The 229,711-nt window shown below is 66.5% G+C and carries 212 protein-coding genes, 7 tRNA genes and 3 pseudogenes; 132 read left to right on the top strand and 90 right to left on the bottom strand.

Annotation, left to right across the window (positions count from 1 at the left end; genetic code table 11):
* Window positions 1-68: 68 nt before the first annotated feature.
* Complete coding sequence (locus GN331_RS16920) at window positions 69-194, top strand: hypothetical protein (RefSeq protein WP_269448217.1); 126 nt, start codon at window positions 69-71, stop codon at window positions 192-194.
* A 71-nt stretch (window positions 195-265) separates the two neighbouring features.
* Here GN331_RS16920 and yegS read toward each other — a convergent pair whose 3' ends face one another.
* The 14 genes from yegS to GN331_RS13300 all read right to left on the bottom strand — a co-directional run bounded on the left by yegS (window position 266) and on the right by GN331_RS13300 (window position 12,709).
* Window positions 266-1,195, bottom strand: coding sequence for a lipid kinase YegS (yegS, locus tag GN331_RS13365; protein ID WP_156642736.1), 930 nt, complete (start codon window positions 1,193-1,195; stop codon window positions 266-268).
* 86 nt (window positions 1,196-1,281) lie between these two features.
* Window positions 1,282-1,956 (bottom strand): ribonuclease T, encoded by a 675-nt coding sequence (gene rnt, locus GN331_RS13360; RefSeq protein WP_197427132.1) that lies wholly within the window; start codon window positions 1,954-1,956, stop codon window positions 1,282-1,284.
* A gap of 9 nt (window positions 1,957-1,965) precedes the next feature.
* A complete protein-coding gene (locus tag GN331_RS13355) occupies window positions 1,966-2,769 on the bottom strand; it encodes an HvfC family RiPP maturation protein (protein WP_156642735.1) in 804 nt (267 codons plus the stop codon).
* A complete protein-coding gene (locus GN331_RS13350; RefSeq protein ID WP_156642734.1) occupies window positions 2,762-3,580 on the bottom strand; it encodes an HvfB family MNIO-type RiPP peptide maturase in 819 nt (272 codons plus the stop codon). The genes GN331_RS13355 and GN331_RS13350 overlap by 8 nt, the downstream gene beginning before the upstream one ends.
* A 7-nt stretch (window positions 3,581-3,587) precedes the next feature.
* Window positions 3,588-4,019, bottom strand: coding sequence for an HvfA family oxazolone/thioamide-modified RiPP metallophore (locus tag GN331_RS13345; RefSeq protein WP_197427131.1), 432 nt, complete (start codon window positions 4,017-4,019; stop codon window positions 3,588-3,590).
* A 251-nt stretch (window positions 4,020-4,270) separates the two neighbouring features.
* On the bottom strand, window positions 4,271-4,966 hold the full coding sequence (gene phoU / locus GN331_RS13340) for a phosphate signaling complex protein PhoU (RefSeq protein ID WP_156642732.1): 696 nt from the start codon (window positions 4,964-4,966) through the stop codon (window positions 4,271-4,273).
* Window positions 4,963-5,778, bottom strand: a complete 816-nt coding sequence (pstB, locus tag GN331_RS13335) for a phosphate ABC transporter ATP-binding protein PstB (protein WP_156642731.1) — start codon at window positions 5,776-5,778, stop codon at window positions 4,963-4,965. Before pstB ends, phoU begins: the two co-directional genes overlap by 4 nt.
* 37 nt (window positions 5,779-5,815) lie before the next feature.
* On the bottom strand, window positions 5,816-6,682 hold the full coding sequence (gene pstA / locus GN331_RS13330; protein WP_156642730.1) for a phosphate ABC transporter permease PstA: 867 nt from the start codon (window positions 6,680-6,682) through the stop codon (window positions 5,816-5,818).
* Window positions 6,682-7,656, bottom strand: coding sequence for a phosphate ABC transporter permease subunit PstC (pstC, locus tag GN331_RS13325; RefSeq protein ID WP_156642729.1), 975 nt, complete (start codon window positions 7,654-7,656; stop codon window positions 6,682-6,684). Before pstC ends, pstA begins: the two co-directional genes overlap by 1 nt.
* Before the next feature lie 109 nt (window positions 7,657-7,765).
* The gene (gene pstS / locus GN331_RS13320; protein WP_425489291.1) at window positions 7,766-8,797 is read right to left on the bottom strand and encodes a phosphate ABC transporter substrate-binding protein PstS; all 1,032 of its coding nucleotides are present in this window, start codon (window positions 8,795-8,797) and stop codon (window positions 7,766-7,768) included.
* A gap of 684 nt (window positions 8,798-9,481) precedes the next feature.
* Window positions 9,482-10,762 carry an OprO/OprP family phosphate-selective porin gene (locus GN331_RS13315; RefSeq protein ID WP_156642727.1) on the bottom strand — a complete coding sequence of 427 codons (1,281 nt, stop codon included), beginning with the start codon at window positions 10,760-10,762 and terminating at the stop codon, window positions 9,482-9,484.
* A 100-nt stretch (window positions 10,763-10,862) separates the two neighbouring features.
* A complete protein-coding gene (nth, locus tag GN331_RS13310) occupies window positions 10,863-11,540 on the bottom strand; it encodes an endonuclease III (protein ID WP_331713494.1) in 678 nt (225 codons plus the stop codon).
* Window positions 11,541-11,561: 21 nt separating this feature from the next.
* Window positions 11,562-11,927: a hypothetical protein gene (locus GN331_RS13305; RefSeq protein WP_231734497.1), complete on the bottom strand. Its 366-nt coding sequence runs from the start codon at window positions 11,925-11,927 to the stop codon at window positions 11,562-11,564.
* Window positions 11,927-12,709, bottom strand: a complete 783-nt coding sequence (locus GN331_RS13300; RefSeq protein ID WP_156642726.1) for an enoyl-CoA hydratase/isomerase family protein — start codon at window positions 12,707-12,709, stop codon at window positions 11,927-11,929. The genes GN331_RS13305 and GN331_RS13300 overlap by 1 nt, the downstream gene beginning before the upstream one ends.
* 175 nt (window positions 12,710-12,884) lie before the next feature.
* On the opposite strand from GN331_RS13300, the gene GN331_RS13295 reads away from it, so the two are divergent.
* From GN331_RS13295 to GN331_RS13285, 3 genes and pseudogenes are all read left to right on the top strand, one after another.
* Entirely contained in the window at window positions 12,885-13,580 is a 696-nt protein-coding gene (locus GN331_RS13295) for an FKBP-type peptidyl-prolyl cis-trans isomerase N-terminal domain-containing protein (protein ID WP_156642725.1), read from the top strand.
* 81 nt (window positions 13,581-13,661) lie between these two features.
* Window positions 13,662-14,521, top strand: a pseudogene (locus tag GN331_RS13290) (NUDIX hydrolase).
* Window positions 14,522-14,556: 35 nt separating this feature from the next.
* Window positions 14,557-15,402 carry a sulfurtransferase gene (locus GN331_RS13285; protein WP_156642724.1) on the top strand — a complete coding sequence of 282 codons (846 nt, stop codon included), beginning with the start codon at window positions 14,557-14,559 and terminating at the stop codon, window positions 15,400-15,402.
* Here the strand turns inward: GN331_RS13285 and GN331_RS13280 are convergent, their stop codons facing one another.
* Window positions 15,403-16,158 (bottom strand): enoyl-CoA hydratase/isomerase family protein, encoded by a 756-nt coding sequence (locus GN331_RS13280; protein ID WP_156642723.1) that lies wholly within the window; start codon window positions 16,156-16,158, stop codon window positions 15,403-15,405.
* A gap of 43 nt (window positions 16,159-16,201) precedes the next feature.
* Here GN331_RS13280 and GN331_RS13275 point away from each other — a divergent pair, with 43 nt between their 5' ends.
* Window positions 16,202-16,657 (top strand): copper chaperone PCu(A)C, encoded by a 456-nt coding sequence (locus GN331_RS13275; RefSeq protein WP_231734496.1) that lies wholly within the window; start codon window positions 16,202-16,204, stop codon window positions 16,655-16,657.
* Window positions 16,658-17,035: 378 nt separating this feature from the next.
* Here the strand turns inward: GN331_RS13275 and GN331_RS13270 are convergent, their stop codons facing one another.
* The 3 genes from GN331_RS13270 to GN331_RS13260 form a co-directional block, all read right to left on the bottom strand.
* On the bottom strand, window positions 17,036-17,449 hold the full coding sequence (locus tag GN331_RS13270) for an acyl-CoA thioesterase (protein ID WP_156642722.1): 414 nt from the start codon (window positions 17,447-17,449) through the stop codon (window positions 17,036-17,038).
* Entirely contained in the window at window positions 17,446-20,418 is a 2,973-nt protein-coding gene (gene uvrA, locus GN331_RS13265) for an excinuclease ABC subunit UvrA (protein ID WP_156642721.1), read from the bottom strand. The genes GN331_RS13270 and uvrA overlap by 4 nt, the downstream gene beginning before the upstream one ends.
* Window positions 20,419-20,561: 143 nt before the next feature.
* Complete coding sequence (locus tag GN331_RS13260; RefSeq protein WP_156642720.1) at window positions 20,562-21,560, bottom strand: OmpA family protein; 999 nt, start codon at window positions 21,558-21,560, stop codon at window positions 20,562-20,564.
* A 207-nt stretch (window positions 21,561-21,767) separates the two neighbouring features.
* On the opposite strand from GN331_RS13260, the gene rplU reads away from it, so the two are divergent.
* From rplU to obgE, 3 genes are all read left to right on the top strand, one after another.
* Window positions 21,768-22,088 carry a 50S ribosomal protein L21 gene (gene rplU, locus GN331_RS13255; RefSeq protein ID WP_036166629.1) on the top strand — a complete coding sequence of 107 codons (321 nt, stop codon included), beginning with the start codon at window positions 21,768-21,770 and terminating at the stop codon, window positions 22,086-22,088.
* A 12-nt stretch (window positions 22,089-22,100) separates the two neighbouring features.
* Entirely contained in the window at window positions 22,101-22,355 is a 255-nt protein-coding gene (rpmA, locus tag GN331_RS13250) for a 50S ribosomal protein L27 (protein ID WP_156642719.1), read from the top strand.
* 73 nt (window positions 22,356-22,428) lie between these two features.
* Complete coding sequence (obgE, locus tag GN331_RS13245; RefSeq protein WP_156642718.1) at window positions 22,429-23,481, top strand: GTPase ObgE; 1,053 nt, start codon at window positions 22,429-22,431, stop codon at window positions 23,479-23,481.
* 109 nt (window positions 23,482-23,590) lie between these two features.
* Here the strand turns inward: obgE and rpsT are convergent, their stop codons facing one another.
* Window positions 23,591-23,860: a 30S ribosomal protein S20 gene (gene rpsT / locus GN331_RS13240; protein ID WP_036166639.1), complete on the bottom strand. Its 270-nt coding sequence runs from the start codon at window positions 23,858-23,860 to the stop codon at window positions 23,591-23,593.
* Between the two features lie 161 nt (window positions 23,861-24,021).
* On the opposite strand from rpsT, the gene murJ reads away from it, so the two are divergent.
* The 9 genes from murJ to GN331_RS13195 all read left to right on the top strand — a co-directional run bounded on the left by murJ (window position 24,022) and on the right by GN331_RS13195 (window position 35,071).
* Window positions 24,022-25,614, top strand: a complete 1,593-nt coding sequence (gene murJ, locus GN331_RS13235; RefSeq protein WP_156642716.1) for a murein biosynthesis integral membrane protein MurJ — start codon at window positions 24,022-24,024, stop codon at window positions 25,612-25,614.
* Between the two features lie 55 nt (window positions 25,615-25,669).
* Complete coding sequence (locus GN331_RS13230) at window positions 25,670-26,611, top strand: bifunctional riboflavin kinase/FAD synthetase (protein ID WP_156642715.1); 942 nt, start codon at window positions 25,670-25,672, stop codon at window positions 26,609-26,611.
* Window positions 26,608-29,463: an isoleucine--tRNA ligase gene (gene ileS, locus GN331_RS13225; protein WP_331713489.1), complete on the top strand. Its 2,856-nt coding sequence runs from the start codon at window positions 26,608-26,610 to the stop codon at window positions 29,461-29,463. Before GN331_RS13230 ends, ileS begins: the two co-directional genes overlap by 4 nt.
* On the top strand, window positions 29,463-29,960 hold the full coding sequence (gene lspA / locus GN331_RS13220) for a signal peptidase II (protein ID WP_156642713.1): 498 nt from the start codon (window positions 29,463-29,465) through the stop codon (window positions 29,958-29,960). Before ileS ends, lspA begins: the two co-directional genes overlap by 1 nt.
* An 8-nt stretch (window positions 29,961-29,968) precedes the next feature.
* Window positions 29,969-30,919 carry a 4-hydroxy-3-methylbut-2-enyl diphosphate reductase gene (gene ispH / locus GN331_RS13215; protein WP_156642712.1) on the top strand — a complete coding sequence of 317 codons (951 nt, stop codon included), beginning with the start codon at window positions 29,969-29,971 and terminating at the stop codon, window positions 30,917-30,919.
* Between the two features lie 82 nt (window positions 30,920-31,001).
* Window positions 31,002-31,077, top strand: a tRNA-Thr gene (locus GN331_RS13210).
* Between the two features lie 217 nt (window positions 31,078-31,294).
* The gene (locus GN331_RS13205; protein WP_156642711.1) at window positions 31,295-33,754 is read left to right on the top strand and encodes an SEC-C metal-binding domain-containing protein; all 2,460 of its coding nucleotides are present in this window, start codon (window positions 31,295-31,297) and stop codon (window positions 33,752-33,754) included.
* Window positions 33,755-33,895: 141 nt separating this feature from the next.
* Window positions 33,896-34,297: a hypothetical protein gene (locus GN331_RS13200; RefSeq protein WP_156642710.1), complete on the top strand. Its 402-nt coding sequence runs from the start codon at window positions 33,896-33,898 to the stop codon at window positions 34,295-34,297.
* A gap of 78 nt (window positions 34,298-34,375) precedes the next feature.
* Window positions 34,376-35,071, top strand: a complete 696-nt coding sequence (locus GN331_RS13195) for a 3'-5' exonuclease (RefSeq protein ID WP_197427127.1) — start codon at window positions 34,376-34,378, stop codon at window positions 35,069-35,071.
* 47 nt (window positions 35,072-35,118) lie between these two features.
* Here GN331_RS13195 and dmeF read toward each other — a convergent pair whose 3' ends face one another.
* Window positions 35,119-36,054, bottom strand: coding sequence for a CDF family Co(II)/Ni(II) efflux transporter DmeF (dmeF, locus tag GN331_RS13190; protein WP_156642708.1), 936 nt, complete (start codon window positions 36,052-36,054; stop codon window positions 35,119-35,121).
* 46 nt (window positions 36,055-36,100) lie between these two features.
* Between dmeF and GN331_RS13185 the strand changes: the two genes are divergently transcribed.
* The 10 genes from GN331_RS13185 (at window position 36,101) to GN331_RS13140 (ending at window position 44,929) form a co-directional block, all read left to right on the top strand.
* Window positions 36,101-36,373: a metal/formaldehyde-sensitive transcriptional repressor gene (locus tag GN331_RS13185; RefSeq protein ID WP_156642707.1), complete on the top strand. Its 273-nt coding sequence runs from the start codon at window positions 36,101-36,103 to the stop codon at window positions 36,371-36,373.
* Window positions 36,374-36,514: 141 nt separating this feature from the next.
* Window positions 36,515-36,760: a MerR family transcriptional regulator gene (locus GN331_RS13180; protein ID WP_231734495.1), complete on the top strand. Its 246-nt coding sequence runs from the start codon at window positions 36,515-36,517 to the stop codon at window positions 36,758-36,760.
* Window positions 36,750-36,938 (top strand): hypothetical protein, encoded by a 189-nt coding sequence (locus GN331_RS13175; RefSeq protein WP_156642705.1) that lies wholly within the window; start codon window positions 36,750-36,752, stop codon window positions 36,936-36,938. The genes GN331_RS13180 and GN331_RS13175 overlap by 11 nt, the downstream gene beginning before the upstream one ends.
* A 70-nt stretch (window positions 36,939-37,008) precedes the next feature.
* Entirely contained in the window at window positions 37,009-37,677 is a 669-nt protein-coding gene (locus GN331_RS16575; protein ID WP_197427126.1) for a hypothetical protein, read from the top strand.
* A gap of 86 nt (window positions 37,678-37,763) precedes the next feature.
* Entirely contained in the window at window positions 37,764-38,135 is a 372-nt protein-coding gene (locus GN331_RS13165) for a hypothetical protein (RefSeq protein WP_156642704.1), read from the top strand.
* Between the two features lie 75 nt (window positions 38,136-38,210).
* Window positions 38,211-39,461, top strand: coding sequence for a TolC family protein (locus GN331_RS13160; RefSeq protein ID WP_197427125.1), 1,251 nt, complete (start codon window positions 38,211-38,213; stop codon window positions 39,459-39,461).
* Window positions 39,462-39,472: 11 nt separating this feature from the next.
* The gene (locus tag GN331_RS13155) at window positions 39,473-40,579 is read left to right on the top strand and encodes an efflux RND transporter periplasmic adaptor subunit (protein ID WP_197427124.1); all 1,107 of its coding nucleotides are present in this window, start codon (window positions 39,473-39,475) and stop codon (window positions 40,577-40,579) included.
* Between the two features lie 27 nt (window positions 40,580-40,606).
* Window positions 40,607-43,711 carry an efflux RND transporter permease subunit gene (locus tag GN331_RS13150; protein WP_156642701.1) on the top strand — a complete coding sequence of 1,035 codons (3,105 nt, stop codon included), beginning with the start codon at window positions 40,607-40,609 and terminating at the stop codon, window positions 43,709-43,711.
* Window positions 43,708-44,031 (top strand): P-II family nitrogen regulator, encoded by a 324-nt coding sequence (locus GN331_RS13145; RefSeq protein ID WP_156642931.1) that lies wholly within the window; start codon window positions 43,708-43,710, stop codon window positions 44,029-44,031. The genes GN331_RS13150 and GN331_RS13145 overlap by 4 nt, the downstream gene beginning before the upstream one ends.
* Before the next feature lies 1 nt (window position 44,032).
* Window positions 44,033-44,929, top strand: a complete 897-nt coding sequence (locus tag GN331_RS13140; RefSeq protein ID WP_331713488.1) for a cation diffusion facilitator family transporter — start codon at window positions 44,033-44,035, stop codon at window positions 44,927-44,929.
* A gap of 32 nt (window positions 44,930-44,961) precedes the next feature.
* Here GN331_RS13140 and GN331_RS13135 read toward each other — a convergent pair whose 3' ends face one another.
* Both GN331_RS13135 and GN331_RS13130 read right to left on the bottom strand, forming a co-directional pair.
* Window positions 44,962-45,372, bottom strand: coding sequence for a hypothetical protein (locus GN331_RS13135; RefSeq protein ID WP_156642699.1), 411 nt, complete (start codon window positions 45,370-45,372; stop codon window positions 44,962-44,964).
* 16 nt (window positions 45,373-45,388) lie between these two features.
* Window positions 45,389-46,726, bottom strand: coding sequence for a tyrosine-type recombinase/integrase (locus tag GN331_RS13130; protein WP_156642698.1), 1,338 nt, complete (start codon window positions 46,724-46,726; stop codon window positions 45,389-45,391).
* A gap of 350 nt (window positions 46,727-47,076) precedes the next feature.
* On the opposite strand from GN331_RS13130, the gene GN331_RS13125 reads away from it, so the two are divergent.
* The 3 genes from GN331_RS13125 (at window position 47,077) to GN331_RS13115 (ending at window position 49,522) form a co-directional block, all read left to right on the top strand.
* A complete protein-coding gene (locus GN331_RS13125; protein ID WP_156642697.1) occupies window positions 47,077-48,579 on the top strand; it encodes a DUF1254 domain-containing protein in 1,503 nt (500 codons plus the stop codon).
* Window positions 48,580-48,647: 68 nt separating this feature from the next.
* Window positions 48,648-49,130 (top strand): RT0821/Lpp0805 family surface protein, encoded by a 483-nt coding sequence (locus GN331_RS16915; protein ID WP_156642696.1) that lies wholly within the window; start codon window positions 48,648-48,650, stop codon window positions 49,128-49,130.
* Between the two features lie 17 nt (window positions 49,131-49,147).
* Window positions 49,148-49,522 (top strand): EF-hand domain-containing protein, encoded by a 375-nt coding sequence (locus GN331_RS13115; RefSeq protein WP_156642695.1) that lies wholly within the window; start codon window positions 49,148-49,150, stop codon window positions 49,520-49,522.
* A gap of 42 nt (window positions 49,523-49,564) precedes the next feature.
* Here the strand turns inward: GN331_RS13115 and GN331_RS13110 are convergent, their stop codons facing one another.
* Window positions 49,565-50,050, bottom strand: coding sequence for a hypothetical protein (locus GN331_RS13110; RefSeq protein ID WP_156642694.1), 486 nt, complete (start codon window positions 50,048-50,050; stop codon window positions 49,565-49,567).
* 110 nt (window positions 50,051-50,160) lie between these two features.
* On the opposite strand from GN331_RS13110, the gene GN331_RS13105 reads away from it, so the two are divergent.
* From GN331_RS13105 to radA, 13 genes are all read left to right on the top strand, one after another.
* On the top strand, window positions 50,161-50,598 hold the full coding sequence (locus GN331_RS13105; protein WP_156642693.1) for a low molecular weight protein-tyrosine-phosphatase: 438 nt from the start codon (window positions 50,161-50,163) through the stop codon (window positions 50,596-50,598).
* A 251-nt stretch (window positions 50,599-50,849) separates the two neighbouring features.
* Entirely contained in the window at window positions 50,850-53,171 is a 2,322-nt protein-coding gene (locus GN331_RS13100; RefSeq protein WP_156642692.1) for a UDP-N-acetylglucosamine 2-epimerase, read from the top strand.
* Between the two features lie 140 nt (window positions 53,172-53,311).
* On the top strand, window positions 53,312-55,573 hold the full coding sequence (locus tag GN331_RS13095) for a polysaccharide biosynthesis tyrosine autokinase (RefSeq protein WP_156642691.1): 2,262 nt from the start codon (window positions 53,312-53,314) through the stop codon (window positions 55,571-55,573).
* Window positions 55,574-55,577: 4 nt separating this feature from the next.
* Complete coding sequence (locus GN331_RS13090) at window positions 55,578-57,056, top strand: asparagine synthase-related protein (RefSeq protein ID WP_197427123.1); 1,479 nt, start codon at window positions 55,578-55,580, stop codon at window positions 57,054-57,056.
* Window positions 57,053-58,459: an asparagine synthase-related protein gene (locus GN331_RS13085; protein ID WP_197427122.1), complete on the top strand. Its 1,407-nt coding sequence runs from the start codon at window positions 57,053-57,055 to the stop codon at window positions 58,457-58,459. Before GN331_RS13090 ends, GN331_RS13085 begins: the two co-directional genes overlap by 4 nt.
* Window positions 58,456-59,565 carry a right-handed parallel beta-helix repeat-containing protein gene (locus GN331_RS13080; protein WP_156642688.1) on the top strand — a complete coding sequence of 370 codons (1,110 nt, stop codon included), beginning with the start codon at window positions 58,456-58,458 and terminating at the stop codon, window positions 59,563-59,565. The genes GN331_RS13085 and GN331_RS13080 overlap by 4 nt, the downstream gene beginning before the upstream one ends.
* Before the next feature lie 153 nt (window positions 59,566-59,718).
* Complete coding sequence (locus GN331_RS13075) at window positions 59,719-60,873, top strand: glycosyl hydrolase family 28-related protein (protein WP_156642687.1); 1,155 nt, start codon at window positions 59,719-59,721, stop codon at window positions 60,871-60,873.
* 152 nt (window positions 60,874-61,025) lie between these two features.
* Entirely contained in the window at window positions 61,026-62,378 is a 1,353-nt protein-coding gene (locus tag GN331_RS13070; RefSeq protein ID WP_156642686.1) for a lipopolysaccharide biosynthesis protein, read from the top strand.
* Between the two features lie 35 nt (window positions 62,379-62,413).
* On the top strand, window positions 62,414-63,592 hold the full coding sequence (locus GN331_RS13065) for a hypothetical protein (RefSeq protein WP_156642685.1): 1,179 nt from the start codon (window positions 62,414-62,416) through the stop codon (window positions 63,590-63,592).
* Entirely contained in the window at window positions 63,589-64,749 is a 1,161-nt protein-coding gene (locus tag GN331_RS13060; RefSeq protein WP_156642684.1) for a glycosyltransferase family 4 protein, read from the top strand. Before GN331_RS13065 ends, GN331_RS13060 begins: the two co-directional genes overlap by 4 nt.
* A gap of 3 nt (window positions 64,750-64,752) precedes the next feature.
* Window positions 64,753-65,520, top strand: coding sequence for a YdcF family protein (locus tag GN331_RS13055; RefSeq protein ID WP_156642683.1), 768 nt, complete (start codon window positions 64,753-64,755; stop codon window positions 65,518-65,520).
* Between the two features lie 170 nt (window positions 65,521-65,690).
* Window positions 65,691-66,764, top strand: coding sequence for a polysaccharide biosynthesis/export family protein (locus GN331_RS13050; RefSeq protein ID WP_231734494.1), 1,074 nt, complete (start codon window positions 65,691-65,693; stop codon window positions 66,762-66,764).
* A gap of 268 nt (window positions 66,765-67,032) precedes the next feature.
* Complete coding sequence (radA, locus tag GN331_RS13045) at window positions 67,033-68,430, top strand: DNA repair protein RadA (protein WP_156642682.1); 1,398 nt, start codon at window positions 67,033-67,035, stop codon at window positions 68,428-68,430.
* A 27-nt stretch (window positions 68,431-68,457) separates the two neighbouring features.
* Here the strand turns inward: radA and GN331_RS13040 are convergent, their stop codons facing one another.
* From GN331_RS13040 to GN331_RS13020, 5 genes are all read right to left on the bottom strand, one after another.
* Entirely contained in the window at window positions 68,458-70,020 is a 1,563-nt protein-coding gene (locus GN331_RS13040; protein ID WP_156642681.1) for a DHA2 family efflux MFS transporter permease subunit, read from the bottom strand.
* 10 nt (window positions 70,021-70,030) lie between these two features.
* Entirely contained in the window at window positions 70,031-71,212 is a 1,182-nt protein-coding gene (locus GN331_RS13035) for an HlyD/EmrA/EmrK family protein (RefSeq protein WP_156642680.1), read from the bottom strand.
* Window positions 71,213-71,250: 38 nt separating this feature from the next.
* Window positions 71,251-72,711 (bottom strand): efflux transporter outer membrane subunit, encoded by a 1,461-nt coding sequence (locus GN331_RS13030; protein ID WP_156642679.1) that lies wholly within the window; start codon window positions 72,709-72,711, stop codon window positions 71,251-71,253.
* Between the two features lies 1 nt (window position 72,712).
* Complete coding sequence (locus tag GN331_RS13025) at window positions 72,713-73,159, bottom strand: MarR family winged helix-turn-helix transcriptional regulator (RefSeq protein WP_156642678.1); 447 nt, start codon at window positions 73,157-73,159, stop codon at window positions 72,713-72,715.
* A gap of 78 nt (window positions 73,160-73,237) precedes the next feature.
* On the bottom strand, window positions 73,238-74,020 hold the full coding sequence (locus GN331_RS13020; protein ID WP_197427121.1) for a cytochrome C assembly family protein: 783 nt from the start codon (window positions 74,018-74,020) through the stop codon (window positions 73,238-73,240).
* Between the two features lie 72 nt (window positions 74,021-74,092).
* Between GN331_RS13020 and ffh the strand changes: the two genes are divergently transcribed.
* The 6 genes from ffh (at window position 74,093) to GN331_RS12990 (ending at window position 78,245) form a co-directional block, all read left to right on the top strand.
* A complete protein-coding gene (gene ffh, locus GN331_RS13015) occupies window positions 74,093-75,460 on the top strand; it encodes a signal recognition particle protein (RefSeq protein WP_156642677.1) in 1,368 nt (455 codons plus the stop codon).
* Window positions 75,461-75,554: 94 nt separating this feature from the next.
* On the top strand, window positions 75,555-75,812 hold the full coding sequence (gene rpsP, locus GN331_RS13010; RefSeq protein WP_156642676.1) for a 30S ribosomal protein S16: 258 nt from the start codon (window positions 75,555-75,557) through the stop codon (window positions 75,810-75,812).
* 37 nt (window positions 75,813-75,849) lie between these two features.
* Window positions 75,850-76,389 carry a ribosome maturation factor RimM gene (rimM, locus tag GN331_RS13005; RefSeq protein ID WP_156642675.1) on the top strand — a complete coding sequence of 180 codons (540 nt, stop codon included), beginning with the start codon at window positions 75,850-75,852 and terminating at the stop codon, window positions 76,387-76,389.
* A gap of 2 nt (window positions 76,390-76,391) precedes the next feature.
* The gene (gene trmD / locus GN331_RS13000) at window positions 76,392-77,159 is read left to right on the top strand and encodes a tRNA (guanosine(37)-N1)-methyltransferase TrmD (protein ID WP_156642674.1); all 768 of its coding nucleotides are present in this window, start codon (window positions 76,392-76,394) and stop codon (window positions 77,157-77,159) included.
* Window positions 77,160-77,305: 146 nt separating this feature from the next.
* Entirely contained in the window at window positions 77,306-77,719 is a 414-nt protein-coding gene (gene rplS, locus GN331_RS12995) for a 50S ribosomal protein L19 (protein ID WP_156642673.1), read from the top strand.
* 109 nt (window positions 77,720-77,828) lie between these two features.
* Window positions 77,829-78,245: an RNA-binding S4 domain-containing protein gene (locus GN331_RS12990; protein WP_156642672.1), complete on the top strand. Its 417-nt coding sequence runs from the start codon at window positions 77,829-77,831 to the stop codon at window positions 78,243-78,245.
* Between the two features lie 3 nt (window positions 78,246-78,248).
* Here the strand turns inward: GN331_RS12990 and mutS are convergent, their stop codons facing one another.
* On the bottom strand, window positions 78,249-80,786 hold the full coding sequence (gene mutS, locus GN331_RS12985; protein WP_156642929.1) for a DNA mismatch repair protein MutS: 2,538 nt from the start codon (window positions 80,784-80,786) through the stop codon (window positions 78,249-78,251).
* A gap of 176 nt (window positions 80,787-80,962) precedes the next feature.
* Between mutS and GN331_RS12980 the strand changes: the two genes are divergently transcribed.
* From GN331_RS12980 to GN331_RS12945, 8 genes are all read left to right on the top strand, one after another.
* Window positions 80,963-81,460: a CinA family protein gene (locus GN331_RS12980; RefSeq protein ID WP_156642671.1), complete on the top strand. Its 498-nt coding sequence runs from the start codon at window positions 80,963-80,965 to the stop codon at window positions 81,458-81,460.
* Between the two features lie 46 nt (window positions 81,461-81,506).
* Complete coding sequence (gene lexA / locus GN331_RS12975) at window positions 81,507-82,139, top strand: transcriptional repressor LexA (protein WP_156642670.1); 633 nt, start codon at window positions 81,507-81,509, stop codon at window positions 82,137-82,139.
* A gap of 178 nt (window positions 82,140-82,317) precedes the next feature.
* The gene (gene recA / locus GN331_RS12970) at window positions 82,318-83,355 is read left to right on the top strand and encodes a recombinase RecA (protein ID WP_156642669.1); all 1,038 of its coding nucleotides are present in this window, start codon (window positions 82,318-82,320) and stop codon (window positions 83,353-83,355) included.
* An 82-nt stretch (window positions 83,356-83,437) separates the two neighbouring features.
* Window positions 83,438-83,935 carry a recombination regulator RecX gene (recX, locus tag GN331_RS12965; RefSeq protein WP_331713487.1) on the top strand — a complete coding sequence of 166 codons (498 nt, stop codon included), beginning with the start codon at window positions 83,438-83,440 and terminating at the stop codon, window positions 83,933-83,935.
* 187 nt (window positions 83,936-84,122) lie between these two features.
* Window positions 84,123-86,789 (top strand): alanine--tRNA ligase, encoded by a 2,667-nt coding sequence (alaS, locus tag GN331_RS12960; RefSeq protein WP_156642667.1) that lies wholly within the window; start codon window positions 84,123-84,125, stop codon window positions 86,787-86,789.
* Window positions 86,790-86,963: 174 nt separating this feature from the next.
* Window positions 86,964-87,173, top strand: a complete 210-nt coding sequence (gene csrA / locus GN331_RS12955; RefSeq protein WP_156642666.1) for a carbon storage regulator CsrA — start codon at window positions 86,964-86,966, stop codon at window positions 87,171-87,173.
* 23 nt (window positions 87,174-87,196) lie between these two features.
* A tRNA-Ser gene (locus GN331_RS12950) sits at window positions 87,197-87,289 on the top strand.
* An 84-nt stretch (window positions 87,290-87,373) separates the two neighbouring features.
* A tRNA-Arg gene (locus GN331_RS12945) sits at window positions 87,374-87,450 on the top strand.
* Between the two features lie 133 nt (window positions 87,451-87,583).
* Here GN331_RS12945 and GN331_RS12940 read toward each other — a convergent pair.
* The 14 genes from GN331_RS12940 to GN331_RS12875 all read right to left on the bottom strand — a co-directional run bounded on the left by GN331_RS12940 (window position 87,584) and on the right by GN331_RS12875 (window position 99,064).
* The gene (locus tag GN331_RS12940; protein ID WP_156642928.1) at window positions 87,584-88,453 is read right to left on the bottom strand and encodes a DMT family transporter; all 870 of its coding nucleotides are present in this window, start codon (window positions 88,451-88,453) and stop codon (window positions 87,584-87,586) included.
* 47 nt (window positions 88,454-88,500) lie between these two features.
* Window positions 88,501-89,553 (bottom strand): UDP-N-acetylmuramate dehydrogenase, encoded by a 1,053-nt coding sequence (gene murB / locus GN331_RS12935; protein WP_156642665.1) that lies wholly within the window; start codon window positions 89,551-89,553, stop codon window positions 88,501-88,503.
* Entirely contained in the window at window positions 89,546-90,601 is a 1,056-nt protein-coding gene (locus tag GN331_RS12930; protein ID WP_156642664.1) for a quinone-dependent dihydroorotate dehydrogenase, read from the bottom strand. The genes murB and GN331_RS12930 overlap by 8 nt, the downstream gene beginning before the upstream one ends.
* The gene (locus GN331_RS12925) at window positions 90,601-91,161 is read right to left on the bottom strand and encodes a hypothetical protein (RefSeq protein ID WP_231734493.1); all 561 of its coding nucleotides are present in this window, start codon (window positions 91,159-91,161) and stop codon (window positions 90,601-90,603) included. The genes GN331_RS12930 and GN331_RS12925 overlap by 1 nt, the downstream gene beginning before the upstream one ends.
* Window positions 91,162-91,202: 41 nt before the next feature.
* Entirely contained in the window at window positions 91,203-92,732 is a 1,530-nt protein-coding gene (gene amaB / locus GN331_RS12920) for an L-piperidine-6-carboxylate dehydrogenase (protein WP_156642662.1), read from the bottom strand.
* A gap of 22 nt (window positions 92,733-92,754) precedes the next feature.
* Window positions 92,755-92,828, bottom strand: a tRNA-Arg gene (locus tag GN331_RS12915).
* Window positions 92,829-92,871: 43 nt separating this feature from the next.
* Complete coding sequence (locus GN331_RS12910) at window positions 92,872-93,645, bottom strand: anti-sigma factor (protein ID WP_156642661.1); 774 nt, start codon at window positions 93,643-93,645, stop codon at window positions 92,872-92,874.
* A complete protein-coding gene (locus GN331_RS12905; RefSeq protein ID WP_156642927.1) occupies window positions 93,642-94,187 on the bottom strand; it encodes a sigma-70 family RNA polymerase sigma factor in 546 nt (181 codons plus the stop codon). Before GN331_RS12905 ends, GN331_RS12910 begins: the two co-directional genes overlap by 4 nt.
* Window positions 94,188-94,310: 123 nt before the next feature.
* Window positions 94,311-95,147, bottom strand: a complete 837-nt coding sequence (locus tag GN331_RS12900) for an alpha/beta hydrolase family protein (protein WP_156642660.1) — start codon at window positions 95,145-95,147, stop codon at window positions 94,311-94,313.
* Window positions 95,144-95,935, bottom strand: coding sequence for a bifunctional hydroxymethylpyrimidine kinase/phosphomethylpyrimidine kinase (gene thiD / locus GN331_RS12895; protein ID WP_156642659.1), 792 nt, complete (start codon window positions 95,933-95,935; stop codon window positions 95,144-95,146). The genes GN331_RS12900 and thiD overlap by 4 nt, the downstream gene beginning before the upstream one ends.
* A complete protein-coding gene (locus GN331_RS12890) occupies window positions 95,932-96,606 on the bottom strand; it encodes a YoaK family protein (RefSeq protein WP_156642658.1) in 675 nt (224 codons plus the stop codon). Before GN331_RS12890 ends, thiD begins: the two co-directional genes overlap by 4 nt.
* 12 nt (window positions 96,607-96,618) lie before the next feature.
* Window positions 96,619-98,016 (bottom strand): PhoH family protein, encoded by a 1,398-nt coding sequence (locus GN331_RS12885; protein WP_156642657.1) that lies wholly within the window; start codon window positions 98,014-98,016, stop codon window positions 96,619-96,621.
* The gene (locus GN331_RS12880; protein ID WP_156642656.1) at window positions 98,016-98,504 is read right to left on the bottom strand and encodes a peroxiredoxin; all 489 of its coding nucleotides are present in this window, start codon (window positions 98,502-98,504) and stop codon (window positions 98,016-98,018) included. Before GN331_RS12880 ends, GN331_RS12885 begins: the two co-directional genes overlap by 1 nt.
* Window positions 98,504-99,064, bottom strand: coding sequence for a glycine cleavage system transcriptional repressor (locus GN331_RS12875; RefSeq protein WP_156642655.1), 561 nt, complete (start codon window positions 99,062-99,064; stop codon window positions 98,504-98,506). Before GN331_RS12875 ends, GN331_RS12880 begins: the two co-directional genes overlap by 1 nt.
* 195 nt (window positions 99,065-99,259) lie before the next feature.
* Between GN331_RS12875 and dapA the strand changes: the two genes are divergently transcribed.
* Window positions 99,260-100,165 carry a 4-hydroxy-tetrahydrodipicolinate synthase gene (gene dapA, locus GN331_RS12870; RefSeq protein ID WP_156642654.1) on the top strand — a complete coding sequence of 302 codons (906 nt, stop codon included), beginning with the start codon at window positions 99,260-99,262 and terminating at the stop codon, window positions 100,163-100,165.
* Window positions 100,166-100,178: 13 nt separating this feature from the next.
* The gene (locus tag GN331_RS12865; protein WP_156642653.1) at window positions 100,179-100,682 is read left to right on the top strand and encodes a hypothetical protein; all 504 of its coding nucleotides are present in this window, start codon (window positions 100,179-100,181) and stop codon (window positions 100,680-100,682) included.
* 49 nt (window positions 100,683-100,731) lie between these two features.
* Here GN331_RS12865 and fdxA read toward each other — a convergent pair whose 3' ends face one another.
* A complete protein-coding gene (fdxA, locus tag GN331_RS12860; RefSeq protein WP_156642652.1) occupies window positions 100,732-101,055 on the bottom strand; it encodes a ferredoxin FdxA in 324 nt (107 codons plus the stop codon).
* 147 nt (window positions 101,056-101,202) lie between these two features.
* Here fdxA and GN331_RS12855 point away from each other — a divergent pair, with 147 nt between their 5' ends.
* Window positions 101,203-101,370 (top strand): hypothetical protein, encoded by a 168-nt coding sequence (locus tag GN331_RS12855; protein ID WP_156642651.1) that lies wholly within the window; start codon window positions 101,203-101,205, stop codon window positions 101,368-101,370.
* A 139-nt stretch (window positions 101,371-101,509) separates the two neighbouring features.
* On the opposite strand, the gene GN331_RS12850 is transcribed toward GN331_RS12855, so the two are convergent.
* Window positions 101,510-101,585: transfer RNA gene (locus GN331_RS12850), tRNA-Glu, on the bottom strand.
* 159 nt (window positions 101,586-101,744) lie between these two features.
* Here GN331_RS12850 and pcnB point away from each other — a divergent pair.
* The 6 genes and pseudogenes from pcnB to pgi form a co-directional block, all read left to right on the top strand.
* Window positions 101,745-103,046: pseudogene (gene pcnB / locus GN331_RS12845) on the top strand (polynucleotide adenylyltransferase PcnB); the annotation flags it as partial.
* A complete protein-coding gene (folK, locus tag GN331_RS12840) occupies window positions 103,043-103,540 on the top strand; it encodes a 2-amino-4-hydroxy-6-hydroxymethyldihydropteridine diphosphokinase (RefSeq protein WP_197427153.1) in 498 nt (165 codons plus the stop codon). The pseudogene pcnB and the gene folK, both read left to right, overlap by 4 nt.
* Before the next feature lie 85 nt (window positions 103,541-103,625).
* Window positions 103,626-104,441: a 3-methyl-2-oxobutanoate hydroxymethyltransferase gene (gene panB / locus GN331_RS12835; protein ID WP_156642649.1), complete on the top strand. Its 816-nt coding sequence runs from the start codon at window positions 103,626-103,628 to the stop codon at window positions 104,439-104,441.
* Window positions 104,438-105,280, top strand: coding sequence for a pantoate--beta-alanine ligase (panC, locus tag GN331_RS12830; protein WP_156642648.1), 843 nt, complete (start codon window positions 104,438-104,440; stop codon window positions 105,278-105,280). Before panB ends, panC begins: the two co-directional genes overlap by 4 nt.
* A gap of 106 nt (window positions 105,281-105,386) precedes the next feature.
* Window positions 105,387-105,767: an aspartate 1-decarboxylase gene (gene panD, locus GN331_RS12825; protein WP_156642647.1), complete on the top strand. Its 381-nt coding sequence runs from the start codon at window positions 105,387-105,389 to the stop codon at window positions 105,765-105,767.
* Between the two features lie 11 nt (window positions 105,768-105,778).
* Window positions 105,779-107,302 carry a glucose-6-phosphate isomerase gene (gene pgi, locus GN331_RS12820; protein ID WP_156642646.1) on the top strand — a complete coding sequence of 508 codons (1,524 nt, stop codon included), beginning with the start codon at window positions 105,779-105,781 and terminating at the stop codon, window positions 107,300-107,302.
* On the opposite strand, the gene queG is transcribed toward pgi, so the two are convergent.
* Window positions 107,303-108,334, bottom strand: coding sequence for a tRNA epoxyqueuosine(34) reductase QueG (queG, locus tag GN331_RS12815; protein WP_156642925.1), 1,032 nt, complete (start codon window positions 108,332-108,334; stop codon window positions 107,303-107,305).
* A gap of 73 nt (window positions 108,335-108,407) precedes the next feature.
* Between queG and GN331_RS12810 the strand changes: the two genes are divergently transcribed.
* From GN331_RS12810 to GN331_RS12780, 7 genes are all read left to right on the top strand, one after another.
* On the top strand, window positions 108,408-109,901 hold the full coding sequence (locus GN331_RS12810) for an NAD(P)H-hydrate dehydratase (RefSeq protein WP_156642645.1): 1,494 nt from the start codon (window positions 108,408-108,410) through the stop codon (window positions 109,899-109,901).
* Window positions 109,898-110,383, top strand: a complete 486-nt coding sequence (gene tsaE, locus GN331_RS12805) for a tRNA (adenosine(37)-N6)-threonylcarbamoyltransferase complex ATPase subunit type 1 TsaE (protein ID WP_425489295.1) — start codon at window positions 109,898-109,900, stop codon at window positions 110,381-110,383. The genes GN331_RS12810 and tsaE overlap by 4 nt, the downstream gene beginning before the upstream one ends.
* 78 nt (window positions 110,384-110,461) lie before the next feature.
* The gene (locus GN331_RS12800; RefSeq protein ID WP_156642643.1) at window positions 110,462-111,976 is read left to right on the top strand and encodes an N-acetylmuramoyl-L-alanine amidase; all 1,515 of its coding nucleotides are present in this window, start codon (window positions 110,462-110,464) and stop codon (window positions 111,974-111,976) included.
* A gap of 43 nt (window positions 111,977-112,019) precedes the next feature.
* Window positions 112,020-113,810 (top strand): DNA mismatch repair endonuclease MutL, encoded by a 1,791-nt coding sequence (gene mutL, locus GN331_RS12795; protein WP_331713486.1) that lies wholly within the window; start codon window positions 112,020-112,022, stop codon window positions 113,808-113,810.
* 22 nt (window positions 113,811-113,832) lie between these two features.
* A complete protein-coding gene (locus GN331_RS12790; RefSeq protein WP_156642641.1) occupies window positions 113,833-114,771 on the top strand; it encodes a DUF1684 domain-containing protein in 939 nt (312 codons plus the stop codon).
* Window positions 114,772-114,785: 14 nt separating this feature from the next.
* Window positions 114,786-115,730: a TraB/GumN family protein gene (locus GN331_RS12785; protein ID WP_156642640.1), complete on the top strand. Its 945-nt coding sequence runs from the start codon at window positions 114,786-114,788 to the stop codon at window positions 115,728-115,730.
* A gap of 7 nt (window positions 115,731-115,737) precedes the next feature.
* Window positions 115,738-116,100, top strand: a complete 363-nt coding sequence (locus GN331_RS12780; protein ID WP_156642639.1) for a VOC family protein — start codon at window positions 115,738-115,740, stop codon at window positions 116,098-116,100.
* Here the strand turns inward: GN331_RS12780 and rnfB are convergent.
* From rnfB to GN331_RS12765, 3 genes are all read right to left on the bottom strand, one after another.
* Window positions 116,087-116,497 (bottom strand): Rnf electron transport complex subunit RnfB, encoded by a 411-nt coding sequence (gene rnfB, locus GN331_RS12775; RefSeq protein ID WP_425489294.1) that lies wholly within the window; start codon window positions 116,495-116,497, stop codon window positions 116,087-116,089. The genes GN331_RS12780 and rnfB overlap by 14 nt on opposite strands.
* Window positions 116,498-116,507: 10 nt before the next feature.
* Window positions 116,508-118,565, bottom strand: coding sequence for a methionine--tRNA ligase (gene metG, locus GN331_RS12770; RefSeq protein ID WP_156642637.1), 2,058 nt, complete (start codon window positions 118,563-118,565; stop codon window positions 116,508-116,510).
* A 104-nt stretch (window positions 118,566-118,669) separates the two neighbouring features.
* Window positions 118,670-119,113 carry a DUF2147 domain-containing protein gene (locus GN331_RS12765; protein WP_156642636.1) on the bottom strand — a complete coding sequence of 148 codons (444 nt, stop codon included), beginning with the start codon at window positions 119,111-119,113 and terminating at the stop codon, window positions 118,670-118,672.
* Between the two features lie 141 nt (window positions 119,114-119,254).
* Between GN331_RS12765 and apbC the strand changes: the two genes are divergently transcribed.
* Genes apbC through GN331_RS12750 form a run of 3 tightly spaced genes read left to right on the top strand, consistent with a single transcriptional unit; the run spans window position 119,255 to window position 121,467 of the window.
* Window positions 119,255-120,325, top strand: coding sequence for an iron-sulfur cluster carrier protein ApbC (gene apbC / locus GN331_RS12760; protein ID WP_156642635.1), 1,071 nt, complete (start codon window positions 119,255-119,257; stop codon window positions 120,323-120,325).
* A 42-nt stretch (window positions 120,326-120,367) separates the two neighbouring features.
* Window positions 120,368-120,937, top strand: a complete 570-nt coding sequence (gene dcd / locus GN331_RS12755; RefSeq protein ID WP_036166972.1) for a dCTP deaminase — start codon at window positions 120,368-120,370, stop codon at window positions 120,935-120,937.
* A 41-nt stretch (window positions 120,938-120,978) separates the two neighbouring features.
* Window positions 120,979-121,467, top strand: a complete 489-nt coding sequence (locus tag GN331_RS12750) for an RDD family protein (RefSeq protein WP_156642634.1) — start codon at window positions 120,979-120,981, stop codon at window positions 121,465-121,467.
* Window positions 121,468-121,513: 46 nt separating this feature from the next.
* On the opposite strand, the gene GN331_RS12745 is transcribed toward GN331_RS12750, so the two are convergent.
* The 3 genes from GN331_RS12745 to GN331_RS12735 are packed head-to-tail and all read right to left on the bottom strand — an operon-like array spanning window position 121,514 to window position 122,909.
* Entirely contained in the window at window positions 121,514-121,804 is a 291-nt protein-coding gene (locus tag GN331_RS12745) for a hypothetical protein (RefSeq protein ID WP_156642633.1), read from the bottom strand.
* A gap of 20 nt (window positions 121,805-121,824) precedes the next feature.
* The gene (locus tag GN331_RS12740; RefSeq protein WP_156642632.1) at window positions 121,825-122,244 is read right to left on the bottom strand and encodes an HIT domain-containing protein; all 420 of its coding nucleotides are present in this window, start codon (window positions 122,242-122,244) and stop codon (window positions 121,825-121,827) included.
* Window positions 122,241-122,909 carry a dienelactone hydrolase family protein gene (locus GN331_RS12735; protein WP_156642631.1) on the bottom strand — a complete coding sequence of 223 codons (669 nt, stop codon included), beginning with the start codon at window positions 122,907-122,909 and terminating at the stop codon, window positions 122,241-122,243. Before GN331_RS12735 ends, GN331_RS12740 begins: the two co-directional genes overlap by 4 nt.
* Window positions 122,910-123,063: 154 nt before the next feature.
* On the opposite strand from GN331_RS12735, the gene rimO reads away from it, so the two are divergent.
* Entirely contained in the window at window positions 123,064-124,422 is a 1,359-nt protein-coding gene (gene rimO, locus GN331_RS12730; RefSeq protein WP_156642630.1) for a 30S ribosomal protein S12 methylthiotransferase RimO, read from the top strand.
* A gap of 115 nt (window positions 124,423-124,537) precedes the next feature.
* Here the strand turns inward: rimO and greB are convergent, their stop codons facing one another.
* Window positions 124,538-125,035, bottom strand: coding sequence for a transcription elongation factor GreB (gene greB / locus GN331_RS12725; RefSeq protein WP_156642629.1), 498 nt, complete (start codon window positions 125,033-125,035; stop codon window positions 124,538-124,540).
* A gap of 73 nt (window positions 125,036-125,108) precedes the next feature.
* On the opposite strand from greB, the gene GN331_RS12720 reads away from it, so the two are divergent.
* Window positions 125,109-126,575 carry a rhomboid family intramembrane serine protease gene (locus GN331_RS12720; RefSeq protein ID WP_156642628.1) on the top strand — a complete coding sequence of 489 codons (1,467 nt, stop codon included), beginning with the start codon at window positions 125,109-125,111 and terminating at the stop codon, window positions 126,573-126,575.
* 74 nt (window positions 126,576-126,649) lie between these two features.
* Here GN331_RS12720 and GN331_RS12715 read toward each other — a convergent pair whose 3' ends face one another.
* The 3 genes from GN331_RS12715 to GN331_RS12705 are packed head-to-tail and all read right to left on the bottom strand — an operon-like array spanning window position 126,650 to window position 129,942.
* Window positions 126,650-127,909, bottom strand: coding sequence for a tetratricopeptide repeat protein (locus GN331_RS12715; protein WP_156642627.1), 1,260 nt, complete (start codon window positions 127,907-127,909; stop codon window positions 126,650-126,652).
* The gene (locus tag GN331_RS12710; RefSeq protein WP_156642626.1) at window positions 127,906-128,361 is read right to left on the bottom strand and encodes a hypothetical protein; all 456 of its coding nucleotides are present in this window, start codon (window positions 128,359-128,361) and stop codon (window positions 127,906-127,908) included. The genes GN331_RS12715 and GN331_RS12710 overlap by 4 nt, the downstream gene beginning before the upstream one ends.
* 54 nt (window positions 128,362-128,415) lie before the next feature.
* On the bottom strand, window positions 128,416-129,942 hold the full coding sequence (locus GN331_RS12705; RefSeq protein WP_156642625.1) for a helicase HerA-like domain-containing protein: 1,527 nt from the start codon (window positions 129,940-129,942) through the stop codon (window positions 128,416-128,418).
* A 157-nt stretch (window positions 129,943-130,099) separates the two neighbouring features.
* Here GN331_RS12705 and GN331_RS12700 point away from each other — a divergent pair, with 157 nt between their 5' ends.
* Window positions 130,100-131,638: a transglycosylase SLT domain-containing protein gene (locus tag GN331_RS12700; RefSeq protein WP_156642624.1), complete on the top strand. Its 1,539-nt coding sequence runs from the start codon at window positions 130,100-130,102 to the stop codon at window positions 131,636-131,638.
* A 1,123-nt stretch (window positions 131,639-132,761) separates the two neighbouring features.
* Here the strand turns inward: GN331_RS12700 and asd are convergent.
* Together asd and GN331_RS12690 are read right to left on the bottom strand one after the other, a co-directional pair.
* The gene (gene asd / locus GN331_RS12695) at window positions 132,762-133,631 is read right to left on the bottom strand and encodes an archaetidylserine decarboxylase (protein ID WP_156642623.1); all 870 of its coding nucleotides are present in this window, start codon (window positions 133,629-133,631) and stop codon (window positions 132,762-132,764) included.
* 4 nt (window positions 133,632-133,635) lie between these two features.
* A complete protein-coding gene (locus tag GN331_RS12690) occupies window positions 133,636-134,283 on the bottom strand; it encodes an SCO family protein (RefSeq protein ID WP_156642622.1) in 648 nt (215 codons plus the stop codon).
* A gap of 67 nt (window positions 134,284-134,350) precedes the next feature.
* Here GN331_RS12690 and prmB point away from each other — a divergent pair, with 67 nt between their 5' ends.
* The 12 genes from prmB to GN331_RS12630 all read left to right on the top strand — a co-directional run bounded on the left by prmB (window position 134,351) and on the right by GN331_RS12630 (window position 146,649).
* Window positions 134,351-135,322 (top strand): 50S ribosomal protein L3 N(5)-glutamine methyltransferase, encoded by a 972-nt coding sequence (gene prmB / locus GN331_RS12685; protein ID WP_425489290.1) that lies wholly within the window; start codon window positions 134,351-134,353, stop codon window positions 135,320-135,322.
* Between the two features lie 4 nt (window positions 135,323-135,326).
* A complete protein-coding gene (gene aroC, locus GN331_RS12680) occupies window positions 135,327-136,427 on the top strand; it encodes a chorismate synthase (protein ID WP_331713483.1) in 1,101 nt (366 codons plus the stop codon).
* Window positions 136,428-136,465: 38 nt separating this feature from the next.
* Entirely contained in the window at window positions 136,466-137,485 is a 1,020-nt protein-coding gene (locus GN331_RS12675) for an aspartate-semialdehyde dehydrogenase (RefSeq protein ID WP_156642620.1), read from the top strand.
* A gap of 88 nt (window positions 137,486-137,573) precedes the next feature.
* Window positions 137,574-139,385 carry a type IV pilus assembly protein FimV gene (locus tag GN331_RS12670; protein ID WP_156642619.1) on the top strand — a complete coding sequence of 604 codons (1,812 nt, stop codon included), beginning with the start codon at window positions 137,574-137,576 and terminating at the stop codon, window positions 139,383-139,385.
* Window positions 139,386-139,419: 34 nt separating this feature from the next.
* Window positions 139,420-140,205, top strand: coding sequence for a tRNA pseudouridine(38-40) synthase TruA (gene truA, locus GN331_RS12665; RefSeq protein WP_331713482.1), 786 nt, complete (start codon window positions 139,420-139,422; stop codon window positions 140,203-140,205).
* Complete coding sequence (locus GN331_RS12660; RefSeq protein ID WP_156642618.1) at window positions 140,202-140,867, top strand: phosphoribosylanthranilate isomerase; 666 nt, start codon at window positions 140,202-140,204, stop codon at window positions 140,865-140,867. Before truA ends, GN331_RS12660 begins: the two co-directional genes overlap by 4 nt.
* A 22-nt stretch (window positions 140,868-140,889) precedes the next feature.
* Window positions 140,890-142,092: a tryptophan synthase subunit beta gene (gene trpB, locus GN331_RS12655; protein ID WP_231734507.1), complete on the top strand. Its 1,203-nt coding sequence runs from the start codon at window positions 140,890-140,892 to the stop codon at window positions 142,090-142,092.
* A 23-nt stretch (window positions 142,093-142,115) separates the two neighbouring features.
* Complete coding sequence (locus tag GN331_RS12650; protein WP_156642616.1) at window positions 142,116-142,496, top strand: DUF3144 domain-containing protein; 381 nt, start codon at window positions 142,116-142,118, stop codon at window positions 142,494-142,496.
* Window positions 142,497-142,504: 8 nt separating this feature from the next.
* Window positions 142,505-143,317: a tryptophan synthase subunit alpha gene (gene trpA, locus GN331_RS12645; RefSeq protein WP_331713481.1), complete on the top strand. Its 813-nt coding sequence runs from the start codon at window positions 142,505-142,507 to the stop codon at window positions 143,315-143,317.
* 114 nt (window positions 143,318-143,431) lie between these two features.
* Complete coding sequence (accD, locus tag GN331_RS12640; protein ID WP_331713480.1) at window positions 143,432-144,319, top strand: acetyl-CoA carboxylase, carboxyltransferase subunit beta; 888 nt, start codon at window positions 143,432-143,434, stop codon at window positions 144,317-144,319.
* Window positions 144,316-145,677 (top strand): phosphoglucosamine mutase, encoded by a 1,362-nt coding sequence (gene glmM / locus GN331_RS12635; RefSeq protein ID WP_156642615.1) that lies wholly within the window; start codon window positions 144,316-144,318, stop codon window positions 145,675-145,677. Before accD ends, glmM begins: the two co-directional genes overlap by 4 nt.
* Window positions 145,678-145,689: 12 nt before the next feature.
* Window positions 145,690-146,649 carry an isopenicillin N synthase family dioxygenase gene (locus tag GN331_RS12630; RefSeq protein WP_156642614.1) on the top strand — a complete coding sequence of 320 codons (960 nt, stop codon included), beginning with the start codon at window positions 145,690-145,692 and terminating at the stop codon, window positions 146,647-146,649.
* 60 nt (window positions 146,650-146,709) lie between these two features.
* Here GN331_RS12630 and GN331_RS12625 read toward each other — a convergent pair whose 3' ends face one another.
* Complete coding sequence (locus tag GN331_RS12625; protein WP_156642613.1) at window positions 146,710-147,402, bottom strand: DUF6445 family protein; 693 nt, start codon at window positions 147,400-147,402, stop codon at window positions 146,710-146,712.
* 81 nt (window positions 147,403-147,483) lie between these two features.
* On the opposite strand from GN331_RS12625, the gene tpiA reads away from it, so the two are divergent.
* The 18 genes from tpiA (at window position 147,484) to GN331_RS12535 (ending at window position 163,924) form a co-directional block, all read left to right on the top strand.
* The gene (gene tpiA, locus GN331_RS12620; RefSeq protein ID WP_156642612.1) at window positions 147,484-148,233 is read left to right on the top strand and encodes a triose-phosphate isomerase; all 750 of its coding nucleotides are present in this window, start codon (window positions 147,484-147,486) and stop codon (window positions 148,231-148,233) included.
* Window positions 148,234-148,256: 23 nt separating this feature from the next.
* Window positions 148,257-148,685: a preprotein translocase subunit SecG gene (secG, locus tag GN331_RS12615; RefSeq protein WP_156642611.1), complete on the top strand. Its 429-nt coding sequence runs from the start codon at window positions 148,257-148,259 to the stop codon at window positions 148,683-148,685.
* Between the two features lie 75 nt (window positions 148,686-148,760).
* Window positions 148,761-148,845: transfer RNA gene (locus tag GN331_RS12610), tRNA-Leu, on the top strand.
* A gap of 133 nt (window positions 148,846-148,978) precedes the next feature.
* Window positions 148,979-149,335, top strand: coding sequence for an NADH-quinone oxidoreductase subunit A (locus tag GN331_RS12605; RefSeq protein ID WP_331713479.1), 357 nt, complete (start codon window positions 148,979-148,981; stop codon window positions 149,333-149,335).
* The gene (locus GN331_RS12600) at window positions 149,326-149,934 is read left to right on the top strand and encodes a NuoB/complex I 20 kDa subunit family protein (RefSeq protein ID WP_231734492.1); all 609 of its coding nucleotides are present in this window, start codon (window positions 149,326-149,328) and stop codon (window positions 149,932-149,934) included. The genes GN331_RS12605 and GN331_RS12600 overlap by 10 nt, the downstream gene beginning before the upstream one ends.
* Window positions 149,931-150,653 (top strand): NADH-quinone oxidoreductase subunit C, encoded by a 723-nt coding sequence (locus tag GN331_RS12595; RefSeq protein WP_156642609.1) that lies wholly within the window; start codon window positions 149,931-149,933, stop codon window positions 150,651-150,653. Before GN331_RS12600 ends, GN331_RS12595 begins: the two co-directional genes overlap by 4 nt.
* A gap of 8 nt (window positions 150,654-150,661) precedes the next feature.
* The gene (locus GN331_RS12590; RefSeq protein ID WP_156642920.1) at window positions 150,662-151,948 is read left to right on the top strand and encodes an NADH-quinone oxidoreductase subunit D; all 1,287 of its coding nucleotides are present in this window, start codon (window positions 150,662-150,664) and stop codon (window positions 151,946-151,948) included.
* Between the two features lie 64 nt (window positions 151,949-152,012).
* Entirely contained in the window at window positions 152,013-152,540 is a 528-nt protein-coding gene (gene nuoE / locus GN331_RS12585) for an NADH-quinone oxidoreductase subunit NuoE (RefSeq protein WP_156642608.1), read from the top strand.
* Window positions 152,541-152,543: 3 nt separating this feature from the next.
* The gene (gene nuoF, locus GN331_RS12580; RefSeq protein ID WP_156642607.1) at window positions 152,544-153,911 is read left to right on the top strand and encodes an NADH-quinone oxidoreductase subunit NuoF; all 1,368 of its coding nucleotides are present in this window, start codon (window positions 152,544-152,546) and stop codon (window positions 153,909-153,911) included.
* The gene (gene nuoG, locus GN331_RS12575) at window positions 153,908-156,142 is read left to right on the top strand and encodes an NADH-quinone oxidoreductase subunit NuoG (protein ID WP_156642606.1); all 2,235 of its coding nucleotides are present in this window, start codon (window positions 153,908-153,910) and stop codon (window positions 156,140-156,142) included. The genes nuoF and nuoG overlap by 4 nt, the downstream gene beginning before the upstream one ends.
* Window positions 156,139-157,194 (top strand): NADH-quinone oxidoreductase subunit NuoH, encoded by a 1,056-nt coding sequence (nuoH, locus tag GN331_RS12570; protein ID WP_156642605.1) that lies wholly within the window; start codon window positions 156,139-156,141, stop codon window positions 157,192-157,194. The genes nuoG and nuoH overlap by 4 nt, the downstream gene beginning before the upstream one ends.
* A 5-nt stretch (window positions 157,195-157,199) precedes the next feature.
* The gene (gene nuoI, locus GN331_RS12565; RefSeq protein ID WP_156642604.1) at window positions 157,200-157,688 is read left to right on the top strand and encodes an NADH-quinone oxidoreductase subunit NuoI; all 489 of its coding nucleotides are present in this window, start codon (window positions 157,200-157,202) and stop codon (window positions 157,686-157,688) included.
* A 7-nt stretch (window positions 157,689-157,695) separates the two neighbouring features.
* A complete protein-coding gene (locus tag GN331_RS12560; protein WP_156642603.1) occupies window positions 157,696-158,325 on the top strand; it encodes an NADH-quinone oxidoreductase subunit J in 630 nt (209 codons plus the stop codon).
* On the top strand, window positions 158,322-158,636 hold the full coding sequence (gene nuoK, locus GN331_RS12555) for an NADH-quinone oxidoreductase subunit NuoK (protein ID WP_156642602.1): 315 nt from the start codon (window positions 158,322-158,324) through the stop codon (window positions 158,634-158,636). The genes GN331_RS12560 and nuoK overlap by 4 nt, the downstream gene beginning before the upstream one ends.
* Window positions 158,637-158,639: 3 nt before the next feature.
* Window positions 158,640-160,778 (top strand): NADH-quinone oxidoreductase subunit L, encoded by a 2,139-nt coding sequence (nuoL, locus tag GN331_RS12550; protein WP_156642601.1) that lies wholly within the window; start codon window positions 158,640-158,642, stop codon window positions 160,776-160,778.
* Window positions 160,779-160,812: 34 nt separating this feature from the next.
* On the top strand, window positions 160,813-162,324 hold the full coding sequence (locus GN331_RS12545) for an NADH-quinone oxidoreductase subunit M (protein ID WP_331713478.1): 1,512 nt from the start codon (window positions 160,813-160,815) through the stop codon (window positions 162,322-162,324).
* A gap of 13 nt (window positions 162,325-162,337) precedes the next feature.
* Window positions 162,338-163,780 carry an NADH-quinone oxidoreductase subunit NuoN gene (gene nuoN / locus GN331_RS12540; protein ID WP_156642599.1) on the top strand — a complete coding sequence of 481 codons (1,443 nt, stop codon included), beginning with the start codon at window positions 162,338-162,340 and terminating at the stop codon, window positions 163,778-163,780.
* Window positions 163,781-163,847: 67 nt separating this feature from the next.
* Window positions 163,848-163,924, top strand: a tRNA-Met gene (locus GN331_RS12535).
* A gap of 79 nt (window positions 163,925-164,003) precedes the next feature.
* Here the strand turns inward: GN331_RS12535 and GN331_RS12530 are convergent.
* Window positions 164,004-164,234: a hypothetical protein gene (locus GN331_RS12530; RefSeq protein ID WP_156642598.1), complete on the bottom strand. Its 231-nt coding sequence runs from the start codon at window positions 164,232-164,234 to the stop codon at window positions 164,004-164,006.
* A gap of 204 nt (window positions 164,235-164,438) precedes the next feature.
* On the opposite strand from GN331_RS12530, the gene GN331_RS12525 reads away from it, so the two are divergent.
* The 10 genes from GN331_RS12525 (at window position 164,439) to pnp (ending at window position 174,878) form a co-directional block, all read left to right on the top strand.
* Window positions 164,439-164,729, top strand: a complete 291-nt coding sequence (locus GN331_RS12525) for a type II toxin-antitoxin system RelE/ParE family toxin (RefSeq protein WP_156642597.1) — start codon at window positions 164,439-164,441, stop codon at window positions 164,727-164,729.
* Between the two features lie 18 nt (window positions 164,730-164,747).
* Window positions 164,748-165,188 (top strand): addiction module antidote protein, encoded by a 441-nt coding sequence (locus GN331_RS12520; protein WP_156642596.1) that lies wholly within the window; start codon window positions 164,748-164,750, stop codon window positions 165,186-165,188.
* Window positions 165,189-165,293: 105 nt separating this feature from the next.
* Window positions 165,294-165,701, top strand: coding sequence for a hypothetical protein (locus GN331_RS12515; protein ID WP_156642595.1), 408 nt, complete (start codon window positions 165,294-165,296; stop codon window positions 165,699-165,701).
* A gap of 354 nt (window positions 165,702-166,055) precedes the next feature.
* Complete coding sequence (rimP, locus tag GN331_RS12510; RefSeq protein ID WP_156642919.1) at window positions 166,056-166,598, top strand: ribosome maturation factor RimP; 543 nt, start codon at window positions 166,056-166,058, stop codon at window positions 166,596-166,598.
* 53 nt (window positions 166,599-166,651) lie between these two features.
* Entirely contained in the window at window positions 166,652-168,139 is a 1,488-nt protein-coding gene (gene nusA / locus GN331_RS12505; protein WP_156642594.1) for a transcription termination factor NusA, read from the top strand.
* 87 nt (window positions 168,140-168,226) lie between these two features.
* Window positions 168,227-170,857 carry a translation initiation factor IF-2 gene (gene infB, locus GN331_RS12500; protein ID WP_156642593.1) on the top strand — a complete coding sequence of 877 codons (2,631 nt, stop codon included), beginning with the start codon at window positions 168,227-168,229 and terminating at the stop codon, window positions 170,855-170,857.
* 18 nt (window positions 170,858-170,875) lie between these two features.
* A complete protein-coding gene (gene rbfA, locus GN331_RS12495) occupies window positions 170,876-171,244 on the top strand; it encodes a 30S ribosome-binding factor RbfA (RefSeq protein WP_156642592.1) in 369 nt (122 codons plus the stop codon).
* 5 nt (window positions 171,245-171,249) lie between these two features.
* Window positions 171,250-172,236 carry a tRNA pseudouridine(55) synthase TruB gene (gene truB / locus GN331_RS12490; protein WP_156642591.1) on the top strand — a complete coding sequence of 329 codons (987 nt, stop codon included), beginning with the start codon at window positions 171,250-171,252 and terminating at the stop codon, window positions 172,234-172,236.
* Between the two features lie 144 nt (window positions 172,237-172,380).
* Window positions 172,381-172,641, top strand: a complete 261-nt coding sequence (gene rpsO, locus GN331_RS12485) for a 30S ribosomal protein S15 (protein WP_156642590.1) — start codon at window positions 172,381-172,383, stop codon at window positions 172,639-172,641.
* Between the two features lie 128 nt (window positions 172,642-172,769).
* Window positions 172,770-174,878, top strand: a complete 2,109-nt coding sequence (gene pnp, locus GN331_RS12480) for a polyribonucleotide nucleotidyltransferase (RefSeq protein WP_331713477.1) — start codon at window positions 172,770-172,772, stop codon at window positions 174,876-174,878.
* 96 nt (window positions 174,879-174,974) lie between these two features.
* Here pnp and GN331_RS12475 read toward each other — a convergent pair whose 3' ends face one another.
* The 23 genes from GN331_RS12475 to purB all read right to left on the bottom strand — a co-directional run bounded on the left by GN331_RS12475 (window position 174,975) and on the right by purB (window position 204,570).
* Window positions 174,975-175,502: a MepB family protein gene (locus GN331_RS12475; RefSeq protein WP_197427120.1), complete on the bottom strand. Its 528-nt coding sequence runs from the start codon at window positions 175,500-175,502 to the stop codon at window positions 174,975-174,977.
* 46 nt (window positions 175,503-175,548) lie between these two features.
* Window positions 175,549-175,956: a VOC family protein gene (locus tag GN331_RS12470; RefSeq protein ID WP_156642589.1), complete on the bottom strand. Its 408-nt coding sequence runs from the start codon at window positions 175,954-175,956 to the stop codon at window positions 175,549-175,551.
* The gene (locus GN331_RS12465) at window positions 175,953-176,444 is read right to left on the bottom strand and encodes a helix-turn-helix domain-containing protein (RefSeq protein ID WP_156642588.1); all 492 of its coding nucleotides are present in this window, start codon (window positions 176,442-176,444) and stop codon (window positions 175,953-175,955) included. The genes GN331_RS12470 and GN331_RS12465 overlap by 4 nt, the downstream gene beginning before the upstream one ends.
* Before the next feature lie 373 nt (window positions 176,445-176,817).
* The gene (locus GN331_RS12460; protein WP_156642587.1) at window positions 176,818-180,795 is read right to left on the bottom strand and encodes a PAS domain S-box protein; all 3,978 of its coding nucleotides are present in this window, start codon (window positions 180,793-180,795) and stop codon (window positions 176,818-176,820) included.
* A gap of 34 nt (window positions 180,796-180,829) precedes the next feature.
* Window positions 180,830-181,801 carry a lysylphosphatidylglycerol synthase transmembrane domain-containing protein gene (locus GN331_RS12455; protein ID WP_156642586.1) on the bottom strand — a complete coding sequence of 324 codons (972 nt, stop codon included), beginning with the start codon at window positions 181,799-181,801 and terminating at the stop codon, window positions 180,830-180,832.
* Window positions 181,798-183,066, bottom strand: coding sequence for a cardiolipin synthase ClsB (gene clsB / locus GN331_RS12450; RefSeq protein ID WP_331713476.1), 1,269 nt, complete (start codon window positions 183,064-183,066; stop codon window positions 181,798-181,800). Before clsB ends, GN331_RS12455 begins: the two co-directional genes overlap by 4 nt.
* Window positions 183,063-183,806: an endonuclease/exonuclease/phosphatase family protein gene (locus GN331_RS12445; RefSeq protein ID WP_331713475.1), complete on the bottom strand. Its 744-nt coding sequence runs from the start codon at window positions 183,804-183,806 to the stop codon at window positions 183,063-183,065. The genes clsB and GN331_RS12445 overlap by 4 nt, the downstream gene beginning before the upstream one ends.
* Window positions 183,807-183,863: 57 nt before the next feature.
* Entirely contained in the window at window positions 183,864-184,967 is a 1,104-nt protein-coding gene (dinB, locus tag GN331_RS12440) for a DNA polymerase IV (protein ID WP_425489293.1), read from the bottom strand.
* Window positions 184,958-186,223 carry a hypothetical protein gene (locus GN331_RS12435; RefSeq protein ID WP_156642585.1) on the bottom strand — a complete coding sequence of 422 codons (1,266 nt, stop codon included), beginning with the start codon at window positions 186,221-186,223 and terminating at the stop codon, window positions 184,958-184,960. The genes dinB and GN331_RS12435 overlap by 10 nt, the downstream gene beginning before the upstream one ends.
* Before the next feature lie 87 nt (window positions 186,224-186,310).
* Complete coding sequence (locus GN331_RS12430) at window positions 186,311-187,651, bottom strand: hypothetical protein (protein WP_156642584.1); 1,341 nt, start codon at window positions 187,649-187,651, stop codon at window positions 186,311-186,313.
* Between the two features lie 142 nt (window positions 187,652-187,793).
* Window positions 187,794-188,666 (bottom strand): ribonuclease H-like domain-containing protein, encoded by an 873-nt coding sequence (locus GN331_RS12425; RefSeq protein WP_156642583.1) that lies wholly within the window; start codon window positions 188,664-188,666, stop codon window positions 187,794-187,796.
* On the bottom strand, window positions 188,663-191,068 hold the full coding sequence (locus GN331_RS12420) for a DEAD/DEAH box helicase (protein WP_156642582.1): 2,406 nt from the start codon (window positions 191,066-191,068) through the stop codon (window positions 188,663-188,665). Before GN331_RS12420 ends, GN331_RS12425 begins: the two co-directional genes overlap by 4 nt.
* Before the next feature lie 843 nt (window positions 191,069-191,911).
* On the bottom strand, window positions 191,912-192,307 hold the full coding sequence (gene pilH / locus GN331_RS12415) for a twitching motility response regulator PilH (protein ID WP_156642581.1): 396 nt from the start codon (window positions 192,305-192,307) through the stop codon (window positions 191,912-191,914).
* Between the two features lie 75 nt (window positions 192,308-192,382).
* Complete coding sequence (locus tag GN331_RS12410) at window positions 192,383-193,378, bottom strand: YhdH/YhfP family quinone oxidoreductase (protein WP_156642580.1); 996 nt, start codon at window positions 193,376-193,378, stop codon at window positions 192,383-192,385.
* Window positions 193,378-193,971: an LOG family protein gene (locus GN331_RS12405; RefSeq protein ID WP_156642579.1), complete on the bottom strand. Its 594-nt coding sequence runs from the start codon at window positions 193,969-193,971 to the stop codon at window positions 193,378-193,380. Before GN331_RS12405 ends, GN331_RS12410 begins: the two co-directional genes overlap by 1 nt.
* Entirely contained in the window at window positions 193,971-194,828 is an 858-nt protein-coding gene (locus GN331_RS12400) for a class I SAM-dependent methyltransferase (protein WP_156642578.1), read from the bottom strand. Before GN331_RS12400 ends, GN331_RS12405 begins: the two co-directional genes overlap by 1 nt.
* A gap of 86 nt (window positions 194,829-194,914) precedes the next feature.
* Complete coding sequence (gene lpdA / locus GN331_RS12395) at window positions 194,915-196,354, bottom strand: dihydrolipoyl dehydrogenase (RefSeq protein WP_156642577.1); 1,440 nt, start codon at window positions 196,352-196,354, stop codon at window positions 194,915-194,917.
* 5 nt (window positions 196,355-196,359) lie between these two features.
* A complete protein-coding gene (gene sucB / locus GN331_RS12390; RefSeq protein WP_156642576.1) occupies window positions 196,360-197,580 on the bottom strand; it encodes a dihydrolipoyllysine-residue succinyltransferase in 1,221 nt (406 codons plus the stop codon).
* 36 nt (window positions 197,581-197,616) lie between these two features.
* Window positions 197,617-200,460, bottom strand: coding sequence for a 2-oxoglutarate dehydrogenase E1 component (locus GN331_RS12385; protein ID WP_331713473.1), 2,844 nt, complete (start codon window positions 200,458-200,460; stop codon window positions 197,617-197,619).
* A 136-nt stretch (window positions 200,461-200,596) separates the two neighbouring features.
* Window positions 200,597-201,514 (bottom strand): GNAT family N-acetyltransferase, encoded by a 918-nt coding sequence (locus tag GN331_RS12380; protein ID WP_156642574.1) that lies wholly within the window; start codon window positions 201,512-201,514, stop codon window positions 200,597-200,599.
* Window positions 201,515-201,519: 5 nt separating this feature from the next.
* Window positions 201,520-202,671 carry a ribosomal protein uL16 3-hydroxylase gene (locus tag GN331_RS12375; RefSeq protein WP_231734505.1) on the bottom strand — a complete coding sequence of 384 codons (1,152 nt, stop codon included), beginning with the start codon at window positions 202,669-202,671 and terminating at the stop codon, window positions 201,520-201,522.
* A 107-nt stretch (window positions 202,672-202,778) separates the two neighbouring features.
* Complete coding sequence (locus GN331_RS12370) at window positions 202,779-203,180, bottom strand: VOC family protein (protein ID WP_156642572.1); 402 nt, start codon at window positions 203,178-203,180, stop codon at window positions 202,779-202,781.
* Window positions 203,181-203,202: 22 nt separating this feature from the next.
* Window positions 203,203-204,570 carry an adenylosuccinate lyase gene (gene purB, locus GN331_RS12365; RefSeq protein ID WP_156642571.1) on the bottom strand — a complete coding sequence of 456 codons (1,368 nt, stop codon included), beginning with the start codon at window positions 204,568-204,570 and terminating at the stop codon, window positions 203,203-203,205.
* 83 nt (window positions 204,571-204,653) lie between these two features.
* Between purB and GN331_RS12360 the strand changes: the two genes are divergently transcribed.
* Window positions 204,654-206,084: a class II fumarate hydratase gene (locus tag GN331_RS12360; protein ID WP_156642570.1), complete on the top strand. Its 1,431-nt coding sequence runs from the start codon at window positions 204,654-204,656 to the stop codon at window positions 206,082-206,084.
* A gap of 56 nt (window positions 206,085-206,140) precedes the next feature.
* On the opposite strand, the gene GN331_RS12355 is transcribed toward GN331_RS12360, so the two are convergent.
* The 4 genes from GN331_RS12355 to GN331_RS12340 are packed head-to-tail and all read right to left on the bottom strand — an operon-like array spanning window position 206,141 to window position 208,909.
* Window positions 206,141-207,181, bottom strand: coding sequence for a hypothetical protein (locus GN331_RS12355; RefSeq protein WP_231734491.1), 1,041 nt, complete (start codon window positions 207,179-207,181; stop codon window positions 206,141-206,143).
* Window positions 207,178-208,056, bottom strand: coding sequence for an ABC transporter ATP-binding protein (locus GN331_RS12350; RefSeq protein ID WP_156642569.1), 879 nt, complete (start codon window positions 208,054-208,056; stop codon window positions 207,178-207,180). The genes GN331_RS12355 and GN331_RS12350 overlap by 4 nt, the downstream gene beginning before the upstream one ends.
* The gene (locus tag GN331_RS12345) at window positions 208,053-208,433 is read right to left on the bottom strand and encodes a GntR family transcriptional regulator (RefSeq protein WP_156642568.1); all 381 of its coding nucleotides are present in this window, start codon (window positions 208,431-208,433) and stop codon (window positions 208,053-208,055) included. The genes GN331_RS12350 and GN331_RS12345 overlap by 4 nt, the downstream gene beginning before the upstream one ends.
* A gap of 5 nt (window positions 208,434-208,438) precedes the next feature.
* Complete coding sequence (locus GN331_RS12340) at window positions 208,439-208,909, bottom strand: hypothetical protein (protein WP_156642567.1); 471 nt, start codon at window positions 208,907-208,909, stop codon at window positions 208,439-208,441.
* Window positions 208,910-209,077: 168 nt separating this feature from the next.
* On the opposite strand from GN331_RS12340, the gene GN331_RS12335 reads away from it, so the two are divergent.
* From GN331_RS12335 to GN331_RS12300, 8 genes are all read left to right on the top strand, one after another.
* Complete coding sequence (locus GN331_RS12335; protein ID WP_156642566.1) at window positions 209,078-209,650, top strand: glutathione peroxidase; 573 nt, start codon at window positions 209,078-209,080, stop codon at window positions 209,648-209,650.
* A 111-nt stretch (window positions 209,651-209,761) separates the two neighbouring features.
* Window positions 209,762-210,673 (top strand): FKBP-type peptidyl-prolyl cis-trans isomerase N-terminal domain-containing protein, encoded by a 912-nt coding sequence (locus GN331_RS12330; RefSeq protein WP_156642565.1) that lies wholly within the window; start codon window positions 209,762-209,764, stop codon window positions 210,671-210,673.
* A gap of 82 nt (window positions 210,674-210,755) precedes the next feature.
* The gene (locus tag GN331_RS12325) at window positions 210,756-211,535 is read left to right on the top strand and encodes an FKBP-type peptidyl-prolyl cis-trans isomerase (protein WP_156642564.1); all 780 of its coding nucleotides are present in this window, start codon (window positions 210,756-210,758) and stop codon (window positions 211,533-211,535) included.
* Window positions 211,536-211,632: 97 nt separating this feature from the next.
* Window positions 211,633-212,982: a UDP-glucose dehydrogenase family protein gene (locus tag GN331_RS12320; protein ID WP_156642563.1), complete on the top strand. Its 1,350-nt coding sequence runs from the start codon at window positions 211,633-211,635 to the stop codon at window positions 212,980-212,982.
* A gap of 3 nt (window positions 212,983-212,985) precedes the next feature.
* Window positions 212,986-213,207, top strand: a complete 222-nt coding sequence (locus GN331_RS12315; protein WP_156642562.1) for a SlyX family protein — start codon at window positions 212,986-212,988, stop codon at window positions 213,205-213,207.
* 78 nt (window positions 213,208-213,285) lie between these two features.
* Entirely contained in the window at window positions 213,286-213,951 is a 666-nt protein-coding gene (locus GN331_RS12310) for a DUF2058 domain-containing protein (RefSeq protein WP_156642561.1), read from the top strand.
* 42 nt (window positions 213,952-213,993) lie between these two features.
* The gene (locus tag GN331_RS12305) at window positions 213,994-215,757 is read left to right on the top strand and encodes a hypothetical protein (protein WP_331713472.1); all 1,764 of its coding nucleotides are present in this window, start codon (window positions 213,994-213,996) and stop codon (window positions 215,755-215,757) included.
* 109 nt (window positions 215,758-215,866) lie between these two features.
* On the top strand, window positions 215,867-216,682 hold the full coding sequence (locus GN331_RS12300; RefSeq protein ID WP_197427119.1) for a hypothetical protein: 816 nt from the start codon (window positions 215,867-215,869) through the stop codon (window positions 216,680-216,682).
* Window positions 216,683-216,688: 6 nt separating this feature from the next.
* Here GN331_RS12300 and metH read toward each other — a convergent pair whose 3' ends face one another.
* The 3 genes and pseudogenes from metH to GN331_RS12285 all read right to left on the bottom strand — a co-directional run.
* Window positions 216,689-219,370, bottom strand: coding sequence for a methionine synthase (metH, locus tag GN331_RS12295; protein WP_156642558.1), 2,682 nt, complete (start codon window positions 219,368-219,370; stop codon window positions 216,689-216,691).
* Entirely contained in the window at window positions 219,367-220,476 is a 1,110-nt protein-coding gene (locus GN331_RS12290; RefSeq protein ID WP_331713471.1) for a homocysteine S-methyltransferase family protein, read from the bottom strand. The genes metH and GN331_RS12290 overlap by 4 nt, the downstream gene beginning before the upstream one ends.
* A pseudogene (locus GN331_RS12285) lies at window positions 220,476-221,402 on the bottom strand (ArsR/SmtB family transcription factor); the annotation flags it as partial. The pseudogene GN331_RS12285 and the gene GN331_RS12290, both read right to left, overlap by 1 nt.
* A gap of 113 nt (window positions 221,403-221,515) precedes the next feature.
* Between GN331_RS12285 and GN331_RS12280 the strand changes: the two are divergent.
* The 4 genes from GN331_RS12280 (at window position 221,516) to GN331_RS12265 (ending at window position 229,503) form a co-directional block, all read left to right on the top strand.
* Window positions 221,516-222,673 carry an acyl-CoA dehydrogenase family protein gene (locus tag GN331_RS12280; RefSeq protein ID WP_425489289.1) on the top strand — a complete coding sequence of 386 codons (1,158 nt, stop codon included), beginning with the start codon at window positions 221,516-221,518 and terminating at the stop codon, window positions 222,671-222,673.
* A 33-nt stretch (window positions 222,674-222,706) separates the two neighbouring features.
* A complete protein-coding gene (locus GN331_RS12275; protein WP_156642556.1) occupies window positions 222,707-227,719 on the top strand; it encodes an NAD-glutamate dehydrogenase in 5,013 nt (1,670 codons plus the stop codon).
* A gap of 79 nt (window positions 227,720-227,798) precedes the next feature.
* Window positions 227,799-228,584, top strand: a complete 786-nt coding sequence (locus GN331_RS12270; protein ID WP_156642910.1) for an NAD kinase — start codon at window positions 227,799-227,801, stop codon at window positions 228,582-228,584.
* 1 nt (window position 228,585) lies between these two features.
* Complete coding sequence (locus GN331_RS12265; RefSeq protein ID WP_156642555.1) at window positions 228,586-229,503, top strand: 5'-nucleotidase; 918 nt, start codon at window positions 228,586-228,588, stop codon at window positions 229,501-229,503.
* Window positions 229,504-229,711 lie beyond the last annotated feature (208 nt).

The raw sequence follows: 229,711 nt of genomic DNA, 5'->3' as shown, positions 1-229,711 counted from the left end.
GCGCTTGCATCGCACCGGCCGATTCGAAGAAGCAGGAAACCCGCGCAGGGGGTTCTATTCGGACGCGCGTGCTGTGGCTGTCCTGGCGTTTCGAACGTGCGGACCGTTGGTTGATCCGCGCCTATTTCGCCACGTCGGCGATCTCGCTGGTCGGGGCGATCGTCGCCTGGTTGGTGTGGTTCTTCAGCAGGTAAGTGTCAGGGCGCGATCTCGTCGGGCGCGCGGTTCGACATACCGATCCCCCACTTCTTCGCCGTTCCACGCTTTACTCCGATAGCAGCGGACAAGCCTGTGGAAGATGTGCGCGGATGCGACGCGGCACGCACGTGACATGGAAGCGCCGTGACGTCACCGGCTCGCCATCCAGGTTCAACGTCAGCGGCTCGGGTGCCTCGATGCGCAACCACGACATGCGCGAGCGCACTGCGACCTGCTCCAGCGCGGCTCCCTTGCCATCCGCCAGCCACGTTCCGAACACGGCAGCGACTTCGCCGGACAGCTCCGGCACGATGGTGAGATCGAGTTGCCCGTCGTCCAGCAGCGCATCCGGACACAAGGCATGCCCGCCGCCAGCCTGGCGACCGTTGCCGATTCCGAGCGCAATCATCGCGCCTTCCCACGCGAAATCCGGACCCTCCAATCGGATCTGGATCGGTTCGATCTTGCCCAGCTTGAACATGCCGGTGATGAGGTAGGCGACTCCGCCCAATACCTTCTTCAAGCCGTCATGCGCCTCGACCGTCACCTGTGTGCCGAATCCGCCGCTGGCGACATTCACGCACCAATGTTCTCCGTCGTCGCCCTCGATCTTCAGCAGGTCGATGGGCACTGCGTCCGAGGTCGACAGCAATTCCAGCGCAGCCAGGGGTTCGGTCGGAAGGCCCGCGGCGCTCGCGAAATCGTTGGCCGTTCCCAGCGGAACCATGCCGAGCGTTGGCAATGCCACGGTCGCTTCCCCATGCCGCGCCATGCCGGCGGCGACCTCGCCCAGGGTCCCGTCGCCACCGGCGGCGATGATGGTGTGCACGCCATCGACGATGGCCTCGTCGACGAAGCGTGCGCCATCCCCCGCTTCCCAGGTCACTCTGACCTCGAGCGTGATGCCTTGGGTGCGTATTCGGGAAACCGCCTCGCGGAGGTCGTCATCGCCCGCGGCGTTCCCGTTGAGGATCAGGCGCCAATGAGGTTGGGGCATGGCGTATTCAATGCGATCACTTTGCTTCGAGCGTAGGCCACCATACCGACGGCGCCGTGAACGCTCCGGCGCCGGTCACCGATCGCTCACTGGGGCTCCGCGCGGCTCGACATGCCGATGCCCCACTTGTTCGCCACCTTGCAGAACAACGCCGCGGTCTTCTCCGCGTCGTACACCGCCGAGTGCGCTTCTTCGCCGTTCCATTCGAAGCCGGCGGCTTGCACCGCACGCGCCAGCACCGTTTGCCCGTACGCCACGCCGCCCAGCGTCACCGTGTCGAACACGCTGAAGGGGTGGAAGGGGTTGCGCTTGTGTTGCACGCGGGCGACGGCGGCGTTGAGGAAGTTGAGGTCGAAGTGGGCGTTGTGGCCGACCAGGATCGCGCGCTGGCAGTTGTGTTTGCGCACGGCGGCGCGCACGGCGGCGAAGACGTGGTCGAGGCCTTCCTTCTCCGGTTTGGCGAAGCGGAAGGGGTGGTCGAGCACGATGCCGGTGATTTCGAGCGACTTGGGGTCGATCGCCAGGCCAGGGGCCGGGATGAAGTGCGAGCTCGCGACTTCGCCGGGGATGTAGCGGCCATGTTCGTCGAGGTCGATCGGGACGACGGCGAGTTCGAGCAACGCATGCTTCTGCCAGTCGAAGCCGCCGGTTTCGACGTCGACGACCACGGGCAGATACCCGCGGAAGCGGTCGGCCATGCGGCGCCAGGGCAGGGCTTCGCTGCCGGGTTCGGCGACGGGCGGGGTTTCGGACTGCGTCATCCGGACAGCCTAGCAGCGCGGCACGGTTCCGAGCAGCACGCCGTCGGCGCGGAGTTGGCCAAGGGCGTCCGCGCCATCACGGAGGAAGGCGTCGGGGTCGGGTGCGGCCGCTTCGCGCGCGAGGGCCTGCAGCAGGGCGCGGCCGGTCACCGTTGCGTTGTCTTCGATCAGCTGCAGCAGACGGTAGGCGAGGGGCGAGAGCGTGGAGAACTGGACGTCGCCGCCGGCGTCGCGGCGGAGCAGCAGCAGCGTGGGTTGCGCGGGCGGCGCGTCGGGTCGGAAGTCCGGGCCGATGCGGTGCACGGGCCACGCGTAGGCAAGGGGCCAGGCGAAGGGAGAGGCGACGGGGATGCCATCCAGCACGTCGGCGGTCGGGTCATGCGCCGGCAGCGCGGCGTCGGAGATCGACAGGGCGAGCTCCGCGTATTCGTAGTGGGCGAGTTCGGGGAGCCAGGTCAGTCCGGCGAAGCTCGGCATCCACGTGGGCGCGTCGTCCGTCGTGGTCGTCGGCGCGTGTGTTTGCAGGAACCCGGGCAGCCACGCGACGAACTCGCTGCCGACTTCCGTAAACAGCGGCGTGCGTGCGCGATGCGTCGCCAGGAACGCGCGCACGAGCGCACGCCACGGCGCATCGCCGAGCATTCGGCGAATGACCGGGAAGTTCGACGCCAGCAGTCCTTGGAGGCCGTTGAAGACCAGGTCGCGGTAAATCGCCATGCGCCGGTCTTCGATGCCGTCGGGTGCGGCGTTGTTCGCCGGATCGCGCAGGTGCGCGGCGAAAGCCATTTGCTGTTCGCGCAAGGCTTCAGACATGGCGGTGCTGAATCTCGCGGATCCGTTCGACTTCCGCCAGCAACACGTCGAACGCAGGGAAGTTGAAGTCGCGCTCCAGCAGCGTGGGGCGCACGCCGTGCAAGGTATACGCGTGGTCGAGCAACGCCCACACGTCGTCCTTCACCGGCGCACCATGCGTGTCGACCTTCAGATCGTCCGCTTCGTCGTAGTGTCCGGCGATGTGGTACTGCGTGACGCGCGCCGTCGGCATCGCCGCCAGGAATGCACGCGCGTCGTAGCCGTGGTTGATCGCGTTGACGTAGACGTTGTTGACGTCGAGCAGCAGGTCGCAGTCGGCGGCGTCGAGCACGGCGTTGACGAAGTCGGTTTCGTCGAGCGCGCGATGCGGCGCGGCGTAATAGCTGACGTTCTCGATCGCGATGCGGCGGCCCAGTCGATCCTGCACGCGACGAATCCGATCGGACACGTGCCGTACCGCCGCGTCGGTGAACGGAATCGGCATCAGGTCGTACAACTGACCGTCGTCGCTGCAGTAGCTCAGGTGTTCGCTGTACTGCGCGATCGCGTGCCGGTCGAGAAACGCGCCGACGCGATCGACGAAGTCACCGTCGAGCGGCGCAGGCCCACCCAATGACAAGGACAAGCCATGGCTCGTGATCGGATGCCGCGACGCGAGCGCGGCGAATTGATCGCCCAAACGCCCACCGACACCGATCCAGTTTTCCGGCGCGCATTCGAGGAAGTCGAACGCGCCGGGCGGGGCGTCCTGCAGCGCGCCCATCAGGGCGCGCCGCAGGCCGAGTCCCGCAGTTGCGGCAGGCAGTGCCATCACGCGATCACGCGCTGGCGCCGCACTTCCCTTCGCCGCACTTGCCTTCTTCCATCATCTTGCCCGCGCCGCCGGAGCCGCCCATGTGGGCCTTCATCTCTTCGTCGCTGATGAAGCCGTCGCTGTTGGTGTCGTGCGCGGCGAACTTGCTGTCGTCGTTGTCGTGGGCAGCGGCGAACTCGGCCTTGGAGACCTTGCCGTCCTTGTCGCTGTCCATCTTCGCCACGCCGCACTTGCCTTCGGCCTTGACCTTCTTGTCGGCGGTCTTCGTGCCCTCGGCGGCCTTGTGGTCGGCGCCGCACGAGCCTTCGGCAACCGCAGAGGCAGACGCCATGTAGCCCGTCGCCAGCGGCTGCATCGCGAAGGCCGAACCGGTCAGCACCAGGCCGCCCGCAAGCGCGGCCGTCAGGGCCAGGGGGGATTTCATCTTGCTGGACATACGCATCTCCATGACGCGGCTGGGCCGCAGGGGTGAGCAGGCGGGAATGATGCCTGAGCTCGGTGGGAGATACGCAGGGTGATCGGTCATGGATGCACCGCTCCCTCCCCTGCGAAGGCAGGCTCCCTCCCATGCGAAGGCAGGGGAGGGTTGGGGAGGGGTTGTGTCGGGTGGAAGCGTGCGTCGGGGGCCTATCCCCCCCAATCGCGCTTTGCGCGATTGACCCCCCTTGGGAAGGGGGGTGGTTTTGCTTAGGAGTTCGTCGCGTCGCGCTTTTCACGCGGCGGCAGTTGCTCGTCGCCGTGCACCAGGAACCAGATGTTTTCGGCGATGTTCGTCGCGTGGTCGCCGATCCGTTCCAGGTTCTTCGCCATGAACAACAGATGCGTGCACGGGGTGATCGAGCGCGCGTCTTCCATCACGTAGGTCAGCAGTTCGCGGAACAGGCCGGTGTACTGCGTATCCAGCTCGGCGTCGCGGTTGCGGACGCGCTGGGCGGCTTCGGCGTCGCTGTCGCGATACGCGACGATGACATCGCGCACCTGTTGCAGCGCCAGGCGACCCAACGCATCGAGCCCGCGCGTATGCGGCAGCGGCGGCGAGAGATTCAGCGCGCACGAGCGCTTCGCGACGTTGGCCGCGTAGTCGCCGATGCGTTCGATGTCGGAAGACACCTTCAGCGCAGCGAGGACCGTGCGCAGGTCGCGCGCCATCGGGCCACGCAGGGCGAGCTTCATCACGCCGTGGTCGATCTCGCGCTCGATGGCGTCGATCGCTTCGTCGTTGGCGACGATGCGTTCGGCGGCCTTGTCGTCGCGGCGTTCGACCACGTCGAGCGCGGCCTCCAGCTGCGAAGCGGCCATCGTGCCCATGCGCACGATCTCGTCGAGCAGGCGGCGTTGTTCTTCGTCGTAGCTCTTGACGATGTGGTCGTGGACCTGGTTCATCCGAAACGCCCCGTGATGTAGTCCTCGGTCTGTTGCTTCGAGGGATTGGAGAAGATGGTTTCCGTCGTGTCGTGTTCGATCAGGTCGCCCAGGTACATGAAGGCGGTGAAGTCCGAAACGCGCGCGGCCTGTTGCATGTTGTGCGTCACGATCAGGATCGTGTAGCGCTGCTTGAGTTCTTCCACCAGCTGTTCGATGCGGCTGGTCGAGATCGGGTCGAGCGCGGAAGTCGGTTCGTCGAGCAGCAATACGTCGGGGCGCAGGGCCACGGCGCGCGCGATGCACAGGCGCTGCTGCTGGCCACCGGACAGGCCCAGCGCGCTCTGCTTCAGCTTGTCCTTCACCTCGTCCCACAACGCGGCCTGGCGCAGGGCTTCCTCGACGCGCGCGTCCATGTCGGTCTTCGACAGGCGCTCGTGGTGGCGGATGCCGTAGGCGACGTTCTCGTAGATCGTCATCGGGAAGGGCACGGGCTTCTGGAACACCATGCCGACCTTGCTGCGCAACCGGTTGAGCGGGTACTTCGGATCGAGCACGTTCTGCCCGTCCAGCAGCACTTCGCCAGACGCGACCTGCTTGGGATACAGCGAGTAGATGCGATTGAAGATGCGCAGCAGCGTCGACTTGCCGCAGCCCGACGGCCCGATCAGCGCGGTGACGCGATGTTCGGGAACCTCGAGGTGGATGTTCTTCACCGCGTGGAATTTGTCGTAGTGGAAGTCCAAACCGCGCGCGGCGAGCTTGATCGGCGAGATGGTCGCCAACGTGTTGTCGCGTTGCGGGGTGGCGACGGCGATGCGTGCGTCGTTCATGTCCGGGTTCCGCTGGAAGAGCGTCATAGGGAAAGGATCAGTCGTGGACCATGCGCGAGCGGGACACGATCGCGCGGGCGGCAAGGGAAACGAGCAGCACGAACACCGTCAGCACGAACGCGCCGGCCCACGCAAGCGTGTGCCACTGCTCGAACGGGCTCATGGCGTACTGGAAGATCACGACCGGCACGTTGGCCATCGGCTGCGAGAGGTCGGTGGTCCAGTACTGGTTGTTGAGTGCGGTGAACAGCAGCGGCGCGGTTTCGCCGGAGATGCGGGCCAGCGCGAGCAGGATGCCGGTGACGATGCCCGGCAGCGAGGCGCGATAGAGCACCTGCACGGTCACCTTCCACTGCGGCACGCCGAGCGAGAGCGCGGCTTCGCGCATCTGCGCGGGCACCAGGCGGAGCATTTCATCGGTGGTGCGCACGACGACCGGCAGCACGATGAAGGCCAACGCGATCGCACCGGCCAGCGCGGAGAAATGCCCCATCGGCGCGACGACGAGCGTGTACACGAACAGGCCGAGCACGATCGACGGCGCCGACAGCAGGATGTCGTTGACGAAGCGGATCGTTTCGCCCAGGCGCGCGGTGAAACGCGTGCGGGCGAACTCGGCGAGGTAGGTGCCGGCCAGCACGCCGATCGGCGCGCCGAACAACACGCCGAGCAAACTCATCGCGATGCTGCCGAAGATCGCGTTGAGCAGGCCGCCGTCGTCGCCGGGCGGAGGCGTCATCTTGGTGAAGAGGTCGAGATCGAGCGACGCGATGCCGTTGCTCAGCGTCGTCCACACGATCCACGCCAGCCAGAATAGGCCGAAGATCGTCGCGGCGGTGGCGAGCACCTGCGCGGTGAGGTTCTTCGCGCGGCGGAACCTGTACAGGGCTTCCATGCTGGCCATCAGTTGCCTTCCTTGCGTGCGAGCTGGCGGAGCATCAGGCGCGCGATGGTCAACACGGTGAAGGTGACCAGGAACAACACGAAGCCCAGCGCGATCAGCGAGCTGCGATACATCTCCGAATCGGCTTCGGCGAATTCGTTCGCGATGGTCGCGGCGATCGAGTTGCCCGGCATCAGCAGCGACGCGGTGAGTTCGTGCGCGTTGCCGAGTACGAAGGTGACGGCCATCGTTTCGCCGAGCGCGCGGCCCAGGCCGAGGAAGATGCCGCCGATCACCGCCGAGCGCGTGTAGGGCAGCACGACGTCCCACACCACTTCCCATCGCGTGGAGCCGAGGGCGTACGCCGATTCTTTCAAGCGGCCCGGCACGGTGAGGAACACTTCGCGCATGACCGATGCGATGAAGGGGATGACCATGATCGCGAGCACGAGGCCCGCGGTTCCCATGCCCAGGCCGAGCGGCGGGCCGGAGAAGAAACGGCCGACCAGTGGCAGCGTGCCCATGTGTTCGTCGACCCACGGATACACGTGTTCGGAAAGCACGGGCACCAGGACGAACAGGCCCCACATGCCGTAGATGATCGACGGGATGCCGGCGAGCAGTTCGATCGCCGCGCCCACCGGGCCGCGCAGCCACTTCGGCGCGATCTCGGTGAGGAACATCGCGATGCCGAAGCTCACCGGCACGGCGATGAGCATCGCGACGAAGGCGGTGACGAGCGTGCCGTAGATCGGCACGAGCGCGCCGAAGGTCTGGTTCACCGGATCCCAGACATCGGTCCACAGGAATTTCAGGCCGAAGGTGTCGAAGGCGAGCCGGCCGCCCCAGAACATCGAGAAGGCGGCGGCGATGAGCGAGACGAGCACGAACACGCCGGCCGTGCCGACGATCCAGGCAAAGGCACGGTCGTTGCGGACGTCGCGCGAGGAGCGGTCGTCGGAATGATCAGCGGCGGGGAGGGCGATCGAATTCATGGTCGGTAGCGTGTGGCAGTTCCGTGACACGCGGATGACAGGGCGCCGGCCAAAAAGAACGCGGGCATTGCGCCCGCGTTCTCGAAGGTCCGGAGGAGGGGCCGGATCTTCAGTACTTCAGGTTCTGCGACCAGTACGCCTCGATCTGCTTCACCAGCGCATCGGGGAGCGGCACGTAGTCGAGCTTCGTCGCCGACGCATCACCGTTGCTGTACGCCCACTGGAAGAATTCCTTGGCGTTCTTCGCACCGGCCGCATTCTTCGGCTGCTTGTACATCAGGATGAAATTGGTCGCGGTGATCGGCCAGGACTGCTCGCCCGGCGCGTTGGTCATCACCAGGTAGAAGTCCTTCGCGTTCGCCCAGTCGGCGCTCGCGGCGGCGGCCTGGAAGCTGTCGTTGCTCGGGTTGATGAAGTTGCCCGCGGCGTTCTTCATGCGCGAGTAGGTCATCTTGTTCTGCAGCGCGTAGGACATCTCGACGTAGCCGATGCCGCCGGCGATCTGCTTGACGTACGCGGCGACGCCTTCATTGCCCTTGCCGCCGATACCGCCCGGCCACTTCACCGCCGTGCCTTCACCGACCTTGGCCTTCCACTCCGGGCTGACCTTGGACAGATAGTTGACGAAGTTGAACGTCGTGCCCGAACCGTCGGAGCGATGCACGATCGTGATCTTCTTCGCCGGCAGCTTCAGGCCGCCATTGAGCTCGACGATGCGCGGGTCGTTCCACATCGTGACCTTGCCGAGGAAGATGTCGGCCAGCAGCGGGCCGTCGAGCTTCATCGCACCGGCCGCAACGCCCGGGACATTGATCACCGGCACGACGCCGCCGATCACCGACGGGAACTGCGCCAGGCCGAACTTCGCGAGTTCTTCCGGCTTCAGCGGTGCATCCGACGAACCGAAGTCCACGGTGCCGGCCTTGATCTGGGCGATGCCGCCACCCGAACCGATCGACTGGTAGTTCACCTTCTTGCTCGTGGCGGCGGCGTAGTCGGCCGACCACTTCGACATGATGGGATAAACGAAGGACGCGCCCGCGCCCGTGACGTCGGCGGCGTGGGCGGACGCGGCGAAACCGCCGGCCAGGACGAGCGCCAGCGACAGCGCGGTGGTGCGGAGCGGAGCGAAGTAGGACACGGATGTCTCCTGAAGGGATATGCACGAGCGACGTCGCCCGGATGCGTTCATTCCATAACCGTTGCGTGACACTCGGATGTTGGGGATATGACAGCGGTGTGACACCGCTCCGAAGGCGCCAGGAAGCGGGTACGCGGAAGCGGCGTCGTTGGTTTCGTTCGCTGGCACCAGTTGGGCGCATCGGCACGCCGTGCTGGATGTCCTTTTGACTCCGCGAAGAGCGAGCCACGCTCCGCAAAAGGACATCCAGCACGTCGCACCGCTGCGCACCATGGCTGACGGTCTCGCGACAGCCCTTGATGAGTGGTTGCGTTGCGCGCCGCCCCCTCCCCAAGGGAGGCCGCTTCGCCCATCAGATCGCTGCGAGGAACGGCGCCTGCCAGAGGCGACGAAGCACGACGGTGGGCGCGCCGAGGTGGGCGACGTTCCGTCCGTCTGGTGTGCTGGCAGTTGGCGCGCACCCATCAAGTTGCGACGTCCCCACTTAAAAGCGGATGTCGCGCAACCCTGAAGCGAGGTGCGCAGTGGACGTCGCGTTGGAGGCCACATTGCGGAGCTTGAGCTCTTGCGGAGCAATGTGGCCTCCAATGCGGCGCGCCGCTGCGCCCCTCTGGTGGAACGCAACAAAGAAAAAGGCGCGACCGTTCGGCCGCGCCTCCTTCACGACTCGTGGGGGAAGTCGGATTACCAGTAGAACTGCAGGCGCGCTTCGAGGATGTTCGGGTTGTCGTCCACGACGCGGTTGAACAGGCGGTCGTTGTTCGCCGGGTTTTCGGCGTAGGTCGCCGAGGTGCGGCCGATGAACTTCGAACTGTCGACCATCACGTAGTTCAGCATGAACTTGAAGTTCGAGCGCCAGTACCAGTTCACGCCGACCGTCCACGAATCCATCTCGCCGCCCAGGGCGCCGAGGACGCGCGCGGTGGAGGTCGGGCTGGACGGAGCGAGGGCCGTGCCGTCGTTGAGGTCGATCGTGTCGTAGCGCAGGCCCACCTGCCACATGCCGCCGGCCGGGTTGTTCGGCAGCGGGGTGGTCGGCACGCCGTTCTTGTAGCCGAACGCTTCGCCGGTGATGTTCCAGAGACCGGAGATGTACGCGCCGTCGGCCGAGTAGGTTTCGGCGCTCGGGCCGATGCCGTAGCGCTCGGTGTCCGTCGACATGTACTCGCCCTGGATCTTGAACGGGCCGTGCGCCCAGAACGATTCGAAACCGAAGGTCTTGTTGCGGTCCGTGTTCTTCATGTCACCGGTGTCGACGATGCGGTTGGCAAGGTCGGCCAGCGGGCGGGCGCGCCAGCGGGCGGTGTCGCTGAAGGTGTCGTAGTCGTTGTACGACGCACCGATGTGGAAGATGTTGCCGTCGCCGTTGATGGGCGCCCAGTAACCGCGCACGCCCCAGCCCGGACCGTGCGGCGTCGGCGACGGGTGCTCGGTGAGTTCGCGCGTGAACATGCTGGCCGCGATCGCCCAGTTGTTGTCGCCGTACTGGTACATGCCGCCGAGGCGACGCGCCACGCCGAAGGTGTTGGTGATCGAGGCCTTGGCGATGAAGTCGTTGTTCTTCGTCGAGGACAGCTCTTCCAGCGACATCAGCTGCTTGTACTGGCCGACCTGCACGAAGTGGTTGGCGTTGCCGCCGAACTTGTACTTGGCGTTGACGTCGAGCCACTTGTCGGCCTTGGCGTCGTAGCCCATGACCCATTCGATGTTGCCCGGGCCCTTGCCCTTGAGCACGAGCTCGGCGCGGCGCATTTCGTAGTCACCGTCGCGGCCGTCGGGGCCGTCGGCGTTGAGCAGCGCGAAATCGGCGTCGTACCAGTACATGTCGGCCTGGACGAGGCCTTCGAACGTCACTTCGGAATCGGCGATGACGTCGATCGCGACCTGCGCGTGCGCGGCCGGGGCGGCGAAACAACCGATGGCGGCGAGCAGCGAGAGGGCGAGGGTGCTGCGGGTCAGGTTCATTTGAGGGCCGTCGTTGGGCGGGTTGTGGATGAATGCCGCGCAGCGTAGGCCGTGAATCTTTCGTTATTGTGACAAATGTCTGCCCCGTGACAGAGAGGCTTCACTCCGGGTCGGTCGTCTTGTCCCTGTATCGGCAAATGTCACGAATGGGGCAGGCCGGGCATCGCGGCTTGCGCGCGATGCAGGTGTAACGTCCGTGCAGGATCAGCCAGTGGTGCGCGTCGTGCAGGAATTCCGGTGGCACGACGTGCATCAGATTGTCTTCCACCACACGCACGTCCTTGCCCGGCGCCAGGCCCGTGCGGTTGGACACGCGGAAGATGTGCGTGTCCACCGCTATCGTGGGTTCGCCGAAGGCGGTGTTGAGGACGACGTTGGCGGTTTTGCGGCCCACGCCCGGAAGGGCTTCCAATGCTTCGCGATCGCGCGGCACCTGGCCGTCGTGTTCTTCCAGGATCTGGCGGCTCAGGGCGATGACGTTGGCGGCCTTCGTGTTGAACAGGCCGATCGTCGCGATATAGCGCTTGAGTTTTTCTTCGCCGAGTTTCGCGATGGCCGCCGGCGTGTTGGCGACGGGGAAGAGTTTGCGCGTGGCCTTGTTCACGCCGACGTCGGTTGCCTGCGCGGAAAGCACGACGGCGACGAGGAGTTCGAAGGGCGTTGTGAATTCGAGTTCGGTGGTCGGTTTCGGATTGAGTTCGCGCAGGCGCGAGAACAGTTCGACGATTTCGGCTTTCGTGAGCAGCGTGCGCCGGGCACGCCGGCTTTTCGCGAGCACCTTCTTTGCGACCGCCACGCGTCAATCCTTTCGCTGCGCTGCGCGCGCTTTTGCGCGTTCCAGCGCCGCGGCCGCGGCGGCGGGCAAGGCGGGCGCTCCGGTCGGCGCGGTCACGGGCTTGCGTTGCGCATCGCGTTCGCGTTGCAGGCGCGCCAGGCGAAGCGTGCGATCGCGATAACGCTCGCGTGCGGCGAGTGCGTTACGGCGCGCGTCGCGGGCCTGTGCGAGGGCTTGCGTGCAATCGGCGTTGCACTGCAGGCACGCGATGTCATCGAGCAGGCCGAGGTCGATGGCGTGATCGAGGTCATCCTCGCGCAGGGCCGCGACGATGCGATGCGCGGCGTCGCCGTCGGGCGACGCGCACGCGCAGGCGACGCAGGCGGACATCAGCGTCCGGCGAAGGCGGGCTTGCGACGTTCGAGGAACGCCGTCGTGCCTTCGCGCATGTCGTCGGTCGCGAACATCAGGCCGAATTGCGCGCTTTCGTATTCCAGGCCTTCCTCGATGCCGCATTCGCCGCCGACGTTGATGCAATCCAGGATGCCGCGCAGCGCGAGCGGCGCTGCGTTGGCGAGTTGATCGGCGAGCGCCATCGTCTGCGCTTCGAGTTCCGCCGCGGGCACGACGCGATTGACGATGCCCAGTTGCATCGCGCGCTGCGAATCGATGGGGGCGCCGGCGAGGCACAGTTCCAGCGTCGCGGCGCGTCCTGCCAGGCGCAGCAGGCGTTGCGTGCCGCCGAAGCCGGGGATGAGGCCGAGGTTGATTTCGGGCTGGCCGACCTTCGCGGTGTCCGAGGCGATGCGCAGGTGGCAGCTCATCGCCAGTTCCAGGCCGCCGCCGAGCGCGAAGCCGTTGACCATGGCGATCACCGGCTTGGGCATCTTCTCGATGCCGCGCATCATCCGCTGCCCGCGCAGGGAGAAATCGCGCCCCTGCACCGGTGTGAGCGCGTTCATTTCGCTGATGTCGGCGCCGGCCACGAAGGCCTTCGGCCCACTGCCGGTGAGGACCACGCAACGGACGCTTGCGTCGTCGGCCGCCGCGCGGAAAGCCACGTGCAGGGCATCGAGGGTCGCGGCGTTGAGGGCGTTGAGCTTGTCGGGGCGGTTCACGGTGATGATGCGAACGGCGCCGCGATCGGCGGTCAGCAGGACGGGGTCAGGCATGCTCGGAGCTCGTCGGAGTGGGAGTTTGAGCGGTTTTCGCCGGGTGCGGAACTTCTGCGGGCAGGCCCGGTCACAGGGCCCGGTCGTCAGTGGCGATTCAGCGCTTGCGCCGCTATCCTAGCGCGCCCATCCGGGACGACGGACGGGCATTCCCATTCCAAGAGGTACGTTCCGAATGAAGTTGCGTCTGCTTGCCGCCACCGTCGCGGCTTTGACCCTGTTCGCGGGCTTTGCCCACGCCCAGGAGACCACGAGTGAAAAGGGCAAGCTCAGTTACTACTTCGGCTACCGCTTCGGCAGCGATCTCGCTGCGAGCGGTGAGCAGGTCGACATGGCCACTGTCTACAAGGCCATGCAGGACGCTTACGCCAAGAAGCAGCCCGCCGTTTCGGAAAAGGACCTCGAGCCGGTGATCGCCGGCCTGCAGAAGCGCCAGCAGGCGCGTGCCGACCAGCGCAAGGCCGAGTTCAACAAGGCTTCGGCTGACAACAAGGCGCAGTCCGACCAGTTCCTGGCCGCCAACAAGGGCAAGCCGGGCGTGAAGACCCTGCCGAGCGGCGTGCAGTACCGCATCATCGAAACCGGCACCGGCGCCAAGCCGACCGCCGCCAGCACGGTCGACCTGGAAGTGACGGGCCCGTTCCCGCTCAACAAGCGTCCGCCGACCGCGCCGGCCGCCGAAAAGCTCACCGGCATCAAGATGAGCGCCGTCGAGATGAAGGGCATGCGCGAAGCGCTGACCAACATGCCGGCCGGTTCGAAGTGGGAAATCGCGCTTCCGCCGGACCAGGGCTTCGGCGCCGATCCGCGCAGCCCGTACCCGCCGAATGTCGCGGTGGTGTTCGAGGTGAAGCTGGTTTCGGCCAAGTAAGTTCGAAAACGCAGCAAGGACGAACGCCGGCCCAGCGCCGGCGTTCTCTTTTTCAGGCAACGCACTCCGTAAAATCGACTCGTGATCCCCGCGCCCACCTTCCGACCCATCCTCAGTCCCTGCATCGGCATCTGCGAACTCGACACGCAGGAGCTGTGCTCGGGCTGCCGCCGCACGACCCACGAGATCGCGCGCTGGAGCCTGATGAGCGACGAAGAACGCCTGCACGTCATGGACGTGGTGCTTCCCGCGCGCCCGCCTTACGCGCCGAAATGAGCGTGGGCCTGGACCTGATGCACCTGCGCGCGGTGCTGCATCCCGTGGACGCACCGCCCACCGGCCCCGGCTGGAACCACGACGATCTCGTCGATCTGCTGCCCGCTGCACCGTTGCGCGAAGCCGCGGTGCTCGTCGGACTCGTCACGCGCAGCGACGGCTGGCAGGTGTTGCTCACGCGCCGCACCGATGCACTGCGCCACCACGCGGGGCAGGTGAGTTTCCCGGGCGGGCGCATCGAACCCGACGACCGCGACGCCATCGCCGCCGCGCTGCGCGAAAGCCGCGAGGAAATTGGGCTGCTGGCCGCGCAGGCCGCTCCGGTCGGTTTCCTCGATCCGCTCTGCACGATCACCGGCTTCCGCGTCCTGCCCCTGGTCGCGATGGTCGATCCGGAATTCGTGCCGCAGCCCGATCCGGGCGAGGTGGCCGAAGTCTTCGAGGTCCCGCTCGACTATCTGCTGGACCCGGCGAACCTCAACACCTTCGACATCAACACGATGCTCGGCCGGCCCGGCTTCAACCAGCACGTTTCGGGTGGACGGCCGCGCCGGGTGCTGGAATTCGTGGATAGGGGTAACCCGCGCCAAAGGATCTGGGGCGCCACCGCTTCGATCCTCTACAACCTGCGCGAGCGCATCGCCGCGGCAAGCTCGACCACTTAAGGACACGCGGGCCCCCGCCCGCACCGGAGGAACCGATGTCCGGCTGGAACACCCTCGTGCAGGCGGAAACGCTCGCAATCGCGATCGGCAGGCCCGACGTGAAGCTCGTCGATTGCCGATTCACGCTCAGCAGCCCGGGCGCGGGCGAGAGCGCGTATCTCCTGGGTCATCTTCCGGGCGCGGTGTATGCGCACCTGGATCGCGACCTGTCCGACATGAAGCGCACCGGCGCCGGTCGCCACCCGTGGCCCGACGCGGCGAGCTTCACGCAGAAGCTCGGCGAATGGGGCATCGGCCCCGACGACCAGGTCGTCGCTTACGACGACGGCGATGGCGCGCATGCGGCGCGCTTCTGGTTCCTGATGCGCGCGCTCGGGCACGAGAAGGTCGCCGTGCTCGACGGTGGCTGGTCGCGCTGGACTTCGCTCGGGTTGCCGATCGATACGACGCCGAAGAAGCCGATCACGACGCGCTACAACGGAACGTTCGATTCCACGCGACTGCTCGATGCCGAGCAGGTGCAGGAAAGCCTCGACGCCGGTTACGTGCTCATCGACGCGCGCGCGGCCGATCGTTTCCGCGGCGAGAACGAGATGATCGATCGCGTGGCCGGCCACGTGCCGGGTGCGGTCAACCGCCACTTCGCGATGAACCTCGACCACGGCAAGTTCAAGCCGCCGGCCGATCTCGCCGACGAATTCCGCGCGCTGTTGCACGGCAAGCCGGCGGGCGAGGCGATCGTGATGTGCGGCTCGGGCGTCACCGCATGCCATCACCTGCTCGCGATGGAGCGCGCCGGTTTGCGCGGCGCGCGTTTGTTCACGGGTTCGTGGAGCGGATGGATCTCCGATCCATCGCGTCCGGTCGCCGAAGGCGCCTGATTATTTGCCCAGGCGCGCGATCAGCGCCTTCAGGCCTGCCTGCGTATCCGGCGCCGTCCACGCGTCGATGAAGCGTTCGAGCTGGATGCGCTCGGGCTGCATCGCGGCCACGACATCGGCGCGCGAGATCGCACGCGTGCGCAGCATCGGTTCGCGCGGCAATGCGATGAGACCTTCCAACCAGAGGCGTGCGCGCGTGGCGACGTCGTCGATCGCCGCGAGTTCGTCGACCAGGCCGATGTCGAACGCGCGCCCGCTCTCGATCATTTCACCGCCCACCAGCATGCGTTCGGCGCGATGCGGGCCGACGACGCGACGCATCAGTTGCTGGACGCCTTCGGGTGCGACGAGGCCGACCTGCGTTTCGTTGAGGCCCAGGCGATACGGGCCTTCGGCCATGACGCGATAGTCGCAGCACAACGCGAGCACGCAGCCGCCGGCGGGCGCATGGCCGGCGAGGGCGGCGGCGACGGGCACCGGCGACTCGGCGAGTGCGCGCGCCGCATCGAAGAACGCGGACCACGCGGTGAACAACGCGGCGCGATCATCGCCGAGCGAGAGCAGGAACGGCACGTCCAGGCCCGCGGAAAACACCTTCGGTCCGCCCGACAGCACGATGCCTTGGGCGCCACCGTCGATCGCTGCGGCGAGCGCGGTGCGCAGGTCGTTGCACAGTGTCGGGTCGAGCGCATTGACCGGCGCGCGCGCCAGCTTGAGTTCGACGATGGGGCCATGCGGAATGCGTTCGACGAGCATGCGGGCGGATCCGGGAATTGGGGGCGGGGGCTATCATAGGCGCATGAAGACTTTCCGCCGCACGCTCGCCGCTCTCGCGCTTGTTTTCGTCGTGGTCGCCATGCCCGCCTGTGCACAGGGCAAGCCGGATGCGGCGTGTTTGCCCGTCGTGCGCGACGGTTGGATCCGCCTGGTGCCCGGTGGCATGCCGATGCATGCGGGGTTCGCGCGGATCGAGAATGCGTGCAAGGCGCCGGCGACGATCAAGAGCGCGAAGAGCGCCGCTTACGCGAGCGTCGAGATGCACGAGACCAGGCTCGTCGATGGCGTGAGCCGTATGCGTGCGGTGCCTGCGTTGCCGCTTGCGGCCAACGGCAGCGCGGAGTTCAAGCCCGGTGGATTGCACCTGATGCTGATGGATCCGACCTCGACGCTGAAGGCCGGCGACAAGGTCACCATCGATTTCGTGCTGCAGGATGGGCGTGTCGTGCACGGCGCGTTTGCCGTGCGCAATCCCTGATCAAAGCGGGGGTCCGCAGAATCTGCGTTGCGTTGTTTGCATGCGCCTCCACCAGACCGGCGCATCGGCGCGCCGCATTGAAGGCCACATTGCTCCGCAAGAGCTCAAGCTCCGCAATGTGGCCTTCAACGCGACGTCCGCTGCGCACCACGCGTTGGGTTGCTCGACAGCACTTGTTGAATGGGTGCGTTGCGCGCTGATGGGTGCGCGCCTACAGCCAGCACACCAGACGGGCGGCGCCTTGCCCGTCGAGGACATCTCGGAGCCGAGCTCCGGTCGCGCGCTCTCCTCGATGTCCTCTCTCGGGCATCGGCGCCTTCGCGGCGATCTGATCGGCGAAGCGGGGTCCCGTGCGAGTCGTCCGTCCGAAGCGAGCTGTTAAACCCGCGTCGCCATCTCGCGCACGCCATCGGGTAACGGGATCGGGCGGCCGCTCTTCGGGTCGATCCACACCAGCACGACGTGGCCGTCGGAATAGAGCGTCTGGCCGTCGATCGATTCGATGCGATGCCCGACCGTCACGCTGGTGTTGCCGACGCGATCGGCGAACAACGCGATCGCGATCTTCGACGGATACGGAATCGGCGCGCGATAGTTGAGCTGCACCGCGGCGAGCAGCGGCATCATCGTGTCGCTGAGCCATTCGCGTCCGATCGACGCGAACCACTGGATGCGCGCTTCTTCCAGGTAGGTCAGGAAGTTGCTGTTGTTGACGTGGTTGAAGGCGTCGAGATCGCGCCAGCGCGGCGCGATCTCCATGCGGAACAAGGGTGCGTGCGATTCGGCGCTCATGCCGCCGACTTCCGCGGTTTCGCCGCTTGCTTCGCAGCTTTCTTGGCGGCGACCTTTTCGGCCTTCGTCGGCGGGCGCGGCGCTTCCGGCCGCGGGTTGGGCGCCGGCTTCGTCGGCTTCGCTTCGGTGCCGAGCACCTTCGCGAGGAAGCGGCCCGTGTGCGAATGGCCGATGCCCGCGATGTCTTCCGGCGTGCCGGTCGCGAGGATCGTGCCGCCGCGGTGGCCGCCTTCCGGGCCCAGGTCGATCACCCAGTCGGCCGTCTTGATGACGTCGAGGTTGTGCTCGATCACCACGATCGTGTTGCCGTCGTCGCGCAGCTTGTGCAGCACGGCGAGCAGGTGTTCGATGTCGTGGAAGTGCAGGCCGGTGGTCGGTTCGTCGAGGATGTACAGCGTGCGGCCGGTGTCGCGGCGCGAGAGTTCCTTCGAAAGCTTTACGCGCTGCGCTTCGCCACCCGACAACGTGGTCGCCGGTTGGCCGAGCTTGACGTAGGTCAGGCCGACGTCGACGAGCGTTTCGAGTTTGCGCGCGATCGCGGGCACCGGCTCGAACAGCGACAACGCATCTTCGACCGTCATCTCCAGCACGTCGTGGATGCTGTAGCCCTTGTAGAGGATTTCCAGCGTCTCGCGGTTGTAGCGCTTGCCGTGGCAGACATCGCACGGCACGTAGACGTCCGGCAGGAAGTGCATCTCGACCTTGATCAGGCCGTCGCCCTGGCATGCTTCGCAACGACCACCGCGCACGTTGAAGCTGAAACGCCCCGGCGAGTAACCGCGCGCACGCGATTCGGGCACCGAAGCGAACAGCTCGCGCAGCGGCGTGAACAGGCCGGTATACGTCGCCGGATTCGAACGCGGCGTGCGGCCGATCGGCGACTGGTCGATGTCGACGACCTTGTCGAACAGATCCAGGCCTTGCACTTCGCGATGCGGCGCCGGCTTGTGCGATGCGCCGTTGATCTCGTTGGCGGCCAGCGCGTACAGCGTGTCGTTGATCAGCGTCGACTTGCCCGAACCCGACACACCGGTCACGGCCGTGAACAAGCCCGCCGGGATTTCGAGATCGACGTTCTTGAGGTTGTGCCCGCTCGCGCCGAGCAGGCGCAGCGACATCTTCTTGTTCGGCTTGTGGCGATGCGCGGGGATTTCGATGCGCTTCTTGCCGCTCATGTATTGCCCGGTGAGTGAACGGGGCGCCTTGAGCACGTCCGCGAACACCCCCTGCGCCACGATTTCACCGCCGTGCACGCCCGCGCCGGGGCCGATGTCGACGATGTGGTCGGCCAGGCGAATCGCATCCTCGTCGTGTTCGACGACGATGACCGTGTTGCCGAGATCGCGCAGCCGCGTGAGCGTGCCGAGCAGGCGTTCGTTGTCGCGCTGGTGCAGGCCGATCGACGGCTCGTCGAGCACGTACATCACGCCGACCAGGCCCGCGCCGATTTGCGAGGCGAGGCGGATGCGTTGCGCTTCACCGCCCGACAGCGTGTCGGCCTTGCGTTCGAGCGTGAGGTAATCCAGGCCCACGTCGACGAGGAAGCGCAGGCGCTCGGCGATTTCCTTGACGATCTTGACCGCGATCTCGCCGCGCCAGCCCGGCAGTTCCAGGTGCGAGAAGAAGGTGAGCGCTTCATCGACCGGCAGCACGACGATGTGCGACAGCGGATGATCGGCGATGAACACGTTGCGCGCGCTGCGGTTCAATCGCGCGCCGCCGCATTCCACGCACGGGCGCTCGCTGATGTACTTCGCCAGTTCCTCGCGCACCGCGGCGCTTTCGGTTTCCTGGTAGCGGCGTTCGAGGTTGGGCAGGATGCCTTCGAACTTGTGCTTGCGCGTCGTGCGCCCGCCCGCTTCGGTGAGATAGGCGAAGGTCACGACGTTGTTGCCGCTGCCGAACAGCACCGCCTGGCGCTGCTCTTCGTCCAGGTCCTGCCACGCGGTGTCGACGCTGAAGCCGTAGTGCTTGGCGAGCGATGCGATCAACTGGAAGTAGTAGACGTTGCGGCGATCCCAACCGCGCACCGCGCCGGCCGCGAGCGAGAGCTCCGGATGCACGACGACGCGCGAAGGATCGAAGAACTGGCTGACGCCCAGGCCGTCGCACGTCGGGCATGCGCCGACGGGCGAGTTGAAGGAGAACAGGCGCGGCTCGAGTTCCGGCAGCGAGTAATCGCAGACCGGGCAGCTGTACTTCGAGGAGAACAACTGCGGCGGCAGGTTCGCATCGTCGATGGCCTGCACGATCGCCATGCCGTCGCCGAGCTTGAGCGCGGTCTCGAAGGATTCGGCGAGGCGCTGCTTGAGGTCGTCGCGCACCTTGAAGCGGTCGATCACCGCTTCGATCGTGTGCTTCTGGCGCAGCGCGAGCGGCGGTACCGCGTCGATCTCGTGCAGCACGCCGTCCACGCGCACGCGCACGAAACCCTGCGCGCGGAGTTGTTCGAAGATCTGCGCGTGTTCGCCCTTGCGCTCGCGGATGACGGGCGCGAGCAGCATCCAGCGCTGCTCGGCGAGCTTCTCGTCCTTCGCCAGCGCCATCACCTGGTCGACCATCTGGCTGACGGTCTGCGCTTCCAGCGGGAAGCCGTGGTCGGGGCAGCGCGGAGTGCCGACGCGTGCGTAGAGCAGGCGCAGGTAGTCGTAGATCTCGGTGATCGTGCCGACGGTCGAACGCGGGTTGTGCGAAGTGGCCTTCTGCTCGATCGCGATCGCGGGGCTGAGGCCCTCGATGTGGTCGACGTCCGGCTTCTCCATCACGCTGAGGAACTGGCGCGCGTAGGCCGAGAGAGACTCGACGTAACGGCGCTGGCCTTCGGCGTAGATCGTGTCGAAGGCGAGCGACGACTTGCCCGACCCCGACAAGCCGGTGATGACGATCAACTTGTCCCTCGGCAGGTCGAGGTCAATGTTCTTGAGGTTGTGCGTCCGCGCGCCGCGGATGCGGATGAAATCCATCGCCATCGAAAGGGGAATCCCGGTGCAGGAGCCGTGGTCGAACAGGGGAGCGTAACGAGCCGACTAGGTGGGGGCAAATCGGCATTACGCCAGCCTGTGCGCGCGACGGCGCACAGGCTGCGACTCAGGGTCCTGAACAGCGGGAAGCGTCAGCGAAGGACCGTGAACTCCATCCGCCGGTTCTTCGCGCGCCCGGCCTCGGTGCCGTTGTCGGCGACCGGCCGATCCTGCCCGTAACCCTGGCTGGTGAGGTTCGCCTGGTCCACGCCGTTGCGGACCAGTTCGGCCACCACGGCCGCCGCGCGGTCGCGCGAAAGCGTCATGTTGGCGGTGGCTTCGCCGGTGTTGTCGGTGTGGCCACCGACTTCGATGCGCGTGCCGGCCGGTGCTTTCTTGATGACGTTGGCGGCCTTGGCGAGCATCGCCGTGCTGTCGGCGGAGATGCGCGCGCTGCCGGTGTCGAAGTGGATCGTCATCAGGTTCAGCGCCTTGACCAGGTCGTCGGCGCTGAAGGTGCGGCCCATCAGGGCATCGAGTGCGGCGCCGGCGTCGGGCAGGTCGACCGACGGCGTGACGGACGCCGATGGCGCGCCGGGTGCCGTTTCGCGCGAACAACTGCGGAAGGCGAGGAAGGCAATCAGCGCCAGCGCGATGATCGCGATCCACGGCAGCCAGCGACCGAGCCCGCCGCTCGCGGCGCGGACGACCTCGCCGCCCGTTGCCGCTGCCGCACGTGCGCCAGTACCCACTGCCGCGGCGCCGCCACCGAGCAGGCCCGCGAGGCTGGCCGGGATCGAGGTCGGGATGCGGCCGCCTTCGGTCAGGCCATTGACCATGTCGGGCAACAGGCCGCTGAGGACGCCGGAGACCGACCCGCGATCGGCGCCGACCTTCCCGGCCATGTCGCTGATGGCCGCGCTGCCCAGGGCGCTCTCGACCTGGGTCGGCGAGATCGGCTGATTGGGCCCGGTGCCCACCCAGGACTGGACGATGTCGCCCAGGCCCTGTTGGCGGAAACGATCGAGGAAACCGGCGAAACCGCCGGACTGGTTGAACATCAGGCCGGTCAGCAGGGGGAGCAGCTGGCGGACTTTGTCGGGGCCGATGCCGAAGCGTGCGGCGACCTGGTCGATGAGACCCTCGAACATGGGGAACCTCCCTGTGCGTGGTGGGGGACGCACCGCGGCCCCTCGTCGCGGGCCGGAAGATCAGGCGCCATGGCCGGTTAAGCCGGCATCACACCGGCAGGTAGCCGGCACAGTTGACCGTAAATCGCTGAAACCCCTACAATTCCGCTTCTGTCCGCCCTCGATGGCTGGCAGGCGACCACAATAACTACAGAGGAATGCCTGGTCATGTACGCAGTACTGGTCACCGGCGGTAAGCAATACCGCGTGATGAAGGGTGAAACGCTCCGCGTCGAACTGCTCGACGTCGAAGCCGGCAAGGAGATCACGTTCGACAACGTGCTCATGCTCGGCGACGGCGAAGGCGTCAAGCTCGGCGACGCGCTCAAGGGCGCGAGCGTCACCGCCACCGTCAAGGGTCACGGCCGCGCCGACAAGGTGCGCATCGTGAAGTTCCGCCGCCGCAAGCACCATCGCAAGCAGATGGGCCATCGGCAGCACTACACCGAAATCGAGATCACCGGCATCGCCGGTGGCGACAAGAAGTAAGGAGAGGCAGCCATGGCACATAAAAAGGGCGTAGGTTCTTCGCGCAACGGCCGCGACTCCAATCCGAAGTACCTGGGCGTGAAGCTGTTCGGCGGCCAGGCCGTCGATGCCGGCAACATCATCGTTCGCCAGCGCGGCACGCAGTTCCACCCGGGTTCGGGCGTCGGCCTCGGCCGCGACCACACCCTGTTCGCGCTCGTCGACGGCAAGGTCGAATTCTCGACCAAGGGCCCGAAGAAGCGCCGCACCGTCAGCGTCGTCGAGTAACCTCGTCACGCCGGTGTCCGACGAGCCCCGCTCCGGCGGGGTTCGTCGTTTCTGCAGCAAGGAATGCAACGAAATGAAACTCGTCGACGAAGCAGACATCACCGTGATCGCCGGTAACGGCGGCAACGGCTCCATCAGTTTCCGGCGCGAGAAGTTCATCCCGCTGGGCGGTCCCGACGGCGGCGACGGCGGCAGCGGCGGCAACGTCTGGCTGCAGGCCGACGAGAACCTCAACACGCTGGTCGACTTCCGCCACGAAAAGACGTTCCGCGCCCAGCGCGGCGAGAACGGCGGCGGCAGCCAGATGTACGGCAAGGGCGGCCAGGACCACACGATCACGGTGCCGGTGGGCACGGTCGTGCACAACATCGAGACCGACGAAATCATCGGCGATCTCACGCAGCACGGCGATCGCCTGCTTGTCGCCAAGGGCGGCAAGGGCGGCCTGGGCAACATGCATTTCAAGAGTTCGATCAATCGCTCGCCGCGTCGTTCGACGCCGGGCGACGAAGGCGAGCAGCGCACGCTGCGCCTGGAACTGAAGCTGCTCGCGGACGTGGGCCTGCTCGGCTTCCCGAACGCGGGCAAGTCCACTTTCATTCGCGCGGTTTCGGCCGCGACGCCGAAGGTCGCGGACTATCCGTTCACCACGCTCTATCCGAACCTCGGCGTCGTCTCCGTCGAACACCACCGCAGCTTCGTCATCGCCGACATCCCGGGGATCATCGAAGGCGCGGCGGAAGGCGCCGGCCTCGGCGCGCTGTTCTTGCGCCACGTGCAGCGCACGCGCTTGCTGTTGCACCTCGTCGACATGGCGCCGATGGAAGGCGGCGTGGAAGCCTCGCCCGCCGAACAGGTGCGCGCGATCGAACACGAGCTGCGCAAGTACGATCCGGCGATGCTGGAAAAGCCGCGCTGGCTGGTGCTCAACAAGGCCGACCTGATGTTCGAGGACGAGGCGCGCGCGCAAGCCGAAGCCGTCGTGCAGGAACTCGGATGGACGCAGCCCTGGTACATGGTGTCGGCGCTCGCGCGCGAAGGCACGTGGCCGATCATGCTCGCGATCCAGACCTTCTTCGATCGCCTGCGCGAGGAGCAAGCAGAAGAAGGGCAGGCCGATGTCTGAGGCCTGCACGCAGGCAACAAAAAACCCGGCCGAGGCCGGGTGCGTGCTTGCCTTGACAAAAAACCCGGCCGAGGCCGGGTTTTTCAAAGGAACTGCTGCGCCGGAAGAATCAGGCGGCCTGCAGCGCCTTGATGCGCGCCGTGAGGCGGCTCTTGTGACGGGCGGCCTTGTTCTTGTGGATCAGGCCACGCGAGCTGAAGCGGTCGAGAATGGGCTGCGCCACGACGAACGCGGCCTGGGCGGCAGCGGCGTCATTGGCGTCGAGCGCCTTCAGCACCTTCTTGACGGCGGTGCGCAGCATCGAGCGCTGAGCGGCGTTGCGAGCGTTGCGCACGACGGTCTGCTTGGCGCGCTTCTTGGCGGACTTGATATTGGCCACGACGGGAATCCTGGAAACGAAACGATGATGGTGGAAAACGATCGGTACCAGGGCTTTCCCGGCACAACGAAGCGCGGAAGTATGGGCGTTTCAGGCACTTGCGTCAACCACGGGGCCCGCGCCGCATGAGTGGTCCCGGTCCGTCCGCTCCGCGCCCCCGGATGCTCCGGGGCTTGCTGTCCTTCGGCAGCATGACCATGGTCAGCCGGGTCTTCGGCCTGGTCCGGGACATGGTGATCAACAGCGTCTTCGGCGCCAACGCCATGACCGACGCCTTCTGGGTCGCCTTCCGCATCCCGAACTTCATGCGGCGGCTGTTCGCCGAGGGCTCGTTCTCGACCGCCTTCGTCCCCGTGTTCACGGAGATCAAGGAGAAGCGGACCCACGCGGAGCTGAAGGAACTGGTCTCGCGGACCGCCGGCACGCTGGGCGGGGTGTTGCTGGTGATCGTGGCGCTGGGGGTGTTCTTCGCGCCCGAGGTGACGTTGTTGTTCTCGCCCGGCGCGGCGCGCGATCCGGCGAAGTTCGCGCTGACCGTCACGCTGCTGCAGCTCACGTTCCCGTTCCTGCTGTTCGTCTCGCTGACCGCGCTGGCGGCCGGCGCGCTCAACAGCTTCCACAAATTCGGCATGCCGGCGCTGACGCCGGTGATCCTCAACATCTGCATGATCGCGGGCGCGTTGTGGCTTTCGCCGATGCTGGAAGTGCCGATCCTCGCGCTGGGTTGGGCGATCCTGTTCGCCGGCATCCTGCAGTTGCTGTTCCAGGTGCCGCAGCTGGCGAAGCTGGACCTGCTCACGCTGCCGCGCTGGGGCGCAAGCCACCCGGACGTGCGCAAAGTGATGCGGCTGATGGTGCCGACGTTGTTCGGCTCCTCGGTCGCGCAGATCAACCTGCTGCTCGATACGGTGATCGCCTCCTTGCTGATCGCCGGTTCGCAGACGTGGTTGTCGCAGGCCGATCGCTTCCTCGAATTGCCGCTCGGCGTCTTCGGCGTCGCACTGGGCACCGTGATCCTGCCGGCGCTCGCGCGGCACCACGTCAACACCGATCGCGCGGGATTCTCCTCGGCGCTGGATTGGGGCCTGCGCACGACGCTGATGATCGCGGTCCCCGCGATGCTCGGCCTGATGCTGCTGTGCGTGCCGCTGGTGTCCACGCTGTTCCAGCACGGCAACTTCACCGCGTTCGACACGAAGATGGCGGCGCTGTCGGTGTTCGGCCTGAGTTTCGGCCTGCCGGCTTTCGCGCTGGTGAAAGTGGTGCTGCCGGCGTTCTACGCCCGCCAGGACACGCGGACCCCGGTGCGCGCGGGCGTCGCTTCGCTGGTCGCGAACATGGTGTTCAACGGCCTGTTCCTCGCGGTCCTCTACGTGGTCTGGGTCTCGCCGGCGATGAAGCAGGGCCCGGTGCTCGCCGCGCTGGCGCACACGCCCGGCCTGCATTTCGCGCTGGGCCTGGCGAGCGCCGCGGCCAGCTACCTCAATCTTCTGCTGCTGTGGCGCTGGCTGAAGCAGGCGGGCGTTTACGAAAGCAAGCCGGGCTGGGGCCGGTTCCTGGTGCGCCTGGGCGTCGCCTGCACGGCGATGACGGCGGCGCTGCTGATCGGCCTGCAGATCGCGCCGGACTTCACCAAGGTCGCGGTCGCCACGCGGATCCTGTGGCTCGGCCTGCTGGTCGGCGGCGGCGCGGCGGTCTACGGCGCGGCGATGGTCGCGATGGGGTTCCGGCTCTCCGACCTGAAGGAACATTGAGATCGCACTGTTGCGCGGGGCAGGGGGCAGGGCGGCGGCTATACTCCCGCGTTCCATGAGCAGGCTGTTCCGTGACGTCGAAGGCGGGCCTTTGTGCCCCCAAGGCAGCGTGGTCTGCATCGGCGCCTTCGACGGCCTCCATCTCGGCCATCGCGCGCTGGTGCGCCGCGCCGTCGACCGTGCGCGCGCGTTGGGCGTGCCGGCCGTCGCGCTGAGCTTCGAACCGCTGCCGCGCGAATTCTTCTCGCCGTCCGATCCGCCGCCGCGCCTCACGCTCGCCCGCGCGAAGTTCGAAGGCCTGCGCGATCTCGGCGTCGACATCGTCGGCCTGCTGCGCTTCGACCCCAAGCTCGTGCAGATGTCCGCCGATCGCTTCGTGCGCCAGATGCTGATCAATCGCCTGCGTGCGCGCGAAGTCTGGATCGGCCCCGACTTCCGATTCGGCAAAGGCCGCGCGGGCGACCTGAAGTTGCTGCGCGAATTCCACGAATTCCAATCGCGCGCGATCGACCCGGTACTCGTCGACGGCGAACGCGTGTCGAGCACGCGCATCCGTGCCGCGCTGACGTCCGGCGATTTCGACGCCGCCGCGCGCTTGCTCGGTCGCCGCTATGCCATCGATGGTCGTGTCGTGCGTGGCAAACAACTCGGTCGCACGCTCGGCTATCCCACCGCGAACCTGCGCTACGGCAATCGCCGTCCGCCGTTGCAAGGCATCTTCGCCACGCGCGTGCACGGGCTTGGCGATGCGCCGATCGATTCGGTGTCGAGCTTCGGCACGCGCCCGGCGGTCAACGGCGTGGAGCCCTTGCTCGAAGCACACCTGTTCGACTTCGACGGCGACCTGTACGGTCGGCGCATCAGCGTCGAGTTCGTTGCGCACCTTCGCGACGAACTGAACTTCGCCGACCTGCCGGCGCTCGTCGAACAAATCCATCGTGACGCGCGCCAGGCGCGCGAACTCCTCTCTTCCCTCTCGCAACAGGCTTGCGCGTGACCCAGGATTACAAGCCCACCATCCACCTGCCCGCGACGGATTTCCCGATGCGCGGCGACCTCCCCAAGCGCGAGCCCGAAACGCTCAAGCGCTGGGAGGCCGACGGCCTTTACGCGCAGATCCGCGCGAAGGCGCAGGGCCGCCCGACCTTCGTACTGCACGACGGCCCGCCGTACGCCAACGGGCCGATCCACATCGGCCATGCGGTGAACAAGGTCCTCAAGGACATCGTGGTCAAGTCGAAGCTGATGGCCGGCTTCGATGCGCCCTACGTGCCCGGTTGGGATTGCCACGGGCTGCCGATCGAACTGGTCGTCGAAAAGAAGCACGGCAAGGTCGGCGTGAATCTCGATGCCGAAGCCTTCCGCCAGAAGTGCCGCGAATTCGCCGCCGAACAGATCGACGAACAGCGCAAGGGCTTCAAGCGCCTGGGCGTGGTCGGCGAGTGGGAGCGTCCGTATCGCACGATGGACTTCCGCTACGAAGCGGACATGCTGCGTTCGCTCGCGAAGATCATCGATCGCGGCCATCTCGCGCGCGGCGTGAAGCCGGTGCACTGGTGTTTCGATTGCGGTTCGGCGCTCGCCGAAGCCGAGATCGAATACCAGGACAAGGCCTCGCCGGCGATCGATGTCGCGTATCGCGCGCGCCAGCCGCAGGCGTTCGCTTCGGCGTTCGGCGTTGCGCTGCCTGAAGGCGTCGACATCGCCGTGCCGATCTGGACCACGACGCCGTGGACGCTGCCCGCGAGCCTCGCGGTCACGCTGGGCCCGGAACTCGATTACGTATTGGTCGAAGGCCCGCAACGCGATGGCGCGCGCCTGTGGCTCGTGCTCGCCGAAGCGCTCGCCGAGAAGGCGCTCGCGCGTTACGGCGTCGACGATTTCGTCGTGCATGGCCGCGCGCAGGGTGTCGAACTCGAAGGCCAGCGTCTGCAGCATCCGTTCTACGACACGCCTGCTTACAGCCGCGAAATCCCGCTGATCATCGGCGACCACGTGTCGGCCGAAGATGGCACCGGCGCCGTGCACACCGCACCGGGCCACGGCCAGGAAGACTTCGCGGTCGGCCTGCGCTACGGGCTCACCGATGCGTACACCGCAGCGCAGGTGAATCCGGTCGATGGTCGCGGCGTTTACCTGCCGTCGACGCCGCCCGCCGGCGACACGCCGCTCGCCGGCCTGCACATCTGGAAGGCGAACGACACGATCGTCGAAGTGCTGCGCGCCAATGGTTCGTTGCTCGCGCATTCGACGCTCGTGCACAGCTATCCGCATTGCTGGCGCCACAAGACGCCGGTGGCGTTCCGCGCCACGCCACAGTGGTTCATCTCGATGGAACAGGCCGGCCTGCGTCGCGACGCGCTCGCCGCGATCGGCCGCGTGCAGTTCTTCCCCGACTGGGGCGAGGCGCGCATCTTCGCGATGGTCGAAGGCCGCCCCGACTGGTGCATCTCGCGCCAGCGCACCTGGGGCGTGCCGATCGCGCTGTTCATCGATCGCGAAACCGGCGAACCGCATCCCGATTCCCCGGCGCTGATGCGCCAGGTGGCCGATCGCGTCGAGCAATCGGGCGTCGATGCGTGGTACGCGCTCGATGCCGCCGAACTGCTCGGCGCCGAAGCATCGAAGTACGAGAAGGTGCGCGACATCCTCGACGTGTGGTTCGACTCCGGCGTGAGCCACGAATGCGTGCTCGCGCAGCGTCCGGACGACATGCTGACCAAGCCCGCCGATCTCTACCTCGAAGGCTCCGACCAGCATCGCGGCTGGTTCCAGTCCTCGCTGCTCACGGGCGTGGCGATGAACGGCGACGCGCCGTATCGCCAGGTCCTCACGCACGGATTCACCGTCGACCAGAACGGTCGCAAGATGTCGAAGTCGCTCGGCAACGTGATCGATCCGCACAAGGTGATCGACCAGATGGGCGCCGACGTGCTGCGCCTGTGGATCGCTTCGACCGATTACCGCAACGAGATCTCGGTCTCCGACGAAATCCTCAAGCGCAACGGCGATGTGTATCGCCGCATCCGCAATACCGCGCGCTTCCTGCTCGGCAACCTGCACGGCTTCGATCCGGCGCGCGATCTGGCGTCGCTCGACGCGATGGTCGCGCTCGATCGCTGGATCGTGCATCGCGCGTTCGAAGTGCAGACGAAGATCGCCGACGCGTACGCGCGCTACGACTTCGCGGAGATCGTGCAAGCGCTGGTGAACTTCTGCAGCGTGGACCTGGGCGCGTTGTACCTCGACGTGACCAAGGACCGCCTGTACACGCTCGGCGAGGATTCGCCCGCGCGTCGTTCCGCGCAGTCGGCGATGTATCGCATCGCCGAAGCCTTCGTGCGCTGGATCGCGCCGATCCTCTCGTTCACCGCGGACGAGATGTGGACGCAGATCCCGGGCCAGCGCGAGGGCAACGTGTTGTTCGCGACGTGGTACGACGGGCTTGCGCCGCTCGGCGAGAACGCCGTGTTGTCGCTCGAAGACATGGACCGCCTGCTCGCGCTGCGCGACGACGTGGCGAAGGTGCTCGAACCGATGCGCGCCAACGGTGCGATCGGTGCGGCACTGGAAGCCGAGATCGGCTTGCGTTGCGGTGTCGCCGACCAGAACTGGCTCGCGCCGCTCGTCGACGAACTGCGCTTCCTGTTGATCAGCGGCGACGTGCACCTGGTCGCAGACGACAACGCGCACGAGATCGGCGTCACCGCCGCCCCGACGCAGAAAACCAAGTGCGTGCGGTGCTGGCAGCATCGCGGCGATGTCGGCACGGTCGCCGCGCATCCGCAGTTGTGCGGACGCTGCGTGAGCAACGTCGACGGCCCCGGTGAATCGAGGATGTATTTCTGATGCGCGCTTCTCCCAATGCAACGCCGTGGCTGCTGCTGTCGGTCGCGATCATCGTGCTGGACCAGCTCTCCAAGAGCTGGGTGCTCTCGAGCCTGCCCGAATACCAGCCGGTGGTCGTCATCGACGGCTTCTGGAACTGGTATCGCAGCTACAACACCGGCGCCGCCTTCAGTTTCCTGAGCGATGCTGGCGGCTGGCAGAAGTGGATGTTCACGGGCCTGGCCTTCGTGATCAGCGGCCTGCTGACCGTCTGGCTGGCGCGCACGCCGCGGCGCGACTGGCGCACGGCGCTGCCCTTCGCGCTGGTGATCGGCGGCGCGCTGGGCAACGTGATCGACCGCCTGCGCCACGGCCACGTCGTCGATTTCATCCAGTGGCACTGGCAGGAACACGCCTGGCCGGCCTTCAACGTGGCCGACTCGGCCATCGTGGTCGGGGCAATCGGCATCGCCCTGTTCGGGTTGCTGCAAGGCAAGCGCCCGCAGGAAGGGCGATAATCGCGCCCATGGACATCCTGCTGGCCAATCCGCGCGGGTTCTGCGCCGGGGTCGACCGCGCGATCGAGATCGTCAAGCGTGCGCTCGAACTGCTCGGCGCGCCGATCTACGTGCGGCATGAAGTCGTGCACAACCGTTTCGTCGTCGATGATCTCAAGCATCGCGGCGCCGTCTTCGTCGAAGAACTCGACGAAGTGCCCGACAACGCCACGGTGATCTTCTCCGCGCATGGCGTGTCGCAAGCGGTCCGCCAGGAAGCCGCGCGTCGCGGGCTTAAGGTGTTCGACGCCACGTGCCCGCTGGTGACCAAGGTGCACCTGGAAGTCGCGCGCCAGTGCCGCGCGGGCCGCGACATGGTGCTGATCGGCCACGCCGGGCATCCGGAAGTCGAAGGCACGATGGGACAGTGGAACGCGCAGGCCGGCGGCGGCAGCATCTACATCGTCGAAGACATCGACGATGTCGCCACGCTCGACATCGCGCAGCCCGCCAATTGCGCCTACACCACGCAGACCACGCTCTCGGTGGACGACACGCGCAGCATCATCGATGCCTTGCGCGCGCGCTTCCCCGCGATCCAGGGCCCGAAGAACGACGACATCTGCTACGCCACGCAGAACCGCCAGGACGCCGTGCGCGAACTCACGCAGGCCTGCGACCTCGTGCTCGTCGTCGGTTCGCCCAACAGTTCCAACTCCAATCGCCTGCGCGAGCTCGCCGAACGCGAGGGCGTGGAAGCGCACCTGATCGACGGTGCGAGCGAGATCGACCCGCGCTGGGTCGTCGGCCGCCGCCACATCGGCGTGACCGCGGGGGCCTCGGCGCCCGACGTGCTGGTGCGCGGCGTGATCGCGCGCCTGCGCGAGCTCGGCGCCGGTGGCGTGCGCGAATTGGACGGCAAGCCCGAGGACATGGTGTTCGCGCTGCCGAAGGAATTGCGGCTGACCCTCGTCGAGTGACCCCGGGGCGCCCATCGGCCCGCGTTTCCGCGCTTTTCGGGTTTGACCTGCGCCCCCGTCGGCCCCTAGAATTCACGGCTCAGCCGGAATAGCTCAGTTGGTAGAGCGGCGCATTCGTAATGCGTAGGTCGTAGGTTCGATTCCTATTTCCGGCACCAAGAAAATCAAGGGCTTGCAAGGAAATCTCCTTGCAGGCCCTTTTTCTTTTGTTGCACTGGGGTCCGATTGGGGTCCACGCGGTGCGCTCGGCTCAATTCCCTGACGTAACTGATGTCCCCGAAGTGGAAACGCTGGGCCCGTAGGTGAGCCTGCAATCGACGGCGAGCCTAGGCAAACGCACGCGAGGCCCCAGCGTTGCCCGCGGCACAATGGGGCATGACGCCACCAAACTCGCCGCCTCAACCGCCTTCGCGCAAGAACCATTACGTACCCGTTTGGTACCAGACGGGATTTCAGTTGAACGGGGCCGACAACTGGTTGCTGGACCTTGCCGCACCTAGCCTTAAGCCGGACGGCACGCCGGTCGTCCTGCGGCCTCGCAGGCGACCCGCCAAATCTTCGTTTTGGGAGAACGAGCTCTACGTCACTCGCTTCGGCGAGGTTATCAACGACGAAGTCGAAACCGTTCTGTTTCAGAAGATCGACAACTTCGGCTCTGATGCGGTGCGCGCGTTCGTCGCCGGGGACGAACGCGCGATGCATTTCCAGTTGGAATCGCTGTTGTCTTACTTGGGTGCGCAGAAGCTGCGAACCCCGAAAGGATTAGATTGGATCAAAGCTCGCTATCCGGCCCTCTCCCAGGTCGAACTACTTATCGAGCTTCAGCATTTGCGCAACATGTTTGGCACGCTGTGGGGCGAGTGCGTCCGCGAGATCGTGTCGGCCGAGTCCTCGGAAGTAAAGTTCTTGGTTACCGACCATCCTGTCACCATGTTCAACGCGGCGCTGCCCGAGAACGCTTCGCAGTTTGCATATCCGATGGATCCACCGCTGACGTGGAACGGCACGCAGTCGCTGTTCGCGCTCGACGCCAATAATCTGTTGATTCTGACGCACGTTCCGTTTGCGAAAGACCCAGACCGAGTCGAAGCCGCAGCCAAGCGAATCAACGCGCGCTATTTCGGCAATGCGATGGTTCGGACCGATGCCCTAATCCGCACCCGCCGTTTCAACACTGACCACGTTATCGCGGTCAACGCATGGTTAAAGTCCCGCGCAAGACGCTACGTCGCCGCGGCAGAGACCGACTGGCTATATCCCGAAGCGCATCGACAGCCTGAGCGCGCGGCGTTCGCGCAATTGCTACGCCCGCCAAGTGGCGACCTGTGGGGCTATGGCGGCGAAATCTATATCGGTTACGAGGACGGAAGCCACGGTTACCGCGACCAATACGGTCGCACGTCCAAGGACCATGAAGTCGTAGAGAAACAGCCGCCGTCTGAGCCGCCCATGCCTGACGACGACTGTCCGTGTGGGTCGGGCGACACCTTCGGATCATGTTGCGAACCGCTGCCGATCTGGGAACGTGCGCCGTGGACCGTGCTCAGCCTGAGGGAGCGCAACCTACGATTCATCAACGCCCTCTTCAACGTGCTGGAACTCGCGCCGGACGTGCCGTGGACGCACGTGCAACGCAACCTAACCGATGAACAGGTCGCGCGGATACACCGGCTTAGTCAATGGCTTTGGCCGGCCGACACGGATCTAGCTGCCTTGCTTCCGAAGCGTCGTAGTGGGGGCGTGCGCGCGATCTATATGGGTCTTTCAGATCCTCGGCTGCTCGGCGAGAACGTGGCTGCGCTATGCCCGGTGTTCGATCAGGTCTTGGTCATGGACCCTTTCATGTTCGCCCGCAACCTGCGGCCCGACATGAGTCCTGTCGAAAACCCCGACCAGCACAAACAGCAATTTTTGAAGAACGCGTTGTTCTGGATCGCGCTCGCACCCTTGATTCAGGCGGGTAAGGTGCTGATCTTCCCCGATCCCGGTGAAGTGAATCCTGACCTTCGACGTGCGGTCTTCGAGATGGCGCGAGCGCGTACCGCTGACTGGGAGATGGAGCCGGCGGAGTACGAGGAGATGCGCTGGCTGTCGGAGGAGGACGTCAGGCGTGCGATGAAGCGGATGCCGGATGAGTTCTGGCTACCGAAGCTCAAGGAATCGAGCCCTGGCAGCTCGGATGCGGAGGCTAAAAAAATTCTAGAAATAATGCGCCGTCAGCAGGAACAAGACCCGTTTGCCCTGCTACAGCCGGCGGCAGAAGGCAGGACCGCGCAACTGCTCATGATGCGTGCCGTCAATCTGGAGATCGCGCTCTTCGTTGCGCAGATCACGGGTGCGGTCATCGTCACCGACATTACCGCTCTGTGGCGCCACCTCCATTCCCATACTCGGGCCGGCGAATCCGGGTGCGACGTTGGCTTCGAGCCGCTTCGGTTCACCGCTAGTCTTCATCCCGCGATCGCCGTTCAATTGACCGAGCTCACGGCAGCGACGGCCGTGCCATCGGCGATCAACACTTTGAAAACTGCGATCAATCAGCGTGCTGGCCGTGAGGATATCGAACGAGCGCTGGACCTGGTGCGGTCACGACTCGACGCCCTCTCCGTTTCGATTGAGTCGATGGACATGGACCTTCCGCGAGCCCAGTTAACGTTGACGCCTTCGATTCCTGAGGCCGGGTTTGAATCCCCGATCGCACAGCGGCTCGTGGTTAGCTTCGGCAGTGATGATGTGCCCGTCTACGTCGGCCTTGCGTTCTTCCGCCGAACGGAAAGTGGAGAAGCGGTTCGCGTTGTTCGGCCCGACGCCGACGCACCAGACGCGGCTTTGTAAACGTGATCGACAGTCTGGCGGCCGTCTCCCCGGCAGCGACCGGTTCCGACGCCGTTGCACGTCAATCTGTTGATCGGGCACGCATCGATAATTTACTGGCCGCCGCAAGCTGGCGGTCGTCGTGATAATCAAAGGGGCGCAATGGCTATTGTTGCAATAGATGATTCGGACGACGAGAAGCTCGTTCTTACGCTTTCAAATGGGGACGAGATCGAGTTGGTTTTCGAAGGCGACTGTGTGTATGCCTACGCTGGCGGAAATGAAGTCGGCGAGTTTCATTTCAATTGTTACGACCAGCCCTATCAGCATTCCAGCGAAACCTTTGCCCGGCTCACGCACGCGTTTCTTGAAGGAAACAATGGTCGTTACATGCGTCAGGGCGTCGGCACAGAGGCGATCCGTTTCTTCCTGCGGTCGACGGGTTACATCCTGGAGCTGCCGGAAGACGACGGAATTAAGAAGGATGATGGAAGCCATCTCGTACAAGACGGCCCGGCTTTCGTGAACAGCTTACGGAGAAAGCAGGGCGCGGGATTGCTATGAGCTTTAAAGTCGAAGCCGCCTTCATTTCGCGGCCCTCAAAAATTTGTAGCTGATGCGACTTGGGAGGCAGGGGTCACTGTGGAAATCGCAGCTTTGGTCATCATCCTGGCGCTCGCGTTGTGGGTGGTCTTCAAACCCGTTCGACGAGATGCGCGCCTTCGTGAGCGTGACGAGCTCAGAGTCGATCAGCATCGACGCCATCACACTGAGGTGGTGCGTCGTGAATCGAGCGCCGCAAACGTCAACCTGACCCACCTTCCTGTGCAGTTCGTTGTATTCGACTTGGAAACCACAGGGCTTGACCCTCTTCGTGATGAAATCATCGAGATCGGCGCCATTCGCGTGAATCGTGACTCAGTCAATCACGACACGTTTGAGATCATTGTGCGGCCGGTAAAGAAGGTGCCGGCGAAGATCACGCAGTTGACGGGGATTACGCAAGCAATGGTCGACGGCGGCGATGATCTCGACTACTCGTTGCGCGCGTTCTGCAAGTTCGTCGGCGACCTCCCGCTGGTTGCCTTCAACGCTGATTTCGATATGGCGTTCCTTAGATCGGCGTCAAACAAGTGCGGGGTTACGATTCCGCAGCGGGCTTCATGTGCACTCAAGATGGCAAGACGTGCGTGGCCTGAGCGAGCGAGCTACAAACTCAAGGATCTTGCGCGCGACGGCAACCTTGGCCTTGAGGATGAGCACCGTTCACTCGGAGACTGTAAGCGCGCGCTAATCGTCTACACGGCCGCAGCATCCCGGCTCGGTACGACCAACTAGAAATGTAGATCGGAGGGCGCGCGCAATCAGCTACTCGCACGCTTCGGTCAAACTACGTTGACCTCAACGGTCACGTGCACAAGTTCTTCGTGGACCGAAAGTGCGCGGCGATAGTGTTCGGGGCTACGGCCGTCTCGGTCGACGACGCTGACCACGCAGGCATACTTGCCCTTGCCGACGCGCCACACGTGCAGGTCGGCGATCTCGGCATCAGTTTCGGTGCCGATCACTTCGCGAATCTCTTCGACGACTGGCGCGTCCATCTCCGCGTCGAGCAGCACGCGGCCGGTATCGCGCAGCAGTCCCCACGCCCACACGGTCACGAGCACGGCGCCGGCGATGCCCATCACTGGATCCAACCACATCGCGCCCCAGAACTTTCCCGCGACCAGCGCGATGATGGCCAGCACGGATGTTGCTGCATCGGCCAATACATGCAGGTATGCAGAGCGAAGATTCAGGTCGTGGTGGTGATGGTCGTGCGCGTGGTGGTCGTGGTGATGCGCATGCCTGTGATCATGTTCATGGTGGCCGCGCAGCAACCACGCGCACGCGAGGTTCACCGCAAGGCCGATGGCCGCGAGGGCGATTGCCTGGTCGTAATGGATGGGCAGGGGGCGGAACAGGCGCTCGATTGACTGGAACGCCATCACGGCCGCGACGCCGAGCAGCAGCACTGCGCTCGTGTAACCGCCCAGGATCTCGACCTTCCACGTGCCGAAGGCGAAGCGGCGGTCGTTGGCGAAGCGGCGCGCGCATGCATACGCGAACACAGAAAGCCCGAGCGCGAGAGCATGCGAACTCATGTGCCAGCCGTCGGCCAGCAACGCCATTGAGTTGAAGATCCAGCCACCCGCAATTTCGACCACCATCATCGCGGCGGTCAACGCGACGGCATAACGCGTGTTGCGCTCGGCGAGGGGGTTGCCCTCGTTGAATGTGTGATCGTGGCGGAAGCGGTCGGCGGCGGCGCTCAGGTTCATCGGGTATATTCCTGCTATACCCCCCTATGGTATCCGGGAGCCAGCGATGGCGCACGTCGGAGGAAGTTCTAAGAAGCTGTTGACGCGCGTCCGCCGCATCCGAGGCCAGGTCGATGCGCTGGAAACTGCGCTCGCTGGCGATCCTGAATGCATGGCGGTGCTGACGCAGATCGCCGCCGTGCGTGGCGCCGTGAACGGACTGATGATGGAAGTGCTCGACGGTCACCTTCGCGAACATCTGGCGCGCGAGAGAAGTGCGGGCAAGCGCGAGGCCGAGATCAACGAGGTAACCGCGATCTTGCGTTCCTACTTCAAGTAAACGCGGTCCGACAATCGTCGCGGAAGCAACCGCTGTCGCGAGTTGGCGGCGCTATTCCAGAATAGCGCTTCGACATCAACCTTTCTGACCCCTACGTTCGGTCACGACGGCGATCACTCGCCAACACCGACGGAGTCAGAGATGAAACCCGCACATGATCTTCCAGTGGAAGACCGCCTTGTTCCCGATGCACGCGCGGCCGATGCGTTGGGCGTAACCCTGATGACGTTGTGGAGGTGGACGCGCAAGGGCGTGCTGCCCGTCGTCAGGATCAGCAACCGCAACTACCGGCGCGTTGGCGACGTGCGTCGCTTGCAGCGCCCAGTCTTCCTTGATGGCGACGGCGTGGCCTCGGTCGCCGACCAGGAGGTGGCCGATGACCGCTGACTTCGACCCGAACAAACGCGAGCTTGAGTTCGTCGCGGACGGGGTTCATGCGGTGATGCACGAACTCGCACACCGGCCTTCGATCGAGTACGCGCACAACGCGTTGCTAATGCTGCGTGACGCCGTCGCAGCCGTCGAACGCGCCGAACGCAAGATCGCGGGTCGCTCCGATGAGTAGCGCGCGAAGGCGGCTTCGGCAAACGGGCAGGCGGGAAGGAGGAACCTTCGTTCGCCTGCCGCACGATGTGTTGAACGCGCCGAACTTCGTCGCGCTGTCCGCGAACGCCAAACACCTCTTGCTCGACATGTGCGCGCAGTACCGCTACGGCCACAACGGCGACATCTGCGTCAGCCGCTCGTTGATGAAGAAACGCGGGTGGACATCGCACTCTTCGCTGGCGAACGCGATCGATGAGCTCATGGCGGCAGGGTTCGTCGAACTGACGCGGCAGGGCGGTCTGCATCAGTGTTCGCTGTATGGCTTCACGTGGATCAAGATCGATGCGTGCGCCGGAAAGCTCGATGTGCGCGAAACCAAGGTGCCTTCGGGTCTTTGGAGCAGGGTTGCCCGCGGCGAAAAAATCGATCTGCCAGCCCGTATCGCAGGCAAGGGTGGCCCTCGTGGAAGGCCTAGCCGACCACGATCATCGCCGTCCTGCCGCGAGCCCGGCCCTCAGGCAGGGCTTACCGGCGCTTCCCTTGAGGAAGAACTGGCCTCACCGGTGGGCACCTCTGAAACTCTGCCATTGCATGTACCGAAGACAGAGCGGTCGGCATCATCAATCTCCGTCTGGCGTGGGCGTTTGTTGAGGCGCACCGGCGGACGGATGGGGCGGGGGGAGGGTTCAAAAACCCGTGGGACCACGACCACCGGCCGCCTTACTGCCTTTAGAATTAAATCCAACAAATACAAATAGTTACGTGATGCAGAGATGGTTGGTCGGGCAACTCCGGCGGTTGTGGAATTACATAACGCTCAGCCGTACCGATATGCTGCGCGGCAATGCACGCAGTTTCCGGCAACTTGACGCTTATCGCGGCCTTGCGGCGCTCCCGCTGGCTTGCCGTTGCCGTTCTGTTCGCGCTCCTGCTCCGCATCGGCTCGGTTGCGGCATGCACGCAGCACGAACTGGCCGACCTGGGCATGGCCCCCGAAGGCGTGACGATCGTCGAGAAGGCAAGCGCCGGGTCCGGCGCCGATGGTCTTCTCGCGCATGCTGCAAGCTGCACGCACTGTAGCTGCCACCACGCGGCCGCTGTGCTGCAATCCGTCGCCGGCATGACGATCGCGGTGCACGGCGATGGAGTCGAAGGTCGCGTCGACGAGCGCGCTTCAGCGCACGTGCCGCTAACCCTACGGCCACCTATCGGCTGATCGACATCGAACTCGAACCCTCGGCTACGCCGAGGCCATGTCGATCCTGAGGGTTTTCCAATGCAATTTGTTCGCATGCCGCGACGACGGTTCGTCGCGCGGCTGGTCGTTGCCGTTGTCGGCACGACCCTGATGGCTGCTGCCTTCGCGCAGTCGCCCGATCCACGTGCACCAACGCCGCTTCGCGAAGCGCTGCAGGCAGCGTGGCGTCAGCACCCGACTTACCAATCCACCGAATCGCAGTTGTCGGCCGCGCGCGCGCGGCGCGATGCGGCGGGTCGGCCGCTCTACAACCCCGAGTTGGTGTTCGATTACGAGAACGAAGGTACCGATCGCACCGCAACCGCGGGCGTGGACCTGACGCTCGACATCAACGGCAAGCGCCGCGCCCGCGAGGCATCGGCGACGGCGCGGCTCGATGAAGCAACGGCGCGTGCACACCTTCAACGGCGTGACTTCGCAAAGGACTGGTTCGCCGCGCTCGCTGATTGGATTAGGGCGAGCGAACGCGTGCGAACCGGCGAGCGCCGTATCGGGCTGTTGTCGCGCTTCGCCGAGCTGGCGCAAAAGCAGTTCGCTGCCGATGACATCTCCGGCCTCGATCGCGATCTCGCCCTTCTGGCGCGCGATGAAGCCGAAGCCGAGCAAGCCACGCTGCTCGCCGACCAGGCAGAAGCCGCCGCCCGCTTCCGAAGCGCGGGTGGCGATCCAGCCATGGCGACCTTGCCCGAAGTCGCATTGCCCGCGCCCTTGTCGAACGGGGACTCGGAAGCGGCGCCCGAGATTGCCGTCGCTCTCGCTGCCGCATCGGCGGCGGAGCGCGAGGTCGACGTCGCACGTAAGGCGCGCACGGCTGACCCGACTGTTGGGTTGCGCGGCGGGCGCGTCGAATACGACGATCTCGCGCGCGATAACGTTGTCGGCTTCACGGTCACCATTCCGTTGAACATTCGCAACGGTTACCGCGCAGAAGTGGTTGCCGCCGAAGCCGATGCCGTGACCGCACGTGCAGACGCCGACCGCATCAAGCTGCAACTCGATGCGGAACGCCAACGCGCGATCGACAGTTACGCGAGCACCCGCGCTGCATGGACGCGATGGACCGGCAGCCGAGGCACCGACGTCGGTCGTCGCGAAGCGTTGCTCGAACGACTATGGCGCGAAGGCGAGCTGTCGACCGCCGACTACCTGTTGCAGCTCAAGCAAAGCCTTGACACCGAACTCGCGCGCGCGGAGCTGCAGGCCCGCACGTGGCGCGCATACGCCGACTACCTCGCCGCCACCGGCCAGCTCGAACGCTGGGCCGGACTGGAAGGTACACCATGAGACTGCATTCGATGGAACCGAACCGACCCTTGCTCCTCACCCTGATGATCGTGTTTGCGCTGACCGCTTGCTCGAAATCAGAACCGCCCGCGGAGCACGAAGAAGAAGAGAGCGAAGCGCAGGCCAACACGCTGCGCATGGACGACAACGCGTTGCGCGCCGCCGGTATCCGCATCGAACGCCTCGCAGCGTCGAACGCGGGCGAACAATTGCGCGCACCGGGCGAAGTGCTCGACAACGCCTATGGCACAACGCTCATCACGCCACAGGTAGACGCGCTCGTCATAAGTCGTCACGCGAAGCTCGGCGATGAAGTGCGTGCAGGAACGCCGCTCGTGACGCTGACCAGCGTCACCGTCTCCGACGCGCAAGCGGAACTGCGTATTGCCGAACAAGAATGGCGGCGCGTCGAAGCGCTTGGTCGCGATGCCGTCGCGGGTCGTCGCATCACAGAGGCGAAAGTCGCCGTCGACCGTGCGCGGGCGAAGGCGCAGGCATATGGGTTGCCCGGCACCGCTACCGGCAACGTCGCCGGCCGCTTTACGTTGACCGCGCCGCACGCGGGACGCATCACTGAGGACGACTTCGTCGTCGGCGAGCGCATCGAACCCGGCCGCACGCTGTATCGCCTGGTCGACGAATCGATCGTCTGGGTCGATGCCAAGCTGCCCCCCGGCAGCATGCCGCGCGTAACACCCGGCAGCGCGGTCACGATCGTCGTCGACGGCAAGCGCATCTCGGGCAAAGTCCTGCGCGCCGCGCACCGCACCCAAGAAGCAACGCGCAACGCCGTCGTGCGTATCGAAGCGCCGAACAGCGAGGACCTGTTGCATGGCGGCGACTTCGTCGACGTTTACCTGCAGTCCGGCGTGGCCGGTCGGAATGCCATCTCGGTTCCGACCGACGCGCTCGTACAACTAGGCGGCGAGACCGTTGCGTTCCGACGCAACGCGCGGGGCGCAATCGAGTCCGCGCCGGTGCGCACCGGCGAAGTTATTGGCGATCACACCGTGATCGAAGAAGGCCTCAAGGCCGGCGACCAGGTCGTTGTCGCGGGTGCGTTTGCGGTGAAGTCGCAACTGCTCAAGTCGCAACTGGGAGAAGGTCATGGTCACTGACGTCTCTCGCAAGCGGAGGGCGATCGCATGTTGAATCGCCTTGTCGAACTCTCCCTGCGTTACAAGCTGCTCGTGGTGATTGCCTTTGCGGTGGTCGCGTTCCTCGGCGTGAACGCCGTGCGCAACGTTCCCATCGATGCATTCCCCGACGTGACGCCTGCGCAGGTCAACGTCTACACCGAGTCGCCTGGCCTCGCGGCCGAGGATGTCGAGCAACTGCTCACCACGCCTGTCGAATCCGCGCTCGCGGGTTTGCCGAAGGTGCAGGAAATCCGCTCGGTCAGCCTGTTCGGGTTGTCGTATGTCGCCGTGTACTTCGACGACGACATGGATATCTACTTTGCGCGTCAGTTGGTCAACGAACGCCTACAGGAGATTGGTGATCGGTTGCCCGAAGGCTACGGCAAGCCGACCATGGGGCCGAACGCTTCGGGTCTCGGGCAGGTCTATTGGTACACGGTGGAGCGGGCGCCCGGTGTCACAAAGGAACAGGTCAGCGACATGGACCTGCGCACGTGGCAGGAATGGACGGTGCGTCTGATCCTGCGCACGGCGCCGGGCGTCGATGATGTGACTTCGTGGGGCGGCGGCGAGCGTGAGTTCCAAGTGCGCATCGATCCGCAGCGCCTTTACGCACGCGGCCTCGGTTTCGGCGACGTGATGTCGGCGATCCCGGCGAACAACGGTCAAGTCGGCGGCAACACGATGGACGTCGGGCGCGAGCAATTCCTCGTGCGTGGTCTTGGCTTGTTGAAGACTGCCGAAGACATCGGCGCGATCGTGCTCAAGTCGGAAGATGGCGTGCCCGTCTATCTCCGCGATGTCGCGCAAGTCGTCCAAGCGCCTGCGCCTCGCTTCGGTGCGGTGACGCGCGATGGCGAAGAAGTCGTGCTCGGCATGGCGCTCGCGCGCATCGGCGAGAACGCAAAAGAAGTCGTGCAAGCCGTGAAAGGCAAGCTCGACGTGGTCAAGGCCGCGTTGCCGAAGACCATGGTGCTCAAGCCGATCTACGAACGTACCGACCTCGTCGACAAGGCGGTCGAAACCGCATTGCGTGCGTTGATCGAAGGTTCGTTGCTCGTCGCGGTTATCTTGTTCCTCTTCCTCGGCGAAGCGCGCTCGGCCCTGGTCGTCATCGTGACCTTGCCGCTGGCGATGCTGATCGCCTTCATCGGCATGGGGCAGTTCGGGCTATCGGCGAACCTGATGTCGCTCGCGGGTTTGGCGATCGGCATCGGCATGATGGTGGACGGCGCCGTGGTGATGGTGGAGAACGCATTCCGCATCATGGCTGAGCGACAAGCTCACGGCGAAAAAGTCGATCGCACCTCGGCGGTGCTGGCGGCCGCCAAGGAAGTCGCCAATCCGATTGCCTTCGCGATCATGATCATCATCGTCGTCTTCCTTCCGTTGTTCTCGCTGGAAGGTCTTGAAGGCAAGATGTTCAAGCCGATGGCCTTCAACATCGCGTTCGCCATGGCCGGATCGCTCGTGCTCAGCCTGACGCTGATCCCGGTGCTCGCATCGCTGATCCTCAAGCCCAAGGAGGAACGCGACACGTGGCTCGTTGCGCGCATCAAGCGCATCTACGGGCCCTTGCTCGACAAGGCGCTGGCGAAGAAGAGAGCGGTCGTCATAGGCGCGGTCGTCGCGCTGCTCGGTAGCCTCGCGTTGTTTCCGTTCCTCGGCAAGGAGTTCATGCCGCAGTTGCAGGAAGGCTCGATCATGTGGCGCATCACGGGTATCCCGTCAACGTCGCTGGATGAATCGATTCGCACCAGCAAGGTGATCGCGGATTCGTTCAAGCAGTTCCCCGAAGTCGACACGACGGTCGCGATGATCGGTCGCGCGGAGAAGGGCGAGACGGCCGACGTCAACTACATGGAAATCTATACGGCGCTCAAGCCAGAAGACGAGTGGAAGTCGGGTCGCAACATCAAGGAGCTCGAAACCGCGATGCAGGAGACGCTTGAGAAGACCGTGCCAAACGTCGTGCCCGGTTACACGCAACCGATCCAAATGCGCGTGGAAGAGTTGATCTCGGGTGTGCGCGCCACACTCGCGCTCAAGCTGTACGGCGAAGACCTCGCGGAGCTCGATCGTCTGAGCGGTCGGATCAAAACCGTGCTCGCAAAGGTACCGGGCGTCGCCGATCTTTCGCTGGAAGCGAACGTTGGCAAGCCGCAAATTCGCATTGCGGTGGATCGTGACGAACTCGCGCGGCACGGCATGAACGCCGAGGAAGTGCTTACGATCGTGCGCAATGGTGTCGGCGGCGAACCGGTGAGCGTGCTGCTCGATGGCGTGAAGCGTTTCGACATCTCGGTGCGCCTGGGCGATGACGCAAAGGCGTCGGTAGAAGCGCTTCGTCGCATTCCGATGCGCACGTCGGCCGGTGCGATCGTTCCTCTGTCGGAGGTCGCGGAGGTTTCCGTGGCCGAGGGTTACTCCTTCGTTCGCCGCGAGCAGTTGCAACGTTATGCGGTGATCCAAATGGACGTGCGCGGGCGCGACGTTGACGGCTTCGTCAAGGAGGCCAACGCCGCGTTGCAAGCACAAGTGCAAATGCCGGCGGGTTACTGGGTGGAGTGGGGCGGTGCGTTTGAAAACCAGCAACGTGCGCTCGCGAAGCTGGCTGTTATCGTCCCGGTCACGATCTTCTTCATCTTCCTGTTGCTCTACACGGCGTTCAACTCGATCAAGTACGCGGCGTTGATCTTGGCGAACGTGCCGTTCGCAACTATCGGTGGCCTTCTCGCGTTGTTCGTCACCGGCCAATACCTGTCGGTGCCCTCGGCGATCGGCTTCATCGCGGTGTTCGGCGTCGCGATGCTCAACGGCATCGTGCTCGTGAGCTTCCTCAACGAACTACGCGACAAAGGCCTATCGGTGCGCGACGCGGTCCTGCAAGGAACAGCCCTCCGCCTGCGCCCGGTTCTGATGACCGCGAGCGTCGCCATCCTCGGTCTGGTGCCGATGCTCGTGTCGACAGGGGTGGGCGCCGAAACACAACGTCCGCTCGCAACCGTGGTGGTCGGTGGGCTTCTGAGTTCGACGTTGCTGACCTTGATCCTGTTGCCGGTTTTGTACGAATGGCTCGAATCACGCGCACCCAAGGGAGAAACCCGATGAAACTGGTCAAGGCGTTCGTGCATCGCTCACGTGTGTCGGACTTGATTCACGCGCTCGGTGCCGCCGGGTTCCAGCGCCTCAGCCTCTTCGACGTGAAGGGGTTGTTGCGTGCGCTCGATTCACGCGAGCAAGAGTATTCCGTGGTGTTGGGCGACCTGGTCGTCAGCGAGGTGCAAATGGAATTGTTCTGCGAAGACGAGCGCGTTGGGGAAGCTGTTGAGTTGTTCCGTCGCGTCGGTTGGACCGGGCGCGGCGATGCCGGCTGGATTTATGTTTTGCCCGTCGAACAGGGCATCGCCATCACCGCGGAGGATCGCTGACGTGGGCGCTGGCCACGATCACGGCACCGGCGAGATTCAGCACGAACGACCGCTGTGGTGGGCCCTCGGGCTCACCATGGCGTTCCTCGTCGCGGAAGTCGCGGGCGGGCTCATCACCAACAGCCTCGCGTTGTTGTCGGACGCGGCGCACATGGCAACCGACGTCATCGCCCTCGCGGTGTCGCTATTCGCCGTGCGCTTGAGCCGCAGGCCCGCCGACACGAAGCGGACCTACGGCTATGCACGCATGGAAGCCATCGGCGCGGTGATCAACGGTGGGCTGTTGTTCGTCGTCGCAGCCTACATCCTGTGGGAAGCGATCGGAAGATTCCGGAACCCGCCGGAAGTCGCGTCAGGCGGCATGCTTGTCATCGCCGCATTCGGCCTCGTGGTGAACCTGATCTCGATGCGGTTGTTGAAGGCCGGCAGCGGCACGAGCCTGAACGTGAAGGGCGCCTACCTCGAAGTGTGGAGCGACATGCTCGGCTCGGTCGGGGTGTTGATCGGCGCGCTCATCATCAAGGCCACGGGGTGGACGGTCGTCGACCCAATCATCGCGGTGCTCATCGGACTATGGGTGCTTCCGCGCACGTGGACGTTGTTGCGCGCCGCCGGGCATATGCTGATGCAGGGCACGCCGAGCGACCTCGACCTCGAAGAGGTGCGCAAAGCAATGGCATCCCATCCTGAGGTCGCGCTGGTGCATGACCTGCATGTTTGGGCGATGGGATCGCGGGACGTGATCCTCACCGGCCACGTCGTTGTCAGGGAAGGCGTTGCCGACATCGACGAGGTTCGTCGCGGAGTCGCGGCCGCATTGGAAGAGCAGTTCAGGATCGAGCATTCAACGCTGCAAATGGAGCGCACAAAGGAGGAAGGTCATCATTTGCATCGCTGACCGCGCGATGTGGGTCTAGGCGACGAGTGAAGTCACTCGTCGCCTTCTTCGATTTGCGCCGGCGGAATCAAGCGAAGAATTGCACGACGGTATCGTCGAATCGCTCGGCGGATCGAACTCGCCTTCGACTGGTCGTCCTCTTGGTCGAGTTTCTCGATCGTCGCGGTAACAGCGGAGGCATGGTCTTCTCCGAGGTGGCGAAAGACGGCGTAGGCGCACGCGGCCTCGTTCTGGTGCGCGGTGACCGGTCGCCCTGGTCGGAGTTGCCCAAGGCGTTCGGGGAGGTTGTCGCTGAGAGGGCGCAGAATTCGTACTGCAGTCATGCGCTCGTCGAGATCAAGCGGCTCGCTTCGCTCGATCTTGTTCGCGATGGTGTCGAACATCACGCGCTGCGACGCCAGAATTCGGGCGTCGTCCTCATCGGAAAGCGCGATCTCGAACACGGCTGAGTTTTTCCTTTCACGCTGCATCGGCAACTCTCCGTTGCGACCGGCGAACGGGCATCGCGACCCGCACCGGCGGCCGCCCGTTCAAGATGGCGTCGAGTTCATCGTCCCACCGGCACAACGCATCGGCAACTTGGGGCCGATAGTCGGCGTGGTCATACGTTGCTTCGAGGCGGTTGCGCACCGAGTGGTTGAGGACGCGTTCGGCGTTCTCCTTCGGCACGCCGCACCATCCGGTCAATCCCGATCGGACGGTGCGCCTGAGGTCGTGCGGCGTCCACCATTCCGCGATGCGGGGAAGGCCTAGTTCGTCGGCGGCACGATCAAGGAAAGGCCGTACGTGGCGATTCAGCGCGTTGTGCCACGTATCCGATCGGATGCCTCGCGGAACACCGTTGCGGTCGAACGAAGCGACGAAGAACGGCGCATCGGGGCCATGGTCAGGGCAGTCGTTGAGTATCGCCAACGCGTAGTCGCCCAACCAGAGGTCGGTGCGCCTGCTCGACTTGTTCTTGCGCTGTTTCCAATGTTCGCCGAGCGAGTCGACGTCCGCGCGCAATAGGCCGCCCAGCTCGCTCGTGCGCACGGGCACGCAAATGAGCATGCGGATGGCGTGACCGTATGGGTACCCCGCCAGCTCGGCCGCGCGCCACAGGATGCGAATTTCATCGCGGTCCAGCACGCGGTCGCGCAGTTTCTGCTTCGCCGGGTTCGCGATCTCCGCCGCCGGGCTGTATTCCCACCCAAGCCGGTCCCGCGCGTGCGCGAAGAGAAGACGGATGACCACCGCGGCGCGGTTGGCACCAGCGGAACTTCGGCGAGCCCGCGCATCGAGATATGCGACTAGGTGTCCGCGCTTTACCGCAGCGATGTCGGTGTCGGCGAACTTGGCAAGGATCAAGTCGAGTTCCCGCCGGTAATCCTGTCGGCTACGTGTACCCATCGTGGGCGCGTGGACCGACCACCAACCCTCGGCCATCGTGTGGAAGGCGCGGTGCGCGCTCAGCTCGATCGCCGCGGCCGCTTCCGTGCGCTCGCGCGCCTGCTCGATCTTGGGGTGCCGGCCGTTGGCGACGTCGTCGTCGATCTTCCCGGCCATCCGGCGGGCCAAGGTCGTCGCCGACACCGGGGGGGTCAGTGCGGCGGCGTTGCGCGCGATGGCATCGTGACCGCCGAGCTTTTGCCGCAGCTTCCCTCCGCCGACATTGCACCGGTAGAACCACGCAGCGCCGCCTGGACCGACGCGCAGGCATAGGCCGGGCACGGCGGCGTCGACGTACTCGATGCGCGCACGGTGCGGCTGGCGCAGGATGGCGGTGACCTTCTTCTCGTTGAAGTTGACCTGTGGCATGGCGGGCTCGGGCTGGGGTCCGGCTGGGGTCCGTCGGGCCTGTTAGGCCGTGAATCCCAGCGTTAGGGTGTGCAACGTTGAAGTTGCGCCAGAGCCTTAAATTACAGTGTTTCTGCGCATGTGTGTGCGCCGTTGCGTTAGGTGATGCCGTCGAATTCGTAATGCGTAGGTCGTAGGTTCGATTCCTATTTCCGGCACCAGTAGAAACAAGGGCCTGCAAGCCGAAAGCTTGCAGGCCCTTTTTCTTGCCGCAACAGTAGTTTTACCCGGCCGACCCCCGCATTTTTTCGCTCGCGGTCGCGTGCGCGCCGATCGACACTCCAACGCTCCCGTCGGAAAGGAGCGTTCGGATGTCCGCCAACCCGTCTCCTGCGGTTCCATACGAAGCGCGCGCATTCACGCCCGTGCATCCCGACCTGAAGAATGCGGCGGGCGCACCGGCCGGCATCGCCAACGCGCGTTACGTCGAGTCGCTGGCGCGCATCGTCTATTACTGGGGCTATCCGGCAGTGGACACGTGGGGCCGCACGAGCGCCTGGGAGGTCATGAAGGCGTCGGGGCCGGGGGCGACCATGGGCCTGTTCCCCGGCGGGCCGAAGAGCCGCATGGGCTACCTCGACGATTACATGCCGGCTTCGCAACGCAAGGTCGTCACGCCGAACAACGACACGATCTACGGCGCAGGGTTCGCCGATCTCACGGACGAGGGCGTCGTCGTCCAGACACCCATCGACGTGCCCGAGGGGCACTACTGGACGATCCAGATCGTCGACCTGTTCACCACCGTCACGCACCAGCTCGGATCTGCGTCGAAGACGCCGGGCGGCAAATACCTGCTCGTCGGACCGTCGTGGGAAGGCAATGCACCGGAAGGATTCATCGACGTGTTGCGTTCGCCGACCAACGTCGCCGGCGTGTTCGGTCGCAGTTACATCGCGCACAGCCCCGAGTCCAAGCAGCGCGCGCGCGCGGTGTTGAACCAGATCGGCATGTATCCGGTGGGCGAGGACGCACCGTCGCGACGCAACTTCGATTGCGAAGCCAGCGCGCGCAACAAGGTGTATCCGCCGGGCGTGACCGCCGAGATGATCGCCGCCGATCCGGACATGCTGCGCGTGCGCCCCGTCGATCCGACGAAGTTCTGGGACGTGCTGCGAAAAGCACTCGACGCCAATCCCGTCGTCGGCCCCGACGATGCGCCGATGGCGGAGCAGGCGCGCACCTTGTTCGCGTTGCGCGACAGCGATGCGCAGTGGCGTTCGCTGCTCGACCGCGTCGCGCTCGAAGCCGATGCCGAACTGTTGCAGACCGCGCGCTACACGCAGGCCGGCGTCGATGCCGGCAACGGCTGGCAACGCCAGGAGAACGGCGGCGCGTGGGGCACCGATTGGTTCGGCCGTGCGCAGGCCGCGGTCATGTACATCTATGTCAACGACTTCCATGAAGCGATCTACTTCATTCGCGGCACCGATGCGCAGGGCGACGTCCTCTTCGGACGCTACCGCTACACGATGACGTTCCCGAAGTACGGACTTCCGCCGGTGGATCGCGCCAGGGGTGGGTTCTGGTCGCTGTCGATGTACGACCAGGACAACTTCATGCTTGCGACCAGCCCGAACGGTCGCCACAACATCGGGACCGTCAACCTCGACGCCAGCGAACTCAAGTTCGCCGCAGATGGCTCGCTCACGCTGCATCTGTCGCATGCACCGCCGACGGATGCGGACGCACAGGCCAATTGGTTGCCTGCACCCGATGCGCAGTTCGCGCTGATCGTGCGCACGTACGTGCCCAAGGCAGAGCTCATCGATAAGCACTACACGCTTCCCGACGTGCAGCGCATGCATTCCTGAAAGGTCACGTCGATTTAACCGGAAGACTGGAACATCAACCCTTCGTGGACGCACCCGGAGTCGCGGTTATGAATCGTCCGATGCAGCACGTGTTCGTATTGACCGCCGCGCTGAGCCTTGCGGCTTGCGCCAGCGATCCGGGCCAGCGCGAGGCCAACAAGAATTTCGGTTCCGTCGTTGCGGGCGGCGTGGTCGGTGGCCTGGTTGGCAACATGTTCGGCGGCGGCACGGGCAGGGTGCTGATGACGGCGGCCGGTGCAGTGGCCGGCGGCTTCATCGGCGATCACCTGTACAAGCGGCATGCGAAGTCCGAGTACGAGAAGGATGCCGCGCAGCGTGCGCTCAACCAGGCGGCCTCAGGACAGGAAGTCACTTGGTCGGATTCGCGCACGCAGGAGTCCGGTTACTTCGTCGCGCTCAACACCAAACGCATGTCCGACGGCCGAGTGTGCCGCGACTTCCGTCGCGGCCTGACCGTGGGTGGTGCATCGGTCGACGAAACCACCGGCACCGCGTGCAAGAAATCCAACGGCGAGTGGGACGTGAGCTGACCGAAGGAGTGACGATCATGATCAAGCAGGTTGTGGGATGTGCACTCTTGGTGGTCCTCGCCGCGCCGGCGGTGGCGCAGGTCAAGGCCGGCGCCGATCCCGCGCGCTTCGATGTCGCCGATGCGAACAAGGACGGTCAGGTCGATCTCGCCGAGTACGGCAACTTCGTCGAAGAGTGGGTGTTGCTCAACGACGCCGATCGCGACGGCAAGCTGTCGCGGGACGAACTCAAAGATGCGCCGAACCCGAGCAAGTTCGACACGATCGACAGCAACCGCGACGGGTTCCTGGTGATCGAGGAATTGAGCACTTATTCCGATGGCGACTTCGCGGCGATGGATGCCAATTCCGACGGGAAGATCGATCGGGCGGAGAGCGCGCAGCGCAAGTGATCGAACAAGCCCCGCGCAAGCGGGGCTTTTTTTCGATGATGGCTACTGCCGGGCCCGTCGCACCGCAACGATCGTCAGCACGACGAACACCAGCAGCACGACACCCTGCGCGATCGCGAAGGGCGGTTCGGCTTGCGTCGGTGCGAGCGCGTGCACGGCGGGCACTTTCAGGAAGGTCTGCGCCACGAGCACGAACACGTTGAGGTACAGCGAGATCATCGCGCCGGCGACGAAGATCTTCCGCCACGCGCCTGTCAACTTCCGCCCGTAGAGTGCGTAGAGCGTGGGCACGAGCACGAGCACCGAGACGATGCCGGTGCCGAATGCCGGCGTGAACCCGCGGAACGGAAACACGAACCCCGTGACCGTGGTCGCCACCGTGGTCCACAGGAACGCGTGCGTCCATCGCGGCACGCGACTGCCCGCGAGCAGACCGGCGGCGACCACCAGTCCCGTTGCGATGGCGACCAGGCTGAGCACGACATGGAAAAGCGTGAGCGGGTGCGTCAACGGCAGGACCGGTTCCATTGGGATCCTCGCGATGGGCGAAGGCGGGGCGCCTTCGGCCGAATCATGTCATGGCTTGTCCACGACGTCCGTCGCGCGCGCGAGACCGGCGCGCCGTAGACTGCGCGACCATGATCCATCGCATCCTGATCGTCTGCGTCGGCAACATCTGCCGATCGCCCATGGCCGAAGTCGTGCTGCGCAAGCATCTGGGCGGCGGCGACGAGGTGGTCGTGGAATCGGCCGGCCTCGCGGCGCTGGTCGGCAATCCGATCGACCCGATCGCCGAACGCGTGCTGGCCGACCACGGCCTGACGGCGCAGGGCCACGCCGCGCGCCAGGTCACCGAAGCGATGATCTCGCAGGCCGATCTCGTGCTCGCGATGCAACGCCGCCATGTCGGCGCGATCCATGCGATCGCCCCGCAGGCGAGGGGCAAGACGTTCCTGGTCGGAAAGTGGGAGGGCGACGACGAGGTCCCGGATCCCTACGGCAAGACGGTGCCGGTTTTCGAGGATGCGTACCGCCGGATCGACCGGATGCTGTACGCCTGGCGAATGCACCTTTAGCCCTGCTCGTTGCGATAAACGCATGCCGGACACGGCACCGGCCAAGCAGACGAACGCGCCTGAATGATTCGACGATCGGTGCCGAATATTTGGCATTTGGCTGTTTTTCTTCATCTTTTCATCAACACCCGATCCATAGCCTTTTCGAACCTGTCGCGTTGCACCGGGTGTCAACGAGTGCATGCGGCGGGGAAAGGGGGCGGACGGGAACGGTTCGCGACGCCCCATGACCCGGTCATCGAGAGGCGCGCATGGAAGAAGCAAAACTGGTGGCCGCGAGTGCAATCGCCCTTGCCGTCACCCTCTTCGCGATCTTTTCGCTTCGCCCCCTGGCGAAGCGATTGGGTCTCGTCGACAAGCCGGGTGGTCGCAAGGCGCACAAGGGCCGCGTCCCCCTGATCGGCGGGCTGTGCTTCTTCCTGGGCACGGTCGCGGGACTGACGTACCTCGGATACGTGGACGCGTTCGTCGCGAGCCTGCTCGTGCCGTGCGCGCTGATCGTCATGACCGGCGCGGTCGACGACTTGAACAACATGAGCGTCAAGTCGCGCCTGGTCATCCAGGCCTCCACCGCGTGGCTGGTCATCGGCGCAACGGGCATCTACCTGGATAGCGCGGGGCACCTGCTCGGCGACGGCATCGACCTGCAGCTCGGCCTGCTCGGCATTCCGATCACGATCATCGCGGTCATCGGCCTGGTGAACGCCTTCAACATGATGGACGGCATCGACGGCCTCGCCGCGGGCATGGCGATGGTGAGCATCGGTTCGATCCTGTTGTTCGCCCCCTCCGGCTGGCCGGCGCTCGGCGTCGTGCTGCTGTTGCAGGTGTTGTTCGCCGCGCTCGTGCCGTACCTGGCGGTCAACCTGGGTTGGCCCGATGGCCGCAAGATCTTCATGGGCGATGCGGGCAGCACGCTCATCGGCTTCTTGATGGCGTGGTCACTGATCTATCTGAGCCACGGCAAGGTCGGCGTGCTCGCCCCGGTCGATACGCTGTGGTGCGTCGCGATCCCGGTGATGGATACGCTCGGCGTGATGTATCGCCGCAAGAAGCTGGGGCGCTCGCCGTTCGAACCCGATCGCCAGCATCTGCACCACCTGTTGTGCGACGCAGGTTTCTCGGCGCGCGCCACGCTCTGCATCATCGTCTCGGCGGGCCTGACCCTCGGCGGTGTCGGTTATGCGCTGCGCGGGCTGCCGGAGATGGCGAGCCTGGTGGCGTTTATGTTCGTGTTCGCGCTGTACCTGGCGAAGTTGCCGCAGGCGATCGTGGCGATCGGCAAGCTGCTGCCGCAGCGCGTCGCGCAAGTCGCCACGGCGCCGCAGGCCACGGTGGAAGCGCGCGTTCCGATGGCCGACCAGGCGCCGGCATCGGGCGTGATGAAGGCGCTCTACGTGCTCAGCGCGTCGACCGATGCCGCGCAGATCGCCCCGATCGTCGAACAGATGTCGCGCGACCGGCGCTTCGAAATGCGCGTTTGCGTCGCCGCGCAGGCCGGCAGCCACTCCGAAGGCGTACTGGGGTTGTTCGACCTGTCCCCCGACGTGCGTATCACCCTGTCGGAGGCCGACGATGTCGCGCAGGTGACCTCCGCCGCGCTCGGCACCCTCGATCGGGTGATCAGCGACTTCCATCCCGACGTCGTGGTCGTGCCCGCGGGTGCGCCGACCAGCGTGGCCACCACGCTCGCCGCGACCTACCAGCACATCCCCGTCGCCTGCGTCGAGCCGGCGGGCGCCGCGGTGCGCGCCTCGCAGGACGCGGGCCGCAAGATGATGGGCTCGCTCGCCGCGATGCACTTCACCGCGACCGAGTCGATGAGCCGTTCGCTGCTGGCCGACGGCGTGCCGTCCGACCGCGTGCTGGTGACCGGCGACCCCGCCGCGCGCACGCTGCACACGGCGGTCGATCGCTTGCACCAGAACCTCCCGCTGCAGCGCGAGCTCACCCAGCGCTTCGGCTTCCTGCGCGAAAACGCACCGCTGCTGCTGGTGATGGGCCGCGAAAAGATGGGCGAACGCCTGGAACCGCTCGCCCGCGCGCTGCGCCGCATCGCGTTGCGCCGCCCGGACCTGGACGTCGTCTGCCTGATGCCGCCCTCGCGCAACATGGATGGCATCGACGGCATGCTCGGCGCCTTCGCGAACATCCACCTGGTCGCCCCGGGCGACTACCTCGGCTTCGCCTATCTGGCCGACGCCGCCTACCTGTCGCTCGCCGTCTCCGGCGAATGCGCGGCGGAGGTGGCCCCGCTCGGGAAGCCTGTCTTGCTCCTGAACGCCGCGGGGGAACCCGCCCTCGCAGGACCGCTCACCAGCGAGGTTCCGAACGTCCGCCGCATCGACGTTCACGAGCAGACGATCTCCGATGTCGTACTCAACCTCATCTCCGACCGTCGTGCGTGGGAAATGCTGCGCAACGACGAGCGGCCGCGCGTGGATGCGTGCGAGTGGATCGTGGAAGCGCTGGCCGCCATGCGGCCCAGCACGGCCACGGTCGTGCCGCTGGTGCCGGCAGCCGAGCTGCCGCGCTTCGCGGCCGGCGCCGAGCGTGTCCGCGAGGTGTCCTGAAGGCAGCCAACAGGGGGCCGGCAGGGGGCCGGCAACGACGCAGGACGGCGGCTGAGGGCCGCCGTTCCCGCGGAGCAAGGATGTTCCGACGTCGATGCCAGCGGCACCGATGCCTTTCATATTTTTTCTGAGCGAGATTTATGGCGACCTACCTCTCCAACCGCACGACGCCGCCTCCGCACATCGCCCCGACCTCGGTCCGCGATGAGGAGCTCGACCTGCGCACGCTGTTCACGACGGTGGGCGACCACAAGAAAGCGATCCTGTTCGGCACGCTGATGTTCTTCCTGGCCAGCGTTCTTTATGTCGTGCTCGCCACGCCGAAGTACGAAGCCAACGCGACGGTCCAGGTCGAGCGCCGCACGCCGACGTTCCCGGGCCTGGCGTCGAATTCCGCCGCCCAGTCCACCGCCGCCGAATCGCCCGCCGCCACCGAGATCCAGTTGCTCACCTCGCGCAGCGTGCTGAGCGAGGCGCTCGACAACCTGGACCTCGACGTCCAGATCAAGCCGGCGCACTTCCCGATCTTCGGCGACTACATCGCGCGCACCTACGCCTCCGACCGCGCCAACGACGTCAACGAACCGTGGTTCGGCCTGACGCGCTACGGCTGGGGCGGCGAGAGCGTGTCGATCGCGCGCCTGGACGTGCCGGCCGAACTCGTCGACCAGCCGCTCAAGCTCGTCGCCGGCGATGCCAACCGCTTCACGCTGTACGACCCCGATGGCGACGTGCTCGTCAACGGCATCGTCGGCCAGCCCGCGCAGGCCGCGGGCGTCAACGTGCTGGTGCGCGGCATGGCCGCCAACCCCGGCATGCGCTTCGAAGTCACGCGCCTCAACACGCTCGCGATCCTCTCCCAGCTGCGCAAGGACATCAGCGCGAGCGAGCAGGGCCGCGATTCGGGCGTGATCGCGCTGGCCTACCAGAGCGAAGATCCGATCCTCGCCCGCTCGGTGCTCGAACAGGTCAGCCGTGCGTACGTGCACCAGAACGTGGCGCGCAACTCGGCCGAAGCCGCCAAGCGCCTGCAGTTCGTCAAGCGCCAGCTGCCGATCGTGCGCAAGGAACTGGACAAGGCGCAGGCCGCGCTCACCGATTACCAGACCCGCACGCAGACGCTCGATGTCACCGTGCAGAACCAGTCGCTGTTGAATCAAACCGTGTCGATCGATTCGTCGATCAGCCAGTTGCGCATCCAGCAGGCGGACCTCGCGAGCCGCTTCACGCCGAACCATCCGACCTACAAGGCGCTGCTCTCGCAGATCGCCCAGTTCGAAGCGCAGAAGGGCCAGTTGCGCGGCCAGATCGCCGCGTTGCCGGAAACGCAGCAGAACCTGTTCCGCCTGACGCGCGACGTCGAAGTCACCAACCAGACCTACGCCAGCCTGCTCGACCAGGCGCAGCAGCTCGACATCGCGCGCGCCAGCGCGATCGGCAATGCGCGCGTGATCGATCCGGCCGCCGTCGACTATGAAAGCCCCGCGTGGCCGAAGCCGATCCCGGTGATCGCCGGCGGTACGCTGCTCGGCGCGCTGATCATGTTCGGCTTCGTGCTGCTGCGCCAGATGATGCGTCGGGGCGTGGAAGATCCGGCCGACATCGAACTGCTCGGCCTGCCGGTCTATGCGTCGATCCCGTACAGCGAGCGCGGCCGCGAACTCACGGTCAATCCGCAGCGCTTCGCCACCGGCGGCCAGCGATTGCTCGCGCTCAATTCGCCGACGGACCTGGCGATGGAAGCGCTGCGCAGCCTGCGCACGAGCCTGCACTTCGCACGCTTCAAGACCAAGAACAACCTGTTGATGATCTCCGCGCCGAGCCCCGGCGTCGGCAAGACCTTCGTCTGCGCGAATCTCGCCGTGACGATGGCGCAGGCCGGCCAGCGCGTGCTGCTGATCGACGCGGACATGCGCCGCGGCACGCTGCACCATGCGGTGGGCGTGCGTTCGGAAGGCGGTTTGTCGGAACTGATCGCCGGCCAGATCCCGTTGGAAGAGGCGATCCGCAAGGTCGCGGGCGCCGAGAACATGTCCTTCATTTCGCGCGGCGCGATTCCGCCGAACCCGTCCGAGTTGCTGATGAACCCGGCGTTCAACGAATTGCTCGAACAGGTCGGCCCGCGCTACGACATCGTGATCATCGATACGCCGCCGGTGCTGGCGGTGACCGATGCGGCGGTGATCGGCCACATGGTCGGCACGTGCCTGATGGTGGTGCGCTTCGGCCTGAACCAGCAGCGCGAAATCGCGCTGGCCAAGCAGCGCCTGGAACAGAACGGCGTGGAAGTGAAGGGCGCCATCTTCAACGGCGTGATGAAGCGTAGTGGTGGCCACTATGCGTACACGTACTACGAGTACCTCCCGAGCCAGCAGACCGGAACGCACAAGGCCTATCGCTGACCCAATGAACGCATCGACCACGATTGACGCGCGAACGCTCGCCTCCCCGGTGGACACCCATCGGGGACCGCTGCAGATCACGATGTCGCCGTATTACGGACGGCCCGATTTCACCGGGCTCGCCGGCGGCGACGCGCCTGCGCGGAATATCGACTTCGTATCCGTCGCCGACATCCTGCGCAACGCCTTCGTCTACCCGCCGCACTCGATCTTCGAGGACATCAAGCTGGTGACGTTCGGCTTCTCGCCGTCGCAGGACATGCAGGCCTCGCCGGAATTCCACTTCAAGTTCCGCGACTCGGGCAAGCGCGCCGACACCGAAGGCCATCCCGACCACGACATGGATTGGGTGGGCACGTACCACCGCCTGCTGTGCGAAGCGGTCAGCGAATCCACGCGCGATGTCGGATCGCCGTGGCTGTTGCAGAGCGGCGGCAAGGATTCCACGACGCTCGCCATCGCCGTCGCCGATGCGCGCCCCGACACCACGTGCATCACCTATCACGGTGGACGCGAGGAAAACGAAGTCGAATCGGCGACCTTCGTCGCGCGCACGCTCGGCCTGCGCCACGAAACGCTGATGTGCGATCCGGGCCGTGCGTACGACCGTTATCTCGCCGTCGCCGATCGCATGCCGCTGCTCACCGCGGACTTCGCCCTGCTTTCGTACGTGGACCTGGCGACCGAAATCGCCGGCCGCGGCGGCCATGGCGTGATCGACGGCCTGGGCGCCGACAGCTACTTCGGCACGCCGATGTCGCGCCAGCAACGCACCCTCATGCGCCTGGCGCGCGGGGTGCGCCTGCCATCGTCGGTCTCCGAGCTACCGTTGGTCTCCAGCAGTTTCGAACTCTGCTTCCTGCTCGGCACGCTGCAGATGACATCCATCGAACGGGTGTTCCCCGGTTCGCGATTCACGGATGCGGAAGTCGACGAAATCTTCGGGAAACCGGTTTCGCAGGCATCGCGGGCCCGCCTGAAGCCGTTCCTGGCCGAAATCTCTTCCGCCACGAGCCTGGATGAGTGGCGCGACATGTCGACGTCCATCGCAGGCTCGGCAGGTGCGTTCGCCAAGGGCCTGTACACCTGCAGCGCACTTGGCATGCAGGCGTCCTATCCGTTCTGCGATGTGCGTTTCAGAGAGTGGGTGTATCGGGAAGTACCCCCGCATCAGATGATCGATCCGCAGACCAGGGTGAACAAGGTGCTCGTCCGTAACCATATCGCCACGCGATTCCCGGAATTGCCGTACGTGAAGAAGAAGGGCAGCTTCCGTTTCGACGTGCGCGGCCTCGCCGAAAAGCGCTTCGACACCGTGCACGATTTCGCGGTGCAGGCGCGCGATGTGTTGCCCGGCGCGGTGACATGGCTCGAACGCAACCGCCATCGTCTCGGCAACAAGTACCACGCCTCGAAGTTCTACCTGCTGGCCGTGGTGCTCCCCTGGATCCAGTTGCACCGTACCCGCACGACGCCGCCGTGACCCTCGTGATTCCGCAACTCTTGCAGGCGGCGCCCTCGTCGCCGATCCCGGTGCATCCGACGGCCCGGAAGATCGACGATGTGTCGGTGGCCGACGTGCTGCGCAACGGCTTCGTGTATCCGCCGCATTCGATCTTCGAAGGGCAGGACATGGCGTCGTTGTCGGCCAACCTCGCCGGTCGCGATCCGCAGGGATCGACGGCCTACGGTTTCCGTTGGCGCGACAGCGGCAAGCGCCACGATGCGAAGGCGACGCCGACCAAGGATTGGGTCGATGCGTACCACACGCACCTGTGCCAGGCGATCGAATCCAGTTGCGCGACGATGCGCGGCCCGTGGTCGCTGCAAAGTGGCGGCAAGGATTCGACGACGCTGGCCATCGCGCTCGCCGACGCGCGCCCCGACACGACGTGCATCACGTATCTGGGTGGCGTGGAAGAGAACGAAGTCGAGTCGGCGAAGGTCGTCGCGACGACGCTCGGCCTTCGCCACGAATCGCTCGTCTGCGACCCGGCGCGTGCGTACGATCGCTATCTCGCCGTCGCGCCGCGCATGCCGTCGTTGACGGCGGACTTCGCGTTGCTGTCCTACGTCGACCTGGCCTTCGAAATCCAGTCGGGCGGTGGCGATGGCATGGTCGACGGCCTGGGATCGGATACGTACTTCGGCATTCCGGTCAATTCGCAATACAAAGTCCTCAAGTGGCTGGCGCGCGGCATCCGCCTGCCGCGCATGGCGACTGAATTGCCGTGGGTGAGCAACAACTTCGAGTTGTGCTTCGCGCTCGGCACGTTGCAGATGAACGCCGTGGAGCGCGTGTTCCCCGGTTCGCGCTTCACCGACGGCGAAGTCGACGAGTTGTTCGGGCGCGACATCTCGCGCAGTTCCCGCGAGCGCTTGGCGCCTTTCCTGTCGGAGATCGATTCGGCGACGAGCGCGGAGGAATACCGCGTCATCTCGCTGTCCATCGCCGCTGCGGCGGGCGGTTTCGCGAAAGGCATCTACACGGCCGACGCGACCTCGCTGAAGATCGCGTATCCCTTCTGCGATCCGCATTTCTGCGATTGGGTCTACAACGACGTGCCGGCCGAATTGCAGATGGATCCGGTCACCGGCATGAGCAAGGTGCTCGTGCGCCAGCACATCGCGACGCGGTTCTCGAACCTGCCTTACGTCGCGCACAAGGGCAGCTTCCGTTTCGACGTGCGCGGCCTGGCGAAGTCGCGTTTCGATGCGGTGCACGCGCAATCGCGCGAGGCGCGCTACATGCTGCCGGGTGCGACACAGTGGCTCGAACGCAATCGTTCGCGCATGGACAACAAGTACCACGCCTCCAAGTTCTACCTGCTCGCGGTGTTGCTGCCGTGGCTGACGGGCCGGGCGGAGGCGGGGGGCAAGGTATGACGGCGCCATCGGCGGGTGGGGATTCGCCCGCCGAAAGGATTTCGCGACGTTCGCTGCTCGCGCGCCTGGCGGGCAGCGGCGCGATGCTTGCGCTTGGGCGCGGGGCGTACGCGAAATCCAGCCGCGTGGTGGGCGTGCGCGCTTACGGCGCACGCGGCGATGGTGCGCACGACGACACCCAGGCCTTCCAGGATGCGATCGACGCGCTGCCCAACGGCGGCACCGTCGAAGTGCCCAGCGGCATCTATCGCATCGATCCCCTGCGCAGCGTGCGCTTGCGCAGCGGCGTGCACCTGAAGATGGCGCGCGGCGCCGAACTGCACGCGATCCCCAACGCCGCGCCACGCGCCTACGTCCTGCTCGTGCAGGCGGTGACGGACGTACGCATCAGCGGTGGCCGCATCGTCGGCGATCGCGATCGCCACCTGGGCACCGAAGGCGAGTGGGGCCACGGCATCGCGATCTACGACGGCGTGCGCGTGGTCGTTCGCGACATGCACATTTCGCGGTGCTGGGGCGACGGGATGTCCATCGGCGGCAAGAAGCGCAGCGGCCAGGATCTGCGCCCGAGCACGGACGTGGAAATCGCCAACGTGAAGTTCATCGGCAACCGCAGGCAAGGCCTCACCGTCGGCCGGTCGCGCCGCGTGTGGGTGCACGATTGCGAGATGGCCGATACCGGCGGCACCGCGCCGATGGCGGGCATCGATGTCGAACCCGACAAGGGCGACATCGCGAAGGACGTCCGCATCGAACGTTGCCTGGTGCGCCGCAACCGCGGCCCGGGCATCCAGGTGTGGCACGACACGCATGACGTGTTGATCCGCGATTGCACGATCGAAGACAACCGCAACCCCGGCATCCTCGCCGTCGGTGCGAACGGGCTGTCGATCCGCGGCAACCGCATCCGGGGTAACGCGAAGGTCGGCATCGCGCTGCGCAAGCAGTCGCGCAACGTCGATATCGCCGGCAACACCTTCGCCGACAACGCGCCGGGCCGCCCGCGCAAGCCGACCTTCGGCTCGGACCCGCGTTGGGCCCATCACCTCGAAGTCGCCGCCGACGCCTATCTGCCCAAAGTGGCGGCCGACAACCGACTGGATTGATGCCTGAAACAAGGCGAATTTCCCAATTCAGCTGCGTGAATTGGGGGTGCAGTCCACGGTTCAGCAGATCCGCGCGTGTAATTCACAGCGATCCCCGCTAACCATCCGCCTCGCAACGTCGTGTTAGCACGGCGTGAAGGGGAGGGGCCGGGGATGGACGGAGTCGGCAATTCGAAGAAGGTCGCGCGGCGCGCATTCCTGCGCAATGCGTTGTTGGCGGCGGCGCCGGTCGTGCTGGGGAGCACGCCCTTCGCTGCGGCCGCCATGTCGAACGCGGTCTACCGCCCGGTCTCGCGCATGCGCGGCACCACGGCGCTGGATGTCCGCGACTTCGGCGCCAGGGGCGACGGCGTGCGCGACGACACCGCGTCGATCAACGCGGCGATCCAGGCACTGCCCGCCGAAGGGGGCACGGTGTTCGTGCCGGCGGGCCGTTACCTGGTCGACGCGGTGAAGTCGATCAACCTGCGCAGCAACATGCACTTCCAGCTGGACCCGAACGCCGTGCTGGTGTGCAAGCCCAACGCCGCCGAGAAGTCGTACGTGATCTACGCCTACAAGGTCGCCGACGTGGAGATCTCCGGCGGCCGGGTCGTCGGCGACCGCTACGCGCACCTGGGGTCGACGGGCGAGTGGGGGCACGCGGTGTTCGTGCGGGGTTCGCAGCGCGTCACCGTGCGCGACATGCGCCTGTCGGATTGCTGGGGCGACGGGATGTCGATCGGTGCGGCCCTGGTCTACGGCGCGGCACCGATCCCGAGCGAAGACATCGTGGTGTCCAACATCGTCTCGACCAACAACCGCCGGCAGGGGCTGTCGATCGGCCGCGGCACCAACATCACCGTCCGCGACAGCGAGTTCTCCTACAGCAACGGCACCGCGCCGGAGTGCGGCATCGACATCGAGCCGGACGACCCGGGCATCTCCGACCACGTCTCCATTGAGAACTGCGTGCTGCGCGGCAACCGCAAGTACGGCCTGCTGGCCTACAAGCGTTCGCAGAACACCACCATCCGCCGTTGCACGGTCATCAGCAACGGCAGTTGCGGCATCGTGACCGTCGGCAGTACTGCGATCGCCATCACGCAGTGCAGCGTCCGCATGAATTCCGCCACGGGGATCTTCCTCCAGGACGGCACGAGCGGCTGCGACATCAGTCAGAATACTTTCTACGGCAACTACGCCCGCAACGGCATCGTCGACCGCAAGGACTTCTCGATGGCGGGGTATTCGCAGAAGGTGGAGCGCGACATCCTGGTGCGGGGGATCACCTCGAACATCAACGTAGGCACCAACTACTTCAAATAGGTTTCAAAGGACGGAAGGGTTTCGCGCCATGCGCGGGCCCGCCGCGGGGGGAAGCGCTGGGGGGCGCTTCCCTCTTTTTTTGCCCTGTCCGACCTGCTCTTCACGTATCTGGCGATAAGGTCCCGCGGACTTCAGGGGGCAAGTTCGTCCACATGGATTCGGAACAGGCAGGCGCCGTCACGATGGAAAGCCCGTCGCGCGTCGCGCAATGGCTCATGCCCGGTTGGAAACGGGCCTTGAAAACGATCTCGATGTTGGGCGCGGCGACCGCCGTCGGCGCCGTGTGCGTGTTCCTCACGCAAACCCTGCTCGCGCGCGAACTGGGTCCGCAGGATTACGGCCTGTTCGCGTCCTCGCTCGCCACGATCACGATGATCGCGCCGCTCGCGGGTTTCGGCCTCGCGCAGTTCCGCTTGCGCGTCTATGGCGTGGAAGGGTGGGCGGCGCGCCGATGGATCGCACCTTCGTTGCGCTTCACCGTCGGCACGTCGATCCTGGCGATCGCGATCATCGTGGGCTGGGCGTTGTTCGTCGCGCCCGATGCGGACACGCGGTTCGATCTGCTCGTGCTCATTCCGGTCGTGCTGCACATCCTGACCATCGAGATGTTGAGCACGAAGTACCGCCTCGAAGATCGCTATGCGCGCATGGCCGGGTGGCAACTCGCGATTCCCGTCAGTCGCCTGCTCGTCGCGATGGTCCTGTTGCTCGTACCGCAACTCACTGGGCGCTTCGTCGCGACCAGCTACGCGCTGATCTCGCTGGCGATGGTGGCGTGGGCCTTGCCGTTGTTGCGATCGGTGATGCGCGGGGAGATCGACCTGCGCGGCCACGGCCCCGAACCGACGACGCAGGCGCCGGTGCAGGAACCGCGCGTGTCCGAACTGTGGGCGCAAGCCTGGCCGTTCGGAATGATCGCGATCCTCTATCCGGTGTTCTTCCAGGTCAGCACGATCCTGTTGAAGTACCTGGGGAGCGACAAGCAGGCGGGCTTCTGGGCGATCGGCCTGGCGATCATGACGGCGATCTACCTGATCCCCGCGACCATCTATCAAAAGTTTTTGTTGTCGAAGTTGCATCGCTGGGCCGTGCACGACCCGGTGAAGTTCTGGATGGTCTACAAGCGCGGCAACGTGGGCATGTTCGCGCTCGGCATCCTGGTCAGCGTGACCATGGATGTCCTGGCGCCCTTCGTGATCCCGGTCGTGTTCGGCGAACCCTATCGCGGCGTCATCGTCATCCTGATCGTGCTGTCGCTGTGCCCGCCGATCCGGTTCCTGTCCACCTCGATGGGCTCGGCGCTGCTGACCGACAAGCACATGCGCTACCGCGTCTACGCAATGGCCTGGGCCACGGGCGTTGCGATTTTGCTGAATGCCGCCTTGATCCCGAGATTCGGCGAGATGGGCGCCGCCTGGGCGACGGTCGCCGCGGAACTGGTGCTGTTGGTGGGAACCTGGCACGGCGTGCGCCAATTGCGCCGCGCGAAGGGCGTTCATCCGTGACCTCTCTCTCACGCCCCAATCGTTATCAAAACGTCATGACCGAAGTTCCCTACGCCGACCTCGCGGCCGAACACCAGACGCCGCCGGCCCGCAACCGGCTCGGCAAGGCGAGCGTGTACGCGATCTTCGTCGGCTGGACCCTGTTCGCCGTCTTCATCTACAGCCGCTTCAGCCAGCTCGGCGACGCGCGCGCCTACCTGACCGGTGGCTACGACGATGAAGCCTCGGCGCGCACCTACTTCGTGACCCAGGTCGCCACGACCGTCGTCGGGCTGGTCCGGGTCGACGTGCTGGCCCACCTGGTGTTCTCGCTGTTCGCCGCCAGCGGCGTGGCCTACCTGGTGGGGCAGGCGCGGTTGCATGGGCCGTATCGCTGGCCGCTGCTCGCGATCCTGTTGATCCCGAGCTTCGGCGTGTGGGCCTCGGTGGTCGGGCGCGAATCGCTGTACATCGGATTGCTCGGCTACTTCATGGGCGCGGCGGTCGGGTATTACCGAAAACCGTCGTGGGGCAAATGGTGGTTCGCGGTGTTGTGCGTCGCCGGACTGATGTTCATCCGCGCGCCCTTCGGCGGCGCGATGGGCTTGTTCTTCCTGATGGCGTGGATGGTGCAACGCGGCCCGCGCGTCGGATTGAGCCTGGGCGTGCAGGCCTTCCTGATGGCGTTGATCGCGGGGATCGTGGTGATCGCGGCGTGGCCGCAGATCAACGACTACATCGCCAACGAAGTGCTGCCCAAGGCGCGGCTGTATTTCACGATCGACTCGGGCACCACGCGCCTGTGGATCAACATCGACACCACGACCGGTTACCTGACCAGCCTGTGGTGGACCTTGCCGTTGGCGATCGTCGGGCCGACGCCCGCCGAGGTGTATGCACGCCCGGTGATGCTGCCCTTCCTCATCTCCGGCCTGACCGTGTTCTTCCTGCTGCTCTATGCGATCCAGCAGGCGTTCCGTTGCCCCGATCCGATCGGCCGCAAGATCCTCGTGCTCGCGTGGCTGCCGGCGGTGCTCCTCACGCTCATCGCGTACGTGCCCTTCGGCATGTACAACCCGGGCTCGGGCATCCGCTACGCCTCGTGCTTCCTGCTGTTCCTGGTTTTCCCTTGGATGTTGCGTTCGGTGGTGTCTTCGCGGGCGACGGAAGTCGCGGCGCAGAAGCCCTACGTGCCGTATCTGCATCACCATCGTCTGGCGGAGTCCACCCGATGAAGTTCGTCTTCTATGCCAACACGGATTGGTATCTCTACAATTTCCGACTGTCCACCGCGCTGCGCCTGAAAGCGGAAGGGCACGACGTCGTCATGCTCTCGCCGCCGGGCGAATTCGGCGAGCGGTTCTCGGCGCACGAGTTGCGTTGGATCCAATTGACGATGGATCGCGCGAGTCTCAACCCGTTCCGCGAAGCGCAGACGATCAGCGCGCTCACGCGCATCCTGCGCGCCGAACGCCCCGACCTGCTGCACAACTTCACCGTGAAGTGCGCGATCTACGGCGCACTCGCCGCGCGCGCCGCACGTGTGCCCGCGGTGGTCAACGCGGTCGCGGGCATGGGCTATGTGTTCGCGAGCGACGCGATGCTCGCGCGCACCCTGCGCCCGATGGTGAAGCTGCTGATGCGCGGCACGCTCGGCGGCAAGCAATCGCGCCTGATCCTGCAGAACCCCGACGATGCCGACGCCTTCGTGCGCGCGCGCCTGGTGCCGCAACAACACATTCGCGTGATCCGCAGTTCGGGCGTCAACCTCGAACGTTTCCTCCCGGTCGAAGCCATCAGCGGTCCGCGCCCGCTGCGCGTGCTGATGGCGGCGCGATTGCTGTGGGAGAAGGGCATCGGCGAGTTCATCGAAGCCGCGCGCATGCTGCGCGCGCAGGGACGCAACATCGAGTTCGTGATCGCCGGTTCGCCCGATCCGGGCAACCCGCGTTCGGCCAGCCGCGAACAGGCCGAAGGCTGGGTGGCCGAAGGCCTCGTCGATTGGCGCGGCCACGTCGACGACATGCCGACGCTGATGCGTTCGATGGATGTCATCGCCTTGCCGAGCTATTACCGCGAAGGCGTGCCCAAGAGCCTGATCGAAGCCGCGGCGTGCGGCCTGGCCGTGGTCACGACGAACCTCCCCGGTTGCCGCGAAGTGGTGAGCGAGGACGGCGTCGACGGCCTGCATGTCGAACCGCGTTGCGCGCGTTCGCTGGCCGAGCGTTTGGCGATGCTCGACGATGATCGCGTCCTCGTGCGTCGCCTCGGCGACGAAGCGCGACGCAAGGCGATGGAACACTTCGACGAGCAGATGGTCATCCGCCGCACGATCGAGGTGTACGACGAATTGTTGCCCTCGCGCGGCGTTCCCAATCGGGCGGCCGCCTGACGCATGCGGTTCTTCAGCGAAATCGTCGTCGCACTGACATTCCCGCTCGCCCTGACGCTCGTGCTGCTCGCGTTGGCGGGCCTGGTGTATGCGCTGCTGAAGTGGAGGCGCGTGGCGTTCGCGCTGGCGGTCGTCGCGATCGGCTGGTCGGCGTTCTGGTCGCTGCCGCGCAATGCCGAATGGTTGCGCGAGTCCCTGGAAGATCGCTACGCCGTCGAATCCCCGAACGTGTTGCCGAATGCCGATGCGATCGTCGTGCTCGGCGGTGGCGGATATACGTGGATCAGCCGGCCGGGCATCACGCTCGATGATCTGAAATACAGTCGCCTCGCGCAGGGCGCGCGGCTGTACATCGCCGGTCGCGCGCCGCGCGTGATCCTTTCCGGCGGCGGCGAAGGCGATCGCACCGAGGCACGCAACATGGCGCGCGGGATGCGCAAGTTCGGCGTGCCCGAGAACGCGCTGTTGCTGGAGGAACGCAGCACAGATACGACCACCAACGCGCGCTATTCGGCGCAGATCGCCCGCGCGAACGGTATCCGGTCGGTGCTCCTGGTGACCTCGGCCATCCACATGCCGCGCGCGAGCGTACTGTTCCGCGGGGCAGGGCTCCAGGTGATCGAAGTGCCGGTCCCCGAGCCGCGGTCCGTCCGGGGCGACAGCTGGGCCGACCGATGGGTTCCGAGCGGCCGTGCCCTGTGGCGGAGCGGCCGTGCGTTGAAAGAGTACGCAGGGCTCATGGCGGCGTGTTTCGAGAGAAAAACCGCGTGAACCCGGCAGGGCGGGCAAGGCTCATCGTTTTCACGCGACGCGCATAACCCTGTCCGTAGGCTGCCGCCGACAACCTGAATTCGGCTCGCCCGGGCATCCGCCGGGGCGTCCTGGGGTATTCGAAAACACCGGCGCGCGGGCGCGCGCTTCCCAGCTAGGAGGGCTCCACCTTGAACACCCAACTGACGCGCATCGCAACGCTCGCGATCGCACTGGCACTGACCGGCTGCATCCCGGGCCAGAAGATGTCGGCGAAGGGGCCATCGACCATCGTCGACAGCGGCCAGGAACTCACGGTGACGCCGATTACGGCCGACCTGGTCGCCGCCAAGCGACAGCCGGTGACCTTGCCCGCCGAACTCACCGCGTTCCAGCCGACCTCGTACGAAGTCGCGCCGGGCGACACGCTGATCATCACCGTGTGGGACCACCCGGAACTCACCACGCCGGCCGGCTCGCAGCAGCAGGCGATCACCAACGGCCGCCAGGTGCAGTCCGACGGCACGTTGTTCTATCCCTACGCCGGCAAGTTCAAGGTCGGTGGGCTGACGGTCGAGCAGGTGCGCCACACGCTCGAAACGCGCCTGGCGCGTTACCTCAAGGATCCGCAGGTCGACGTCAACGTCGTCGGCTTCGGTGGCCGCGTGTCGCTGCAGGGCGCCTTCACCAACACCGCGCCGCAGGACACGACGACCGTGCCGCAGACGCTGGCGCAGGTGATCGGCCGCGCGGGCGTCGACGTGCAGAACGCCGACCTGTCCGGCCTGATCCTCACGCGCGATGGCCGCAACTACAACATCGATCTCGACGCGGTCAATCGCGACGGCGCGGCGCAGGACATCTACCTCAAGCCCGGCGATCGCGTGTTCCTGCCGTACAACGATCGCAAGGAAGTCTACGTGGTGGGTGAAGCGCGCGATCCGCAGGCGATCCCGTTCAAGACGACCGACCTGTCGCTGACGCAGGCGCTCGGCCGCGCCGGCGGCCTGAATCCGGAGACCTCGCGCGGCAGCGCGGTGTACGTGATTCGCGGCATGGACGACAAGGGCAATCCGGCGGCGGTGTTCAACCTCGACGCCACTTCGCCGGCTGCATTCGCCGTCGCCTCGCGCTTTTCGTTGAAGGCCGGCGACGTGGTGTGGATCGGCCCGGCCGGTATCACCCGCTGGAACCGTTACGTTACTCAGTTGCTGCCGTTCTCCGGTTTGATCCGCAACGCGGCTTCGGCCGGGAGCGACTTGTAAGGGACAACGTGGGGAAGAAACGCTGTTTTACAGCAGGCAGACCAATGCTCGCGCGGCGTAAGGGACGGCGCCGCGCGAGCCCCCGGGCAAGGACGCCCGGACGGGATTCAGACAGGGACGCGCGCCAAGGATGGCGTCGCAAGGCCGGGGACCGCCCCGGCCTTTTTTTATGCCCGGCATTCGATGCGCGCGTTTTGCCGAGGGCTTGTCGCACGTCGTGGGACTGCAGCGGCTACAGTGCGTCATCGTCCACGCACGTGCAGTCGCAATGGCCAAAGTCGCCGCCGGCAAGAAATCCAATCGCTCCGCCTATGTCTGCAACGAATGCGGCGCCGACTACGGCAAGTGGCAGGGCCAATGCGATGCCTGCGGTGCCTGGAATTCGCTGAGCGAAGTCGTGCTCGAAGCCGCATCGTCGGCCGCGCCGGCGGCGCGACGCGGCGGTTGGGCCGGCAAGATCGACGCACCGCAGGTCACCGCGCTGCGCGAAATCCGCCACAGCGAGGAAGCGCGCGTGCCGACCGGCATCGGCGAGTTCGATCGTGTGCTCGGCGGCGGTTTGGTCGAAGGTGCGGTCGTGCTGGTCGGTGGCGATCCGGGCATCGGTAAATCGACGTTGCTGTTGCAGGCGCTCGCGCAGATGGGCTCGACGTTGCCGGGCCTGTATGTCACGGGCGAGGAATCGCTCGCACAAGTGGCCGGGCGCGCGGTGCGCCTCGGGTTGCCCATCGATCATCTGCATGCGCTCGCCGAAACCGGCGTGGAGCGCATCCTCGAACAAGCCGTCGCGATGCGCCCGAAGGTGATCGTCGCCGACTCGGTGCAGACGCTGTGGACCGAATCGCTGAGCGCGGCGCCCGGTTCGGTCGGCCAGGTGCGCGAGAGCGCAGCGCGTTTGGTGCGTTACGCGAAGGAAACGGGCACGGCGGTGTTCCTCGTCGGCCACGTCACCAAGGAAGGCGGCATCGCCGGTCCGCGCGTGCTCGAACACATGGTCGACGCGGTGTTGTACTTCGAAGGCGAGAGTGGCAGCCGCTTCCGCGTGCTGCGTGCGTTCAAGAATCGCTTCGGCGCGGTCAACGAGCTGGGCGTGTTCGCGATGGGCGAAAAAGGCCTGCGCGAAGTGCCCAATCCTTCCGCGATCTTCCTGTCGGGCGGCAGCACCGCGCAGCCGGGCAGCGCGGTGATGGTCACGCGCGAAGGCACGCGGCCGTTGCTGGTCGAAGTGCAGGCGCTCGTCGATGCATCGCCGTTGTCCAATCCGCGTCGTGTGGCGGTGGGCCTGGAACAGAATCGCCTGGCGATGTTGCTCGCCGTGCTGCATCGCCACGGCGGCGTGGGCGTCGGCGACCAGGACGTGTTCGTCAACGTCGTCGGCGGTATTCGCCTGCAGGAAACCGCGGCGGACCTGCCGGTCCTGCTCGCGGTGTTGTCCTCGTTGCGCGACCGGCCGTTGGCGGAGAAGACCGTCGCCTTCGGCGAAGTCGGTCTCTCCGGCGAAATCCGACCGGTTCCCAACGGCGAAGAACGTTTGAAGGAAGCCGCGACGCACGGTTTCAAGCGCGCGATCGTGCCGAAGGGCAATGCGCCGAAGGCGGGCGCCTACAAGGGGCTGGAAGTCATCGCGGTCGAACGCCTGTCGGATGCGTTGTCCGCGGCGAGTTGAGGCGCTGCGCGTTCAAGCGCTGCGGGCTCAGTGCCCGCCGGCGGCTTCGGGCCCGGCCTTCGCCTGGAACGGCGGCTTGGCGATCCACACGAACGCGATCACGATCAGGAACACGATCCCGAGCAGGTGGAAGATCTCGTTGAAGCCGATCTGCGCGGCCTGGCTGGAGATCATGCGTTCGAGCACCGCCGCACCGCGTTGCAGGTCGCCGTTGCCGAGGCGCGTAGCAGCGTCGATCGTCGCCGGGTCGTAGGCCGACAGTTTTTCGGTGATGTGCGCGTGGTGCACCGCGCCGCGTTCGGTCCACGCATACGTCGTCAGTGACGCGGCGAAGGAACCGCCCAGCGTTCGCATGAACGTCGCCAGCCCCGAGCCCGCCGCGATCTCGTGCGGCTGCAGGTCCGACAACAGGATCTGCAGCACCGGCATGAAGAACAGCGCCACGCCGAAGCCCTGTAGCAACTGGATCATCGCGATGTGGTTGAAGTCGACGTCCAGGTTGAACCCGGCGCGCGCGAAACTCGTCAGCGACAGCGCGATGAACGCGAACGTCGCCAGCATGCGCAAATCGAACTTGTGCGCGTACTTGCCCACGAAGGGCGTCAGGATCACCGGCAGGATGCCGATCGGCGCCGTCGCGAAACCCGCCCAGATCGCCGTGTATCCGAGGTTGCGCTGCAACCACAGCGGCACGAGGATGCTGGCGCTGAAGAACGACGCATACGCCAGCACCAGGGCCGCGGTGCCCGCACTGAAGTTGCGGTGGCGGAACAGGCGCAGGTTGACGATCGGGTCCTTGTCCGTCATCTCCCAGATGACGAACACCGCGAGCGAGATCGTCGAGAGGATCGCGAGGGCGACGATCAGGTTCGAACGGAACCAGTTTTCATCGTTGCCGAGGTCGAGCAGGATCTGCAGCGCGCCCACGCCGAGCACGAGCGTGATCAGCCCGACGTAATCCATCTTCGGCTTTTCGAGGCGCTCGGGGCGTCCCTTCAACTGTCGGCCGACCACGAACGAGCAGAACAGCCCGATCGGCACGTTGATGAAGAAGATCCATTCCCACGAATAGTTGTCGGTGATCCAGCCGCCGAGGATCGGGCCCGCGATGGGCGCCACGACGGTCACCATCGCCAGCAAGGCGATCGCCTGTCCCCGTTTGTGCGGTGGATAGATCGAGATCAGCAGCGCCTGCGTGATCGGATACATCGGGCCCGCGACGAAACCCTGCAGCGCGCGCGCGGCCACCAGCAAGCCCATGCTGTTGGCAAGGCCGCACAGGAACGAGGCGACGACGAACAACGCCGTCGCCCACACGAACAATTTGCGCTCGCCGAAATGCCGCGTCAGCCAGCCGGTGAGCGGCAACGCGATCGCATTGCTCACCGCGAAGGACGTGATCACCCACGTCGCCTGGTTCGCGCTGCCGCCGAGGTTGCCGGAGATCGTCGGCAACGAGACGTTGGCGATCGTCAGGTCGAGCACCTGCATGAACGATGCGAGCGCGAGCCCGATCGTCGTCAGCGCCATGTTCGGCGGGCGGAAGCCCGCTTGCGGCAGCGGCGCCGCGTTTGCGGTCGTTGCGGACATGGACGTGCGCTTAGCCGCGACGGCCCAGGTTCGCCTGCACGATCTTGGTGATGCGCGCGTCGGCCTCGGCGAGTTGCTTGGCGTAAGCGTCGGTCGTCAGCAACGGCTTGGCGGGCGGCGCCTGCGCGAGCAGGGCGCCGTCGCGATCGCGGATCGTGACGTCGGCGTGCATCGACAGGCCCAGGCGCAGCGGATATTCCTTGAGCTGCGCGGTGTCGACCGAGATGCGCACCGGCACGCGCTGCACGATCTTGATCCAGTTGCCGCTCGCGTTCTGCGCCGGCAGCAGCGCGAACGCGCTGCCCGTGCCCAGGCCCAGGCTCACCAGATGGCCGTCGAAGCGCACCTTCTTGCCGTACAGATCCGAATGCAGTTCCACCGGCTGGCCGATGCGCATGTCGGCGAGCTGCGTTTCCTTGAAGTTCGCCTCCACCCACACCTGTTCCAGCGGCACGACGGTCATCAGCGTGACGCCGGGCTGCACGCGCGTGCCGAGCTGCGCCGTGCGCTTGGCGACATAGCCGGAGACCGGCGCGACGATCGCCATGCGCTGCAGGTTGAGATAGGCCTGGCGCAACTGCGCGGCGGCGGCGGCGACCTGCGGCTGCGTCTGCACCGTGGTGGCGTCGACGAGCGCGCGATTGCGCGAGAGGTTTTCGTTGGAGCCGGCCAGCGCGGCTTCGGCCGAAGCGAGTTCGTCGCGCGCATGCGCGAGTTCCTCGGAGGAGACCGCACCGGTGGCGACCAGGCCCGAGCGGCGCGCGACGTCTTCGCGCGCCTTCTGCACGGCGACGCGACGCGCGGCGATGTCGGCCTGGTTCGCTTCGACCGTGCTGTACAGGCCGCGCGCCTGGCGCACGGCGTTGGCGAGGTTGGCTTCGGCCTGTTGATACGCGACCTGCGCATCGTTCGGGTCGAGCTGCACGAGCACTTGGCCGGCGGTCACTTTCATGCCGTCGTCGGCGGAGATGCTGACGACCGTGCCCTGGGCCTGCGGCGTGATCGAGACGACGTTGCCGAGCACGTACGCATCGTCGGTGTCTTCGTGCCAGCGCGCGACGAGGAAGTACCAGGCGATCCACGCGATGGCCGCGATCACGACGACGGCCGCGAGGATCATCAGCGCGCGCTTGCGCTTGTTGACCGGCGCGCCTGCAGGCGCGGGGGCGTTGGGATTGATTTGCTGGGTCATGGGGGCGCGGTGAAAAAAGTGGGGTCGGGGGAGAGAAATCAGTGCTTGGCGGCTTGGGCGTTCGCGACGTCGAGCGCGACCGGATGCGCGATCTGCAATCCGCCGCCGAGCGCGCCCTGCAGGTCGACCGTCGCCTGCAGGCGTTGCGCACGCAGCGCGTCGATCTGCTGGTCGAACTGCAACAGCGGACGTTGCGCGGCGAGCACGTCGAGCTGCGTGCCCAGGCCCGCCTTGTAACGCTGCGTGGCGACCGAGTACGCGGACTGCGCGGCATCGCGCGCCTGCGCGAGCGTGGTCAGCTGTGTGTCGAGCGCGCGTGCGGTTTGCACCGCATCGGCGACCTGGCGCACCGCACCGACCAGCGTCTGGTCGTAGTCGGCGACGGCGAGGTCGTATTCGGCATCGGTCTTCGCGAGGTTGCTGCGCAGTCGGCCGCCGTCGAAGATCGGCAGGCTCAGCGCAGGACCGCCGTTGACCAGCGCGGCATCGCTCGAAAACAAATCGGACACATGGCCCGAGGCCAGGCCGGCGAGCACGTTGAGATTGACGGTCGGATAGAACGCGGCCTTCGCGACATGGATGCCTTCACCCGCGGCTTCGACGCGCCAACGCGCGGCGACGACGTCGGGGCGATGGCCGAGCAACTCACTCGGCAACACGTCGGGCACGCCGGGCGTCGGGGCCGTCAGCAGCGCGGGTTGGGTGATCGCGCGACCGCGATCGGGACCTTTGCCCAACAGCGCCGCGAGTGCGTTGCGCGCGAGGTCGGCCTGTTGCTGCGCGGCCTGCGCCTGTTGCTTTGCGGCGCCGACGGTGGCTTCGGCATTACGCAGCTGCAGGTTGTTGTCGAGGCCGGCCTTGACGCGCTGCTGCGACAAGGATGCGAGGTTCGACGCACGCGCGGCTTCCGCATTCGCGGTATCGGCGGCGTCATGCGCGAGCGCGAGTGCGATGTACGTGCGCGCGATGTTCGATGCGAGCATCAGGCGCGCGGCTTGCGCGTCCACTTCGGCGGCGCGCGCCTGGTCGAGTGCGCCGCGCCATTTCGCCGCGTGCGCGCCCCACAGGTCGATGCTCCACTTGAAGTTGAGGCCGAGCAGGTAAATGTTCTGGTATTCGCCGCCCAGGCCTTCGGGCGCGATGCTTTCGGGGACGAGCAGCCCGATGTACTGCGCGCTCGCGCCGAGCGTCGGCTTGCGGTCGGCATCGGCGAGGCCCGCCTGCGCGGCGGCCTGGCGCACGCGCGCATCGGCGGCGGCGAGCGACGGCGTGCCGGCGAGCGCTTCGTCGATCAATGCGTTCAATTGCGGATCGCCATAAGCGGTCCACCAATCCTGCGCGGGGAACCTGGCGTCGGACGTCGCGGCGAAGGATTGCTTCGTCGCGAGCGTCGCGTTCGCATCGCGCGGCTGGGATTCGGGCGCAAGGCCGTGCGTGCTCGCGCAACCGGCGACGAACAGCGTCGTCGCGACGGCGAGGGGAAGGAGGATCTGGCGCATGTCAGTCCTGCGCCGCGAGGTTGTCGCGGACCTGGCAAAGGAGTCGGAGGAGTTGTTCGCGTTCGGGGTCGCTGAGGTTGGCCATCGCGCGGTCGTGCACGCGTTGCGCGGAGGGCGCGATGTCTTCCCACATCGCGCGGCCGACGTCGGTCAGCATGATTTGCAGCGCGCGGCGGTCGCCGGGAACGGCTTCGCGGGCGAGCAGGCCGCGTTCCTCGAGCTTGTCGAGCAAGCGCGTCATCGCGCCCGGATGCAGGTAGGCCGCGCGGGCAAGTTCGGTCACCCCGGCGGGGCCGAAGGACAGCATCTTGAGCGTGATGAACTGGCTGAAGTTCAGGTCGTGGCCGTTGGCCGCGAGCTCGGCTTCCATCCGGGCCCACATGGCGTCTCGCACCTGGCGGAAGAGCAGGCCCAGGTTGGAGCCGTTGCAGGGAGGGGTCGTGGTCATGCGGGACATGATGGGTGCCACTGCAATAGTTGTCAATGCAACTATTGTGAAGGCAGCCTTCCCATGTTCAACCGCCGGTTAGACGCGCTTGAGCACCATCTCCAGCACGAACTGGCTGCCGAAGAAGGCCAGCATCAACAGGACCATCGCCACCAGGGTCCACCGGACCGCCTTCGCCCCGCGCCATCCCCAGCGCCAGCGGCCGAGCAGCAGCACGCCGAAGGCCAGCCACGACAACACGCTCAGCACCGTCTTGTGCACCAGGTGCTGGGCGAACAGGTTTTCGACGAACAACACGCCCGTCAGCAGCGTCGCCGTCAGCAATCCGAAGCCGACCGCGATCGTGCGAAACAGCAGCGATTCCAGCTGCGTCAGCGGCGGCATCGCGCGCAGCCAGCCGTGGAATTCGCGGCGACGCAGCGCGCGTTCCTGCGCCCACAACAACACGGCGATGAGGGCGGCGATGCCGAGCGTCGCGTAGGCGAGCAGCGCGCACCACGCATGCAACTGCAAGCGCCAGTCCAGCGGCGTGGCGGTGACGTGCCCGCGCGCGGCGTAGGCGATGCCGACGAGCGCCGCGATGGGAAACACGATCACGCCCAGCGCCGCCATGCGTCCGCTTGCGCCGAACGCGGTCGTCAGCACGCCCATGCCCAGGCCGACGAGCGAGAGCGCGGAGAAGAAGTGCAGGTCGAGCGCGCCGGCGCCGTGCCAGGTCGTCGCATGCAGGGCCGCGTGCAGGCCCAGTGCGATCAACGCCGGCGGCAACCACGCTTGTCCGCGGACATCGCGCGAAACATCGCGGGCCAGCAACCCGGCGGCGAGCAGGTAGGACAGGGCAGTGATGAATGCGAGCGTCATGCCGGAAGTGTGCCACGGCGCAGGGGCTATACTGCGCGGCCAGATTTTCGCCGCATTCCCGAAGCCCCCACCATGTTCGAATCCCTGACCCAGCGTCTCTCCGGCACCATCGAGCGCCTGCGCGGCCGCGGCCGGCTCACCGAGGAGAACATCCGCGAGTCGCTGCGCGAAGTGCGCATCGCGCTGCTCGAAGCGGACGTCGCGTTGCCGGTTGTGCAGGCGCTGGTCGAGCGCATCAAGGTGCGTGCCGTCGGCCAGGAAGTGCTGAAGTCGCTGACGCCGGGCCAGGCGCTGATCAAGATCGTGCGCGACGAACTCACGACCGTGATGGGCGCGGCCGCCGCCGATCTGAACCTCAACGTGCCCGCGCCCGCCGTCATCCTGATGGCCGGCCTGCAGGGCGCCGGCAAGACGACTACGGTCGCCAAGCTCGCCAAGCACCTCAAGGAACGCCGCAAGAAGAAGGTGATGGTGGTGTCGGCCGACGTGTATCGCCCGGCCGCGATCGAACAGTTGAAGACGCTCGCGCAGCAGGTCGACGTGCTGTGGTTCCCGTCCGATCCTTCGCAGAAGCCCGAAGCGATCGTGCGCGCGGCGATCGACGATGCGCGCAAGTCCTTCGCCGACGTGCTGATCGTCGACACCGCCGGCCGCACGAGCATCGACGAAGCGATGATGCGCGAGATCCAGGCGCTGCATGCCGCGGTCTCGCCGGTCGAAACGCTGTTCGTGGTCGACTCGATGACCGGCCAGGACGCCGCGGTCACCGCCAAGCATTTCGGCGAAGCATTGCCGCTCACGGGCGTGGTGCTCACCAAGACCGACGGCGACGCGCGCGGTGGCGCCGCGCTTTCGGTGCGTTACATCACCGGCAAGCCGATCAAGTTCATCGGCACGGGCGAGAAGCCCGACGGTCTGGATGTCTTCCATCCCGACCGCATCGCCAGCCGCATCCTCGACATGGGCGACGTGCTGTCGCTGGTCGAACAGGTCGAGCAGCAGGTCGACAAGGACAAGGCGGCCAAGCTGGCGGAGAAGGTCGCCAAGGGCAAGCGCTTCAACCTCGAGGACATGCGCGACCAGCTCGAGCAAATGCAGAACATGGGCGGCCTGCACGGCCTCATGGACAAGCTGCCGGGCATGGGCCAGGTCCCCGAGCACCTGAAGAACCAGGTCACGGGCAAGGAAGTGCCGCGCATGATGGCGATCATCGGCTCGATGACGCCCAAGGAACGTCGCAACCCGCACCTGCTCAACGGCTCGCGCCGCGCCCGCATCGCGCGGGGCTCGGGCACCTCGCCGGCCGACGTGAACAAGCTGCTCAAGCAGTTCCAGCAGATGGAAAAGATGATGGGCAAGCTGGCCGGCGGCGGCATGAAGGGCCTCATGCGCGGGATGAAGGGCATGATGGGCGGCCGGGGCGGGATGCCGTTCCGCTGAACGCAGGGGGTTCCCCCGCGCCGGATCAATGGCTTAGAATTGCCGGCTTACCTCGGCACGTCCGCCGACTGGGCAACACAGGAACTTAAGCACCATGGTCAAGATTCGCCTTACCCGCGGCGGCGCGAAGAAGCGCCCCTTCTACCACATCATCGTCACCGACAGCCGCAGCGCGCGCGACGGCCGCAACATCGAGCGCCTGGGTTACTACAACCCGATCGCCGCTGGCGCCGAGAAGGCTGTCGAGCTGAACACCGAACGCCTGAATTACTGGGTGGGCCAGGGCGCGCAGATGAGCGACAAGGTCGCCAACCTCGCCAAGCAGGCCGCCAAGGCCGCACCGGCCGCCTGAGTTTCGCAGTCGCGCCACGATGCGCGACGCCGAACCCATGAGTGAACACGACGCCCCGCAGAAGGACATTCTGTCGGGGCGTTTGCTTTTGGTCGGCAAGATCCACGGCGGCTTCGGCATCAAGGGCGAAGTGAAACTCGAAAGTTTCACCGAACCGCCGGAACGCATCTTCAAATACCAACCGTGGACCTTGCGCGACGCGCAGGGCCGCGAGCGCGCATGCACCGGCGCGAAAGGCCGCGTGACACCGAAAGGCGTCGTCGCCGTGATTCCCGACATCGCCGACCGCGACGCGGCCGACGCGATGCGCGGCACCGATGTCTTCGTTCCGCGCTCCACGCTTCCGCCACCGGCGCCCGGCGAGTATTACTGGGTCGACCTCGAGGGCCTGCGCGTGGCGAACCTGGAAGGCGTGGATTTCGGCACGGTGTCGCACCTGTTTTCGACGGGCGCGAACGACGTGCTGGTCGCGCAGGGCGATCGCGAACGCATGATTCCGTTCGTCGAACCCGACTACATCAAGTCGGTCGACTTCGACGCCCGCCTGGTCATCGTCGACTGGGACGCGGACTTCTGAGCATGCGCGTCGACATCGTCAGCCTGTTCCCGGAATTCGTCGCGCAATGCGCGGCCTTCGGGGTCGTCGGGCGGGCGCAGGAACGCGCGTTGTTGTCGTTGCACGGCTGGAACCCGCGCGATTACGCGCCCGGCAACTATCGCCGCGTGGACGATCGTCCTTTCGGCGGCGGCCCCGGCATGGTGATGCTGATCGATCCGCTGCACGACGCCATCGAAGCGGCGCGCGCCGCCGATCCCGCGGACGCGCACGTCGTCTACCTCACGCCGCAGGGCACGCGCCTGACGCAGGCCAAGGTTCGCGAACTCGCCGCGCTGCCGCGCCTGATTCTGTTGTGCGGCCGCTACGAAGGGGTCGATGAGCGCCTGATCGAAGCCGAGGTCGACGAGGAGCTTTCGATCGGCGACTACGTCCTCTCCGGCGGCGAGCTCGCCGCGGCGGTGCTCGTCGACGCCGTGGCCCGCCTGCAGGAGGGCGCGCTGAACGACGCCGAATCGGCGCTGCAGGACAGTTTCGAAGGCGGCGTCCTGGATTGCCCGCACTACACGCGGCCGGTCGAACACGCGCTGGGCAAGGTCCCGGACGTGCTTCTTTCCGGCAATCACGCCCAGATCGCCCGCTGGCGCCGGATGGAATCCCTGGGCCGCACGTGGCTGCGTCGCCCGGACCTGTTGGATGAACAGGGGCTCGGCAAGGCCGACCGCGCGCTGCTCGAAGACTTCCGCGCCAGGTACCTCCGGGGCCTCGACGAGCCCGACGGCGACGCGTAACCCCCCGGATCGATAAAGAAAAGCTGGCATTGCGGCCCGGTGGGCCGCTAGAATGTGCGGCTTCGTCCCACAGCCCCGGTACCGGCCTTGCGTCGGCGCCCGATAACAAGCGTCGCGCAACTGCGCGAACACCAACAGGCCGTCCCATGAACAAGCCCTCGCTCAACACGCTGCTGCAGAACTTCGAATCCGAACAGATCCAGCGCAAGCTGCCCGACTTCGGCCCCGGCGACACCGTCGTGGTGAACGTCAAGGTCAAGGAAGGCAACCGCGAACGCATCCAGGCCTATGAAGGCGTGGTCATCGGCAAGAAGAACGCGGGCCTGAACTCCGCCTTCACCGTGCGCAAGATCTCGCACGGCTTTGGCGTCGAGCGCGTGTTCCAGTCCTACAGCGCCGCCATCGACTCGGTCGAAGTCAAGCGCCGCGGCGACGTCCGCTCGGGCAAGCTGTATTACCTCCGTGGCCTGGAAGGCAAGGCCGCGCGCATCAAGGAAGATCTCGCCGGCAACGCGAAGGCCAAGGCCGCCGCGATCGCTGCCGCCGCCGCGCAGCAGTAAGCTTCCAGTCGCGATGCAACGAACGGCCGCCGAAAGGCGGCCGTTTGCTTTTCCGGGGTCGTAGGGGGGCTCAGCCCCCCTACAACACAGTTGTCCGACAATCCGCTCCATGACAGATCCGCATCCCGCCACCGCACCCCAACCCGGCGTCCGCATCGACGTCTGGCTCTGGGCCGCGCGCTTCTACAAGACGCGCAGCCTGGCCAAGCAGGCGATCGAAACCGGCAAGGTCGAGATCGCGGGGCAGCGGGCGAAAGCGTCGCGACAAGTGCACGTCGATGAAGCGATGACGATCGTGCGCGGCGAGGAACGCTTCGAAATCCACGTGCGCGGATTGTCGGATACGCGCGGGCCGGCGAAGGTCGCGCAGGCCTTGTTCGAAGAAAGCATCGAGTCGCGCGAACGCCGCGCCTCCGAGCGCGCGACGCGCGCAGCCGAACGCGCGGGCTACCAGGCGCCGGAAACCAAACCCGACAAACGCGCACGACGCTTGATCCGCGCGCTGGGCGACATCGACGCGCTGTAAGCGTTACAGCAGACCCTTCAGTCGATACAACGCTTCGAGCGCGAGCTTCGGCGTGAGGTCGTCGGGATCGATGCCGGCCAACGCTTCCAGCGCCGCCGACGAAGGCGCGAACAAACCGAACTGCTGCGGCGAATCCAGCGCTTCGACCGTCAACGGCATCGTCGGTGCGTCGCGTCCCTGTTGTTCGAGTTCCGCCAAGCGCGCACGCGCCTGGCGCACGACCGACTTCGGCAAGCCCGCGAGTGCCGCGACCTGCAAACCGAAGCTGCGATTCGCCGGGCCGTCCTTCACCGCGTGCATGAACACCAGCGTGTCGCCGTGCTCGACGGCGTCCAGGTGCACGTTCGCGATGCCGCTGCCCGGCTCGGCGAGCGCGGTGAGTTCGAAGTAGTGCGTCGCGAACAAGGTGTAGCTGCGATTGATCGCCGCCAGGTGCCGCGCGCACGCATCGGCGAGCGCAAGACCGTCGTACGTCGACGTGCCGCGGCCGATTTCATCCATCAGCACGAGTGATTCGTTCGTCGCGTGATGGAGGATGTAGCTGGTCTCCGCCATTTCGACCATGAAGGTCGATTGGCCGCGCGCGAGGTCGTCGCCCGCGCCGATGCGCGTGAGGATGCGGTCGATCGGTCCGATCTGCGCACGCGACGCAGGAACGAAACTGCCGATGTGCGCGAGCAGCACGATCAGCGCGTTCTGCCGCATGTAGGTCGACTTGCCGCCCATGTTCGGGCCGGTGATCACCCGCATCCACACCGTGTCGTCGAACACGAGGTCGTTCGGCTCGAACGGCTCGTTGCGCACCGCCTCGACCACCGGATGGCGGCCGCGTTCGATGCACAGGCCCGGTGCGTCGCGCAATTCCGGGCGTGCCCAGTCGAGCACCTGCGCGCGATCGGCGAAGCACACCAGCACGTCGAGTTCCGACAACGCCGCCGCGCAGCGCTTGAGCGATTCCAGGTCCTGGTTCAACGCATCGAGCAGGCCGTCGTACAACAGCTTTTCGCGCGCCAGCGAACGCTCGCGCGCGGACAGCACCTTGTCCTCGAATTGCTTGAGTTCTTCGGTGATGTAGCGCTCGGCGCCGGTCAGCGTCTGGCGGCGCGTGTAGTGCGTCGGCGCCTTGTCGGACTGGCCTTTGCTGATTTCGATGTAGTAGCCGTGGACGCGGTTGTAGCCGACCTTGAGCGTCGCGATGCCGCTGGCGATGCGTTCGCGTGCTTCGAGGTCGACGAGGAATTGATCGGCGTTCGTCGACAGGCGACGCAACTCGTCGAGTTCAGCGTCGTAGCCTTCCGCGAAGATGCCGCCGTCGCGTGCGAGCACGGGCGGTTGCGGAACGATGGCGGACGCGAGCAGGGCCGCATTGCCCGCGTGTTCGCCGAGTTCCGCCGCGAGGGCTTGCAGGCGAGGGGAGTCGAGCGGCGCGAGCACGTCGCGCACGTCGGGCAACATGCACAGGCCGTCGCGCAGCGTCGACAGATCGCGCGGCCGTGCGCTGCGCAACGCAACGCGCGTGAGGATGCGTTCGAGGTCGCCGAGGGCGCGGAAGCGTTCGCGCAACGCGACATCGCCACGCTGATCGATCAGGGTGGCGACCGCGTGGTGGCGCTCGCCGACGATGCGCCGATCGCGCAACGGACGATGCAACCAGCGGCGCAGCAGGCGGCCGCCCATCGGCGTGATCGTCGAATCGAGGACGCCGAGCAGGGTGGTGCGCACGTCGCCATCGACGCGCGTATCGAGTTCGAGATGGCGGCGCGTGGCGGCGTTCATCGCGATCGCACCGTCGCTGGCTTCCAGCGCGATCGACGACAGGTGCGGCAGGCGCTGCTTCTGCGTTTCCTCGACATAGCCGAGCAGCGCGCCGGCGGCGGCGATCGCGCGCGGCCGATCTTCGATGCCGAAGCCGGTGAGGTCGTACAGTCCGAAGAATTGCAGGAGTTGGCGGCGGCCGCTGTCGGCGTCGAACAACCACGGCGCGCGGCGTCGCACGCCGGTGCGCGCCATGACCGAAGCGGGCAGGCCGTCTTCGTCAGGCACCAGGACTTCGGCGGGTTCCAGGCGCGCGATTTCGGCGTCGAGTGCGTCGTCGCCGTCGACTTCGTTGACGAGGAAGCGGCCGCTCGACAGATCCATCCACGCAAGCCCGTAGCCGCGCTTGTCGCGCGAGAGCGCGAGCAGCAGTGTGTCGCGGCGTTCGGACAACAGGGCTTCGTCGGTGACCGTGCCCGGCGTGACGATGCGGACGACCTTGCGTTCGACCAGGCCCTTCGACGTGGCGGGATCGCCGATCTGTTCGCAGATCGCGACCGACTCGCCCAGCGCGACCAGGCGCGCGAGGTAACCCTCGTACGCATGCACCGGCACGCCCGCCATCGGGATCGGCTGGCCCGCGGACGAGCCGCGCTGGGTCAGCGTGATGTCGAGCAGGCGCGCGGCCTTGCGCGCGTCGTCGAAGAACAGTTCGTAAAAGTCGCCCATGCGGAAGAACAGCAGCACGTCCGGGTGCTCCGCCTTGGCGGCGAAGAACTGGCGCATGAGCGGCGTATGGGCGTCGTTGCGCGCGGCGGCGCGCGGGTCGATCGATTCGTGGAGGGACACGGCGTCGGGCAGGGCGGGATGCCGTCGCAGTATGACAGCGCGGATGCGTGCACGATCCCTGCGCGCGTCGCCGATTTGCGATACAAGACGCGACTTCCCCCACGGCCGCCCCCATGACCGTTCCCGACGACGCTGCACTGCAGGCGCTTTCGCAGGACCTCGGCGACCGCCTGCGCGCTTCGCGCCACATGTTGGTCACCGCGGAAAGCTGCACGGGCGGTTGGATCGCGAAGGCGGTGACCGACATTCCCGGTTCGTCGGACTGGTTCGACTGCGGCCTGGCGGCCTACAGCTACGAGGCGAAGCAGGCGTTGCTCGGCGTGCGGCCGGAAACGCTGGAGCGCTTCGGCGCCGTGAGCCGCGAGACGGTGATCGAGATGGTGTCGGGCGCGCTCGTGACCTCCGGCGCCACGGTGGCGGTGGCGGTGACGGGCATCGCGGGGCCGGGCGGCAGCACGCCCGACAAGCCGGTCGGCACGGTGTGGCTCGCCTGGAAACGCCGCGGCGGCTACCCGAGGGCCGAGGTCTTCCACTTCGACGGCGACCGCGAGGCGGTGCGGCGCCAGACGGTGGAGGCCGCGCTCAAGGGCCTGGGGACCCTGTTGGCGTAACACGGGAGTTGACGGCCACCCTGGGTTAGCAGTAATACTACTAACCATGGACCTGACCGATACGCAGCAAGCCATCCTCGCCCTGATCGTCGAGCGCATCGAGCGCGACGGGCTCCCGCCGTCCCAGACGGAGATCGCCCACGCCTGCGGCTTCAAGGGCGTGCGGGCGGCGCAGTATCACCTCGAGGCGTTGGAACAGGCCGGCGCCATCCAGCGCATCCCCGGCGTGGCGCGCGGCATCCGGATCGTCGAGGCCGGTCACGCGCGGTTGCCGCTACCGGCCGCAAACGAAGACATGCTGCGGCTGCCGGTGCTCGGTCGCGTCGCCGCGGGCCTGCCCATCGGCGCGGATGTCACCGGCGACAGCTACGTGCTGCTGGATCGCGTGTTCTTCTCGCCCACGCCCAACTACCTGTTGAAGGTGAAGGGCGACTCGATGCGCGACGAAGGCATCTTCGATGGCGACTTGATCGGCGTGCATCGCACGCGCGATGCGCGCTCGGGCCAGATCGTGGTCGCGCGCGTCGACGACGAGATTACCGTCAAGCTCCTCAAGCTCTCCGCCGATCGCATCCGGTTGCTGCCTCGCAACCCGGATTACGCACCGATCGAAGTGCGGCCCGGGCAGGAGTTCGAAATCGAAGGCCTGTACTGCGGCCTGGTGCGGCCCAACCGATGATCTTCCCCCTGACGTCTTCGCTTGAGTGGTTTCCCTACACGCGCGCGCGGCAGTCCCTGATGCCGTTGAACGGCGCGAAAGAGAAAAATACCCACCCATGCGAACTCGTCTCAATCCGCGCGACCGCCGCTCCGTAACGTCGCCGCCAACAGAACAACATCCCAAACAGGACATGACCATGGACGAGAACAAGAAGCGCGCCCTATCCGCCGCCCTCGGGCAGATCGAGAAGCAGTTCGGCAAGGGTTCGGTCATGCGCATGGGCGACAAGGCCGTGGAGCCGGCGGAAGTCATCGGCACCGGCTCGCTCATGCTCGACATCGCGCTCGGTATCGGCGGCCTGCCCAAGGGGCGCGTCGTCGAAATCTATGGTCCGGAATCCTCGGGTAAAACCACGCTGACGCTGCAGACCATCGCGCAGTGCCAGAAGGCCGGCGGCACCGCGGCCTTCATCGACGCCGAGCACGCGCTCGACCCGATCTACGCGCAGAAGCTGGGGGTCAACATCGACGACATGCTGGTCTCGCAGCCCGACACCGGTGAGCAGGCCCTGGAAATCGCCGACATGCTCGTGCGTTCCGGTGCCGTGGACATGGTCGTCGTCGACTCCGTCGCCGCGCTCACGCCCAAGGCCGAAATCGAAGGCGAAATGGGCGACCAGCTGCCCGGCCTGCAGGCGCGCCTCATGAGCCAGGCATTGCGCAAGCTCACCGGCAACATCAAGCGCAGCAACTGCATGGTCATCTTCATCAACCAGTTGCGCATGAAGATCGGCGTGATGATGCCGGGCCAGAGCCCGGAAGTGACCACGGGCGGCAACGCGCTGAAGTTCTATGCCTCCGTGCGCCTCGATATCCGTCGCATCGGTTCGGTCAAGAAGGGCGACGAGATCATCGGCAACGAAACGCGCATCAAGGTCGTCAAGAACAAGATGGCGCCGCCGTTCAAGCAGGTCATCACCGAAATCCTCTACGGCGAAGGCATCAGCCGCGAAGGCGAACTGATCGAGATGGGCGTCAACGCCAAGCTCGTGGAGAAGTCGGGCGCCTGGTACAGCGCGTACGACGAGCGCATCGGCCAGGGCAAGGAGAACGCCCGCCAGTTCCTCAAGGACAATCCGCAGATGGCCGTCCGACTGGAAGCCGAACTGCGCGCGAAGCTCGCGCCGGCGCCGGATGCACCGCGCGATGCGTCGCCGGTCGTCGCGGAAGACTGATCCGTCGTCCTCCCCGTTGGCTATGGGATGGCGCAGCGGGGAGGACGGTCGGGCCTCAGGTGAGAGTGCGTCGAACGACGGCGTGTCGAACGTCGTCGACGAAGCACCGGCGCGCAAGCCGCGTCGCACGAGGCCCGAACCCACGCCGACGCGACGTGCGCTCGGCTTGCTGGTGCGACGCGAACACTCGCGCGTCGAACTGACCCGCAAGCTCACCGCGCGCGGCGTCGAGCGCGACGATGCCGTCGCCGCCGTCGACAAACTCGAGGCGGCCGGCTGGCAGAACGATGAGCGCTTCGCCGAACTCCTGGTCCGCAGTCGCGCGGCCACTGGCTACGGCCCGGTTCGCATCCGTGCGGAGCTCGGCATGCATTCCCTCGGCCGCGAGGCGGTCGCCGCCGCCATGGAAACGGCAGAGGTGGATTGGGAAGCGCTGGCGCGCGACCTGGTGCGTCGCCGCTTCGGAGACGACCTGTCAGCCGACCGCGAGCGTCAGCGCAAGGCCGCCGATTGGCTCCTGCGCCGCGGCTTCACCGGCGCACACATACGCGCCGCTACGCGCTTCGATCCCGACGACTGAACCCCAACACGCTTGAAACCGGGCCCTGCGCCCATACGCCTGCGGACACTGCTCCGCACGGCCTGATACGCTTGGAGCCTTCGGGAGCGCCGCTTCCGCGAGCGCCGGTCCGGCCACGCGGGGGCAGGTGCGTCCGCCCTGAAATTCAAAGGCGTGACAGTCCCGGCCCCTTCCCCCCGGTTGCCTCATGAATTCGCCCAACGCCATCCGCACCACCGATCAGATCCGGTCCGATTTCCTCGCGTTCTTTCGCTCCAAGGGCCACACCGTCGTTCCGTCCAGCCCGCTCGTGCCCGGCAACGACCCCACGCTGCTGTTCACCAACGCCGGCATGGTGCAGTTCAAGGATGTGTTCCTCGGCGCCGAGAAGCGCAGCTACACGCGCGCGACGTCCTCGCAGCGCTGCGTGCGCGCGGGCGGCAAGCACAACGATCTGGACCAGGTCGGTTACACCGCGCGCCACCACACCTTCTTCGAAATGCTGGGCAACTTCAGCTTCGGCGATTACTTCAAGCGCGATGCGATCGCGTGGGCGTGGGAGTTGCTGACGCAAACGTGGAAGCTGCCGCCCGAGCGCCTGCTCGTGACGATCTACCACACCGACGACGAAGCCTTCGACATCTGGAACCAGGTCGTCGGCCTGCCGCCCGAGCGCATCATCCGCATCGGCGACAACAAGGGCGCGCCGTACGCGTCGGACAATTTCTGGCAGATGGCCGACACCGGCCCCTGCGGCCCGTGCACGGAAATCTTCTACGACCACGGCGCGCACATCCCGGGTGGCCCGCCGGGTTCGCCCGATGAAGACGGCGATCGCTACATCGAAATCTGGAACAACGTCTTCATGCAGTTCGATCGCCAGCCCGACGGCACGCTCGTGCCGTTGCCAGCGCCGTGCGTGGATACGGGCATGGGCCTGGAACGCCTGGCCGCCGTGCTGCAACACGTGCACAGCAATTACGAAATCGACCTGTTCCAGCACCTGATCCACGCCGCCGCGAAGATCACGCACACCGCCGATCTCGAACACAAGTCGCTGCGCGTCATCGCCGATCACATCCGCGCGTGCAGCTTCCTCATCGTCGACGGCGTGCTGCCTTCCAACGAAGGCCGCGGCTACGTGCTTCGTCGCATCATCCGCCGCGCGGTGCGCCACTTCTGGAAGCTCGGTGCGTTGCAAGCCGACGGTGCGTTCTGGCGCATGGTCGCGCCGTTGTGCGAGGCGATGGGCGCGGCGTATCCGGAACTCGTCGCCAAGCGCGATCTCGTCGAGCGCTCGCTCAAGGCTGAGGAAGCCGCGTTCGCGCAGACGCTCGACGCGGGCATGCAGCGCCTGGAAGGCTACCTGCACCAATCCGACGGCGCGCTCACGGGCGAGCAAGTGTTCCAACTGCACGACACCTACGGCTGCCCGCCCGATCTCATCGCCGACATCCTGCGCGAGAAGGGCATGACGCTCCCCGCGCAGACGACGACCGAATACGAACGCCTGATGGAGCAGCAGCGCGAACGCGCGCGCGCCGCGGGCAAGTTCGGCGGCGGCATCGCGTTGCCGGGCGAATTGATCGCGCAGCTCGCGCCGACGCAGTTCGAAGGTTACGAAAACGCCGACGAAGATGATCTCCTCGTGCAGGCCATCGTGCGCGAAGGCCGCCCCGTCGACGCATTGCGCGCGGGCGAAGAGGCCGTGATCGTGCTCGATCGCACGCCGTTCTACGCCGAGAGCGGTGGCCAGGTCGGCGACACGGGCCAGCTCGCCACGGCAGGCGCGCGTTTCGACGTGCGCGACACGCTCAAGCTCGCGGGTCAGTTCCATGGTCACGTCGGTACGCTCGCGACGGGCGCACTGAAGGTCGGCGACCGCGTGAGCGGCAGCATCGACGCACAGCGCCGCGCCGCCACCGTGCTGAACCACAGCGCCACGCACCTGTTGCATGCCGCGCTGCGCACCGTGCTCGGCACGCACGTCACGCAGAAGGGTTCGCTGGTCGCGCCCGATCGCCTGCGCTTCGACTTCTCGCATTTCCAGCCGGTGACCGCGCAGGAACTGGCGACGATCGAACGCATGGTCAACGCCGAAGTCCGCAGCAACCATTCGGCCGAGATCCGCCACATGGGCATGCAGGAAGCGCTCGACTTCGGCGCGATGGCGCTGTTCGGCGAGAAGTACGGCGAGAACGTGCGCGTCCTGCGCATGGGCGAGAGTTCGACCGAGTTGTGCGGCGGCACGCATGTCTCACGCACCGGCGACATCGGGCTGTTCAAGATCGTCTCGGAAGGAGGCGTGTCCGCCGGCGTGCGCCGCATCGAAGCGGTGACCGGGCAGGGCGCGCTCGACTACGTCACGGACGAGGAGCGCCGCTTGAACGACGCCGCCAGGCTGCTGGGTGGAAACACCAGCGATGTGAACGAAAAACTCCGCGCACTGCTCGATCGGCAAAAAAAGCTGGAGCGCGAACTCGAACAAATGAAGGCGAAGGCCGCGTCGGGTGCGACGTCCGACCTCGCGGGCGGCGCCGTGGACGTGAACGGCACGCGCGTGCTCGCCGTGCGCCTGGAAGGGTTCGATGCGAAGGCGCTGCGCGATGCGGTCGATCGTTTGAAACAGCAACTCGGCGACGCGGTGATCGTCCTGGCCGGCGCGAGCGATGGCAAGGCGGCGCTGGTCGCGGGCGTGAGCGGTTCGGCATCCGGCAAGGTCAAGGCCGGGGAACTGCTGGCGCATGTTGCGAGTCGTATCAACGGCAAGGGTGGTGGACGTCCGGACCTCGCGCAGGGCGGCGGCGACGACGGCCCGGCATTGCAAGCGGCATTGGAGGCGGTTCCTCAGTGGGTGGCCGAGCGCCTACACTGAATATCCGGCCCCCCGGTATCGCTTTACGGGGTGCATGACGAGTTGCGGTTGTGGGCCCATGTGGCCCGCGTCTATGATCGTTCAGCTTCGAGCACCAAGGGATGTGCCCCGCCGCGCGGTTTGTGCGGCGGACTGGACCAGCGGGATGGCCGCTGGCGAAGGAAGGAGACTTACATGTTGATCCTCACCCGACGCGTCGGCGAAACACTCATGATCGGCGACTCGGTCACCGTGACGGTGCTGGGCGTCAAGGGCAACCAGGTCCGCATCGGGATCACCGCGCCGAAAGACGTCGCCGTGCATCGCGAAGAAATCTACCAGCGCATCCAGCGCGGCGAAGAACCGGGCGATCCGGGCAAGACGGGTTTGCCGGGCGCAGGCTGAATCTGTAGACTTCGCCGCTCTCCGGAGACGTGCCCGAGAGGCCGAAGGGGCTCCCCTGCTAAGGGAGTATGGGGTCAAAAGCTCCATCGAGGGTTCGAATCCCTCCGTCTCCGCCAGTTGCAACACATCATGTGTGATGCAACGAGAATGAAAAAAATTCGTTGACGAAATGCAGAGTCGTTCTTCATAATTTCGCTTCTGCGCCCGTAGCTCAGCTGGATAGAGCACCAGGCTACGAACTTGGTGGTCGGGAGTTCGAATCTCTCCGGGCGCGCCACGCAAAACAAAAAGGCCGATGCTTAAACGCATCGGCCTTTTTGTTTTGGCGCGCCCAAGGGCGCGGCGGCATGCCAAACAACCGCGCTGTCGCGCGCCCCTTTTACTAAAAGGGGCTGTTCCACCAGAAGGGACTACTCGTTTGGCTGCGCTGCTTCCGTTGGCGCAGTCGTCGCATGTTTCCGCGACAGCGTTGCTTCGCGATGTGCGATGTACGCATTCGCGCCGAAGATGATTGCTGCGCCCAGCAGGGTGTAGCGGTCGAGGCGTTCGTCGAACAGCAGCCAACCGGCGACGGCGACGACCGGCAATTGCATGAAGCTGATGGGCGTCAGTGCGGAGACGTCGCCGAGTTTCAGGCCGCGTGTCCAGAGCAGGTGCGCCGAGGTGCCCAGCACACCCGCGGCGGCGACCCACAGCCAGGTGATGCCTTGCGGCCATTCCCACACGAACAGCGCGGGCAGCAGCGACATCGGCACCCACAGCATCGTCGTGTACAGCACGATGCGGTCGGCCGGTTCCGTGCGCGAGAGTTGCTTGATCTGGATCGCCACCAGTGCGCTGAACACCGCCGCGCACAACGCGACCAGCGTGCCCAGGGTGAAGCTCGCGCTGCCGGGGCGCACGATGATGAGCACGCCGATGAAACCGACCAACACCGCGGCCCAGCGTCGCGCGCGCACTTGTTCGCCGAGCATCCACACTGCGGCGATGGTGACGAACAGGGGCGTGGAGTACGACAGCGAAATCGCCTGCGCGAGCGGCAGGTGGCCGATGGCCCAGAAGCCGCAGAACATCCCGAGCACGCCGATCACGCAGCGGATGATGTAGCGGGGGAATTGCGTCGTGCGCAGGATCTGCGTGCCGTGGCGCGCCAGCAGGGGCGCGGCCGCGATCAGGCCGAAGAAGTTGCGGAAGAACGCGATCTCGAAGGTATGCAGCGACTTCGACGCGAGCCGGATCGCCACCGCCATGAACCCGAAGAGGATGGCGCTGCCGAGCATCAGCAACGCCGCGTGCCAGTACCGCGCGCCGTGATCGGCCTGTGCGGTCACCAGCGCGCGCCGACGATGCGGGGTTCGGGTTCGATCGCCACGCCGAAGCGTTCTTCCACCGAAGCCGCGATGCGCCGCGCGAGTGCGAGCAACTCTGCGCCCGTCGCGCGGCCGTGGTTCACGAGCACCAGCGCGTGCGACGGCGCCACGCCGGCGTCGCCTTCGCGGAAGCCCTTCCATCCGCACTGGTCGATCAACCAGGCGGCCGAGAGCTTGCGCGTGCCGTCGTCCGCGCCACGGAACACGGGCGCGTGCGGATGCGCATCGACGAGCGCCTGCGCCTGCGCGAGCGGCACGATGGGATTCTTGAAGAAGCTGCCCGCGTTGCCGACCACCGCCGGATCCGGCAGCTTGCGGCGGCGGATGCGGCATACGGCTTCGGCGACCTGCGAGGCGCGCGGTGTCTCGATCCCCATTGCCGTGAGCTCATCGCCGACGCCCGCGTAATCGATCCGCACGCGCGTGGCGCGCGAGAGGCGGAATTCGACGGACGTGACGACGTAACGATCCGGTTGGTGCTTGAACACGCTGTCGCGATAGGCGAACGCGCATTGCGTCGCGGTGAGCGTCGTCATCGTGCGCGTCGTGCGATCGAACGCGTGCACCGCGTGGATCGCCTCGCGCACTTCGACGCCGTACGCGCCGATGTTCTGGATCGGTGCCGCGCCGACGGTCCCGGGAATGAGTGCGAGGTTCTCCAACCCGGCGAGCCCATGGCCCAGCGTCCACAACACGAAGGCATGCCACTCGACGCCGGCGTCGGCACGCACGATCGCGGTGTCGCCGTCGTCCTCGATCAACGCGATCGACTGCGCCGTCAGCGCGAGGACCACGCCCTGCGGATCGCCGGCGAACAACAGGTTGCTGCCGCCGCCGAGCACGAGCACCGGCCCGTCGCGGAGCATCGCGTATCCGAACAACTCGGGCAGGGCGTCGGTGTTCGCCACTTCGACCAGCATCGGCGCGCGCGCGGCGACGCCGAAAGTGTTGCGCGCGTCGAGCTTCGCGTTTTCCACGATGCGGAACTGCGACGACACGGGCTCACCCATTCGGCGGCAGGTTCCCGCGGCTCGGCGCTTCCTTGCGGCGACGCAGTGCGTCGACGCATTCGCCGATCAACGCCGGCCCGCGATACACCAGGCCCGAATACATCTGCACGAGCGATGCGCCCGCGGCCTGCTTGGTCGCCGCATCGGCGCCCGAAAGGATGCCGCCCACGCCGATCATCGGGATGTGCTCGGGCAGGCGCGTGCGCAGGCGGCGCAGCACGAGCGTCGACTTGCCCATCAGCGGCTCGCCCGACAGGCCGCCCGCTTCGCTCGCATGCTTGACGCCTTCCAGGCCGAAGCGGCCGACGGTGGTATTGGTCGCGATGACGCCATCGACTTCCAGGTCGGTGAGCACGCGGCCCGCGGCATCGATGTCTTCGTCGGACAGGTCCGGCGCGATCTTCACCAGCATCGGCGCGCGACGACCATGCTGCGCGGCCAAGCGCTCCTGCGCTTCGCGCAACGCGCCGATGAGGCGGCGCAACTGCTGTTCTTCCTGCAGTTCGCGCAAACCCGCGGTGTTGGGCGAGGAAATGTTGACCGTCACGTAGTCGGCCAGCGGATACACACGCTCGAGGCAGTAGAGATAGTCGGTCTCGGCCGTCTCGTTCGGCGTGTCCTTGTTCTTGCCGATGTTGATGCCGAGCACGCCGCGTCGCCGCGCGCGTTCGACATTCTTCACCAGCGCATCCACGCCCGTGTTGTTGAAGCCCAGGCGGTTGATCACCGCGCGCTGCGCCGGCAGGCGGAACATGCGCGGCTTCGGATTGCCTTCCTGCGCGCGCGGCGTGGTCGTGCCGATCTCGACGAAACCAAAACCAAGCGCAAGCAGCGCGTCGATGTGCTCGCCGTTCTTGTCCAGGCCCGCGGCCAGGCCGACGGGATTGGGGAACTGCACGCCGAACACCTTCGTCGGCAGCGGTTTGGGCACGCGTGCGACCAGCGGGTTCACGCCGCTGCGATAAGCCGCTTCGAGTGCCGCGAGCGTCAGGTCATGCGCGCGCTCGGCACCGAGCCCGAAGAGAAAGGGGCGGGCGAGTCCGTACATCAGCGCTTGACCCCGAGGAACGACCAGACCGGCTGCATCGTATCCGGATTGAAGGCCGCGCCCTGGTACAGCACCTGGTTCGTACCATCGTCGAAGTCCACCGTCAGGCGGAAGATGAGCGTCTGCAGGCCCTTGTCGAAAATCCAGGCCGCGCACGGCGCGGTCGGCACGATGTCGCACTCGGTCGCCGCACGCCCGCTCCAGCGGTGGCCGGCATCGATCACGGGCGCGGTGTCGTCGACCAGCAGCGTGTCCGCATCCTTGCCGAAGTCCTCGACGCGCACGCGCACGGGTTTCGCATCGCCCTTGAGCGCGAAGCCGAAGCCCCAGCGATAGCGCGGCCCGCGGTCGCCGGTCGCCTTTTCCATCTCGGGGCCGGCGTTGTCGAAGGTCAGGCGATCGGTCGATTCGGGGATGTAGCCGCTGTCGGTGGCGTGCAGCGAGAACGTCGTCCCGCGCAAGGTGGCCGTCAGCGTCTGCACCGGCTGTCCCTCGAAGTTTGCCGGTGCCTGCGTCTGCGTCTGCGCCGACGCAGTGGCGCAGCACAGTGCGAGCGCCATCAAGGCGCTCGCTTGCCGCACGCAGTGTCCGGGCAGGGCCGTCACAGGTCGAACTTGATGCCTTGCGCCAGCGGCAGCGCATCGGAGTAGTTGATCGTGTTCGTCTGGCGGCGCATGTACGCGCGCCACGCATCCGAACCCGATTCGCGGCCGCCGCCGGTTTCCTTCTCGCCGCCGAACGCGCCGCCGATCTCCGCACCCGAGGTGCCGATGTTGACGTTCGCGATGCCGCAGTCGGAACCCGACGCGGCGAGGAAGGCTTCGGCCGCCTTGAGGTCCTGGGTGAAGATCGAGGACGACAGGCCCTGCGGCACGGCGTTCTGCATCGCGATGGCCTCATCGAGCGTGGAGAACTTCATGACGTACAGGATCGGCGCGAAGGTCTCGTGCTGCACGATCGGCGCTTGATTGGTCAGGCCCGTGATGATCGTCGGCAGCACGAAGTTCCCCTTGCCTTCGATCGCGGTACCGCCCGTTTCGACCTTGCCGCCGGCGGCCTTCGCCTTGGCGATCGAGTCGAGGTAACCCTCGACCGCATCGCGGCTGTTCAACGGCCCCATCAGGTTGGTCGGATCGGTCGGGTCGCCGATCTTCTTCTCCACCTGCTTGTACGCGGTGATCAGCTTCGAGAGGACATCGTCGTGGATCGATTCGTGCACGATCAGGCGGCGCGTGGTCGTGCAACGCTGGCCCGCGGTGCCGACCGCGCCGAACACGATCGCGGGGATCGCGAGCTTCAGCTCCGCCGACTTGTCGACGATGATCGCGTTGTTGCCGCCCAGTTCCAGCAGCGAGCGGCCCATGCGCTGCGCGACGCGCTCGCCGACGATGCGGCCGACCTTCGTCGAACCGGTGAAGGAGATCAGCGGGATGCGCTTGTCGTCGACGAACGCCGACGCCAGGTCGCTGCCCGCGTCGTTGAACAGGAAGAAGATGTCGGGGAAGCCGCCCTTCTTCAGCGCTTCGTTGCAGATCTTCATCGCGGCGATCGCCGAGAGCGGCGTCTTCGGCGACGGCTTCCAGATCGCGACGTCACCGCACACCGCGGCGACGAAGCTGTTCCAGGCCCACACCGCGACCGGGAAATTGAACGCGCTGATGATGCCGACCAGGCCGATCGGATGCCACTGCTCGTACATGCGGTGGCCGGGGCGTTCGGAATGCATCGTCAGGCCGTAGAGCTGGCGCGACAGACCGACGGCGAATTCGCCGATGTCGATCATTTCCTGCACTTCGCCGTCGCCCTCGGGCTTGGACTTGCCCATTTCCAGCGCGACCAGCGAGCCGAGCGCGTCCTTGTGGGTGCGCAGCGCTTCGGCGCACAGGCGGATCGCTTCGCCGCGGCGCGGCGCCGGCGTCGTGCGCCACACCTTGAAGGCCTGCTGCGCGCGCTCGACGATGATCTCGTAGTCGGCCTGCGAGGAGGCATGGACCTTGGCGAGCACGCTGCCGTCGGTGGGATTCACCGGTTCGATGACGCCCGCATCGGTGGTCTTCGACCACTCGCCGTTGCCGAGGTAGGTGCCGGATTCGGTCTCGTTGAGGCCGAGCGCTTTCAGGACAGGATGCATCGCGAAACTCCAAAGGGGGGAACGGCCCCGACACGATTCGAACGTGCGACCTGTCCCTTAGGAGGGGACCGCTCTATCCAACTGAGCTACGGGGCCAAAAGGCCGCCGGATTATCGCAGAGGATGCACCGCGCGGCCCACTAGAGGTGGGTGAGCTGGCCGCGGCCGATCACGAAGCCGCTGGGTTGGCCCGTCGGCGAGCCGCCCGGCGGCTCCATCGACACCGCGATGGTCTGGTCGTCACGCAACAAACGTGCGCGCAGGGTGTCGGGAACGGTCATCGATTGCAGCGGGGCATCGTTGCCCACGCCCAGCGATTGCGCGCTGCCATCGCTGGAGACCAGCCACACCTGCGGCACTTCGCCCGGCGTCGGGTCCTTCACCAGCGGCATGAGCACCAGCGTGCAGGCATCGTCGTCGACGGCGGCCATGTAGGTGTTGCGGCCCTTGCCGTCGTTCATCGTGGTCACCAGGCGCACCGGATGCGGCAGCGCCGAATGCACGGGCGCCGGCACGGTGCTCGCCGGATTGCGGGGCAGGGCGACCAGCGCGATCACGCACGCGGTGGTCGCGGCCAGGCCCGCCATGCTCGCGCCGCGCCAGAACGCGACGCGATCCCACCAGCGCGTGTCCTCGACCTTCGACGACGGCGCGGCATCCAGACCGGCGCGCGCACGCACGCGCGGCCACAAGTACATCGGCGGCACGACCGGTTCGATCTCGTCGGCGAGCGGCGCCAGGCGCATGCGCCAGGCATCGATCGCGCGCGCGAGTTCGGGTTCGCGTGCGATGCGCGCGGCGAAGGCATCGCGCGAAGCGGCGTCCATCGTGCCGAGCACGTATTCGGCCGCGACGATGTCGTCGCCGCCGGGGATCGTGGTGTCGTCGGTCATGTTGTCGTCGAGCCCGCTCATGATTCCAGGCACGTCCGCAGTTGCATCAGGCCGCGGCGGATCCAGCTTTTCACCGTGCCGATGGGAGTGTCGGTGCGACGCGCGAGTTCCTCGTACGTCGCGCCTTCGAAGAACGCCGTGCGGATCAACGTGCGGCGCCGCGCTTCCAGTTGGTTGAGGCAGCGGTCGAGCTGCCGCGTTTGTCCCGCGTGTTCGGCCAGGGCCGGTGCGCCGGGCGCGGAGTCGCTCACGTCGGCGGCGAATTCGATCGGCAGCGCGTTGCGCGCCGTATCGTCGCTGCGCAGGCGATCCACGGCCTTGTTGTGCGCGATCATCGCCAGCCACGAAATCGGGCTTGCGATCGACGCGTCGTATTGCGCGGCCTTGCGCCAGATCGCCGCGTAGGCTTCCTGCACGGCGTCTTCGGCTTCGTCGCGGTCGGCCAACAAGCGCAGGCAGACGCCGAACATCTTGGCGGAGGTGGCGTGGTACAGGCGTTCGAAAGCCTGCGCATCGCCCAGGGCGACGGCGGCGAGCAGCCGTTCCAGCCCGTGCCGATCCATCGGCGCTGCGTCGGCGGAATTGCGAAAGGCGACGGTGTCTTCCATGCACGGGTCCACACGGGGGCGCGGGTCGATCCTACGCCCAACCCGGCAGATACGCGCCGGCCGGCCCGGCGGATGCAGTCAGCGCAGCAGCGCCTCGACGGTCGCGGCCGGGTGCTTCATCCAGTGGTAGTGATCGGCTCGGACGTGCGGCGCGGCGACGTCGAGCGCGGCGATCTCCGGCTGCGCCTCCGGCATCTTCGCGAGCAAGGCCTGCAATGACGAGGCTGGCGCGAGCCAGTCGTGCGCCATGCGCACCGCGCGGATCGGCAGCGCGACGCGGGCCAGCGCGATCTCCAGGTCGACCGCAAGATCCGCCGCGGCATAGCGCCCGGTGAGCCCGCTGCGCGACCAATCGGCGATCACGCCGCGCGCTTCCTCGCCACCGAACCCGATGCGACGCCCCGGCAACTTGCCCGCCACGCCGGCAATGCCGTCGAGCAGGTGATACGCCATCGGCAACCACCAGCGCGTGGGCGACGGGAATGCGCGCCAGTTCGGCGTGCCGCTCGCGACCAACCACAACGCATTCGCGAACCCAGGCGCGAGACCGGCGCGCACGCAGGCCAGCTGGCCACCGAGACTGTGCCCACCGACGATGCGCGACACGCCGGGTAGCGCGTGTTCGACGGCGGCCTCGCTCGCGGGCAGGTCCGTCATCAACAATTCGCGATAGCTCCAGTCGGCGGTCCGCGACGCGCGCAGGCTGCTGCTGCCGAGCCCGCGCCAATCGGGCGCGAATACCGCGATGCCCTGCGCAGCGAGCGCTTCGGCGAACGGCATGTAATGGCGCGCGGCGATGCCCATGCCGCCGTGCCACAGCAAACTCGCGCGCGGCTTCGACGGAATGCGCGCGGACAATGCGAAGCGATGGCCGTCGTTCGCGACGACGGGCAGTTCCAGCGACCGCACTTTCATTGCGCGGCCCCGAAGTGATCGAGCACGACGATCTCGCTGCGTCCTGGGCGATAGCCAATGACCAGCGCGCGATGCACGTAATCGGAAGCAGCGATGCACGCCTCGCGCACCGTGTCGCCCAGCGCGATGCGCGCGGCGATGGCGGACGCCAGCGTGCAGCCCGTGCCGTGCGCTTCGAGCGCGAGGCGAGGGTGGGTGATCGTGTGCAGGCCCGTGTCGTCGACGAAAATATCGACGACATCGTTGCCACCGAGCAGATGGCCACCCTTCAACAACACCGCGTTGGCGCCGCTTGCGCGCAGCGCCTGGGCGGCACCGCGCATCGCGTCCACCGAGTCGATGCGCATGCCCAGCAACAATTCCGCTTCCGGCAGATTCGGCGTCGCGATCGTCGCGCGCGGCAGCAGGCGCGTGCGCATCGCATCGAGCGCGTCGTCGGCCAGCAGCTTCGCGCCGCTGGTGGCGACCATCACCGGATCGAGCACGACCGGCACGTCGGGATGTGCGCCGAGCAAATCAGCCACCGTCCGGATCACGTCCGCCGTCGCCAACATCCCCAACTTCACCACGCGCACGTCGAAATCATCGAAACACGCCTCGACCTGCGCACGCAGGAATGCAAGCTCCGGCACGTGCACGGCCGTCACCCCACGCGTGTGCTGGGCTGTCAGCGCGGCCAGCGCCGACAGCCCGTGCACGCGATGCGCGGCGAAGGTCTTCAGGTCCGCCTGGATGCCGGCGCCGCCGCCGGAGTCGGATCCGGCGATCGTGAGTGCGCTGATCGTCATGACTGCGTTCCCATGCCCAGCCGATGTCGATACAGCGCGTACCCGACGCCAACGACGCCCGTCAGCGTCGCCGGCACCAGCAGCGCATCCGTGGACATGCGCGCGAACAATACCGCGCCGAGCAAGCCCCCGAGGAGGAAACTCGCGATGATCAATCCGCACAACATCAAGCGACGCTTCTGCAGCGGCATACCGCGCAATGCATGCCCGAGCCCGATGCCCACGTCTGTGAACATGCCGCTCAGGTGCGTTGTGCGGACGACGGCGCCGCTGTAGGTCGTCGCCATCGCATTCTGCAAACCGCAGGCCATCGCGGCGAGTATCGCCCCCGTGGTTTCATGGCGCCGGAACATAACGGCGGAAGCGAACAGCAGCACCGATTCGAGCGCGAGGGCGACGCCGTAACGTCGTCCGAGCCGCAGCATCGCGTCCTGGATGATCATCCCGCTCAATGCCGCGCCGAGGACGAACGCAAGCGCAACCCCCGCAAGGTCCAGCGACGCGCGCAGGTCCATGGCCGCGATCGAGGCGCCGAGCAGCGTCGTCGTGCCGGTGAGATGCGTGATCGCCTGGTGTTCGAAGCCGAGAAAGCCCACCGCGTTGACCATGCCGGCAACGCAGGCGAGCGCGCCCGCGCCCACCCAGACCCATCGCGGTAGCTGCACGCCCATCTCGCCCGTCGCTTACAGCACTTCGGACGCGTAGTCCGCCAGGCGCGAACGCTCGCCGCGACGCAAGGTCACGTGCGCGCTGTGCGTCCAGCCCTTGAAGCGATCGACCGCGTACGTCAGGCCCGATGTCGTCTCCGTGAGGTAGGGCGTGTCGATCTGTTCGACGTTGCCCAAACACACGATCTTCGTCCCCGGACCGGCGCGCGTGATCAGCGTTTTCATCTGCTTCGGCGTGAGGTTCTGCGCCTCGTCCAGGATGAGGTAACGCGAGAGGAACGTGCGGCCGCGCATGAAGTTCAGCGAACGGATCTTGATGCGCGAGGCGAGCAGGTCGTTGGTCGCCGCGCGGCCCCAGCTGCCGCCTTCCTGGTTGTGCGTGAGCACTTCCAGGTTGTCGGTGAGCGCGCCCATCCACGGCGTCATCTTTTCTTCCTCGGTGCCCGGCAGGAAGCCGATGTCCTCGCCGACGCTGACCGTCGCGCGCGTCATGATGATTTCGCGGTAACGCTGCTGGTCCATCGTCTGCGCCAGGCCCGCGGCGAGCGCGAGGAGCGTCTTGCCCGTGCCGGCGGTGCCGAGCAGCGAGACGAAGTCGATGTCCGGATCCATCAACGCGTTGAGCGCGAAGTTCTGCTCGCGGTTGCGCGCCGCGATGCCCCACACGGCGTGCTGGTTGTGGCGATAGTCGTCGACGATCTGCAGCACGACCTTCGCGTCGTTCACCCGCGCGACCTTCATCTCCGCTTCTTCTTCGCCCGGCAGGAAGAGGAACTGGTTGGGATACCAATCGTCTTCGTCGCGGCGCGCGATCTCGTAGAACGTGCGGCCCTTCTCCGTCCACGACTTGAGTTCCTTGCCGTGGATCGACCAGAAATCCTCCGGCAGCTCGGTCGCGCCGGTGTAGAGCAGGCTGAAATCGTCGAGCGCGCGATCGTTTTCGTAATCCTCCGACACGATGCCCGCGATCGCCGCCTTGATCCGCAGGTTGATGTCCTTGGAAATGAACACCACCGGCGTGCCCGGTTCCTCCTCTTTCAACGCGAGGATCGCGCCGAGGATGTGGTTGTCCGGAATGACGGCGCCGAAGCGCTTGCCCGCGTCGAAGTTGGCGACCTGGAACCGCAGGCGCCCCGCGCTTTCCTTGCCGCGCAGTTGCAGGCCGGCCGGATTGGCCAGCGGAATGCCCGCGGCGATGTCCTTCACGCCCTGGGCTTCGATCAATTCATTGAGGAAGCGGCTGACCTGGCGCGCGTTGCGCGAGGGTTCGGAAGTGCCTTTCTTCGCGTTGTCCAGTTCTTCCATGACCTGCATCGGCAGGTACACGTCATGCTCCTCGAACTTGAACAGCGCGGTCGGGTCGTGCATCAGCACGTTGGTATCGAGCACATAGATCCGCGGGCTTCGGGTCATCAAGGCTTCCTGTGCGAGGTCAATGCATCGAGCACGGCCTGAGCATGGCCGGGGACTTTCACGCCGCGCCAGCTCTGCGCGACGCGGGACTCGGGATCGATGAGGAACGTGCTGCGCTCGATCCCGATGTACTTGCGACCGTAAAGCTGCTTCTCCTTGATCACCTCGAACGCGTTGCACAGCGTTTCGTCGGGATCGCTGACCAACTCGAACCCGAAGCCCTGCTTGTCGCAGAAGTTCTGGTGCGAGCGCGCGGAGTCGCGGGAGACGCCGAGGATGTCGGCGCCGAGCTTGCGGAATTTCGGGAGCAGGGCGGCGAAGTCGCGCCCTTCGGTCGTGCAGCCGGGCGTGTTGTCCTTCGGATAGAAGTACAACACCAGCCAGCGGCCGGCGTGGTCGGACAACGTGGCCTCGCGCGTGCCGTCCTTGCCCGCGAGCGCGAGGGGCGCATCGAGGACCTTGCGGGGCAGCGGTTTGGCGGTCGCCATCAGAACTTCATCGGGTCCATGATGGCGTCGAGGTTCAGGTGGTCGCAGAACTCGAGGAAGTCGTCGCGCAAGGCCGCGATGTGCATGTCCGACGGAATCCCGATGGTGACCTGCGCGGAGAACATGTCGGCGCCGGTCTGCATCGCACGGTAGCGCGAGCAGTGCAGGCTTTCGATGGTGATGCCCTGGCGGTCGAAGAAATCCGCCAGCTGGAAGAGGATGCCGGGCTTGTCGGCCGCGACCACTTCGACGATGTAGGGCAACAGGTTGGACTGCACCTGCTTGGGGCCGGTGCGATAGAACACGAGCTTGAGGCCTTCCTCGCGTTCGAGGCGCCCGAGCATGGTTTCGAGTTTGGCAACGGCGTCCCACGATCCGGTCGCGAGCGCCGTGACCGAGACATCGCGCCCCACGGTGCTCAGGCGCGCGTCGACGAGATTGCAGCCGCTGTCGGAAATGCGGCGGGTGACCGCGAGCAGGGGCGACTGCGGGTGCGTCGTGTACGCGTTGATGAGCAGGTGGTTCTCGTTCGGCGCAGGACGGGTGGGAGTTTCGGTCAAGGCGGCCTTCCGAGGTCTGAACGACGTCCCCGGGAATCCTCCGGGGCCGCAGCCAGCATACTTGCCGCTGGTTTCACGCCGCAAGTAAGATCGCGACGGGCGGCGACGCTTCCGCTCATCCGTTGCCGTGCAAAACACGCGCAATGCCGGAGGATTTCCGGCATCTTTGTCCACTTCACACACGAGCCCACCGTCTTGCGACCGACCGGCAGCATCACCGCGCTCGCCACGCCCTTCACCGGCAGCGGCGAACTCGACCTCGACGCCTGGCGTCGCCTTATCGATCCCCAGCTCGCCGGCGGCACGCAAGGCGTGGTGGTGGCCGGTTCGACGGGCGAAGCGGCGGCATTGTTCGACGTGGAATACGACGCGTTGCTGCGCAGTGCCGTCGAACACATCGCCGGGCGCATTCCGGTGCTCGCGGGCACCGGGCAATCGAACACCGCGAAGACGATCGAAGCCACGCGCCGCGCGAAAGCACTTGGTGCGGACGCAGCGCTCGTGGTCACGCCGCCGTACGTGCGTCCGACGCAAGCGGGCCTGATCGCGCATTACAACGCGGTCGCCGACGACGGCGCGCTGCCGATCGTCCTGTACAACGTGCCCGGCCGCACCGGCTGCGACATGCTGCCGGAAACCGTGGCCGCGCTCGCCGGACATCCGCGCATCGTCGCGTTGAAGGAAGCGCGCAGCGATGTCGAACGCATGGAAGCGCTGCTGCCGTTGCGCAGCGAGTCGTTCGCGCTCCTGAGCGGCGACGATCCCACCGCGTGCCGCGCGATGCTCGCCGGCGCCGATGGCGTCATTTCCGTCGCCTCCAACGTCCTGCCGGCGGCGTTCCGCCGGTTGTGCGACCTGGCGCGCAAGGGCGATCGCGCGGGCGCGCAAGCGCTCGACGCGCGCCTGCGCGAAGCCAACGATTTCCTCGGCGTCGAGCCCAATCCGATTCCCGTCAAGGCGCTGCTCGCGCAGATGGGCATCGGCCACGGGCTGCGCCTTCCGCTGTTACCTCTTTCCGCGACCCATGCCGTGCGTACGCCGGTCGTCGCCGCGGCCATCCTCGATATCGAAAACGCGATCCGCGACGCGCTCGCGGCCTGACAGGAGTTTCCCAATGCGCCTCACCCCCACGTTCCTTCGTTCGGTCGTCGCCGCCACGCTGCTGGTCGGCCTGCTCGGTGGCTGCCACTGGTTCAAGAAGGACAGCGAGTTGTACAAGGAAGAAGTCGCCGCGCGTCCGCTCGAAGTGCCGCCGGACCTCGACAAGCCGAACACCGATGCCGCCATGAAGATGCCGCCGACCGCTTCGGCCTCGGCGCCCGCACCGGTCGCCGGCGCAGGCACGACGCCGCTGGGCTTCACCGTTCCCGGCGAGCGCGACGCGATCTTCGCGAAGGTCGGCGACGCGCTCGGTGGCATCGCCGGCGTGACCATCGCCAGCCGGGCGCAGATCCTGGGCACCTACGACGTCGACTTCGAAGGTTCGAAGTTCCTGGTCCGCGTGACCAAGACCGATGCCGGCGTGTACGTCAGCGCGGTCGATCCGCGCGGCCTGCCCGCCTCGGGCGAGGCGCCGGTGAAGCTGATGGCGTCGCTGAAGACCGCGCTCGGCGGCTGATCGCACCGACATCGCTGCAAACGAAACGGGCGCCCCAGGCGCCCGTTTTTCATTTCTCCAGCAGCGGCAACTTGTCCGTCTTGCCTTCCCAGTCCTTGGCATCGGGCGGCGGGTCCTTGCGGACCGTGATCACCGGCCAGCCCTTCGCCAGCTCCGCGTTGATCTGCACGAACTGCTCCTGGCCCGCGGGGACGTCGTCCTCCGGGTAGATCGCGTTGACCGGGCACTCGGGCTCGCAAAGCGTGCAGTCGATGCACTCGTCGGGATCGATCACCAGGAAGTTCGGGCCCTCGTGGAAGCAGTCGACGGGGCACACCTCCACGCAGTCGGTGTATTTGCACTTGATGCAGTTTTCGGTGACGACGAAGGGCATGGGCGCGGGGCAACGGGCGATTGGAGGCGAAAGTGTAGCGGCTCGGCATCCATGAGGGCGTCCGACGCACGGTCACCCCGCAGTGCACAACGGCGTTACTGTTGGGCTCGGCCTGGGGGGCAGGCCGTTCACGCAAGGGGAAACACCATGAGTCATGAGCCCGGTTCACCGGATGCGTTCGCGCAGGCGATGCTCGAGCGTTCGCAGGATCCGTCGATCGCCGCCAGGCCCGAGAAGGGCATGCCGATGGAGATGCTGGCCGCCGCGTTGGTCGCGGTCATGCTCGCCGGTCTGGCATACGTCCTGGCGACCTGATCGGCGCTGATCGCGCGGGCCCGTCCCGCGCGGTCGGACCAAGCTCCCATCCAATGGGGGTAGGGGGCGTGTTCCCCCGAAAACCAGGTCGCGCAAACGAAAAACCCCTCGAACGCCTTGCATTCGAGGGGTTTGCGTTTGGTACTCCCAACGGGATTCGAACCCGTGTGTCCACCTTGAGAGGGTGGTGTCCTAGGCCTCTAGACGATGGGAGCGAAGGAGTTGCGAGGGCGGCTTTCCTTGCCGAAACAAGGCCCTGCGCGAAGATTGCTACTATACGGACCGCCGTGGCCGCAGGCAACGGAACGTCCTTCCATCGGCCCTGAATGTCCACCATCACCGTTTCCCCTCCTCCCGCCATCGCCGTGCATGCGCGCAGCATTCCGCGCGATGCGCACCCGATCTCGCGCAAGGACATCAGTCCGAACGCCTTGCGCGTGCTTTATCGCCTGCGTGAAGGCGGCTTCGGCGCGTTCCTCGTGGGCGGCGCCGTGCGCGACCTGCTCGTGGGCGGACATCCGAAGGATTTCGACGTCGCGACCGACGCCACGCCCGAACAGGTCAAGGCGCTGTTCCGCAATTGCCGCCTGATCGGTCGGCGCTTCCGGCTCGCGCACGTGGTCTACGGCCGCGAAATCATCGAAGTCGCGACCTTCCGCTCCAACGCCGACGACGGCAGCGGCGACCGCGAGACGCACGAAGGCGGCCGCCTGCTGCGCGACAACGTCTACGGCACGATCGAGGAAGACGCGATCCGCCGCGACTTCACCGCCAACGCGCTGTATTACGCGATCGAAGATTTCTCGGTGCGCGATTTCGTCGGCGGTTACGAGGATGTCGAAGCGCGCGTGCTGCGCCTGATCGGCGATCCGGAAACCCGTTATCGCGAAGACCCCGTGCGCATGCTGCGCGCGATTCGCCTGGCGGCGAAGCTCGACTTCACCATCGAAGCAGGGACCGCGGACCCGATTCCCGCGCTGGCGCCGCTGCTGCGCGAATCCGCGCCGGCGCGCCTGTTCGAAGAGTCGCTGAAGATGTTCCTCTCCGGCCATGCGGTCGCGAGTTTCGAACGCCTCGAAAAACACGGCCTGCTGCCGGTGTTGCTGCCCGAAACGGCGAAGGCGCTCGCCTCCAATCGCAGCGGCGCATTGCGTCGCATGTTGATCGAAGGCCTGCGCAGCACCGACCTGCGCGTGGCGAACGATGAACCGGTTTCGCCGGCCTTCCTCTTCGCCGTGCTGCTGTGGCCGGCGTATTGCCGCGACCTGATGCAGTTGCAGGCGCAGGGCGTGCATGCGGCCGAAGCGCAGCGTCGCGCGGCCGATCGCGTCACCCTGCACCAACTCAATACCGTCGCGTTGCCGCGCCGCTTCTCGCTGCCGATGCAGGAGATCTGGCTGTTGCAGTCGCGGTTCTCGCAGCGCCAGCGCAAGCGCGTGTTCCGCCTGTTGTCGCATCCGCGCTTCCGCGCTGCGTTCGACTTCCTGCAGCTGCGCCAGTTCGCCTCGCCGGAGCACGCCGAAGACATCGCGTTCTGGAAAGACGTGCAGACGCAGCCGGGCGAGATGGTCGCCGCGCAGCTCGAAGCGCAAGCCATCGAAGCGGCCGAAGGCGAGGCGCCGCGTCGTCGTCGCCGTCGCCGGCGTCCCACCAACGGCGGCGGCGCCACCGAGTGAGTGCCCGCGTGCAGGCCTGCGTCGGCCTCGGCGCCAACCTCGGCGATGCGGTCGCGGCGGTGCAGGGCGCCCTGCAGGCGCTCGACGCATTGCCGGACACGCGCGTGATCAGCGCCTCGCGCCTGTATCGCACGCCGGCCTGGGGCAAGACCGACCAGCCGGCGTTCGTGAACGCGGCCGCGCTGCTGGAAACCACCCTCGACGCACGCACGCTGCTCGACCAGATGCTGCAGATCGAACGCGACTGGGGACGCGACCGCGCCGGCGACGGCAGCGACCGCTGGGGCGCGCGCACGCTGGACCTGGACCTGTTGCTTTACGGCGATGCCGCCATCGACGAACCCGGCCTGCGCGTGCCGCACCCGCATCTCCACGAGCGCGCCTTCGCGCTGGTGCCCATGGTCGAAATCGCGCCCGACATCGTGATCCCGGGCCACGGCCGAGCCTCCGACATCGTCGCGGCGATGGTCACCGGCGAGATCCATGCCCTGTGACGTCCGTGCCCTCTGACATCCGTGCCTCGTAACATCCACGCCTCGTAACATCCGCGCCCTGGGCTGACGCGCTACGCTATCCGTCATGTATACGAGCACCGACGCAAAGCCCTGGACCGTGCCCATGCTGGCCGACGCGAAACGCGAAGGCCGCAAGCTCGTCATGCTCACCGCCTACGACGCGGGGTTCGCGCGCGTCATGGACGACAACGGCGTCGACCTGATCCTCGTCGGCGATTCGCTCGGCATGGTGGTGCAGGGACACGGCAGCACGCTGCCGGTCTCCGTCGACGACATCGCGTATCACGTGTCCTGCGTTTCGCGCGGATTGCAGCGTGCGCTGTTGATCGCCGACCTGCCGTTCGGCGCGGATGCCACGCCCGAGCGCGCACTCGATGCCTCGCTGAAGTTCCTGCAGGCCGGCGCGGCGATGGTCAAGCTCGAAGGCGCGGCGCACAAGCTCGATGTCATCCGCTTCCTCGTCGATCGCGAGATTCCGGTTTGCGCGCACCTTGGCCTGACGCCGCAATCGGTGCTGCGCCTGGGCGGCTACAAGGTGCAAGGCCGCGAAGACAAGGCCGCCAAGCAGATCTGCGAAGACGCTTTGGCCGTCGCGAAAGCGGGCGCAACGCTGCTCGTGCTCGAGTGCGTGCCGTCCTCGCTCGCCGCCGCGATCACGGTCGCGAGCCCGATTCCTACCATCGGCATCGGCGCCGGCGCCGCGTGCGATGGCCAGGTGCTCGTGCTGCACGATCTGCTCGGTGTGAACACCGGGCATCGTCGCCCGAAGTTCGTGAAGGACTTCCTCGCGCAAGGCGGTTCGATCGCGGGCGCCATCAAGGCTTTCGGCGACGACGTGCGCAGCGGCGCCTTCCCCGACGCCGCGCACGCCTACGAATGACGCTCGCGATCGCCACCGCGCTCGACGAGCTGCGGGCGCACGTCGGTGCGTGGAAACGCGCGGGCTTGCGCGTGGGTTTCGTACCGACGCTGGGCAACCTGCACGCGGGCCACTACTCGCTCGTCGAACTCGCGCGCAAACATGTCGATCGCGTGGTCGCGAGCGTGTTCGTGAATCCGACGCAGTTCGGCGCGAACGAAGACTTCTCCCGCTATCCGCGCACGCCCGACGCCGATGCCGCGGGTTTGTCCGCCGCCGGTTGCCACCTGTTGTGGATGCCCGAAGTGGCGACGATGTATCCGTTCGGCGCGGACAACGCTGTGCGCATCCGCGTGCCCGGCGTAACCGATGTGTTGGAAGGCGCGCATCGCCCCGGGCACTTCGATGGCGTTGCCACGGTGGTCGCGCGTCTGTTCCTGCAAGTGCAGCCCGATGTCGCCGTGTTCGGTCGCAAGGATTACCAGCAGTTGGCGGCGATCCGGTATCTGGTGAAGGACCTCGCGTTCCCGGTCGAGCTGCTCGCCGCCGACACGCTGCGCGAGCCCGACGGCCTCGCGATGAGTTCGCGCAACCAATACCTGTCGGCGGAAGAACGGCCGGTGGCGGCGACCATCCACCGCACCCTCCAGCGCATGCGGGAGGCGACGCTGGGCGGAACGCCGCGTTCCCAAATCGAGGACCAGGCGCGGGCGGCGCTGGCGGCGGCCGGCTTCGAGGTCGACTACGCCGTCGTGCGCACGCCGGAACTGCTTGAACCACAAGACATTCCCGGCCCGCGCGTGGCGCTGGTCGCCGCCCGCCTGGGTCGCACGCGCCTGATCGACAACCTCGAATTCTGAACGCCGGGTGGGCCGACGGCCCCCTTTGTTGCGGCGCGGAAAACCCCTATCTAGACTGCGCACCTTTCCCGGGCCCCACGCCCGGCCACTCGCGGAGCGCCGTTCCATGCAGCTCAACCTGCTCAAAGCCAAGATCCACCGCGCCACGGTCACGCACGCCGAGCTGCATTACGAAGGCTCGTGCGCGATCGACGGCCGCCTGCTCGACATCAGCGGCATCCGCGAGTACGAACAGATCCACATCTACAACGTCAACAACGGCATGCGGTTCGTGACCTACGCGATCCGCGGCGAAGAAGGCTCGGGCGTGATCTCGGTCAACGGCGCGGCCGCGCACTGCGCATCGCCCGGCGACCTGGTGATCATCTGCGCCTACGCCGCGATGGACGAGGCCGAAGCGGCGAAGTACAAGCCGACCTGCGTGTACGTCGACCGGCTCAACGCGCTGACGCACACCAATCACTCGATGCCGAAGCAGGCTGCGTGATACTGGGGCGCATGGACGCCAGCCCCTTCAAGCAGCACTTCGAAGCCCTGCGCGCGCACGCCGCGCGCCTGGGCGACACGCCGATCCGCGCGCTGGTACAGGCGCCGGGTCGCGCCACGGATCTCGCGTTCCGCGTCGGTCCGATCTACGCCAACTTCGCGCGCCAGCGTTACGACGACGCGGCGATCGACGCGTTGTTCGCGCTCGCCGATACGGCGCAATTCCCCGAATGCCTGCGCGACCTGTTCGACGGCAAGCGCGTCAATCCGACCGAAGACCGCGCCGCGCTGCATACGGCCTTGCGCAGCGCGTTGAGCGATGCGCCCATCGCCGTCGCCGCGCACGCCGAAGCGCAGACCGCGCTCGCGCGCATGCGCCGCGTGGTCGACACGCTGCAGGACACGCCGGTCACCGATGTGGTGAGCATCGGCATCGGCGGATCGGATCTCGGGCCGCGGCTGATCGTCGATGCGTTGAAGCCGCCGAAACCCGGCCGCTTCCGCGTCCATTTCATTTCCAACGTCGACGGCGCGGCCGCACAGCGCGTTCTCGCTGGTCTGGATCCGAAGCGCACCGCGGCGATCGTCGTGTCGAAAACCTTCGGCACGCAGGAAACGCTGCTCAACGGCGGCATCGTGCGCGAATGGCTCGGCGACGACACGCGCCTGCTCGCCGTCACCGCCAACGTGGCGCGCGCGGCGGAGTGGGGCATTCCCGAAGCACGCATCCTGCCGATGTGGGATTGGGTCGGCGGCCGATATTCGCTGTGGTCGGCGGTGGGGTTGCCGATCGGCCTGGCGCTGGGCATGCCGGCGTTCGAAGCCTTGCTTGCGGGCGCAGCGGAGATGGACGCGCACGTGTTGCACACCGCGCCGCGCGAAAACCTCGGCTACTGGCATGCACTGACGGCGGTGTGGAATCGCAACGCGCTCGGTTTCGCGTCGCAGGGCGTGTTCCCGTACGACGATCGCCTCAAGCTCTTGCCGGCACATCTGCAACAAGTGGTGATGGAAAGCCTCGGCAAGTCCGTGCGCCTGGATGGTTCACCCGTCGCCGAACGCACCGTGCCGGTGTGGTGGGGCGGGGCAGGCACCGACGTGCAGCACAGCTTCTTCCAGGCGCTGCACCAGGGCACCGACATCATCCCGGGCGATTTCGTCGGCACCGTGCAGGCCGATCATCCGCATCGCGAAAGCCACCGTGCGTTGTTCGCCAACCTGCTCGCGCAGACCGAAGCCTTCGCGAACGGCCAGGGCAACGACGATCCGCATCGTCGTTACGCAGGCAATCGACCCAGCACGATGCTGTTGCTCGATGCGCTGACGCCGCGTTCGCTCGGTGCGCTGGTCGCGCTGTACGAACACAGCGTGTACCTGCAATCGGTCGCGTGGAGCATCAACGCGTTCGACCAGTTCGGTGTCGAATTGGGCAAGCAGGTGGCCAGTGCGTTGCTGCCCGCGATGCGTGGACAGAAAGCGGAGATCGCCGATCCCGTGACGCAAGCCTTGCTCGACGAGATCCTGCGGGAGCGTTGATCAGCGCGCGGCGTGCTGCGCCAGCGCCCACTCGACGTGCTCGCGCACGACGGCGTCATCGATCTCCTTGCGCGATTCCAACGCAGCCATTACGTCAGGCGTTGTCGGCGCATTCCCCAGCGCCACCGCGATATTGCGCAACCACCGCCCATATCCGCTGCGGCGGATGGCGGAGCCTTCCGTGCGCTTGAGGAACTCGTCTTCCGTCCACGCGAACAACGCGGGCAACGTCGCCGTGTCCAAATCGTTGCGGGCACGAAAATCCGGTTCGTCGGTGCGGCGCGCGAACTTGTTCCAGGGACAGATCAGCTGACAGTCGTCGCACCCGAAGATGCGATTGCCCATCAGGGGCCGCAATTCGGGATCGATGCTGCCTTCATGCTCGATCGTGAGATACGAAATGCAGCGCCGCGCATCGAGCTGGTTGGGCGCGATGATCGCCTGCGTCGGGCAGATGTCGATGCAACGCCGGCACGTGCCGCAATGCGCGCTCGCCGGTGCGTCGACGGGCAGCGGGATGTCGACGAACACCTCGCCGAGGAAGAACCACGAGCCTGCATCGGAATCGATCAGGCAGGTGTTCTTGCCGATCCAGCCCAGGCCCGCGTTGCGTGCGAGCGCGCGTTCGAGCACCGGCGCCGAATCGACGAACACCCGATGCCCGAAGGGCCCCACGAGCGCGGCGATCCGATCGGCCAGCGTCTGCAAGCGATTGCGCATCAGCTTGTGATAGTCGCGACCCAACGCGTAACGCGCGACGTAGGCGCGCTCGCCGTGCGCGAGGGTGCGCCACGCTTCCGCGTCGTCCTGCGCGTAATCCAGCCCGACCGAGATCACCCGCACCGTGCCCGGGATCAACTCGGCGGGGCGCGAACGCTTGTCGCCGTGGCGCGCCATCCAGTCCATCGACCCGTAGAGGCCCTGCGTGAGCCAGTCCCGCAGGTAGCCCTCGTCTGCGGACAGGTCCACGCCTGCGATGCCCACGCGCTGGAAGCCGAGCTCGCGGGCGAGCGCACGGATCTGCGCCGCCAGGACATTGCCCTCGGGTGCAGGATGCGACGGCGTAGACGAAAGGGAGGCCACCTGCCAAGTATAGAATCCGGCGATGGTCGCCACCCTTGCGTTGTACGACACGAAAGCCGCCCGCACGCTCGACGCGCGCGCCACCGCCGAATTGGGCGGCGACGCCTTCGAGTTGATGCGGCGCGCCGGCCGCGCGGCCTGGCATTGCGCGCTGCGGCATTGGCCGCAGGCGCAGCGCATCGTCGTGGTCTGCGGGCCGGGTAACAACGGCGGCGACGGCTACGTGCTGGCGCGCCTGGCGCTCGAGGCGGGGCGCTCCGTGCGCGTCGTGCGCTTGCCCGAGCATTCGCCGACCACGCCGTCGGCCCAACGAGCGCGCGATGAATTCCGCCAGCGCCAGGGCCCCATCGAGGCCTTCGTCGATACGCTCCCGCCCGCGGATCTCATCATCGATGCCTTGTTCGGCATCGGCCTGACGCGCGCGCCGGAAGGCAACGCGAAGGCGCTGATCGACGCGATCAACGCGCAGCCGGCGCCGCGCCTGTCGATCGACGTGCCGAGCGGCATCGACGCCGACACCGGCGGTATGCCCGGCGCGGCGGTGCTCGCCACGCGCACGCTGGAATTCATCGTGCCCAAGCCCGGCTTGCACACGGGGCCCGCGATCACGATGCGCGGCAGGCTCGAACTCGCCGAGTTGTCGATGCCTTCGCAGATGTTCGACGGCATCGATCCGCATTCGGCCTTGCTGCTACCCGATGCATTGAAGGGTGTGTTGCGCCCGCGCAGTCGCGATGCGCACAAGGGCGATTCCGGGCGCGTGTTGTGCCTGGGCGGCGACCACGGCAGCGGCGGCGCGATCATGTTGTGCGCGGAAGCTGCGTTGCGTGCAGGCGCTGGGCTCGTCGACGTCGCAACGCGCGAGGAATACGTCGGTGCGCTGCTCGCGCGCCGGCCCGAAGCGATGGTGCGCGCGGTCGAACGCAGCGAAGACCTCGCGGTGCAATTGGAACGCGCGGATGTCGTCGCCGCCGGACCCGGGTTGGGGCAGGGCATGTGGGGGCGCGTGTTGTTCGGCGCCGCGCTCGGAGCGGACAAACCGCTCGTGCTCGATGCCGATGCGTTGAACCTGCTCGCCACGCGCGACAACGTTGCGTTGCCCTCGGGCGCCATTCTCACGCCGCATCCGGGCGAAGCCGCGCGCTTGCTCGGTGTGTCGTCGGCTTACATCCAGAACGATCGCCACGGCGCGGCGAACGCGATCGCGGAAAAATACGATGCCGTCGTCGTGTTGAAAGGCGCAGGCACGATCGTCGTCGAACGTGGTCGTCGTGCCGCCGTCATCGGCGCAGGCAATCCCGGCATGGCCGCCGGTGGCATGGGCGATCTGCTTACCGGTGTGATCGCTGCATTGCGTGCGCAGGGCATGTCGGCATACGACGCTGCGTGCGTCGGCGCATTGCTGCATGCAAGCGCGGGCGACGAAGCGGCGCGCGACGGTGGCGAACGCGGTTTGTTGCCGTCGGATCTGCTGCCGCGGTTGCGTCGCCTCGCGAATCCTGATGCGATTCGCTGATGCGCGCGTTCCTGCCCACGCCCGACGACACCGATCGCATCGCGGCGGTTTTCGCAAGCACGCGTCCGCCGCGCGCGATCGTGCATTTGCGTGGCGATCTGGGTGCGGGCAAGTCGACGTTCGCGCGTGCGTTGTTGCGCGCACTCGGCGTGCGCGGCGCGATTCGCAGTCCGACCTACACGCTCGTCGAACGCTATCCACTCGATGACGGTGGCGATGCGTTGCACCTGGACCTGTATCGCATCGGCGATCCGGGTGAACTGGAATTCCTCGGCCTCGACGCGAGCGAGGGCACGCTCTGGCTGGTCGAATGGCCCGAGCGCGGCGGGCGGGCGCTTCCGCAGCCCGATATCGACGTCCTGCTCGCCCTGGAAGGGGACGGACGGTCGCTCGATGCCGTCGCGGGGTCGCCGGTCGGCGACGAATGGTTGGCGCGTTTGGCCGGTCACCCCCACTTGCATGCGTTTGTTCCCCCTCGCTGAGAGGAACCGGTGGCAGGTGCCGGATAGATAAGGAAAAAGTGGTTGCAAAACCCTCCGGCCGGTGCTTAACTCCCGGTCATGCGTATCAAGGGGGCCACCGTGCAGCAATGGGCACTCGGCGCAGCGCTGATCTTCGCGCTGTGCTGGAACATCGCGCGCGCCGGTGAGATCAAGGGACTGACCCTTCGCGAGGGCGCCACCGGCACCCGCGCCGAACTCCTGCTCGACGGCCCCGCCGATTACTCGACCCTGACCCTGGCCGGCCCCGACCGCCTCGTGGTGGACCTGCCCGCCGCCAAGCTCGGCCGCTTCGCGCTGCCCGAAGGCGCCGGCGTGGTGAAGTCGGTCCGCACGGGCCAGCCCGTGCCGGGCACGGTTCGCGTGGTGTTCGACCTCGCATCGCCGGTCGTGGGCCTCAAGCCCCGCATGGAAACCACCGACGGCGTGACGCGCCTGGTGCTCGAATGGCCGGGCGACGGCAAGCCGGGTGCGAGCGGTGACCTCGGCGGCACAGCCGTTGTCAGCCCCGCCGTCGCCGATCCCATCGGTGCGTTCGCCAACAAACCCGAACCCACGCCGCAGGAAACCGCCGCGCGTTCGGCCAAAGCGACCTCGCGCCTCGTCGCCACGCTGCCGAATGCGCAGGGCGCGGCGAGCAAGCCTGTTTCCACGGTCCCGTCGGCTGCCTCGACGAGCGCGTCGACCTATTCGCCGCCCACCACCATCGCGACCGGCGTTCCGACCACCATCGCCACCGGCGTGCCCACGCCGATCGCTTCGACCACGCCGCCGCCCGGCGCGACCAAGTCGATGCAACAACTGCGCAAGGCCGGCATGCGCGAGCTGGTCATCGCGATCGATGCCGGCCACGGCGGCCAGGATCCCGGCGCACGCGGCGGCCGCGGCACGCGCGAGAAGGACGTGACGCTCGCCATCGCGCGCGAACTCGCGCGCCAGATCAACGCCACGCCCGGCCTGAAGGCCTACCTCACCCGCGACACCGACGTGTTCATCCCGCTTGCGCAGCGCTACCAGAAGGCGCGCGCGGCGAAGGCGGACATGTTCGTGTCGATCCATGCCGACGCGTTCAACAACCCCGATGCGAACGGTTCGTCGGTGTTCGTGCTGTCGCAGCGCGGCGCCTCGTCGCAGGCCGCGCGCTGGTTGGCGAACCAGGAAAACGCGGCCGACCTGGTCGGCGGCGTGCGCCTGCAGGACAAGGACAACACGCTGGCCTCGGTGCTGCTCGACCTCTCGCAGAGCGCCACGATGAAGGCCTCCGAGGACATCGCCGGCCACGTGCTGAGCGGCCTGAAGAAACTGGGCAAGACCCACAAGTCGAGCGTGGAGCGCGCGAACTTCGTCGTGCTGCGCTCGCCCGACGTGCCCTCGATGTTGGTGGAGACCGCGTTCATCACCAACCCCGAAGAGGAACGCCGCCTCAACGATCCGCGCCACCAGCAAGACCTGGCGCGCGCGATCCTCGATGGCGTCAACCGCTATTTCACCCGCCAGCCGCCGCCGGGAACGCTGTATGCGGCGCGCGCGGAAGCCGCAGAGAATCCGACGGCGAGCGCCGCCGGCAGCCGCTGACGGCAGGTATGATCGGCGCTGCTCTTTCGTGCAGCGCCGCGCAGTGCCCATCCGCCAACTTCCCGACACCCTGATCAACCAGATCGCCGCGGGCGAGGTCGTCGAACGACCGGCGTCCGTCGTCAAGGAATTGGTGGAGAACGCGCTCGACGCCGGCGCGCGCCGCGTGGAGATCGACCTGGAAGAAGGCGGCATCCGCCTGATCCGCGTGCGCGACGACGGCGGCGGCATCGCGCCCGACGAACTTCCGCTCGCGGTGTCGCGCCACGCGACCAGCAAGATCGCCTCGCTCGACGACCTCGAAGCCGTCGCCACGCTCGGTTTCCGCGGCGAAGCGTTGCCGTCGATCGCGTCGGTCAGCCGCTTCATGCTCGCCTCGCGACGCACCGACGCCGAGCATGGCGCCGCCTTGCACGTCGACGGCGGCCGCCTGGGCGAAGTCGCCCCGAAACCACATCCGCAGGGCACGACGGTCGAAGTGCGCGACCTGTTCTACAACGTGCCCGCGCGCCGCAAGTTCCTGCGCGCCGAACGCACGGAGCTGAGTCACATCGAAGAATGGCTGCGTTCGCTCGCGCTCGCACGCCCGGATGTCGAACTGCGCGTCTCGCACAACGGCCGCCCTGCGCGTCGCTATCGCGGCGACGGCATCCTCGCGTCCACCGATCGCCTGTTCGAAACGCTCGGCGAGGAATTCGCGAAGCACGCGCTGCGCGTCGAACATTCCGGCGCCGGCTTGCGCCTGCACGGCTGGATCGCGCAACCGGTCTACAACCGCGCGAGCGCCGACCAGCAGTATCTCTACGTCAACGGCCGCAGCGTGCGCGACCGCAACGTCGCGCATGCGGTGAAGCAGGCCTACGCCGACGTGCTCTTCCACGGGCGACAACCGGCTTACGTGTTGTTCCTCGAACTCGACCCGCGCACCGTCGACGTCAACGTGCATCCGGCCAAGCACGAAGTGCGCTTCCGCGAATCGCGCCTGGTGCACGACTTCGTCTATCGCACGCTGCATGCGGCGCTGGCCGAAACGCGCGCGGGCCTCTCGGCGGAAAGCGCGGCGCCCGTCGTTGCCGAACCTGGCGCGCGCACGTGGGTCGGTCCGTCGTGGAATGGTTCGGATCAGTCGGGCCTGTCGTTGCGTGTCGCCGATGCGCGGGTCGCGTACGCGGCGTTGTATGCGAACGACGACGTCGCCCTCGCCGAAGCGCCGCGCCCCATGTCGATGCCCGAGGCGCGCGACGACACCGCGCCGCCGCTCGGCTTCGCGATCGCGCAACTCCACGGCATCTACATCCTCGCGGAGAACGCCGACGGTCTGGTCGTCGTCGACATGCATGCCGCGCACGAACGCATCGGCTACGAAAAGCTCAAGGGCGCGCACGACGGCGAAGGCCTGCGCACGCAGCCCTTGCTGGTGCCGATGAACGTCGCGGTGTCCGAGCGCGAAGCCGATGTCGCCGAACGCGAGGCCGCCACGCTCGCCGCGCTGGGGTTCGAACTCACGCGCAGCGGGCCGGGTTCGCTGCTGTTGCGCAGCGTGCCGGCCTTGCTCGCCGATGGCGATGTCGAAGCCTTGTTGCGCGACGTGCTTGCCGATCTGCGCGAACACGGCGAATCGCGGCGCGTGTCCGCCGCGCGCGACGAATTGCTGTCGACGATGGCCTGCCACGGCGCCGTGCGCGCCAATCGTCGTCTTACCATCGCCGAAATGAACGCGCTGCTGCGCGAAATGGAAGCGACCGAACGTTCCGGCCAATGCAACCACGGCCGTCCCACGTGGACGCGCTTCGCATTGGGCGACATCGACAAATGGTTCCTTCGAGGGCGTTGAGCACATGGGGAAGGTCAGGGGAATGGGGAAGGGACTGGCGCTGACGTTGATCGCCTGCACGCTCGTGTTGGGCGCCTGCGACAAGACCGACGAAGAAGCGGCCGCACGCGCGGCGGCCGAAGCGCGCGCACGCGCATTCGCCGCATCGGAGAAGCCGTGGCGTGATGCACGCGTCGCCGAACTCACCGCGCCGCAAGGGTGGACGTCGGTGATCGGCCTGCACTGGATCGACCCCGGTTCGCATTACGCCGGCGCCGCGGGCAGCAATGGCATCCGCATGGCGATGGGCCCGGCGCACCTGGGCATGCTGGAACTCGGTGCCGATGGCCGTGTGCGCTTCGTGCCGGACAAGAGCACCGCGCTGACGCTCGACGGCGAACCGCTCACGGGTGCGACGGTGCTGAAGACCGACGCGGACGAAGGCGGCCCGAGCAAGATCGGTTTCGACGAGGGCAAGGGCCTGGCCACGGTCATCAAGCGCGGCGACCGCGTTGCGCTTCGCGTGAAGCACAGCGATGCGCCTGCGCGGTTGCAGTTCGCCGGCTTGCAGTTCTGGCCGGGCGGTCCCGAGTGGAAGGTCACCGGGCGCTTCATCCCGCATCCGGCGGGCACGACGCTGCCGATCGTCAACATCGTCAACATGGTCGAACAAGTGGCCAACCCCGGCGCGGTGGAATTCACGCACGGCGGCAAGACCCATCGCCTCGAATTGCTCGACGAAGGCGAACCGACGCTGTTCCTCGTCTACGCCGATCGCACGAGCGGGCACGGCAGTTATCCCGCGGGCCGCTATCTCGACCTCGCGCGCCCGACCGCGAACCAGCAGATGACGATCGATTTCAATCGCGCGGAGAATCCGCCGTGCGCGTTCACGGCTTACGCCACCTGTCCGTTGCCGCCGGTCGCCAATCGCCTCGATCTTGCAGTCGAAGCCGGCGAACGCGTCTACACCAAACACTGATCGAAGGATCCGACATGCGCCGCCTCCTGCTCGCCGCCGCGACACTCGCCATCGCGATCCCGCTGTTCGCCTCCGACGCCTCGGCGCCGAAATCCACGGGCGCGCCGGTGCCGCTGCTGTGGAAAGTGTCCGACAAGGACAACACCGTCTACCTGCTGGGCTCCTTCCACATGCTGACGAAGGACGACTATCCGCTGTCGAAGGATGTCGACGCGGCGTATGCCGATGCCGAGGAAGTGGTGTTCGAACTCGCGCCGGAGGAGATGTTGTCGAAGGACCTGGGTATGGCGATGGGGCAGGCGGCGATTCGCACGGACGGCACTACGCTCAACGATGAACTTCCGCCCGCGCAGCGCGCGCGCCTGGCGCAGTGGCTGCAGGACAACGAAGCCACGCTTCGGCAGATGGGCGTGCAGCCGGCGATGTTCCAGATGGTCGATGCCTGGTACGCCAGCCTGCTGGTGACGATCGCCGAGGCGCGCGCCGCGGGGTTCGATTCCGAACTCGGCCTCGACGCGCATCTGGGCAAGCAGGCGACGGCCGACGGCAAGCGGACGAGCGGGCTGGAAGGCGGCATGAAGCAGCTGGCGATGTTCGAAAACATGGACAGGCAGGTGCAATTGCAGCTGATGGCCGAATCGTTCGACGAAACCGACGGCGGCAAGGCCGCGCTGGAGCGCCTGCATGCGCAATGGCGGAGCGGTGATGTCGACCAGTTGTGGAAGAAGCTCGGCGTCGAATTCCGCGACGAGTATCCGGCGCTCTACAAGACGATCAACAGCGATCGCAACGCTGCGTGGGTGCCGCTGCTGCGCAAGCGCCTCGACACACCGGGCACCGACGACACGCTGGTCGTGGTCGGCGCGCTGCACCTGCTCGGCAAGGACGGCGTGGTCGAACGCATGAAGGCGCAGGGCTATACGGTCGAGCGCGTCTGCTCGGCGTGCGCGAAGCGGTAAGTCTCGCATGGCGACGCTGACGCCGATGCTGCAGGTTCCCGACATCCGCGCGACCATCGCGTGGTATGTCTCGGTGGGCTTCACGCTGATCGAGAGCGCGGAAGAAGAGGGCGAGCTGATCTGGGCGCTGCTCGGCTACGGCGAGGGCCGCGTGATGTTCAACTGCGGCGGCCACGCGAGCGATGCGCCGCGCCGCGACGCCGATCTGTATCTGCAGGTCGAAGACGTCGATGCGCTCTTCAACGCGCTGCCCCGGAGCGTGGTCGTGTTCGAAAGCCCGCACGACACCTTCTACGGCATGCGCGAGTTCATCCTGCGCGACAACAACGGGTTCTGGCTGACCTTCGGCGAACCCGTCAGGCGGCACTGACCATTTCGATGCAATCCACCGGGCATGCGGGCACGCAAAGCTCGCAACCGGTGCACAGCGGTTCGATGACGGTGTGCATGTGTTTGCTGCCGCCGACGATCGCGTCGACGGGGCAGGCCTGGATGCACTTGGTGCAGCCGATGCAATCGGCTTCGATGACCAGCGCGACGATCGGCGGCTTGTGTGTGCCGCGCGATCGATCGTAGGGAACCGGCGTGACATCGAGGATCTTCGCGAGCGCGCGTGCGCCCGCATCACCGCCGGGCGGACAGCGTTCGACGCCGGCTTCACCGCGCGCCATCGCCTCCGCATACGGGCGGCAACCCGCGAAACCACACTGGCCGCATTGCGTTTGCGGCAACACGCGATCGAGACGCTCGACGAGGTCGATCGCGATGTCCACGGCCTTACTTGACCGGCGCACCCGCCGGCGCGCCCTGCGCGTCGAGCAAGTGCAGCCCGCCGCCATCGGCACCGGCGGAGAGGATCATTCCTTCGCTCACGCCGAAGCGCATCTTGCGCGGCGCGAGGTTGGCGATGAACACGACGTTGCGACCGACCAGCGCCGCCGGATCGCCGTACGACGCACGGATGCCCGAGAAAATCTGGCGCTTGCCCAGTTCGCCCGCGTCGAGTTCGAAGCGCAGCAGCTTGTCGGAGCCTTCGACGAATTCGCACGCCAGGACCGTCGCCACGCGCAGGTCGAGCTTCGCGAAATCATCGATGCCGATGTGCGCGGTCTCGGCCGCTGCAGCCGTCACGGGCTTCAGGGCTTCGGGCTTCGCGGCGGCGACGGGCGGCGCGGCGACGGACGCCATGGTGTCCTTGCTGGCTTCGGTCATGTGGTCGATGTGCTTCGGGTCGATGCGGGTGAACAACGGAACGTAAGGGTCGATGCGATGCGCGAGCAGCGGCTGCGCGAGGTCCTGCCAGCCCGCGACGGGCGCGCGCAGGAACCCTTCGGCGCGCTGCGACAACAGCGGCAACACCGGCTTGAGCATCGCGGCGAGCACGCGGAACAGGTTGAGGCCCTGCGTGCAGACGGCCTGCAGTTGCGCGCCGCTGCCTTCCTGCTTGGCGAGCACCCACGGTTTGGTTTCGTCGATGTAGCGGTTCGCTTCGTCGGCGAGCGCCATCGCATGGCGCAACACGGCGGCGGGCTGGTTCGCTTCGTATGCAGCGGCGACTTGCGGGATCGCATCGACGAAACGCGCGTACATCGCCGCATCCGGCAATGCATCGGCGAGCTGGCCGCCGAAGCGCTTGTCGATGAAGCCGGCGCAACGGCTCGCAAGATTCACGAACTTGCCCACCAGGTCGCTGTTCACGCGCGCGACGAAGTCGTGCAGGTTGAGGTCGAGATCGTCGACGCCGCCGCCGGACTTCGCGGCGAAGTAGTAACGCAGCGCTTCGGGATCCAGGCCGGCCTCCAGATACGTGCGCGCCATGACGAAGGTGCCGCGCGACTTCGACATCTTCGCGCCGTCGACGGTCAGATAGCCGTTGACGTGCAGCTTGGTCGGCGCGCGGAAGCCCGCACCATGCAACACCGCCGGCCAGAACAGGCCGTGGAAGTTGACGATGTCCTTGCCGATGAAATGGTGCAGCTCGGCTTCGCTGTCGTGCGCGAGGTACTGCATGAAGTTGGCGCCATCGCGCTCGCACAACACCTGCAGCGCCGAGAGGTAACCGATCGGCGCATCGAGCCACACGTAGAAATACTTGCCCGGATGGCCGGGGATCTGGAACCCGAAGTAGGGCGCATCACGTGAGATGTCCCACGCGCGCAGGCCGCCTTCGGCGTCGAGCCATTCCAGCAACTTGGCCTTCACGCCGGGAATCGCGACGTCGCTGGCGAGCCAGCCGCGCAGGAAATCGCTGAAGGGCCCGACTTCGAAGAAGAAGTGCTCGGAGTCGCGCAACTCCGGCGTCGCGCCACTGAGCACCGAGCGCGGTTCCTTCAGATCGGTCGGCGCATACGTGGCGCCGCAGTTCTCGCAGTTGTCGCCGTACTGGTCGGGCGTGCCGCAGTTCGGGCAGATGCCCTTGATGTAGCGATCGGGCAGGAACATGCCCTTCGCCGGATCGTAGAACTGCGCCACGCTGCGCCGCGAGATGTGGCCGCGCGCATCGAGCGCCGCGTAGATCGCTTCGGTCAGCTGGCGATTGGCCGGCGAGTTGGTCGAGTCGTAATGATCGAAGGCGACGTGGAAGTCGGCGAAGTCGCGCTCGTGCTGCGCCTGGATCGCGGCGATGAACTGCTCGGGCGTGGTGCCGGCTTTCTCGGCGGCCAGCATGATCGGCGTGCCATGCGTGTCGTCGGCGCACACGAAGCGCACCGCGTCGCCCGCCATGCGCCGTGCGCGCACCCAGATGTCGCCCTGGACGTAGCCCACCAGGTGCCCGAGGTGCAACGGGCCGTTGGCATAGGGCAGGGCACAGGAGACGGCGACGTGGCGGGGCATGGCGCGTGCTTTGAACGGGGCCGGCGATTATGGCACGGACACGAAAAAGCCCGGCTTGCGCCGGGCTTTCGGTGTCGACTGCGATGCGCGCGAACGCGCGATCGTCAGTTGACGCGTTCCCACTTGCCGGTGCGGCAGAACACGAGCTTGCAGCCGGTGACTTCCAGGTGCTTGCCGTCGGCCGAAGCCTTGACCGTCTTGACCTTGAAGTTGTCGCCCGTCGACGGCTTGAAGCCCTTGCCGCCCGACCAGACGCCGTCTTGCTGCACCACGTCCCAGAACACGAGCATGCCCGCGACGGGCTTGCCCTTCTTGTCGCCCGAGCATTCGTCGCACGTGGCGTTGGGCTTGTTGAGGGATTCGACGACCTTGGCCGCGATCCCGCCGTTCTTGGTGCGATAGACCTCGGTGATCGACATCGGCTTGCCGGTCTCGTCGTCGAAGGTCTTCCACTTGCCGATGACCGGATCCGGCGCCTGGGCCGACGTCGCGAACACAGCCACGAGCAGCGGCATCGCCAGCACGGAAGCGAAGAACTTGGTGCGCATGGGTCCCCTCCCAGGGATCGTTGAAATGGTCCGCACGAATCCGGCGGACTGGCGGCTTTATACCGCATCCGGGTGCGTACGGAAGTCGGGGCCGCGCGGCGGTTCAGCCTACAATGCACGGCTCCCCCCGCAGTGCCTCCCATGACGCCCCTCGAATCCCGGATCGCCGCCCTCCGCGACCCCGCCGCGGGCCTTACGCTCGCCGATACCGGCGCGCGCATCCGCGCCGCCGTCAGCGACGGTCACGCCGCCGTTGCCGTTACGCTGGGCTATCCGGCCGCCAGCTGGCACGAAATGCTGCGCGCGCAGGTCGCCGAGGCGGTCGCCGCCGAAGGCCTCAAGCTCGCCAGCCTCGAACTCCAGACGCGCATCGACGCGCACGCGCCGCAGGGGCAACTCGCGCCGCTGCCGCGCATCCGCAACGTCATCGCCGTGGGTTCGGGCAAGGGCGGCGTGGGCAAGTCGACGACCGCGGTGAACATCGCGCTGGCGCTGGCCCGCGAAGGCGCGCGCGTCGGCGTGCTCGATGCCGACGTCTACGGCCCGAGCATCCCGATGATGCTCGGCCTGTCCGGTCGCCCCGACAGTCCCGACGGCAAGGCGATCGAGCCGATGCACGCGCACGGCGTGGAAGCGATGTCGATCGGCCTGATGGTCGAACAGGACACGCCGATGATCTGGCGCGGCCCGATGGCGACCTCCGCGCTGACGCAGTTGCTCGAACAGACGCTGTGGGGCGGCGAAGGCCAGCTCGATTACCTGTTCGTCGACCTGCCGCCGGGCACGGGCGACATCCAGCTGACGCTTGCGCAGAAGATCCCCGTCGCCGGCGCCGTGGTGGTGACCACGCCGCAGGACGTGGCGACGCTGGATGCGCGCAAGGCGCTGCGCATGTTCGAAAAAGTCGAGGTGCCGGTGCTGGGCCTGGTCGAGAACATGGCGGTGCACACCTGCTCCAACTGCGGGCATGTCGAACACGTCTTCGGCCATGGCGGCGGCGAGCGCATCGCCGCGCAGTACGGCACGCCGCTGCTCGGCTCGCTGCCGCTGGAGATCGGCATCCGCCAGCAGGGCGATGCCGGCACGCCGATCGTCGCCGCCGACCCCGATTCGCCCGCCGCCGCGGCCTATCGCGCCGTCGCGCGCCGCCTGGCCGCCGAACTCGCGCGCCGCCCGCGCGCACCGGTGTCGCTGGGCGCGCAGTTGCTCTAGAACCCCATACAATCCCGCAATCCCGAACCCGCAAGAGACCGCATGAGCATCAAGAGCGACCGCTGGATCCGCCGAATGGTCGAACAGCAGAAGATGATCGAGCCGTTCGAACCCGGGCAGGTCAAGCACGCCGCCGACGGCCACCGCATCGTGAGCTACGGCACCTCCAGCTACGGCTACGACGTGCGCTGCTCGCGGGAGTTCAAGGTCTTCACCAACATCAACTCGACGATCGTCGACCCGAAGCATTTCGACTCCGGCAGCTTCGTCGACATCGAATCGGACGTGTGCATCATCCCGCCGAATTCCTTCGCGCTGGCGCGCACCGTCGAGTACTTCCGCATTCCGCGCGACACGCTCGTCGTGTGCCTGGGCAAGAGCACATACGCGCGCTGCGGCATCATCGTCAACGTCACGCCGCTGGAACCGGAATGGGAAGGCCACGTGACGCTGGAATTCAGCAACACCACGCCGTTGCCGGCACGCATCTACGCGAATGAAGGGGTGGCGCAGATGTTGTTCTTCCAGTCCGACGAAGTCTGCGAGACCTCGTACAAGGACCGCGGCGGCAAGTACCAGGGGCAGACGGGGGTCACGCTGCCGCGCACGTAAGAAAAGTTCGTTCCACACCAACCAAGGGGAAGGGGAAGTCGATGGAAAACAATCCGTACCAGGCGCCCAGCGCCAGCGTCGCAGAACACACCGAAGAAGTCCTCGCGGGGCGCGGTGAGCGCTTCCTCGCGGCGCTCATCGACACGATCCTCCTGTGCGTGATCCTGGTGCCGGCGATGTTCGCGACCGGTTACTTCGAACAGGCCGCGCGCGGCGAAGTCGGCATCGGCAAGGTCGTGGCGTATGGCTTCGCCGGCTTCCTGGTGTTCCTGATCGTGCAGGGCTGGCCGCTGGCGCAGTCGGCGCAGACCTGGGGCAAGAAGGTGCTCGGCATCCGCATCGCGCTGCTCGACGGCACGCAGCCCACCTTCGGCACCCTGATCCTCAAGCGTTACCTGCCGGTGCAGGTGGCGGGCGCAATTCCGGTGCTCGGCTTGGTGCTCAGCATGATCAACGTCCTGCTGATCTTCCGCAGCGACCGCCGTTGCGGCCACGATCTCATCGCCGGCACGCAGGTGTTGAAGAACTGATCCATCGCGTCCTCCGCCGCAGTGGCGGCGGAGGACGTTGTTGCGATCACGGCTTCTGGTAAGTCACGAAGAAGCCCTGCAAGTCGCCGTTCTCGATGTACGGCTCCACGCTTTGCACCTTGTAACCGCGCGTGGCGAAGGCCTGGTGCGCGCGGCTCAGCGCATTCGCCGCGCCCTGGTTGCGGAAGCCCCAGGTGGCGTCGACCCAGATCGTCGTGGCCAGCAGGCCGTTGCGGACGGCTTCGTTCGCGATGTCGTCGGGCTTTTTGTCGAACAGGCCGGCCTGCGCGGGCAGGGCGAGGGCCGCGAGAGCAGCGGCCAGGAACAACTTGCGCATCGGTGATTCCCCAGCGTGGGTCAGGATCCAGCGCCGATTGTCTCTTGCAACAGCTGAATCCGCTCGATCAGTTGCTCCGGTCCATAAGGCTTCGCGGCCGCCATGCCCCAGACCGGACGCGGCCAGGCGATGTCTTCGCGATAACGCGCGATGACGTGGATGTGCAGCTGCGACACGAGGTTGCCGAGCGCCGCCACGTTGAGTTTGTGCGGGCGGAAGACCTGCAGCGCGCGACATGCGCGATCGATTTCCTGCACGAGCGCCAGTTGCTGCGGCGGTGCGAGATCGGTGACTTCGGTCGCTTCGGCGATGCGCGGCACGAGGATCAGCCAGGGATGGTTCGAATCGTCCATCAATCGCACGTCGCACAGGGGCCAGGAGGCGACCGGGTGCGTGTCGTCGGCCAGTTGCGGATGCAGATGCCACGCGTCGAGGTTCATCGCAGTTGCGCCTCGAGGAAGTCGAGCGTGCGTTGCCAGGCCAGCTTCGCGGCGTCGGCGCCGTACGCCTTCGGATCCACGTCGCGATTGAACGCGTGCCCGGTGCCTTCGTACACGAAGACCTGCGCCTGCGGTTGTTTCTGCCGATGCAGTTCGATGTCGTGCGGCGGAATGCTGTTGTCGTCGGCGCCGAAGTGGAACATCAACGGTGCGCCGGCTTTCTCGTCGAGGAAAGGCACGCTGCGCGCGCCGTAGTAACCGACCGCGGGGAGCGACAGGCGCGTGGCGCACAGGAAGGCGAGGGTGCCGCCCCAGCAGAACCCGATCGCGCCCACGCGCAGGCCTTCCATCTGCAATTTTTCGGCGGAAGCGTTGATGACATCCATCGCGCGTTCGGTGCCCAGCGCGGACACCAGCGCGCGTGCGCGTTGCACGCCGGCGTCGTCGTAACCCAGTTCGACGCCGTGTTCGACCGGATCGAACAGGGCCGGTGCAAGCGCCACGAACCCGGCATCGGCCAGCCGCTCGGCGACGCTGCGGATGTGCGCGTTCACGCCGAAAATCTCCTGGATCACCACCACCGCGCCCTTCGAAGGACCCGGCGGCTCGGCGCGCCAACCCCGCACCGGCCCGTGCGGGGTCTCGATGTCGATCCATCCATGCATGGCCGCGGGCCTCCTGGCGATGGGCGTGAGGGAATCGTACTCCTTGGTAAATCGCGCGAAACAGCAAGCGCGGATCGGGCGGCCAAGCGGCCGTAGGGGCCGCCCGCGCCCCTATAATCCGCGACCTTCCGCATCCCCCCGGTCCGACCCCTCGATGTCCATCGCCACCAAGCCCAAGTCCGCCAGCCAGGGAGGCAAGGTCGGGTTCGTCAGTCTCGGGTGCCCCAAGGCGCTCGTGGACTCCGAACGCATCCTCACCCAGCTCAAGGTCGAGGGGTACGACATCGTGCAGACCTACGACGATGCCGACATCGTCGTGGTGAACACCTGCGGCTTCATCGACTCGGCGGTGACCGAATCGCTGGACGCCATCGGCGAGGCCATCGCGGAGAACGGCAAGGTCATCGTCACCGGTTGCCTGGGCAAGAAGCCGGAGCAAATCCGCGAAGCCCACCCGGGCGTGCTGTCGATCAGCGGCCCGCAGGACTACACCTCGGTGATGGAAGCCGTGCACCTGGCGTTGCCGCCGTCGCACGATCCCTTCCTCGATCTCGTGCCCGACTACGGCCTGAAGCTGACGCCGAAGCACTACGCGTATCTGAAAATTTCCGAAGGCTGCAATCACCGCTGCACGTTCTGCATCATCCCGTCGATGCGTGGCGACCTCGTCTCGCGCCCGGTCGACGACGTGCTGCGCGAAGCCGAGAAGCTCGCGATGGGCGGCGTGCGCGAGCTGCTCGTCATCTCGCAGGACACCTCGGCCTATGGCGTCGACGTGAAGTACGCCGAGCGCACCTGGCGCGGCAAGGCGTACCAGACGCGCATGAAGGCGCTGTGCGAAGGCCTGTCGGAACTCGGCATCTGGACGCGCCTGCATTACGTGTACCCGTATCCGCACGTCGACGACATCATTCCGCTGATGGCCGACGGCAAGTTGCTGCCGTACCTCGACATTCCGTTCCAGCACGCCGCGCCGCGCATCCTCAAGCTGATGAAGCGCCCCGGCAGCGTCGAGAAGACGCTCGAGCGCGTGCACAAGTGGCGCGAAATCTGCCCGGAGCTGGCGATCCGTTCGACCTTCATCGTCGGTTTCCCCGGCGAGACGGAAGCCGAATTCGAAACGCTGCTCGACTTCCTCGATGAAGCGCAGCTCGACCGCGTGGGTGCGTTCGCGTATTCGCCGGTCGAAGGTGCGACGGCGAATGCGTTGCCCGATCCGGTCCCGGAAGACGTGAAGCAGGAGCGCCTGGCGCGCTTCATGGAGCGTCAGGCTGCGATCTCCGCGGGCCGCCTGGAAGCGAAGGTCGGCACGACGCAGCGCTGCATCGTCGACGCAATCGACGGCGAGCTTGCGATCGCGCGCTCGCGTTTCGACGCGCCGGAAATCGACGGCCTCGTGCAGATCCAGGATGGTCGCGAAGCCGGCCTGAAGCCCGGCGATTTCGTGGACGTCGAAATCCTCGGCGCCGACGAGCACGATCTGTACGGCGAAGTGAGCTACAGCGCCGCCTGACCCCATCCCCCTTCCAAGGGGGATCAATCGCGCACAGCGCGATTGAGGGGGATAAAGATCGCGTCGATCCCACGCAACCCCACCCCAGCCCTCCCCTGCAAGCAGGGGAGGGAGTTCAGTACTGCACGTCGACGATGAAGTATCGCGAGGCGCCACCCGGCAGCATCGCTTCGAACTCATCGTCCACGCGCTTTTTCATCATCGCGCGCGCCAGCGGCGAATCCACGCTGATCCAACCCAGCTTCGCATCGGTCTCGTCGGGCCCGACGATGCGGTAGCGCTGCGTTTCTCCCGTCGTCGCATGTTCGATCTCGACCTGCGCGCCGAAGAACACCGCTTCGCGATCCGTCGGCGCGGTGTCCACCACGCGCAGCACTTCCAGGCGCTTGGACAGATACCGCACGCGCCGATCGATTTCGCCGAGCTGCTTCTTGCGATAGGTGTACTCGGCATTCTCGGAACGGTCGCCTTCGGCCGCGGCGGCGGCGAGGGCTTTCACCACCTCCGGACGGCGCACGCGCCACAGATCGTCGAGTTCGGCCTTCAGGCGTGCGTGCCCCTCGCGCGTGATCAGCGCGGTGGCTTTCTCCCCCGGTGGCCGCCAACGTCCCATCGATGCCCTTCGTCCCAATCGTGCGTTGCTTATGCCAAGCTCGCGCCCAACGATCAAGGGCGACGCCTCCTGCATGCTCCTGCTGCCGCTGCATCGCCCGCTGACGCGCGCCACGTTTCCCGTCGTCACCGCGCTGCTCGTCCTGATCAATGTGTTCGTCTTCTTCGGCCTGCAGGCAGGCGACCAGGCGCGGGTCCAGGAAGCGTTGACCGATTACATCCCCTCGCGCCTGGCGGAGATCGAAGCGCCCGCGTACGAGCGATGGCTGATCGAGCGTGGTGGACGCGCCGAAGACCTCGCGGAGTTCCGCGCACTGCGTGACGAGGACGCGCGCCACGCGTTCGTCGGGCAACACACGCTGGTGGATCGCGAGTTCGAACCGGCCTTGCGCACCGGGCGCTTGTTTCCCGACGCATCGACGTTCGACGAATGGCGCCGCCTGCGCGCGGGTTACGACGCGACGCTGTCGTCGATTCCGACACTGCGCTATCTCCTGCGCGCTTCCGAGTTCGATCCCGTGCGCCTGGTGAGTTCGGCCTTCCTGCACGCCGACTTCGGCCACCTGTTCGGCAACATGCTGTTCCTGATGATCATCGGCCTGCTGGTCGAGGGTGCGCTGGGGCCGTGGCGGTTCCTCGCGGTGTATCTGCTCGGCGCGGTCGGCGCGAACCTCGCATCGATCGCATTCCACTGGGGCGATGCGACGGGCGGGCTCGGTGCCTCCGGTGCGATCGCTGCGCTGATGGGGTGCTTCTGCCTGGTGTGGGGCACGCAGCCGGTGCGGTTCTTCTACTGGATCGGCGTGTGGTTCGATTACGTGCGTGCGCCGGCGCTGTGGTTGTTCCCGGCGTGGCTCGGGTGGGAATTGTTCAATCTGCTCGTGCGGGATGATTCGAACGTCGCGTTCGAAGCGCATGCCGGCGGACTCGTGTGCGGCGCGTTGATGGGCGCCGCGCTCGCCGCAACAGGGCAGGTGCGCACGGCGTTCATTCGCGACGCCGCACCCGACGCGCCGGCGAAGGACGATCGCTGGGAGCGCGCGCAGCGCCACATCGGGCGCATGCAATTGGCCGAAGCCGATGCGCTGCTGACCGCATTGGCGGCCGAAGCGCCGTGGCGCGTGGACGTGCAACTCGCGCGTTATCGCGTGGCGCGCAACGGGGGACGCGCCGAGCAGGCGACGGCCCGCGCGTTGCAAGCCTTGTCGATCGAAGCGCCGGATGCGAACAGCGTGCGGGCGCAGGGTGAGTTGCTTGCGGAACTGGATGCGCAGGCCAGCGCGATCCCGTCGGACGTGCGCTTGTCGTTTGCACGACGCGCGATCGCCTTCGGCGTCCTCGACGCCGCCGAGCGCGCCCTGCAACCGCTCACGGCCGATGTCGCGCCGGACACCGCGTCGCAACTCTGGTTCGATCTCGCGCTGCGCCATCGCGACGCCGGTGCGCAGGCCGCCCACGTGCGTTGCCTGCGCCATCTCACCGAACGCCACCCGCAGCAGCCGCAGGCGGTGAAGGCTCGGTTCCTGCTCGAGAACGGGTGAGGGGGCGTCGTTGCTTTATCCCCCCCAATCGCGCTTTGCGCGATTGACCCCCCTTGGAAGGGGGGTAGCAGCCGTCAGGTAAGGGAGAGCGCGGCGTCGATGCGCTGCAACAGTGCTTCGTCCGTCGTGCGGGTCCGCGCGCGTTCGAGCAACACCTTCGCTTCGGCGGGGCGGTTGAAGCGTTCGAGCAGGATCATCGCGGCCGTCAGGCCCCACTGCGCCGACGACGCATCGCCCGGACGCGCGTTGAACAGCGCATGCAGCGCGTCGACCGCCAACTGCGCCTGGCCGCCGAGGCGGGCCTGTTCGGCCAGGCGCGCGCCGTGTTCGGGCAGCAAGGGAACGAACGCGGGATCCGTGTCGAGACTTTCGCGCAGCAATCCAAGCGCCTTGCGGTCCTGTTTCTCCATCATCAGCTGATGCAGGAATTGGCGCGCGTGTTCCTGCACGACCTGCATGTCGCCGGCCTTCTGCAGCAGGCGGCGATAAAGCTCATGCACTTCGGTCGATACCGCACGCGTGCGCACTTCCGTGCGCAGCAATGCGATGGCCTCGGTCATGCGGCCTTCGCGAATCAAGGGTTCGGCCTCCGCGATGACGGCTTCGCCGCCGACGGCACCGATGGGCGCGTGCGTGGCCTGGGCCTGCAGCGTCGCCGGTTCGTATCCGAGTTCGTCGTGCGCCTGGTAGATCAGGTAGCCCATCAAATGGAACGCGGAGAACAGGCCCCAGAAGCCGAGCACCGTCGACAACCAGTTCGCGACGATCGGCGGCACCATGTGGCCGAGCCACGCACCGGCCGTCAGCGCGCTCAACTGGATGACGAACAGCAAGCCGACGACCGCGAGATACGGCCAACCCACGCGCGCGACGATCGAAAACGCCGTCGACGGGCTCAGCGCGCTCGACAGGCTGCCGGTCATCGCCAGCGTCATCGTGAGCGCGGGCTGCAGGAACACCAGCAACGCCAGGCCGCCGACGATCAGCAGCTTGCTCTGCGTGAACAGCAACAGGACGAGCAGCGCGACGAGGACGAATTGCATTACAAGGAAGCGCCACACCACGCCGCTGTCCACGGTGACGATCACTTCCGGCGGCTCCATGTCGCCGTCGGCCGAGCGCCGCAGGATTTCGAACGCGTACTTGTAGGCGCCGAGCCACATCGCGATCGAGATCAGCCACCCGATGAAGGGAATGCCGCGGAAGATCGCGAGAAGCGCGAGCATCACCAGCGTGACGAGCGCCGCGCCGCGGATCGGATACAGGATGATCGCGGGGATGCGTTGCCAGAACGGTTCCGGCGGCGCCGTCGTGGCGCGGGGCGTGGCACTCATTGCGCGCTGCCCGCGCGACGCAGCACCTGCGTGCCGTTGACGGCCTTGAGCTGGTCGTTGTCGACGAGTTCGTACACGCGGTCGTCTTCCGACTTCGCATTCGGATCCAGGCGCACGTGGCGTGCATCGGGTTCGAGCGACCACGTGCCCGTGCTTGCGTCCGCCGCCTGCGTGCTCAGCGTGTAGGTGCCGTCCGCGGCGAAGGTCACTTCCACGCCCTCATTGGAGAACGATCCCGCGAACGCCTTCGCATCGAACGTCGTGTGTTCGCCCGGTGCCGGCGATTCGGAAACGCCGACCGCGGTGGCGACGGTTGCGGGTGCGGGTGCCTGCATCGTCGCAGGCGCGGCTGCGGTGACGGCCGGTGCGACGGGCGTGGTGTCCTCGCGCTTGCACGCCGCAAGGGCGAGCAGGGCGAAGGCGGGCAACAGGAACGTGGCGGACTTGCGCATTGGTTGACCCCCGGAATGTGGAACGTGTGTTGTCGTTATGGACTGCTCGAACAATCAGCGGCGCGAGCCACCGAAGATGCTGCCGAGAACACCGCGCAGGATCTGCTGGCCGATCCGGCTGCCGACGGTGCGCGCGGTTTGCTTGGCCATGGTTTCCACCATGCCCTGTCGCCGCTTGGTGCCGAACACGACGTCCTTGACCGCCTGGCCGACGCCGGGTTCTTCGCGTTCGTCGTCTTCGCGCGACTTCGCTTTCGGCGCATCGGCGCGTTCAGCGGCGGCCTGTGCGTGCGTGGCGAGTTTTTCGGCGGCCGATTCGCGATCGATCGACGTGTCGTACTTCCCGCCGACCGGGCTGCCGGCGCGCACCTGCGCGCGTTCGGCGTCGGTGATCGCGCCCATGCGGCAGTGCGGTGGCGCGATGAGCGTGCGTTCGACCGGCATCGGCACGGCGCGTGCGCCGTCGATGTCGTGCAGCGTGGAGACGAGCGCTTCGCCGACGCCGAGCGCGGAGATCGTCTTGCCCACGTCGAGATCGGGATTGGCGACGAAGGTTTCCGCGGCGGTGCGCACCGCCTTCTGGTCGCGCGGCGTGAACGCACGCAGCGCGTGCTGCACGCGGTTGCCGAGCTGGCCGAGGATTTCGTCGGGCACGTCGTCGGGGAACTGCGAACAGAAGTACACGCCCACGCCTTTCGAACGAATCAGCCGCACGACCTGTTCGACGCGCTGCTGCAACGCAGGCGGCGCATCGTCGAACAACAGGTGCGCTTCGTCGAAGACGAAGACGAGTTTCGGTTTGTCGAGGTCGCCCACTTCCGGCAGCGTTTCGAACAATTCCGACAACAGCCACAACAGGAAGCTCGAATACAGGCGCGGCTTGAGCACCAGTTGCGCGGCGGCGAGGATGCCGATGACGCCGCGGCCGTCGGGCGTGGTGCGCATCAGGTCGGACAGTTCCAGCGCGGGTTCGCCGAAGAATTGTTCCGCGCCGTCCTGTTCCAGGCGCAGCAATGCGCGCTGGATCGCGCCGATCGACTGCGCGCTGACCAGGCCGTAAGACGTCGAGATGTCCTTGCGCTCGTCGGCGACGACGCCGAGCAATGCGCGCAGGTCTTCGAGATCGAGCAGCAGCAGGCCGCGGTCGTCGGCGAGCTTGAAGACGATGTCGAGCACGCCCGATTGGGTGTCGTTGAGTTCCAGGATGCGCGCGAGCAGGGTGGGGCCCATCTCGCTGACGGTCGTGCGCACCGGGTGGCCGAGTTTCCCGTAGAGGTCCCAGAAGATGACGTTGTTCGCGGCGGGCGCGTAGTTCGCGACACCGATCTGCGCGGCGCGGTCGAGCACCTTCTGGTCCGGCGTGCCGGCGACCGCGAGTCCGGCGACATCACCTTTGACGTCGGCGAGGAACACGGGCACGCCGAGGCGCGCGAAGCCTTCGGCGATCGTCATCAGCGTCACCGTCTTGCCGGTGCCGGTCGCGCCGGCGACGAGCCCGTGGCGATTGCCGTACTTCGGTTCCAGCGTGACCGGACCGCCCTGGGGCGTGGTGACCGACTTGCCGACGAGGATGGGATCCATGGAAGCGCCTGTTCAGTGTCGGCCGATCATAGCCGTGCGTCGGCCATCCAAGGGCAATCCACGATGGCGTCCGCAGTTTCACGGCAAAAATGGGTTGCGGTGCAGCACGTGCGCCGATACCGTCTCCCGGACTTTCGCTCAACTTGTGTCCTTTCGCATGTCTGATTCGGTTTTGCCGCGCGTCGCCGCACTCTGCTTCGCCACCACGCTGGCGCTGGCCGCCGTCGTTTCGCCCGCGCATGCGGCCTCAAAGAAGGACCAGGCCGCGGTCGAGGCGTTGAACACGCGCATGGCGGCGGCCGAGCAGCGGTATCGCGGGGCGCTGGTGCGCATCGGCAACGCCGATCCGTCGGGCACGGCGGAAAGCGATGCCGCGCTGGAGGACATGGAGGACGTCATCGCCGCCTGCATGCAGCAGAAGGGCTGCTCGGTGCCGACGATGCTCGCCACCTACAAGCGGCTGTTGAAGTCGCAGGCCGACGGCGAGGCGCAGTCCGCGGACGATGTCGCCGCCGACGACGAGGACGACGATCACGCCATCGCCGCGATCGCCGCCGACGTGCCGGAAGCCGCGCGTGCCGCGCAACTGTTGTCGGACGACCATCGCTTCGACCAGATGGTGCAGTACAACCCCGCCGTGCAGGCGGGCATCCGCAAGTGGTTGACGGACATGCGCCCGGCGCTGATCGGCAGCTACGAGAATTACCAGTACATGCGTCACCTGATGTGGCCGGAGTTCCAGCGCGCGGGCCTGCCCGAGGCGCTGCTGTTCGGCATCATGGCGAAGGAATCCAACGGCAAGGTGCACGTCAGCTCGCGCGCGGGCGCGGCGGGCCCGATGCAGTTCATGTACGCCACCGGCAAGCGCTTCGGCCTCGGGCCGGACGGCACCGGGTTCGACACGCGCTTCGATGCGCGTTCGTCGGCCGAAGCCAGCGCCGCCTACCTCAACGAACGCATGGGCCAGCTCAATCGCAGCATCGAGCTCGCGCTGGCGGCCTACAACGGCGGCGAAGGCCGCGCGCTGCGCGTGTACAACGGCGCGAACGGGCAGGGCTTCTGGGACGCGTCGGTCTACAACCAGTTCCCGGCCGAAACGCGCGATTACGTGCCGATGGTGATCGCGGCGGCGTGGCTGTTCCTGCATCCCAAGCAATACGGCCTGACCTTCCCGAAGGTGGAAGCCAAGCCCGCGATGCTCAAGCTCACGCGCGCGGCGTCCATCTACGAGTTGACGATCTGCCTGGGCAACGGCGGCACGCGCGACGGTTACATGCGCGCCTTGCGCAATCTCAATCCGCGTTACGAGGCCGACAGCTGGCTGCCGGCCGGTGCGACGCTCAACGCGACGACGAAGATCGTCGGTCTGTACGGTCGTCACTGCGCGCAGGGCCCGCGTGCGGACCTCGCGCACCAGTTGGTCATGAGCGACGCCGCTTCGGCCGTGCGGGGTGTGTCGAGCATCGCCACCGCCGAGGCCACCGCACCGCGCCCGACGCCCGTCGCATCGGCCGACACGCCCAAGCCCGCGAAGGCCGGCAAGTACAAGGTGCGCGGCGGCGAAACGCTGACGGCGATCTCCAAGAAGTTCTCCTGCGACATGCGGGAACTCGCGGAAGCCAATCGCATCAAGGCGCCGCGTTACGCGATCCGCCCGGGGCAGACGCTGACCCTGGAAGGCTGCACGGCGAATTGATTGGTAGGCGCCACTTACCTCCCCTCCAGGGGAGGTCAAAAAGAAACCCGCCACCGGCGGGTTTCTTTTTGGGTGGGGTAAAGCTTGAGGTGCAGTACGCAGAACCATCGTCGTTGTTTGGGGTGCGCCTCCACCAGACCGGCGCAGCGGCGCGCCGCATTGAAGGCCACATTGCTCCGCAAGAGCTCAAGCTCCGCAATGTGGCCTTCAACGCGACGTCCGCTGCGCACTATTCGTCGGGTTGCTCGACAGCTGGTTGATGAAGGGTGCGTCGCGTGTTGATGGGTGCGCGCGTACAGCCAGCACACCCGATGGGCGGCGCCTTGCCCGTCGAGGACATCTCGGAGCCGAGCTCCGGTCGCGCGCTCTCCTCGATGTCCTCTCTCGGGCATCGGCGCCTTCGCGGTGATTTGATGGGTGAAGCGGCGCCCCTCTCCCTGCGGGAGAGGGGTTGGGGACCCGGACTACTCGGTCCGTAATGGGCTGCGTTCCATCGCCAACCCAGCTGACTCCGTGCGTAGTGGGCTGTGTTCCGTCGCCAATGCACGCGATGCAGTCTGCGATGGGCTGAGGTCATTCAGCCACGCACGCCAGTCCTTCGACGACGGAACCTGGATCCACTTCCAGCCCGCTCGGTTCAATCGGCGATGCACCGAGTTCCGTCGTCAACCCACGCAATTCACTCAGCGACGGACCCAGTTCAACCGCCGTCGAGCTCGACTCCGCCCGCGATGAAGGCAACTTCCATCGCCAATCGACTCGATTCAATCCGCAACGTCGTCAACTGGAGTAGCGGGGCCCCGCTCTCCGATCAGATCGCCGCGAGGAACGTCGCCTGCCAGAGGCGACGAAGTCACGACGGTGCGCGCGCCGAGGTGGGCGACGTTCCGTCCGTCTGGAGTGCTGGCAGTTGGCGCGCAGCGCGCAACCAGCGACGCACCCATTCACCAAGTGCTGTCGCGAAATGATCAGACGCTGCGCGCAGCGGTGCGTCGTGCTGGATGTCCTTTTGCGGAGCGTGGCTCGCTCTTCGTGTAGCAAAAGGACATCCAGTACGGCGTACCGATGCGCCAATCTGGTGGAGTCGCACGACAAACAACGACGCCCCGTCCGCGGACCCCCTTCAAACCAACGTCGCGAACGCCTCACCCAACTGCACCGGCGCCTGCGCACGCAAAGTCGGCGCCAACGCCGCAACACCCTTCGGCAACAACACGATCACCGTCGAACCGTAGTTGAACCGCGCCATCTCGGCGAACCGCTCCAACACGACCCCCTTGCCGCGCCAGTCCTTGCGCACGATCGGCCCACCGTAGGGCGGAATCTCGACACCGCTCCACACCGTTTCGACACCCGAAACCAGCAGCGCCCCGACCATCACCAAGGTCATCGGCCCGAAGTCCGTCTCGAAATGACAGACCAGGCGCTCGTTGCGCGCAAACAACCGCGACACATTGCCGACCGCATCCACGCCGACGCTGAACAACCGCCCCGGAACATGCACCGTCTCCACCAACGTCCCCGACCACGGCATGTGCACGCGGTGATAATCGCGCGGCGACAGATACACCGTCGCGAACGTCCCGCCGACATACGCCTTCGCCTTCTCCGCATCGCCGAGCAACTGCGCGGTGCTGAACCCGTGCCCCTTCGCCTGGAAAATGTGCCCGGGATCGTCGTGCTCCGCGTCGCCCGCGAACCCGATGTGACCGCACTCGCTGATGCGGCCGTCGGCCGGCATCGTCAACACGCGCGGATCTGGATCGGGCACGCGCGCGCCGGGGCGCAGCGCACGGGTGAAGAATGCATTGAACGACGGATAGCGCGTCGCGTCCGGCTCCATGGCTTCCGACAAATTCACGTCGAACTTGCGCACGACGGTGTCGATCAACCACTGCTTGGTGCGCGGATTCGTCGAATACGCGAGCTTGCGCGCCAGCGACGACACGAACCGATGCGGCAGGACGTAGGTGAGGGCGGTGATGAGTTGCATCGGATCAGCGTGCCACGGACGAGGTGAGCGTCTTGAAATCGGCGGCGATCGCCTGCGGCACGAACGGCGGCGTGATGACGCCGGCCATGCGGCCCTTCGGATCGAGCACCGCGAGCGCGCCGCTGTGGTCGACGTTGTAGCGATCGGCCGGCTGTCCCGCTTCGGGCGGCACCTTCATGAAGACCAGCGAGAGGCTGCGCGCGAAGGCTTCGAGGGACGGCACGTCGCCGGTGGCGGCGATGGTGTCGCGATGGAAGGCGTGCGCGTACTCGCCGGTGCCGATCGCGGTGTCGCGGTCGGGGTCGACGGACACGAACAACACGCGCGGGCGCACCGAGTCGGGCATCGCTTCCCACTGCTTCTGCGCCACGCCGAGTTCGGACAGCGTGGTCGGGCACACGTCCGGGCAATGGGTGAAGCCGATGAACACGATCGTCCAGTGCCCCTGCAGTTCGCCCGGCACCAGGCGCGTGCCGTCGGACTGCTGCAGCGAGAAGGTCGGCAGCACGCGCGGCTCGGGGAACAGGCGCACGGCCTGCGTCTGCGGCAGGGCGGGCGTGGCGGGGCGCGAGTACCAGCGGTGCCCGGCCCACAGGCCGATGGCGGCGGCCAGCGCGACCACGAGGATCCAGGCGGTGGTGCGGTTGAACATGATCGGGCGTTCCGTCGGGCGCCGCGTGGAGCAGCGCGAAGCGGTGAATGATACCGGGCGCGCTATCATGCACGGCCCCAACGACCGCGGCCGCCGCCGCTCCGCCGCGCCCATGACCGACGAGCTGGCCACGATCATCGACCTGATCCGCTACGGCGCGAGCCGTTTCAACGCGTCGGGGCTGACCTTCGGGCACAGCTACGACAACGCGCTGGACGAGGCCACGCAGCTCACGCTGCACGCGCTGCACCTGCCGCACGACCTCAGCCCGGTGTACGGCAACGCGCGCGTGACCGAAGCGGAGAAGGAAGAAGTCCTCGGCCTGTTCCTGCGCCGCATCGAGGAACGCATGCCGGCGGCCTATCTCACCGGCGAGGCGTGGTTCGCGGGCCTGAGTTTCAAGACCGATCGCCGTGCACTCGTGCCGCGTTCGCCCATCGCCGAGATGATCGAGAACGGCTTCCAGCCCTGGCTCGGCGACCGCGAAGTCATGCGTGCGCTCGACCTGTGCACCGGCTCGGGCTGCATCGCCATCGCGATGGGCCACTACCACCCGGACTGGCACGTCGACGGCGTGGACATCTCCGACGACGCGCTCGCACTCGCCAACGAGAACAAGGCGCGCCTGCACGCCGACAACGTCCGTCTGCTGAAGTCCGACCTGTTCTCCGGCCTGCAGGGCGAGCACTACGACCTGATCGTCACCAATCCGCCGTACGTCACCAACGCCGAAACCGACGCGCTGCCGAAGGAATACGCCTACGAGCCCGACCTCGGCCTGCGCGCCGGCGACGACGGCCTGGATCTCGCGTTGCAGATCCTGCGCGACGCACCGCTGCACCTGGATCGCGAAGGCTTGCTGATCTGCGAAGTGGGCGAGTCCGAAAAGGCGTTGACGCAATTGCTGCCCGAACTTCCCCTCGCATGGGTGGAGTTCAAGGTCGGGCAGATGGGCATTTTCGTCGCCGAATGCACCGACCTCGTGCAGCACAACGCGCGCATTCGCGAACTCGCCGACGCACGCCGCCCGAGCCGCTGACCCCGTGAACACTTTCGGCGAACTGCTCCGCGTCACCACCTTCGGGGAGTCGCATGGGCCGGCGATCGGCTGCGTGATCGACGGGTGCCCGCCGGGCGTGTCGATCGCGCCGGAAGATTTCGTCGACGACCTCGCGCGCCGCGCGACGGGTCGCACGCGCCACACCTCGCAACGCCACGAAGCCGACGTCGTCGAAATCCTCAGCGGCGTCTACGAAGGCCGCACGACCGGCACGCCGATCGCGCTGGTCGTGCGCAACACCGATGCGAAGTCGAAGGACTACGACGCGATCTCGCAAACCTTCCGCCCCGGGCACGCCGATTACACGTACTGGCAGAAGTACGGCCATCGCGATCCGCGCGGTGGCGGACGCTCCTCGGCGCGCGAGACCACGATGCGCGTTGCGGCGGGCGTGATCGCCAAGCGCTGGTTGCGCGAGAAATTCGGCGTGCGCGTCCGCGGGCACCTGGCGCAGATCGGCGATGTCGTGCCGCGCGGCTTCGATTGGGATGCGGTCGAAGGAAATCCGTTCTTCTGGCCCGACACCGCGCAGGTCGCCGAACTCGAGGCCTACATGGATGCGCTGCGCAAGTCCGGCGATTCGGTCGGCGCGCGCATCACCGTCGTCGCCGACGGCGTGCCGCCGGGCTGGGGCGAGCCGATCTACGGCAAGCTCGACGGCGAACTCGCAAGCGCCTTGATGTCGATCAACGCGGTGAAGGGCGTGGAGATCGGCGACGGCTTCGCGGTCGTCGCGCAGCACGGCAGCGAGCATCGCGACGAGATCACGTCCGATGGGTTCCTGTCCAACCACGCCGGCGGCATTCTCGGCGGCATTTCGACCGGGCAGCAGGTGATCGTGTCGGCGGCGTTCAAGCCGACCTCGAGCCTGCGCCTGCCGGCACGCAGCCTGGACCTGGAAGGGCAGCCGGTCGAAGTGGTGACGCATGGTCGCCACGACCCCTGCGTCGGCGTGCGCGCAACACCCATCTGCGAAGCGATGGTCGCGCTGGTGCTGATGGACCAGGCGCTGCGCCATCGCGCGCAATGCGGCGACGTCGGCGACGTCTCGCCGCGCATCAAACCGGGCAAGGCCAAGCGCTGAACCCTCTCGTTTTTTTCGAACCACGAATCACGGATCACATGACGAACAAAACCTTCAAGGTCGCCATCGTCGGCGCCACCGGCGCCGTCGGCGAAACCATGCTGTCGATCCTGGCGGAGCGCAATTTCCCCGTCGGCGAACTCATCGCGCTCGCCAGCGCGAAATCGGCCGGCTCGCGGGTGAAATTCGGCCATCGCGACGTCGTGGTGCAGGACCTGGCCACGTTCGATCCGGCCGGCGTGGACATCGCGCTGTTCTCCGCGGGCGGTGCGACGTCGAGGGAATACGCGCCGAAGTTCGCCGCCGCCGGCGCGGTGGTGATCGACAACTCCTCGGCTTTCCGCTACGACGACGATGTGCCGCTGGTGGTGTCGGAAGTGAACCCCGAACAGATCGGCAACCGGCCGCGCGGCATCATCGCCAACCCGAATTGCTCGACGATGCAGATGCTGGTCGCGCTCGCGCCGATCCATCGCAAGGTGGGCATCGAGCGCATCAACGTCGCCACGTATCAGTCGGTTTCCGGCGGCGGGCGTTCGGCGATGGAGGAACTCGGGCGGCAGACCGCGGGCATCCTCAACTTCCAGGAACCCGAACCGCACCGCTTCCCGGTGCAGATCGCCTTCAACCTGATCCCGCACATCGACGACTTCCAGCCCAACGGCTACACGAAGGAAGAGATGAAGCTGGTGTGGGAGACGCGCAAGATCCTCGGCGACGACAGCATTCGCGTGAATCCGACCGCCGTGCGCGTGCCGGTGTTCTTCGGGCACTCGGAGGCCGTGAACGTCGAGACGCGCGAAAAGATCACCGCGGCGGAAGTCCGTGCGATGCTGCAGGCCGCACCCGGGGTCGAAGTGGTGGACGAGCCCGTGCCGGGCGGCTACCCGACACCGGTGACCCACGCTTCGGGCCGGGACCCGGTTTACGTGGGCCGCATCCGCGACGACGAATCGCACCCGCGCGCGGTCAACCTGTGGATCGTGTCGGACAATATCCGCAAGGGCGCGGCGCTGAACGCGGTGCAGATCGCCGAGCTGGTCGCAGACGCGCTCTGATTGCGTTGTCATTGAGGGAGGGCGTGCACGCATTGCCAGTGGCAAGCGTGCGCGGCTACAGTCTTCGCGGGCCTGAGGGGAGAAGGGCATGACACTTCGACGCATCGCGCTGGCGATCGCCCTGGCCGTATTGGCCGGGCCGGCCGCCGCGCTGGGCCTTGGCCAGATCCAGGTGAAATCGAAAGTCGACCAGCCATTGCTGGCCGAAATCCCCATCGTGTCCGGCGATCCGGCCGAGCTCGAGCAGCTCCAGGCGCGCCTGGCCTCGCCGGAAACCTTCCGCCGCATCGGCCTGGAACCGCCGAGCGGGGCCGCCGCCGACCTCCAGTTCACCGTCGCGCTCGACGACCGGGGCCGCCCCGTCATCCGCGTGACCAGCACCGCGCCGGTCAGCCAGCCGCTGGTGACCTTCCTGGTCGAAGTCGACTGGGGCAGCGGCCGCCTGGTCCGCGAATACTCGGCGCTGCTCGACACCCCGCGCACCGTGGCCGCGCCCGCGCAGCCGCCGATCCAGGCGCCGAGCGTCGCGCCGTCCAACGTGATCGAGCGCCCCGTGGCCGCCGCACCGCAGCCCGCGGCGCAGCCCGAACCGCCGCCGCCGGCCGACGCCGCGCCCGCGGAACCGGCGCCCGCCGACGCCGATGCGGTCGCAACGCAACCCGAACCGGCGCCCGTCGCCGCGCCGGCCGATACGCCCGCGCCGACGCCCGCCGATCGCATCGCGGTCCGCGACGGCCAGACCTTGTCGGGCATCGCCGAGCAAGTCGTGCAGCGCGGTTACACGCTCGACCAGACGATGCTCGCGCTGCTGCGCGCCAACCCCGACGCCTTCATCAAGGGCAACGTGAACCTGCTCAAGTCGGGTGCGGTGCTGCGCGTGCCGCCGGCGCAGGACGCCGCGCAACTCGCGCCGGCCGAAGCCGCGGCGGTGGTGCGCGATCATCTCGAACAATGGCGCGCACTCGCCGCGCCCGCACCGCAACCTGCGAACGTCGCGGCGGAAGCCTCGCCTGCGAACACCGCGAAGACGGCAGGCACGGCGGCCAACGGCGCGGGCACGCCATCTGACGGCCGGCGCGTGGCCGGCGCACGCCTCGAAATCGTGCCGCCGGTCGACGGCGGCGCGAAAACCCCGGGATCACGATCCGGCGCAAGCGCCGGAGGCGAGGGCGACATGCTGCGACAGCAGGAACTGAACCAGACGAAGGAAGACCTCGCAGCGCGCGATGCCGAAGTGCAGGAGCTCAAGTCCCGCGTCGCGGAACTGGAGAAGCTGCAGCAGGATCAGTCGGCGTTGATCGCGATGAAGGACAGCAAGCTCGCCGCCGCCGAGCAGCGCCTCGCGCAATCCAACGCCGCCGCGGCGAAGGTCGACACCACGGCCACCACCGCGTCCACCGGCGAAAAGCCCGCGCAACCCACCACGCCCGCGTGGCTGTGGGGCGGCGCCGGCCTGCTCGTGCTCGGCGTGCTCGCGTGGTTGTTCACGCGTCGTCGCAGCACGCCGCGCGCCGAACCGCGCCGCGTCTACGACACCGAAGCGCTCGCCGCCGGCATCCCGACGTCCGACGACGTCGCGCCGCGCGTCGCCGAGAAGCGCGTCGTACCCGAAGAAACCCCGACGTTCTCCGAGCCCGCACCGCGCGCCAAGGCATCGACGCCGCACTGGACGTCCGCGCCCGCGGCGCTCGGCACCGCGCCCACGTGGCACGGTGGCGCGCAGTCCGACGACAACACCGCCGTCGCCGAACCGCAGACCGCCAAGCAGCAGCTCGAGCTCGCGCGCGCTTACCTCGACATGGGCGACGACGATGCCGCGCGCGTGATCCTGCGCGACGTGCTCGATGGTCGCGATCCGGCCGCACGCGACACCGCCGCCCGCATGTTGCGCGAGCTGTGATGCACGCGTCGCTCGACTGATGTCGGTGGCGTAAGTGGCCCGCTTCGCGCTCGGCGTCGAATACGACGGCGGCGACTTCCTCGGCTGGCAACGCCTCAGCAAGCCGGGCGTCGCCGGCGACGAAACCGTGCAGCAGGCGCTGGAAACGGCGCTGTCGTTCGTCGCGAACACACAGATCGACACCATCTGCGCCGGCCGCACCGATGCCGGCGTGCACGCGGCCTGCCAGGTCGTGCATTTCGAAACCGATGTGCAGCGCGATCCGCGCGGCTGGGTGCTCGGCGCGACCTCGCGCCTGCCGCCGTCGGTGAGCGTGCGCTGGTGCGTGCCGGTGGCCGACGATTTCCACGCGCGTTTTTCCGCCGTCGCGCGGCGTTACCGCTACCGCATCCTCAACCGCGCGGTGCGCCCGGCACTCGGTCGCCAGTACGTCACGTGGGAGCGTTTGCCCCTCGACGTGGCCGCGATGCACGCCGCGGCGCAGGCCCTGGTCGGCGAACACGACTTCAGCGCCTTCCGCACCGTCCACTGCCAGGCGCCGCACGCGCGGCGCGACCTGCAGTCGATCACGGTCGAGCGCTCCGCCGATGAGGTTTGGATCGACGTGAGGGCGAATGCATTCCTGCATCACATGGTTCGCAATATCGTCGGTTCCCTGATCCCGGTCGGACGCGGCGAGCAGCCGCCGGCCTGGGTCGCCGAGCTACTGGCGGGCCGCGACCGGAACGTCGCCGGCCCGACCGCGCCGCCCACCGGGCTGTGCTTCCTCGGTCCCGTGTATCCCGGCCTGTTCGGCCTGCCCGACGAGGTGAGCGCTTGAGCAAGACGCTGTTCCGCACGCGCATCAAGTTCTGCGGCATGACCCGCGCCGGCGACGTGCGCCTGGCCAGCGAGCTGGGCGTGGACGCGGTCGGCTTCGTGTTCGCCGAGGGCAGCCCGCGCCGCCTGCAGCCCGAGGAAGCGCGGGCGATGCGCAACGCCATGGAGCCGCTGGTCGATGCGGTGGCGCTGTTCAAGGACAACAGCGCCGACGAAGTCCGCGCCGTCGTCAAACAGGTGCGCCCGAGCCTGCTGCAGTTCCACGGCGCGGAAGACGACGCCTTCTGCAAGGGATTCGGCGTGCCCTACATCAAGGGCATCCCCATGCGCGGCCTGGACCCGACCCAGCGCGCCCAGCACGCGATCCAGCTGCTGATGAAGTACCCCGGGGCCTCGGCCTTTCTGTTCGACGGCCACGCCGAGGGCCAGCCCGGCGGCACGGGCGAGGTCTTCGACTGGTCGACGGTGCCCACCGGGCTCGGCAAGCCCTTCGTCCTGGCCGGCGGATTGCGGCCGGACAACGTGTTCGACGCGGTGATTTCGACCCTTCCGTGGGGCGTGGATGTCGCTTCCGGGATCGAAAGCGCACCCGGGATCAAGGACGGCGATAAGATGCGTCGTTTCGTTGAAGAAGTTCGTCGTGCCGACTGCCACCCAGACTGAGCCTGTCCAGCCCGGCTCCGCGCTGATCGATTTCAGCAACACCCCCGATCCGACCGGCCATTTCGGCCGCTTCGGTGGGCGGTTCGTGGCCGAAACCCTGATCGGCCCGCTGGAAGAGCTCGCGGCCGCTTACGACGCCGCGCGCGTGGACCCGGCCTTCATCGCCGAATTCGAACACGACCTCAAGCATTACGTCGGCCGCCCGAGCCCGATCTACGAAGCCACGCGCCTGTCGGAAGAAAACGGCGGCGCGCGCATCCTGCTCAAGCGCGAAGACCTGAACCACACCGGCGCGCACAAGATCAACAACACCATCGGCCAGGCGCTGCTCGCGCGCCGCATGGGCAAGCCGCGGATCATCGCGGAAACCGGCGCCGGCCAGCATGGCGTGGCCTCGGCGACGGTGGCCGCGCGCCTTGGCCTGGAATGCGTGGTGTACATGGGCGCGACCGACATCGAGCGCCAGAAGATCAACGTGTATCGCATGCGTTTGCTGGGCGCGACCGTCGTGCCGGTGACCAGCGGTTCGCAAACGCTCAAGGACGCGCTCAACGAAGCCATGCGCGACTGGGTGACCAACGTCGCCGATACGTTCTACATCATCGGCACCGTCGCCGGTCCCGATCCGTATCCGCGGATGGTGCGCGATTTCAACGCCGTCGTCGGCCGCGAAGCGCGCGCGCAGATGCTCGCCGATTACGGGCGCTTGCCGGATGTCGTCACCGCGTGCGTCGGCGGCGGCAGCAATGCGATCGGCATCTTCCACGCCTTCCTCAACGATCGCGACGTGCGCATCGTCGGCGCCGAAGCGGCGGGCGAGGGCATCGAGACGGGCCACCATGCCGCATCGCTCGCGGCGGGCCGCCCCGGCGTGCTGCACGGCAATCGCACCTACGTGCTGTGCGACGACGACGGACAGATCGTCGAAACGCATTCGGTGTCCGCGGGCCTTGATTATCCGGGCGTCGGCCCCGAACACGCATTCCTGAAGGACACCGGTCGCGCGGAGTACGTCGGCATCACCGACGACGAAGCACTGGCCGCCTTCCACCAGCTCGCGCGCACCGAGGGCATCCTCGCCGCGCTCGAATCCAGCCACGCCGTCGCGCAGGCCATGAAGCTCGCGCGGGGGATGCCGCGCGACGCGATCGTGCTGTGCAACCTCTCCGGCCGCGGCGACAAGGACGTGCACACCATCGCCGCGCGCGACGGACTTTCTTTCTGAACCTTGCCAGGAGTAACCACCCCATGACCGACGAAACCAACGAAGCCCAGGCCCAGGCCGACCAGCAGCAGAACCAGCTCGACCCCAAATTCTTCCAGGTGGTCAACGAGTACCTCGAACTGACCAACAAGCAGTCGAAGGAACACGGCCTCAAGCGCATCAGCATGGCCTCGCTGTACGCGGCCGCGCGCTTCAACGTGCACACCTTCATGCAGGGCGCGGGCGCCAATGTCGCCAACGAGCGCCAGGACTTCCTCAACTACATGACCAAGCTGTACCGCACGATGCTCAACGAGCACCTGGACGGCCTGGGCCATGAGCGCGGCATCGACGTCGGCGCTTCGGAGCTGCAGGCCGAACTCGCCCGCCAGGCGGCCGCCGCGCAGGAACAGACCAAGGCCTGAGGCACACCGTGAGCCGGTTGTCCGACACGTTCGATGCCCTGCGTACGCGCGGGCGCAAGGCGCTGGTGCCGTTCGTCACCGCGGGTGATCCCGCGCTCGACGCGACGGTGCCGGTGCTGCATGCGCTCGTCGCGGCGGGCGCGGACGTGCTCGAACTCGGCGTGCCGTTCTCCGACCCGATGGCGGACGGCCCGGTGATCCAGCGCAGCTCGGAACGCGCGCTGGCGCGCGGCGCCGGGCTGTCGTACGTGCTCGATACGGTGCGTGCGTTCCGCAAGACCGATGCGACGACGCCGGTGGTCCTGATGGGATATCTGAATCCCGTCGAGATCCGCGGCGTCGATCGCTTCGCGCACGACGCATCGGACGCGGGCGTCGACGGCGTGCTGCTCGTCGACCTCCCGCCGGAGGAAGCCGGCGACCTGCGTGCCGCGCTCGATGCGCACGGGATCGCACTGATCCTGCTGGCCTCGCCGACGACGCCGGAGGCGCGCCTGCGCCGCCTGTGCGACGACGCGCAGGGCTATCTGTATTTCGTGAGCTTCGCCGGCGTGACCGGTGCCGACCGGCTCGATGCCGGCGCCGCGTCCGAACGCCTGCAGGCCCTGCGCAAGCAGGCGCGCGTGCCGGTGCTCGCCGGCTTCGGCATCAAGGACGCCGCATCGGCGGCCGCGATGGCCGAACACGCCGACGGCGTGGTGGTGGGCAGCGCGCTCGTCGCCGCGCTCGCCGGGGCCACCGATCCTGCGACCGAAGCCACGCGTTTCCTCGCACCGCTGCGCGCCGCGCTCGATGCCACCCCCGGCGCGCGGGCCGCATAGCCCATCGCGTTGCCCTCGCGGGACGCTGCGCTAGACTGCCGCGCCACACCCCACCCCGACCCTCCCCTGCAAGCAGGGGAGGGAGCGCAACACCCAGAACGGAAGACTCGATACGTGTCCTGGCTGAAGAAATTGATGCCCTCGCGCATCCGCACCGAAGGCGGCAACAAGCGCTCCGTGCCGGAAGGCCTGTGGGAAAAGTGCGACAAGTGCGGCTCGGTGCTGTATCGCCCGGAGCTCGAGGAAAACCTCGAGGTGTGCCCCAAGTGCGGCCACCACATGGCGATCCGCGCGCGTGCGCGCCTGGCCTCGTTGTTCGACCCGGGCGCGCCGACGCTGGAGATCGGCGCCGCGCTCGGTCCGATCGACGTGCTGAAGTTCAAGGACCAGAAGAAGTATTCCGACCGCATCAAGGCCGCGCAGAAGTCGACCGGCGAGCGCGACGCGCTCGTGGCGATGGAAGGTAAGCTCAAGGGGCGCGACCTGGTCGCCGCCTCGTTCGACTTCGCCTACATGGGTGGGTCGATGGGCTCGGTGGTCGGTGAACGATTCACGCTGGCGGCCGAACGCGCGCTGGTGTTGCGCGCGCCCTACGTGTGCTTCTCCGCCAGCGGCGGCGCGCGCATGCAGGAAAGCCTGTTCTCGCTGATGCAGATGGCCAAGACCTCGGCCGCGCTCGCGCGCCTGCGCGATGCCGGCGTGCCGTACATCTCGGTGCTCACGCATCCGACCACCGGCGGCGTGTCTGCGTCCTTCGCGATGCTGGGCGACGTCAACATCGCCGAGCCGGGCGCGCTGATCGGCTTCGCCGGCCCGCGCGTGATCGAACAGACCGTGCGCGAAAAACTGCCGGAAGGTTTCCAGCGTCCGGAATTCCTGCTCGAGCACGGCGCGATCGACCAGATCTGCGACCGCCGCGAAATGCGCGACCGCATCGCGCACCTCACCGCGATGATGCTCAAGCAGCCCGAGCCTGCGAACGACCCGGAGACGATCGCTTGAGCCGCCGGTATTTCGGCACCGACGGCATCCGCGGCCGGGTGGGCGAGGGCGCGATCTCGGCGGACTTCGTGCTGCGCCTGGGCAACGCCTACGGGCTGGCCCTGCGCGAGGCGCAACGGCAATCGCTTCGCGAATGGCGCAAGCCGCTGGTCATCATCGGCAAGGACACGCGCATCTCGAACTACATGTTCGAAGCCGCGCTCGAAGCCGGCCTGGTGGCCGCGGGCGTGGACGTGCAGCTCGTGGGCCCGATGCCCACGCCGGCCGTCGCGCACCTGACGCGTTCGTTGCGCGCCGATGGCGGCATCGTGATTTCCGCCTCGCACAATCCGCACCACGACAACGGCATCAAATTCTTCTCGGCCGAAGGCGAGAAGCTCGACGACGCCACGGAACTGGCGATCGAAGCCGCACTCGACAAGCCGTTCACGACCGTGCCTTCCGAACAGCTCGGCAAGGCACTGCGCACGCGCGGCGCGGTCGAGCGCTACGTCGAAGCCTGCAAGAACTCCGTGCCCAGGGGCTTCGACCTCACCGGCATGCGCATCGCGGTGGATTGCGCGAACGGCGCGACCTACCAGATCGGGCCGCTCGTGCTGCGCGAACTCGGCGCGCGCGTGGATGCGATCGGCATCGATCCCAATGGTTTGAACATCAATGATGGCGTGGGTTCGACGCATCCCGAATCGCTGGTCGCGCACGTCAAGGCCACCGGTGCGGACATCGGCATCGCCTTCGATGGCGACGGCGATCGCGTGTTGTTCGTGACCGACGACGGCACGGTGTGCGACGGCGACGACCTGCTGTTCGTCCTCGCCACCGATTGGCAGGAAAGCGGCCGCCTGCGCGGCCCGATGGTCGGCACGCTGATGACGAACTTCGGCCTGGAGCGGGCGTTGGGCGAACGCGGCATCGCGTTCCTGCGTTCGAAGGTCGGCGACCGTTATGTGCACCAGATGCTGGTCGAACACGAAGGCGTGCTCGGCGGAGAGGCCTCGGGGCATCTGCTTTGCCTGGATCGCGCCAGCACGGGCGATGGCATCGTCAGCGCGCTGCAGGTGCTCGAAGTGTTGCGCCGTCGCGGCCTTTCGCTGCGCGAAGCGCTCTCCGGAATGCGCAAGGTGCCGCAGAAGACGATCAACGTGCAACTCGCGCCGGGCGCCAAGCCGGTCGACCATCCCGCCGTGCAGGCGGCGCTCGCCGATGCGCAGTCGGCCGTCGCGGGGCGCGGTCGCGCGTTCCTGCGTCCGTCGGGCACCGAGCCGGTCGTGCGCGTCACGGTCGAAGCCGATGACGACACGCTCGTCCGCAACACCCTCGACAAACTGGCCGATGCCGTGCGCGCGGCCGCGCAGTAATCCAAGACATCGATGACTTCACAGACCCGTATTCCCACGCTCGACATCGCGCGTTTCACGCATCCGAAAAGCCCTGAAGACCGCGACGCGTTCGTCGCCGAACTGGGCAACGCCTACCGCGAGTGGGGATTCGCCGGGATCCGCAACCACGGCATTCCGCAGGACCAGATCGACCGCGCGTACGACGTGTTCCAGCGCTACTTCGCGCTGCCCGACGCGACCAAGCGCCAGTATCACGTCGCCGGCGGCGGCGGTGCGCGCGGGTACACGCCCTTCGGCGTGGAAACCGCGAAGGGCGCGCAGTACCACGACCTCAAGGAGTTCTGGCACATCGGCCGCGAGATTCCGCGCGACCACCATTGCGCCGACGTGATGCAGGCCAACCTGTGGCCCGCCGAAATCCCGGAGTTCCGCGACGTGGGCTACGGCCTGTACCAGGCGCTCGACGCGCTCGGCGCGCAGGTGCTCGCGGCGCTCGCGTTGCACATCGGGTTGCCGGAGGATTACTTCGTCGACAAGACGGACTACGGCAATTCGATCCTGCGGCCGATCCACTATCCGCCGATCACCACGCCCGACATTCCGAACGTGCGCGCGGGTGCGCACGAAGACATCAACCTGATCACGTTGCTGGTCGGTGCGAGCGCGGCGGGCCTGGAAGTGAAGTCGCGCACGGGCGAGTGGGTGCCGTTCACGTCGGACGCGGACACCATCGTCGTCAACATCGGCGACATGCTGCAGCGCCTGACCAACCACGTGTATCCCTCGACGACGCATCGCGTGGTCAATCCGCCGGGCGAACTCGCGCGCCAGCCGCGTTATTCGACGCCGTTCTTCCTGCACCCGAATCCGGATTTCCTGATCGACGTGCTGGATTCGTGCGTGACGCCCGACAATCCCTCGCGTTATCCCGAGGCGATCACGGCGCAGGGCTACTTGGAAGAACGATTGCGCGAAATCAAACTGAAGTAAGCGCGGCCCTCATCCCCCTTTCCAAGGGGGATCGAACGCGCAACGCGCGTTCGAGGGGGATCAAGCCCCCTTAGCCATCCAGAAAAACACCGCAGCCATGCGCTTCTCTTCCAGCGTGCGCCCGTAATACCCCGTCGCGCTATGCAGCAGGTTCGCGCGATACAGCAGCAAGCGATTGAACCGATGGGCGACGTCGACGTCCTCCACGAATGAGTCGGGCGGCACGAAGCGCGTTCCCAAGGCCTGCACCAGGGTTTGATGCGGCGGCATCACGATGTTCCCGCCGCGTTGCCCACCCGGAAGTCGCTGGCGGAAGAACGTGGTGCCGCACGAATCGGGCACGTTCGGGTTGAGATACAGCACGGCGGCAAAACGGCACAACGCGCGCGAATCGGTGTGCGGCCGCGCATCGCATTCGTCGGCGCCGACCACCTGGATGCAGTTGTGGTTCAGATGCGCGCCGTCCTGCGCAGATTCCACCCAGAGTTTGTCGACGCCCGTCGCCTTGCGCACGAGGGCTTCGACGATCGCGAGTTCGTCGGACATCAGGCCCGGCATCACGCGCAGGCCCGGCCAGGATTCGGGTTTGTGCGGAAAGCCTTCGATCCAGTCGGTGCGCGCGAGCGTGCGCGTGCGCACGGCGTCGGGATCGGGCAGCACGTCGTCGAATACCCAGTAATCGCGGCCCGGCGTGGGCTTGCGATAGGGCAGGACGGGCAGGGAAGGGCGTGCGGGCGGGCGGAGCAGCGACATGGGCCGATCATAGCCTTCGGCCTCCAAGCGGGCCGCTGCGCTAGACTTCCGCAATTCGAAGATCGTTCCCGGAAGGCACACATGCGACGCAAGATCGTGGCGGGCAACTGGAAACTGCATGGCGATCGCAAGTTCGCGTGCGCGCTCGTGGAAGAGATCGCCAGCGTCGCGCCCGTGGCCGGCGTCGAGCGCGTGGTGCTGCCGCCGCTGCCCTACCTGGGCGAGCTGGTCGAACACTTCGCCGAGCGCGGGGTGTCCTTCGGGGCGCAGGACGTGAGCATCAACGAGAAGGGCGCCTACACCGGCGAGGTCTCGGCCGCGATGCTGCTCGATGTCGGCGCCAAATACGGCCTGGTCGGCCATTCCGAGCGCCGCCAGTACCACGCCGAGAGCAGCGAGCTGGTCGCGCGGAAGTTCTTCGCGGCCAAGCGGGCGGGGCTGATCCCGATCCTGTGCGTCGGCGAATCCCTGCGCGAGCGGGAGTCGGGCCAGACCGAATGGCGCATCGAGGAGCAACTGGAGCCGGTCTTCGCGCTCGGCGGCCCCGAGGCCCTGGACGGCGCGGTCATCGCTTATGAGCCCGTCTGGGCGATCGGGACCGGCCGTACGGCCTCCCCGGAGCAGGCCCAGGCGGTCCATGCGTTCATTCGTGGCGAGGTCGCTTCGCGCTCTGCTAACATTGCCGGCTTGCTGCCCATCCTCTACGGGGGCAGCGTGAAGCCCGACAACGCGAAGGCGCTGTTCTCGCAGCCCGACGTCGACGGCGGGCTGGTGGGTGGCGCCTCCCTCGTCGCCCGTGATTTCCTGGCCATCGCTGACGCGGCGGCCTGAGCAAAGGCAGAGTTCCCTTCCCGATGTTGATGACGATCCTCAACGTGCTGTACGTGCTCATCGCGGTCGCGATGATCGTGCTCATCCTGATGCAGCGCGGCGCTGGTGCGCAGGCCGGTTCCGGTTTCGGCGCGGGTGCGTCGGCGACGGTGTTCGGTTCGCGCGGCGCGGGCAACTTCCTGTCGAAGAGCACCAAGTGGCTCGCGATCACCTTCTTCGGCATCGCCCTGTTCATGGGTTGGAATTTCACGCACAGCGTGAAGGCGCCGGCCGAAGCGCAGCAGGCGCAGAACGACCTCGGCCTGATGTCCGGCGTTCCGACGGCTCCGGCCGTGGCACCCGCGCAGCAGCCGGCCAACACGGCCGTGCCGGTGGCGCCTGCCGCGAACACCGCGGCGCCTGCGGCCAACACTGCGGTGCCTGCCGCGCCGGCACCGGCGACCACGAAGTAACGGCTTCGCAACACGATTGATCCGACATACAATGTCGAACTCCGCAGCGCGCGATGCGCGATGCGGGACCTGATTGCCCAGGTGGCGGAATTGGTAGACGCACTACCTTGAGGTGGTAGCGGCTTAGGTCGTGGGGGTTCGAGTCCCCCCTTGGGCACCAAACAAAAAAACCCGCTTCGGCGGGTTTTTTTGTACTCATAAGTACGTGAAGGGTGGTTGTCTTCGTACACGGCCCGCTACAATAGCCGGCTCGTGTACGCCCCCTGCGCACGAGGCTATCAAGAGGTCCGAGCGTGCTGGCTGAATATCTGCCGACCCTGCTGTTCCTGATCGTTGCCCTCGGCATCGGTATCGCCCTGATCGTCGTGGGCAACGTGCTCGGGCCCAAGCGTCCCAGTGCGGAAAAATTGTCGCCTTACGAGTGCGGCTTCAACGCATTCGAAGACGCGCGCATGCAGTTCGACGTGCGCTATTACCTGATCGCGATCCTCTTCATCGTCTTCGATCTGGAAATCGCCTTCATCTTCCCGTGGGCGCTGGTGTTCCGCGAACTCGGGGTGTTCGGCCTGGTCGAGATGGGCGTGTTCCTCGCGCTGCTGGTCATCGGTTTCATTTACGTCTGGAAGAAGGGTGCACTGGAATGGGAGTGATCCAGACCGTCTCGGGGTTGATGCACAACCCGCTGCCCGATGATCGCGTCGGCGACATCCTGCGCCCGGAAGGCGAGAACCCGCTGCTCGAGCAGGGCTTCGTCACCACGAGCTTCGACGCGCTGTGGAATTGGGCGCGCACCGGTTCGATGTGGCCGATGACCTTCGGTCTTGCGTGCTGCGCGGTGGAAATGATGCATGCCGGCGCCGCGCGCCTGGACCTGGACCGTTACGGTGTCGTGTTCCGTCCTTCGCCGCGCCAGTCCGACGTGATGATCGTGGCCGGCACGCTGGTCAACAAGATGGCGCCCGCGTTGCGCAAGGTCTACGACCAGATGCCCGACCCGAAGTGGGTCATCTCGATGGGCAGCTGCGCGAACGGTGGCGGTTACTACCACTATTCCTACGCGGTCGTGCGCGGTTGCGATCGCATCGTGCCGGTCGACATCTACGTGCCGGGTTGCCCGCCGACGGCCGAAGCGCTCGTCTACGGCATCCTGCAGTTGCAGAAGAAGATCCGCCGCAACGAATCCTCGCCGTTCTCGACGAAGCGCGAAGCACCGCGCGACGCGTCCGGCACGCAGGGCGTCATCGCATGAGCACCGCCTTCGTCGAGCGCCTGCGCGCGCACTTCGCCGACGCGGTCGTGACCGTCGCGCTTCCGCGCAACGAGATCACGCTCGAAGTGCTTCCCGATGCATGGCACGTCGCGTGCAGCGAGTTGCGCGACACCTTCGGTTTCGAACTGTGCATGGACGTCAGCGGCGTCGACTACCTCGGTTACGGCAACGACGAGTGGGACACCACCGACGTGTCGTCCGAAGGCTTCAGCCGCGGCGTTGAAGGCCGTGGTCCGGGCCGCTTCAAGTGGGGCGAGCAACCCAGCGGCCTGCAGGAAGAACCCGCGCCGAACCGTCGTTTCGCCGTCGTCGCGCAATTGTTGTCGATGCAGCACAACCAGCGCCTGAGCGTGCGCGCGTTCTGCGCGGACGACACGCTGCCGGTGATCGCCTCGATCGTCGACCTGTACCCGGGCGTGAACTGGTTCGAACGCGAAGCCTTCGACATGTACGGCATCCTGTTCGAAGGACATCCGGATCTGCGCCGCATCCTCACCGACTACGGTTTCGTCGGCCATCCGTTCCGCAAGGATTTCCCGCTGATCGGCAACGTCGAAGTCCGCTACGACAGCGAGCGCCAGCGCGTGGTGTACGAGCCCGTCACGTCGGTGGAGCCGCGTGTCGGCGTGCCGCGCGTGATCCGCGACGACGCGCGTTACGCCACCGCTGCCGGTGAAGAGAAGGAGGCGCGCAAGTGAGCGCCCAGATGCAGATTCCCGCGAACACCTCGGGCCTGAACAACGCCGAGATCCGCAACTACACGCTAAACTTCGGCCCGCAGCATCCGGCTGCGCACGGCGTGCTTCGCCTCATCCTCGAGATGGACGGCGAAATCGTGCAACGCGCCGATCCGCACATCGGCCTGCTGCATCGCGGCACCGAGAAGCTGGTCGAATCCAAGCCCTTCAACCAGTCGATCGGTTACATGGATCGACTGGATTACGTTTCGATGATGTGCAACGAGCACGCCTACGTGCGCGGCATCGAAACCTTGCTCGGCATCGAAGCACCGGAACGCGCGCAGTGGATCCGGACGATGTTCGACGAGATCACGCGCATCCTGAACCACCTGATGTGGGTGGGTTCCAATGCGCTCGACCTCGGCGCGATGGCGGTATTCCTGTACGCCTTCCGCGAACGCGAAGAATTGATGGACGTCTACGAGGCGGTGTCGGGCGCGCGCATGCACGCCACGTACTACCGTCCGGGCGGCGTGTATCGCGATCTGCCGGACCACATGCCGAAGTATCGCGAGTCGCCGTGGCGCAAGGGCCAGAAGCTCAAGCGTTTCAACGAGTGGCGCGAAGGCTCGATGATCGATTACCTCGAGCGCTTCGCCGAAGATTTCCCGAAGCGCGTCGACGAGTACGAGACGCTGCTCACCGAGAACCGCATCTGGAAGCAGCGCACCGTCGGCATCGGTGTGATCTCGCCGGAAGACGCGCTCGCGTGGGGCATGAGCGGTCCGATGGTGCGTGGCTCCGGCCTCGCCTGGGACCTGCGCAAGAAGCAGCCCTACGCGAAGTACGCCGAAGTCGACTTCGACATTCCGCTCGGCACCAACGGCGACTGCTACGACCGTTACCTCGTGCGCGTCGCCGAAATGCGCCAGTCCACCCGCATCATCCAGCAGTGCCTGAAGTGGCTGAAGGCCAACCCCGGCCCGGTGATGCTGGACAACTACAAGGTCGCGCCTCCCTCCCGCGAGGAGATGAAGGACGACATGGAAGCCCTGATCCACCACTTCAAGCTGTTCACCGAAGGGTATTGCGTCCCGGCAGGGGAAACGTACTCCGCGGTGGAAGCCCCGAAGGGCGAGTTCGGCGTGTACCTGGTCAGCGACGGCGCCAACAAGCCGTTCCGCTGCAAGTTGCGCGCACCGGGCTTCGCGCACCTTTCGTCGATGGACCACGTCGTGCGTGGCCACATGCTGGCCGACGTCGTCGCGATGATCGGTACGTACGACGTGGTGTTCGGCGAGATCGACCGCTGATCGCAGTGCGATCGGCGCTTGCGTACCAAGACCCAGCCAGACAGTTTCGAGCAAGGCATAACCGATGAGAGCGACCGGCAATTTCGAGAACGCGCGCAACGTCGATCCGCAGCAGGTGCTGTCGGACGCCACGCGTGCGCACATCGATCACTGGCTCACCAAGTTCCCGGAGGACCGCAAGCGGTCGGCCGTGCTGCAGGGTTTGCACGCTGCGCAGGAACAGAACGGCGGCTGGCTGACCGACGAACTCATCGCCGCGGTGGCGAAGTACCTGTCGATTCCGCCGGTGTGGGCGTATGAAGTCGCCACGTTCTACTCGATGTTCGAAACGCAACAGGTCGGCCGCAACAACGTCGCCTTCTGCACGAACATCAGCTGCTGGCTCAATGGCGCCGAAGACCTGGTCGCGCACGCGGAGAAGAAGCTCGGCTGCAAGCTCGGCGAAAGCACGAGCGACGGCCGCATCTTCCTCAAGCGCGAAGAAGAGTGCCTGGCCGCGTGCTGCGGCGCGCCGATGATGGTGATCAATGGCCACTACCACGAGCAGCTCACGACCCAGAAGGTCGACGAGCTCCTGGACGGCCTGGAGTAACGCATGGCAGGGCATAGCCACTATTCGGATCCCACCGGTCCCGTCGGCCCCGCGCCGCAGGAGCACAACGTCGTCTACACGACGCTGCACTTCGACAAGCCGTGGTCGTACGAGAATTATTTGAAGACGGGCGGGTATGCCGCGCTTCGCAAGATTCTCGAAGAAAAAATCGAACCCGCTGCCGTGATCGAAATGGTCAAGGCCTCGGGCCTGCGCGGCCGCGGCGGCGCGGGCTTCCCGACCGGCCTGAAGTGGTCCTTCATGCCGAAGGGTCCGGGCATCAAGTACATCCTGTGCAACTCCGACGAATCCGAACCCGGTACGGCAAAGGATCGCGACATCCTGCGCTACAACCCGCATGCGGTGATCGAGGGCATGGCGATCGCGTGCTACGCGACCGGTTCGCCGGCGGCGTACAACTACCTGCGCGGTGAATTCCACCACGAGCCCTTCGAACACCTGGAAGAGGCGACGCGCGAGGCCTACGCCAACGGTTGGCTCGGCAAGAACCTGCTCGGCAGCGGCGTCGATATCGACATGTACAACGTGCTCGGCGCCGGCGCGTACATCTGCGGCGAAGAAACCGCGCTGATGGAATCGCTCGAAGGCAAGAAGGGGCAGCCGCGCTACAAGCCGCCGTTCCCGGCCAACTTCGGCCTGTACGGCAAGCCGACCACGATCAACAACACCGAGACCTACGCGTCGGTGCCGGCGATCGTGCGCAACGGCGCCGAATGGTTCCTCAACCTCGGCAAGCCGAACAACGGCGGCCCCAAGGTGTTCTCGGTCTCGGGCCATGTCGCCAAGCCGGGCAATTACGAAATCCGCCTGGGCACGTCGTTCGCCGATTTGCTGCAGCTCGCCGGCGGCATCCGCAGCGGGCACAAATTGAAGGCGGTCATCCCCGGCGGTTCGTCGATGAAGGTCTTGCCGGCCGACGCGATGATGGCCTGCACGATGGATTACGACTCGATCCAGAAGGCCGGTTCGGGCCTGGGCTCGGGCGCGGTCATCGTGATGGACGAAACCACCTGCATGGTGCGTGCGTGCCAACGCATCGCGCGCTTCTACTTCAAGGAAAGTTGCGGCCAATGCACGCCGTGCCGCGAAGGCACCGGCTGGATGTACCGCATGCTGACGCGCATCGTGGAAAAGCAGGCGACGCTGGACGATCTCCAGATGTTGCGTGCCGCCGCGGGGCAGATCGAAGGCCACACCATCTGCGCGTTCGGCGAAGCCGCCGCGTGGCCGGTGCAGGGCTTCCTGCACCATTTCTGGGACGAATTCGAATACGCGATCGTCAACGGGCGTTTCCTGGTCGATGACCAGCGCGCCGGGACCGTCGTCGCCAAGCAAGGTGTGGCCGCATGAGCGCCGTCGAATCCGATATCAAGCCCGTCGTGCCGGAAGGCCACGTCGCCATCGAGATCGACGGCGTCGCGATGACCGCGCCGAAGGGCTCGATGATCATCGCCGCCGCCGACAAGGCCGGCATTCCGATCCCGCGCTTCTGTTACCACGACAAGCTGAGCATCGCGGCCAACTGCCGCATGTGCCTGGTCGAAGTCGAGAAGATGCCGAAGCCGGCGCCCGCGTGCGCCACGCCGGTCATGGACGGCATGAAGGTGATCACGCGCAGCGACAAGGCGTTGAAGTCGCAGCGCAACGTGATGGAGTTCCTGCTGATCAACCATCCGCTCGATTGCCCGATCTGCGACCAGGGCGGCGAGTGCGAACTGCAGGATCTCTCGCTGGGTTACGGCCGTTCGGTCTCGCGCTTCTCCGAGCGCAAGCGCGTGATCGCCGACGAGGATTTCGGTCCGCTCGTCGCCAGCGACATGACGCGCTGCATCCAGTGCACGCGCTGCGTGCGCTTCACGGCGGAAGTCGCCGGCACCTACGAGCTCGGCGGCATGATGCGCGGCGAGAACCTGCAGATCGGCACGTACGACGGCAAGCCGCTGACGACCGAGCTTTCGGGCAACGTCATCGACGTGTGCCCGGTCGGCGCGCTGACCAACAAGGTGTTCCGTTTCCGCGCGCGTCCGTGGGAACTGGTCGCGCGCGAATCGCTCGGCTTCTCCGATGCGCTGCACAGCAACCTGTTCCTGCACGTGCGGCGCGGCGAAGTCATGCGCACCGTGCCGCGCGACAACGAAGTCGTCAACGAATGCTGGCTGTCGGACCGCGATCGTTACGCGCACCAGGGTTTGTACGCGCAGGATCGCGCCGCCAAGCCGATGGTCCGCGACGGCAACGACTGGCGCGAAACCAGCTGGGAAGAAGCGCTGGCCAAGGCCGCGAAGATCCTGCGCGACAACGGCGGCGACCAGCTGGGCATCCTCGTGCACCCGGCCACCTCGAACGAGGAGGGCGCCTTGCTTGCGCGCCTCGCCGAAGGCCTCGGCACCGGCAATCTCGACCATCGCCTCGCGCAGCGCGATCTGTCCGACGCCGCGGTCGCCGAACCGTTCGCGATGCCGGTGGCCGACATCGACAACGCCGACGTCATCGTGATCGTGGGTTCGCACCTGCGCCACGAGTTGCCGCTGCTGCACCAGCGCGTGCGCAAGGCGCAGCGCAAGGGCGCGCGCGTGCACATGGTCAATCCGGTCGATTTCGACGTGGCGTTCGACGTCGCGTCCAAGACGATCGTGACCATGGCCGAACTCGCCACGGCGCTCGCCGGCGTGGACATCGCGGGCGCGCAGCGCGCCGTGGTGATCGTCGGCGGCGTCGCCGAAACCTCCGAACATGCGAGCGCGATCCGTGCCGCAGCGCGCGGCTTCGCTTCGGCGAACAACGCCAAGCTGTGCCGCATCCCGCAGGGCGCGAACGCGCTGGGCCTGTCGCAGCATGGCGTGGTGCCGGCCTCGCGCGACACGCAGTCGATGCTCACCGATGCGCGCAGCGCGTACGTGATCTACGGCATCGAACCGGGCCTGGACTTCGCCGACCAGGCGCTCGCGCTCAAGGCCTTGTCGGGCGCGCAGGTCGTCGCCTTCAGCCATTACGCGTGCGAATCCACGCGCGCCGTGGCCGACGTGATCCTCCCGATCGCCGCGCTGCCGGAAAACGAAGGCTCGCTGACCAACCTCGATGGCTACGTGCAGCACTTCACCGCAGGCGGTAAAGCGCCGGGTGAAGCGCGTGCCGGCTGGCGCGTGTTGCGTGCACTCGGTGCGGACCTCGGCCTCGCCGGTTTCGACTTCACCGATTACGCGGGCATGCGCAAGGGGTTGTCGTTGCGCAACGTCGTCGTCGCGAAGGGCACCGCGCCCGCGCACGCGTTGCCGCACGGTGCGGGCCTGGCCATCGTCGCCTCGCAGGCGATCTACCGCAGCGACGCCACCGTGCGCCGCGCGGCCGCGCTGCAGGCGCATCCGCTTAACCTGGGGCCGCGCATCGTGTTGCATCCGGACGATGCGGGCGCGGCCGGCGTGCACGCCGACGGCGTGGCGAAAGTGAAGAACGCCCTGGGCACGGCGACGCTGCCGGTCGCGATCAGCGACAAGGTCGCGCGCGGTTGCGCATGGGTGGAATCGGGCTATGGCGCGACCGCCGCGCTGCTCTCGGGCAACGTGGAGGTCAGCCGCGCATGATGTACGTCGACGCCTTCCGCGATTGGCTCGTCGCCTTCGGGCCGATGGGCCTGCTGCTGTGGATCGTGCTCAAGATCCTGCTGATCGCCGTGCCGGTGATCCTGGCCGTCGCGTTCTACGTGGTCTGGGAACGCAAGCTGATCGGCTGGATGCACGTGCGCCACGGTCCGATGTACATCGGCAAGGGCATCCTCCAGGCCTTCGCCGACGTGTTCAAGTTGCTGTTCAAGGAAGTGGTGCAGCCCACCGTGGCGCAGCCCTTCCTGTACCGCATCGCGCCGCTGATCACGCTCGTGCCGGCATTCGCGGCGTGGGCGGTCATCCCGTTCGACGCGCAGCTCGTGCTGTCGAACGCGAACGCGGGCCTGTTGTACCTGCTGGCGATGACCTCGCTCGGTGTGTACGGGATCATCCTCGCCGGTTGGGCGTCGAACTCGAAGTACGCCTTCCTCGGCGCGATGCGCGCCGCGGCGCAGGTCGTCTCCTACGAAATCGCCATGGGCTTCGCGCTGGTCGGCGTGCTCATCGCGGCGGGCAGCCTGAACCTGACGGAGATCGTCATGGCGCAGGCGGGTAACGCGGGCATGTTCGAGTGGTTCATGTGGCCGCTGCTGCCGCTGTTCGTGATCTATTTCGTCTCCGGTGTCGCGGAAACCAACCGCGCGCCGTTCGACGTGGTGGAAGGCGAATCGGAAATCGTCGCCGGCCACATGGTCGAATACTCCGGCTCGCAGTTCGCGCTGTTCTTCCTGGCCGAGTACGCGAACATGATCCTCGTCAGCGTCACGACGGCGATCTTCTTCCTCGGCGGCTGGCTGAGCCCGTTCCATGGCCTCGGCATCCCGTTCCTGTCCGCGGATGGCTGGTGGTGGCTGGCGCCGAAGGTGTTCTTCTTCGCGAGCTGCTTCATCTGGTTCCGCGCCTCGTTCCCGCGCTACCGCTACGACCAGATCATGCGACTGGGCTGGAAGGTGTTCATTCCGGTCACCATCGCGTGGATCTTCGTCACTGCGCTGCTCGTCCACTTCAACGTGTTCACGAAGGGGCTGTGACGCGCATGACTCGCATCGTTTCCTTCCTCAAGAGTCTGCTGCTGATCGAGCTCGCCCAGGGGCTGCTCCTCACCGGCAAGTACCTGTTCCGTCCGAAGTACACGCTGATGTACCCGATGGAAAAGACGCCGCAGTCCCCGCGCTTCCGCGGCCTGCACGCGCTGCGCCGCTATCCCAACGGGGAAGAGCGCTGCATCGCCTGCAAGCTGTGCGAGGCCGTGTGCCCGGCGCTCGCGATCACGATCGATTCGGAGCAGCGCGAAGACGGCACGCGCCGCACCACGCGCTACGACATCGACCTGTTCAAGTGCATCTACTGCGGCTTCTGCGAGGAGTCGTGCCCGGTCGATTCGATCGTCGAGACGCACATCCACGAGTACTACTTCGACAAGCGCGGCCAGAACATCGTGACCAAGCCGCAGTTGCTGGCGATCGGCGACCGCCTCGAAGCCGAGATCGCCGCGCGCCGCGCGGCCGACGCACCGTATCGCTGAGGCGCCCATGGATTTCCCGACCCTCACGTTCTATCTGTTCGCCACCATGGCCGTCGCCGCGGGCATCGGCGTCATCAGCGTCCGCAACCCGGTGCAGGCCGCATTGCTGCTGGTGCTGACCTTCTTCTCGGTCGCCTGCACGTGGATCCTGGCCGGCGCCGAGTTCCTCGGCATCGCGCTGATCCTGGTGTACGTCGGCGCGGTGATGGTGCTGTTCCTGTTCGTCGTGATGATGCTCGACATCGACGTCGCGCCGTTGCGCGAAGGCTTCGTGCGCTACCTGCCCATCGGCCTGATCGTCGCGATCGCGATGCTGGTCGAGATCTGCATGCTGATCGGCGTGAAGGTGCTCGTGCAGACACCGCTCGCGCCCGACGCCGCGGCCGCCGCCGACCTCTCCAACACCGCATGGCTGGCGAAGGCGTTGTTCACGGAATTCCTGCTGCCCTTCGAAGTGGCCGCGGTGATCCTGACCATCGCGGTCGTCGCGGCGGTCATGCTCACGCTGCGCCGCCGAGGCGGGGTGAAGCACCAGAATCCGGCCGACCAGGCGCGCGTGCGCGCGTCCGATCGCCTGCGCATGGTGAAGATGGACGCCACCAAACCCGCCACCACGACGGAGGAGGGCACGCCATGATCGGTTCGCTGTCGCTCGGGCATTTCCTCGCCCTCGGTGCCGCGCTTTTCTGCATCAGCGTGGCGGGCATCTTCCTCAACCGGAAGAACGTCATCGTCCTGCTGATGTGCATCGAGCTGATGCTGCTCGCGGTCAACATCAACTTCGTCGCGTTCTCGCGCGAACTGGGCGATGCGGCGGGGCAGGTGTTCGTGTTCTTCATCCTGACGGTGGCCGCGGCGGAAGCCGCGATCGGCCTGGCCATCCTCGTGACGCTGTTCCGCAATCGCCGGACGATCAACGTCGGCGAAATCGACTCCTTGAAGGGCTGACCGATGCCGGCCGTTGAATTCACCCTCTCGAAGTCGCTGCTCGTCGCGATCGTCCTCGCGCCGCTGATCGGCGCGATCCTCGCCGGCCTGTTCGGCCGCCGCATCGGCCGTGCCGGTTCGCACACCGTGACCATCGCGGGCGTGGCGCTGAGCTGCGCGCTGTCGATGTACGTGCTGTGGCAACTGGTGTCGCAGGGCGCCGCGCCGTTCAACCAGAACCTGTACACGTGGTTCGAGATCGGCGGCTACAACGCGCACATCGGCTTCATGGTCGACAAGCTGACCGCGATGATGATGGTCGTGGTGACCTTCGTCTCGCTGCTCGTGCACGTCTACACGATCGGCTACATGTCCGAAGACCCGGGTTACCAGCGGTTCTTCAGTTACATCTCGCTGTTCACCTTCTCGATGCTCATGCTCGTCATGAGCAACAACTTCCTGCAGCTGTTCTTCGGCTGGGAAGCGGTGGGCCTGGTGTCGTACCTGCTGATCGGGTTCTGGTTCAAGCGCCCGTCGGCGATCTTCGCCAACCTCAAGGCCTTCCTGGTCAACCGCGTCGGCGACTTCGGCTTCCTGCTGGGCATCGCGGGCGTGCTGTACTGGTTCGGCACGCTGGACTACGCGACGGTGTTCGCCAACGCGGCCTCGACGATCGGCGGCGGTGAAGTGTTCGAGTTCCTGCCGGGCCACGCCTGGTCGGTCGCGACGGTGATCTGCGTGTGCCTGTTCATCGGTGCGATGGGCAAGTCGGCGCAGGTGCCGCTGCACGTGTGGCTGCCCGATTCGATGGAAGGCCCGACGCCGATCTCCGCGCTGATCCACGCAGCGACGATGGTGACCGCGGGCATCTTCATGGTGGCGCGCATGTCGCCGCTGTTCGAGCTCTCGCCGGCGGCGCTGAACTTCGTGTTGTTCATCGGCGCGACGACCGCGTTCTGGACCGGCCTGATCGGCATGGTGCAGAACGACATCAAGCGCGTCGTGGCGTATTCCACGCTCTCGCAGCTGGGTTACATGACCGTCGCGCTCGGCGTGTCGGCGTACTCGGCGGGCGTGTTCCACCTGATGACGCACGCGTTCTTCAAGGCGCTGCTGTTCCTCGGTGCGGGCTCGGTGATCATCGGCATGCACCACGAGCAGGACATGCGCCGGATGGGCGGCCTGAAGAAGTACATGCCCATCACGTACTGGACGATGGTGATCGGCACGCTGGCGCTGGTCGGCACGCCGTTCTTCAGCGGTTTCTTCTCGAAGGACACGATCATCGAGGCGGCGGCCGAGCATGCGCACGAAGCGCACAACTGGGTCGCGACGTACGCGCACTGGGCCGTGCTGCTCGGCGCGTTCGTCACCTCGTTCTACAGCTTCCGCCTGCTGTACCTGACCTTCCACGGCAAGGAACGCTTCCACGATCCGGTGCCCGACCACTACATCGCACCGGAAGCGGATTCGACCGAGCACGAGGATGCGATCGCGCATTCGCACGATGCGCACGACGACGCACACGGGCACGACGACCACGGCCATGCGCACACGCCGCACGAATCGCCGTGGGTGGTGACGTTGCCGCTGATCCTGCTCGCGATCCCGTCGATCCTCATCGGCTACTTCACCGCGGGCCCGATGTTGTTCGGCACCGATTGGCAGGGCCACGAGAAGATCGCGCCGTACTTCACCGGTGCGATCCAGGTGCTGCCGGAACACGACGTGCTGTCGAAGGTCGCCGCCGAACACTGGCACGGGCCGCTGCAGTTCGCGCTGCATGGCTTCATGGCGCCGGCGTTCCTGCTGGCCTTCGCGGGCTTCGCGCTCGCGACGTTCCTGTACCTGTTCCGCACCGACCTGCCGGGCAAGATCGCGCACGCGCTGCGCTGGCCGGTCCGCGTGCTGGAGCGCAAGTACTTCATGGACGACCTGTGGATCGACGGCTTCGCCGGCGGCGGCGTTGCGCTCGGACAGGCTTCGCGCGCGGTCGACTCGAAGCTGATCGACGGTGTCGCGGTGAACGGCAGCGCCCGCGTGGTCGGGCTGGTGTCGGGCGTCGTGCGCCAGATCCAATCCGGTTATCTGTACCACTACGCCTTCGCGATGATCGTCGGATTGATCGTGCTGTTGGCGGTGATCCAAACGTTCTGGGTCTGACGACCCCGAGCCCACCTTGCATGGAATCGAACACGTGGCGAACGCGCCCCTGCTGAGTCTGTTGATCTGGCTGCCGATCCTCGGTGGCGCGCTCGCGCTGATGCTCGGGCAGCAACGCGCGCAAGCCGCGCGCTGGCTGGCGCTCGGCACGGCGCTGCTGTGCCTGGGCCTGTCGATCCCGCTGTTCAGCGGCTTCGACATGGCCAACGCGAGCATGCAGTTCGTCGAACAACATGCGTGGATCCCGGCCTACGACATCCGATACGCGCTCGGCGCGGACGGCATCTCGATCGCGCTGATCGGGCTGACGACGCTGACCACCGTGCTGGTGCTGATCGGCGCGTGGGGCTCGATCGACGAACGCGTCAACCAGTACGTCGCTGCGTTCCTGATCCTCGAAGGCCTGATGATCGGCGTGTTCTGCGCGCTCGACGCCATGCTGTTCTACGTGTTCTTCGAGGCGATGCTCATCCCGATGTTCATCATCATCGGCGTGTGGGGCGGCCCGCGGCGCGTGTATGCATCGATCAAGTTCTTCCTGTACACCTTCCTCGGGTCGGTGTTCATGCTGGTCGGCATCATCTATCTCTACCTGAAGGGCGGCAGCTGGCAGCTCGCGGACATGGCCGCGTTGCCGCTGACGATGCGCGAGCAGGCGTGGTTGTTCTTCGCGTTCCTGGCCGCGTTCTCGGTCAAGGTGCCGATGTTCCCGGTGCACACGTGGTTGCCGGATGCGCACGTGGAAGCGCCGACCGGCGGCTCGGTGATCCTGGCCGCGATCATGCTGAAGATCGGCGGATACGGCTTCCTGCGGTTCACGCTGCCGATCGTGCCCGACGCCGGCCACGAGTTCGCGTGGGTGGTGATCGCGCTGTCGCTGATCGCCATCGTCTACATCGGCCTGGTCGCGCTGGTGCAGGAGGACATGAAGAAGCTGATCGCGTATTCGTCGATCTCGCACATGGGCTTCGTCACGCTGGGCACGTTCATCGCCTTCTCGCTCGTGCGCGACACCGGCAACCTGGACGCCGCGCGCCTGGGCCTGCAGGGCGCGATGGTGCAGATGATTTCGCACGGCTTCATCTCCGGCGCGATGTTCTCCTGCGTCGGCGTGCTGTACGACCGCATGCATTCGCGCATGATCCGCGACTACGGCGGCGTGGCGAACACGATGCCGTGGTTCGCGATGTTCATGGTGTTGTTCGGCATGGCCAACTCGGGCCTGCCGGGCACCTCGGGTTTCATCGGCGAGTTCATGGTGATCCTCGCCAGCTTCCAGCAGCATCCCTTGCTCGCCTTCGGCGCGGCGACCACGCTGATCCTCGGCGCGGCCTACACGTTGTGGCTGGTCAAGCGCGTGATCTTCGGCGAGGTGGCCAACGCGCACGTCGCCGAACTGGAAGACATCAACATGCGCGAATGGATCGTGCTGGGCGTCTTCGCGATCGGCGTGCTGGCCCTTGGCGTGTATCCCAAGCCGCTGACCGACCTGATGGAACCCTCCATCGCCCAGCTCGCGAGCCAGCTCGCGGCCAGCAAGCTCTGATTAGAGATTACGCATGATCGCCACGACGATGCCCGACGCCACCGAACTGCTGCCGCTGCTGCCCGAACTGGTGCTGGTCGGCGCGGCCTTCGCGCTGCTGATGCTCGATCTGTTCCTCGACGAACGCCAGCGCTGGATCACGCACGTGGCGAGCATCGTCGTGCTGGCCGTCGTCGCCGGCATGATCGGCTTCGGCACGGGCGGGCAGGGCACGGTGCTCAACGGGATGTTCATCCGCGACATCGCGGCGGACGTCATGAAGTTCTTCACCTGCATCGTGTCGGCGCTGTCGCTGGTGTACATCTGGCCGTTCCTGCGCGAGCGCGGCCTGTACAAGGGCGAAGTGCCGGTCCTGGTGTTGTTCGCCACCGCCGGCATGATGCTGATGGTGTCCGCGGGCAGCCTGGTGATGGTGTACCTCGGCCTGGAAATGCTGGCGCTGTGCCAGTACGCGCTGGTCGCGATCGATCGCGACAGCCCGCTCGCTTCCGAAGCGGCGATGAAGTACTTCGTGCTCGGTTCGCTCGCCTCGGGCATGTTGCTGTACGGCATGTCGCTGACCTACGGCGCTACCGGCTCGCTGGATCTGCTCAGCGTGCGCGAAGCGATGGGCTCGGCGACGCCCGGCCTGCTGCTGACGGGCATGGTGTTCATGGTCGCGGGCATCGCCTTCAAATTCGGGGCCGCGCCATTCCACATGTGGCTGCCGGACGTCTACCACGGTGCGCCGACGCCGATCACGCTGTTCATCGGTTCGGCGCCGAAGATCGCCGCGTTCGGCATGGCCTACCGCCTGCTCGAACTGGGCACCGGTCCGCTCGACGCCGAATGGCGCGTGCTGATCGCAGGCCTTGCGGTCGCGTCGCTCGCGATCGGCAACCTGATCGCGCTGGCGCAGAGCAACCTCAAGCGCATGCTCGCGTACTCGACGATCTCGCACGTCGGCTTCCTGTTCCTCGGCCTCGCCGGTGGTGGCCCGCAGGGGTATGCGTCGGCGATGTTCTACGCCATCACCTACGCGATCATGTCGGCCGCGGCGTTCGGCGCGATCGTCGTGCTGTCGCGCAAGGGCTTCGAAGCCGACGAGATCGACGACTTCAAGGGCCTCAACGCGCGCAACCCCTGGATGGCCGGCCTGGTGCTGTGCGTGATGGCATCGCTCGCCGGCGTGCCGCCGTTCCTCGGTTTCTGGTCGAAGCTGGTCGTGCTGCGCGCCGCGCTGCAGGGCGACATGCTGTGGCTGGCGATCGTGGGCATCGTGTTCGCGGTGATCGGCGCGTTCTACTACCTGCGCGTGATCAAGGTGATGTACTTCGACGCACCGGTGGGCGAGGGCATCCGCGAGCGCGACGACCGTCCGTTGCGCGTCACCTTCGGCGCGAATGCGTTGCTGCTGCTCGTGCTCGGCATCTTCTGGAACCCGCTGATGGCGTGGTGCCTGGCCGCGTTCCGCTGATCCTGAAGAACGCGTGCATCGCACGGGTTGCATTCCTCGCGCGGCTTCACCATAATGCGCGGCCTGCTGCGGGGTGGAGCAGTCTGGCAGCTCGTCGGGCTCATAACCCGAAGGTCGCAGGTTCAAATCCTGCCCCCGCTACCAAACAACGACGGCGATCCGGAAACGGGTCGCCGTTTTTGTTTTTGCGCATCAAAGACCCTCGATTCAGGCGATGCGCGCTTCAGGCAACGCGCATCGCATCGAGCAACGCACGCGCTTGTTTGCACGCACGCTGGCTGCGTTGATCCCACCAGCCCTTGCGGATCGCGGGCATCGCTTCGTCGAGCGGTTCGGTTTCGTCGAGCACCCAGGCTTCCGCGATCAGCAGCCATGCATCGCGCCACGTGGAGTCGGGCAGCGTGCGCGCGGCGCGCCTGCCGATTTCGACGGCGTGTGCGAATTTCGGTTCCATGCGGCCCATGCGGGAATTCAAGCGCGCACATCGAATCGATGGCGTGAAGAAATGGCGGCGCGCGTGCGAGACGCATCGTGCGAGCGGTTTCCGAACCAGTTCCCGGTGTGCGAATCACGCGTCCTGCACGCTTTGTGCACGTTGCGTCGCGTCGGAGCCGGTGTCTCCAATGGTTGACGCAATGTCGCCCAAAGGATACAGTGCATGTACGAGATACGAACCACCGCCGTGTTCGACGATTGGCTCGATGGTCTCGTCGGCGATCGCGCATTGACCAAGGTGCTCGCACGGATCGCAAACATGGCGGACGGCAACTTCGGCGATTGCAAATCGGTCGGGGGCCGCGTCCTCGAAGCGAGGATCCACGGCGGCCCGGGGTACCGGCTGTATTTCGTGCGAGAGGGCAGCACGGTCACCTTATTGCTGCTCGGCGGAGACAAGTCCACGCAGTCGCGGGACATCTTGCGCGCGCGCTCACTCGCCGCCGCGCTCTGAACGCACAAGGAGGATGCAATGACCAGCAACAGCCACACGCTCCACACCTCCCGCTTCGACGTCGGCCGTTATCTCGCCGGCGACGAAGTCATGGCCAACTACCTCACCGACTGTTTCGAAGAAGGCGGCACCGCGCTCTTCCTCAAGGCGATCGGCGAGGTCGCCCGCGCGCGCGGCATGAGCGAACTCGCCAATCGCACGGGCCTCACCCGCGCGAGCCTCTACAAGGCGCTCGCCGAAGATGGCAACCCTGCATTCGACACGCTTGCGCGCGTGCTCGACACGCTCGGCTTCCGCGTGTGCGTCGTGGCCAACACGCCGGCGGCCAGGGACAAGCGCTCCGATTCCAATCGCGTGCGCGTGATGCAAACACCGGCGGCGTATGGCGTGCGCGCGGAAGCAAAGGCGCCGTCGATCAAGCCGAAGAAGGCACGCAAACCTGCCGCGAAAAAGCGCTGAGGGCGCCGTCGCGCGGACCGCTTCGGGAATGCATGCGTCCGCGCCTGCATCCGGTTGCCCTTCGGGACGATGCACGCGGGGCGTCGCACCCGATACATCGTTGGCATGCGAATCGATGCCACCACGCCCGTCCTCCCCGCCAGCGTCCTGCACGGTGGGGCACGTCCCTTCGGCTTCCATGTGCCGCCGTGGGCGGACTACGTCGCGTGCGACTACGACGGCATGGTGTGGGCCTTCCAACACTGTCCGGTGGCCGACCACCGCACGCGCTCCTGGACCGGCGGTTCGCTCACCGGCCGCTACGCGCTGATGGGCTCGTGCCGGCAGGAGGTTCCGAATTGGGAGACGGCTGTCCTCCACCGCCATGGGGGACTCTGGCGCTCGCTGCAGGCCGAGCGCGAGGACGAGCGAGACGCGGATTTCCGCAGCGCCACCTCGGGGGCGCTCTGGGCGATCGCGATGGGTGCCCTGATGGTGATGGTGGTCCTCGTCTTCGAATCGACCTTCTTCTAAGCTCCGGCGCCTCCGGCTGAACCGGTACGGCCGCCGCCCCCGGCGGTACGGCCGCTTGCGCTTGCCACCCCCGGCGTTCGGGCCTACACTGTGCGGCGTTCCAGGCGGTAGACCTCGTCTTCCGCAACCAGCGTCTCCGCTGGCGATCAAGGGCTCCTCGGAGCCTTTTTTCTTTCAGGGAGACCGCCGGGCTCGCTGGCTGCCCCGCATCGCGGGTGCGCCGCGCCGACATCCAGTAGGGCTTGCATCTCATGCATGTTCCCGCTGCTGACAAGGGGCCCGACGGGCCCCTTGTTGTTTTCCGGCCCCGGCCGGACCCAGGGCAATTGGATTGCCGCGAGGATGGCCGCACTTATGACCGACAAGGCGAACGAAATCTCGGCGCTGCTCGCCCCGACCGTTGCGTCGTTGGGCCTGGAGTTGCTGGGCGCCGAATACCTGCCCTCGCCGGGCGGGGCGGTGTTGCGCCTTTACATCGACGTGCCGCAGGCCGAATCGGCCGAACGCAATGTCGGCATCGAGGACTGCGAATCGGTGAGCCGCGAGGTGTCCGCGCAGCTCGATGTCGAGGACCCGATCAGCGGCAACTACACCCTCGAGGTGTCGTCGCCGGGCATCGACCGCCCGTTGTTCGCGCCGTCGCATTTCGCGCGCTTCGCCGGGCAGTCGGCGAAGGTCGGGCTGAAGCTGCCGCAGGACGGTCGCCGCCGCCTGCAGGGCCGCATCGACAGGGTCGAAGGCGATTCGATCGTCTTCGACGTGGATGGCAACCCGTTCGAAGTGGCGTTCGACAACATCGACAAGGCCAAGCTCGTGCCCGATTGGGAAGCGCTGGGCATGGCGCCGAAGAAACCCGGCAAGAGCCCCGCGAACAAGAAACAAGGGAACAAGAAGTAACGCGCGCCGCAGGCGCGAACCACATTCAACTTTGACGTAGAGACACAACAACCATGTCGAAAGAACTCCTGCTTGTCGTCGACGCCGTCGCCAACGAAAAGGGCGTGCCGGAATCGGTGATCTTCGAGGCCATCGAGGCTGCGCTCGCGTCCGCCGCGAAGAAGCGCTACCACGACCAGGACGTGCTCGTGCGCGTGCAGATCGACCCGAAGGACGGCAACTACGAAACCTATCGTCGCTGGGAAGTGGTCGCGGACGACGTCGTCATGGAATCGCCCGATCGCCAGGTTCGCCTGATGGATGCGGTCGACGAAAGCGAAGGCGCCGAAGTCGGCGACTACATCGAAGAGCAGATCGAAAACCCGGACTTCGGCCGCATCGCCGCGCAGGCCGCCAAGCAGGTGATCGTGCAGCGCGTGCGCGAAGCCGAGCGCGCGCAGGTCGTGGATGCGTGGAAGGATCGCGTCGGCGAGCTGGTCACCGGCATCGTCAAGCGCGCCGAGCGCGGCAACATCTTCGTCGACCTCGGCGGCAACGCCGAAGCCTTCATCCCGAAGGACAAGGGCATCCCGCGCGACGTGCTCCGCGCCGGCGACCGCGTCCGCGGCTACCTCTACGACGTGCGTAGCGAGCCCCGCGGCCCGCAGCTGTTCATCAGCCGCGCCGCGCCGGAATTCATGATCGAGCTGTTCAAGCTCGAAGTGCCGGAAGTCGGCCAGGGCCTGGTCGAAATCAAGGCATGCGCCCGCGACCCGGGCGACCGCGCCAAGATCGCCGTGCTCGCGCACGACCACCGCACCGATCCGATCGGCGCGTGCATCGGCATGCGCGGTTCGCGCGTGCAGGCCGTGTCCAACGAGCTCAACGGCGAGCGCGTGGACATCATCCTGTGGAGCGACAACAGCGCGCAGTTCGTGATCAACGCGATGGCGCCGGCCGAAGTGCAGTCGATCATCGTCGATGAAGAAAAGCATTCGATGGACCTGGCGGTGGCCGAAGACCGCCTCGCGCAGGCGATCGGCAAGGGCGGCCAGAACGTGCGCCTCGCCAGCCGCCTGACGGGCTGGCAGCTCAACGTGATGACGGCCGACCAGGTGCAGGCCAAGAGCGAAGCCGAGCAGACCAACGCGCGCCAGTTGTTCATGGAGAAGCTCGAGGTCGACGAAGAAATCGCCGGCATCCTCGTGTCCGAAGGCTTCACCACCGTCGAGGAAATCGCGTACGTGCCGGTCGGCGAATTGCTGGCGGTCGAAGGCTTCGACGAAGACATCGTCGAAGAGCTCCGCGCCCGTGCCCGCGACGCGCTGCTCAACGAAGCGCTCGCCGTCGAAGAGGAACTTGACGAACACCAGCCGGCGCAGGACCTGCTCTCGCTGGCGGGCATGGACGAAGCGACGGCCTACGTGCTGGCTTCGCGCGGCATCCGCACGCGCGACGACCTGGCCGACATGGCGGTCGACGAGATCACCGACATCGAAGACATGGACGCCGAGCGCGCGGCCGCCCTGATCATGGAAGCGCGCAAGCACTGGTTTGAATGACGGCGCCGGGCCCTGTCGGGCCCACGCGCTAGAATCGCCCCCTTTCCAGCCCGGGGCTGTATCCCCCGGGCCACCAACGGACACCGAATGTCGCAGCAAACCACCATCCGCAAGTTGGCCGAACTGGTGAACACACCGGTCGAGAAACTGCTGGAGCAGCTGTCCGAGGCGGGCATGAGCTTCAACGGTCCCGACCAGGTCGTGACCAGCACCGAGAAGATGAAGCTCCTCGGTTTCCTCCGGCGCACGCACGGCAAGGGCGAAACCCCGGCCGAGGAAGGCGACGCGTCGAAGAAGATCACGCTCAACCGCCGCAAGGTGCAGGAAGTGACGGTCGCCTCCGGCCGCACCAAGAGCACCGTGGCCGTCGAGGTTCGCCAGAAGCGCACGTACACCAAGCCCGCCGACGGCGCCTCGCAGGTCGATAGTTCGCCTGCCGCACAGGCCGCCATTGCGCAGGCCGATCCCGAGCGCGCCGAGATCCTGCGCAAGCTCGAGGAATCGCGGCAGCGCAACCTCAGCGAGCAGCAGCGCCTGGCCGAGACCGACGCCAAGCGCAAGGCCGACATCGACGAGCGCAAGCGCCTCGAAGAAGAAGCCGCCGAGCGCGAACGCCAGGCCGCCGCAGCGGCGGCCGCCGCCGCAGCCGAAGCCGTCGTCATCGAGGAAGCCGCCAAGCCGAAGGCCGGCCACCATGGCCACCCGAAGCCGCCGGCGCCGCGCGTCGACGACAAGGCCGCCGCACACAAGGGCAAGGGCAATGCCGCCCCCAACCGCGGCTCGCACGCGATGGTCACGTCGATCGAAGACGACGACAACGCCGCGCGTTTCGCCGGCCAGTTGCACCTGAGCGCGCAGGAACGTGCGCGTCGCGGTGCTTCGCGCGGCCGTCCGAAACAGCGCCGCTCGCTCGACCAGTCGCGCACCGGCACGGGCTTCACCCGTCCGACCGCGCCGATCGTCCGCGAGATCACCATCGGCGACGCCATCACCGTGGGCGACCTCGCCCAGAAGCTCGCGCTCAAGGGCGGCGAGGTGGTGAAGCAGCTGTTCAAGATGGGCGTCATGGCGACGATCACGCAGTCCATCGACCACGACACCGCGGTGCTCGTCACCGAGGAACTCGGCCACAAGGCCGTGCACGCCGATGCAGGCGACGTGGAAGACGTGTTGCTCGCGCACACCGAAGACCAGCTGGGCCAGAAGGAATCGCGCCCGCCGGTCGTCACGATCATGGGTCACGTCGACCACGGCAAGACCTCGCTGCTCGACTACATCCGTCGCACCAAGGTGGCCGCGGGCGAAGCCGGCGGCATCACGCAGCACATCGGCGCGTACCACGTCGAAACCAACCGCGGCACGATCAGCTTCCTCGACACGCCGGGCCACGCAGCGTTCACGCAGATGCGTGCGCGCGGCGCAAAGATCACCGACATCGTGGTGCTCGTGGTCGCGGCCGACGACGGCGTCATGCCGCAGACGATCGAAGCGGTGCAGCACGCGAAGGCCGCGGGCGTTCCGCTGATCGTCGCGGTGAACAAGGTCGACAAGCCGGGCGCCGATCCGCTGCGCATCAAGAACGACCTGCTCGCGCAGGGCATCGTCGCCGAAGAATTCGGTGGCGACACGCAGATGGTCGAGCTCTCCGCCAAGACCGGCCAGGGCGTCGACAACCTGCTCGATGCGATTTCGCTGCAGGCCGAAGTTCTCGAACTCAAGGCCGTTTACGAAGGCCGCGCCAGCGGCACCGTGATCGAGTCCTCGCTCGACAAGGGCCGTGGCCCGGTCGCGACGGTGCTCGTGCAGCAGGGCACGCTCCGCAAGGGCGATTACCTGGTGTGCGGCATCCAGTACGGCCGCGTGCGCGCGCTGTTCGACGAAACGGGCAAGCAGGTGCCGGAAGCGGCGCCGTCGATCCCGGTGCAGGTGCTCGGCCTGTCGGGCGTGCCCGATGCCGGCGACGACTTCACCGTGGTCGAAGACGAGCGTCTGGCGAAGGACGTCGCGCAGCAGCGCGATGCCAAGCGTCGCGAATCGCGCCTCGTCAGCCAGGCGGGCAACCGCATGGAAGACATCATGGCGCAGATGGGCGAGGGCGCTGCGCAGCAGTCGCTCAACCTGTTGGTCAAGGCCGACGTGCAGGGTTCGGTGCAGGCCTTGCGCGAAGCGCTCACCGGTTTGTCGAACGCGCAGATCCGCATCAACGTGATCGGCGGCGGCGTGGGCGGCATCACCGAGTCCGACGCCACGCTGGCGGCGACCTCGAAGGCGACGATCATCGGCTTCAACGTGCGCGCCGATGCCTCGGCCCGCCGCGTGATCGAATCCAACGGCGTCGACCTGCGTTACTTCTCGATCATCTACGACGTCATCGACCAGGTGAAGCAGATCGCCTCGGGCGTGCTCGGCAAGGAGATCCGCGAAGAGATCATCGGCATCGCCGAAGTCCGCGACGTGTTCCGCAGCTCGAAGTTCGGTGCGGTCGCCGGCTGCATGGTCATCGAAGGCGTGGTCAAGCGCACCAAGCCGATCCGCGTGTTGCGCGACAACACCGTGGTCTTCGAAGGCGAGCTCGAATCGCTGCGCCGCTTCAAGGAAAACGTCGACGAAGTGCGCAACGGCACCGAGTGCGGCATCGGCGTCAAGGCGTACAACGACGTCAAGCCGGGCGACCAGATCGAATGCTTCGAGCGCATCGAGGTGCAGCGCACGCTGTAAGGCGTACGCGCAGCCCGCATGGCGCAGAAAAGCTTCCATCGCACCGACCGCGTCGCCGCCCAGCTCCGCCGCGAGCTGGGCACGCTGGTCCACCACGCCGTGCGCGAGCACGGCCTGGCGTCGACCAGCGTTTCCGACGTCGAAGTCACGCGCGACATGGCGCACGCCAAGGTGTTCGTCACCGTCCTGCAGCCGGAGAAGGCGAAGGAAACGGTGAAGGCGCTGAAGGCGCTCGCGCCGGAAATCCGCTACCAACTCGCACGCGCGATGAAACTGCGCCACGTGCCCGAGCTGCATTTCCATTACGACGATTCGGTCGACAAGGGCGAGCGCATCGATCAGCTCCTGCGCGACGCCCCGACTCCGACCCAGGGCGACGAGGCCTGAGCCGCTTGAAGCAGCCGGGGCCGAAGCGAACCTTTCGCAAGCTCGACGGAATCCTTTTGCTCGACAAACCGCAGGGCCTGAGTTCCAACCAGGCCCTGCAGCGTGTCCGGCACCTGTTCCGCGCGGACAAGGCCGGCCACACCGGCAGCCTCGATCCGCTCGCGACCGGCCTGCTGCCGGTGTGTTTCGGGGAAGCGACCAAGATCGCCGGCGGCCTGCTCGGCGCGCGCAAGGCGTATGAAACCGTCGCGCACCTGGGCATCACCACCGACACCGACGACGCCGAAGGCCAGCCATTGCGCGAACGGCCGGTGCCGCACCTCACCATCGGCGCCATCGACGCGGCGCTTCGCACGCTCACCGGGCTGCAGGTCATGCAGCGCCCACCCATCTATTCGGCGCTCAAGCGCGGCGGCGAGCCGCTGTATGCACGCGCGCGTCGCGGCGAAATCGTGGAAGTCGAGCCGCGCCCGGTCGATGTCCACGCCTTCGACCTCATCTCCTCCGCCGACCTGCTGCACGGCCAGATGCCGCTGCTTCGACTCCACGTCGAATGCGGCTCGGGCACCTACGTGCGCAGCCTCGTGCGCGACCTGGGCGAAGCGCTCGGCTGCGGCGCGCATGTCGCGCAGCTGCGGCGGCTGTGGGTCGATCCCTTCCGCGACCCGCGCATGTGGACGCTCGAAGCCCTGCAGGAACTGGCCGAACGCGGCGAACGCATGCTCGATGCCTGCCTGCTGCCGATCGAAACCGGCATGGCCTCATGGCCCGAATTGCGCGTGAGCCAGGCGCAGGCCCAGCGCCTTGCGCAGGGGCAGACGGTGGCCGGCTTGCGCTCCACGCCCGGCAGCGTCGCCCTGTACGACGAAGGCGGCCGTGCGCTGGGCCTTGGCGAAGTCGACGGGGAAGGGCGGCTGCGTCCGCAGCGCCTGTTCACGTGGGCCGCAGCACTCGGCCAACCCCCGGCGATCGTGTCTAAACCCTTGTCCTGAAAGGGTCGCGAGGCTTACAATCCCGCGGCTATTCGTTCCACCCGCAACACCCTCATCGTCCCCTCAACAGGCGGGCACGCGGTGCGCACCGGTCGCGACATTCCGGGCGTTCCTGCAAGCCTCGCATCCAGGAGTTAGCAAGCAATGTCCATCGATTCCGCGAAAGTCATCAGCGAACACAAGCGCGGCGACAACGACACCGGTTCGCCGGAAGTCCAGGTCGCCCTGCTCACGGCCCGCATCGAGCAGCTCACGGGCCACTTCAAGACCCACAAGCAGGACCACCACAGCCGTCGTGGCCTCCTGATGATGGTCAATCGTCGTCGCAGCCTCCTCGATTACCTGAAGCGCAAGGACAACGAGCGCTACAAGAGCTTGATCGAGAAGCTCGGCCTGCGCCGATAAGCGATACCCGAACCGCGGCGCAGCGATGCGCCGCGGTTTTGTTTTTGGGCGCCGCCAATGGCGCCAGCCGCAACCGGCAAGGGTCGGTTGAGGTCCATCCGAAAGCACTGCATCCAAGGAATACACCCGTGGCGAAAATCACCAAGACCTTCCAGTACGGCAAGCACGAGGTCACCCTCGAAACCGGCGAGATCGCGCGCCAGGCCTCCGGCGCCGTCGTCGTCAAGATCGATGGCACCGTACTGCTGGTCACCGCCGTCGCCGCCAAGTCGGCGCGCGAGGGGCAGGACTTCTTCCCGCTCACCGTCGACTACCAGGAAAAGTTCTACGCCGGCGGCCGCATCCCCGGTGGCTTCTTCAAGCGCGAAGGTCGCCAGACCGAAAAGGAAACGCTGATCTCGCGCCTGATCGACCGCCCGATCCGTCCTCTGTTCCCCGAGGAATACAAGAACGAAGTCCAGATCATCGCGACGGTGATGTCGCTGAATCCGGAAGTCGACGGCGACATCCCGGCGCTCATCGGCGCCTCGGCCGCGCTCGCGCTGGGCGGCACGCCGTTCCAGGGCCCGATCGGCGCCGCCAAGGTCGGTTACAAGAACGGCCAGTACATCCTCAATCCCTCGACGAGCGAACTCGTTGATTCGGAACTCGAACTCGTCGTCGCCGGCACGTCCAACGCCGTGCTGATGGTGGAGTCCGAAGCCAAGGAACTGTCCGAAGACGTGATGCTCGGCGCGGTGATGTTCGGCCATCGCGAAATGCAGAAGGTCATCAACGCGATCAACGAGCTGACCGTCGAAGCCGGCACCAAGCCCTCGACGTGGACCGCGCCGGCCAAGAACGCCGCGCTGATCTCCGCGATCCAGGAAGCGTGCGGCACGCAGCTCTCGCAGGCCTACCAGATCCGTCACAAGGGCGAGCGCAAAGACGCGATCTCCCTGATCAAGAAGGACACGTGGACGTCGCTGACGGGTCGCGCGGAAGCCGAAGGCTGGCTGCCGGCCGATTTCGGCAAGGAATTCGGCGAACTCGAATACAACACCATGCGCAACTCGGTGCTGTCGACGAAGGTCCGCATCGACGGCCGCGCGCTCGACACCGTCCGCCCGATCAACTCGCAGGTCGGCATCCTGCCGCGCACGCACGGCTCCTCGCTGTTCACGCGTGGCGAAACGCAGGCGATCGTGGTCGCCACGCTCGGCACCGCGCGCGACGGCCAGATCATCGACGCCGTCGGTGGCGAGTACAAGGAACACTTCCTGTTCCACTACAACTTCCCGCCTTACTCGGTCGGTGAAGCCGGTCGCATGATGGGCCCGAAGCGTCGCGAAATCGGCCACGGCCGCCTCGCCAAGCGCGGCGTGCTCGCCGTGATGCCGTCGATGGAAGAGTTCCCGTACACGATCCGCATCGTGTCGGAAATCACCGAATCCAACGGCTCCTCGTCGATGGCCTCGGTCTGCGGTTCCTCGCTTGCGCTGATGGACGCCGGCGTGCCGGTGAAGGCGCCGGTCGCGGGTATCGCGATGGGCCTGGTGAAGGAAGGCGAGCAGTACGTCGTGCTGTCCGACATCCTCGGTGACGAAGACCACCTCGGCGACATGGACTTCAAGGTGGCCGGTACGCAGAACGGCATCTCGGCGCTGCAGATGGACATCAAGATCCAGGGCATCACCGAAGAGATCATGAAGGTCGCGCTGGCACAGGCGAAGGCCGGTCGTCTCCACATCCTCGGCGAGATGGCCAACGCCATCACCACGCCGCGTGGCGAGCTGTCCGAGTTCGCGCCGCGCCTGCTCACGATGAAGATCCATCCGGACAAGATCCGCGAAGTCATCGGCAAGGGCGGTTCGACGATCCAGGCGATCACGAAGGAAACCGGCACGCAGATCGACATCCAGGACGACGGCACGATCGTCATCGCGTCGGTCAACGCCGCCGCCGCCCAGGCCGCGAAGGCGCGCATCGAGCAGATCACGTCCGACGTCGAGCCGGGCCGCATCTACGAAGGCAAGGTCGTCAAGCTGATGGACTTCGGTGCGTTCGTGACCATCCTCCCGGGCAAGGACGGCCTGGTCCACGTGTCGCAGATCTCCAACGAGCGCGTCGAGAAGGTCAGCGACAAGCTCAAGGAAGGCGACGTGGTGAAGGTCAAGGTCCTCGAAGTCGACAAGCAGGGCCGCATCCGCCTGTCGATGAAGGCCGTCGAAGAAGGCGAGGGCGTCACGGCCGAGTAATCGCCGCGCGCATCGCTGTAAAGAAAACAGGCCCCTCGGGGCCTGTTTTCGTTTTGGGAAGCAGCGTCACTTCGGACGGACGCCTTGCGTCGAGACTCACTTCGACCTTGTTGCCGTCCCCTTCGATGTACCGGCAGGCGGCCGCCCGTAGAGCAGTTTCAAACGGTCCAAGTCGACCGAGCCTCCCTCGCCTGGGATCTCCAGGAAGTGCGGTGTCTGCCAACGTTGCGTTCGTTGGGCCTGCCGACTCAGCGTCACCACCCATGGTGGGTAGATGCGAATCGCGCGCTTGCCGCCCCAGCCGTCGTGCGACAGGACACCCTGCTCGAGCAGTACCGACCGCGGAAACACGAACTGACCAAATCCCGCGGTGGTGCGTGTGCTGATGACGTAGAAGTCGAAACCATCCGACGCGTCGAAAGGCTGGATGGCGCCAGTTCCGTAGCGCTTCCATAACGTCACGAACTGACCAACCTTCCGCGGCGTCGTCTTCGCAACTCGAAAGCAAATGGAAGCCGAGTCGAGTTTGAAGACGCACGCCGCGTACTCGGTGCTCTCACGTTCGGCGCGAAAGTCCGTCAGTTCGAACTTGCCAGGATCGAAGACAAGCGCCTTCGTCGCCACGAGATCATCGTGAATGGCTCTGCCCTCATCGAACGGGAAATACGCGTTATCCGCGAACCTCGATCATCTTCCAGCCGTTACCCGAGGGGTCGCGGAAACCGGCATCGACGGCGCCGTAACGTTCCGTCGGCTCCTGTGTAAATTCCACGCCCTTCTCGCGCATCCGCGCATACGCCTTGCGACAGTCGTCGACGATCAGCACCAACGGCGGCATCGCACCCTTCGCAACGAGTTCGCGCGCACTCTGCGCGGTGGCCTCATCCAGCACCGGCGCCTGCGGCGCGAACAGCCCCAACTGGAACGACGGCTGCTCCGGATGCTGCACCGTCAACCACCGATAGTCCCCGTTGCGCGCATCGGTGTGCACGCGGAACCCCAGCTTGTCGACATAGAACTGCAGCGCCTCTTCCTGATCGCGCACATACACACCAACGACTCCGACGCCCTGGCTCATTCGACATTCTCCGTTGAAGGTGCGGCGATCCTACGACCCGCCTCCCGCCGGCGCTTCTCCGAAACTGCGATGGTGAGCTTCGGCCGCCGCGCGGCCTTGAGATGACAAACCGGCACGGCCTCCGGCGCATGCGACGCCGCACGCTCCCGCGCACGCAACCCACCCGGACTCTCACCCGTGATATCGCGAAACGTACGCCCGAACGTCCCCAAGCTGCTCCACCCCGTCTGGAACGCGATGTCGGTGATCGACAACTCCGTCTCGCGCAACAACGCCGTCGCACGCTCAATGCGGCGAGTCAGCAAATACCGGTGCGGCGGAACCCCGAACGCTTCCTTGAAACAGCGCGCGAAGTGCGCCTCGGACACTGCGCCCACTTTAGCCAGCCGCTCCACCGGCCATTCCTCATGCGAACACGCATCCATGCGGTCCTTCGCGCGCAATAGGCGGCGCAGCAGGTCAGGGTCTTGGGGCGGGCGAGGAGGCATACGCCTCGAGTTTATCGGAGCCTCCACCAGCGGGGCGCATCGGCACGCCGCGCTGGATGTCCTTTTGCTACACGAAGAGCGAGCCACGCTCCGCAAAAGGACATCCAGCACGACGCACCGCTGCGCGCGACGGCTGATGTTTTCGCGACACCCCTTGGTGAATGCGTGCGACGTGCGGATCGGCGCGCGCCAACTGCCAGCACACCAGACCTTCGCGGTGATTTGATGGGCGGAGCGCCCGCCTCGCCCTCAATGATCGGCCAGTGCGAAGCTTGCTTCGCACCCATCAACGACGGCTCGGGCGACATCCGCTGATCGAAGCGACCCGCAAGGTGATGCCCCAGCGACGCGCCAACAGGTTTCGAACACCCAATCAGTGCAACGCATCCAACCGAGCCAACAGCAACCCCGGATCCACCGGCTTCACCAGATGCGCATCAAACCCACAGGCCGCCGACCGAACCCGATCCGCATCCGACCCCCATCCCGTGGTGGCCATCACCGCGATCTTGTCCCCATCCGGCATGGCCCGAATCTGCTGGCACGTCTCGTACCCATCGAGCGTCGGCATCCCGAGATCGAGCAACACCACATCCGGCCGCCGCTCCGCGATCGCGTCGAGCGCCGCGCGCCCGTCATACACCGTGCGCACATCGTGCCCGCGCATCTGCAGGAACAACGCCATCGAATCGGCACTCTCGTGATTGTCGTCGGCGACGAGAATCGACATCGCATCCCGATGGCGCACCACCGGCCAATCCCCGGTTTCCTCGATGCGCGCCCCGGCCGCGAGCGGCAACCGCACGATGAACTCGCTGCCTTGCCCGAGCCCCGCGCTGCGCGCCTCCACCGTCCCGCCATGCTGTTCGACCAAACTTTTCACCAGCGTGAGCCCGATCCCGAGCCCGCCCTGCGAATGCGCACGCCCATGCTCGCTCTGCGTGAACATGTCGAACACCTGCGTCAACATCTCCGCCGCCAGCCCGATGCCGTCGTCGTGCACGCGCACCTCCACCATGTTCCCCTCGCGCTTGGCCTGCAACGTGATGTTGCCGCCGGCGGGCGTGTACTTCGCCGCGTTGTTGAGCAGGTTGGTGAATACCTGCGCCAGGCGCATCGGGTCGGCTTCGAGCGGCAGCGCTTCGGGCGTCGCTTCGACATGGAAATGGTGGTTCGCTTGCTCCAGGAGCGGCCGACTGGTTTCGATGGCGCCTTCGAGCACGTCGCGCAGCGTGACGCGTTGCCTGCGCAGTTCGATCTCGCCGCGCGTGATGCGCGAGACCTCCATCAGATCGTCGACCAGCCGCACCATGTGCGAAACCTGCCGCTCCATCATCCCGTGCAGCTTGTGCAGCTGCGCGTCGTCGCCTTCGGTCGCGCGCAGGATGTGCAGGCAATTGCGCAGCGGCGCCAGGGGATTGCGCAGCTCGTGGGCGAGGGTGGCGAGGAATTCGTCCTTGCGGCGGTCCGCGGCGCGCAGGTCTTCCAGCGCCTGGCGGCGTTCGATCAGGTCGGCCGCCTGGCGCGCGAGGATGTCGACCAGGCGCAGGTCGCGTTCGGCCGGCATGTGCGGGCGCGTCCAGTGCGTGGAGATCATGCCGACGATCTGCCCGTCGCGTGCGAACAACGGCGTGCTCTGCACCGCGGCGATGCCGGTGCGGCGATAACGATCCAGATCCGTCGAGCCTTCCATCGAAGGCTGGTGTGCGATGTCGTCGATGATCATGCGCTGTCCGGCGCGCATCGCCTGCGCGCTGCAACTTTGCGAAGCGGGGCCTGCGTCGATCCACGTCCATTCGGTGGTCGATTGCGGCGTGAAGCCGCGCGAGGCCAGCAATTCCAGTTCACCGCCGTTGCCGCGCTCGGGGTGCAAGCGTTGCAGCACGGCGAATTGCGAACGCATGATCGCCATCGCCGCGGCGACGATGTTGTCGTACAGCGCATCCTCGCTTTCCTCGTGCACGAGTTCGGCGCTGATGCTCTGCAACAGCGTGGCATCGGCGAGTTCGGCTTCCAGGCGCGCTTCGCTCTCGCGCACCGCGGCCTCGGCGCGTGCGCGCGCGATCGCGGCCCAGGTGCGCTCCCCGGTTTCCTCGATCAACGCGATCTCATCGCCGGCCCACAGGCGCGGCGTGGCCTGGTGCACGCTCAGCAACGCGGCAAGGCGGCCGCGCTTCACCAACGGCACGCTGACATGCGCGCGCACCTGCACGCGCTCGTACGCGTCGCGCTGCGCTTGTCCCAGCGTGCTGGACGCGTAGGCATCGTCGAGCACCACCGTGCGGCCGGCGCGCAGGCGTTGGCCGATCTCGTCGCCGAAGGCCGCCAGTTCGTGGTTGCCGCCCACCGTCGGCACGCCTTCGCGGCAGTGATCGGTATGCACGCGCACGGTGTGGCCGTCTTCCGACATCTCGGCGTAGAGCGTCCGGTCCGCGCCGAGGTGTTCGCACAGCGCGGTGGCGGCCGTGCACTGGATCTCGACCGGGTCCGACAGCGGCCGCAACAGATCGCTGAACGACACGCGGAACGCGGCGCGCGCGGCGGAGCGGCGCATCAGCGCTTCGGCCCGCTTGCGTTCGGTGATGTCCAGCGCCATCGCGACGATGTAGCGCCGCCCATCCTTCAGCAAGCCGGGCGACGACGCAGCGAGGCTCCACGTGCGCGGCACGCCGTTGCGCGTGAGGATCTCGATGTCGGTCTGCACCATCGCGTGGTCGCCGCCGAAGATGCGTTCGATGGCTTCGTGGAATTCCTCGTCGCGAATACCGTAGGCGCGTCGCAACCATTCCTGCAGGACCGCCGCGTCGTTCTTGGTGTAGCCGGTCAGTTCGGTCCAGTGGCGGCTGAGGTTGAGGATCTCGCCGTCGGCGGCATGCAGGCACAGCGCGAGCGGCGCGTCCTCGACGGTCCGCCGCAACTGCGCTTCGTTCTCGCGCAGGCGATCCATCGCGCCGCGGCGCTCGGTGTCGTCGAAGTTCACGCCCGTCATCGCCACCGCGCGGCCCTCGGCGTCGTACACGGCGCGCCCGCGCGACACGATCCAATGCACGCTGCCGTCGGGCCACACGACGCGGAAGTCGGCGTCGTAGTCGCCGCGCGCGCTGATGGTTTGCGACAGCGCGCTGCGCATCGCATCGCGGTCCTCGGGATGGATCAGCTCTTCGAAGGCGCGATGGAAATCCAGGGACTCGTGCGGTTGCAGGCCGAAGTTCGCCTTGCACTGGTCGGAGGCCTGCGTTTCCAGGGTGTTGAGGTCCAGGTGCCACGTGCCGAGGCGCCCGGTTTGCAGCGCGAGTTCCAGGCGATCGGCCTGGTCGCGCAGGGATTGTTCGAGCCGTTTGTGTTCGCCGATGTCGATGACCACCGCGACCGAGCCTTCGTACTGTCCATCCGGCCCGCGCAGCGCGCTTACGCTGGAGCTGCCCCACATCGTCGTGCCGTCCTTTCGGCGATAGCGTTTCTCGAGCGTGAGGCTCGGCATGCCGCCTTCCAGTCGGCGCAGCGCGTCGGTCGTGCGATCCAGGCATTCGGGATCGGTGATGTCCAGCAGATGCTTGCCGACGAGCTCGTCTTCGCGATAGCCGAGCATGCGACACCAACACCGATTGACGTAGGTCATGCGGCCGTCGACGTCGGCGACGAACATGCCGGCGACGGTCTGGTGCAGGATCGTGCGCAGTCGGCGCTCGCTGTCTTCGAGCTTGTCGACCGCGTGCGCGCGTTCGATCCAATCGGCGGCCTGGCGCGAGAGCAGATCGAGGAGCAACAGATCGCGTTCGCCTGGCACGCCGTCGCGGTGATGCGTACTCAACACGCCGAGGACGCGGCCGTCGCGTGCGAGCAGCGGCGCGGCCTGGATCGAACGGATGCCGCTCTTCGCCAGGGCTTCGCGCGTGTCGTCGTCGAAGAAAGGCGAGAACGCGACGTCGTCCACCATCAGGCGGCGCGCGGTGTGCGCGCATTCCTCGGCGAGCGCGCTCGCGCCGGTCGCGTGGTGGAAGTCGGCGAAGCTGTGTTCGAATCCGCGGCTGGCGATCAGCTCCAGGTCGCCGTCTTCGCGCAGCATCCGCAACTCGCCGCTCTGTGCGCCGGTGATGATGACCGCCGCGGCGACGACGTCTTCCAGCAGTTGCTCTTCATCCTCGTCGTCGCGCACCAAGCGCGTGCTCAGGCGCTGCAGGCGGCGAAGATGGTCGATCTCCGATTCGTGCAGCTGCAGCGCGGTGCGCAGCGCGTGGGGCCAGTTCGTCAGCGGGCCGAGCGGGGTGGCCGCCCAGTCGAACGCATGCACGCGCCGCAGCCAGTCGCCTTCTCCGGCACGTCGCTCGGCGTCTGGTCCATGCGTGTCCATCGTTCCTGTAACGAATTCCTCGCGTGCGAAGACCCTACTGCTTCGCAACGGATGGAAGCGTGGAGGACGGCCGCCTGACGAGCTCCAGGCCCGCGTAGGCGATCGTCGCCACCACCAGCGGCGCGAGGAAATAGCACGCCCGATAGGCGATCAGCGCGCCGATCAATTGCGGCGCGGGCACGCGATGGCCGAGCAACGCGATGAATACGGCTTCGGCGACGCCAATGCCTGCCGGGATGTGCGCAATCGCGGTTGCAACGGCCGCGAGCAGCAATGCGCCGATCACCTGCGCATCCCCCACCTGGGGGAGGAAGCACGCGACGGTCAGGCCCATGAGCGTCCAGTTGGTCGTCGCCATCGCGATCTGGAGCAGCGCCAGGCGGGGCGTCGGGAAGCGGAAATGATGTCCGCGGACGTGGAATACGCGCCCGTGCGTGGTGAAGCACGCGATCAGGTAGGCCACGCCGATGCCCAGCATCAGCACACCGAGCGCACGCATGCCGGCGCCCGGGGCCAGTCCGAAAACGTGGAGGGGGAAGTTGGGCGGCGGCACGAGCGCACCGCTCGAGAACAAGGCGCCGGCGAGTACGAAGAAGCCGATCCAGTTGGTCGCGATGCAGAACGCGATCACGCGCGTGACGCGCCCGATCGGCACGCCTTCGCGCCCGTACATGCGCAGCCGGAATCCCGCGCCGCCGACCGCCGCGCCGATGTTCAGCGCGAAGGTGTAGGCGATGAAGGAAATCAGCATCACGCGCGCGGTGGGTACGTCGTGCCCGGCGTAACGGCGGGCGGCCAGGTCGTAGCCGGTGTAGAGCAGGAAACTCGCGGCGGTGAGTGCGAACGCGGTGGCGAGCGTCGCGGCGTCGAGGTTGCGCAGTACATCGCCGACCGCATGCCAGTCGAGCGATTGTCCTGCGCGCCACAACAGGTACGCCACGCCGCAGAGGAAGGCGACGAAGACCACCCGCTTCGCGCGCGCGAGCCACGGGCGGCGATGCGTCATGGCGTGTCCGCCGGCGCGGTGATGCGCACGAGCTGCGGCGTATGCGCCGGCAACAGCCCCGCCCAGCGCGGGAAGCGTTGCAACACATGGAACAACAGCGGCCGCGTGAGATCGGTCCACCAACTGCGTTTGCCGAGATAGGCCGCATCGACGGTGTGGCACTGACGCTGGCGAAGTTCAGTCAGACTCGCCTGCAGTTGCGAAGCGAAGGCCGCATCGCGCACGAACACGTTCGACTCCAGGTTCAACGCCAGGCTCAGCGGATCGAGGTTGCTCGACCCGATGGTCGCCCACGTGCCGTCGATCAACGCAACCTTGCCGTGGAAGGGCCGTTCGCAGTATTCGACGATATCCACGTGCGCGCGCAGCAAGTGCCGATAGAGCGTGCGCGTGGCGGGGTGGGCGATGGGCGTGTCGGATTCGGCCGCGACGAGCAGGGTGACGCGCACGCCACGACGCGCGGCGCGGCGCAGTTCGCGCAGGAAGCCCCAACCGGGGAAGAAGTAGGCGTTGGCGATGATGATTTCGCGCTTCGCTTCGCGGATCGCGCGGCGGTATTCGCGTTCGATCGACGTGCGGCGACGGCGGTTGTCGCGGAGTTCGAAGAGGACTTCGGCGGTGCCTGCTTCTTCCTGCGGGGTTGTAGGGGGGCTGAGCCCCCCTACGACCCCGATGGAGGGTTGCGTCGATTCTTGTGTCGCCGGATGCTTCCACCGCTCGCCCGTCCCATCGCCCGCAAGCGCCGCGCGCGCGAAACTCAGGATGTCGGCGACCACCGGCCCTTCGATCTCGACCGCGTAATCCTGCTTCCCCTTCGGATCGGTTTCCGCGAGGTGATCCACCGAATAGTTGATGCCGCCGATGAACGCGCGCGTGCCATCGACGATCAGCAACTTGCGATGCAGGCGCCGGAACACGTTGACGCGAATCCCGACCCAACCCGGATGCGGATCGAACACATGCACGCGCACACCGGCGGCCACGAGTTCGGACAGGAACTCGGGCGAGAAGTCGGGCGATCCGTAACCATCGACCGTCAGATCGACGCGCACCCCGCGATTGGCCGCCTGGATCAACGCGCGTTGCAGATCCCGGCCCACCGGGTCCTCGAACAGGATGAAGGTCTCGATGATTACCTCGCGCTGCGCGGCGGCGATCGCGGCGAACGCGCGCGGGAAGAATTCCTCGCCGTTCTCCAGCAATTGCACGCGATTGCCGGAGCGCCAGGGCCCCGGTGCGCGCGGCCGTCGCCAGCCCAGGCTCACCACGCCACCTTCGCCAGCAGCGGCACGTGGTCGGACAAATGCGTCCACGGTTTCTTCGTCAGCACGTTGGCCTCGATCACGCGCGCGTTGCGAATGTACAACCGATCCACCGGCAGCATGGGCCAGCGCGCAGGGAACGTGCGCGCATGCCGGCCTTGCGTGGCGAGGAAGACTTCGGTCAGCCCGCAACTATCGAGCACAGGATGGCCGCGCTCGCGCCAATCGTTGAAATCGCCGGCGACGATCAGCGGCGCCGCGCGCGGGATCGCGTCGTGCACGATTTCGCACAACAACCGCAATTGCTTCTGGCGGTGCGATTCGCGCAGACCCAGGTGCACGCAGATCGCATGCAGGGAATACGGGCCGTCATCGACGTGCAACTGGCAATGCAGCAGCCCGCGCTCTTCGTGCCCGGTGATGGTGACATCGCAGTTGCGATACGCGCGGATCGCGTACTTCGACAACAACGCGTTGCCGTGATGACCGTGCGGATACACCGCGTTGCGCCCATACGCGGCGTGCGACCAGATCGAATCGGCGAGGAATTCGTACTGCGGCGTGTCGGGCCACTTCGCATGCCGCTGCTTGTGCAGTGCGTGTTCGCCGAGGACCTCCTGCAGGAACACGAGATCGGCCCCGATGCCACGCACGGCCTCGCGCAACTCGTGCAGCACGAAGCGGCGCCCGAGCAGATCGAAGCCCATGTGGCAATTGAGGGTGAGGACGGTGACGGCCGGCACGGAGGAGGGGACTCGGGAGATGCCGGGATTGTGCGGGTCGCGCCCGTGACGGATGGGTCAGCCGAACAGATCGGTCTGCGCGGCGTTCAGTCGGTCGGCGTCGATGAAGCCCGACAGGCCCACGCCGACGAGGCGATAGCGCGTGCGCGAGGGCAGGTCGACACGTTCGCGCAACGCACACGCGATGTCCGCGACGGCTTCCAGCGACGCCGGCGGCTCGGGGGGCGTGAGGCTGCGCGTGAGAATGCGGAAGTCGTCGGTCTTCAGCTTGAGGACCACGGTGCGCGCGATGCGTCCGTGCGGGTCGGCGCGTTCGCGCTCGTAACCGCGCCAGGCTTTCTCCGCGAGGCGACGGATGTGGTCCTCCATCTCCGACAATCGCAAATCGCGTTCAAAGGTGTCTTCCGCACTGATCTGCATCGTCGGGCGTTCGGATTGCACCGGATGATCGTCGATGCCGTGCGCGAGTTCGTGCAGGCGTCGCCCCCATCGACCGAACCGTTGTTCGAGCGCCGCGGGACCGAGCACGCGCAGGTCCGACACGGTCGACACGCCCAGTTCCGCGAGCTTGGCTTCCATCACCTTGCCCACGCCCGGTAGGCGACCGACGGGCAAGGGCGCGAGAAAGGCGTCGACCTGGTGCGGCCGGATCACGAACAGGCCATCGGGCTTGTTCCAGTCCGAGGCGATCTTCGCGAGGAACTTGTTCGGCGCGACCCCGGCCGATGCCGTGAGTTCGGTTTCCTCGCGGATCTCCGCGCGAATGGCCTGCGCGGTGGCGGTCGCGCTCGGCAAACCGGTGAAGGTCTGGGTGACGTCGAGGTAGGCCTCGTCGAGCGAAAGCGGTTCGATCAGGTCGGTGTGGCGCCCGAAGATTTCGCGCACCTGTTTCGAGACCGCCTTGTAGCGCACGAAATCCGGAGGAACGAACACCGCCTGCGGACACAGACGTTCGGCGCGGATCGCGGGCATCGCCGAGCGCACGCCGAACTTGCGCGCTTCATAACTCGCCGCGCACACCACCGAGCGTGCGCCACGCCACGCAACGACCACGGGGCGACCGCGCAGCGACGGGTCGTCGCGCTGCTCGACGGACGCATAGAACGCGTCCATGTCGACATGCAGGATCTTGCGCTGTGGCGTGTCTTCGCTCACCGCCAGAACGGAATGAAATCGGCGTCGGGCGCGTCGTCGTGCGGGCCGCGCTGCGGCAGGGTGATGCCCAGCACGTGTCGGCCCTGGGGAAGTTGGCGCACGTCGATCATCGCGATGAGCGCGGGACGGCTGGTCCGCGCGTCCTCGCCGATGTCGAAGGCCGGGCCGATCGGCTTGCCGTCGAGCGTGACGGGGCGGACGTGTTCGGCGTAGCACTTCAGTTGCTCTTCCGTCGGCAAGGTGCCGCAGCGTGCGTCGAGTGCGGGTCCGTCGCGGTCGGGCACCCAGGGCACGATCAACTGGACATACGGGCCGATCACCACCGCCGATTGGATGTAGGGAGCGACCGGGCTGCGGATCGGATCGCGACGGTCGTCGTAGTGCGCCGGGTCCACCGAACGCGATGGCACGTCGTCTTCGTCGGGGAAGGCGTCGTAGCTGCCGTAGGCGTCGGGATTGCGCGCGATGTAGTAGCTCGTCGAGGCGGCGATGGTCGCGATCATGAAGATCGACGCGATCAGCACGATGGTTTTCCGCCGCCCGCGATGGCTGGAGAGCAACGCGAGTGCGGGGTTGTTCGCCATGCCCACGCCGAGCTTCGAATACAGGCCGAGCACGGCACGCAACACGCGCGTGCCGAAGCTGCCCGGCGCCATGCGCGCGCCGAAGCGCTTGTCGACGCCCATCGCGATGCCGTAGGGCAGCATCACCAACGCCACGCCCCACATCACCCACATCGTGTTGGCGCGCAGGCCGAAGCGTGCCTCGAGCATCCAGGCCACGCTGATCAGCGTGGCGGCGACGAGCGTCACCACGCACAGGATCGAGGCCAGCACGACGCCCATCGCGAACACCATCGTCGCGCGGTTGTCGGCGCGATCGATCGCGTCCTCCATGCGGCCCAGGCGCTTGCTTTCGAATTCGCGCGCATTGGGGCCGAGATGGAAGTGATCCCAGTCCACGCCCTTGGGATAGATCGACAACATGCCCACCAGCGCGATCCAGCGCGCACGCAGCAGCAGGTGGATGACGAAGGTGACCGCCAGGATGATCGCGGCGCTCTTGGCGTAGACATAGACGACGAAGAGCAGCTTCGCCCAGCGATCGACCAGGCGCGGCGCCCAGTCGAGGATGTAGTTGTCGAGCAGTTCGGGCAGTTGCAGCATCGCGAACACCGCGACGCCGGAGATCAGCAGCTCGACTTCCCACGTGGGCGTGGTGTGGCGGGGCAGCGTGGAGGCGCTGTCGTCGTGCTCGGTCATGGCAAACCCCTGCGGGAGTGCACGCAGGATAAAGCACGCGGCCCCGGGATCACCGGGGCCGCGGGTTGGAGCCTTGTCGCGCCGGGATCAGACCGGCGGGGGGAGGTAGAACTTGAACGGGCAGGGCGTGGGCTTGATCACCGTGACGGTGCCGCTGTTGATCTCGGTGATCCACGCGAGCAACTGCTCCTGCGCCGGGCGGTTGATGTCGCCGACCGGGGTGTTGCCGTCGGCGAGCAGCGCGGCGTTGGCTTCGTTCAACAGGGCGGTGATCGATTCGTTCGCGGGCTTGTAGAAGTTCGCCCCGCTCACGTAACCGGCATCGATGTTGAGCCGCAGGATCGCCACCTGGCGGGACAACGCGTAGGCCATGTTGGTCGTGCTCGCGTTGTTGACCCAGTTGACGAAGGTCGTCCAGTTCTGCGCCTGCGTCGGCGTGGCCAGCGTGGTGGTCAGGTTCCAGTTGCTACCGCTGGAGGACCGCAGGTTCAACTGGTTGAGCGCGTTGAACTCGGGGTTCATCGTCGCGCCGTCGTTGACCTTGGTCTGCCCGGAGGCGGTGATCCACCAGGACTTCGGCTTGCCGCCGCTCTTGCAGTCGCAGTAGTTACCGAACTCCACGATCGTCGTTTCGCCGACGGTGAGCGTCAGCCCCGTGACCGGATTGGTCGGCGTCGGGGTGGACGTGCCGTTGACGATGGACGCGGACTGATGCCACGTGCCGCCGCCCAGGCCTTCGGTGACCGAATAGGTCAGCGTCGGATCCAGGCCCGTCACGCTCACGATGCCATCGGGCGATTGCGTCAGCGCTGCGCCGGAACCACCGTTGCTGTCGCCCAGCGTCATCAGCCAACCGAACAGGGGCACTTCATCCGGATCCCACTCGCCGTTGGCGTTGGCGTCGTAGAACTTGTAGATGCTGATGTCGGCGGTTTCGGGTTCTTCGGCAGGCAGCTTGACGTGGAAGTTGTCGGTCTTGCTGTCGCTGTTCTTGAATCCGCCATTGGCGTTGTAGTCGGACAGGCGCGTGATCCAGACCTTGTAGACGCCGCCGTTGTTGGGCGTGTCGTCGAAGGGCGCCAGTTGTACGCGGACGCCAGCGCAAGGCGGGTCGACGGTGTCGACGGCGTGGTCCACGGCGGACTGCGCGACGCCGCCGACGACGGTGAACTGGCGATGCTCGATCGTGTCGCTGCTCAGCAGCACACTGCCGGACGGATTGGTGACCTGGAAGACGTAGGTGCCGTCGGGGATCGCAGCGGCATCGCAATTGGCGTTGGTCGGTCCACCGTTGAGGTAGACGTCGGCCTTGCTCTCGTACTGGTTGACGTTGACGTTGCCGTCGGTGTCGGTGGTGAAGATGGCGCCGCTGATCGAAGCGGCGAAGGCGGTTGGCGCCAGGCACGTTGACAGGACGAGTCCTGCCATGCGCAAGCGCACACGATGATGAGCGTGTGTCATGGTCTTGCCCCTGCTCCGGAGTGATCGCGATTTGGGGATCGCAGCCTGTTCAACGCCGTGATCACCATGTGCAGGACGACCGTTCGTCGCGGTTTTTGGTGAATGCGCGTTACGGACTCAGCGGCAAATTCGCGACACTCAAATGTCGCAGCAAGCGTGAAAGCGAAACGACGTCCTGATGGTTGTGCGCGAGCACGCGGCGCAACGTTTGCGCGCTACCGCCGCGCAGGAACGACAACCACGCGGCGGGTGCTTCGGAACCGGGCAGGTCGTCTTCACGCACGATGCGAAGCACCTGGCGTTCGATGGTCGCGAGCCGACAGTTTTCGTACACGCCGCGATAGCGACGGCGCGTCGGGTAGAGCAAATCGACGTGGGCCAACCCGGCGAGGGGATTGCTTTGGCGCGCAAGCCGATAACGTGTGGCGAGCAGCGGCGCGTCGTAGCACTTGCCGTTGTAGCTGACGAGCACCGTGTCGGGCGCGACCCACGCGCGGAATGCATCGAGCATCGCCGTCTCCGCGGCCATCGTGCGCATCGTGAGCTGGCGGATGCGCAGCGCGCCGCCGTGCCAGTCGGCGGCGCCGATCATGAAGGCGCGCGTGCCGGTGCCGCCGGCCAGGCCGGTGGTTTCGGTGTCGAAGAAGAGCATGCGCGCCGGATCGAGCGCGTCCTTGCGATCGAAGGCACCGCAGAAGGATTCGGGTAGCGCGTCGTCGGGGACGAGCGCTTCGCGCAGGTGGAGGCCGGGGGCGATTTCGACGCCGGGCAAAGTGCGGTCGACGTGGGGCGCAGGAGCGATGGGCATCGGATCGCGCACACGCAACAACTGTCGCAGCTGCTCGATCGCCAGCGCCCCCCGCCCCGCATCGCGGGGAGGGGCCGGGGGAGGGGCGCTCTCCATTTGTGCCGGCTCGCGAATCGCGATATCGCCACCGGCTTGGCGCTTGAGTTGTTGCAACTTGGCGAGCGTGAGGCTCATGCCGCCTCCAGTGCGCCGAGCACGCGCAGCGCGAGTGCGCGCGGCGAATCGACGGTGGCTTCCTGCATTTCGAGCACGGGACCGACGCACGCGGGGCAGCCGGCTTTGCAATCGCAGCGTTCGACGAGCTCGCGCGCGAGCACGACGAGTTCGTGCTGGCGACCCCACAAGGGTTCGCTCTGGCCGACGCCGCCGGGATAGTTGTCGTAGAGGTAGACCGTCGGCACGAAGCGGTCGTGCACGTTCGGATCGGCGACGCTGCCATCGGTGCTGCGCAACTGCCCGCGCCCGCGACCATCGGCGGTGGCGAACCACGCACCGTCTCCGCTGCCGACGGCCTTCTGCAGGTCCGCCGCATCCGCCATCACCGCGACCTTCGCGACGACGTGCAGGGCGTACGCCGCGCCGAGGAAACCATCCAGCGCATCCTGCCGCGACTCGAAGCGCGCATCGAGCGTCTCCTGCGGCAACTGCCACCACAGCGAACTGGTGTGCATTTCCTGGTCGGGCAGCGTGACCGGCCCGTAGCCGATGTTCTCGTGCGTGTAATAGCGGATCTTCTTGTAACCGGCGACACGGCGCACGACGTGCACTTCACCGTGGTGGCACGTGCCCGCGCCCGCGATGCAGCCGTCGAAACGCTCGAGCACCTTGAGCTTGGTGTAGTCGATGGCGTCGGTGTAGTAATCCACGTGCGTGCGCGTGACGTAAGCCTTGCGGCCTTCCCAGTCCAGGCGCTCCACCTGGTAGGGCGTGGACTGCACCATGTGGATCGCGCCTTCGTACAACATCAGCGGCGCGGACGAGTAATCGACTTCCGCGATGATCACCTGGCGCCCATCGGTGCGATCCACGACGACGAAGTTGCCGTCGGCGACGGAGCGCAGGCTCACCGCGTTGGCGGGATAACTGTCGGCGATCCATTCCCAACGCCCGCCTTCGGAATGCACCACGCCGTCCTGCGCGAGCAGTTCGAGATAGACCGACGGATCCACCGGGCCGAAGCGTTCGCCGTCCAGGAAGGGCAACTCGAATGCGGCGCAACGAATGTGGTCGAGCAGGATCACCGGCTGGTCGGGCGCGATGCGCGCATGTTCCGGCGTGGAAGCGGAGAAGAACTCCGGATGGCGCACGACGTATTGGTCGAGCGGATCGGAGCTCGCGACGAGCACGCCGACGGACGCCTGTTGTCGACGACCTGCGCGTCCGAAGCGCTGCCATGTGGCGGCGACGGACCCCGGATAGCCGTTGAGAACGACGACATCGAGGCTGCCGATGTCGACCCCGAGTTCCAGCGCGGAGGTCGACACGATGCCGTCGATCCGGCCCTCGCGCATCGCGCGCTCGGCGTCGCGGCGTTCGGTTGGAAGATAGCCGCCGCGATACGCACGGATGCGCGCAGGCTTGCGGGGATCGTGGTCGAAGACGTCTTTCAGGTACTTCGTCAGCACTTCCACCATCGTGCGAGATTGCGCGAACACCAGCGTCTTGAGCCCCGCACGGATTGCGGTGCGCGCAATCTTGTTGCTCTGCGAGCGCGCGGAGGCGCGCAGGCCGAGATCGGGGTTGACCACCGGCGGGTTCCACAACAGCACGTGTTTGTCGCCACTCGGGGCGCCGGAGTCGGTGATCGCCGTGACATCACTCTCGATCAGCGTTTCGGCATGGTCCTTCGGATTGCCGATCGTCGCCGAGCACAGGATGAATTGCGGGTGCGCCCCGTAGAACGCGCACACGCGCCGCAGGCGGCGCAGCACATTGGCCAGGTGCGAGCCGAACACACCGCGATAACTGTGGATCTCGTCGATGACGACGTACTGCAAACCTTCGAAGAACTGCGCCCACTTGGTGTGGTGCGGCAGGATGCCCTGGTGGAGCATGTCCGGATTGCTGACGACGATGTCCCCGTTGAGGCGGATCGCCTGGCGTTGGTCGCCGGGTGTGTCGCCGTCGAACGTGGCGGTGCGCAGGCCGAGATCGCCGGCGCGGTTGAGTTCGATCAGTTCGGCGACTTGGTCCTGCGCGAGCGCCTTGGTCGGGAAGAGGTAGAGCGCCTTCGCCTGTTTGGTCATGGCGGCGGCGACGACGGGCAGGGTGTAGCAGAGGGACTTGCCGGAGGCGGTCGGCGTCGCGACGACGAGGTGTTCACCGCGCTGCGCGGCGTCCCAGGCGTCGCGTTGGTGTGCGTAGAGTTGGGTGACGCCGCGCGTCTGGAGTGCGTTGGCGAGGGCGGGCGGAAGTGTGTCGGGGAGTTCGGCGTAGCGGCCTTCGCGACCGGGAATCAGGAAGTGCCCGGTGATCAGCGCGGCGTGCTTGCCCGCGAGTTTCGTGGCGAGCAGGCCACCATCGCGGATGCGCGGGGCAGGCGGTGCGGGGTGTTCGAACAGCGTCAGTGCCGACATCGATGCGTCTCCTTGCGACGGTCGATGTTGTAGTGACGTGTTGTCTCAGGGGATGAGAACTGGGGTGCGCGGAACGATCGTCGTTGTTGGTGGTGCGGCTCCACCAGACGGGCGCAGCGGCGCGCCGCATTGAAGGCCACATTGCTCCGCAAGAGCTCAAGCTCCGCAATGTGGCCTTCAACGCGACGTCCACTGCGCGCTATTCGTCGGGTTGCTCGACAGCTTGGTGGGGATGGTTGCGTCGCTTGTTGATGGATGCGCGCCTACAGCCAGCACACCAGACGGGCGGACGCCTTGCCCGTCGAGGACATCTTGGAGCCGAGCTCCGGTCGCGCGTTCTCCTCGATGTCCTCTCTCGGGCATCGGCGCCTTCGCGGCGAGTTGATGGCAGAGCGGCTGCGCTGAGGTCCCATCTTCTCTCCCGAAGGGAGAGAAGCACCGCTTCGCCGCTTCGCCCCTCAGATCGCCGCGAGGAACGTCGCCTGCCAGAGGCGACGAAGTCACGACGGTGCGCGCGCCGAGGTGGGCGACGTTCCGTCCATCTGGTGTGCTGGCAGTCGGCGCGCACCCATCAGCGCGTATCGCAAACATTCATCAGGTGCTGTCGAGAGACCATCAGGCCTGATGCGCAGCGGTCGTCGCGTTGAAGGTCACATTGCGGAGCGTGAGCTCTTGCGGAGCAATGTGGCCTTCAATGCGGCGCGCCGATGCGCCAATCTGGTGTCGGCGAACAAGCAACAGCAACGAATGGGTCTACGTGCTGCACCTCGGCGCTTACCCCACCCAAAAAGAAACCCGCCGTGTGGCGGGCTTCTTTTTGACCTCCCCTGCAGGGGAGGTGGGTCATTCTTCGGATGCAGGCGCCGGCGGCGCTTCGCCGCCCAGCATCTGCTGGATCATGTCGGCGAGTTCGGATTCGCTGAAAGGCTTGGTGATGTAGGCCTTCGCACCCTGGCGCATGCCCCACACACGGTCGGTGTCCTGGTCCTTCGTGGTCACCAGCACGATCGGGATGTGCTTGGTAGTGGCCTCGCGCGTGATCGAACGCGTGGCCTGGAACCCGTTGAGGTTCGGCATCACCACGTCCATCAGGATCAGGTCGGGCAACTCGCGCTTGGCGGCTTCCACGCCCGCGGCGCCGTCTTCGGCGGTGAGCGCTTCGTGGCCAAGTTTTTCGACGATGCGGCGAATGCCCATCAGCTGGGAGGGCGAGTCGTCGACGATCAGGATGCGAGCCATGGGGGTCCCCGGAGAATCTCGGCGCATTCTAGCTGGGCTGCCCCGCTAGGCAAGCCGCGTGTGTCCTGTTTTCGATTACAGGCGGACCAAAGTGCGCCCGAAGGAGGCGCCGGCCAGCATGGTGTCGAAGACCAGGGGCAATTCCTCCAGCCCCGCCTCCCGCGTGCAGATGCGTTCCAACTGCGCCGGCTTCCAGTCCGATGCGAGGCGACACCACACTTCCTCGCGGATATCGCGCGCCGTGCCGGCCGAGGCCACGCCCAGCAGCGAGACGCCGCGGATGATGAAGGGCATCACGGTCGCGTCCAGCGCGGGCGATGCGGCCAGGCCCGCGCTGGCGACGTTGCCGTAGGGCGCGGTCTGCGCGAGCAGGCTGGTGAGCATCGCGCCGCCGACGTTGTCCAGGCCGCCGCCGAAGCGCGCGGTTTCCATCGGGCGCGTGGTCGCGAGCGCGTCGCGGGTGAGGATTTCGGTGGCGCCCAGGTCGCGCAGATACGCCGCTGCGTCGGGCTTGCCGCTGATCGCGTGCACGTTGTAACCGGCGCGCGTGAAGATCGCGACCGCGAGCGAACCGACGCCCCCCGTCGCGCCCGTCACCGCGAGCGGCCCGAGCGCCGGCGTTTGCCGGTTGTCTTCCATGCGCAGCAGCGCGAGCGCCGCGGTGAAACCCGCGGTGCCGAGGATCATGCTTTCGCGCAGCGACAAGCCGTCGGGCAGCGCGATCGTCCACTGCGCCGGCAGACGCACGTACTGCGAATAACCGCCGTCGCGCGTTTCGCTCAGGCCGCTGCCGGTGGCGAGGACCGCGTCGCCTTCCTTGAAGCGCGGGTCGGTGGACGCGACGACATGCCCCGCGACATCGATTCCGCCCACCAGCGGAAACTTGCGCAGGATCTTCCCCTTGCCCGTGCCCGCAAGCGCGTCCTTGTAGTTGACCGACGAGAACACGGCGCGAATGACGACTTCGCCCGGCGCGAGATCATCGAGCGCAATCTGCTCGATGCCGCTGCGATACCCCGCGGCGTCGTCGTGGATGCGGAAGGCGGCGAACTGTGCGGGCACGTCGGTCATCAGCGGAGATCCTTTCGGCGTTTGCCGTCCATGTGCTTCGAAGCATGCGCCGGTTCGTACGCGCGCATCCACGCGAGCAACGCGTCGAGGTCGTCGCCGTGCCAGAGGTCGCGGCGTTGGTCGGCGTGGAGGAAGCGTTCCTCGACCATGCGGTCCATCATCGCGGCGAGCGGTTCGTAGAACCCTTCGACGTCGAGGAATGCACACGGTTTGTCGCCGAGGCCGAGCTGGCGCCAGGTGAGCATCTCGAACATTTCGTCCAGCGTGCCGAAGCCGCCGGGCAGCGCGACGAAGGCATCGCTGAGATCGAACATGCGCGCCTTGCGTTCGTGCATGTTGGCGACGACGTCCAGGCGCGTCAGGCCCGTATGCGCGACTTCCCAGCCGACGAGTTGTTCCGGGATCACGCCGATCACTTCACCACCGGCCGCGAGCGCGGCGTCCGCGACGACGCCCATCAAGCCCACGTTACCGCCGCCGTAGACCACGGCGAGACCTTCTCGTGCCAGGCGCGTGCCGAGTGCGGTGGCTTTCTGCGCGTATTCCGGGCGCGCGCCCATGTTCGATCCGCAGTACACGCACACCGATCGCATCAATTGGACTCCAGCAGCGCGATGCCCGACATGCGCAAGTTCGCCTCGCGATGCTTGCGCGGCGAAATGTTCAACAGGAAGTTCCAGAAGTTCGCGCCGCGCGGTTTGCGATTCAGGCGCATCGCATCGGTCCACGTCGGATGCCATTCGCTTTCGCGCCAGCCGGCGTTTGCGAAGAACGCGGTGCCTTCGGCCGGACCGAAGCGGAACGGCGCATTGCCGCTCTTGAGCGTCGGCGACCAGCGCTTTTCCAGCATCTTCAGCAGGCGAGGGGAGGCCAGGTCCATCAGCCACCAGCGGGCATGCGCGACGTCGTGCAGGTCGCGCGCGAGCGCGGCGACGTCGCTGGCTTCCAGATAGATCAGCAGCCCTTCGGTGATCGCGAACACCGGGCCTTCTTCGGCCGCTTTCGCGAACACCGCGCGGCGCGTGTCGGCGTCGCGCAGGTCGGCGGGAATGAATTCGAGCCGGCACTTCGGCGTTTCGCCGGCCATGCCGGTGCGGAAGTAGTCGACCATCTCCGGCATGTCGACATGCAGCCAGCGCAGGTCGGCGGGGAGGTTCAGGCGATACGGACGTGCGTCGAGGCCTGCGGCGAGATTCAGCACGGTCTTCGCACCGGCGCGCACGAGGCGTTGCACGATGTCGTCCATCACGCACGTGCGCACGACGAGCGGCCAGCTGGTTTCAGAGCCGGAAGGCAGTGCTTCGACGATCGCCTGTCCGCGTGCGCCGCCGAGGCGGCGTGCGTAGGGATCGTTGAAGAGCGCGTCGGACCGCTCGGATTCCATCGCGCGATAGGTGGCGACCCAGAGCGCGGTGTCGGAGACGTTGCGGATGGGGTTGGTGTCGACCATCGGCGATGCGTCTCCCTTGGGATGCGTGGTGCTGCGGACCCTCTCCCCAACCCCTCTCCCGGTGGGAGAGGGGCGCAGGCGAACGCTTAGTTCGCCTTGTGAATCGCTCTCTTGTGCACGGCCATCGCGGCGTCGTGCACCGCTTCCGACAGGGTCGGATGCGCGTGGCAGATGCGGGCGAGGTCGTCGGCCGAGCCGCTGAACTCCATCGCGAGCACGCCTTCGTGCACGAGCTCGGAGACATTCACGCCGACCAGGTGCATGCCGAGGATGCGATCGGTCTCCGCGTGCGCGATGACCTTCACGAAGCCCGCCGGTTCGGCCATCGCCACCGCGCGGCCCAGCGCCGCGAACGGGAAGCTGCCGGCCTTGTACGGGATGCCTTCGGCCTTGAGCTGTTCTTCGGTCTTGCCGACCCACGCGATCTCGGGTTCGGTGTAGATGACCCACGGAATCGTGTCGAGGTTGACGTGGCCCGGCAGGCCCGCGATCAACTCGGCCACCGCGATGCCTTCCTCGAAGCCCTTGTGCGCCAGCATCGGGCCGCGCACGCAATCGCCGACGGCCCACACGCCGTCCACGCCGGTGTGGCAATGCTCGTCGACTTCGATCATGCCGCGCTGGTCGAGCTTGACGCCCGTACCTTCCGCGAGAAGACCCTTGGTCGCCGCGCGACGGCCGACCGACACCAGCAGCTTGTCGACGGTGATCGTCTGCTCGCCCTTGGCGTCGGTGTAGGTCAGAACGACTTCGTTCTTCTTCACTTCGGCCTTCGACACCTTCGCGCCGAGGCGAATGTCGAGGCCCTGCTTCTTGAATTCGCGCGCGGCGGTCTTGGCGACTTCCGCATCGGCGGCGGCCAGGAAATCCGGCAGCGCTTCAAGGATGGTGACTTCGGCGCCCAGGCGCTTCCACACCGAACCGAGTTCCAGGCCGATCACGCCGGCGCCGATCACGCCCAAACGCTTCGGCACTTCGGTGAAGTCGAGCGCGCCAACGTTGTCGACGATGGTCTTGCCATCGAACTTCGCGAACGGCAGCTCGATCGAATCCGAACCCGCCGCGATCACGACGTTCGTGCCCTTGAGCTCGACGGTCGTGCCGTCGTGCTGCTTGACGGTGACCACGTTGCCCGGCTGCAGCTGGCCGAAGCCGTAATACGGCGTGACCTTGTTCGCCTTGAACAGCATGGCGATGCCGCCGGTGAACTGCTTCACGATCTTGTCCTTCCGACCGATCATCGTGCCGATGTCGATCGCCGGATTCGTCGCGGTGATGCCGTGTTCGCCGAACAGGTGGGTGAGGTTCCAGAACTGGCGCGAGCTGTCGAGCAGCGCCTTGGACGGGATGCAACCCACGCGCAGGCACGTGCCGCCGAGGGCGGGCTTGCCGTCCTTGCCGAGCGCGGCGTCGATGCACGCGGTCTTCAGGCCCAGCTGCGCGGCGCGGATGGCGGCGTGGTAACCGGCGGGGCCGGCACCGATCACGATGACGTCAAAATTCTCTTTGAGAGCGGTCTCAGCCATGTCGATTACATCCCCAACAGCATGCGGTGCGGATTTTCGAGCTGGTTCTTGATGTCGACCAGGAACAGCACCGCGTCCTTGCCGTCGATGATGCGGTGGTCGTAGCTCAGCGCGATGTACATCATCGGCGCGGCGACGACGGCGCCGTTCTCGACGATCGCGCGCTCCTTGATGGCGTGCATGCCGAGGATCGCGCTCTGCGGCGGATTGACGATCGGCGTGGACATCAGCGAACCGAAGGTGCCGCCGTTGGTGATCGTGAACGTGCCGCCCTGGAGGTCTTCCAGCTTCAGGCCGCCTTCGCGCGCGGCCTTCGCGTACGCCGCGATGCCCGCTTCGATTTCGGCGAAGCCCATGCGCTCGACGTTGCGCAGCACCGGCGTGACCAACCCCTTCTCGGTCGACACCGCGATCGAGATGTCGGCATAGCCGTGATAGATGACGTCGTTGCCATCGACCGACGCGTTGACGGCCGGGTGGCGCGCGAGTGCATTGGCGGCGGCCTTGGCGAAGAAGCTCATGAAGCCGAGCTTGATGCCGTTGGCCTTCTCGAACTGTTCGCCGAGATCCTTGCGCATCTGCATGACCTTCGCGAGGTTGACCTCGTTGAAGGACGTCAGCATCGCGATGGAGTTCTTCGACTGCATCAGGCGTTCGGCGATGCGCGCGCGCATGCGCGTCATCGGCACGCGCTGTTCCGGGCGCGCCGAAGCGGCGACGGTGCCGCCGGCCTTCGCGTAGTTGACGAGATCTTCCTTCGTCACCGCGCCACGGCGGCCGGTGCCTTCGACCTGCGAGGGATCGATGCCTTCGGACGCGGCGGTGAAACGCGCGCCCGGCGGGAGTTCGCCGGTGGCGGCGGCAGGCGCGGCCTTCGCAGGCGCGGCGGGTGCAGCGACAGCCGCGCTCTTGGCAGGCGCCTGTGCTTCGGCCTTCGGGGCTTCGGCCTTCGGCGCTTCCGCCTTCGCGGGCGTTGCCGCGGCGGCGGCGCCTTCCTCGATGACAGCGATGACCTGCTGCGAGGTGACGGTCGCGCCTTCTTCGAACTTGATTTCCTTCAGCACCCCGTCGACGGGCGAGGGGACTTCGAGCACGACCTTGTCGGTCTCCAGGTCCAGCAGGTTTTCGTCGCGCTTGACGGCGTCGCCTGCCTTCTTGTGCCAGGTCGCGATGGTCGCGTCGGAAACGGATTCGGGAAGGACCGGAACTTTGACTTCGATGGCCATATCAGGCGTCCTGGGTTCGATAAGGGGTGCGAGCGATCATTCCGGGCACGCGTCGCCATGCACGGGATTGACCAGTGCATCGGCGACGAGCGCGGTCTGCTCGGCGACGTGTTCGGCAAGGTGTCCCGCGGCGGGCGAGGGCGAACGCAAACGGCCGACGTAGTTGAGCGTCTGCTTGGGCTGCAGGCAGAAGCGCAGGTGGTGCTGGATCTGGTACCACGCGCCCTGGTTCTGCGGTTCTTCCTGGCACCACACGACTTCGGTGGCCGAGGGGAAGCGCTGCAGTTCCGCGACGAGCTTGGCGCGCGGGAAGGGATAGAGCTGTTCGACGCGCACGATCGCCACGTCCTTGATCTCGCGCTTGGTCGCTTCTTCGATCAGGTCGTAGTAGACCTTGCCGCCGCACACGACGACGCGCTTGACCTTCTTCAGGTCGGCGGCCTTCGACGAGACGTTGCTTGCCGGGATCAATTCCTGGAACTCGCCCTTCGCCAGTTCGTCGAGCGAGGAGACCGCGAGCTTGTGGCGCAGCAGCGACTTCGGCGTCATGACCACGAGCGGCTTGCGCGTATCCATGCGCTGCTGGCGGCGGATCATGTGGAAGGCCTGCGCCGGCGTGGTCGGCGTGCAGACGAGCATGTTGTCGAGCGCGCACAACTGCAGGAAGCGTTCAAGACGCGCGGAGCTGTGTTCCGGGCCCTGGCCTTCGTAGCCGTGCGGCAGGAACAGCGCCAGGCCGCACAGGCGCCCCCACTTGGCTTCGCCCGACGACAGGAACTGGTCGATCACCACCTGCGCGCCGTTGGCGAAATCGCCGAACTGGGCTTCCCAGATGTCGAGCGTCATGGGATCGGCGGTGGCGTAGCCGTATTCGAACGCCATGACCGCTTCTTCGCTGAGCAGCGAATCGATGATCGCCACGTCCTTCTTGTCCTGCACCAGTTCGCGCAGCGGCAGGTAGTACGCGTCGGTGTTCTGGTCGTGCAGGATCGCGTGGCGGTGGAAGAACGTGCCGCGGCCGCAGTCCTGGCCGACCAGGCGCAGCTTGTTGCCTTCGGTCAGCAACGTCGCGTACGCGAGGTTTTCCGCGAAGCCCCAGTCGCCCGGCACTTCGCCGGCCGCCATCTTGCGGCGGTCTTCGTAGATCTTCGCCACGCGCGGATGCAGCTTGACGGTGTCGGGGATCGTGTTGATTTGCGCGGCAAGCTTGTCGAGTTCCTTGCGCGGCACTTTCGTGTCGACCGGATCGGACAGCTTGGCCTTGAAGCGCGACCAGTCGACGGTGAACTCATCGCCCGTGACTTCGACCACTTCGGTCGTGACTTCGCCGGCATCGAGCTTGTTGCGCAACGCATCGACCATCGCCTGCGACTGATCGGCCTTGATCTCGCCCATGGCGTCGAGCTTGGCGGCGTAGAGCTCGCGCGTGGTCTTCATCGCGCGGATCTTCTGGTACATCAGCGGCTGCGTGGCCGCCGGCTCGTCGGCCTCGTTGTGGCCGTGGCGGCGGTAGCAGACGAGATCGACGACGACGTCCTTCAGGAAGCGCTGGCGGAAGTCGTATGCAATTTCGGCGACGAACGCGACGGCTTCCGGGTCGTCGCCGTTCACGTGCAGCACCGGCGCGCCGACCATCTTGGCGACGTCCGTGCAATACAACGTGGAACGCGCGTCTTCCGCGGCGCTGGTCGTGAAGCCGACCTGGTTGTTGATGACGATGTGCAGCGTGCCGCCGACATTGAAGCCGCGCGCCTGCGACATCTGGAACAGTTCCATCACCACGCCCTGGCCGGCGAACGCGGCGTCGCCGTGCATCAGGATCGGCAAGACGGACTTGCGCTCGGTGTCCTTGCGGCGCATCTGGCGCGAACGCACGGAGCCGACGACCACCGGGTCGACGATTTCCAGGTGCGAAGGATTGAACGCGAGCGCGAGATGCACCGGGCCGCCCGGGGAGGCGACATCGGCGGAGAAGCCCATGTGGTATTTCACGTCGCCGGTGTGCGCGCGATCGTCGTGTTCGAACTTGCCTTCGAACTCGTCGAACAACTTGCGCGGCGGCTTGCCGAGCGTGTTGACCAGCACGTTGAGGCGGCCGCGGTGGGCCATGCCCATCACGACTTCGCGCACGCCGTCTCCACCGCCGCGGGCGATGATGACGTCGAGCATCGGGATCAGGCTGTCGCCGCCTTCCAGCGAGAAGCGCTTCTGGCCGACGTACTTGGTGTGCAGGTAGCGCTCGAGGCCTTCGGCGGCCGTGAGGCGCTCGAGGATGCGGGCCTTCTGCTCCGGCGTGCGGCCGTAGTTGCCGCCGGCGGTTTCCAGGCGTTCCTGCATCCAGCGACGTTGTTCGACGTCGGTGATGTGCATGAACTCCACGCCGATCGGGCCGGTGTAGGTGGACTTCAGCACGCCGACGATGTCGCGCAGCTTCATGCGCTGCTGGCCGGCGAGGCCGCCGGTGGAGAACTCGGCGTCGAGGTCGCCTTCGGACAGATGGTGGAAGCCGAGCGCCAGGTCGGGCGCATCGGGCTTGACGGCCATGCCGAGCGGATCGAGGTTGGCCTGCAGGTGGCCGCGCGAACGATAGGCGGTGATCAGGCGGCCGACCGAACGCTCGCGGGCATCGCCCGCGCCAGTGGCGGCGGGTGCGTCGAGCAGGCCGCGTGCGGCACGGCGGCCGGCATCGGCCACCTGTTCCATCACCACGCTGTGCGGGACGTCACCGGCTTCGCGACCCTTCAGGCCGTCGAAATACGCCTTCCATTTGGGCCCCACCGACTCCGGGGCGACGAGGTACTGCTCGTACAAGTCCTCGAGATAGGCGGCATTGGCGCCGAGCTGGGAGGACTGCGCAAACTGCTTCAGGAGACTGTCCACAATAAGGTCGGGAAGCTCTTCGATGGGGGCAAACGGGCGCGCGCTCAAGTCCGGACGGGCCGACCAGGCGCGAAAGGCCGAGAATTATAGCCCTGCGAATCAGAGCCCTGCACCCAAATGAATGGGTGGGGACGACTCAGATGCCCAACGCGCGGTATTCGCTGACCGGTCGCGCGCGTTCCCACACCGCCATGAATGCCCCGCGCAACTGCCGCGCGCGGCCCGGTGCGTGCAGGTCGGCTTCACCGTCGAAGCGATGGCCCAGGGTGCGGAAGTAATAGCCGCCCAGGTCGTTGGCGAGGTAGGCCGAGGGATAGGCCCTGTCGACCGGATCGTCGACTTCGCGGAACAGGAAGACGCTGGGCAGGCGCTGCGCGAGTGCGAGCAGCGGCGCATGGCCGCGTTGCGGCGCGGCGGCATCCTGCAGCAGCACGCGCAACTCGTTGCCGCGCCCGGCGGTGCCGAATCGGCGCAGCGCGTCCAGCACCGGCGGTGCATCGAGCAGGCCGGGGTCCAGATCGCGGGTGTAGAGCCACAGCGAGCGGCGCGCGTCGTCGATGATGTCGACGATGGTGGCAATGGCCGTGTCGCGATGGTCGATCGCCGACGGACCGCCGAGCATGCGGCGCATCGATTGATGTTCGATGCCCGCTTCCCAGAAACGCTCGCCGTAGGGCTGGAAGCCGTGGCGCAGGTAGAACTCGATCGCCGGCGTCTGCGCGTGCAGTGAGATCTCGCGCCAGCCGCGCTGCCGCGCCTGTTCGATCAGCGCGAGCAACATCGCATCGCCCACGCCCTTGCCGCGCCATTCGCGCAGCACCGCCATGCGGCCGATCTTGTGTTCGGGCGTCAACCGGCCGGTGCCGATCGGCGTGCCGTCGAGTGCGCGCGCCAGGACATGCACGCATTGCGGGTCGAGCTCGTCCCATTCCAGTTCGAGCGGAACTTGCTGCTCTTCGACGAACACGATCTCGCGCACCGCGCGCAGTTGGTTGATGGCCGCTTCGTAATCCACGGCCTCGATGCGGAACGGTTGGCTGGGCTCGCTGTCCATGGCGGTCACTCGTCCTCGTCGATCAACATTTGGTAGTGCCCTGCCTCCACCAACGAAAAGACGGCATCGCGTCCGGCCTGCGAGAGGCCGGCGTATTGCGCGCCGTCGAGCGTGCCGGCGGCGGCGAGCGTCTTCGCGTCCTTCACGGGCATGGCGAAGGCCAGGCCGCTGACGAACAGATGGCCTTTCTTGCCGGCGCGGCGCCACACGGCGCGCGACCACGGGTGCCGCGACAGCCGCACGCCCTGGCCCAGGTCCCATTCCAGTTCGATGCGCGAGGGCGTGGCGTCGGGCGGCTGCACTTCGCCGGCGGCGCGGTAGAGCGTGGAAAAGCGCGCGAACCAATCGCCGAGGCGCTCGGGATCGTTCATGCGCAAGGCGTTGAGCGCGGCGATGGCGCGATCCATCGCCGCGGCGTCGATCTCGTTCGGATCGGCGGGGACGGTGAGGTCGGGGTCGGCGTAGCGCAGTGATTCGTCGGCGTCGGCGGCGAGCGTGTCGATGAAATCGCCGAGCAACTCAGCCGTGGACGGTGCGCGCATGCCGACCGAGAAGGTCAGGCACGGATCCTCGGCGACGCCGTGGTGCGGCACGCCCGGCGGGAGGTAGAGCATGTCGCCGGGGCCGAGCACCCAATCGTGCGTGGGGTGGAAGTCGCGCAGCAGCTTGAGTTCGACGTCGTCGCGGAACGCGATGCCCGGCGCCTTGCGCCCCATCGCTTCGCTCGCGTCGACCTGCCAGCGGCGATGCCCGTGCGCCTGCAGCAGGAACACGTCGTACTGGTCCACATGCGCGCCGACCGAGCCGCCGGTCGCCGCGAACGACACCATGATGTCGTCGATGCGCCAGCGCGGCAGGAACGCGAAGGCCGGCAACAACGCGGCGACATCGGCGTCCCACTTGTCGACGTCCTGCACCAGCAGCGTCCAATCGTGATCGCCGAGTTCGGGGAACAACTCTTCTTCGAACGGCCCGTGCCGCACCATCCACGAATCCCCGGCGCGATCGTGCGCGATCAGCCGCGACAACGCGGCTTCTTCGCACGCAAGACCCGCGAGGTCTTCGGGCGCGATCGGTGAAACAAAGCCGGGGAACGCGTTGCGGATGAGCAACGGGCGCTTCTGCCAGTAATCGCGCAGGAAGCGCTCGGGCGGCATGCCGAGCGGCGGCAGGTGCGTGGCGTCGACTTCGAAGGGCAGCACTCCCTCCCCTGTTTTGACAGGGGAGGGCCGGGGAGGGGTGCTCTTGGTGCGTTTCTTGGACTTCATTGGGTAGCGATCTCGTCGTAACCGCGGCCGAGGAATTGCAGCAGGCACCAGCCGTGTCCCCAGGGATCGGCCAGTTGCACGATGCGCCCCCAACCGGCTTCGCGGACCGCGCCTTCCTGCACGGCACCCGCGGCGATCGCGCGGATCAATGCCGCGTCGAGATCATCGACGACGACATCGACGTGCACGGGCGTCCAATGGCGGAGGTAATCGCGGGCGGTGGCACCGGCACCGATCGTGCCGGCTTGCTTGTGAAGCAAATAGATCGGCACGTCCGCGCCGAGCAGTTCGAGGGCATCACTGCCGAAGCGCCGGCCGCGATGCAGGCCGAAGGCTTCGCCGTAGAAACGCTCGGCCGTGGCGATCTCGGGGACGTCGATGTTGACCAGCATCCGCATCGCGCCACCTCCTTCGCAGCGATCAAATGTCCTTCGCGAGGCGTTCGGCCAGGCCGATGTACGTCGCGGGCGTGAGTTGCGCCAAACGTGCGCGTGCATCGTCGGGCAGGTCGAGCGAAGCGATGAACGCCTGCATCGACTCGGCCGTGATGCCCTGGCCACGCGTCAATGCCTTGAGTTGCTCGTACGGGTTCGGCAAACCGTGGCGGCGCATCACGGTCTGCACGGCTTCGGCGAGCACTTCCCATGCGGCGTCGAGGTCGGCGGCCAGGCGGTCGGGATTCGTGCTGAGCTTGTTGAGGCCGCGCAGCAGCGCATCGAAGCCGATCAGCGAATGGCCGAAGGCCGTGCCGAGCGCGCGCAGCACCGTCGAGTCGGTGAGGTCGCGCTGCCAGCGGCTGATTGGCAGCTTTGCGGCGAAGTGTTCGAACAACGCATTGGCGATGCCGAAGTTGCCTTCCGCGTTTTCGAAGTCGATCGGGTTGACCTTGTGCGGCATCGTCGAGCTGCCGACTTCACCGGCCTTCACCGCCTGCTTGAAGTAGCCCAGCGAGATGTAGCCCCAGATGTCGCGGCACAGATCGATGGCGATCGTGTCGATGCGCTTGCATGCATCGCACAGTTCGGCGACGCCGTCGTGCGGCTCGATCTGCGTGGTGTAGGGCTGGAAATCCAGGCCGAGGGAGCCGACGAAGCCCTGTGCGAAGGTCGGCCAGTCGACATCCGGATACGCGCTGACGTGCGCGTTGTAGTTGCCCACCGCGCCGTTGATCTTGCCCGGCATCGGCAATGCGGCGAGCACGCTGCGCTGGCGATCCAGGCGCGCGACGACATTCGCGAGTTCCTTGCCGACCGTGGTCGGCGAGGCGGTCTGGCCGTGCGTGCGCGAGAGCATCGGCAGCGCGGCGTTTTCGTGCGCCATCGCGCGCAGCTTGCCGATCAGTTCGTCGAGTTTCGGCAGCAGCACCGTGTCGCGCGCTTCGCGCAGCATCAGGGCGTAGGACAGATTGTTGATGTCTTCGCTGGTGCAGGCGAAGTGGACGAATTCCATCGCGGGGCCCAGGGCCGCGTCGTCCTTCAGCGTTTCCTTGATGAAGTATTCGACCGCCTTGACGTCGTGGTTCGTCGTGCGCTCGATTTCCTTCACGCGCGCGGCGTTGGCGACGGAAAAGTTGGCGGCCAGCGCCTGCAGGCGTCCGCGCGCGGCCTTGTCGAACGCGGGCAGTTCGACGATGCCAGCTTCATCGGCCAACGCGAGCAGCCATTCGACTTCGACCTTCACGCGCGCCTTGATCAGCCCGTACTCGGAGAAGATCGGGCGCAGCGCGTCGACCTTGCCCGCATAGCGGCCATCGAGCGGGGACAGGGCGAGGAGCGGGGCGTCGGTCATCGAGGCGGGTTCTGGGCCAGGGAGCGCGCAAGTTTAAACGCTTGCGGGCGTATGCTCCCGCCGACCGGCTGCAGGAGGCTCCGATGGCGAAGGCAACCACCCGATCCGCAGGCAAGCGCGGCGACCGCATCGAGCACGACAGCATGGGCGAGCTGCGCGTTCCCGCCGATGCGCTGTGGGGCGCGCAAACCCAGCGCGCGGTGCAGAACTTCCCGATTTCCGGCCGCCCGATGCCGCGCGGGTTCATTCGCGCGCTGGGCCTGATCAAGGCCGCGGCCGCCGACGTGAACGCCGGGCTCGGCCTGCTGCCCAAGCGCCAGGCCGCGGCGATCCGCGCGGCCGCGCTCGCGGTGGCCGACGGCGCGTGGGACGCGCACTTCCCGATCGACATCTACCAGACCGGCTCGGGTACCTCGAGCAACATGAACGCCAACGAGGTCATCGCGGCGCTCGCATCCAAGGCCGGCAAGGCCGTGCATCCGAACGACGACGTCAACCTCGGGCAGAGTTCGAACGACGTGATTCCCACGGCCATCCGCGTGAGCGCGCAACTGGCCGTGATCGAAGACTTGCTGCCGGCGATCGATCACTTGCGCCGCACGATCGACCGCAGGGGCCGCGCGATCGGCAAGGTCGTCAAGACCGGGCGCACGCACCTGATGGATGCGATGCCGCTGACCTTCGAACAGGAATTCGGTGCTTGGTCGGCGCAGCTTGCGTCCGCACGCGAGCGCCTGGTCGACGCGGGTAAACGCGTGCGACGCCTGCCCATCGGCGGCACCGCGATCGGCACGGGCATCAACGCCGATCCGCGTTTCGGCAAGCGCATGGCGAAAGCGTTGAGCGACCTGTCCGGCACGCGGTTTGAATCGGCGGCCGACAAGTTCGAAGGCATCGCCGCGCAGGACGACGCGGTCGAGTTGTCCGGCCAACTCAACGCACTCGCCGTGGCGCTGATGAAAATCGCCAACGACCTGCGCTGGATGAATGCCGGTCCGCTCGCGGGCCTGGGCGAAATCGAATTGCCCGCGCTGCAACCCGGCAGTTCGATCATGCCGGGCAAGGTGAACCCGGTGATTCCCGAGGCCACGTGCATGGTGTGCGCGCAGGTGATGGGGCAGCACGTGACGGTGACCATCGCCGGCGCGTCGGGCAACTTCCAGCTCAACGTGATGTTGCCGCTGATCGGTTCCAACGTGCTCGAATCGATCCGCCTGCTGTCGAGCGTGATGCGCCTGCTGGCCGATTCGGCGATCGCGGGTTTGAAGGTGCGCAAAGACAAGGTCGATGAAGCGCTCGGCCGCAATCCGATTCTGGTGACGGCGCTCAATCCGGTGATCGGTTACGAAAAAGCCGCGGCGATCGCCAAGCGCGCGTATGCGGAGAGGCGGCCCGTGTTCGATGTCGCGCTGGAGATGAGTGGTTTGCCAGCGGCGAAACTCAAGGCGTTGCTGGATCCGGCCGCGCTCACCAAGGGCGGCATCGGCAGCGGCGGCGCTGGTGGCGGCGGCTGAAAAAAAAGCCCCGGCGTGAGCCGGGGCAGTGGGGGTGCAGCATCCTTTCCAGGGGATCAGTTGTCGTCGCGCCAGCGGCGGAGGCGGATCGCGGCGACGATCATCGCGATGCCGACCGCAGCGCCGATCCACATCTGCGGCGTGGCGAACACCGAGTACATGCCCTGGATGTGCGACAGCGCGTCGAAGTCGGCGGGGTTGTCGATGCGCACGTTCTGCGCCGTCATCCACATGCCCGGGAAGACCGAGGTGAGCGAGCGGAGCACGACGTGCTGCCAGAACCAGCCGGTGTCGAGGTTGAAGACGTTCATCACGTCGAACCAGGCCACGAAGATGCCGGCGAACACGGGGATCATCACCGCCCACAGGAACGGCTTGCTGCGCGCCCAGGCCGAGCAGAGCATCAGCCAGCCGACGGTCGGCAGCGCCCATGCGGCGTACACCGGGATCGCGGCGACCAGCGTGCCGGCCACTTCGATCGGATTGCCCATGCCCCAGAAGAACTTGAAGGGGTTGAGGCCGTGCATCGGCATGACGAGGCTGACGACCAGGCCGAAGGCGAACATCGTGGCGATCGCGACGCCGACGGCGATCACCGGTGCGACGACCAGCGCGCTGGCGGCCTTCGACAACACCGTGTCGCGGTCCGACAGGGGCAGCGATTTCCAGAACAGCACGCTGCGGTCCTTGCGTTCGTCGTACAGCGCGCCGAGGCAGTAGAAGAACACCACGAAGCCCAGCACGATCAAGGGCCACACCGAGGAAACCAGCAGCGAGGCATCGACCGCATGGCCCCACTGTTGCAGGTCGGCGGCGCTCATCTTCTCCGTGATCCCGCTGAAGTTCAGGCCGTTGATCCGGATGCTGTCGCCATTCAAATGGCCGCTCGCCAGCGCCTTGCGCGCGCCGACTTCGGCCACGACCAGCGCCATCAGCGCAAGCACGACCGAGATGCCGCCGGCCCAGATCGGCGCCCAGAAGAACCCGCCCTTGTGCTCCCAGAACTCGCGGCGCAGCAACAGCTTGAACTTGTGGGTCGGGTGGGGCGCGGCCACGGGTGCGCGGCGCGGTTCGCCATCAAAGGTGGATGCGTTCATGCGTAGGTGCCCTTCATGGTGGCGACGAACAGGTCGGCGAGGCCCGGCGTGCGGGTTTCGCCCAGGCCGGCGAGGCGGTGTTGTTCGATCCCGTCGAACAACATGACCGTCTTGCCGAACGGCAGGCTGCGCTCGTCGATCGGGCGCAGGGTGCGCGCTTCTTCGGTGCGGTCGGCGTTGACGAGGACTTCGACGTAACGCTCGCCCACCGCATCCATCGGCGCGGACAGCACGACCTTGCCGTCGCGGATGAACATCACGTCGGTGAGGATGTGTTCGATCTCCTCGACCTGGTGCGTGGTGATCACGATCGTCTTGTTCTCGTCGAAGTAGTCCTCCAGCAGGCGCTGGTAGAACTGCTTGCGATACAGGATGTCCAGGCCGAGCGTGGGTTCGTCGAGCACGAGCAGCTTGGCGTCGATCGCCATCACCAGGGCCAGGTGCAACTGCACGATCATGCCCTTGGACAGCTCGCGCACCTTCATGTTGGGCTTGAGCTGGGTGTTGGCGAGGAAGCGTTCGCAGCGCGCGCGGTCGAAGCGCGGATGCACGCCGGCGACGAACTCGATCGCTTCACGCACGCGGATCCAGCGCGGCAGCACCGCGACGTCGGCGATGAAGCACACATCGTTCATCAGCGCGTCGCGTTCGGTGCGCGGGTCGCGGCCGAGGACGCGCAGGTCGCCTTCGAACGGGATCAGGCCGAGCAGCGCTTTCAGCGCGGTGGTCTTGCCGGCGCCGTTCGGACCGATGAGGCCGACGATGCGGCCCTGCGGGATCTCGAACGCGGTGTTGTCCAGCGCGACTTTGTTCTTGTACGCCTTGCGCAGGTTGCGTGCGCTGACGACGGACTGGGTTTCGACGGCGACGTTCATGCCTGGCCTCCGTTGGGGGCGGCAGTGGCATTACGCAGCAGGCGGTCGAGCGAGAGGCCCAGGCGCTGGATGCGTTCCAGCACCAACGGCCACTCTTCGCGCAGGAAGCGTTCGCGCTCGCTGCCAAGCAGTTTTTCCGAAGCCCCTTCCGTGACGTACATGCCGAGTCCTCTGCGTTTTTCGACGATGGCTTCGTCCGCGAGCTCCTGGTAGGCGCGCGAGACGGTGATGGGATTGAGCTGGTATTCGGCGGCCACCTGGCGCACCGAGGGCAGTGCGTCCCCCGGCTTCAGGATCCCGTCGAGCAGCATCGCCACGACGCGTTCCTTCAGCTGGCGGTAGATGGGAGCGCCGTCGCTCCATTCGATTGCGGTCATTGGGCTCAGCCTCGCGGCGCAAAGGAGAAGAAGGGCATCGCGACCGACTGGCGACCGACCGCGCGCTTGCGGACAGGCTTGGCCGGTGCGACTTCGTCGTCGACGTTCGCGACGATGTCCGGGTTTTCGATGCCGTCCATCGCGGCGGCGATGGAGGCGAGCGTGGCGGCTTCGGCGACGAAGCCGACGACTTCGCCGATCTTCTCGTTGCCGTCCTTCGCCTTGTCGATGCGGGCCTGGAGCTGCAGGGCGCGCGCTTCGATGCGCTTGGCGGCAGCGGCGGCGTGGCGGCCTTCGGCGACGATCTTCGCCAGCTTCGCGTCGGCCGGCGCGTGGGGCGCGGCCGGCGTCGCGACGACAGGGGAGAAGACCGCTTCGCCGAGCGACGGCGCGGGATTCGCGGCCATCAGGCTCAGCACGAGGAGCCCCGAGGTCGCGAACAGCGCGGTGACCGTGTTGTGGAGCTTGCGGTTCATGGTGGGCGTCCTGCTCTGGGTGATCGGTGTTGTAGGCAACTATAACACCACCATTCCCCCGGTCAACAACCAATCCACCCAACTAAAGGCATAGGCCGACGGTGGGCACGGGTTCCGTCGCACAGGCGTGGCATCCTTCGGGCCCGATTCCCCCGAGGCCGCCCCCGTATGCGTCGTTTCCTCGCAATTTCAGGCGCCACCGCGCTGCTGCTGGCCCTGGCGACGGCCGCCTTCGCCGGAAAAACCGGCCTGCTGGACCGCAGCTACCGGCCGTTGGCGGGCAAGACCCCGGTCGAACTCGACAAGACCTACGGCGGCGACGTCGTCCTGATCGTCAACACCGCCAGCAAGTGCGGCTACACGCCGCAGTTCGAAGCGCTCGAAGCGCTCCACCAGAAATATGCGGGGCGCGGCTTCGCCGTCCTCGGCTTTCCTTCGGGCGATTTCAAAGCGCAGGAATACGACGATGAGAAGGCCATCAAAGAGTTCTGCACCCTCACGTATGGCGTGAAGTTCCCGATGTTCGAGAAAGTGCACGTGGTCGGCGCCGATGCCACGCCGCTGTACAAGGACCTCGCGTCGCTCTCCAAAGACCCGCCGAAGTGGAACTTCCACAAGTACCTCATCGGTCGCGATGGCCGCTTGATCGCAAGCTGGGGCTCGAAAACCACGCCCGACGATGCCGCCGTCGTCGCGGAGATCGAGAAGGCGCTCGCCGCCCCCAAGCCGAAGGGCGCCTGAACCATCGCCCTTCCGGGAGGTTTGCCCAGCAGCCCCGCGCGCCCCGACAATGGTCGGCCGCGCGGTGCGACCCGACGCGTCCCCCGCATTAGTCGACAGGAGTTCCACCGGATGAAGGGTTTCGTGCGCGGCATCGCCGTGCTGCTGACACTGTTCGCGTTGTCCGCGCATGCGCAGGACAAGACGAAGCTGCTCACCGAGCGCGACAAGGCGAGCTACATGGTCGGCATGGACATCGCCGAGTCGAACGCCCCCATCGGCCCCGACGTCGACATCGCCGCCTTCGAACGCGCCATGCGCAACGCGATGGCCGGCAAGCCGCCGCTCATCGACGACGCCACTGCGCGCAAGACGAGCGAAGTGCTGATGGCGCGCATCGGTGCGCGCAACCAGCCCGGCGCCAAGCTTCCCGAGATCTCGAAGGTCGACGTCGGCCTGCTCGCGGGCGTCGAATGGGGCCGCCGCCTGGCGCCGATCCAAGACCAGGTCGACATGCCGGTGGTGATGCAGGCGATCCGCACCGCGTTCTCCGGCGGCAAGCCGCTGCTGAGCGCGGAAGAGGCGACCATCGTCCGCCAGGAATTCGATACCAAACTCAACGCGCTGGCGGTTTCCCGCGCGCAGCAGGGCGCGGACGGCAACCTGAAGAAGGGCGAGGAATTCCTCGCGAAGAACAAGCTGCAAAAAGGCGTGTTCACGACCAGGTCCGGCCTGCAATACATGATCCTGCGCCAGGGCGCGGGCATGCGGCCGAAGCCGGGCGAGCGCGTGACCGTGCTCTATCGCGGCACCTTGCTGGACGGCACCGAGTTCGACAGCACGCAGGACAACCAGCCGCGCACCTTCGCGCTGTCGCAGGTCATCGCCGGTTGGAGCGAAGGCCTGTCGATGATGCCGGTCGGCGGCAAATACCGGTTCTGGATCCCCGGCGACCTGGCTTACGGGTCCTCGGGCATGCCGGACGGCCACATCGGTCCGAACGCAACGCTCGTGTTCGATGTCGAACTGCTCGGCGTCGAATGACCCCATCCGCTGACCCCATCAGAATTTTTTCGTTTCCCCTTAGTTTGATTTTCCATTTCCCGATTTCCAGGAGCGCCCAACGATGAAGCTGTCCATGCGCCACGCACTCGTCCTCACCGCCGCCGCCGCCGCGGCCTTCGCCGCCGGTTGCAAGCCGCCGGAAAAAGCGGCCGACGCCAACGCCCCCGCCTCCGCCTCGACGACCGCCAAGGGCGCGCAGATCGCCGGCCTTCCCACCGAAAAAGACCGCGTGAGCTACATGGTCGGCATGGCGCTGGGCAAGCAGCTGGAGCCGATCAAGGATGAAGTCGATTACGACGTCATTTCCAAGGCCGTCAAGTCGACGCTCAAGGGCGAGAAGCTGCTGATGACCGAAGACCAGGCGCGCGAAACCAGCGAAGCCTTCGGCGAAAAGATGCAGCAGAAGGCCGTGGCCAAGGCCGAAGCCGATGCCAAGAACAACCTCGACGCCGGCAAGAAGTTCCTCGCCGACAACGCCAAGAAGCCGGGCGTGCAGACCACGGCCTCGGGCCTGCAGTACCAGGTCGTGACCGAAGGCAAGGGCCCGAAGCCCAAGGCCGGCGAGATCGTCCGCGTCCACTACAAGGGCGCCACGCTCGACGGCAAGACCTTCGACAGCTCCTACGAGCGCGGCCAGCCGGTCGTGTTCCCGCTCGACCAGGTGGTGCCGGGCTGGCAGGAAGGCATCCAGCTGATGCCGGTGGGCAGCAAGTTCAAGCTGTGGATCCCGGGCAACCTGGGCTACGGCGACAAGGGCACGCCGGGCGGCCCGATCGGCCCGAACGCCACGCTGGTGTTCGACGTCGAACTGCTCGACATCGTCCAGCCGCCGAAGCAGTAATCGACGCCTGACATGATGTGGTCACGCCGCGGTTTCACCGCGGCGTGACGATGGCGGCTGCGACCATGCCGTTTATTCAAGCTCAGCAGGACACTCCATGCGCGTCACCATCTTCGGTACCGGCTACGTCGGACTCGTCACCGGAACTTGCCTTGCGGAAGTCGGGCACGACGTCATCTGCGTCGACATCGACAACGCCAAGGTCGAGGGCCTCAACCGGGGCGTGATCCCGATCTACGAGCCGGGCCTGGAGTCGATGGTGAAAGCCAACCACGCCTCCGGCCGCCTGAACTTCACCACCGATGCGGCCGCCGCGATCGAACACGGCGACGTCGTCTTCATCGCCGTGGGCACGCCGCCGGACGAAGACGGCAGCGCGGACCTCAAGTACGTCCTCGCGGTGGCACGCACCATCGGCCAGCACGTGCAGCGCGCGGTGGTGGTGGTGAACAAGTCGACCGTGCCGGTCGGCACCGCCGACAAGGTGCGCGCGACGATCGCGCAGGAACTGGCCAACCGCCGCACGACGCTCGTCTTCGACGTCGTCAGCAATCCCGAATTCCTCAAGGAAGGCGACGCGGTCAACGACTGCATGCGCCCCGATCGCATCGTCATCGGCACCGACAGCGCGCAGGCGCTGGAAAAACTCAAGCGCCTCTACGCACCCTTCAATCGCAACCACGAGCGCATCGTGGCGATGGACGTGCGTTCGGCCGAGCTGACCAAGTACGCGGCCAACGCGATGCTCGCCACGAAGATCTCCTTCATGAACGAGATGGCGTGCATCGCCGAGCAGGTGGGCGCCGACATCGAACACGTGCGCCAGGGCATCGGTTCGGATCCGCGCATCGGCTGGCACTTCATCTACCCGGGCGCCGGTTACGGCGGCTCGTGCTTCCCGAAGGACGTGCAGGCGCTCGCCTGGACCGCGCAGCAGTACGGCTGCAATCCGCGCCTGCTCGACGCGGTGGAAGCGGTCAACGCCGCGCAGAAGCAACACCTGTTCGAATTGATGCAGCGGCATTTCCCCGATGGCGTGGCCGGCAAGACCGTCGCCGTGTGGGGCCTGTCGTTCAAGCCGAACACCGACGACATGCGCGCCGCCTCCAGCCGCACGCTGCTTGCGCAGTTGTGGGAAGCCGGTGCGCGCGTGCAGGCCTTCGATCCGGAAGCCACGCAGGAAGCGCGCCGTATCTTCGGCACGCGCGACGATTTGCACCTGTGCGCAACCGCGAGCGAGGCCTTGCAGGATGCCGATGCACTGGTCGTGGTCACCGAGTGGAAGCAATTCCGCAGCCCGGATTTCGGCAAGCTCGCCAGGACCTTGAAGGACAAGGTCGTTTTCGACGGTCGCAATCTCTACGATCCGGCCGAAGTCGAAGCCGCGGGCCTGGCGTACTACGGCATCGGCCGTGGCCGCTCGCTGCGCACCGAAACGCAGGCCTGATCGATGACCGGGAGCGATGCGCTCGAATCGCGCGTGGTGGAACTCGAAACGCGCATCGCCTTCCTGGAGGGCACGATCGCCGAGATGAGCGACGCGCTCGCGGCCGCCCGCATCGAAGCGCAGCACAACGCCGATCTGTTCCGCCGCGTGCTCGAGGAAATGAAATCCTCGCGCAGCGGCCAGATGGCCGATCCGGCGGACGAACCGCCGCCGCCCCATTACTGACGCGTCGATGCTGCATCGCCGCGCGCGATGCGGCATATTTGGCGCCGTCGAACCCGCACGTCCCCATGCAGTCCTGAAATGAGCGATTCCCTGCGCGACCAGTTGCTCGGCCTGGGCTTCAAGCCCGCGCCGAAACCCGAGCGTCCCAAGCACACGCCCCAACAAGGCAAGCCCAGGCCGCCGCACGGCGACAAGCCGGGGCAGGGCAGGCCTGCGCACGCCAAACCGGCGCATGGCAAGCAAACGCAGGGCCGTCCGCAGCAAGGCAAGCCGGCGCATGCGAATGCGCGCCCCGCGCAGGGCAAGCCGCGCTCGCGCGAGGACATTGATCTCGCCAAGGCGTACGCGATCCGCGCGCAGAAAGAGAAAGACGAGCGCATCGAAGCCGAGCGCCAGAAACAGGAAGCCGCGCGCCAGCGTCGCGAAGCGAAGGCCGCGCTGGCTGCGTTCCTGCAGGACAAGGGGCGCAACGTCGCCGACGCCGAGATCGCGCGCCACTTCGAATACGGCGGCAAGATCAAGCGCGTCTACGTCACCGACGCGCAGTTGAAGGCGCTCAACGCCGGCGAACTGGGCGTGGTGCAGAACGATGGTCGCTACGTTTTGGTCGATGTACAGACGCTCGCGCAGGCCGAAACCATCTTCGCGCCGGCCATCGCGTTGAAGATCGACCCGAATGCGCCCGCGCAGGACGATCCCTACGCCGACCCGCAATTCCAGGTCCCCGACGACCTGGTCTGGTAAGGCAATGGCCGGTGGCCGCGCCCGTGGGCGTTGGCCCACGGCGTGGACACGCACGGACCGCTACGCACCGAACTGATCGTCGGCGTCACGAGCCATCGTGATCTCGACCCGGCGCAATTGCCGCACTTGCGCACGCAGGTGCGCGATGCGTTCGCCATGTTGCGCCAGCATTATCCCGACCTCGCGCTCGTCGTCGTCTCCGCGCTCGCCGAAGGCGGCGACCGTCTGGTCGCGGAAGTCGCGCTCGACGCAGGCGCGCGCCTTGTGGTGCCGTTGCCGCTGCCGGTCGAGTTGTACAGCGAAGATTTCGCGAACGCGCAATCGCAACACGATTTCGCCCGCCTGCTCGTCGACGCGGAAACCGTGCCGCTGAAACTGGTCGAACCCGACCACGATGTCTTGCGCACGCCCGGGCCGGCGCGCGATCGCCAATACCTGCACGCGGGCTTGTTCGTGGCGAATCATTGCCACGTGCTGTTCGCGTTGTGGGATGGGCGCGAGGAAGTCGGCACCGGCGGCACCGCGCAGATCGTGCGCTACTACCTCGGCGGACCGGTGCCGGGCGCGCGACGCGCAACCGACAACCTGCGACAGATGCTGGCAGGCGACGACGACAGCCTGGTGCTGCATTTCCACGTGCGTCGCAACGGTGCAGCCGCGCAGCCGCCCACGACGCATCGACATCAAGTGCGTCCGCCTTCCGCGCAACCGCAACCCCGGCGGGGTCGGCGCAAATCCCTGCCGGCAGGCGAGAGTGGCGAACCCACATGGCGCACCAGCGCGGGCCAGCGATCGTTTTCCGCCGGCCTTCCGCCGGAGTACGACCGCATCTTCCGGCGCATGCAGGGCTTCCAGCGTGATCGCGTGAAGCTGGACAAGGGCGCGCTCCCCGCCGCGAGCGAGGATGCGGCCGAGCGCACGTGGCGCGAAGCCGACGCACTCGCCGTGCATTTCCAGCGATGCACGCTGTGGGCGATGCGCGCGATCCACATCCTCGCGGTCGCGATGGGCCTGGCGCTGTTGCTGTACTCCGACCTCGGCGCGCCGGATTCGATGCTGTGGGTGTTCCTCGGGTTGTTCGCCGTGGGCCTTGCGATCGCGCTGACGGCGCATCGCCGCGACTGGCATCGCAAGTACATCGACTACCGCGCGCTCGCCGAAGGGTTGCGCGTGCAGACCTTCTGGCGCCGCGCGGGGCTGACGATCACGGGCGACGCGGAGTTCGCGCACGACAACTTCATGCAGAAGCAGGACGTCGAGCTGGGGTGGATCCGCAACGTGATGCGGCAGGTGGGCCTTGCGCGCACCGGGCCGGCGCAGGATGCGGATGATGCGGCGCAAGCGGTCGCCGAAGTCATCGACGCATGGGTGGGGCGCCCCGGGCAATCGGGGCAACTGGCGTACTACGAACGCAAGTCGGTGCTGCGCGAACGCCACCACGTGCGCACGCGCGCGCTGGGCGCCGCGTGCCTGTGGGCGGGCATCGGCATCAGCCTGGTGCTCGCGTTGTTCCATCGCGGCTTCAGCGACGACACGCGCGGCCTGCTCGTGACCCTGATGGGCGCGCTCTCGCTCATCGCCGCCGTGCGCGAGGCCTATGCGTATCGCAAGGCGGACAAGGAGCTGATCAAGCAATACCGTTTCATGCATCGCATCTACCGCAACGCGCGCTTGGCGCTCGACGCCGCTGCGAGTACGCAGGAGAAGCGCGAGATCCTGCGCGCGTTGGGCGAAGCGGCGCTCGCCGAACATGCGGAGTGGGCGCTGATGCATCGCGACAGACCGATCGAACACGGCAGACCGTAGTCGACCGACGATCGCGCGCGCATTTCCTACGCGGAACCGAGCGAGTTCCGCAGGACAAGCGACGACGATCCGATCGAGCATGCGCACTCCTCAACGGAGTTCCGCCCGCATGCGCCTCGCCCGATGGTTGTTCGCATTCTGCTTGCTGCTTGCAACCACGCAGGTCGCGGCGGTGGATTTGCTCTTTCGCGGCGACTCGCGCGAGCCGGACATCATCTTCAGTAGTGGGTTCCAGGCGGCGGGGACCAACCGCAACGTGCTGGCGCATATTTCCGGCGACAGTTGTTGGCTGGGCGATGGTGCGCAGCGGTCGGCGTACGTCGCAACCACCGCGATAGAGGCGGACGCGCGGCGCTATGGCCCGAATGTCTTCGCCCAACGCTCTTACGTGTATCGCATCGTGCCGGACGCGGACGCACCGGACGACCTGGCGACCTTCGACGCACGCGCCGGGTTGTTCGAGGTCGCGGGGCCTCATAACCACTACGGGCTGGATTTCCGGGTGTTGACGACGATCTGGCGGCTCACGCAGTTCCATGCGACGCATGGCCAGTACATGGCCGAGCGCGTCCCGAGCGAATGGATTCACTCGGTCGACATCTACGAGCGCGACCCGAACACCGGTGAGTTGCTCTACTTGCGCAACGACCTCAATCCGCGCTTCGTCCGTCCGCTGCGTGTTGGCAGCCGCGCCATGTTCACCGCGACGATGGTCGCCGCGCTTGCGCCGGTCGAGACGATCGCCGTCGGGGGCAGCGGGGACAACGCGACGACGGCGTGCCTGGGCGGCTGCGCGTCGTCGGCGCGATCACTCCCTGCGACGGGTTCGCTGGTCGCCACGCACGCGTTGGATCAATGCAGCTTCGAGGACGTGTTCGAACCCGGCAACCCGTTCCAGCAGTTGATGGACATCATCCTCGACTGACCCGCGCTACTCCGGGTCGTAATCCAGGTTCGACGCCAACCAGCGCTCCGCCTGCGCAAGCGACACCCCCTTGCGCTTGGCGTAATCGGCGACCTGTTCGCGCGACAACCGCCCGACGACGAAGTACTGGCTGCGCGGATGGCTGAAGTAATAGCCCGACACCGCGGACGCCGGATACATCGCGAAGCTCTCCGTCAGCTTCACGCCGGCGTTCTTCTCCGCATCGAGCAGCGCGAACAACGTCGCCTTCTCGCTGTGCTCGGGACAGGCCGGGTAACCGGGCGCGGGACGAATGCCAGCGTACTTCTCGTCGATCAGTGCTTCGTTGTCGAGCGTCTCGTCCGTCGCGTAGCCCCACGTCTCGCGCCGCACCTGCGCGTGCATGCGTTCGGCGAGGGCTTCGGCCAGGCGATCGGCGAGCGACTTGAGCAGGATGGCGCGATAGTCGTCGTGGTCGGCTTCGAAACGCGCGACGTGCGATTCGATGCCAAGGCCCGCCGTCACCGCGAATCCGCCGATCCAGTCCGGCTTGCCAGACCCTTCGGGCGCAACAAAATCCGCGAGGCAGAAATCCGGACGATCCGCCGGCTTCTCCACTTGCTGGCGCAGGAAGTGCAGCGTGGTGCCGTTCCCGAGCCGCACGTCGTCACCCACCGACTGCGCGGGCCACAGACCGACAACGGCTTTGGCCTGCAACCACTTCTCATCGACGATCTGCTTCAACATCGCCTGCGCATCGGCGAACAACTCGCGGGCCTGCGCGCCGACGATGGCGTCGTCGAGGATCGCCGGATACTTGCCCGCCAGCTCCCACGTGTTGAAGAACGGCGACCAGTCGATGTACGGCACCAGCTCGGCAAGCGACACGTCGTCGTACACCGTGATGCCGGGCTGGCGCGGGGCGGGGGGCGTGTAGTCGTCCCAACCGCCATCGAACTTCTGCGCACGCGCCTTGTCGAGCGAAACCAGGCGCTTGGCATCACCGCGATTGCGGTGGCGCTCCCGGATTTCCGCATAGTCCGCATCGTTCGCCGCCACGAAGGCTGCGCGCAATTCACCGGACACGAGCGATTGCGCGACACCCACCGCGCGCGAAGCATCCTTCACCCACACCGTCGGCGACTTGTACTGCGTGTCGATCTTCAGCGCGGTGTGCGCGCGCGAAGTCGTCGCGCCGCCGATCAGCAGCGGCATCGCGAAGCCCTGGCGCTGCATTTCCGCGGCGACGTGGCGCATTTCCTCCAGCGACGGCGTGATCAGGCCCGACAGGCCGATGATGTCGGCGTTCTCGGCCTTCGCGCGGTCCAGGATCACCTGCGCGGGCACCATCACGCCCAGGTCGATGACCTCGAAGTTGTTGCACGCGAGCACCACGCCCACGATGTTCTTGCCGATGTCGTGCACATCGCCCTTGACCGTCGCCATGACGATCTTGCCGTTGTTCTTGCCCGCGTCGCCGGTGCGCAGCTTTTCGGCTTCGATGTAGGGCAGCAGCCACGCGACCGCCTTCTTCATCACCCGCGCGGATTTCACGACCTGCGGCAGGAACATCTTGCCCGCGCCGAACAGGTCGCCCACCACGTTCATGCCCGCCATCAGCGGGCCTTCGATCACGTCGAGCGGACGCGTGGCCTGCAGGCGCGCTTCTTCGGTATCGGTCTCGATGTACGCATCGATCCCATGCACCAGCGCATGCGACAGGCGATCGCCGACCGGCTTGTCGCGCCAGCGCAGGTCTTCGACTTTCTTCTCCCCCTTCTTGCCCTTGAAGCGGTCGGCGATCTCGAGCAGGCGCTCGGTGCCGTCGCTGCGGCGATTGAGCACGACATCCTCGACGCGTTCGCGCAGGTCCGGATCGATCTCGTCGTACAGCGGCAAGGCGCCGGCATTCACGATGCCCATGTCCATGCCGGCGGCGATCGCGTGGTACAGGAACACGACGTGGATCGCCTGCCGCACGGCCTCGTTGCCGCGGAAGGAGAACGACACGTTCGACACGCCGCCGGAGATGTGCGACAGCGGGAAGCGCCTGCGCAACTCGCGCGCAGCTTCGATGAAGTTGATCGCGTAGTTGTCGTGTTCCTCGATGCCGGTGGCGATCGCGAACACGTTCGGGTCGAAGATGATGTCTTCCGGCGGGAAGCCGACTTCCGTGGTCAGCAGTTCGTACGCGCGAGAGGAGATGTCGACCTTGCGTTCGATCGTATCGGCCTGGCCCTGTTCGTCGAAGGCCATGACGACGACGGCCGCACCGTATCGGCGCACCAGCCGCGCCTGGCGCAGGAATTCGGCTTCGCCTTCCTTCATCGAGATCGAGTTGACGATGCCCTTGCCCTGCAGGCACTTCAGGCCGGCTTCGATCACCGTCCACTTCGAACTGTCGACCATCACCGGCACGCGCGCGATGTCGGGTTCGGCGGCGATCAGGTTGAGGAAGGTCGTCATCGCCTGTTCGGAATCGAGCAGGCCTTCGTCCATGTTGACGTCGAGCACCTGCGCGCCGTTCTCGACCTGCTGGCGCGCGACGACCACCGCTTCGTCGTAACGGCCTTCGAGGATCAGCTTCTTGAATTGCGCCGAGCCGGTGACGTTGGTGCGCTCGCCGACGTTGACGAAGTTGCTCTGCGGCGTGATCTGCAGCGGCTCCAGGCCGCTCAGGCGCGTGTGGCGGGGGAGGGCGTTGTTCATGCCGCGTCGCTGAGTGCGGGCACGGCGCGCGGCGGCAGGCCGGCGATGGCGTCGCCGATCGCGCGGATGTGTTCGGGCGTCGTGCCGCAACAACCGCCGACGAAGTTGAGCAGCCCGCTCGCGGCGAACTCGCGGAGCGTGCCGGCCATGTCTTCGGGCGTTTCGTCGTAACCGCCGAACGCATTGGGCAGGCCCGCGTTCGGATGCGTGCTCACGTACGCATCGGCGACCTGCGCCAGCACGTCGACGTGCGCGCGCAAATCCTTGGCACCGAGCGCGCAGTTCAGGCCGATCGACAGCGGACGCGAATGCCGCAGCGAATACCAGAAGGCTTCCGCCGTCTGCCCCGACAAGGTGCGGCCCGAGGCGTCGGTGATCGTGCCGGAGATCATCAGCGGCAGGCGCACGCCGAATTCCTGGAACACATCTTCGATGGCGAACACCGCGGACTTCGCGTTGAGCGTGTCGAAGATCGTCTCGACCATCAATACGTCGGCGCCGCCTTCGATCAGCCCGCGCGTTGCGTCGCGATAGGCTTCGGCCAGTTCGTCGAAGGAAATCGCGCGGAAGCCCGGGCGATTCACGTCGGGGCTCAGCGAGGCGGTGCGGCTGGTCGGGCCGAGCACGCCGATGACGAAGCGCGGCTTCGACGGATCGGCCGCTTCGGCGGCGTCGCAGGCAGCGCGGGCGAGCTTGGCCGATTCGCGATTCAATTCGCGCACCAGGTGTTGCAGGCGATAGTCGGCCAGCGAAACCGACGTCGAATTGAACGTGTTGGTCTCGATCAGGTCCGCGCCGGCGTCGAGATAGGCCGCGTGGATGTCGCGGATGATTTCCGGGCGCGTGAGCGTCAGCAGGTCGTTGTTGCCTTTCTGGTCGTGCGCCTCGCAGCCGCAGCCCGCGCCGTGCGCATGGCCCTCGACGGTGAACAGCGCGTCGTAGCCGTGCGCGAAACGTTCGCCGCGGTAATCGGCTTCTTGGAGTTCGTGGCGCTGGATCATCGTGCCCATCGCGCCGTCGATCAGCAGGATCCGCTCCGCGAGCGCCGCTTCCAGCGCGGCGACGCGCGCGGGGTTGTTCCAGGGCAGGGTCTTCGGATCGGTCACGGTTTGACTCCCAGCAGCGACAACACTTCGAAATGGGGCGGGCGGCGTTCGCGCGTCACGGAGCCGGCGCTGGCGATGTTCAGCCCCGCCTTTTCGGCGAAGCGGCGCAGTTCCTTCTCCGTGAAACCGAGGTTGGCGTGGCCGTAGGCCTCCACCACCGCCTTGTGTTCGTGGCGCGCCAGGCTCGACAGCAACAGGCGGCCGCCGCGGCGCAGGACGCGCGCGGCTTCGGCCACTGCCTGCGCGGGCTTGGCGGCATAGGTGAGGGCGTGCATCAGCACGACAAGGTCGAAGCTCGCGGCGGGAAACGGCAGCGCGTGCATGTCGCCCTGGCGGACTTCGACGTTGGGATAAGGCTTGAGGCGTTCGCTCGCGGCGGCGACAACGCGCGGGCTGGCGTCGATGCAGACGTAGCGATTTGCGTGCGGCGCGAGCAATTCGGCGAGCACGCCGTCACCGGAGGCGATGTCGAGCACGTCGCCCGGACTCAGCAGCGGCAGCGCCGTGCGCGCCAGCGCTTCCCACGTGCGGCCCGGCGAGTAGTGGCGCTCCATGTCGCCGGCCACCGAGTCGGCCCAGTTCTGGTCGGCCGCGCGCGTGGCGAGGACGGCGGCGACGCGCTCGGCGTCCTGGCGCAGCAAGGGGTCGTCGCTTCCGCTGCGCAGGGCTTCCCACAGGGCGCGCTGCGCGGCGTCCAGGCCTTCCTCTTCGAACCGGTAATAAGCGCTCACGCCCGCGCGGCGGTCGCGCACGAGGCCGGCTTCCTTCAGCTTGGCCAGGTGCGTGGACACGCGCGGCTGCGCCAGCCGGGTGATCGAGGAGAGCTCGGCGACGGTGAGTTCCTCGCGCTCGAGCAGGGCCAGCAAGCGCACGCGCGTGGCGTCGGCGAGCACCTTGAGGCGGAGCGACCAACCTTCCAGGTCCATGCGCGGCATTTATCCATCGATCAAGATATAGCGATAAGTCTGGCCCCTGGTCCCATGGGGGTCAAGCTTTTGCGCGCGCGCGGCTACAATTCCGCTTCTTCACCCCCGTCGGAGTGCGCCAAGTGGATTTCCGCTACACCGAAGAGCAGTTGATGATCCAGGACATCGCGCGGCGCATCGCCCGCGAGAAGATCGCGCCCACCGCCGAGCACTTCGACCGCAGTGGCGAGTTCCCCCTCGAAAACATCCGCACCCTCGGCGAGAACGGCCTGATGGGCATCGAGGTGCCGACCGAATACGGCGGCGCGGGGCTGGACCCGATGGGCTACGTGCTGGCGATGGTCGAAATCGCCGCGGCCGATGCCGCGCACTCGACGATCATGTCGGTCAACAACTCGCTGTTCTGCAACGGCATCCTCACCAACGGCACCGAAGCGCAGAAGCAGAAGTACGTGCGCGCGATCGCCGAAGGCGCGGAAATCGGCGCCTTCGCGCTGACCGAACCGCAGTCGGGCTCCGACGCCACCGCCATGCGCTGCCGCGCGGTGAAGCAGGCCGACGGCCGTTTCATCATCAACGGCACCAAGAGCTGGATCACCTCCGGCCCGGTGGCCAAGTACATCGTGCTGTTCGCGATGACCGATCCGGACAAGGGCGCACGCGGCATCACGGCCTTCCTCGTGGATACCGACAAGCCCGGCTTCAGCCGCGGCAAGACCGAACCCAAGCTCGGCATCCGCGCGTCGGCCACGTGCGAGATCGAATTCAACGATTACGTCGCGGAAGCCGACGAAGTGCTCGGCGAAGAAGGCCACGGTTTCAAGATCGCGATGGGCGTGCTCGACGCCGGCCGCATCGGCATCGCCTCGCAGGCCATCGGCATCGGTCGCGCGGCCTACGAGGCCTCGCTGGCCTACGTGCGCGAGCGCAAGGCCTTCGGCGTGCCGATCGGTACGTTCCAGATGACGCAGGCGAAGATCGCCGACATGAAGTGCAAACTCGATGGCGCGCTGCTGCTCACGCTGCGCGCTGCGTGGCTGAAGGGCCAAGGCCAGAAATTCACCACCGAGGCCGCTGTCGCGAAGTTGACCGCCTCCGAAGCGGCGATGTGGATCGCCCACCAGGCCGTGCAGATCCACGCGGGCATGGGCTATTCGAAGGAAATGCCGATCGAGCGTTATTTCCGCGACGCGAAGATCACCGAGATCTACGAGGGCACCAGCGAAATCCAGCGCCTGGTCATCGCCCGCCACGAAACCGGCCTGCGCTGATCGCGCGCCTGCAACAGGACTGACATCGCCCCCATGAGCACGCGTCCGAAATCCATCAAGGCCGCTCCGAAGAAAGCGTCCGCGGCCTCCCCCGGCAAGTCTGCAGCGCAGGGCAAGTTCGCGCGCTTCGACCTGGCGCCGATCCTCGAAGCCCTCCGCAAGCGCATGCCGAAGTCGCGCGCCGCCGAGGCCGAAGCCTTCGCGCGCAGTTTCTACAAGCGCATGTCGCGCGAGGAATACATCGAGCACGGCGCCGACGGTTGGGCCGCGCTCGCCGCGGGCATCCTCGATTTCGCCGCCACGCGCAAGGCGAAGAAGGCCAACGTGCGCCTGTTCAACGCCACGACGAAGGAACACGGTTGGGAATCGCCGCACACCGTGCTGCAGATCCTCAACGACGACATGCCCTTCCTCGTCGACTCGGTGACGATGGCGCTGGCCGAGTTGGGCATCAACGTCCACGTCATGGGCCATCCGGTCGTGCCGCTGACGCGCGACAAGGCCGGCAAGCTCGCCGGCGTGGGCGAGGGCAACAACGAGTCGTTCATCCACATCGAAATCGACCGCCAGCCGCCCGAGACGATGGCGAAGGTCGAAAAGCGCGTGCGCGAAGTCCTCGAAGACGTGCGCGCCAGCGTGGCCGATTGGGACGCGATGCGCGCGCGCATGATCGCCGTCGCCGAAGAACTGCCTTCGCACAACATCCCGGTCTCCGACGCCGGCCGTGCCGAAGCGCAGGAGTTCCTGCGCTGGGCCGCCGACAACCATTTCACCTTTTTGGGCTATCGCGAATACACCGTCGAGTCCGTGCCTCGTAAGGGCGGGGGCAAGGAAGACATGCTGGTCGCCCACCCGGAAACGGGCCTGGGCCTACTGCGCGGCGCCGATGCGGGCAAGCCGCGTCCGTTGACCTCGCTCGCGGCGCATTACATGCCGCAATCGGGTTCGGTCGACGCGCTGATCCTCACCAAGACCAACGCGCGCGCCACGGTGCATCGCCCGGGGTACATGGATTACATCGGCGTGTTGTCCTTCGACGCGAAGGGCAAGCCGATCCGCGAACAGCGCTTCCTCGGCCTGTACACCTCCAGCGCCTACAACCGCCGCCCGTGGGACATCCCGCTGGTGCGCGAGCGCTACGAACACGTGATGCGCGAATCGGGCCTGCGTCCGGCCAGCCACAGCGGCAAGGCGCTGCGCCACATCGTGGAAACGCTGCCGCGCGACGAGCTGTTCCAGTCGACGGAAGCCGAACTGTTCGAAACCGCCAGCGGCATCCTCGGCCTGCAGGAACGCGTGCGCAGCAAGTTGTTCCTGCGCCGCGACCGTTACGGGCGTTTCTACTCCGTGCTCGTCTACGTGCCGCGCGATCGCCACGACACGCGCATGCGCCGCCGCATCGAAGCGATGCTCAAGCGCGAACTCGACGGCGAACACGTCGACACCAACGTGCATATCGGCGAATCGGCGCTCGCGCAATTGCACCTGATCGTGCGCCCGCGCGCCGGCTCGACGGTGCAAGCCGATGAGGCCAAGCTCGACGCCGAGCTGGCGACCATCGTGCGCGACTGGCAGGACGCACTCGCCGAAGAACTCGCCAAGCGCCACGGCGAGGAACGCGGCCTGCGCATCGCCGCGCGCTACGGCCGCGCGTTGCCCGCCGGCTACATCGAAGACGTCAGTCCCGCGGTCGCCGCCACCGACGCCGAGAACCTCTCGCAACTCACGGGTCCCGACGACCTGCGCCTGTCGTTGTACCGCTCGCATCGCGACGGCTCGCTGCGCTTCAAGTTCTTTCGCCTCAGGGACGACATCCCGCTGTCCGATGCGCTCCCGATGATGGAGAACATGGGGCTGCGCGTGATTTCCGAGCACCCGTACCGCATCGAGTCCAACGGCGATGTCGCCTACATCCAGGACTTCGAGGTCGAGGCCACGCAGGGCGACATCGACATTGATCGCCTGGACGAAAACTTCGAGGAAGCCTTCGCGCGCATCTGGCGCGGCGAGGCGGAGAACGACGCGTTCAACCGCCTGGTGCTGACGGCCGGCCTGTCGTGGCGCCAGGTCGCCATGCTGCGCGGCTATTGCAAGTACATCCTGCAGACCGGCGTGCCGTTCTCGCAGAGCGCGGTGGAAACCTCGTTCTCGCGTTATCCGCTGCTGGTGCGCCTGCTCGTCGAACTGTTCGAAGCGCGCTTCGATCCGTGCACGGGCATCGAATCCAAGGCCGCGATCAAGCAGGGCATGGAACGCTTCGGCGCGCAGCTGCAGGCGCTGTTGGCCAACGACACCGCCGCGCAGGCCGCGGTGCAGCCGGTCGTCGACGCACGCGCCGGCACGCGCGAACAGCAGATCGACGCCACGCGCACTGCGTTGAAGGGCCTGTTCGATCGCGTCGCCAGCCTCGACGACGACCGCATCCTGCGCAGCTTCATGGGCGTCATCGACGCCACGCTGCGCACGAGCTACTACATCCAGTACAAGGACGGGAAGCGCAAGGACGGCGGCCCGGCCGACTACGTCAGCTTCAAGTTCGATTCGGCGAAGGTCCCCGACCTGCCGAAGCCGCGCCCGTATCGCGAAATCTTCGTGTACGGCCCGCGCGTGGAAGGCGTGCACCTGCGCTTCGGTCCGGTGGCGCGCGGTGGTTTGCGCTGGTCGGATCGTCGCGAAGACTTCCGCACCGAAGTGCTCGGCCTGGTCAAGGCGCAGATGGTGAAGAACACCGTCATCGTGCCGGTGGGTTCGAAGGGCGGCTTCTACTGCAAGCAGTCGCCGGATCCGGCGGCCAATCGCGATGCGTGGTTCGCCGAAGGCGTCGCGTGCTACCAGCGCTTCATCAACGGCCTGCTCGACATCACCGACAACCTCTCGCCGGAAGGCAAGACGCTGCATCCGGACAACGTCGTGCGTCACGACGCGGAAGACCCGTATCTGGTCGTCGCCGCCGACAAGGGCACGGCCACGTTCTCCGATATCGCCAACGCGATCGCGCGTGCGCACGGCTTCTGGCTGGACGATGCGTTCGCCTCGGGTGGTTCGGTCGGCTACGACCACAAGGCGATGGGCATCACCGCGCGCGGTGCGTGGGAATCGGTCAAGCGCCACTTCCGTTCGATGGGCCGCGACAGCCAGGCGCAGGACTTCACGTGCGTCGGCATCGGCGACATGAGCGGCGACGTGTTCGGCAACGGCATGTTGTTGTCGAAGAAGATCCGCCTGCTGGCCGCGTTCGACCACCGCCACATCTTCCTCGACCCCAATCCGGATGCGGCCCGCACGTTCAAGGAACGCGAGCGCATGTTCAAGCTCCCGCGCTCGAGCTGGGACGATTACGACAAGTCGCTCATCAGCAAGGGCGGCGGTGTGTTCCCGCGCAGCGCGAAGTCGATTCCGCTGTCGCCGGAAATCAAGGCCGCGCTCGGCATCGAAGCCGACGTCGCCGCGATGAGCCCGACGGAACTGATGTCGGCCATCCTGCGCTCGCCGGTCGACCTGCTGTGGAACGGCGGCATCGGCACCTACGTGAAGTCCTCGCGCGAGACCAACGCCGATGTCGGCGATCGCGCGAACAACGGCCTGCGCGTCGACGGTGCGGACCTGCGCTGCAAGGTGGTGGGCGAGGGCGGCAACCTGGGCCTCACGCAACTGGGCCGCGTGGAAGCGGCGCAGCACGGCGTGCTGCTCAACACCGACTTCATCGACAACTCCGCGGGCGTGGACACCTCCGACCACGAGGTGAACATCAAGATCCTGCTCAACGCGCAGGTGCAGAAGAAGAAGCTCACCTTCGATTCGCGCAACACGCTGCTGGCGTCGATGACCGACGAAGTCGCGCACCTGGTGCTCAACGACAACTACCGCCAGAACCAGGCGATCAGCCTGATGGAGCGCATGAGCCTGTCGCGCATGGGCTCCAAGCAGCACTTCATGCGCACGCTGGAAGCGCAGGGCCTGCTCGATCGCCAGATCGAGTTCCTGCCGACTGACAAGGAGATCTCCGAGCGCAAGGCGCGCGGCCAGGGCCTGACGCGTCCGGAACTGTCGGTGCTGCTGTCGTACTCGAAGATCGTGTTGTTCCAGCAGTTGCTCAACTCCGACGTGCCGGAAGATGCGTACCTGTCGAAGGAATTGATCCGCTACTTCCCGAAGCCCCTGCAGGACAAGTACGCCAAGCCGATGCAGGAGCATCGCCTGAAGCGCGAGATCATCGCCACGGTGGTGACCAACTCGATGGTCAACCGCATGGGCGCGACGTTCACCCTGCGCATGCAGGAAGACAGCGGTCGCGCGCCGTCGGAAGTGGCGAAGGCCTTCACGATCACCCGCGAGACACTCGACATCCGCGAGTTGTGGGCGCAGATCGACGCGCTCGACGGCAAGGTCGCCGAATCCGTGCAGATCGATGCCCTGCAGGTGATCTGGACGCTGCAGCGCCAGTTCACGCGCTGGCTGCTCGCGCGGCCGGGTGCGATCCCCGACATCGCCACGGCGGTGGAGCGTTTCCACGACGGCTTCCGCGACATCCGCGCGGGCGAGCGCATCCTGCCCGATTCGCAGCGCCCGGCGTACGTCGCGAGCATCCAGGATTGGACCGCGAAGGGGCTGGCGCCGGCGTTGGCCGAACAGCTCGCCGCGTTGCCGTACCTGGAGCCGTGCCCCGACATCCTCGAGCTGGCGAAGGAACGCAAGGTGCGTCCGACCGATGTCGCGAAGGTCCACTTCCGCCTCGGCGATGCGTTGCGCGTGCCGTGGTTGCAGAAGCAGATCGATGCGCTCGCGGTCGAAGGCCGCTGGCACGCGGTGGCGCGCGGTGCGTTGCGCGAAGAGCTCGGCGCGCAGCAGCGCCTGCTCGTGAGCCAGGCGCTGGCGATGCCGGGCAGCGATGCCGACGCGAAGGTCCGCGCGTGGCTCAACCGCGACGACAGCTCGCTGCGCTTCACCCTGGCGATGCTCGAAGAGATCGCCGCGCAGAAGACGCTGGACTACCCGACCGCCTCGGTCGCGGTGCAGCGCCTGTCGCAGCTCGCCTCGCGCGGCTGATGCCTAATGGCGCCGGGGCCCGAGGGCCCCGGCGTTTCCCCGGCCGGGTTATCCTCGCCGCATGACTCCGAACAGCAGCCTGCCTTCCGCGCCGCGCCTGTCGTTCCTCGCCAGTCCGGCCGACGAAGCCCAGAAAGCGCTCGCGCAATTGGTCGAGATGCACGGCCAGTGCGAGCCCGACGCGGCCGACGTGCTCGTCGCGCTCGGTGGCGACGGCTTCATGTTGCAGACGCTGCATCGCCACGGTGGCCTGGGCAAACCGGTGTTCGGCATGAAGCTCGGCACCGTCGGCTTCCTGATGAACCACCATCGCGAAGAACCGCCCCTGGGCGAGGCGCTGATGCAACGCATCGCCGCGGCGGAGCCCGCCGTGCTGCGGCCGCTGGAAATGGTGGCGCAAACCGAGTCGGGCGCGACCGTCGGCTCGCTCGCGTACAACGAAGTCTCGCTGCTGCGCCAGACGCGCCAGGCCGCGCACGTGGCGATCGACCTCAACGGCAAGCCGCGGCTGGAAGAACTGATCTGCGACGGCGTCCTGGTCGCGACCCCCGCGGGCAGCACCGCCTACAACTATTCCGCGCACGGCCCGATCCTGCCGCTGGGCTCGCGCATCATCGCGCTGACGCCGCTCGCGCCGTTCCGTCCGCGTCGCTGGCGCGGTGCGCTGCTGAAGGCCGACACCGAAGTGCGCTTCCGCGTGCTCGATCCCTACAAGCGCCCGGTGAGCGTCACCGCCGATTCGCACGAAGTACGCGACGTCGTCGAAGTCACCATCCGCGAATCGCGCGAGCGCACCGTGACCCTGCTGTTCGATCCGGAGCACAACCTCGAAGAACGGATCCTCAGCGAACAGTTCGTGGTGTGAGATGGCGGCCGTCCTGCATCCGCCGCTGACCGTCGCGATCACCTCGCGCGCGTTGTTCGATCTCGAACACAGCCACGAACTGTGGCAACGCGAAGGCATCGATGCCTACCAGGCGCATCAACGCGCGAACGAGGACACGGCGCTCGCGCCGGGCATCGCGTTCCAGCTGGTGCGCAAGCTGCTCGCGTTGAACGAAGGCGCGGACGAACCACGCGTCGAAGTCATCCTGCTCTCGCGCAATTCGTCGGACACCGGGCTGCGCATCTTCAACTCGATCCGCCACCACGGCCTGGACATCTCGCGCGCGACCTTTACCTCGGGCGCGCCGACGTGGCCGTACATCCGACCGTTCGGCGCGCACCTGTTCCTCTCGGCGAATCCGGAAAGCGTGCGCCGTGCGCTCGAACACGGCGTCGCCGCCGCGACCATCCTGCCCGCGAAGGCCGCGGCGCAGACACACGGCCAGTTGCGCATCGCCTTCGACGGCGACGCGGTGATCTTCGGCGACGAGTCCGAGCGCGTGTCGCAGGAGCAGGGCCTGGCCGCCTTCCACGACCACGAGACCACCCGCGCGCACGAGCCCTTGTCGGGCGGCCCGTTCCGCGGCTTCCTCGACGCGTTGCATCGCCTGCAGGCCGCGTTCCCCGTGGGCGACGCCGCGCCGATCCGCACCGCGCTTGTCACCGCGCGCAGCGCGCCGGCGCACGAGCGGGTGATCCGCACCCTGCGCGAGTGGGACGTTCGCCTCGACGAGGCGCTGTTCCTCGGCGGCCGGCCGAAGGGGCCGTTCCTGGAAACCTTCGGCGCCGACATCTTCTTCGACGACTCGCTGCACAACATCGACTCGGCGCGTCGCCACGTGGCCGCCGGGCACGTGCCGCACGGGGTGTCGAACGAGCCCGCCAAGGCGGGGGAATAGGGAATGGGGAATGGGGAATAGTTGTCTCGTCGTAGGTCGCCGTCGCCTCAAGTCGCCCGGTATCGACCATTCCCTATTCCCTATTCCCTATTCCCTATTCCCTATTCCCTATTCCCTATTCCCTATTCCCTATTCCCTATTCCCTATTCCCTATTCCCTATTCCCTATTCCCTATTCCCTATTCCCTATTCCCTATTCCCTATTCCCT

It is taken from the genome of Noviluteimonas gilva (genome assembly GCF_009740395.1).
GTDB lineage: Bacteria > Pseudomonadota > Gammaproteobacteria > Xanthomonadales > Xanthomonadaceae > Noviluteimonas > Noviluteimonas gilva.
This window is presented reverse-complemented; position numbering and strand designations above follow the sequence as displayed.

Coding starts and splice junctions, on each gene's coding strand:
- yegS (WP_156642736.1), bottom strand. CDS start 1,195: ATGCCCCAACCTCATTGGCGCCTGATCCTCAACGGGAACGCCGCGGGC.
- rnt (WP_197427132.1), bottom strand. CDS start 1,956: ATGACGCAGTCCGAAACCCCGCCCGTCGCCGAACCCGGCAGCGAAGCC.
- GN331_RS13355 (WP_156642735.1), bottom strand. CDS start 2,769: ATGTCTGAAGCCTTGCGCGAACAGCAAATGGCTTTCGCCGCGCACCTG.
- GN331_RS13350 (WP_156642734.1), bottom strand. CDS start 3,580: ATGGCACTGCCTGCCGCAACTGCGGGACTCGGCCTGCGGCGCGCCCTG.
- GN331_RS13345 (WP_197427131.1), bottom strand. CDS start 4,019: ATGTCCAGCAAGATGAAATCCCCCCTGGCCCTGACGGCCGCGCTTGCG.
- phoU (WP_156642732.1), bottom strand. CDS start 4,966: ATGAACCAGGTCCACGACCACATCGTCAAGAGCTACGACGAAGAACAA.
- pstB (WP_156642731.1), bottom strand. CDS start 5,778: ATGAACGACGCACGCATCGCCGTCGCCACCCCGCAACGCGACAACACG.
- pstA (WP_156642730.1), bottom strand. CDS start 6,682: ATGGCCAGCATGGAAGCCCTGTACAGGTTCCGCCGCGCGAAGAACCTC.
- pstC (WP_156642729.1), bottom strand. CDS start 7,656: ATGAATTCGATCGCCCTCCCCGCCGCTGATCATTCCGACGACCGCTCC.
- GN331_RS13315 (WP_156642727.1), bottom strand. CDS start 10,762: ATGAACCTGACCCGCAGCACCCTCGCCCTCTCGCTGCTCGCCGCCATC.
- GN331_RS13305 (WP_231734497.1), bottom strand. CDS start 11,927: ATGTCCGCCTGCGTCGCCTGCGCGTGCGCGTCGCCCGACGGCGACGCC.
- GN331_RS13300 (WP_156642726.1), bottom strand. CDS start 12,709: ATGCCTGACCCCGTCCTGCTGACCGCCGATCGCGGCGCCGTTCGCATC.
- GN331_RS13295 (WP_156642725.1), top strand. CDS start 12,885: ATGAAGTTGCGTCTGCTTGCCGCCACCGTCGCGGCTTTGACCCTGTTC.
- GN331_RS13285 (WP_156642724.1), top strand. CDS start 14,557: ATGTCCGGCTGGAACACCCTCGTGCAGGCGGAAACGCTCGCAATCGCG.
- GN331_RS13280 (WP_156642723.1), bottom strand. CDS start 16,158: ATGCTCGTCGAACGCATTCCGCATGGCCCCATCGTCGAACTCAAGCTG.
- GN331_RS13275 (WP_231734496.1), top strand. CDS start 16,202: ATGAAGACTTTCCGCCGCACGCTCGCCGCTCTCGCGCTTGTTTTCGTC.
- GN331_RS13270 (WP_156642722.1), bottom strand. CDS start 17,449: ATGAGCGCCGAATCGCACGCACCCTTGTTCCGCATGGAGATCGCGCCG.
- uvrA (WP_156642721.1), bottom strand. CDS start 20,418: ATGGCGATGGATTTCATCCGCATCCGCGGCGCGCGGACGCACAACCTC.
- GN331_RS13260 (WP_156642720.1), bottom strand. CDS start 21,560: ATGTTCGAGGGTCTCATCGACCAGGTCGCCGCACGCTTCGGCATCGGC.
- rplU (WP_036166629.1), top strand. CDS start 21,768: ATGTACGCAGTACTGGTCACCGGCGGTAAGCAATACCGCGTGATGAAG.
- rpmA (WP_156642719.1), top strand. CDS start 22,101: ATGGCACATAAAAAGGGCGTAGGTTCTTCGCGCAACGGCCGCGACTCC.
- obgE (WP_156642718.1), top strand. CDS start 22,429: ATGAAACTCGTCGACGAAGCAGACATCACCGTGATCGCCGGTAACGGC.
- murJ (WP_156642716.1), top strand. CDS start 24,022: ATGCTCCGGGGCTTGCTGTCCTTCGGCAGCATGACCATGGTCAGCCGG.
- GN331_RS13230 (WP_156642715.1), top strand. CDS start 25,670: ATGAGCAGGCTGTTCCGTGACGTCGAAGGCGGGCCTTTGTGCCCCCAA.
- lspA (WP_156642713.1), top strand. CDS start 29,463: ATGCGCGCTTCTCCCAATGCAACGCCGTGGCTGCTGCTGTCGGTCGCG.
- ispH (WP_156642712.1), top strand. CDS start 29,969: ATGGACATCCTGCTGGCCAATCCGCGCGGGTTCTGCGCCGGGGTCGAC.
- GN331_RS13205 (WP_156642711.1), top strand. CDS start 31,295: ATGACGCCACCAAACTCGCCGCCTCAACCGCCTTCGCGCAAGAACCAT.
- GN331_RS13200 (WP_156642710.1), top strand. CDS start 33,896: ATGGCTATTGTTGCAATAGATGATTCGGACGACGAGAAGCTCGTTCTT.
- dmeF (WP_156642708.1), bottom strand. CDS start 36,054: ATGAACCTGAGCGCCGCCGCCGACCGCTTCCGCCACGATCACACATTC.
- GN331_RS13185 (WP_156642707.1), top strand. CDS start 36,101: ATGGCGCACGTCGGAGGAAGTTCTAAGAAGCTGTTGACGCGCGTCCGC.
- GN331_RS13180 (WP_231734495.1), top strand. CDS start 36,515: ATGAAACCCGCACATGATCTTCCAGTGGAAGACCGCCTTGTTCCCGAT.
- GN331_RS13175 (WP_156642705.1), top strand. CDS start 36,750: ATGACCGCTGACTTCGACCCGAACAAACGCGAGCTTGAGTTCGTCGCG.
- GN331_RS13165 (WP_156642704.1), top strand. CDS start 37,764: ATGCACGCAGTTTCCGGCAACTTGACGCTTATCGCGGCCTTGCGGCGC.
- GN331_RS13160 (WP_197427125.1), top strand. CDS start 38,211: ATGCCGCGACGACGGTTCGTCGCGCGGCTGGTCGTTGCCGTTGTCGGC.
- GN331_RS13155 (WP_197427124.1), top strand. CDS start 39,473: ATGGAACCGAACCGACCCTTGCTCCTCACCCTGATGATCGTGTTTGCG.
- GN331_RS13150 (WP_156642701.1), top strand. CDS start 40,607: ATGTTGAATCGCCTTGTCGAACTCTCCCTGCGTTACAAGCTGCTCGTG.
- GN331_RS13145 (WP_156642931.1), top strand. CDS start 43,708: ATGAAACTGGTCAAGGCGTTCGTGCATCGCTCACGTGTGTCGGACTTG.
- GN331_RS13130 (WP_156642698.1), bottom strand. CDS start 46,726: ATGCCACAGGTCAACTTCAACGAGAAGAAGGTCACCGCCATCCTGCGC.
- GN331_RS13125 (WP_156642697.1), top strand. CDS start 47,077: ATGTCCGCCAACCCGTCTCCTGCGGTTCCATACGAAGCGCGCGCATTC.
- GN331_RS16915 (WP_156642696.1), top strand. CDS start 48,648: ATGAATCGTCCGATGCAGCACGTGTTCGTATTGACCGCCGCGCTGAGC.
- GN331_RS13115 (WP_156642695.1), top strand. CDS start 49,148: ATGATCAAGCAGGTTGTGGGATGTGCACTCTTGGTGGTCCTCGCCGCG.
- GN331_RS13110 (WP_156642694.1), bottom strand. CDS start 50,050: ATGGAACCGGTCCTGCCGTTGACGCACCCGCTCACGCTTTTCCATGTC.
- GN331_RS13105 (WP_156642693.1), top strand. CDS start 50,161: ATGATCCATCGCATCCTGATCGTCTGCGTCGGCAACATCTGCCGATCG.
- GN331_RS13100 (WP_156642692.1), top strand. CDS start 50,850: ATGGAAGAAGCAAAACTGGTGGCCGCGAGTGCAATCGCCCTTGCCGTC.
- GN331_RS13095 (WP_156642691.1), top strand. CDS start 53,312: ATGGCGACCTACCTCTCCAACCGCACGACGCCGCCTCCGCACATCGCC.
- GN331_RS13090 (WP_197427123.1), top strand. CDS start 55,578: ATGAACGCATCGACCACGATTGACGCGCGAACGCTCGCCTCCCCGGTG.
- GN331_RS13080 (WP_156642688.1), top strand. CDS start 58,456: ATGACGGCGCCATCGGCGGGTGGGGATTCGCCCGCCGAAAGGATTTCG.
- GN331_RS13075 (WP_156642687.1), top strand. CDS start 59,719: ATGGACGGAGTCGGCAATTCGAAGAAGGTCGCGCGGCGCGCATTCCTG.
- GN331_RS13070 (WP_156642686.1), top strand. CDS start 61,026: ATGGATTCGGAACAGGCAGGCGCCGTCACGATGGAAAGCCCGTCGCGC.
- GN331_RS13065 (WP_156642685.1), top strand. CDS start 62,414: ATGACCGAAGTTCCCTACGCCGACCTCGCGGCCGAACACCAGACGCCG.
- GN331_RS13060 (WP_156642684.1), top strand. CDS start 63,589: ATGAAGTTCGTCTTCTATGCCAACACGGATTGGTATCTCTACAATTTC.
- GN331_RS13055 (WP_156642683.1), top strand. CDS start 64,753: ATGCGGTTCTTCAGCGAAATCGTCGTCGCACTGACATTCCCGCTCGCC.
- radA (WP_156642682.1), top strand. CDS start 67,033: ATGGCCAAAGTCGCCGCCGGCAAGAAATCCAATCGCTCCGCCTATGTC.
- GN331_RS13040 (WP_156642681.1), bottom strand. CDS start 70,020: ATGTCCGCAACGACCGCAAACGCGGCGCCGCTGCCGCAAGCGGGCTTC.
- GN331_RS13035 (WP_156642680.1), bottom strand. CDS start 71,212: ATGACCCAGCAAATCAATCCCAACGCCCCCGCGCCTGCAGGCGCGCCG.
- GN331_RS13030 (WP_156642679.1), bottom strand. CDS start 72,711: ATGCGCCAGATCCTCCTTCCCCTCGCCGTCGCGACGACGCTGTTCGTC.
- GN331_RS13025 (WP_156642678.1), bottom strand. CDS start 73,159: ATGACCACGACCCCTCCCTGCAACGGCTCCAACCTGGGCCTGCTCTTC.
- GN331_RS13020 (WP_197427121.1), bottom strand. CDS start 74,020: ATGACGCTCGCATTCATCACTGCCCTGTCCTACCTGCTCGCCGCCGGG.
- ffh (WP_156642677.1), top strand. CDS start 74,093: ATGTTCGAATCCCTGACCCAGCGTCTCTCCGGCACCATCGAGCGCCTG.
- rpsP (WP_156642676.1), top strand. CDS start 75,555: ATGGTCAAGATTCGCCTTACCCGCGGCGGCGCGAAGAAGCGCCCCTTC.
- rimM (WP_156642675.1), top strand. CDS start 75,850: ATGAGTGAACACGACGCCCCGCAGAAGGACATTCTGTCGGGGCGTTTG.
- trmD (WP_156642674.1), top strand. CDS start 76,392: ATGCGCGTCGACATCGTCAGCCTGTTCCCGGAATTCGTCGCGCAATGC.
- rplS (WP_156642673.1), top strand. CDS start 77,306: ATGAACAAGCCCTCGCTCAACACGCTGCTGCAGAACTTCGAATCCGAA.
- GN331_RS12990 (WP_156642672.1), top strand. CDS start 77,829: ATGACAGATCCGCATCCCGCCACCGCACCCCAACCCGGCGTCCGCATC.
- mutS (WP_156642929.1), bottom strand. CDS start 80,786: ATGCGCCAGTTCTTCGCCGCCAAGGCGGAGCACCCGGACGTGCTGCTG.
- GN331_RS12980 (WP_156642671.1), top strand. CDS start 80,963: ATGACCGTTCCCGACGACGCTGCACTGCAGGCGCTTTCGCAGGACCTC.
- lexA (WP_156642670.1), top strand. CDS start 81,507: ATGGACCTGACCGATACGCAGCAAGCCATCCTCGCCCTGATCGTCGAG.
- recA (WP_156642669.1), top strand. CDS start 82,318: ATGGACGAGAACAAGAAGCGCGCCCTATCCGCCGCCCTCGGGCAGATC.
- alaS (WP_156642667.1), top strand. CDS start 84,123: ATGAATTCGCCCAACGCCATCCGCACCACCGATCAGATCCGGTCCGAT.
- csrA (WP_156642666.1), top strand. CDS start 86,964: ATGTTGATCCTCACCCGACGCGTCGGCGAAACACTCATGATCGGCGAC.
- GN331_RS12940 (WP_156642928.1), bottom strand. CDS start 88,453: ATGCTCGGCAGCGCCATCCTCTTCGGGTTCATGGCGGTGGCGATCCGG.
- murB (WP_156642665.1), bottom strand. CDS start 89,553: ATGGGTGAGCCCGTGTCGTCGCAGTTCCGCATCGTGGAAAACGCGAAG.
- GN331_RS12930 (WP_156642664.1), bottom strand. CDS start 90,601: ATGTACGGACTCGCCCGCCCCTTTCTCTTCGGGCTCGGTGCCGAGCGC.
- GN331_RS12925 (WP_231734493.1), bottom strand. CDS start 91,161: ATGGCGCTCGCACTGTGCTGCGCCACTGCGTCGGCGCAGACGCAGACG.
- amaB (WP_156642662.1), bottom strand. CDS start 92,732: ATGCATCCTGTCCTGAAAGCGCTCGGCCTCAACGAGACCGAATCCGGC.
- GN331_RS12910 (WP_156642661.1), bottom strand. CDS start 93,645: ATGAGCGGGCTCGACGACAACATGACCGACGACACCACGATCCCCGGC.
- GN331_RS12905 (WP_156642927.1), bottom strand. CDS start 94,187: ATGGATCGGCACGGGCTGGAACGGCTGCTCGCCGCCGTCGCCCTGGGC.
- GN331_RS12900 (WP_156642660.1), bottom strand. CDS start 95,147: ATGAAAGTGCGGTCGCTGGAACTGCCCGTCGTCGCGAACGACGGCCAT.
- thiD (WP_156642659.1), bottom strand. CDS start 95,935: ATGACGATCAGCGCACTCACGATCGCCGGATCCGACTCCGGCGGCGGC.
- GN331_RS12890 (WP_156642658.1), bottom strand. CDS start 96,606: ATGGGCGTGCAGCTACCGCGATGGGTCTGGGTGGGCGCGGGCGCGCTC.
- GN331_RS12885 (WP_156642657.1), bottom strand. CDS start 98,016: ATGACCCGAAGCCCGCGGATCTATGTGCTCGATACCAACGTGCTGATG.
- GN331_RS12880 (WP_156642656.1), bottom strand. CDS start 98,504: ATGGCGACCGCCAAACCGCTGCCCCGCAAGGTCCTCGATGCGCCCCTC.
- GN331_RS12865 (WP_156642653.1), top strand. CDS start 100,179: ATGCGCCTCACCCCCACGTTCCTTCGTTCGGTCGTCGCCGCCACGCTG.
- fdxA (WP_156642652.1), bottom strand. CDS start 101,055: ATGCCCTTCGTCGTCACCGAAAACTGCATCAAGTGCAAATACACCGAC.
- GN331_RS12855 (WP_156642651.1), top strand. CDS start 101,203: ATGAGTCATGAGCCCGGTTCACCGGATGCGTTCGCGCAGGCGATGCTC.
- panB (WP_156642649.1), top strand. CDS start 103,626: ATGTATACGAGCACCGACGCAAAGCCCTGGACCGTGCCCATGCTGGCC.
- panC (WP_156642648.1), top strand. CDS start 104,438: ATGACGCTCGCGATCGCCACCGCGCTCGACGAGCTGCGGGCGCACGTC.
- panD (WP_156642647.1), top strand. CDS start 105,387: ATGCAGCTCAACCTGCTCAAAGCCAAGATCCACCGCGCCACGGTCACG.
- pgi (WP_156642646.1), top strand. CDS start 105,779: ATGGACGCCAGCCCCTTCAAGCAGCACTTCGAAGCCCTGCGCGCGCAC.
- GN331_RS12810 (WP_156642645.1), top strand. CDS start 108,408: ATGGTCGCCACCCTTGCGTTGTACGACACGAAAGCCGCCCGCACGCTC.
- GN331_RS12800 (WP_156642643.1), top strand. CDS start 110,462: ATGCGTATCAAGGGGGCCACCGTGCAGCAATGGGCACTCGGCGCAGCG.
- GN331_RS12790 (WP_156642641.1), top strand. CDS start 113,833: ATGGGGAAGGGACTGGCGCTGACGTTGATCGCCTGCACGCTCGTGTTG.
- GN331_RS12785 (WP_156642640.1), top strand. CDS start 114,786: ATGCGCCGCCTCCTGCTCGCCGCCGCGACACTCGCCATCGCGATCCCG.
- GN331_RS12780 (WP_156642639.1), top strand. CDS start 115,738: ATGGCGACGCTGACGCCGATGCTGCAGGTTCCCGACATCCGCGCGACC.
- metG (WP_156642637.1), bottom strand. CDS start 118,565: ATGCCCCGCCACGTCGCCGTCTCCTGTGCCCTGCCCTATGCCAACGGC.
- GN331_RS12765 (WP_156642636.1), bottom strand. CDS start 119,113: ATGCGCACCAAGTTCTTCGCTTCCGTGCTGGCGATGCCGCTGCTCGTG.
- apbC (WP_156642635.1), top strand. CDS start 119,255: ATGACGCCCCTCGAATCCCGGATCGCCGCCCTCCGCGACCCCGCCGCG.
- dcd (WP_036166972.1), top strand. CDS start 120,368: ATGAGCATCAAGAGCGACCGCTGGATCCGCCGAATGGTCGAACAGCAG.
- GN331_RS12750 (WP_156642634.1), top strand. CDS start 120,979: ATGGAAAACAATCCGTACCAGGCGCCCAGCGCCAGCGTCGCAGAACAC.
- GN331_RS12745 (WP_156642633.1), bottom strand. CDS start 121,804: ATGCGCAAGTTGTTCCTGGCCGCTGCTCTCGCGGCCCTCGCCCTGCCC.
- GN331_RS12740 (WP_156642632.1), bottom strand. CDS start 122,244: ATGAACCTCGACGCGTGGCATCTGCATCCGCAACTGGCCGACGACACG.
- GN331_RS12735 (WP_156642631.1), bottom strand. CDS start 122,909: ATGCATGGATGGATCGACATCGAGACCCCGCACGGGCCGGTGCGGGGT.
- rimO (WP_156642630.1), top strand. CDS start 123,064: ATGTCCATCGCCACCAAGCCCAAGTCCGCCAGCCAGGGAGGCAAGGTC.
- greB (WP_156642629.1), bottom strand. CDS start 125,035: ATGGGACGTTGGCGGCCACCGGGGGAGAAAGCCACCGCGCTGATCACG.
- GN331_RS12720 (WP_156642628.1), top strand. CDS start 125,109: ATGCTCCTGCTGCCGCTGCATCGCCCGCTGACGCGCGCCACGTTTCCC.
- GN331_RS12715 (WP_156642627.1), bottom strand. CDS start 127,909: ATGAGTGCCACGCCCCGCGCCACGACGGCGCCGCCGGAACCGTTCTGG.
- GN331_RS12710 (WP_156642626.1), bottom strand. CDS start 128,361: ATGCGCAAGTCCGCCACGTTCCTGTTGCCCGCCTTCGCCCTGCTCGCC.
- GN331_RS12705 (WP_156642625.1), bottom strand. CDS start 129,942: ATGGATCCCATCCTCGTCGGCAAGTCGGTCACCACGCCCCAGGGCGGT.
- GN331_RS12700 (WP_156642624.1), top strand. CDS start 130,100: ATGTCTGATTCGGTTTTGCCGCGCGTCGCCGCACTCTGCTTCGCCACC.
- asd (WP_156642623.1), bottom strand. CDS start 133,631: ATGCAACTCATCACCGCCCTCACCTACGTCCTGCCGCATCGGTTCGTG.
- GN331_RS12690 (WP_156642622.1), bottom strand. CDS start 134,283: ATGTTCAACCGCACCACCGCCTGGATCCTCGTGGTCGCGCTGGCCGCC.
- prmB (WP_425489290.1), top strand. CDS start 134,351: ATGCACGGCCCCAACGACCGCGGCCGCCGCCGCTCCGCCGCGCCCATG.
- GN331_RS12675 (WP_156642620.1), top strand. CDS start 136,466: ATGACGAACAAAACCTTCAAGGTCGCCATCGTCGGCGCCACCGGCGCC.
- GN331_RS12670 (WP_156642619.1), top strand. CDS start 137,574: ATGACACTTCGACGCATCGCGCTGGCGATCGCCCTGGCCGTATTGGCC.
- GN331_RS12650 (WP_156642616.1), top strand. CDS start 142,116: ATGACCGACGAAACCAACGAAGCCCAGGCCCAGGCCGACCAGCAGCAG.
- GN331_RS12630 (WP_156642614.1), top strand. CDS start 145,690: ATGACTTCACAGACCCGTATTCCCACGCTCGACATCGCGCGTTTCACG.
- GN331_RS12625 (WP_156642613.1), bottom strand. CDS start 147,402: ATGTCGCTGCTCCGCCCGCCCGCACGCCCTTCCCTGCCCGTCCTGCCC.
- tpiA (WP_156642612.1), top strand. CDS start 147,484: ATGCGACGCAAGATCGTGGCGGGCAACTGGAAACTGCATGGCGATCGC.
- secG (WP_156642611.1), top strand. CDS start 148,257: ATGTTGATGACGATCCTCAACGTGCTGTACGTGCTCATCGCGGTCGCG.
- GN331_RS12600 (WP_231734492.1), top strand. CDS start 149,326: ATGGGAGTGATCCAGACCGTCTCGGGGTTGATGCACAACCCGCTGCCC.
- GN331_RS12595 (WP_156642609.1), top strand. CDS start 149,931: ATGAGCACCGCCTTCGTCGAGCGCCTGCGCGCGCACTTCGCCGACGCG.
- GN331_RS12590 (WP_156642920.1), top strand. CDS start 150,662: ATGCAGATTCCCGCGAACACCTCGGGCCTGAACAACGCCGAGATCCGC.
- nuoE (WP_156642608.1), top strand. CDS start 152,013: ATGAGAGCGACCGGCAATTTCGAGAACGCGCGCAACGTCGATCCGCAG.
- nuoF (WP_156642607.1), top strand. CDS start 152,544: ATGGCAGGGCATAGCCACTATTCGGATCCCACCGGTCCCGTCGGCCCC.
- nuoG (WP_156642606.1), top strand. CDS start 153,908: ATGAGCGCCGTCGAATCCGATATCAAGCCCGTCGTGCCGGAAGGCCAC.
- nuoH (WP_156642605.1), top strand. CDS start 156,139: ATGATGTACGTCGACGCCTTCCGCGATTGGCTCGTCGCCTTCGGGCCG.
- nuoI (WP_156642604.1), top strand. CDS start 157,200: ATGACTCGCATCGTTTCCTTCCTCAAGAGTCTGCTGCTGATCGAGCTC.
- GN331_RS12560 (WP_156642603.1), top strand. CDS start 157,696: ATGGATTTCCCGACCCTCACGTTCTATCTGTTCGCCACCATGGCCGTC.
- nuoK (WP_156642602.1), top strand. CDS start 158,322: ATGATCGGTTCGCTGTCGCTCGGGCATTTCCTCGCCCTCGGTGCCGCG.
- nuoL (WP_156642601.1), top strand. CDS start 158,640: ATGCCGGCCGTTGAATTCACCCTCTCGAAGTCGCTGCTCGTCGCGATC.
- nuoN (WP_156642599.1), top strand. CDS start 162,338: ATGATCGCCACGACGATGCCCGACGCCACCGAACTGCTGCCGCTGCTG.
- GN331_RS12530 (WP_156642598.1), bottom strand. CDS start 164,234: ATGGAACCGAAATTCGCACACGCCGTCGAAATCGGCAGGCGCGCCGCG.
- GN331_RS12525 (WP_156642597.1), top strand. CDS start 164,439: ATGTACGAGATACGAACCACCGCCGTGTTCGACGATTGGCTCGATGGT.
- GN331_RS12520 (WP_156642596.1), top strand. CDS start 164,748: ATGACCAGCAACAGCCACACGCTCCACACCTCCCGCTTCGACGTCGGC.
- GN331_RS12515 (WP_156642595.1), top strand. CDS start 165,294: ATGCGAATCGATGCCACCACGCCCGTCCTCCCCGCCAGCGTCCTGCAC.
- rimP (WP_156642919.1), top strand. CDS start 166,056: ATGACCGACAAGGCGAACGAAATCTCGGCGCTGCTCGCCCCGACCGTT.
- nusA (WP_156642594.1), top strand. CDS start 166,652: ATGTCGAAAGAACTCCTGCTTGTCGTCGACGCCGTCGCCAACGAAAAG.
- infB (WP_156642593.1), top strand. CDS start 168,227: ATGTCGCAGCAAACCACCATCCGCAAGTTGGCCGAACTGGTGAACACA.
- rbfA (WP_156642592.1), top strand. CDS start 170,876: ATGGCGCAGAAAAGCTTCCATCGCACCGACCGCGTCGCCGCCCAGCTC.
- rpsO (WP_156642590.1), top strand. CDS start 172,381: ATGTCCATCGATTCCGCGAAAGTCATCAGCGAACACAAGCGCGGCGAC.
- GN331_RS12470 (WP_156642589.1), bottom strand. CDS start 175,956: ATGAGCCAGGGCGTCGGAGTCGTTGGTGTGTATGTGCGCGATCAGGAA.
- GN331_RS12465 (WP_156642588.1), bottom strand. CDS start 176,444: ATGCCTCCTCGCCCGCCCCAAGACCCTGACCTGCTGCGCCGCCTATTG.
- GN331_RS12460 (WP_156642587.1), bottom strand. CDS start 180,795: ATGGACACGCATGGACCAGACGCCGAGCGACGTGCCGGAGAAGGCGAC.
- GN331_RS12455 (WP_156642586.1), bottom strand. CDS start 181,801: ATGACGCATCGCCGCCCGTGGCTCGCGCGCGCGAAGCGGGTGGTCTTC.
- GN331_RS12435 (WP_156642585.1), bottom strand. CDS start 186,223: ATGACCGAGCACGACGACAGCGCCTCCACGCTGCCCCGCCACACCACG.
- GN331_RS12430 (WP_156642584.1), bottom strand. CDS start 187,651: ATGGCAGGACTCGTCCTGTCAACGTGCCTGGCGCCAACCGCCTTCGCC.
- GN331_RS12425 (WP_156642583.1), bottom strand. CDS start 188,666: ATGAGCCTCACGCTCGCCAAGTTGCAACAACTCAAGCGCCAAGCCGGT.
- GN331_RS12420 (WP_156642582.1), bottom strand. CDS start 191,068: ATGTCGGCACTGACGCTGTTCGAACACCCCGCACCGCCTGCCCCGCGC.
- pilH (WP_156642581.1), bottom strand. CDS start 192,307: ATGGCTCGCATCCTGATCGTCGACGACTCGCCCTCCCAGCTGATGGGC.
- GN331_RS12410 (WP_156642580.1), bottom strand. CDS start 193,378: ATGACCGACGTGCCCGCACAGTTCGCCGCCTTCCGCATCCACGACGAC.
- GN331_RS12405 (WP_156642579.1), bottom strand. CDS start 193,971: ATGCGATCGGTGTGCGTGTACTGCGGATCGAACATGGGCGCGCGCCCG.
- GN331_RS12400 (WP_156642578.1), bottom strand. CDS start 194,828: ATGGTCGACACCAACCCCATCCGCAACGTCTCCGACACCGCGCTCTGG.
- lpdA (WP_156642577.1), bottom strand. CDS start 196,354: ATGGCTGAGACCGCTCTCAAAGAGAATTTTGACGTCATCGTGATCGGT.
- sucB (WP_156642576.1), bottom strand. CDS start 197,580: ATGGCCATCGAAGTCAAAGTTCCGGTCCTTCCCGAATCCGTTTCCGAC.
- GN331_RS12380 (WP_156642574.1), bottom strand. CDS start 201,514: ATGGACAGCGAGCCCAGCCAACCGTTCCGCATCGAGGCCGTGGATTAC.
- GN331_RS12375 (WP_231734505.1), bottom strand. CDS start 202,671: ATGCCGCCCGAGCGCTTCCTGCGCGATTACTGGCAGAAGCGCCCGTTG.
- GN331_RS12370 (WP_156642572.1), bottom strand. CDS start 203,180: ATGCGGATGCTGGTCAACATCGACGTCCCCGAGATCGCCACGGCCGAG.
- purB (WP_156642571.1), bottom strand. CDS start 204,570: ATGACCGACGCCCCGCTCCTCGCCCTGTCCCCGCTCGATGGCCGCTAT.
- GN331_RS12360 (WP_156642570.1), top strand. CDS start 204,654: ATGGCGAAGGCAACCACCCGATCCGCAGGCAAGCGCGGCGACCGCATC.
- GN331_RS12355 (WP_231734491.1), bottom strand. CDS start 207,181: ATGAACGCATCCACCTTTGATGGCGAACCGCGCCGCGCACCCGTGGCC.
- GN331_RS12350 (WP_156642569.1), bottom strand. CDS start 208,056: ATGAACGTCGCCGTCGAAACCCAGTCCGTCGTCAGCGCACGCAACCTG.
- GN331_RS12345 (WP_156642568.1), bottom strand. CDS start 208,433: ATGACCGCAATCGAATGGAGCGACGGCGCTCCCATCTACCGCCAGCTG.
- GN331_RS12340 (WP_156642567.1), bottom strand. CDS start 208,909: ATGAACCGCAAGCTCCACAACACGGTCACCGCGCTGTTCGCGACCTCG.
- GN331_RS12335 (WP_156642566.1), top strand. CDS start 209,078: ATGCGTCGTTTCCTCGCAATTTCAGGCGCCACCGCGCTGCTGCTGGCC.
- GN331_RS12330 (WP_156642565.1), top strand. CDS start 209,762: ATGAAGGGTTTCGTGCGCGGCATCGCCGTGCTGCTGACACTGTTCGCG.
- GN331_RS12325 (WP_156642564.1), top strand. CDS start 210,756: ATGAAGCTGTCCATGCGCCACGCACTCGTCCTCACCGCCGCCGCCGCC.
- GN331_RS12320 (WP_156642563.1), top strand. CDS start 211,633: ATGCGCGTCACCATCTTCGGTACCGGCTACGTCGGACTCGTCACCGGA.
- GN331_RS12315 (WP_156642562.1), top strand. CDS start 212,986: ATGACCGGGAGCGATGCGCTCGAATCGCGCGTGGTGGAACTCGAAACG.
- GN331_RS12310 (WP_156642561.1), top strand. CDS start 213,286: ATGAGCGATTCCCTGCGCGACCAGTTGCTCGGCCTGGGCTTCAAGCCC.
- GN331_RS12300 (WP_197427119.1), top strand. CDS start 215,867: ATGCGCCTCGCCCGATGGTTGTTCGCATTCTGCTTGCTGCTTGCAACC.
- metH (WP_156642558.1), bottom strand. CDS start 219,370: ATGAACAACGCCCTCCCCCGCCACACGCGCCTGAGCGGCCTGGAGCCG.
- GN331_RS12275 (WP_156642556.1), top strand. CDS start 222,707: ATGAGCACGCGTCCGAAATCCATCAAGGCCGCTCCGAAGAAAGCGTCC.
- GN331_RS12265 (WP_156642555.1), top strand. CDS start 228,586: ATGGCGGCCGTCCTGCATCCGCCGCTGACCGTCGCGATCACCTCGCGC.